This is a genomic window from Pedobacter sp. PACM 27299, from assembly GCF_001412655.1.
Lineage (GTDB): Bacteria > Bacteroidota > Bacteroidia > Sphingobacteriales > Sphingobacteriaceae > Pedobacter.
Map to the genome: position 1 here is coordinate 3,402,619 of NZ_CP012996.1, position 230,686 is coordinate 3,633,304.

Annotated in this window: 182 protein-coding genes and 1 pseudogene (2 of these 183 running past the window's edge); 55 read left to right on the forward strand and 128 right to left on the reverse strand. The window is 40.4% G+C overall.

The features are described from left to right. The 4 genes from AQ505_RS14355 to AQ505_RS14370 form a co-directional block, all read right to left on the reverse strand. On the reverse strand, positions 1-368 hold the 5' portion of the coding sequence (locus AQ505_RS14355) for a hypothetical protein (RefSeq protein WP_231634877.1). 292 nt of this gene lie to the left of the window's left edge; 368 of the gene's 660 nt are visible here — the first part of the coding sequence; its start codon is at positions 366-368; its stop codon lies off the left edge, out of view. Between the two features lie 284 nt (positions 369-652). Next, positions 653-1,024: a DUF2784 domain-containing protein gene (locus AQ505_RS14360; RefSeq protein ID WP_062548818.1), complete on the reverse strand. Its 372-nt coding sequence runs from the start codon at positions 1,022-1,024 to the stop codon at positions 653-655. Further along, entirely contained in the window at positions 1,024-3,537 is a 2,514-nt protein-coding gene (locus tag AQ505_RS14365; protein ID WP_231634878.1) for an ABC transporter permease, read from the reverse strand. Before AQ505_RS14365 ends, AQ505_RS14360 begins: the two co-directional genes overlap by 1 nt. A 46-nt stretch (positions 3,538-3,583) precedes the next feature. After that, a complete protein-coding gene (locus tag AQ505_RS14370) occupies positions 3,584-4,273 on the reverse strand; it encodes an ABC transporter ATP-binding protein (RefSeq protein ID WP_062548820.1) in 690 nt (229 codons plus the stop codon). A 212-nt stretch (positions 4,274-4,485) separates the two neighbouring features. Here AQ505_RS14370 and AQ505_RS14375 point away from each other — a divergent pair, with 212 nt between their 5' ends. After that, positions 4,486-5,169, forward strand: a complete 684-nt coding sequence (locus tag AQ505_RS14375; protein WP_082461540.1) for an arylesterase — start codon at positions 4,486-4,488, stop codon at positions 5,167-5,169. Here the strand turns inward: AQ505_RS14375 and AQ505_RS14380 are convergent. The 9 genes from AQ505_RS14380 to AQ505_RS14420 all read right to left on the reverse strand — a co-directional run bounded on the left by AQ505_RS14380 (position 5,164) and on the right by AQ505_RS14420 (position 20,671). Next, the gene (locus tag AQ505_RS14380; protein WP_231634880.1) at positions 5,164-7,029 is read right to left on the reverse strand and encodes a family 20 glycosylhydrolase; all 1,866 of its coding nucleotides are present in this window, start codon (positions 7,027-7,029) and stop codon (positions 5,164-5,166) included. The two genes, AQ505_RS14375 and AQ505_RS14380, sit on opposite strands and share 6 nt — an antisense overlap. Before the next feature lie 151 nt (positions 7,030-7,180). Continuing rightward, complete coding sequence (locus tag AQ505_RS14385) at positions 7,181-8,365, reverse strand: AGE family epimerase/isomerase (RefSeq protein WP_062548822.1); 1,185 nt, start codon at positions 8,363-8,365, stop codon at positions 7,181-7,183. A 12-nt stretch (positions 8,366-8,377) separates the two neighbouring features. After that, a complete protein-coding gene (locus tag AQ505_RS14390) occupies positions 8,378-10,474 on the reverse strand; it encodes a GDSL-type esterase/lipase family protein (protein WP_062551024.1) in 2,097 nt (698 codons plus the stop codon). Between the two features lie 116 nt (positions 10,475-10,590). Next, positions 10,591-12,165 carry a sialidase family protein gene (locus AQ505_RS14395; RefSeq protein WP_082461541.1) on the reverse strand — a complete coding sequence of 525 codons (1,575 nt, stop codon included), beginning with the start codon at positions 12,163-12,165 and terminating at the stop codon, positions 10,591-10,593. 174 nt (positions 12,166-12,339) lie between these two features. Beyond that, the gene (locus tag AQ505_RS14400; protein WP_062548823.1) at positions 12,340-13,581 is read right to left on the reverse strand and encodes an MFS transporter; all 1,242 of its coding nucleotides are present in this window, start codon (positions 13,579-13,581) and stop codon (positions 12,340-12,342) included. Positions 13,582-13,584: 3 nt separating this feature from the next. Further along, positions 13,585-14,706: a galactose oxidase gene (locus AQ505_RS14405; protein ID WP_231634881.1), complete on the reverse strand. Its 1,122-nt coding sequence runs from the start codon at positions 14,704-14,706 to the stop codon at positions 13,585-13,587. Positions 14,707-14,755: 49 nt separating this feature from the next. Beyond that, the gene (locus AQ505_RS14410; protein ID WP_062548825.1) at positions 14,756-15,685 is read right to left on the reverse strand and encodes a dihydrodipicolinate synthase family protein; all 930 of its coding nucleotides are present in this window, start codon (positions 15,683-15,685) and stop codon (positions 14,756-14,758) included. Between the two features lie 87 nt (positions 15,686-15,772). Then, complete coding sequence (nanU, locus tag AQ505_RS14415; RefSeq protein ID WP_062551026.1) at positions 15,773-17,335, reverse strand: SusD family outer membrane lipoprotein NanU; 1,563 nt, start codon at positions 17,333-17,335, stop codon at positions 15,773-15,775. A 21-nt stretch (positions 17,336-17,356) separates the two neighbouring features. After that, the gene (locus tag AQ505_RS14420) at positions 17,357-20,671 is read right to left on the reverse strand and encodes a SusC/RagA family TonB-linked outer membrane protein (RefSeq protein WP_062548826.1); all 3,315 of its coding nucleotides are present in this window, start codon (positions 20,669-20,671) and stop codon (positions 17,357-17,359) included. Positions 20,672-20,838: 167 nt separating this feature from the next. On the opposite strand from AQ505_RS14420, the gene AQ505_RS14425 reads away from it, so the two are divergent. Beyond that, positions 20,839-21,543, forward strand: coding sequence for a FadR/GntR family transcriptional regulator (locus AQ505_RS14425; protein WP_062548827.1), 705 nt, complete (start codon positions 20,839-20,841; stop codon positions 21,541-21,543). 22 nt (positions 21,544-21,565) lie between these two features. Continuing rightward, positions 21,566-22,384 carry an ion transporter gene (locus tag AQ505_RS14430; RefSeq protein WP_062548828.1) on the forward strand — a complete coding sequence of 273 codons (819 nt, stop codon included), beginning with the start codon at positions 21,566-21,568 and terminating at the stop codon, positions 22,382-22,384. Here AQ505_RS14430 and AQ505_RS14435 read toward each other — a convergent pair. Together AQ505_RS14435 and AQ505_RS14440 are read right to left on the reverse strand one after the other, a co-directional pair. Continuing rightward, a complete protein-coding gene (locus AQ505_RS14435; protein ID WP_062548829.1) occupies positions 22,381-23,070 on the reverse strand; it encodes a substrate-binding periplasmic protein in 690 nt (229 codons plus the stop codon). The two genes, AQ505_RS14430 and AQ505_RS14435, sit on opposite strands and share 4 nt — an antisense overlap. A gap of 372 nt (positions 23,071-23,442) precedes the next feature. Next, positions 23,443-24,324: a YegJ family protein gene (locus tag AQ505_RS14440; RefSeq protein WP_062551027.1), complete on the reverse strand. Its 882-nt coding sequence runs from the start codon at positions 24,322-24,324 to the stop codon at positions 23,443-23,445. Positions 24,325-24,476: 152 nt separating this feature from the next. On the opposite strand from AQ505_RS14440, the gene AQ505_RS14445 reads away from it, so the two are divergent. Beyond that, positions 24,477-26,741: a beta-N-acetylhexosaminidase gene (locus AQ505_RS14445; RefSeq protein WP_062551028.1), complete on the forward strand. Its 2,265-nt coding sequence runs from the start codon at positions 24,477-24,479 to the stop codon at positions 26,739-26,741. Between the two features lie 77 nt (positions 26,742-26,818). Continuing rightward, the gene (locus tag AQ505_RS14450) at positions 26,819-28,090 is read left to right on the forward strand and encodes a prephenate dehydrogenase (protein WP_062548830.1); all 1,272 of its coding nucleotides are present in this window, start codon (positions 26,819-26,821) and stop codon (positions 28,088-28,090) included. Between the two features lie 63 nt (positions 28,091-28,153). Here the strand turns inward: AQ505_RS14450 and ribB are convergent. The 3 genes and pseudogenes from ribB to AQ505_RS14465 all read right to left on the reverse strand — a co-directional run. After that, positions 28,154-28,756: pseudogene (gene ribB, locus AQ505_RS14455) on the reverse strand (3,4-dihydroxy-2-butanone-4-phosphate synthase); the annotation flags it as partial. A gap of 95 nt (positions 28,757-28,851) precedes the next feature. Continuing rightward, positions 28,852-29,718, reverse strand: coding sequence for an AraC family transcriptional regulator (locus AQ505_RS14460; RefSeq protein WP_062548831.1), 867 nt, complete (start codon positions 29,716-29,718; stop codon positions 28,852-28,854). An 8-nt stretch (positions 29,719-29,726) separates the two neighbouring features. Then, the gene (locus AQ505_RS14465) at positions 29,727-30,224 is read right to left on the reverse strand and encodes a hypothetical protein (protein WP_062548832.1); all 498 of its coding nucleotides are present in this window, start codon (positions 30,222-30,224) and stop codon (positions 29,727-29,729) included. Positions 30,225-30,420: 196 nt separating this feature from the next. On the opposite strand from AQ505_RS14465, the gene AQ505_RS14470 reads away from it, so the two are divergent. From AQ505_RS14470 to AQ505_RS14515, 10 genes are all read left to right on the forward strand, one after another. Further along, a complete protein-coding gene (locus tag AQ505_RS14470) occupies positions 30,421-31,002 on the forward strand; it encodes a hypothetical protein (protein WP_062548833.1) in 582 nt (193 codons plus the stop codon). Between the two features lie 272 nt (positions 31,003-31,274). Continuing rightward, positions 31,275-31,589, forward strand: coding sequence for a hypothetical protein (locus AQ505_RS14475; protein ID WP_062548834.1), 315 nt, complete (start codon positions 31,275-31,277; stop codon positions 31,587-31,589). 310 nt (positions 31,590-31,899) lie between these two features. Next, entirely contained in the window at positions 31,900-32,397 is a 498-nt protein-coding gene (locus tag AQ505_RS14480) for a Crp/Fnr family transcriptional regulator (RefSeq protein WP_231634882.1), read from the forward strand. A 69-nt stretch (positions 32,398-32,466) separates the two neighbouring features. After that, complete coding sequence (locus AQ505_RS14485; protein WP_062548836.1) at positions 32,467-33,045, forward strand: NAD(P)H-dependent oxidoreductase; 579 nt, start codon at positions 32,467-32,469, stop codon at positions 33,043-33,045. Between the two features lie 187 nt (positions 33,046-33,232). Further along, positions 33,233-33,544 (forward strand): hypothetical protein, encoded by a 312-nt coding sequence (locus AQ505_RS14490; protein ID WP_062548837.1) that lies wholly within the window; start codon positions 33,233-33,235, stop codon positions 33,542-33,544. 136 nt (positions 33,545-33,680) lie between these two features. Next, positions 33,681-34,127, forward strand: coding sequence for a hypothetical protein (locus AQ505_RS14495; protein ID WP_062548838.1), 447 nt, complete (start codon positions 33,681-33,683; stop codon positions 34,125-34,127). 126 nt (positions 34,128-34,253) lie between these two features. Next, positions 34,254-35,054 (forward strand): metallophosphoesterase family protein, encoded by an 801-nt coding sequence (locus AQ505_RS14500; protein ID WP_062548839.1) that lies wholly within the window; start codon positions 34,254-34,256, stop codon positions 35,052-35,054. Continuing rightward, positions 35,035-35,643, forward strand: a complete 609-nt coding sequence (locus tag AQ505_RS14505) for a hypothetical protein (RefSeq protein WP_231634883.1) — start codon at positions 35,035-35,037, stop codon at positions 35,641-35,643. The genes AQ505_RS14500 and AQ505_RS14505 overlap by 20 nt, the downstream gene beginning before the upstream one ends. 165 nt (positions 35,644-35,808) lie before the next feature. After that, on the forward strand, positions 35,809-36,390 hold the full coding sequence (locus AQ505_RS14510; protein ID WP_062548840.1) for a DUF4136 domain-containing protein: 582 nt from the start codon (positions 35,809-35,811) through the stop codon (positions 36,388-36,390). Between the two features lie 160 nt (positions 36,391-36,550). Then, on the forward strand, positions 36,551-39,169 hold the full coding sequence (locus AQ505_RS14515) for a PAS domain-containing sensor histidine kinase (RefSeq protein ID WP_062548841.1): 2,619 nt from the start codon (positions 36,551-36,553) through the stop codon (positions 39,167-39,169). 17 nt (positions 39,170-39,186) lie between these two features. Here the strand turns inward: AQ505_RS14515 and AQ505_RS14520 are convergent, their stop codons facing one another. Then, entirely contained in the window at positions 39,187-39,762 is a 576-nt protein-coding gene (locus AQ505_RS14520) for a TerD family protein (protein WP_062548842.1), read from the reverse strand. A gap of 89 nt (positions 39,763-39,851) precedes the next feature. Between AQ505_RS14520 and AQ505_RS14525 the strand changes: the two genes are divergently transcribed. Next, on the forward strand, positions 39,852-40,574 hold the full coding sequence (locus AQ505_RS14525; protein ID WP_062548843.1) for a class I SAM-dependent methyltransferase: 723 nt from the start codon (positions 39,852-39,854) through the stop codon (positions 40,572-40,574). Between the two features lie 4 nt (positions 40,575-40,578). Further along, entirely contained in the window at positions 40,579-41,820 is a 1,242-nt protein-coding gene (locus AQ505_RS14530; RefSeq protein WP_062548844.1) for an MFS transporter, read from the forward strand. On the opposite strand, the gene AQ505_RS14535 is transcribed toward AQ505_RS14530, so the two are convergent. Continuing rightward, positions 41,789-42,130 (reverse strand): cupin domain-containing protein, encoded by a 342-nt coding sequence (locus tag AQ505_RS14535; RefSeq protein ID WP_062548845.1) that lies wholly within the window; start codon positions 42,128-42,130, stop codon positions 41,789-41,791. The two genes, AQ505_RS14530 and AQ505_RS14535, sit on opposite strands and share 32 nt — an antisense overlap. A 527-nt stretch (positions 42,131-42,657) precedes the next feature. Here AQ505_RS14535 and AQ505_RS14545 point away from each other — a divergent pair. Next, entirely contained in the window at positions 42,658-43,404 is a 747-nt protein-coding gene (locus tag AQ505_RS14545) for a LytR/AlgR family response regulator transcription factor (protein ID WP_062548847.1), read from the forward strand. 21 nt (positions 43,405-43,425) lie between these two features. Here the strand turns inward: AQ505_RS14545 and AQ505_RS26395 are convergent, their stop codons facing one another. Continuing rightward, positions 43,426-43,590, reverse strand: coding sequence for a hypothetical protein (locus AQ505_RS26395; RefSeq protein WP_157262373.1), 165 nt, complete (start codon positions 43,588-43,590; stop codon positions 43,426-43,428). An 83-nt stretch (positions 43,591-43,673) separates the two neighbouring features. Here AQ505_RS26395 and AQ505_RS14555 point away from each other — a divergent pair, with 83 nt between their 5' ends. Further along, a complete protein-coding gene (locus AQ505_RS14555; RefSeq protein ID WP_062548849.1) occupies positions 43,674-44,765 on the forward strand; it encodes a sensor histidine kinase in 1,092 nt (363 codons plus the stop codon). 7 nt (positions 44,766-44,772) lie between these two features. Here the strand turns inward: AQ505_RS14555 and AQ505_RS14560 are convergent, their stop codons facing one another. Next, on the reverse strand, positions 44,773-47,565 hold the full coding sequence (locus tag AQ505_RS14560) for a lantibiotic dehydratase (protein WP_082461544.1): 2,793 nt from the start codon (positions 47,563-47,565) through the stop codon (positions 44,773-44,775). Between the two features lie 306 nt (positions 47,566-47,871). Between AQ505_RS14560 and AQ505_RS14565 the strand changes: the two genes are divergently transcribed. From AQ505_RS14565 to AQ505_RS14575, 3 genes are all read left to right on the forward strand, one after another. Then, on the forward strand, positions 47,872-48,681 hold the full coding sequence (locus AQ505_RS14565; protein ID WP_062548851.1) for a murein L,D-transpeptidase catalytic domain family protein: 810 nt from the start codon (positions 47,872-47,874) through the stop codon (positions 48,679-48,681). A 101-nt stretch (positions 48,682-48,782) separates the two neighbouring features. Next, on the forward strand, positions 48,783-49,367 hold the full coding sequence (locus AQ505_RS14570) for a Crp/Fnr family transcriptional regulator (protein WP_062548852.1): 585 nt from the start codon (positions 48,783-48,785) through the stop codon (positions 49,365-49,367). A 63-nt stretch (positions 49,368-49,430) separates the two neighbouring features. Next, positions 49,431-49,877: a carboxymuconolactone decarboxylase family protein gene (locus AQ505_RS14575; protein ID WP_062548853.1), complete on the forward strand. Its 447-nt coding sequence runs from the start codon at positions 49,431-49,433 to the stop codon at positions 49,875-49,877. Between the two features lie 74 nt (positions 49,878-49,951). On the opposite strand, the gene AQ505_RS14580 is transcribed toward AQ505_RS14575, so the two are convergent. The 14 genes from AQ505_RS14580 to AQ505_RS14645 form a co-directional block, all read right to left on the reverse strand. Next, positions 49,952-52,477 (reverse strand): zinc-dependent metalloprotease, encoded by a 2,526-nt coding sequence (locus AQ505_RS14580; RefSeq protein WP_062548854.1) that lies wholly within the window; start codon positions 52,475-52,477, stop codon positions 49,952-49,954. Between the two features lie 173 nt (positions 52,478-52,650). Further along, positions 52,651-54,333, reverse strand: coding sequence for a protein-disulfide reductase DsbD family protein (locus tag AQ505_RS14585; RefSeq protein WP_157262375.1), 1,683 nt, complete (start codon positions 54,331-54,333; stop codon positions 52,651-52,653). 7 nt (positions 54,334-54,340) lie between these two features. After that, the gene (locus tag AQ505_RS14590) at positions 54,341-54,787 is read right to left on the reverse strand and encodes a protein-disulfide reductase DsbD N-terminal domain-containing protein (protein ID WP_062548855.1); all 447 of its coding nucleotides are present in this window, start codon (positions 54,785-54,787) and stop codon (positions 54,341-54,343) included. Positions 54,788-54,863: 76 nt separating this feature from the next. After that, entirely contained in the window at positions 54,864-55,913 is a 1,050-nt protein-coding gene (locus AQ505_RS14595) for a PLP-dependent cysteine synthase family protein (RefSeq protein WP_062548856.1), read from the reverse strand. Between the two features lie 7 nt (positions 55,914-55,920). After that, positions 55,921-57,123 carry a FecR family protein gene (locus AQ505_RS14600; RefSeq protein WP_062548857.1) on the reverse strand — a complete coding sequence of 401 codons (1,203 nt, stop codon included), beginning with the start codon at positions 57,121-57,123 and terminating at the stop codon, positions 55,921-55,923. A 55-nt stretch (positions 57,124-57,178) separates the two neighbouring features. Continuing rightward, entirely contained in the window at positions 57,179-57,778 is a 600-nt protein-coding gene (locus tag AQ505_RS14605; protein WP_062548858.1) for an RNA polymerase sigma factor, read from the reverse strand. A gap of 101 nt (positions 57,779-57,879) precedes the next feature. Then, positions 57,880-59,289 (reverse strand): TolC family protein, encoded by a 1,410-nt coding sequence (locus AQ505_RS14610; RefSeq protein ID WP_062548859.1) that lies wholly within the window; start codon positions 59,287-59,289, stop codon positions 57,880-57,882. 65 nt (positions 59,290-59,354) lie between these two features. Continuing rightward, complete coding sequence (locus tag AQ505_RS14615) at positions 59,355-62,546, reverse strand: efflux RND transporter permease subunit (RefSeq protein ID WP_062548860.1); 3,192 nt, start codon at positions 62,544-62,546, stop codon at positions 59,355-59,357. Between the two features lie 8 nt (positions 62,547-62,554). Next, positions 62,555-63,691: an efflux RND transporter periplasmic adaptor subunit gene (locus AQ505_RS14620; RefSeq protein WP_062548861.1), complete on the reverse strand. Its 1,137-nt coding sequence runs from the start codon at positions 63,689-63,691 to the stop codon at positions 62,555-62,557. A gap of 514 nt (positions 63,692-64,205) precedes the next feature. Continuing rightward, complete coding sequence (locus AQ505_RS14625; protein ID WP_062548862.1) at positions 64,206-64,805, reverse strand: TetR/AcrR family transcriptional regulator; 600 nt, start codon at positions 64,803-64,805, stop codon at positions 64,206-64,208. Positions 64,806-64,976: 171 nt separating this feature from the next. Further along, positions 64,977-66,314: a hypothetical protein gene (locus tag AQ505_RS14630; protein ID WP_157262377.1), complete on the reverse strand. Its 1,338-nt coding sequence runs from the start codon at positions 66,312-66,314 to the stop codon at positions 64,977-64,979. A gap of 112 nt (positions 66,315-66,426) precedes the next feature. After that, the gene (locus AQ505_RS14635) at positions 66,427-68,451 is read right to left on the reverse strand and encodes a hypothetical protein (protein WP_062548864.1); all 2,025 of its coding nucleotides are present in this window, start codon (positions 68,449-68,451) and stop codon (positions 66,427-66,429) included. A 44-nt stretch (positions 68,452-68,495) separates the two neighbouring features. Then, entirely contained in the window at positions 68,496-69,188 is a 693-nt protein-coding gene (locus tag AQ505_RS14640; protein ID WP_231634884.1) for a hypothetical protein, read from the reverse strand. Between the two features lie 104 nt (positions 69,189-69,292). Beyond that, on the reverse strand, positions 69,293-70,435 hold the full coding sequence (locus tag AQ505_RS14645) for a glycoside hydrolase family 18 protein (RefSeq protein ID WP_062551032.1): 1,143 nt from the start codon (positions 70,433-70,435) through the stop codon (positions 69,293-69,295). A gap of 164 nt (positions 70,436-70,599) precedes the next feature. On the opposite strand from AQ505_RS14645, the gene AQ505_RS14650 reads away from it, so the two are divergent. Next, positions 70,600-71,646, forward strand: a complete 1,047-nt coding sequence (locus AQ505_RS14650; protein WP_062548865.1) for a LacI family DNA-binding transcriptional regulator — start codon at positions 70,600-70,602, stop codon at positions 71,644-71,646. On the opposite strand, the gene uxuA is transcribed toward AQ505_RS14650, so the two are convergent. The 7 genes from uxuA to AQ505_RS14690 all read right to left on the reverse strand — a co-directional run bounded on the left by uxuA (position 71,630) and on the right by AQ505_RS14690 (position 80,254). After that, the gene (gene uxuA, locus AQ505_RS14655; RefSeq protein WP_062548866.1) at positions 71,630-72,805 is read right to left on the reverse strand and encodes a mannonate dehydratase; all 1,176 of its coding nucleotides are present in this window, start codon (positions 72,803-72,805) and stop codon (positions 71,630-71,632) included. The two genes, AQ505_RS14650 and uxuA, sit on opposite strands and share 17 nt — an antisense overlap. Positions 72,806-72,807: 2 nt before the next feature. Next, on the reverse strand, positions 72,808-73,629 hold the full coding sequence (locus AQ505_RS14660; RefSeq protein ID WP_062548867.1) for an SDR family oxidoreductase: 822 nt from the start codon (positions 73,627-73,629) through the stop codon (positions 72,808-72,810). Between the two features lie 147 nt (positions 73,630-73,776). Beyond that, the gene (locus AQ505_RS14665) at positions 73,777-75,036 is read right to left on the reverse strand and encodes a sensor histidine kinase (RefSeq protein WP_062548868.1); all 1,260 of its coding nucleotides are present in this window, start codon (positions 75,034-75,036) and stop codon (positions 73,777-73,779) included. Next, positions 75,033-75,710, reverse strand: a complete 678-nt coding sequence (locus tag AQ505_RS14670) for a response regulator transcription factor (RefSeq protein ID WP_062548869.1) — start codon at positions 75,708-75,710, stop codon at positions 75,033-75,035. The genes AQ505_RS14665 and AQ505_RS14670 overlap by 4 nt, the downstream gene beginning before the upstream one ends. A gap of 39 nt (positions 75,711-75,749) precedes the next feature. After that, on the reverse strand, positions 75,750-77,711 hold the full coding sequence (locus AQ505_RS14675) for an LTA synthase family protein (RefSeq protein ID WP_062548870.1): 1,962 nt from the start codon (positions 77,709-77,711) through the stop codon (positions 75,750-75,752). 178 nt (positions 77,712-77,889) lie between these two features. Next, positions 77,890-78,228 carry a helix-turn-helix domain-containing protein gene (locus AQ505_RS14680; RefSeq protein ID WP_062548871.1) on the reverse strand — a complete coding sequence of 113 codons (339 nt, stop codon included), beginning with the start codon at positions 78,226-78,228 and terminating at the stop codon, positions 77,890-77,892. Positions 78,229-78,901: 673 nt separating this feature from the next. Then, the gene (locus AQ505_RS14690) at positions 78,902-80,254 is read right to left on the reverse strand and encodes a Gfo/Idh/MocA family protein (RefSeq protein WP_062551033.1); all 1,353 of its coding nucleotides are present in this window, start codon (positions 80,252-80,254) and stop codon (positions 78,902-78,904) included. A 445-nt stretch (positions 80,255-80,699) separates the two neighbouring features. Between AQ505_RS14690 and AQ505_RS14695 the strand changes: the two genes are divergently transcribed. Further along, on the forward strand, positions 80,700-81,719 hold the full coding sequence (locus tag AQ505_RS14695) for a LacI family DNA-binding transcriptional regulator (RefSeq protein WP_062548873.1): 1,020 nt from the start codon (positions 80,700-80,702) through the stop codon (positions 81,717-81,719). Between the two features lie 78 nt (positions 81,720-81,797). Beyond that, positions 81,798-82,877 (forward strand): phosphotransferase enzyme family protein, encoded by a 1,080-nt coding sequence (locus AQ505_RS14700; protein ID WP_062548874.1) that lies wholly within the window; start codon positions 81,798-81,800, stop codon positions 82,875-82,877. Here the strand turns inward: AQ505_RS14700 and AQ505_RS14705 are convergent. From AQ505_RS14705 to AQ505_RS14745, 10 genes are all read right to left on the reverse strand, one after another. Beyond that, the gene (locus tag AQ505_RS14705) at positions 82,822-84,537 is read right to left on the reverse strand and encodes a GMC oxidoreductase (RefSeq protein WP_062548875.1); all 1,716 of its coding nucleotides are present in this window, start codon (positions 84,535-84,537) and stop codon (positions 82,822-82,824) included. The two genes, AQ505_RS14700 and AQ505_RS14705, sit on opposite strands and share 56 nt — an antisense overlap. A 14-nt stretch (positions 84,538-84,551) precedes the next feature. Further along, complete coding sequence (locus AQ505_RS14710) at positions 84,552-85,049, reverse strand: gluconate 2-dehydrogenase subunit 3 family protein (RefSeq protein ID WP_062548876.1); 498 nt, start codon at positions 85,047-85,049, stop codon at positions 84,552-84,554. Between the two features lie 84 nt (positions 85,050-85,133). Beyond that, on the reverse strand, positions 85,134-86,267 hold the full coding sequence (locus tag AQ505_RS14715) for an SGNH/GDSL hydrolase family protein (protein WP_062548877.1): 1,134 nt from the start codon (positions 86,265-86,267) through the stop codon (positions 85,134-85,136). A gap of 88 nt (positions 86,268-86,355) precedes the next feature. Beyond that, positions 86,356-87,552, reverse strand: a complete 1,197-nt coding sequence (locus AQ505_RS14720; protein ID WP_062548878.1) for a hypothetical protein — start codon at positions 87,550-87,552, stop codon at positions 86,356-86,358. Positions 87,553-87,630: 78 nt separating this feature from the next. Next, positions 87,631-89,205 (reverse strand): serine hydrolase, encoded by a 1,575-nt coding sequence (locus AQ505_RS14725; protein ID WP_062548879.1) that lies wholly within the window; start codon positions 89,203-89,205, stop codon positions 87,631-87,633. A gap of 129 nt (positions 89,206-89,334) precedes the next feature. Then, positions 89,335-90,237, reverse strand: a complete 903-nt coding sequence (locus AQ505_RS14730; protein WP_062548880.1) for a metallophosphoesterase family protein — start codon at positions 90,235-90,237, stop codon at positions 89,335-89,337. A 214-nt stretch (positions 90,238-90,451) separates the two neighbouring features. Further along, positions 90,452-90,601 carry a hypothetical protein gene (locus tag AQ505_RS26400; RefSeq protein WP_157262379.1) on the reverse strand — a complete coding sequence of 50 codons (150 nt, stop codon included), beginning with the start codon at positions 90,599-90,601 and terminating at the stop codon, positions 90,452-90,454. 105 nt (positions 90,602-90,706) lie between these two features. After that, entirely contained in the window at positions 90,707-94,069 is a 3,363-nt protein-coding gene (locus tag AQ505_RS14735) for a DEAD/DEAH box helicase (protein WP_062548881.1), read from the reverse strand. A gap of 47 nt (positions 94,070-94,116) precedes the next feature. Further along, positions 94,117-94,701, reverse strand: coding sequence for an O-methyltransferase (locus tag AQ505_RS14740; protein ID WP_062548882.1), 585 nt, complete (start codon positions 94,699-94,701; stop codon positions 94,117-94,119). A gap of 82 nt (positions 94,702-94,783) precedes the next feature. Next, a complete protein-coding gene (locus AQ505_RS14745) occupies positions 94,784-95,359 on the reverse strand; it encodes a 5' nucleotidase, NT5C type (RefSeq protein WP_062548883.1) in 576 nt (191 codons plus the stop codon). Between the two features lie 91 nt (positions 95,360-95,450). Between AQ505_RS14745 and AQ505_RS14750 the strand changes: the two genes are divergently transcribed. Next, positions 95,451-96,200 (forward strand): DeoR/GlpR family DNA-binding transcription regulator, encoded by a 750-nt coding sequence (locus tag AQ505_RS14750; protein WP_062548884.1) that lies wholly within the window; start codon positions 95,451-95,453, stop codon positions 96,198-96,200. A 76-nt stretch (positions 96,201-96,276) separates the two neighbouring features. Here AQ505_RS14750 and AQ505_RS14755 read toward each other — a convergent pair whose 3' ends face one another. The 19 genes from AQ505_RS14755 to AQ505_RS14845 all read right to left on the reverse strand — a co-directional run bounded on the left by AQ505_RS14755 (position 96,277) and on the right by AQ505_RS14845 (position 124,771). After that, positions 96,277-97,902 carry an NADP-dependent glyceraldehyde-3-phosphate dehydrogenase gene (locus AQ505_RS14755; RefSeq protein ID WP_062548885.1) on the reverse strand — a complete coding sequence of 542 codons (1,626 nt, stop codon included), beginning with the start codon at positions 97,900-97,902 and terminating at the stop codon, positions 96,277-96,279. Positions 97,903-97,935: 33 nt separating this feature from the next. Further along, the gene (locus AQ505_RS14760; protein WP_062548886.1) at positions 97,936-99,303 is read right to left on the reverse strand and encodes an MFS transporter; all 1,368 of its coding nucleotides are present in this window, start codon (positions 99,301-99,303) and stop codon (positions 97,936-97,938) included. 42 nt (positions 99,304-99,345) lie between these two features. Then, positions 99,346-100,005, reverse strand: coding sequence for a bifunctional 4-hydroxy-2-oxoglutarate aldolase/2-dehydro-3-deoxy-phosphogluconate aldolase (locus AQ505_RS14765; RefSeq protein ID WP_062548887.1), 660 nt, complete (start codon positions 100,003-100,005; stop codon positions 99,346-99,348). A 47-nt stretch (positions 100,006-100,052) separates the two neighbouring features. Beyond that, positions 100,053-101,081: a PfkB family carbohydrate kinase gene (locus AQ505_RS14770; RefSeq protein WP_062548888.1), complete on the reverse strand. Its 1,029-nt coding sequence runs from the start codon at positions 101,079-101,081 to the stop codon at positions 100,053-100,055. 5 nt (positions 101,082-101,086) lie between these two features. Beyond that, a complete protein-coding gene (gene uxaC, locus AQ505_RS14775; protein ID WP_062548889.1) occupies positions 101,087-102,487 on the reverse strand; it encodes a glucuronate isomerase in 1,401 nt (466 codons plus the stop codon). Between the two features lie 26 nt (positions 102,488-102,513). Continuing rightward, entirely contained in the window at positions 102,514-104,169 is a 1,656-nt protein-coding gene (locus tag AQ505_RS14780; protein WP_062548890.1) for a UxaA family hydrolase, read from the reverse strand. Beyond that, on the reverse strand, positions 104,169-105,689 hold the full coding sequence (locus AQ505_RS14785; protein WP_062548891.1) for a tagaturonate reductase: 1,521 nt from the start codon (positions 105,687-105,689) through the stop codon (positions 104,169-104,171). The genes AQ505_RS14780 and AQ505_RS14785 overlap by 1 nt, the downstream gene beginning before the upstream one ends. 139 nt (positions 105,690-105,828) lie before the next feature. After that, positions 105,829-107,865 (reverse strand): alpha/beta hydrolase family protein, encoded by a 2,037-nt coding sequence (locus AQ505_RS14790; protein WP_062548892.1) that lies wholly within the window; start codon positions 107,863-107,865, stop codon positions 105,829-105,831. After that, positions 107,847-108,887 carry a pectate lyase gene (pelA, locus tag AQ505_RS14795; protein ID WP_062548893.1) on the reverse strand — a complete coding sequence of 347 codons (1,041 nt, stop codon included), beginning with the start codon at positions 108,885-108,887 and terminating at the stop codon, positions 107,847-107,849. The genes AQ505_RS14790 and pelA overlap by 19 nt, the downstream gene beginning before the upstream one ends. Continuing rightward, entirely contained in the window at positions 108,884-110,833 is a 1,950-nt protein-coding gene (locus AQ505_RS14800) for a glycoside hydrolase family 88 protein (RefSeq protein ID WP_062548894.1), read from the reverse strand. Before AQ505_RS14800 ends, pelA begins: the two co-directional genes overlap by 4 nt. Before the next feature lie 67 nt (positions 110,834-110,900). Then, complete coding sequence (locus tag AQ505_RS14805; protein WP_231634885.1) at positions 110,901-112,586, reverse strand: glycoside hydrolase family 28 protein; 1,686 nt, start codon at positions 112,584-112,586, stop codon at positions 110,901-110,903. A 127-nt stretch (positions 112,587-112,713) separates the two neighbouring features. Continuing rightward, the gene (locus tag AQ505_RS14810; protein WP_082461549.1) at positions 112,714-114,507 is read right to left on the reverse strand and encodes a glycoside hydrolase family 43 protein; all 1,794 of its coding nucleotides are present in this window, start codon (positions 114,505-114,507) and stop codon (positions 112,714-112,716) included. Continuing rightward, a complete protein-coding gene (locus AQ505_RS14815; protein WP_062548895.1) occupies positions 114,489-115,466 on the reverse strand; it encodes a pectinesterase family protein in 978 nt (325 codons plus the stop codon). The genes AQ505_RS14810 and AQ505_RS14815 overlap by 19 nt, the downstream gene beginning before the upstream one ends. Then, entirely contained in the window at positions 115,445-116,401 is a 957-nt protein-coding gene (locus AQ505_RS14820; protein WP_062548896.1) for a pectinesterase family protein, read from the reverse strand. Before AQ505_RS14820 ends, AQ505_RS14815 begins: the two co-directional genes overlap by 22 nt. Further along, entirely contained in the window at positions 116,398-117,183 is a 786-nt protein-coding gene (locus AQ505_RS14825) for a rhamnogalacturonan acetylesterase (RefSeq protein WP_062548897.1), read from the reverse strand. Before AQ505_RS14825 ends, AQ505_RS14820 begins: the two co-directional genes overlap by 4 nt. A 108-nt stretch (positions 117,184-117,291) precedes the next feature. Further along, the gene (locus tag AQ505_RS14830; RefSeq protein WP_062548898.1) at positions 117,292-118,044 is read right to left on the reverse strand and encodes a rhamnogalacturonan acetylesterase; all 753 of its coding nucleotides are present in this window, start codon (positions 118,042-118,044) and stop codon (positions 117,292-117,294) included. A gap of 3 nt (positions 118,045-118,047) precedes the next feature. Further along, a complete protein-coding gene (locus AQ505_RS14835; RefSeq protein WP_082461550.1) occupies positions 118,048-119,655 on the reverse strand; it encodes a DUF4957 domain-containing protein in 1,608 nt (535 codons plus the stop codon). Between the two features lie 12 nt (positions 119,656-119,667). Next, complete coding sequence (locus tag AQ505_RS14840) at positions 119,668-121,521, reverse strand: RagB/SusD family nutrient uptake outer membrane protein (RefSeq protein WP_062548900.1); 1,854 nt, start codon at positions 121,519-121,521, stop codon at positions 119,668-119,670. A gap of 19 nt (positions 121,522-121,540) precedes the next feature. Then, positions 121,541-124,771: a SusC/RagA family TonB-linked outer membrane protein gene (locus AQ505_RS14845; RefSeq protein WP_062548901.1), complete on the reverse strand. Its 3,231-nt coding sequence runs from the start codon at positions 124,769-124,771 to the stop codon at positions 121,541-121,543. 252 nt (positions 124,772-125,023) lie between these two features. On the opposite strand from AQ505_RS14845, the gene AQ505_RS14850 reads away from it, so the two are divergent. Beyond that, positions 125,024-126,037, forward strand: coding sequence for a LacI family DNA-binding transcriptional regulator (locus AQ505_RS14850; RefSeq protein ID WP_062548902.1), 1,014 nt, complete (start codon positions 125,024-125,026; stop codon positions 126,035-126,037). Here AQ505_RS14850 and AQ505_RS14855 read toward each other — a convergent pair whose 3' ends face one another. Then, positions 126,038-126,658, reverse strand: coding sequence for a helix-turn-helix transcriptional regulator (locus AQ505_RS14855; RefSeq protein WP_062548903.1), 621 nt, complete (start codon positions 126,656-126,658; stop codon positions 126,038-126,040). Between the two features lie 388 nt (positions 126,659-127,046). On the opposite strand from AQ505_RS14855, the gene AQ505_RS14860 reads away from it, so the two are divergent. The 5 genes from AQ505_RS14860 to AQ505_RS14880 all read left to right on the forward strand — a co-directional run bounded on the left by AQ505_RS14860 (position 127,047) and on the right by AQ505_RS14880 (position 138,048). Continuing rightward, positions 127,047-128,207: an efflux RND transporter periplasmic adaptor subunit gene (locus AQ505_RS14860; protein WP_062548904.1), complete on the forward strand. Its 1,161-nt coding sequence runs from the start codon at positions 127,047-127,049 to the stop codon at positions 128,205-128,207. Positions 128,208-128,212: 5 nt separating this feature from the next. After that, the gene (locus AQ505_RS14865) at positions 128,213-131,371 is read left to right on the forward strand and encodes an efflux RND transporter permease subunit (RefSeq protein WP_062548905.1); all 3,159 of its coding nucleotides are present in this window, start codon (positions 128,213-128,215) and stop codon (positions 131,369-131,371) included. Between the two features lie 10 nt (positions 131,372-131,381). Further along, entirely contained in the window at positions 131,382-132,776 is a 1,395-nt protein-coding gene (locus tag AQ505_RS14870) for an efflux transporter outer membrane subunit (RefSeq protein WP_062548906.1), read from the forward strand. 646 nt (positions 132,777-133,422) lie between these two features. Continuing rightward, the gene (locus AQ505_RS14875) at positions 133,423-136,530 is read left to right on the forward strand and encodes a SusC/RagA family TonB-linked outer membrane protein (protein WP_197286187.1); all 3,108 of its coding nucleotides are present in this window, start codon (positions 133,423-133,425) and stop codon (positions 136,528-136,530) included. A gap of 15 nt (positions 136,531-136,545) precedes the next feature. Beyond that, positions 136,546-138,048, forward strand: a complete 1,503-nt coding sequence (locus tag AQ505_RS14880; RefSeq protein WP_062548907.1) for a RagB/SusD family nutrient uptake outer membrane protein — start codon at positions 136,546-136,548, stop codon at positions 138,046-138,048. Positions 138,049-138,174: 126 nt separating this feature from the next. Here the strand turns inward: AQ505_RS14880 and AQ505_RS14885 are convergent, their stop codons facing one another. The 11 genes from AQ505_RS14885 to AQ505_RS14935 form a co-directional block, all read right to left on the reverse strand. Next, entirely contained in the window at positions 138,175-139,512 is a 1,338-nt protein-coding gene (locus AQ505_RS14885) for a TldD/PmbA family protein (RefSeq protein WP_062548908.1), read from the reverse strand. Between the two features lie 5 nt (positions 139,513-139,517). Then, a complete protein-coding gene (locus AQ505_RS14890; protein ID WP_062548909.1) occupies positions 139,518-141,158 on the reverse strand; it encodes a TldD/PmbA family protein in 1,641 nt (546 codons plus the stop codon). A gap of 71 nt (positions 141,159-141,229) precedes the next feature. After that, positions 141,230-142,870 carry a TldD/PmbA family protein gene (locus tag AQ505_RS14895; protein ID WP_062548910.1) on the reverse strand — a complete coding sequence of 547 codons (1,641 nt, stop codon included), beginning with the start codon at positions 142,868-142,870 and terminating at the stop codon, positions 141,230-141,232. A gap of 214 nt (positions 142,871-143,084) precedes the next feature. Beyond that, complete coding sequence (locus AQ505_RS14900) at positions 143,085-144,401, reverse strand: TldD/PmbA family protein (protein WP_062548911.1); 1,317 nt, start codon at positions 144,399-144,401, stop codon at positions 143,085-143,087. 2 nt (positions 144,402-144,403) lie between these two features. Further along, positions 144,404-146,038, reverse strand: coding sequence for a TldD/PmbA family protein (locus AQ505_RS14905; protein ID WP_062548912.1), 1,635 nt, complete (start codon positions 146,036-146,038; stop codon positions 144,404-144,406). A 69-nt stretch (positions 146,039-146,107) separates the two neighbouring features. After that, a complete protein-coding gene (locus AQ505_RS14910) occupies positions 146,108-147,886 on the reverse strand; it encodes a hypothetical protein (protein ID WP_062548913.1) in 1,779 nt (592 codons plus the stop codon). Then, on the reverse strand, positions 147,876-148,511 hold the full coding sequence (locus tag AQ505_RS14915) for a hypothetical protein (RefSeq protein ID WP_062548914.1): 636 nt from the start codon (positions 148,509-148,511) through the stop codon (positions 147,876-147,878). Before AQ505_RS14915 ends, AQ505_RS14910 begins: the two co-directional genes overlap by 11 nt. Further along, positions 148,508-150,082 carry a DUF4175 family protein gene (locus AQ505_RS14920; protein ID WP_062548915.1) on the reverse strand — a complete coding sequence of 525 codons (1,575 nt, stop codon included), beginning with the start codon at positions 150,080-150,082 and terminating at the stop codon, positions 148,508-148,510. Before AQ505_RS14920 ends, AQ505_RS14915 begins: the two co-directional genes overlap by 4 nt. Beyond that, positions 150,075-151,562, reverse strand: coding sequence for a BatA domain-containing protein (locus tag AQ505_RS14925; protein ID WP_062548916.1), 1,488 nt, complete (start codon positions 151,560-151,562; stop codon positions 150,075-150,077). Before AQ505_RS14925 ends, AQ505_RS14920 begins: the two co-directional genes overlap by 8 nt. Positions 151,563-151,572: 10 nt before the next feature. Beyond that, positions 151,573-152,460 (reverse strand): DUF58 domain-containing protein, encoded by an 888-nt coding sequence (locus tag AQ505_RS14930; protein WP_062548917.1) that lies wholly within the window; start codon positions 152,458-152,460, stop codon positions 151,573-151,575. Then, the gene (locus tag AQ505_RS14935; protein WP_062551037.1) at positions 152,460-153,458 is read right to left on the reverse strand and encodes an AAA family ATPase; all 999 of its coding nucleotides are present in this window, start codon (positions 153,456-153,458) and stop codon (positions 152,460-152,462) included. Before AQ505_RS14935 ends, AQ505_RS14930 begins: the two co-directional genes overlap by 1 nt. Positions 153,459-153,606: 148 nt before the next feature. Here AQ505_RS14935 and AQ505_RS14940 point away from each other — a divergent pair, with 148 nt between their 5' ends. Further along, positions 153,607-154,236 carry a DUF4159 domain-containing protein gene (locus AQ505_RS14940; protein WP_062548918.1) on the forward strand — a complete coding sequence of 210 codons (630 nt, stop codon included), beginning with the start codon at positions 153,607-153,609 and terminating at the stop codon, positions 154,234-154,236. Positions 154,237-154,255: 19 nt separating this feature from the next. On the opposite strand, the gene AQ505_RS14945 is transcribed toward AQ505_RS14940, so the two are convergent. The 9 genes from AQ505_RS14945 to AQ505_RS14985 form a co-directional block, all read right to left on the reverse strand. Then, entirely contained in the window at positions 154,256-154,639 is a 384-nt protein-coding gene (locus tag AQ505_RS14945) for a DUF3037 domain-containing protein (RefSeq protein ID WP_062548919.1), read from the reverse strand. Beyond that, positions 154,617-155,414: a HipA family kinase gene (locus AQ505_RS14950; protein ID WP_062551038.1), complete on the reverse strand. Its 798-nt coding sequence runs from the start codon at positions 155,412-155,414 to the stop codon at positions 154,617-154,619. The genes AQ505_RS14945 and AQ505_RS14950 overlap by 23 nt, the downstream gene beginning before the upstream one ends. Positions 155,415-155,519: 105 nt before the next feature. Continuing rightward, on the reverse strand, positions 155,520-156,101 hold the full coding sequence (locus AQ505_RS14955) for a hypothetical protein (RefSeq protein WP_062548920.1): 582 nt from the start codon (positions 156,099-156,101) through the stop codon (positions 155,520-155,522). Positions 156,102-156,151: 50 nt separating this feature from the next. Beyond that, entirely contained in the window at positions 156,152-156,922 is a 771-nt protein-coding gene (locus tag AQ505_RS14960; RefSeq protein ID WP_062548921.1) for a TIGR03915 family putative DNA repair protein, read from the reverse strand. 15 nt (positions 156,923-156,937) lie between these two features. Continuing rightward, positions 156,938-158,194: a putative DNA modification/repair radical SAM protein gene (locus tag AQ505_RS14965; protein WP_062548922.1), complete on the reverse strand. Its 1,257-nt coding sequence runs from the start codon at positions 158,192-158,194 to the stop codon at positions 156,938-156,940. Positions 158,195-158,486: 292 nt separating this feature from the next. Further along, positions 158,487-160,133 (reverse strand): S41 family peptidase, encoded by a 1,647-nt coding sequence (locus AQ505_RS14970; protein WP_062548923.1) that lies wholly within the window; start codon positions 160,131-160,133, stop codon positions 158,487-158,489. 13 nt (positions 160,134-160,146) lie between these two features. Next, positions 160,147-161,799, reverse strand: a complete 1,653-nt coding sequence (locus AQ505_RS14975) for a thiol-activated cytolysin family protein (protein ID WP_062548924.1) — start codon at positions 161,797-161,799, stop codon at positions 160,147-160,149. Positions 161,800-161,850: 51 nt separating this feature from the next. Next, complete coding sequence (locus AQ505_RS14980; RefSeq protein ID WP_062548925.1) at positions 161,851-163,008, reverse strand: thiol-activated cytolysin family protein; 1,158 nt, start codon at positions 163,006-163,008, stop codon at positions 161,851-161,853. Positions 163,009-163,096: 88 nt separating this feature from the next. Further along, positions 163,097-164,287: a thiol-activated cytolysin family protein gene (locus tag AQ505_RS14985; protein WP_157262383.1), complete on the reverse strand. Its 1,191-nt coding sequence runs from the start codon at positions 164,285-164,287 to the stop codon at positions 163,097-163,099. Between the two features lie 709 nt (positions 164,288-164,996). Here AQ505_RS14985 and AQ505_RS26405 point away from each other — a divergent pair. Continuing rightward, positions 164,997-165,167, forward strand: coding sequence for a hypothetical protein (locus AQ505_RS26405; RefSeq protein WP_157262385.1), 171 nt, complete (start codon positions 164,997-164,999; stop codon positions 165,165-165,167). Between the two features lie 78 nt (positions 165,168-165,245). Here AQ505_RS26405 and AQ505_RS14990 read toward each other — a convergent pair whose 3' ends face one another. Together AQ505_RS14990 and AQ505_RS14995 are read right to left on the reverse strand one after the other, a co-directional pair. Continuing rightward, positions 165,246-165,707, reverse strand: a complete 462-nt coding sequence (locus tag AQ505_RS14990) for a DUF4268 domain-containing protein (RefSeq protein WP_062548927.1) — start codon at positions 165,705-165,707, stop codon at positions 165,246-165,248. A 45-nt stretch (positions 165,708-165,752) separates the two neighbouring features. Continuing rightward, entirely contained in the window at positions 165,753-166,436 is a 684-nt protein-coding gene (locus tag AQ505_RS14995) for a pseudouridine synthase (RefSeq protein ID WP_062548928.1), read from the reverse strand. 107 nt (positions 166,437-166,543) lie between these two features. On the opposite strand from AQ505_RS14995, the gene AQ505_RS15000 reads away from it, so the two are divergent. Further along, positions 166,544-168,133, forward strand: coding sequence for a M20/M25/M40 family metallo-hydrolase (locus tag AQ505_RS15000; protein ID WP_231634886.1), 1,590 nt, complete (start codon positions 166,544-166,546; stop codon positions 168,131-168,133). A gap of 87 nt (positions 168,134-168,220) precedes the next feature. On the opposite strand, the gene AQ505_RS15005 is transcribed toward AQ505_RS15000, so the two are convergent. Then, complete coding sequence (locus AQ505_RS15005; protein WP_231634887.1) at positions 168,221-170,695, reverse strand: S9 family peptidase; 2,475 nt, start codon at positions 170,693-170,695, stop codon at positions 168,221-168,223. A gap of 108 nt (positions 170,696-170,803) precedes the next feature. Here AQ505_RS15005 and AQ505_RS15010 point away from each other — a divergent pair, with 108 nt between their 5' ends. The 3 genes from AQ505_RS15010 (at position 170,804) to tatA (ending at position 172,747) form a co-directional block, all read left to right on the forward strand. Continuing rightward, positions 170,804-171,709, forward strand: a complete 906-nt coding sequence (locus AQ505_RS15010) for a helix-turn-helix domain-containing protein (protein WP_062548930.1) — start codon at positions 170,804-170,806, stop codon at positions 171,707-171,709. 593 nt (positions 171,710-172,302) lie between these two features. Then, complete coding sequence (locus AQ505_RS15020; protein WP_157262387.1) at positions 172,303-172,536, forward strand: Sec-independent protein translocase subunit TatA/TatB; 234 nt, start codon at positions 172,303-172,305, stop codon at positions 172,534-172,536. Between the two features lie 28 nt (positions 172,537-172,564). Next, the gene (gene tatA / locus AQ505_RS15025) at positions 172,565-172,747 is read left to right on the forward strand and encodes a twin-arginine translocase TatA/TatE family subunit (protein WP_062548932.1); all 183 of its coding nucleotides are present in this window, start codon (positions 172,565-172,567) and stop codon (positions 172,745-172,747) included. On the opposite strand, the gene AQ505_RS15030 is transcribed toward tatA, so the two are convergent. The 3 genes from AQ505_RS15030 to AQ505_RS15040 form a co-directional block, all read right to left on the reverse strand. After that, on the reverse strand, positions 172,744-173,721 hold the full coding sequence (locus AQ505_RS15030; protein ID WP_062548933.1) for a Gfo/Idh/MocA family protein: 978 nt from the start codon (positions 173,719-173,721) through the stop codon (positions 172,744-172,746). The two genes, tatA and AQ505_RS15030, sit on opposite strands and share 4 nt — an antisense overlap. A gap of 9 nt (positions 173,722-173,730) precedes the next feature. Further along, positions 173,731-174,564 carry a DUF6929 family protein gene (locus AQ505_RS15035; RefSeq protein ID WP_062548934.1) on the reverse strand — a complete coding sequence of 278 codons (834 nt, stop codon included), beginning with the start codon at positions 174,562-174,564 and terminating at the stop codon, positions 173,731-173,733. 109 nt (positions 174,565-174,673) lie between these two features. Then, complete coding sequence (locus AQ505_RS15040) at positions 174,674-175,651, reverse strand: 3-keto-disaccharide hydrolase (protein ID WP_062548935.1); 978 nt, start codon at positions 175,649-175,651, stop codon at positions 174,674-174,676. 135 nt (positions 175,652-175,786) lie between these two features. Here AQ505_RS15040 and AQ505_RS15045 point away from each other — a divergent pair, with 135 nt between their 5' ends. Continuing rightward, the gene (locus AQ505_RS15045) at positions 175,787-176,704 is read left to right on the forward strand and encodes an NADP-dependent oxidoreductase (RefSeq protein WP_062548936.1); all 918 of its coding nucleotides are present in this window, start codon (positions 175,787-175,789) and stop codon (positions 176,702-176,704) included. 31 nt (positions 176,705-176,735) lie between these two features. Here AQ505_RS15045 and AQ505_RS15050 read toward each other — a convergent pair whose 3' ends face one another. The 6 genes from AQ505_RS15050 to AQ505_RS15075 form a co-directional block, all read right to left on the reverse strand. Then, on the reverse strand, positions 176,736-177,923 hold the full coding sequence (locus tag AQ505_RS15050) for a DUF2252 domain-containing protein (RefSeq protein ID WP_062548937.1): 1,188 nt from the start codon (positions 177,921-177,923) through the stop codon (positions 176,736-176,738). Between the two features lie 21 nt (positions 177,924-177,944). Further along, a complete protein-coding gene (locus AQ505_RS15055) occupies positions 177,945-178,601 on the reverse strand; it encodes an MgtC/SapB family protein (protein ID WP_062548938.1) in 657 nt (218 codons plus the stop codon). Positions 178,602-178,674: 73 nt separating this feature from the next. Beyond that, positions 178,675-179,205 (reverse strand): L,D-transpeptidase family protein, encoded by a 531-nt coding sequence (locus tag AQ505_RS15060; RefSeq protein WP_062548939.1) that lies wholly within the window; start codon positions 179,203-179,205, stop codon positions 178,675-178,677. A gap of 2 nt (positions 179,206-179,207) precedes the next feature. After that, positions 179,208-179,765, reverse strand: a complete 558-nt coding sequence (locus AQ505_RS15065; RefSeq protein ID WP_062548940.1) for an RBBP9/YdeN family alpha/beta hydrolase — start codon at positions 179,763-179,765, stop codon at positions 179,208-179,210. Positions 179,766-179,849: 84 nt separating this feature from the next. Further along, on the reverse strand, positions 179,850-181,937 hold the full coding sequence (locus AQ505_RS15070) for a glycoside hydrolase family 97 protein (RefSeq protein WP_231634888.1): 2,088 nt from the start codon (positions 181,935-181,937) through the stop codon (positions 179,850-179,852). Between the two features lie 178 nt (positions 181,938-182,115). Beyond that, entirely contained in the window at positions 182,116-183,834 is a 1,719-nt protein-coding gene (locus tag AQ505_RS15075) for a DUF6377 domain-containing protein (protein WP_157262389.1), read from the reverse strand. 163 nt (positions 183,835-183,997) lie between these two features. Here AQ505_RS15075 and AQ505_RS15080 point away from each other — a divergent pair, with 163 nt between their 5' ends. Continuing rightward, complete coding sequence (locus tag AQ505_RS15080; protein ID WP_062548942.1) at positions 183,998-184,447, forward strand: GNAT family N-acetyltransferase; 450 nt, start codon at positions 183,998-184,000, stop codon at positions 184,445-184,447. 1 nt (position 184,448) lies between these two features. On the opposite strand, the gene AQ505_RS15085 is transcribed toward AQ505_RS15080, so the two are convergent. From AQ505_RS15085 to AQ505_RS15120, 8 genes are all read right to left on the reverse strand, one after another. Then, positions 184,449-185,189, reverse strand: a complete 741-nt coding sequence (locus AQ505_RS15085; protein WP_062548943.1) for an SDR family oxidoreductase — start codon at positions 185,187-185,189, stop codon at positions 184,449-184,451. A gap of 106 nt (positions 185,190-185,295) precedes the next feature. Beyond that, positions 185,296-186,222 (reverse strand): helix-turn-helix domain-containing protein, encoded by a 927-nt coding sequence (locus AQ505_RS15090; protein ID WP_062548944.1) that lies wholly within the window; start codon positions 186,220-186,222, stop codon positions 185,296-185,298. A gap of 151 nt (positions 186,223-186,373) precedes the next feature. Next, positions 186,374-188,641 (reverse strand): GH92 family glycosyl hydrolase, encoded by a 2,268-nt coding sequence (locus AQ505_RS15095; protein WP_062548945.1) that lies wholly within the window; start codon positions 188,639-188,641, stop codon positions 186,374-186,376. Between the two features lie 52 nt (positions 188,642-188,693). After that, positions 188,694-189,815, reverse strand: a complete 1,122-nt coding sequence (locus AQ505_RS15100; RefSeq protein WP_062548946.1) for a glycoside hydrolase family 76 protein — start codon at positions 189,813-189,815, stop codon at positions 188,694-188,696. 95 nt (positions 189,816-189,910) lie between these two features. Continuing rightward, entirely contained in the window at positions 189,911-191,716 is a 1,806-nt protein-coding gene (locus AQ505_RS15105) for a RagB/SusD family nutrient uptake outer membrane protein (protein WP_062548947.1), read from the reverse strand. Positions 191,717-191,736: 20 nt separating this feature from the next. Beyond that, on the reverse strand, positions 191,737-195,060 hold the full coding sequence (locus AQ505_RS15110; protein WP_062548948.1) for a SusC/RagA family TonB-linked outer membrane protein: 3,324 nt from the start codon (positions 195,058-195,060) through the stop codon (positions 191,737-191,739). 389 nt (positions 195,061-195,449) lie between these two features. Continuing rightward, positions 195,450-196,673: a FecR family protein gene (locus tag AQ505_RS15115; RefSeq protein ID WP_062548949.1), complete on the reverse strand. Its 1,224-nt coding sequence runs from the start codon at positions 196,671-196,673 to the stop codon at positions 195,450-195,452. A 54-nt stretch (positions 196,674-196,727) separates the two neighbouring features. After that, positions 196,728-197,321, reverse strand: a complete 594-nt coding sequence (locus AQ505_RS15120; protein WP_062548950.1) for an RNA polymerase sigma-70 factor — start codon at positions 197,319-197,321, stop codon at positions 196,728-196,730. A 212-nt stretch (positions 197,322-197,533) separates the two neighbouring features. Here AQ505_RS15120 and AQ505_RS15125 point away from each other — a divergent pair, with 212 nt between their 5' ends. Continuing rightward, on the forward strand, positions 197,534-198,517 hold the full coding sequence (locus tag AQ505_RS15125) for an aldo/keto reductase (protein ID WP_062548951.1): 984 nt from the start codon (positions 197,534-197,536) through the stop codon (positions 198,515-198,517). 65 nt (positions 198,518-198,582) lie between these two features. On the opposite strand, the gene AQ505_RS15130 is transcribed toward AQ505_RS15125, so the two are convergent. Next, on the reverse strand, positions 198,583-199,122 hold the full coding sequence (locus AQ505_RS15130) for a GNAT family N-acetyltransferase (protein ID WP_062548952.1): 540 nt from the start codon (positions 199,120-199,122) through the stop codon (positions 198,583-198,585). A 12-nt stretch (positions 199,123-199,134) separates the two neighbouring features. Beyond that, entirely contained in the window at positions 199,135-199,740 is a 606-nt protein-coding gene (locus tag AQ505_RS15135; protein WP_062548953.1) for an FMN-binding negative transcriptional regulator, read from the reverse strand. Between the two features lie 84 nt (positions 199,741-199,824). Here AQ505_RS15135 and pdxR point away from each other — a divergent pair, with 84 nt between their 5' ends. Further along, the gene (pdxR, locus tag AQ505_RS15140; protein WP_062548954.1) at positions 199,825-201,303 is read left to right on the forward strand and encodes a MocR-like pyridoxine biosynthesis transcription factor PdxR; all 1,479 of its coding nucleotides are present in this window, start codon (positions 199,825-199,827) and stop codon (positions 201,301-201,303) included. A 96-nt stretch (positions 201,304-201,399) separates the two neighbouring features. Here pdxR and ccsA read toward each other — a convergent pair whose 3' ends face one another. Beyond that, positions 201,400-204,771, reverse strand: coding sequence for a cytochrome c biogenesis protein (gene ccsA, locus AQ505_RS15145; RefSeq protein WP_231634889.1), 3,372 nt, complete (start codon positions 204,769-204,771; stop codon positions 201,400-201,402). Between the two features lie 304 nt (positions 204,772-205,075). Here ccsA and AQ505_RS15150 point away from each other — a divergent pair, with 304 nt between their 5' ends. From AQ505_RS15150 to AQ505_RS15170, 5 genes are all read left to right on the forward strand, one after another. Further along, entirely contained in the window at positions 205,076-206,059 is a 984-nt protein-coding gene (locus tag AQ505_RS15150; protein ID WP_062548955.1) for a glycoside hydrolase family 43 protein, read from the forward strand. A gap of 92 nt (positions 206,060-206,151) precedes the next feature. Further along, the gene (locus tag AQ505_RS15155; RefSeq protein ID WP_157262391.1) at positions 206,152-206,493 is read left to right on the forward strand and encodes a hypothetical protein; all 342 of its coding nucleotides are present in this window, start codon (positions 206,152-206,154) and stop codon (positions 206,491-206,493) included. Between the two features lie 151 nt (positions 206,494-206,644). Continuing rightward, positions 206,645-206,983 (forward strand): TFIIB-type zinc ribbon-containing protein, encoded by a 339-nt coding sequence (locus tag AQ505_RS15160; RefSeq protein WP_082461556.1) that lies wholly within the window; start codon positions 206,645-206,647, stop codon positions 206,981-206,983. Between the two features lie 376 nt (positions 206,984-207,359). Next, complete coding sequence (locus AQ505_RS15165) at positions 207,360-208,613, forward strand: hypothetical protein (RefSeq protein WP_062548958.1); 1,254 nt, start codon at positions 207,360-207,362, stop codon at positions 208,611-208,613. Between the two features lie 183 nt (positions 208,614-208,796). After that, the gene (locus AQ505_RS15170; protein WP_082461558.1) at positions 208,797-210,200 is read left to right on the forward strand and encodes a DUF3472 domain-containing protein; all 1,404 of its coding nucleotides are present in this window, start codon (positions 208,797-208,799) and stop codon (positions 210,198-210,200) included. A 55-nt stretch (positions 210,201-210,255) separates the two neighbouring features. On the opposite strand, the gene AQ505_RS15175 is transcribed toward AQ505_RS15170, so the two are convergent. Continuing rightward, positions 210,256-211,104 carry a DUF6266 family protein gene (locus AQ505_RS15175; RefSeq protein WP_062548959.1) on the reverse strand — a complete coding sequence of 283 codons (849 nt, stop codon included), beginning with the start codon at positions 211,102-211,104 and terminating at the stop codon, positions 210,256-210,258. A gap of 416 nt (positions 211,105-211,520) precedes the next feature. Between AQ505_RS15175 and AQ505_RS15180 the strand changes: the two genes are divergently transcribed. After that, positions 211,521-213,809, forward strand: a complete 2,289-nt coding sequence (locus AQ505_RS15180) for a CocE/NonD family hydrolase (RefSeq protein WP_197286188.1) — start codon at positions 211,521-211,523, stop codon at positions 213,807-213,809. Between the two features lie 40 nt (positions 213,810-213,849). Here the strand turns inward: AQ505_RS15180 and AQ505_RS26410 are convergent, their stop codons facing one another. The 3 genes from AQ505_RS26410 to AQ505_RS15190 form a co-directional block, all read right to left on the reverse strand. Beyond that, on the reverse strand, positions 213,850-214,344 hold the full coding sequence (locus tag AQ505_RS26410; RefSeq protein ID WP_157262393.1) for a metallophosphoesterase family protein: 495 nt from the start codon (positions 214,342-214,344) through the stop codon (positions 213,850-213,852). Positions 214,345-214,435: 91 nt separating this feature from the next. Beyond that, a complete protein-coding gene (locus AQ505_RS26415; protein ID WP_157262395.1) occupies positions 214,436-214,816 on the reverse strand; it encodes a metallophosphoesterase family protein in 381 nt (126 codons plus the stop codon). A 107-nt stretch (positions 214,817-214,923) separates the two neighbouring features. Continuing rightward, on the reverse strand, positions 214,924-215,895 hold the full coding sequence (locus AQ505_RS15190) for an NAD(P)H-quinone oxidoreductase (protein WP_062548961.1): 972 nt from the start codon (positions 215,893-215,895) through the stop codon (positions 214,924-214,926). A gap of 197 nt (positions 215,896-216,092) precedes the next feature. On the opposite strand from AQ505_RS15190, the gene AQ505_RS26420 reads away from it, so the two are divergent. Next, positions 216,093-216,257, forward strand: a complete 165-nt coding sequence (locus AQ505_RS26420; RefSeq protein WP_157262397.1) for a hypothetical protein — start codon at positions 216,093-216,095, stop codon at positions 216,255-216,257. 359 nt (positions 216,258-216,616) lie between these two features. Then, positions 216,617-217,177 carry an elongation factor P gene (gene efp, locus AQ505_RS15195; protein ID WP_062548962.1) on the forward strand — a complete coding sequence of 187 codons (561 nt, stop codon included), beginning with the start codon at positions 216,617-216,619 and terminating at the stop codon, positions 217,175-217,177. 60 nt (positions 217,178-217,237) lie between these two features. Here the strand turns inward: efp and AQ505_RS15200 are convergent, their stop codons facing one another. The 3 genes from AQ505_RS15200 to AQ505_RS15210 are packed head-to-tail and all read right to left on the reverse strand — an operon-like array spanning position 217,238 to position 221,592. Further along, positions 217,238-218,221, reverse strand: a complete 984-nt coding sequence (locus AQ505_RS15200; RefSeq protein WP_062548963.1) for an alpha/beta fold hydrolase — start codon at positions 218,219-218,221, stop codon at positions 217,238-217,240. Between the two features lie 32 nt (positions 218,222-218,253). After that, complete coding sequence (locus AQ505_RS15205) at positions 218,254-220,014, reverse strand: SGNH/GDSL hydrolase family protein (RefSeq protein ID WP_157262399.1); 1,761 nt, start codon at positions 220,012-220,014, stop codon at positions 218,254-218,256. Between the two features lie 27 nt (positions 220,015-220,041). Further along, on the reverse strand, positions 220,042-221,592 hold the full coding sequence (locus AQ505_RS15210) for a sulfatase (RefSeq protein ID WP_062548964.1): 1,551 nt from the start codon (positions 221,590-221,592) through the stop codon (positions 220,042-220,044). A 141-nt stretch (positions 221,593-221,733) separates the two neighbouring features. Between AQ505_RS15210 and AQ505_RS15215 the strand changes: the two genes are divergently transcribed. The 3 genes from AQ505_RS15215 (at position 221,734) to AQ505_RS15225 (ending at position 227,144) form a co-directional block, all read left to right on the forward strand. Beyond that, positions 221,734-224,007, forward strand: a complete 2,274-nt coding sequence (locus tag AQ505_RS15215; protein ID WP_062548965.1) for a family 20 glycosylhydrolase — start codon at positions 221,734-221,736, stop codon at positions 224,005-224,007. 816 nt (positions 224,008-224,823) lie between these two features. Then, positions 224,824-226,167 carry an amidohydrolase gene (locus AQ505_RS15220; RefSeq protein WP_062548966.1) on the forward strand — a complete coding sequence of 448 codons (1,344 nt, stop codon included), beginning with the start codon at positions 224,824-224,826 and terminating at the stop codon, positions 226,165-226,167. Between the two features lie 68 nt (positions 226,168-226,235). Next, positions 226,236-227,144 (forward strand): patatin-like phospholipase family protein, encoded by a 909-nt coding sequence (locus AQ505_RS15225; RefSeq protein ID WP_062548967.1) that lies wholly within the window; start codon positions 226,236-226,238, stop codon positions 227,142-227,144. A 32-nt stretch (positions 227,145-227,176) separates the two neighbouring features. Here AQ505_RS15225 and AQ505_RS15230 read toward each other — a convergent pair whose 3' ends face one another. The 4 genes from AQ505_RS15230 to AQ505_RS15245 all read right to left on the reverse strand — a co-directional run bounded on the left by AQ505_RS15230 (position 227,177) and on the right by AQ505_RS15245 (position 229,574). Further along, positions 227,177-227,569: an acyl-CoA thioesterase gene (locus AQ505_RS15230; RefSeq protein ID WP_062548968.1), complete on the reverse strand. Its 393-nt coding sequence runs from the start codon at positions 227,567-227,569 to the stop codon at positions 227,177-227,179. Positions 227,570-227,735: 166 nt separating this feature from the next. Further along, positions 227,736-227,936, reverse strand: a complete 201-nt coding sequence (locus tag AQ505_RS15235; protein ID WP_062548969.1) for a helix-turn-helix transcriptional regulator — start codon at positions 227,934-227,936, stop codon at positions 227,736-227,738. After that, positions 227,926-228,396 carry a hypothetical protein gene (locus AQ505_RS15240; protein ID WP_062548970.1) on the reverse strand — a complete coding sequence of 157 codons (471 nt, stop codon included), beginning with the start codon at positions 228,394-228,396 and terminating at the stop codon, positions 227,926-227,928. Before AQ505_RS15240 ends, AQ505_RS15235 begins: the two co-directional genes overlap by 11 nt. Before the next feature lie 173 nt (positions 228,397-228,569). Further along, positions 228,570-229,574, reverse strand: coding sequence for an NADP-dependent oxidoreductase (locus tag AQ505_RS15245; RefSeq protein ID WP_062551045.1), 1,005 nt, complete (start codon positions 229,572-229,574; stop codon positions 228,570-228,572). 94 nt (positions 229,575-229,668) lie between these two features. Between AQ505_RS15245 and AQ505_RS15250 the strand changes: the two genes are divergently transcribed. After that, positions 229,669-230,049 carry a winged helix-turn-helix transcriptional regulator gene (locus AQ505_RS15250; protein ID WP_062548971.1) on the forward strand — a complete coding sequence of 127 codons (381 nt, stop codon included), beginning with the start codon at positions 229,669-229,671 and terminating at the stop codon, positions 230,047-230,049. Further along, on the forward strand, positions 230,046-230,294 hold the full coding sequence (locus AQ505_RS15255; RefSeq protein WP_062548972.1) for a hypothetical protein: 249 nt from the start codon (positions 230,046-230,048) through the stop codon (positions 230,292-230,294). The genes AQ505_RS15250 and AQ505_RS15255 overlap by 4 nt, the downstream gene beginning before the upstream one ends. A gap of 51 nt (positions 230,295-230,345) precedes the next feature. On the opposite strand, the gene AQ505_RS15260 is transcribed toward AQ505_RS15255, so the two are convergent. Further along, positions 230,346-230,686 carry the end of a polysaccharide lyase family 7 protein gene (locus AQ505_RS15260; protein ID WP_062548973.1) on the reverse strand. The gene runs 388 nt beyond the window's last position, so 341 of the gene's 729 nt are visible here — the last part of the coding sequence; its start codon lies beyond the right edge, outside the window — the gene reads right to left on this strand; the stop codon is at positions 230,346-230,348.

The following is a 230,686-nucleotide window of genomic DNA, read 5'->3' on the forward strand; positions in this document are numbered from 1 at the left end:
TAACTGTTCTTTTTAGAACTGTAGTTTACCTGTATAAATGTTTTTGCAAAGGTAATCTCCTCCTGAGTACTACTGGTCAGTACCTTATGATCATCATAGGATCTATAATTACGGTCGGCACTTCCACCACCATATCCCACATAAATCTCTATGATCCGGTTATTGTCTGGCCCAAAAGTGTCGATATACCCTCCGCCAACTTCCAGCAATTTATGTCGAAAATCTTTTGTGCTGCGCTCATTCTTCATATACGAGCCACTAAATAATACGCCAAAATGATTTGAAACTGCATAAGCGCCATTGATGCTCGCATTTCCTTTTGGCGAAATGTGTACCCCTGCGCTCAGCTCACCTTTTTCACTCAACATAGGAGTGTTAGGGACATTGGGCATATATAGGGAAGAACAGGAACTCCAAATGGTGGCAACACAAAAAAGGGGAACTATCAGGTATTTATTCATAATCATAACTGCATTAACAAGGCAATAATAAAATGTGTTTTTTACTAATAAACTTCTAAAAGTAGGGATTTAGGACCAAATTTACCGGATTATACAGGTACATTACTATAATAATCTGCTAACCAGAAGCCTATTGACACCTAAATAACAGAGTAACAGGGCTGTTACAGTGCTCATTTACACCTATCTTTTTATTTGGTATTTTTTCTGAAAAAGTTAAGATAAAGAGAAATAGAGATGGAAATCAGAAAAGAACCAAGTGTTAACCCATCAATAATTTCGGGATTGATATTGGAACAGGTTAATTTATCAGCGTAATATTTAACAAAAGAATTTGGTAAGTTCTGTTCTCCCAATTGCTCTTTTACTTGCCATTGCCAATCGGTAACCGGACAATAACCGATACCATACCAGATTCCTAAGATCAGCCAGCAGCCTAAAGTAATGGCTACACCATATAGATGCAGCCGTCTGGTAGTGGGAAATGCCCATGCAAAGAGATTAAATCCTATAATTAATAAATGGATCAGCGTATAAAAATAGTCCAGCGCTATCAAACTCATTAGGATTCTTTTCTTAAAATTTCTAAAGGGGGATGATTCAATACACTTCTACTGCTATAAAGTCCAGTAAACATCACCAATAAAGGAATCAGCACCAGGAATACAATTAAAGGTAAAATTTCTGGGGCATAGTTACCTTTGAGCGCAAATACGGCCAGGGCCCAACTGCCCAATACCGCCAGAATAATTCCTGCAGCGGTGGCAATAAAACCTAAGATTAGGTATTCCAGGCCAGTAATCGTTAGGATTTGCTTCCTGCTTGCTCCCATGGTTCTCAGCAAAACACTTTCTTTCAATCGCTGCCCTTTACTGCTCATTACGGAAGAAAGCAACACAATCCAACCTGTAGCCATGCTAAATCCAGCCATAAACCGAATCACAAAGTTTATCTTATTCAATAGATTATCAATGGTTTTAATAATCATATCTAAATTAACTATTGAAACATTAGGAAATTGCTTCAAAACGTCTGCCTGTAATTGAGCAGACTTTTCCGCGGCGGCAACATGCGTCATAAAGACATAAAACTGCGGTGCTTCTTCCAGTACGCCTGAAGGGAATACCACCCTAAAATTAGGCTGTACTGTATTCCAATCCACAGATCTTAAGCTGCCAACTTTTGTTTTAACCGGCATTCCCTGAACATCGAATACAATTGAATCGCCAATCCTTATATTTAGTCTTTCCGCATATCCATTTTCTAAAGAAATAAAAACTGTTCCACCTTCTGCTGTGGTTCCGGTCCAGTTGCCAGCAGTAATCTTTTCTGTAGCCCTTGGCTTTTGCTGATAGGTGGCTCTGACTTCCCCTTTAAAGGCATTGACAATTGACTTCTTCGCATCTTTGGCTGACGTGGTATCTCCATACTGTTCGGCTGTCTTCCCGTTGATTTCAATTATCCTCATGGTCACGATAGGCACCTGCCCTAAAACCGGCAAATGATTTGCCTGGAGCAGCTTTGCTAAAGGTTCTTTTTGAGCAGGCTGAATATCAAACAGCACCATATTAGATTTCGTCCCCTCACCAGATACTTCAACTTTATTTAAAAGCACCCCTTGAACCAAATAAAGTGTCACAATGAACATCGTAGATAAGCCAATCGCCAAGCTGAGTACCATAGTTTGATTATTGGGACGGTACAGATTGGCAAAACCCTGACGCCATACATAAGCCATACGCTCAGGAATCAGTTTTCTTACCGCGAACATCAGTACCTGAGCCTGGCCCAGCAGCAACAGAAAGGCTAGCAATATACCGAGCACAAAAGCGATGGCTTGAATTGCATCGTTCATCTGCAAATAAGTAAAGCCATAAATGAAGCCCATTATCAGCAGGTAAACCAACCACTTGAGGAGGTCTCTTTTTGGCTTTACTGCTTCGAAAGAAGCCCTGATGGCATTTAAAGGCGATATATTCCGAACCGAAATCAGGGATGGCAATGCAAATAATACAGATATGATCAACCCCGTTGCCAGTCCTTGTCCAATCGCCGACCAGGAAATGCCAATTGACAATTCCAGAGGAATGAAGTCTTTCAATACTACAGGAAGTAAAAACTGCAGGGCGGTACCTAAAAAAGCACCCACAAATGCACCTAACAGACCGATAACCCCTACCTGAATCAGATAGATGAGAAAAGCTTCACTGGCATTTAAACCCAGGCACCTTAAAGTAGCTATGGTACTCAATTTCTCTTTGATGTATACCTGAATAGAAGTTCCTACACCAATACAACCTAATAACAAGGCTATGAAACCTGATAAGGCCAGAAACTGATTGAGATTTTTAAAAGCCCGACCTGTACTTTCCTTCTTTGTAGCCACAGTTTCGGTACTCAGCTGCTCCTTGTCCAGGAATTTCCGATGACGCTTTAAATCACTATCGACAGCAGCAGCAGTTTTATATTTATATAAATAACGGGATTGGATTCTGCTGCCCAGCTGTGTTAAGCCGGTTTCTTGCAGGTATTCCAGTGGGATATAGACTACGGGTGTGACTGTACTCGCGAGGCCAGTTTGCCCAGGAACACTTTCCAGGCTCCCTTCAATAGCAAAGCTTAAACTGCCAATCTTTATTGAGTCGCCAGGTTTTGCCTGATATTGCAGCATTAGTGTTTGGTCTACCAGTGCCTTTCTACCAGTTTTAAAACTTTTCCCAGCAGCAGCAGGAAGTGTTTCTATAGTACCATAAAAGGGGTAATTTCCTTGTAAAGCCCTGATTTGAACCAATCGGCTGCCTTCACCTTTAATGAAGTAGACCATGGAGACAAAATTTCTTTCCAAAGCCCGTTCATTCCCTAAGGTGTCCAGTAAAGCTTTAACAGCTGGACTCAGGGGCCTGCGACTTTCTACAATCAGGTCAGCTCCGGTCAAGGTCTTTGCTTGTTCGTCGATGTCACGCTGTAAATTGGCTTTAAAGGAGTAAACAGCCACCAGTGCTGCAATTCCTAAAACAATAGAAGACATAAACAGCAGCAGCCGGGAACGATTTTTCCTGCTATCACGCCAAGCCATTTTTATCAACCAGGAAAAATTGATGGTTCTTTTAATTGAAGGAAAATCAGCCATGGTTCAATTCTAAATCAGCAACTACTACACCTCCTTTTAATTTGATCATCCTATTGGTCTTTGCCGCCAGATCCAGGTCATGCGTCACAATAACCAAGGTTGTTCCAGCCTCTTTATTGAGGTCAAACATTAGTTTTATCACTTTATCACTGGTTTCAGCATCCAGATTTCCAGTGGGTTCATCTGCAAATAATATGGCTGGCTGGTTTGAAAAGGCTCTCGCCAGAGAAACCCTTTGCTGTTCTCCACCAGATAGTTGTATCGGGTAATGACCAGAGCGGTCGGCAAGGCCTACCTTATCCAATAAATCCATCGCATGCTGCTTTATATTCTTTTCCCCTCTCAATTCTAAGGGCACCATTACATTCTCCAGGGCAGTAAGGGTTGGTAAAAGCTGAAAATTTTGAAAGATAAAACCTACGTAGCGGTTTCTTACTGAGGCTCTTTGGTCTTCTGTTAAATTATCCAGATCAATCTTATTCAAGGACACTGTCCCTGAACTGGAACGATCTAATCCTGCACACAAACCTAGTAAAGTGGTCTTTCCACTTCCAGAAGGCCCGGTGATGGCAACAGTGGTTCCTCTTTGAATTGAAAAATTAATCTGATCGAGTACTGTCAATTTATGACCTGCATTTTCGTAAATTTTACTTACATTTCGAATGTTAAGGATATGTTCCAAGGCGATATAATTAAGATCTTGCTTTAGTTTTAGAAAATAGAATTTTGATAGTCATCGAGGTGATAATCTACAGCCACATCGACATTTCAATACGGTAAACAGCTAAATATACTGCCTTTAACAAGTATTCACGATATTTTGATTCATAATAATTATATATGTTACAGCTTAATTTTAAAGGTTCCAGGATATTAATAGCTCTATTTTCTATAATGTCCTTATTGACTGCTTGCACTGAAAATCAAGGATCCAGTAGTGCTGACGCAGCAAAATCAGCCTCTGATCAACCATCAACAAATGTTGAGGGGCAGCAGAAATCCAGCGGTACAGAAAAAGACCTGACGAAAGAAAAAAACATCTTATTTTTTGGAACCAGTCTTACGGCTGGTTATGGTTTAACCATTGATGAAGCCTTTCCAGCTTTAATACAGCGGAAAATAAACGACGCGAAACTTCCTTATAAAGTGATTAATGCGGGTTTAAGCGGTGAGACCTCTGCTGCCGGGAATACCAGGATCGACTGGTTATTGAAACAGCCGATAGCTATATTAGTTTTGGAATTAGGGGCTAATGATGGATTGCGAGGTCTTCCTTTAAAAGAAACGAAGCGCAACCTTCAGCAGATTATTGACAAAGTCAGGAAAAAGAATCCTGAAGTGAAAATTGTACTTGCGGGAATGCAGATCCCACCGAGTATGGGGGCCGATTATGCCACTGAGTTCAAATCGCTTTTCCCTGAGCTGGCCAGAAAAAACGATTTGGTATTGGTTCCTTTCCTACTTCAGGGCGTTGGTGGAGTGCCAAAACTGAATCAGGGAGATGGGATCCATCCTACTGCAGAAGGACAGAAAATCCTTGCAGAGAATGTATGGCTGCAGTTAAAACCTATTTTATAAAGCATCCAGGGCTACGAAAGTGAACATCCACTTCTGTGGATTTTTCCAATCTGCTCCTTTAAAACTGGCGATTGGCAATTTAATCAACACTTCATTCCATCCATGTTTTAGGGCGATTTTTGTAGCTGCCCTGAATTCATAGCCTTCATCGATCAATGGGATTTCCATGTTTCCAGATAAACCGGCCTGTTTCCATACTGGTGGATCAATCAGGACTCCATTCACATAAACATTACTTTTACGGTTGTCCCAGGTTCCTTTTTCAGGTGAATTAGAAGCATAAGAACGGGACATATTGTTAAAACCGATCCAGAAATCCTTGGATTCATCGGCATCAGCCCATATTTTACGATAAGCGTACCAAGTGGTGTTTTCCTGAGGTTTATCTAACACACCGGTCACTTGTGGTGTCCACCAATGTCTGAGTACGATTGTCCCACCCATCACTTCCAAGGCCAGCGGCAGACTATCCAGATTTACATGAGCTGCTTCGGGCTCAAATGATGCCGTTAAATCACCTCCATTAGCAAAAGGACCAATCAGTTTCCAGGTAATACCTGCCTGTGTGGTATAAGGAAATGGCAGGCCTGAAAAATAGCGTTGTTTATGCTTCATTAAGCGGTTTTCAAACTCAGAGAAGCCAATTGCCTCCGTAGATTCAGGTTGCCCGATTTTAGCCATCCAGCCGGGTATTCCCCCACCTTTCCAGCTGCGTTCAGAGAAAGCCAGCATAGCGGGGTAAACCGGATTTTGAATTAAAGCATCTTCTTGTTTGTGAATGTTCCGGTCTGGCCAGTTACAAATCACGCCACCCAAAGCATTGGCATTTCCTTTATCCAGGTTCGAAATTTTCCTATTAAAAATGGTTACCACACTTTCTAAAGGATCCATGTGGTTCAGGTAAAGGTGTCGGGAGTCTACATATTGTATGTTTTTATTCTTACTTATTTTTGTTGCACCTTCCATCCACAATTGTCGAAGGGTACTTTCCGTAAAGTTTCCTCCTGGCTCCCATCCAATAATCTTTTTACCGAGTTGTTCTATCAATTTTGTCACTTCCGGAAGGAAATTTGCATTCGTAATTTTAACCTCATCTGCACCAATGTGTAAATAAGGAAGGTTATAAGTTTTGATAAACTCCCTAATCAGATTTTTAACAATAACAAGTCCTGTATCACTTTGCATTTCCGTTTTCATTGCTCTTTTAAAAGCTTCACTATGACCAGGCATATCTATCTCTGGTACCAGCGTAATGTGCCTTTCCTTACAATAAGCGATCAGATCTTTCATCTGTTCTACCGTATAAAAATCACCTTTATTGCGTAGCATTGTTTCTGGCGCGGTCAGCTGTGGATAGCGCTTACTTTCCAATCTCCAGGCAATATCTTCTGTGGCATGAAAATGAAAAATATTGAGCTTGTATGCCGCCATGACATCGATTTGTTGTTTTAACATGGCAAGGGATTGGAAATTTCGACCTACATCCACCATATAGCCTCTCCATGAAAATGCAGGCCAATCCACAATCTCACAGGACTGAAGTTCTTTATCTACTGAAATCAGTTGTTTCAATGTTTGAATGCCATAAAAAACGCCGTTTTTGTGCAATCCTTTAATTGTAATCCTATTCGGACTTACTTCAAGGCGATAGGCTTCGTCCTTAAATTCGGCATCGAGCATTTCATCCCTGGCAATTATGATGCATGGAGAACCATCGACAGGCAATTTGCCAATTTTAGCCTCTATTCCTTGGCTTATTAGTGCTTTTTGAAGCAGTTTAGCTTCAGGAATAAACTGATCATCCTGAACTACAATTAACCGGCAGTTTTTAAGTTCAAAAACACCAGATTTCCTTTCCATGTGTTGTGGAAGCGGTATTAAACTAGGGGTTGCCCTTTGGTCCTCTTTCAGCTTTGGGACCTGAGCATACAACATATCAATGGAGAGCAACAAGATGATAAGTATTAAAAAGTTTCGGTTAAACATCATTATAATTCAGGAATAGCAGTATTTATTTGTTTAGGTGTTCTGTTAATAAAGCGGCACAGTACCATTCCTGGCGTGGTAAATGAAAAGGTCCTTTAAAGAGATTTCCCTTAGCCGTTTGTGCTAAACTTCCATCTTTATGCAGGTAACCAAACCATTCACCGTTCTTTTTGTCGTGAAAATGTCCGTAGGCATAATCATGAACCAATTTATGCCATTTTGCATATTTTTCATCTCCTGTGATGGTGTAAGCTAATAAGGTGGCAATGATCACCTCATTATGCGGCCACCAAAACTTCATATCCTGCCAATATTCCTGTACGGGTTTATCGTATACATCTTTGAAATACATGATTCCGCCATGTTCTTTATCCCATCCACGTTCCCACATATAGTCTAGCATTTTACATCCCAATGCAATCAGTTTAGGGTCATTATTTCTGTATTTAGCTTCATGAAGAATAAACCATGCCCCTTCTATCGCATGACCAGGGTTTAGTGTTCTTCCATCAATATGGTCTACAATGCTACCATCAGGAGCCACTTGTTCCATTACACAGCGAATGTCATCTTTAACAAAATAAGTCTCTATTTCGTTGATCCATTTGTCGATCCATTCGTCACAGCGTGGATCTCCAATTGTTTCCCTAAGCTGCTGAGCGGTATTCATCATAATCATTGGCACGCCAATTCCTTTTGTTGGTCTGGTTCCGGTAAATTTTGGCGGCAAAATCCCTGGAGTTGTTGAATACTCAATGCATTTCCCAAAAAGGTATCTTGCCATTTCAGCCGCTGCTGGATCAGCACTTGCTTTTGCATAAGCAGCATTGGCGATGACAGCAAAGGTTTCTGAAAAATAATACCTCCGTTTTCTAATGGGCTGACCATCACGCGTGACATGGAAAAACATCTGTCCATCTTCATCAAAGCAGTATTTATTCAGAAAATCTATTCCGGATTTTGCTGCAGATAGCCATTCTTCTTTTGGTTCAATCGTATTGTAAAGTGTAGAAAGCAGCCATGCTGCCCTCCCCTGTATCCATACTGCCTTATCGTCATCGATCAGCTTCCCATCCTGATCTCTCATCAATAAATAGCCTCCAAATTCGGTATCTACAGATCTTGGAAACCAGAAAGGAACCGTATCATTTAAAAGTTGATCGTTATAAAATTGCTGTAATTGCTGAAGGTCTTCTTTAGTATAATTCATTTCTTTATATTTTTAGTTAAGGGGTATAGTGAAGGTTGAAGCCGGTAAACCATGCTGATTGATCAGATTGGCCCGACTAAAAGGAGCATAACTGTACCGTACTATTCTTACTTTTTCTGGTTTTATTTCTTTAGGAAGCTGGAGTTCCACTTTATTGTTCATCAACTTTGCAGAAATTGGTAGGATGATTCCTTTTTCCAGCACTACATCAAATCCCTGTAATGGCTGAGCATCTTTTACTGCGAGCGGGCTTCCAGCTACAAAGGAAATCTCAATCGTATGGTCTTTCAACACCGCTTTTCCTGGAATCGGACCATCCGCAACTACTTTTTTACCATAACTATGCTGGAGTGCCTGAAAGGCCAGGCGTTGTCCAATTTCTTTTTTCCTGATGGGATGAACATCGAGTGAATCCCCCAAGTCTGAGCTAACCGCCATATAAGTTTTAGAAACCTGATGTTGAACCTGAGTTTGCATTGCTCTAAAGTACGGCCATGAAGGACGGTTAATTCCAGACAGCTGTACATAATAAAAAGGAAAATCCATCCCCCATTTTTCCCGCCAGCTCTTGATCAGCAGCGGAAAGCTATGGGCATACAATTCTGGATTTTGAGTATTACTTTCTCCCTGATACCAGATCACTCCTTTTATTGGAGATCCGATCAGCTGAGCAATTCCAGCTTCATAATTATAGGCCGGTTCGTAAGGATGACGCTGTCTGGGATTCAAAGAATTTTTAAGGTTCAAATCTGCACGTCCACGTGCCCAGGCCTGGACAAAATCTGATTTCCGCCAATTGCTGAGTACATCTACCAGCTGAGGATCATGCTCTAATGTGTAACGATCGATCCAGGATTCCAGTGTAGAACCACCAACCGCCATTTGGATCAGGCCGATTGGAACCCCTTCTTCCTGTACCAGCTGCTGCCCAAAATAATACCCGATGGCAGAAAAGCCTGCGGCAGTAACTGAAGTTGCCAGCTCCCAATTTCCCGAGAAATAGTCCAGGTGGTTTAATTTTGCCAAGGTGGTACTGTCCCAGGATACGCCATCAGTTTCAGCAACCGGATTAAACTTCATCAATCTTAATTTAGGCTGTGCAGGAAATTGCTTTAATTCAGCAGCTCCTGTGGCAGATTGGGCCAGCTTGAAATACATATTTGACTGGCCGGAGCACAGCCAAACATCCCCAAGCAGTAGGTCTTTTAAAATGATCTTCGTTTTTTTATCACTGATGCTCATCTGATAAGGGCCTCCATGAGCCATTGCTGGAAACACCACTTTCCATTTACCATCTTTTCCGCTAAGCGCTGTTTTCTTCATCCCATTAAAAACTACGGTTACGGGTTCATCTGCATCTGCAGTTCCATATATTGGAATCACCTGGTCGCGCTGCAGTACCATGTGATCAGTAAACAGCAAAGGCAATTTTAATCCTCCGAAATTGCCGGTAATATTTCCATAGATCGTACGGGCAATGATGGCAGCGCCTTCCTTATCTGGGTGCAGATTATCTGCAAATAGATCTGTACGATTATTTAACGGACCATTCAAATCAATCAGTGAAGCCTGATTGTCTTTAGCAATCAAAGGAATCTCTTTTTGAATCTGCCAGTACCAGTCGCGGGTTCCTGATTTAAACCTTGGGTGCTCACTGAAAATCGGTGTTAACCGACAAACATATATCTTGATTTTCGAATTATTCTTTTTTAAGGTATCCAATAGCCAGGCATAATCCTGCTGAAATTCATCGCGGTATTCCGGCCAGTTTCTTGGATCTGTATCATTCAGCCCAAGATGAACAATGGCAATATCTGCATTAAAGTCAAGGGCTTTGGTAAATTCTTTAGTCTTATAGTAAGGTCTATGTCCTTTCTTTAATAGAGTTGCGCCGCTGAGGCCAAAGTTTCCTACTTCATAAGTGCTGCCTAGTAAGCCTTGCAGTACGGATGGATAGGATTCAGCAACTGGATCATTAAGTAAATAACCTGCGGTAACGGAATTTCCGATGCAGGCTACTTTGATTTTCTTCCTCTGCGCAAACAGGTTAATTTGTAAAGAAAGTGACAATAAACAAAAGACAACGATGATTTTTATGGTGGTTCTCATTCTGTTTTGTTGATTTTCTTGCTGATGATTGATCAGCATGGTTTAGCATTTCAGCAGCCTCAAACTGCAAGAAACGCATCCAGGTAATCGGGTTTCCTGGATGCGTTGGTGATTCGTTATTTTAAAAGATCTTTAACCGGGATGCGTACAAAGTATAAATCACGTACACCTTCATATAGCAAACCTAAAGTCTCCTCATCAATTTTAGTTAGTGCTGAGTACCCGAAAGCATCTCTTTCGTCTACCAATAAACTGGCATCTTCCCAGGTTTCTCCAAGATCAAGACTCATTTTAATGGTCATGTCTTTTCTATCTTTTGAAGAGTTAGGATTACTGAAGAACAGTACATCTTTCATTTTCCCTTTTACTTTCACGCGGGCTTTAATAAAACTGGCCATACACACCGGGTCGATCAATGCTTTCACAGAAGTAGGATGTGTTTCCCAATTTAAGCCCATATCTGTAGTCGTCGCTACACTTCTGAATTTCCCACGGTTATCGCGCATATTCAGCATAATTTTTCCTGGTGTAGTTTCTACCAGCTGACTTTCTGTGGTATTTGATTTGGCCCCCACTCCTGCGTTCCAGATTTTACCATGATCTGCACTATAAATCAATGTAGAATGCGGCATTTTATTTTCATCCCAATATTGTGCAGGGAATACAATTTTACCATCTGCCATTGCGATTCCATTTCCCGGGCCAGGGAAAAACAGTCTCCATATTGGATTTTTCACCTGTGTGGTAATGCTGTATGGTTTTGTCCAGGTTAAGCCATCATCGGTACTGCTGGTTAGCGCAAATTGACCGGTTTCTTCTTCGGAAAGACCAGGGCCAGAACCTGCAATAGAGCGGTTGCCTTTGCTCCATAATGCAGCTACCCAAATGGTTTTTGTAACGGGATCGAATAAAACTGAAGGATCGCCAACGCCATTATTTTCATGAGGAGCCCCCATATCCATGATGATTTTCATGGGTTCCCAGGTTTTGCCACCATCTTTACTTCTACTCATTCCCACATCAATATTACCCGGCAGATCGCCACTATTTTTATAACGTGCATCATAAACGGAGATCAATGTTCCTTTATCTGTATCGATAATTCCGGGAATGCGATAAGAATTGACCCCATCATCATTAGGATTTCTGATGGCGATTCCTAATCTTTTGGCCACAACTGGCCCTTGGATACTGATTTTATGTTTTACATTGGCAACATCTATTAAATCTGAAACCTTTAGTTCCACACGGTCGTCGATATTTGCTTCTGGTTTTAAAGTAGCACTGATCCAGATCACTTGTTTCCCTGGAGCTAATTTACCATCAAGAGGAATGCGGAAGTTTTTTCCAGACACGACTACAGCGCCAATCTTTTTCTTCGCATCCAGCACTTGTTCTTTCTCTTTATTCTCCGTACTTAGATAAGCCTCCAAAGATTGAAGATCCTTCAAACCTGATTTATTTAGCGTACCTAACAGCGTTTTAAATGCTAGTCCTTCTATCGGAACTTCAATTTCCATGCGCCACAGCGGATTGATCGCTTTCCTTTTTAGAATTGGGTTTATGGTTTGCTTCGCGCTGATCTTTAAATCAATCGAATTGGATTGCACTTTTTGGCTGCTGGCGGTTAACCCAGTGGCTAATAAAAAAAGAGAAAGCGCGGCGCATTTGTAGTGTTGTGAAATCATCATGTTTAGTTTTATCGTGTTAAAAAGTTTCGGCTATTAAATAATGGTCATTAGCTCAGTTCCTTGGTATCGGCATTTATAGTTAAAATCTTATTTTATGATTTGGCCATGGCTCCAGGAGCTCAGCCTATTCTTGTTGGCGCTATCAATTATAGCTTAGCTGCTTCATCCCCATCATTAGGCATCGGCAAAATCATTGGCTACTGGTCTAAGGAAGTATAGCTGTACGAATAGCGCAAGGCAAACAATTCCGGCAAGCATTGCAAAATCTTGTCCCAGGTGTCCTGCATCTGAAGATTTCCCCAGGAGATCGGTAATAAATGCACCAAAAAACACACCGGTCATGTTCATTAGACCATAAGCTGTTGCGCGGTATTTTGAGGAAACAAACTGACAAAGAATCGGCATATTATTGGCATCAAACATTCCAAAGCCTAGTCCAAAGCAAAGTGCAGCGCCCATTACATGAAACAAAGAATGACCGAATCCTAAAAAGAGTAAAGAAGGAATCGTTAAAGCCAGACCAATTGCACTGGTATAAATTCGTCCTTTAATATTTTTCTGCACCCATCTATCCGAGAGAATTCCGCCAAATATCACGCCTACGAAAGAAGAAAAAGCAATTGTAATGGTCGATAAAGGACCAGCTGTGGACATTGGGATGTTCAGATTTTGAGCAAAAAGTGTCGGTAACCAGTTTTTTGCTGCCCAGCCTGGTAAACTTGGAATGGCAAAATAAAACAGGATAATCCAGAAAGAAATATTAGTAAAGAGAATAGCAAAGCCTTTAAAAATAGAAGGCTTTGCTTTCATTGTTATCTCATCATCCATTTGTACGCTTTCGCTAGCTTTTTTCTCTCTAAGAAAAAAAACCAGCACTAATGCATAAACCACTCCTACAATTCCAAAAGAATGAAAGGTGGCTTGCCAGGAAAATTTGTCGGCGATTGTTGCGCCGAAACCTCCCAATGCCTGGCCCATGTAAAGGCCAGTCATGTGGATTCCAATGGCCAGCGACCGGGTTTTCGAGGAGTGAAAATCAGCAATTAGCGACAATCCCGCAGGGATATATAACGCTTCACTCACGCCCATCAATGCCCGAAGCCAATAAATTTGGTTAAAGGTGGTTGCGTAACCCATTAAATAAGTGACCAAAGACCAGACGAACAAACTGCCAACAATCAGCCATTTCCGATTGAATTTATCGGCAATAATTCCAGAAACTGGGCTCATGAAACCGTAGATCCATAAGAAAATAGCCATCAGGTATCCGAAGTTTGTGGCAGATTGGAGTTCATGAATATCGATTTGCATTGCCGGCTTCATGGTAGACAGCATTTGTCTGTCCATATAATTTAATAGTGCCACCACCCACAATAATCCAACCACCACCCAGGCATATCTGTTTGTGTTTTTCATTTTCTAATCTTTAATTTTTCCAAGCGTAATGTTTGGTGTCCTGACACCAGGCTTAACCTCTCCGCTGGAAATAATGATATTATTGTTCCATTTTGTGGCCATGGCCGTCACCTGTGCAGGAAAAGGCAATTCGCCCAATTTTGACCAGGTATTTTTTAGGATATCGTATCGTAAAATCCCTTTGTAAAAACCTGCATGCTGAATACTTAACTGGTTCTTTTCAGCGGTTAATTTTGTTTTTTCAGCTGGGTCTTCTGTTTTTGCGATTCTGGAGAGGTACGTTTCTATCCGGTGGAAGGTTTTTCCATTGTCACCGCCAAAGACTAGAATCTCATTTTTTCCAAAAGCCAGACCTGTTCCTGCAGAAAAGTTTGTTACTTCTTTACCATCACTAATTGCTGCACCATTTTTCCAAACGCCTTTTTCAGGATGATAAATAAATACAGTGGAATGAAGATCGCTAATGCCTGAGGGTGTTTTTGTACGCCCGCCAATCACATAAATTAAGGATTTCTCCGCTACAACTACTGAATTGGCCAGTGCAACTGGCAACTCTGGCAATAGTTGCCAAAGTCCATCAGCTGAGCTTAAATCAAGGCTAAAAACCGCTTTGGAAGTTTCCTTTTCCTGATCTCCACCAATCGCGTATACCAGATTCCCAATATTGGTCAAGGCAACATTTGTTAATGCGACAGGTAAGTTGGCTAAAGGTTTTACGACAGGACTTTGCTTCGCCTGATCCCATTTGATTAGGAAAACCTGTTTAGATAAGCCTTTTTCATTCTCCCCACCTGCGTACACAATTCCAAATTTGGTGCTGATATTCCCGCAATAGGCGATCGCTTCCGGCAAAAATGCTTTTTGTATATTCCAGGAAAATGAATTCCCATTTTGCTCTAATAAGTGAATCTCATTTGAATAGTGTTTTTTTCCACCTTCCCAAGGCTTTTTGCCTGGAAAATTGGCGCCACCAGCAACAATCAGGCGATTTTCAAGAACGGCATTGATTGCTCCGGCAAAGCCGATAGAAGTTTGCCCATCGGAAGTTTGTAATTTAGCTGCAATAGACCATTCGATCTGCTCAGCAGTAGTTTTCTGAGCGAAAACGGCTGTTGTTGTCAACATAAGGGGGACTGATAGATAAAATAAGTACTTGCTCATCACATTAAATAGATTAATGAGCTGCTTTTGATTTAAAGTTATCGAAACCAACAGCGGCTACATCTTGTTTAAAACTCTCAAATTGTGCTGCAGTCATATTTTTTACAGGCAGTCTAAATTCACCGCAATCTACACCAACTAATTTTAAATAGGCCTTTCCAGTGGCAATACCGCCGTATTTACCTAATAATCTGATCATATCAATTGAAGTCTGCTGTAACAGCTGTGCTTTTTTCAAATCATTGTTTTGAAAAGCCTCGATCATATCATAGTACAAAGGAGCTGCATAATTAAAGGTACTTCCTACTGCGCCTTTAGTTCCTAAAACCAATGCGGAAAGCATATTCTCATCACGGCCCCACAACATATCATATTTACCATTTCGAAAATGGATACAAGATAGGAAATCCATGAAATCTTCATGCGTGTATTTTACTCCTGCAAAATTAGGAATCTTCCCATCGATAGCCTGCAACAGGTCGTACATGGCAAATCCTACACCTGTCAGTACTGGAATATGGTAATAATAGAAAGGCATCTCTGGTGCTACTGCTGCAATTTCAGCACATATTGCGGCCAGGACTTCTACATTTGCAGGTTTAAAGTAGAATGGTGCAGTAAAAGAGATGGCATAAAGACCAATTTCTTTAGAATATAAGGCCAGATCTTTACAATCGGCAACGCTGGTTCCCCCCAGAAACATCATTACCTTAAAATCCTTATCGCCACGTGTGCAATCTGCCCATGCCTTTGCGACTTCTTTTTTCTCTGTGTTGGTTAAGGATACGCCCTCTCCAGTAGAACCACATATAAATGCGCCGGTTACTTTGTTAGCTTTTAAAAATTGGTAATAACTTGGAATCAAGGCCACATTTAATTGTCCATTTTCATCCATTGGCGTAAATGGAGCAGCAATCAGGCCTTGTAAGTGTTGAATAGTCATTTTATATAGGGTTTAAAGAATAGAAATCAGGGAAGGATAATTAGGAGTGTCGACCATTACGGTCTCCACTCCTACACCAAATATTTATTAGAATTGTGAATAGCCGGTAGTTTGAACCAAGGCTTTATTGTTGGTTAATGTAGCTCGATCTACAGGCCATAATAACTTATAAGCATCGGCCGCTGTTATCGCGGTATTTGCATAGACAAAACTATCTCCCATACGTCTTAAATCGTACCAGCGCTTGCCTTCTCCAATAAACTCGAATAAGCGTTCTTGTAGAATTGCTTGTTTAATATTCGCATCACCAGGCATGTTAGGGAAGCCCTGAACAGCGGGATTATAATTTACACCATAAGCTCTGGCTCTTACCGCATTAATTTCGGCAGCAGGGCTTTCCCCCAACACTTCCTTAGCCTCAGCAAGTAACAACAGTAAATCTGCGTAACGATAAATAGGGTAGTCATTGGTATATTTTCTACTGGCGGCATCTTGCTGTCCCTGGAATTTCTTTAGGAAAACACCTGCCATAATATAATTTCCGGTAAGGGGCTTGCTATAAGCGGCTTGAATGGTTGCCAATTTACGGGTGTCTTTATCATTGAACATTCTATAAACACCAATTCTTATAGGTGCACGTAACTGACCAGTGTAATTATCGGTAGTGACATTAAATTTTCTATTGGCCAGAGAATCATAATAATTTGCAATTAAGCCCGTTTGAGGAGTAAATGATTCTGGAATAAAAGTCATTTCTGCTTCATTTAAGGCATATTTACTGGCCAGAATAAATTCAGCATTAGGTTTAGTAGAGAACAGATCTGCAAAGGGGCTGAGCGCAGAATTACTAGAAACAGTCACTAAATTTAAAGCTGGGACATTGGTTTGAATGTCTGTTAATGCTGTTTTTGCAGTAGTTGCATCCACCGAACCGCCAGTTCTGTGTGCAGTCCACAGGTAAACATCCGCTTTCAGCATTAAAGTCGCTGGCTTAGACCAGTATCCTTTATTGTGCTTAATCGAATAATCTGTACCAAAGTTCTGGATCGATAAATCTATATCCTCTTTAATCATTTTCATCACATCTGCTGCAGGCGAAGCTGCTTTAGCAAGGTTAAAAAGATCCAGGTTAGCCGCATCAATAAAATCAGTGATGATCACTGTGTTTCCCCAACTGCGGTACAATTGATAATAATAATAAGCACGCATTCCATAAGCGATGCCCAATTCATACTTTTTAGTCGCCTCAGTGACTACATTTCCGGTATTAAGCCTATGAATCAATAGGTTTAGCTGATTGATATTGCTGTAGAAAGTACCGTAAGTAATCACTCCGGCGGCATCCAGCGTTAAAGTCTGCAGCCACATACGTTCTAATCCTTGTGACGCTTCACCAGTAAAAGAAGCACTGCTGCCTGGATCGTTCCCGAATATACCGGATCTCATCTCGCCAAGAAACATAAAATTCTTACTGTGTCCACGGAATTTACTATGAATTCCTGCTACAAAAGCATCATACTGGTCGCTGGTTTTCCAGAAAGTATCATCACTCAGGTTGCTGATTGGTTTTAAATCCAAACTTTTCTTGCAAGCTCCAAGACTGCATACAAGTAAGGCAGCTGCAATTATATTTTTATAGTTATTTTTCATGATGTTTATCATCTAGGTTAGTTAAAAGGAAACTTCAAAGCCAAACACAAAGGATCTTGCAGTAGGATACGCGCCTAAATAAACGCCGGTAAGTTTGTTATCGGCATCTAAAGGTGCTTCCGGAGAGGATCCAGTAAACTTGGTGATGTAGAAAAGGTTAGTTCCTGTCGCATAAATTCTTGAATGTGATAAGATTTTAGATTTTGCCATTAGTGATTTTGGCAGGCTGTAAGAAAGTGTCAATTCTCTCAGCGCCAGATAATCACCTTTTTCATACAGCAAGGAGTTGTTTCCATTCAAATTAGCCGCTGCATTATTTGCTCTTGTATAATTTTGTTTAGAGCCTTGTACCTGATCGGCATAATACACCTTAGGAATATCAGTAACAGTATTATTTGGGTTCCATGCGTCTTTGATCAAATCCGTATAGTTAAATGTTCCCTGATAGTTTCCAAGTGTACGGGCTAACAGGTCATTGTAAACCGTATGACCTAATGCAAACTCAAATCTGGTATATAAAGTAATTCCTTTATAAGCTGCAGTCGCATTAAAACCACCAGTCCATTTTGGTGCAGTATTTCCTAAATATACTTGATCTCTTGAATCGATAATATTATCACCATTTACATCCAGCCAGTTGACATCACCAGGTTCAATTCTACCTGATCCGGCACTGCCTTTTGGTAAGTTTATTCCGGTAACATTCGCAATGGCATCAGTTCTATTACCTGCAATGCGATCTACTTCTGCCTGATCTTTAAAGATAGATACCTGTTTGAAGCCATAAATATCACCGATTGACTGACCTTCCTGAAGACCTCCTACCCATTTCAATTGTCCAGATTTAGCGTCATACACCTGCAAACCACCTTGTCTGTTGTTTTCATTTCCATTGAAAGGAAGTTTCAACACCTTGTTTTTCACATAACTGGCATTCGCACCCAGATTTAACGTAAAACCGGCTGTAGTGCTCAATACCCTTGCATTTACAGCAAACTCATATCCTTTATTCTGTAGGGTACCAGCGTTTGTTTTTAGTGGCGGATAACCGGTATAATCAGGCAGTAGTAGATTTGTTAATAAATCTGATGTTCTACGGTCATAATAATCAAACAATAAAGTAATTCTATCCTGTAATAAACCAAGGTCTAAACCTGCGCCTAAAGTCTTGCTGCGTTCCCATCTCAGATCCTGATTGGCTAATTTATCATGGAAGAATCCACCAGCACCATCATAATTTGCTGGAGAAGTGTATACACCCTGTGTTTCGTATCTGCCCAAACCAGCAATGTTACCATTCACACCATAACTCAATCTAGGTTTTAAAGTAGAAACATATTTATTGATGCCTGAATTCACATAGAAATTCTCTTTTTGAACATTCCATCCTGCGGAGACACCAGGGAAATAACCCCATTTATGTTGATCAGGTAAGCTGGAAGCGCCATCTGCACGAATTACTGCTGTGAATAAGTACTTCTGATCAAAATCATACGCAAATCTTCCGAAGAAGGAATTGATGCGGTAAACGGATTTATCACTGTAATTTGCTTTTTCTCCATTTACTGTTGCGGGAAAAACGGTAGAAGCATTGATGGTAGGAATTTCATCTGTTGGAGCATTCTGTCCATACAACTGAGAATTATTGGTTTTAATCTGGAAGGTTTCCGCGCCAGTCATCGCTGTAAAATTGTGTTGATTTAAGGACTTATTATAGTTTAAAATACCGTTAAATTGAGTCTGAAAATCTCTTCTTAACTTGTTGATCGCGTCCCTGCTGCTGCTGTTTAAGGACTGCGGACTAGCGAAAATATTGGTATATAGCTGTGTAGATTTCTGAAAAGACTCATCTTTTCTATCTAAAAGGTATGCATTTGCTGTTCCTTTGAAATATAAGCCCGGTAATAAATCCCATTTCACAGAACCATTTACCACTACTTTATTCACCTCATTGTGTCGGTCTAGTCTACCCAACCAGTATAATGGGTTACCATCACTGGCACTATTTCCAGGATTTGGCTGTGTTTTAGCTTCATCAATCCATGGGTTAAATGTTGGCCAGATTGCCATACTTCTGTATAGTGAATTAACTTCACCACCAATTGTACCCGTTTGAGACGAAGTAGAAAGTGTAGTACCTCCAGCAATTTCGATGTTTGGTTTGACTTTATAAGATCCGTTGATATCAGCTGTGTATCGTTTGTATTGAGAACCTACGATTACACCATCTTCATTATAAGAATCAAAAGCGGCAAAAAATTTACCTTTGTCATTTCCACCATTTGCACTGATGTAATGATCTTTAGTATAAGTATTTCTGAACACCAAGTCTTCAATTTCACCACCATGATCTTTAAACATGATTTGATTGCCCTCAGCAAATGGATCATTCATCACTTCCCATCCAGCTGGCAATATAGTAGTGCCTGGAGTATAAGACCTGATGTCGAAACTAGCCAGATTGGCTGCATCGGTTAATAGGCCTAATCCTCTAGAACCATTCACTTGTGCCAATGTTCTACCGGCATTCTTGTACCCCAGACGGGTATAGTAAATATAGTCTTTAGCATCTAAATAGTTATAGCCCTCTCTTCTCACATTGTAACCACCAGTAAATTTATACTTAATCTCTGCAGCACCTGCTGACCCTGTCTTGGTGGTGATCAGAATTACGCCGTTGTTTGCTCTGGCACCATAAATTGCGGTTGAAGCTGCATCTTTAAGCACTTCCATTGATTGAATGTTTTCAGAAGAAATGTCATCGTAATCCCTGATTACCCCATCTACAATCACTAATGGAGTTCCTGGAGAATTGATAGAAGCACCGCCTCTTAGAAATACAGTTGGACCAACACCTGGCTGTCCGCTTTTACTAATTGCCTGTACGCCGGCAATGGTACCTTGTAAAGCGGAGCCCACATTGGCACGTGGAGCATTTGCCAGCACTTCTTTATCTAGTTTTGCAATAGAGTTAGTAACGGTACGGCGGTTTTGCGTACCATACCCCACCACTACCACTTCATCAAGATTGGCATTGGCTGGTTTCATCACTACTTTTAAATTGGTGTTATTGCCTACTTTTTGTTCTTGAGTTAGGTACCCAACGTAAGTAAACACGAGTATGTCGTTTGAACTAGCTTCGATGATGAATTTTCCATTGACATCTGTTTGCCCACCCGATTTTGTTCCTTTTATTGAAATGCTGACGCTTGGAATCCCTTGTCCGTCATCTTCGCCAGTAACCGTGCCGGTTACCTTTTTGTTTTGTGCAAATGCGCCTATAAAGGAGGATAGGCAGCACACTAAAACAACTGTTTTTAGGTAAAACTGTTTCATACTATTGGTTTTTGGTTAGCATTATGTTATACATAATACCACTAAGTTGAGATAAATATTATTTGAAAGCAAGAATTATTTATGATTTTTTTATTGGCATTTTTGATAAACCGCTTTATTAGTGTTAATTTAGAGGTATACTCTCACAATTTATTATTATACATAATATGGACAGCAGCATAGTGAATACATTTATCCAGATGGATACCAGCAGTTTGGTAGATAAGGTAGAAGCCAATCTTGTACAGTTACTGGTAGACAGGAAGTTGAAAATCGGAGATGTCATTCCTACAGAAATAGATTTATCAAAAAATCTTGGCGTAAGCCGCACCGTTACCCGCGAAGCTTTATTGAGATTAAGAATGAGGGGGCTAATAGAGACGAAAAAAAAGAAGGGCTCTGTGATTACCAGCCCAGATATTTTCAGCATCATAGGTAAATCCATGGATCCACATTTACTGGATCAGGAAACCTTAAAAGAGATCTTTGAAATGCGTCTTGTTTTAGAGATAGGCATGGCTGATTTTCTCTTTCAAAACATCAACCCTGAACACATTAAAGAGCTAAAGGAAATCGTTAAAAATGAACCTGACACCTCCGAAGATTACGTTTTTCATATAGATCATGAGATTACCTTTCATGGGAAATTGTATGAAATCACTGGAAATCAAACTTTAAAGAAGTTCCAAAAGCTATTACTTCCAGTTTTTGATTACGTACATAATAGTGGATTATTAAAGAAACAGGCAACCATCAAGAAATTCGTTTCCCACAAAGGCCTTGTGGATATCCTGGAGAACGGCTCTCCAGAACTATTTAGAAATGCGATGCGGAATCACCTGGAGAATCACTTTTTAAGAATTTTCAGCTAAATCCTTGAAAGAGGAACAAAATATGGAGAAACAGAAAAAACAGGATTGGCGGGAAAAGCTCCATGAAATTATTTATGAGTCTAACACTTATGCCGGTAAAGCATTTGATGTCGCCTTACTGATTGCCATCTTTGCCAGCATTCTGATTGTGATGCTGGATAGCGTAAACGGCTATCATCAAAAGTATGGTGGGTTATTCTCTATTATAGAATGGACTTTCACTGTTTTGTTCACCATAGAGTATATCCTGAGGCTCATTATTATCAAACATCCTATTAATTACATCAAAAGCCCATTGGGAATTGTGGATTTACTGGCACTGATTCCTTCCTATCTGAGTGTAATTTTTGTTGGCGGACAATCTCTCCTTGCCCTTCGCGCCTTAAGGTTACTTCGTGTATTCCGAATTTTCAAACTGGGAAGATACCTTTCGGAAATGAAATTCCTAACCGTAGCACTCCGGGGAAGTATGCGAAAAATCAGCATCTTCATGCTTACAGTACTGGCTCTTGTGGTTGTTCTTGGTTCTATTATGTATTTGGTAGAAAATCGTGAGAATGGATTTTCCAGCATCCCTGAGAGTATTTACTGGGCAATTGTGACCATTACTACTGTTGGTTACGGGGATATTTCACCTGTTACCCCTTTGGGGAAATTTGTAGCTTCTTTAATCATGCTCACTGGTTATGCCATTATTGCCGTACCCACAGGGATTATTACCACTGAGATGGCTGTTGCCGCCAGAAAGAAGGGTTTTCATCATGAAGTTTGTCCGGGTTGTGGCCGGGAAGGCCACGATGACGATGCTAAATACTGTAAATATTGTGCAACAAAACTTTAGAATTCCATACCAGAAAACCATTTCTGATAAAGTTGATCATAAATTCCGTTCTCTCTAAGCAATTTCAAAGCCTCATTGAGCTGGTCTTTCAATTCAAGGTCTCCTTTTTTCATAGCAATGGCATATTGTGAATCAGTACCTGGTAAAAACAGTCCGATTTTTAACTTTTCATTGTTTTGCAGAAAACCATTGGCAATTGGTGAATCATCAATTAAGGCATCAATTTCGCCAGATTCCAATTGTTCGTATAGTTCTTTATTGGTGTCAGCGTGCACCATATTTGCTTCAGGAAATTTAGTATGCACATGACGTTCTGCTTCTGCCGCAATCCTTACTCCAATTCGTTTCTCTTTAAAATCCTTTACTTCATTGATCTGCACATCAGCAGCAGCCACTACTGCGCATAACCTGAAGTGTAAATAAGGTTCTGTAAATTCAAGGATGTGTTTACGGGTAGCAGTCATCGTTACTGCAGAGCAGATCAAATCCAATTCACCTTTAAATAATTTCCCAAGGATTTTCTTCCATAAAGAAACTTCATACTGTATTTCAAAATCAAGTTGCTTGGCAATTTCGCTAAGCAGATCTACTTCAAAACCTTCAAATCTTTCAGAATTATAGTCTGAGTGCATTGGGAAGGGTGCGGCAGAGTCTAAACCGACTTTTAATACTCTCTTTAAGGCCATATTCAATTGGGGGATTAAGGGTTTAGGCGCGGCTAATTTACGATTGTAAAAGCAATTTATTCCTATACCAATTATAAAGAATGTGATGCTGGTAGAGATACAGCGGACAAAACCAAGATAAGGCAATGAAAAAGAGTCGGTTATTCGGAATGTAAAAAAAACAGTAACGATATCAGTCGGGGGTATTAAAAAGAATCATTACCTTCATACCATATTTTATTATCAACTTTAAATAGCAATACGTATGGTAGCTTTCTTACTTTCGCTTGTGGTGATCATTATGGTGTCCGCATATTATCTATCCTTTATTAAAAGACCTGTAGATACAAGCGATCCTCATTAGTTATATTTTACACATTGCTTTCTAGTATTTTAGGAAGCAATGTTTTTATCGTACACTCCTATCACTTTCCAACCTTGGCTGGTTTTAATGGTCAGCAGTTTTTGTGTACTCACTACTCCATTAGGAAAAGTACAGACTTCTGTCACGATACAGGCATCCTCATTAAATTGCTCCCTTTTAGTAAATGCACGCTTTGCATGAGATAAATCTGGCATTCCACATTTCTGCAGACTTTCTATATAAGCGGCCTCCAGCACTTCTGACGTTTCCTGAATCAGGTCAAAATCAGCCATATTGACTTCCCCCAAAACCATGCGCGCTTCTTCCCGGAAATCTTTACAAATAATTGCTGCCTGGAGATCTTTGTTTGTGTAAGCTTGTTCTAAAGCAGTGATGGCTCCTTCCGGTGTATTAAAGTCCGGGATAAAATGATCTGCTCCGGCATCTATGGCAATACCGATGGACTCATCAAAGAATTGTTTTTCTACCTGCGGCAGTCCATCGCGAATTGCCCGAATGGTATATCCGCCAAGTAAAGTGCCTTGTTCTACAATCATCCAATCAGAGATTAAAGACCTGCCAACTCCAATTTCCTGTCCCAATTTTATGTTTTTCACCTGAATCGGTTCATTGCCCACTTTTCCATAAAAGTTTCCTTCCTCATCAAAATCTGGCGCTGATAGCCATAGGTGTTCTACACGCCCCTCATCCTTTACCTTTACTTTTATCGAAAAATAATCCTGACCTAAGGTTGGTCTTTTCAGGTGTTCCTCAAAATACCACAGTGTTAATCTTGCTTTTTCTGTTGCCCAACTCAGCTCAGCAGCTTCTCTGGGAATATACCCGAGACCAAATTCTTTTTCTCCTCCTGTTGACTTGCCTTTTCTAAAAAATGACGATAAGAAACCCATGAGCGTGTAATTTTTGGTTATATAAATATAATTATTTCTTTTAAAATTAATAAAATAAATTTGATGGTTTCTATCGAAACTAAATTTAATGGCAGTTTCTTTTGTCCTTATAATCCGTAAATTTGGAATACACAAACCTGAAACCAAAAATCATGAATACGACTAAATGGGCTGCAGCCCTTTCTTTTGCTGCAACATTATATTTAACACCGCAAATTACTTACGCACAGGATTCTTTATTTATCATTCCAAAACCACTTGTTCAGTTAGCTAAAAAAGGACACTATATATATACTACCCATACAGACGTTTTTGCAAATCCCGATTTTAAAGAAGCGGCAGCACTGCTGAAGGAACATCCTTACCTAAAATTTGAAGAAGTAAAAATACTTAAAAATGGTAAGCACCTACCAAAACAAGGCGTTGCTTTACTGAAAGCTGCTAAAGATGATCCCCTAGCCCAGGATGCTTATCGCCTGGAAATTACACCATACAGAATTGTGATTACTGCACATCAGCCGCAAGCATTACTTCAAGGCATATCGACATTACGTCAGATAGCCTATACCAGAAAAGACACTAAATCTCTGCCTGCAGTATGGATTGAGGATCGACCTGCTTTTGGCTACCGTGGATTAATGCTCGATGTATCGCGTCACTTTTTACCCCTTAGTTTTTTAAAAAAATATGTTGATCTTTTATCTATATATAAGTTAAACACTTTTCATTGGCACCTCACAGATGGTGCAGGATGGCGCCTAGAGATAAAAAAATACCCGGAGCTGACTCGATTTGCAGCCTGGAGGACTGATGCCAGCTGGAAAAACTGGTGGAACAACGGCAGGAAATACGTTGAAATGGGGAACCCAAATGCTTCGGGTGGCTTTTATACTGCTGAACAAGCAAGAGAGTTGATTGCTTATGCTGCTAAAAGAGGTATCACCGTGATTCCTGAAATTGAAATGCCGGCACATAGTGAAGAGGTACTTGCTGCCTACCCTAATTTATCATGTTATGGTCTTCCTTATAAAAATTCAGAATTCTGTATTGGTAATGAAGATACCTTTAAGTTTCTGGAGAATGTGTTGGATGAGGTTTTGGAAATATTCCCTTCTAAATACATTCACATTGGTGGAGATGAAGCAGATAAAACAGCCTGGAAGCAATGTCCAAAATGCCAGAAAGTAATCAAAGATTTTGACCTGACAGACGAACATGGTCTGCAAAGTTATGCGATCAAAAGAATGGAGGCTTACCTGAGCAAGAAAGGAAGAAAATTAATTGGCTGGGATGAAATTTTAGAAGGTGGCTTAGCCCCAGATGCGACAGTGATGAGTTGGAGAGGCGAAAAAGGCGGTATTGAGGCGGCTAATTCAGGACATGATGTGATCATGACACCGGGTTCGCACCTTTATCTGGATTCTTATCAGACCAACCCAATCGGTCAGCCGGAATCCATCGGTGGTTACCTTCCTTTGAAAAAGGTATACAGTTACCAGCCTATTCCAGCGGAAATTGAGCTTGCAAAACAAAAACACATACTAGGCGTTCAGGCCAATGTATGGGCGGAATATATGCCAACTTCCAATCAAGTAGATTATATGGTTTTCCCAAGAGCAATTGCACTTTCGGAAGTAGCCTGGACTCCAGAAAGCCGTAAAAACTGGGATGATTTTCAGGCCCGTCTACAGCAACATTATCGATTATTACAGCAATTTAATGTCAATTATTATCCGCCATCGAATAACCTGAGTATCCTATCCAGCTTTGACATGGCTAGTAAATTAGCACGGGTGACCATCAATTCAGAGCAATTTCAGCCAGAAATCAGGTATACAATAGACGGCAGTATACCGACCGTCAATTCACCAATATATAAAGATGGTATTTCCTTAAACCATAGTGGAACTGTAAAAGCAGTAATTTTCAAGGACCAGCTTCCTATAGGGAAAGTACAAGAACTGGAAATAGATCTGCACAAAGCGATCGGAAAAAAAGTAACCTACAATAATAAATACAGCAGTAATTATCCGGCACAAAAGGAGCTCACATTGGTAAACGGGCAAACTGGAGATTTAACTTATGGAGACGGACAGTGGCAAGGCTTTTTAGGGGACCTGGATGTAACAATAGACCTGGAAAATCCTCAGGCATTACAGCAATTGAAAATGAGGTATATGCAGCTGACCGGACCAGGCGTATACATGCCTGCCTACGTTAAAGTAGCACTTTCCAATGATGGAATCAGCTTTAAAGCACTTCCACAGATAGATAACGACGTGCCTTATACGGATGATTCATTAAGGTTTAAGACTTTCATTTTTGACCTTAAAGGCCACACCGCACGTTATCTTCGGATTACCGCAAAAAATGAGAAAAAAGGATTTATGTTTAGTGATGAAATCGTTGTTTACTAACGATAAATAAAGACATGTGATGTGCGTCATTTTGTAATCCATCGGAATTTCGGTTATTTGTATCAAGAAAAAATTTTATGAATGTAGGAATCATTGGTCTGGGCGATATGGGGAAAATGTATGCCAGAGGTTTTGCCAGGGCAGGATATTCCGTATATGGTTCAGATCTCCCGCAAAGGCGGACACAACTGGAAGAAGAATTGAATCCTTTAGGCATTTCCATCCTTTATGATGGCAAAGAAGTGTCACGCATCTGCGATGTGATTTTTTATGCGGTAGAATCTGAACGGATTGAAGAAGTACTGGGATGGTACGGCAGTTCTACGAAATATGGAGCTATTGTGGCCGGGCAAACTTCTGTAAAGCACCCTGAGATTATGGCATTTGAAAAGCACCTGCCGAAAGATGTACATATCATCACCTGTCACTCCCTTCATGGCCCTGGCTTTGATCCTGCTGGACAAAAAATGATCGTGATCCCACACAGGACTACAGCGGAAGCTTACCAGCGAATGACGGACCTCCTCTCCTGTTTAGGCTCAGAAATGGTTGAAATGAAGGATTATAAAGATCACGACCGTATTGTTGCTGATACGCAGGCAGCTACGCATGTTGGCTTTGAAAGTATGGGTACTGCCTGGGCTGGTGCAGGTTTTTTTCCTTGGGAAAATGCTTCTTATCTGGGCGGAATAGACAATGTGAAAATTCTGACTACCTTGAGAATTTTTAGTTATAAAGCACATATTTATGCGGGACTCGCCATATTAAACCCTTTTGCGCGTCAGCAGGTAAAACGATATGCACAGTCGGAATCTGAGCTTTTCAAAATGATGATCATGGAAGAAGAACAAGATTTCAGAACCAGGCTTTATAAAGTACGGGATTTTGTTTTCCATGAAAGCAGAAAACCATTGTTGCTGGATGATCAAATCATGAGGGAGTTCTCCCTTTCTGCCAGTCCAGGAGTTAGAAAAGCAAATTCCCACCTTAGTTTATTGAGTATGGCAGATGCCTGGTATCATTTAAATACCAACCCTTATGACAATTTGATCTGCCAGACTCCGCCCTTTCGCCTGCGACTTGGGATTGTAGAATACCTTTTCCGCAATGAAGAACTGTTGGAGGAGTCGATCACTGCGGCTTTATTCGATAAAAGCATACGTGCAGACGACCTCGAATTTCATTCCGCAGTACGCGAATGGACTTCTATTATTGGTTATGGGGATATGGAAGGTTATAAGCAGCATTTCGATCAAGCCAAGCTGTTTTTCAAAGATCGGTTGGAGCATGGGCGTGAACAGAGTTCTCAAATGATAAAAAGATTATCTGATCAAACCTATTTACCTTAAAAACCCTTTATCTTGTAAATGCGGGGCGGGTTTTTTAGCTCAGCGATTTTTTTGCTTCTGTAGGTAACCAATAAGGTCTTCGATAGAAACGATTTTCAATTGATATTTTGCTGCAATTTTCATCAGATCTGGCATCCGTGCCATTTCTCCATCTTCTTTCAGGATTTCGACCAATACGCCAGCTGGATTCATTCCTGCCAAACGTGCCAGATCTACTGTAGCTTCCGTATGTCCTGGTCTGGCCAATACACCGCCCTCTGCAGCACGTAATGGAAAAATATGCCCCGGTCTTCCCAAGTCAAAACCTTTAATTTCAGGATCGATTAAGGAACGGATGGTTTTGGAACGATCAGAAGCAGAAATCCCGGTGGTACAGCCCTTACCTAATAAATCCACAGAAATGGTGAAACTGGTTTCGTAAGCGGCAGTATTCTGTTTAACCATTTGATGAAGTTCAAGTTCATCACAACGCTGGGCAGTTAAGGGTGCACAAACTAATCCACGGCCATGAGTGACCATAAAATTGATAACTTCTGGACTTGCATTTTCCGCGGTGCTGATAAAATCACCTTCATTCTCCCGATTTTCATCATCTACTACAATGATCACTTTCCCCGCTTTTAATGCTTCAATTGCTTCAGGAATAGTATTCAGCTTAATTTCCATGCTATCTTATCGCTTAATTTTTATTTGCAAAGGTATCTCGAAAACATTTCAAATTTTAGGATAATGCGAGCCTTTATTGGCACTTTTAATTACAACTAATCCATTTTCAGCTTACGAAAAGCAGCTGGACTCAAGCCTTCTTGCTTCTTAAACTGTCTGGAGAAGTAAGAAAAGTCAGTAAATCCTAGTTCAGCAGCAATCTGTCCTATACTCAGGTGACCATGGATCAGCATTCTTTTGGCTTCCAGTAACAGGCGTTCTCTTATGGTTTCACCAGCTGTTTTTCCGGTAATTACTTTTACCAATTCATTGAGCTGCGCCGTTGTGATAAACAGGGTGTCCGCAAAAAAGGAAAGCCTAGTTTCCTCTTTATAATGGCATTCTACCAGTTTTTTAAATTGTTTAACCCTGATCACCTGTAGATTATCCTTTACTGCATCAGGTGTTTCAGCAACCATTCTTTTGATTTGAAAGAGGAAGGTCAGGAGTAAATGACGGATTACATGTGCAGAACGGTCCGCTCTTGCGGTTTCCAGATGGAGCATATTTAGAGAGGCAAAAAGTCCATTTAATTCTTTTTCAACCAATGTGAAAGCCGGCTTAGTGTAAGTGTTTTCCATAAAAGAGAGCCCTTTAAGTACATCCTGGCCACCATTGCCTAAGGCTAAGAAATCCTCCGTAAACATCACGCTATACCCCTTTATATCTTCTTCTTTTTCCAATTCGTGAATTTGTCCTGGAGCGATAAAGAAGATCGAATCCAGGGACAATTCAAAAGAATGCTGGTCTATAGTATGCAAAGATGGTCCCTTTTCCAGCCATAAAATTTCATAGAAACTATGTTTATGCGGCCATGCCATATTTATAGGCCGCCCAACGTTTTCAAATCTATCCATGATAAACTGATTCGGAATCGTACAAGGGGAGCTGAAATCTTCAATATGATAGGTTGTAATCATCATACAGCTGGTTAATATTTAAATGGAGTCCAGTGAATCAGCTTTCCTTTAAAGTTTCCACCAAAATAAGCGAACAATGCTGCAGCATCCGAAAAACCGTCGTTTACAGCAAATTCCTGCAAGACTGAGTCGGTGAATAGCTGTCCATCAATGCGTAGTCTGAAGGGGCTATTTTCTTCTTTTTTAATTTCAATATGTTGAATATGCTGACAAATTAAAACTGGAGTAAATTGAAATTCTTCAGCGCTATCCTGATTAATTACCATGGTGATTTCCATTCCAGAATGCCATAGATCATCTGCATCTCTGCGAATGGTATGTATTTTTGGTTCCAGAAATTCAGTATACTGATCTCCATCCCAACTTCTGTTGAATTTTTCTAAATGACGCTGTAAGTAGCGGTAATAGTCACCCTCCATATGGTCGGACAGATTCATTAAACCTTTCCATATTTTTTCAACAAAGTAATTAGGTTGGTCTTGAATGACCGTTCCAAAAGGTAATTTCATTAGAATAAGATTTATTTCTACTTCCAAAGGTACTAAGATATTTTACGAAGGCTATTATATGAGCCAGAATCAAGGAAATCAAGTTTTTTGAACAAAACACTTAGATCAACAATTTCCATAAAGTACTTGTTAATAGGAGTTTTTAAAAACCAAACCCTTTATATATTGTTACCTAAATACATTTAAATCCTATATCATGAAAAAATTATGCTTAACAATTAGTTTAACTATCGGCCTGCTTTATGGAGCATCGGCACAGATACAAAAAGGAAATGTAATGATGGGTGCCAACATTTCCGACATCAAATTTGGCTTAGACAAACCAAATGTCTTCAGTTTAAATATCAACCCAAAAGCCGCCTGGTTTATACAGGATGGTTTGGCATTAGGTGGAGATGTTAATTTTGGGCTTGCTACGGCAAAAGGTGCAGGAACGAGCATCTCTTATGGTATTGGTGCTTTGGGAAGGTATTATGGGTCAAAAGGTACAGATGAGGTAGTTAAAAACTCTAAATTCTTTGGAGAGGCTACTGTAGGGGTAAACGGAATTAACCCGGCAGGATCAGGAGGCTCTACTAATGGTCTTGGATTTAGCTTCGGCCCTGGCTTTACCTATTTTGTAACCCGCTCTATTGGATTAGAAACTTTACTAAAATACAATGGAATCGTAGGTTTTGGAAGTAGTGCTTATAGCCATACCTTAAGTTTAGGTGTTGGTTTCCAAATTTATTTACCTGGCAGGAGTACAGCTAGAAAAGTGGAAAATGACATGAAATAAATAATTACTTAATCATTTACATTTTTAATAAACAGGCCTGCTTTTTTCAAAAGCAGGCCTGTTTATTAATCAGAAAAACCCGGTTATCTCTTGATGTACTACATACTGCTTCTATATCCCACAAACTGTGGAATAATGCTACAGTAAACTATTGCACATAAAACCATAATACACTGTTTTTCAGGTATATGCCACAATTCATCATTTACGGCCTTATTTTTAAACTTACTCTAAGCGTAATTCATTAGAATATTAACTGAAACACAAGAGATATGAGAAAGATCATTTTATCAGCAGCATTTTTAGCTTTCGCAGGAATGACAGCAGCAAACGCAACAGAAGTAAAAGAGCCTTTAGCGATTACAGTTAAACAAGATAGTACCACTAAAGTTCCAGTAGAGTTGGCTGACTTGCCAGAACCGGTTAAAGCAACTTTGCAAACTGAACCAGTAAAACAATGGACACCAACAGCAGCATTTCTAGTAACTAATGCCGATAAGTCAAGTTATTACCATATCGATATTAAAAAAGGTGATGAAACTGCCGCAGTAAAATTAGATAAAGACGGTAAGCCCGTTAAACAATAATACCAGCAATGGTACCTAATAATTGAAGCAATATTTTTACAGGAAGAAGCCGGATTACTCCGGCTTCTTCTTTGCGGTTGTTTTTATAAACGAAGTACTAATTTCGTTAGCGTATTCTTTTAGGGTGGTTCGTCAGACAAATTTTGTTATTTGCAATTATTCAGGTATCATTTGCTGGCGTTTTTCCTGTTTTATGATATATTTGATGCCTGTACTCCTTTAGCTATGTATTTCAATACAGATGATTCAAGAATTTTTAACCTCATTTCAACTTTTCAGTCCAGCAGAAATTAACCAAGTGATAGCGCTGATGAGGCCAAAAAAATTACAAAAAGGCGATTTCTTTATTCAAGAAGGAAAAATATGTAAGGAAGTTGCTTTTCTAAATAATGGCATTTTGAGAACGTTCTTTCGTTCGGAATCCGGGGAAGAAACGACCTATTGCATTACTTTTCCAGGAGCATTAATGACTGCTTATTCCTCTTTTATCACTGCTAAACCCACCTTAGAAAATATACAGGCCTTAGTACCTACTGAAATACTGCTGATCCAAAAAAGTGATTTAGACCATTTATCGAGCACCAATCCCAATTGGAGCAAATTTTTAAAGCTTATTGCCGAACAGCAATACCTGGAATTAGAAAAAAGAGTTTTCCAATTCCAACAGGAGAAAGCAAAAAAGCGATATCTGGATCTGCTGGAGCATCAACCAATTTATGTGCAGCAAATACCACTACAATATCTGGCTTCATATTTAGGCATCACCTCAAGACACCTCAGTCGCCTGAGAAAGGAGATTTCTTTTTAGACATTTGTCCTAAATCAGGGCGCTGCTGCTCCTTACTTTTGTACTCCTACTATTTCACAATTGTACAAAATGAAAAACATACTTATTATAAATGGACACCCTAATCCGGATAGTTTCAACCATGCACTAGCAGCAGCATACCGAGCTGGTGCTTTAAAAACGGGGGCATCTATCACTGAGATTAATATTTCAGCACTCATTTTTGATCCAAATCTTGCTTATGGCTACACTAAAAGGATCGATCTCGAGCCGGATTTATTGGAAAGCTTAGAAAAAATCAAAGCCGCTAACCATTTGGTTTGGATACACCCGGTTTGGTGGGGAGGTTTGCCTGCAGTCATGAAGGGCTTTATCGACCGCTTATTTTTACCAGGTCTGACTTATCAATATCGTGAAAATTCCCTTTTCTGGGATGGATTATTAACTGGAAAAACAGCCAGGATCATTACTACTATGGATCAGCCTGGATGGTACTACCGTTTGGTATATGGGAGTCCAAGTATCCGCCAGCTAAAAAAAAGCACTCTGGAATTTTGTGGCATCAAGCCCGTTAAAGTAAGCACTATTGGGATTATTAAAACCGCTAGTCTGAAACAGCGACAAAAATGGCTCGATAAAATCCATCTTATGGGACAAAGACACAAATAATATTTAAGAATTCATTTAAAAACGCATCATTAAGCCACAGAGTGTAGAACATCTCTACAGTTAAAATTCAGCCAACCATTATAACATCATGAATACCAGCGTTATGCCAAGAAACATGCTTTATGGCATCATTATGAATCATTATTAAATATAATTAACAAGAATATTTAACTGAAATACATAAGATATGAAAAAGATCATTTTATCAGCAGCATTTTTAGCTTTCGCAGGAATGACAGCAGTAAACGCATCAGAAGTGAAAAGTCCAGTAGCAATTACTGTAAAACAAGATAGTACTACAAAAACTCCGGTTGAATTGAAAGATCTTCCAGAGGCAGTTAAAACAACTTTGCAATCAGAACCAGTAAAAGCCTGGACCCCAACTGCAGCATCGCTGGTTACTAATGCTGACAAAACACAATACTATGAAATTGAGGTGAAGAAAGATGCAGAAACTGCAGCGATCAAAATCGGTGTTGACGGAAAGATCATTCAATAACCGAAAATCAACAATATAATGTATGTTTAAAAAGGGCTGGAGAAATCCGGCCCTTTTTCCTTTGTTATTATTTAATAATCTATTACTAAAGTTGAAAAGCATACTCAATAAGATGTAGCTTTAGCAAAAAATAATTATGGCCACAGAACTGCAGCAATTAAGCACAGGAAAATATTTGTTTTTTGGAAAGCCTGTACAACAGGAAGGACAAAATGTGATGGTTGCCGGCTTTAGCGCTAAAGCGATTGGCATTCCCAATAATAAATTGGGAGTTGCTGCCTCCATCCAAGAATATGATATCAGTCTTTTGATTTCTAAAAGATCTACTCATCTGATTGAAGAAAAACTTATAGAAGCTCATAAACTGTACACTTGGCCAGCAAATTTAGGTGACCCAAAAGCCTGGGCTTCCAGTAAATATCTATTTTTTGAGCAGCATTTAATAAATCAGGCCATCGAAGTATTAAAAGTATCGGAAGATCATCAAATTACCTGGAAATTCATCCCCCTCTCCTTCTTTCAGACTGCAGTAAAAGAGGCTCAGGCAGTTACCCTGCTTTTCAGCATTTTTCCAGAATTATAGTTTTTCTGAGTTTGACAGAAATGTTAAATTAATGCCATTTAACGGTTATACTAATGCCATAAGCCATTATTAGATGTTTAAACTCTTTGTTTAAAGCTTAGGTTTGTGAAAATATCAGAATTTTCAATGAACAAATTTATAATTCTAGGGCTTATTTTAAGTGCTGGTTTGCTGAGCTGTAACCGTTTTGAATATAGCCCAAATCAGATTTTTGACAGGAACTCCCCTACAGACATTAATTCGAAAAGTTTACAGCAGCTTGGGGATGGCAAAACTGATGATCATATCAGGTTTATTTTAACCGGCGATACTCAGCGTTCACGTGATGAGACTGTTGCTTTTGTTAAAAAAGTTAATGGTATGCCAGGTATTGATTTTGTGCTGGTTGCTGGTGATTTTACTGAATTTGGTGTATTAAAAGAAATGGAATGGATTGCCAGAAGCTTATCTAAGCTAAATGTCCCATATATGGGTGTTATTGGCAATCATGATCTGACTTCACGCGGAAGAGAGGTTTTTGAGCGAATGTTCGGTGCATTAAATTATTCCTTCAGATACGGGGGAACAAAATTTATCTGCCATGATACCAATAGCAGAGAGTACAACTTTAATGGCCAGGTTCCAAGTATTCCCTGGTTAAAAACTCAGCTTCAGCCGGAGGAAGGTATTAGTAATTATGTGGCGGTATCACATGTTCCTACTATTAATTCAGATTTTGACCAAAATCTGGTCAAAGATTATACGGGGATTTTTGCGGAAACACCAGGATTTCTTGCTTCATTACATGCCCATACCCATGTGTATGACCTTTACTATCCTGACGATTCAGGGATCCCTTATGTCATCACAAGTGCTATGGGCAATGAAGAATTTTTACTAGTTGAAATCATTAATCATAAAATAAGTTTTGAACGGATATCATTTTAAGCGCATCTATATAGTATTGGCATTCCTGATTATTTTTTCGGGTAAAGCATCAGCTCAGAGTTTCAAGTTCCTGGTTCCTGATAATGCAATTGTACAATTTGCAGGCAGTATCGGCTACTTTAGTGTAGGTGCTGGCTACGACCTTTTTAAGAATAAAAAAGGGATTCTGGATTTCAATTATGGGTATGTTCCTGCAAGTAAAGGTGGAGAATTGCATATTGTTACTGCAAAATTCGCTTATAAATTTTATGAAATAAAACTTAAAGACTGGGGTAAATTCTATCCGTTTAACCCAGGATTCTTTGCAAGTTATACTTTTCATCCTTCGTTATCTTATAAATTCAGTGAGCACAGATATCCTGATAATTACTATTATTGGTCTGAAGCACTACGACCTAATCTGTCTATAAGCAATGAAATTGAGTTCAATATGAAAAAGATCTGGAAAGATTCTGGGATTAAAGCCATCAGTTTATACTCGGAAATGAATACTAATGATTATTATATTGTAAACTATTTTCAAAACACTTCTGCGCTCACGCTTGCAGATATTTTTCAATTAGGAATAGGGATGCGCGTTAAATTTTAACGCCATCTATTTTTGGATTTGTTGTATCAGTAAAAATTAATTTTCATTTATTTTAAAATTGGTTAAACATTTTAGAGCTTTTATTGTAATACTGTTATTAGGTTAAATAAAAACCAGAACTATGGTAACCTACATAATTTTATTCTACTCTAAAAACCGTTTACCATGAAAAGACAACTATTATTCTTACTAGTAGCCACAGGGATGCTGTCGGCTTGCTCTCCTTACAATTACTACGCCGTTGGTAGTAAGCCTGTTGGAACCGACTTCAAAACATACGCATGGCTTCCTCCAGTAGATGAAAAAACAAATAGTATTTACAACAATGATATCGTAACGGATAAAATAGTAGAGACTACTGAAACGGAACTTGCTAAAAAAGGTTTAACGCTTGACAGTAAAAACCCTGATTTGCTCATCCGCTATTCTGCTATTGTAAGTAATAGTATGAAAGTTTACGATGAGCCAATCTATTATAATCAGCCACCAATGTTAAGTCCTAGAGTGGCTTATTACAAAGGTCGGGCAAGATTTTTTTACGTTTATGACAATCCATTCCCAGTATATGTAGGCAGTAGAGAGCGAAAAATGCCGATCAAAGAAGGAAACATCATGATTGATATTATCGAACGCAGCAGCTCAAAAGTAATCTGGAGAGGTTGGGCCGAAGGTGAATTGACTGATCCACAAAAAGCAATTAATGAATTGCCTAAAATAGTGCAGAACATTTTCAAACAACTGCCTTAGGAAGTTTATTCATAACGAAAACGAAACATCTTCATAATCCATGCCCTCAAAAAGTTAGACGCTCTATGAGGGCATTTTGTTTTTTATCAAAATATTGGTAAGGATTTTAAAATTATGTCTATATTATCCTTTACCTACATCATAAAAACACGTTTAACTAATGAGAAACATTCTGAGAATCCTTATTTTTGGAGATCCAGCTAATGATAGTAATTTAATAACCAATATCTTAGATCCATCAAAATTCCCTTTTCAACAACTAAGAATAACGGCAATTTCTGATTTTCAACTTACTTTACAGCGCTTTGTTCCAGATGTTATACTTGCATTTTGCGGTGCTGAAAATTCCACTGGACATAAAGCTTTTGAGCTCTTGCAAGAAAGTGGTTATGCCTCTATTTTTATCTGCATCAGCCCACCAGAATTTGAGCAACAGGCCTTAACATTGTTACGTTCTGGTGCTGCAGATTACTTATTGTCTGATCGCTTACTCAGATTACCCGATGTTATTTTAAAAGCACTGAATAATTCCGCATTAAATGGACCTGATAAAAACTTCGCTGTGCTTCAGGAGATGCCCTATGCGATTGCGATTCTGATGGGTAAGCAACATATTTTCACTTTTGTAAATAGTTTTTTTCAACAAAAAATTGGAGAAAGCCATGTTTTAAATAAAAATTTACAAGAGGTATATGCGCATACTGCACTTGCTTTTCTAAATGAAAAAGCAGATTCTGTTTATAATACCGGTATCAGTTGTATGGTCAATGAAATCACCAGCGCCAGCTTTCATGGTGCATATTTCAATTTTGCTATACAAGCTTTACGCGATGAAAATGGAACTATTGAGGGGCTCCTCCTCTCTGGCCAGGAAGTCACGGAACAAGTGCAGTACAGAAAAGAAAAAGACCTGGTTAGCCATGAAATTGAAAAATTACTAGATGACGTAAATGAAGGTTTTTACCTGAAAGACATTCGCAGTAACCGTTACCTAAAATTGTCAGCTGGCTGTGCTAAAATATACGGTTATAGTTTGGCGGAATTCCATGAAAACCCCAATCTATGGTACGACGTTATTCACCCGGAAGATCGCCATATTGCAGAACGAGATGGATTAGCGTTGGAAAAAGGTGGACAAACAAAAAGTCAATATCGGATTATCCGTAAAGATAAAAGCATTCGCTGGATTGAAATAAAGGCAGTTCCGCATCATTTGAATAGAGAAATATATTCTGTAGAGGGCGTGATCAGTGACATTACCCAATGGAAACAAACGGAGGAAAAAATCAAACAGGCAGAAGCCGTACTTTCTGAAGCACAAAAGATGGCACAGATTGGCAATTGGAATTTCGACCTGATTAAGCAAGAACTCACTTGGTCTGATGCGTTGAAAGAGATTTATTGGGGAGATGAATCCCTGGTTCCTGTCAATGAGTATTTTGATAACCTTATTCATCCTGACGATAAACTTCGCGTAGAATATGAAGTGGATAAATTGATTCGTATAGGAAAAAATATGAAAACCAGTTTTCGGATTAGGAATCCTGCAGGAGAAGTAAAAATACTGGAAGGAGAAAACCGGATTGAGTTTAATGCTGAAGGTATAACTACCAGGTTGTTTGGGACTTTACAGGACGTCACTTCCGTTAAAGCAGCAGAAGATACGCTTAAAAAATCTGAAGCTAACCTCCGCACATTATTAGACCATACTGATGCCGCTTATATATTAGTGGATCAACAGTTGAAGATCATTTCTTATAGTCAAATGGCCAAGGAAATTGCTGAATTTAGAGGACATTATAAGGAATTGGATGGAAATAGCATTTTAGATTATTTTGCCAAAAATAAGCGAGCAAGACTTCAAAAAATTGTGGATGATGTGATCAATGGAAAAAACATGTCTTATGAAACAAATGTCATTGAAAAAGATGGTTCGGAAAAATGGTATGCACTAAAATGGATTGCAGTAAATGATGATGATCATCAATACTGGGGTTTCATTCTATCTATCAAAGACATCACCGAACAAAAAAACATTGCAAAAGCACAGGATAATATGACTTCTGAGCTCATTCGAAGAAATAAAGATCTGGAACAATTCACCTATGTAGTATCTCATAATTTACGCGCACCTGTAGCCAATATTATTGGCATCAGTGATTTACTCAGTGAAGTGGAAGCCGATCCATCTTCAGTCAGGGAACTGATCCATGGATTGCGTAGTTCTATTAAGAATCTGGATACGGTAATTAAAGACTTGAATTATGTATTGACCGTAAAAAAAGACGCTCCGGAAAGACTTAAAGAACTAGTAACCATACAAATTCTGGTAGAGGAAATCAAAGACAGTATTAATAACCTGATTGTAAGTGAGAATATGACTTTTGAATATCAGCTGGAAGAAGAAAAGATTTATACCGTAAGGGGCTATCTATACAGTATTTTTTACAACCTGATCCTCAACAGCATAAAGTACAGGCAGCCGGAAATTTCACCAAGAATGATTATAAAAACCTATCTGACAGAAAAGCATTTGAATATTATATTTGAGGACAATGGAAAAGGGATTGATCTAAAGAAATATGGCAGTCAGCTGTTTGGTCTTTATAAAAGATTTGATGTAGATGTGGATGGAAAAGGAATGGGACTTTTCATGGTAAAAACTCAGGTGGAAGATCTCGGCGGCACTATTCAAGCATTTAGTGAACCAGGAAAAGGAACTAAATTTCACATCCTTCTCCCGGTAAATAGCCCACCTACCATACTTAGTTTACGATAGCATCATTACAGGGGAATTTATTTGATAATTTCCCCTGTATAATATTTAGCTAGAAAAAAAGCGAGGTCTTCTTTGTATCCCCTGCCAGAAGCTTCAAATTTCCAGCTGCCATTTCTTTTATACAGTCTGCCAAATTCAATAGCGGTTTCAATGGAGAAATCCTCGTCTAATTCATACTTCGCCACTTCTTCGCCATTCGTATCATCTACAATTCTAATGTATGAACTGCGTACCTGTCCGAAATTTTGCCTCCTGACTTGTGCATCGTGAATAGTAACCACGAACAGGATTTCCTGAATTCGCTCATCTACCAGAGAAAGGTCTACTTTCACAATTTCATCATCTCCGGTAGCGCTATTGCCACCAGTAGGATCATCACCTGTATGGAACAATGCACCATCAGGTGATTTATCATTACCGTAAAAAACGAAATACTCTTCCGCAGGAATCATCCTGCTTCCATCTACCATAAATGCAGAAGCATCTAAGTCAAAATCATGTCCTGTCCCTTCATTAGGATCCCAACCTAAGCCTACACTTATTTTAGTGAGACCAATGTTAATCTTTTCGCCTTTACGTAAGTTAATTGCCATATTTTCTTCATTTGAACTTTTTAAAGTTAGGATGTTTTATAAGAATCGCAATTCTATTTATTTATCTTGGCACAAATATTACATCTATTATGAAAAGTGACTATTCAGCTAAAGCAAGTAACCAGGAAATCGAACATAGATTTGACCAGGATGTAGAACGTTTTTCTAATCTCGATACCGGTCAGCTGACTACCCTTGATGCTGCATTGACAATGGAACTATGTACAGAGGCTGCAAAATATGTAGTTCCGGAAGCAAAAGAGCTTTTAGATATTGGCTGTGGTGCTGGAAATTACACTCTGAAAATGCTGGGGAAAATTCAGCATTTAAATTGCACTTTAAATGATCTGAGTTTACCAATGCTGAGAAGAGCGGAACAACGTGTAAGCGCAGTTACCAATGGACAAGTTCGCACCATCCAAATGGACATGAGGGCTTTAGAATTGGAGGCCGACAAATATGATATTATTTTTGCAGCTGCGACCTTACATCATCTTCGTGGGGATGAAGACTGGGATCTTGTTTTCAATAAAATTTACCGTGCATTGAAACCTGGGGGCTGTTTTTGGATTTCAGACCTGATCAGCCATGATGCCCCACACTTGAATTTATTATTTCAGCAGCGTTATGCAGATTATCTGGAGGAATTGGGTGGACCAGAATATTGCCAAAAAGTATTGGATTATATCGAACACGAAGACACGCCTAGATCCATCAATTATCAGTTGGAATTGATGCAGAAAATAGGTTTTAAACACGTAGAAGTATTGCATAAAAACTTATGTTTTGCAGCTTTTGGCGGAATAAAATAAAATCATGAATTTACTTCAAGATATTGCAGCGAATTATAAACGATCGTTTTCTGGACTGAGCAGGGAAACCTGGATTTTGAGCATAGTCATGCTCATTAATCGAAGTGGTTACATGGCAGTCCCATTTATGGGCTTATATGTCACTCAATCCTTACATCGCTCTGCTTCTGATGCAGGATTGATTATCACCTTGTTTGGTATAGGCTCAATTATGGGTTCTGCTGCAGGAGGAAAACTGACTGATGTAATTGGTTTCAGACCTGTTCAGATTATTTCTGCCGTCATAGGTGGTGGCTTTTTCTTATTTTTTGCCAGCATAACGCATTTCGAAACGCTTTGTGTGCTGGCAATCGTGATTAGTTTCTTTGCAGAAGCCTTTCGTCCGGCAAATTTTGCAGCAATTGCAGCTTATGCGAAACCAGGATTGGAAACCAGATCCTACTCTTTGAATCGTTTGGCTACAAATATAGGATGGGCTTTTGGAGTAAGTATGGGGGGATTAATCGCGTCCTATAATTATAGGCTGTTATTTTATGTAGATGGTGCAGTTGGGATTTTTGCCGGGCTGAGCATTTTATGGTTTCTGCCGAAAATAAGAGGTTATAGAAAAGCAATTAAAGAAAAGGTAAAAGGGATTGTGGTACGAAAACCATGGGAAGATGTCTTATTCATCAAATTTCTGTTACTGAGTACAATTTTTATCATCTGCTTTTTCCTGATGTTTAGGGTGGTTCCTGTATTTTTCAAGGAATCCTGGAAAATTGATGAGTTTATGATCGGCTTGATTTTAGGCCTTAACGGGGTAATCATTGCATTATTTGAAATGGTGATGATCCATAAGATTGAAGGAAAGAAATCATCGATATTTTTTATCACCTTAGGTGTATTGCTAATTGCAGGATCTTTTCTTGTACTGATGTCACCTATTGGCTCTCCGCTTGTACTTGGAGTTTTGTGTATTGTGCTTTTCACCTTCGGAGAAATGTTTGCTCTACCTTTTGTCAACACTTTTGTAATGAGTAGAGCAAACGAATTTAACAGAGGACAATACGCTGCTGGATATATGCTGGTATGGTCAGTTGCCCAGGTTGTTGGGCCTTCAGCAGGATTTTATATTGCCGAACACCATGGCTATAATACGTTATGGTTCATCCTGACCTGTCTTTTACTGGCTTGTGCCTACTTATACAAGTTTATGAAGTCAGTAGATAGGCCTACTCCAGAAAATCCTGCCTTGCAGGGCTAAAAGCATCAATCAATGTGCCTGCCGCGATACATACACAACCGTGGATTGTATGTGGCGGGACATAAAATCCATCCCCTTTTCTGATAATTTTTTGTTCTATACCAATTGTCATTTCAAATATCCCACTGTCTACATAGGTTACCTGAGTATGGTGATGCTCATGTAAAGTTCCAATGGCGCCAACTTCAAATTTAGCTTTCACCAACATAACTTGATCATTATAGCCAAATACTTGTCTTTGTATCCCATTGCCAAGATCTTCCCATGGCATTTCTGCTTCAATTTGAAAACATTCACTTTGCATATTCATATATTTAATTTCAAATATAAGAAAAGCAGTAAATTCATCGCTATTCTTAATAGGGACATAACTAAAAGTTAGAAAAGGTGTAAAGAGTAATCAATTAATAAGGGGAATGACCCCCTTATATAATAATTTGAGCGCGTATGGATATCTTTTTGTTAAAATCCCTGATGCACCTCCATGCACCAGGAATCTTGTTTTATAGGGGGGATGTTTAAAAGTAAACAAGGAAGTTTGATTCAAGAATTCTTTTACGCCAATATCCACCTCTACGTGGTGAATGCCCATAAATATGTGGTTAATGATTTTAATATTATTTAAAACGGCCTTAGCTTGTTCTAAAGCCTATCAAACCTTAAAAAACCTTTCCCTAGCGCTTAAAATATAGTTTTATCCCCAAATTTGATTTATCTTTACAGATCCTTAATAAATTTCATGAAACAAAAAAAAGTATTACGCCAAATGTAGTTTTTACGTTGCGAATTTTTTTTGATTAGATTTATTAAAAGTATTTGAATTATAGGAGGAGATCAATGGATAAGAAATTAAACTGTGTCATTATTGACGATGAGAAGCATGCTGTAGAACTCCTGGCAGATTATATTGACGCTATGCCTAATCTACAGCTGCTAAAGTATTTTACTGATCCATTACAGGCATTAATGGATATTTCCGAAGATGATCATATTGATATTGTCTTTATGGACATGGATATGCCGGGTATATCAGGGTTAGATCTTTCTGTAGCCATCAGAGCGAAAACAAAATACTTAATCATTACTACTGGCCATTCCAAATATGCTTATGAAGCTTTTGGCGTACAGGCGAATGAATATTTACTGAAGCCCATTTCCATGAGTAAATTTGCGCTCATGATAAAGAGACTGCTTAGTTTAGAAAATACAATTAAAAATACGACCGCTGTGGATGATTTTTTCTTTATCAAAACTGATCAGATCCAGAAATACACAAAAATCAATATTAAGGACATCATTACGATCGAAGGCTTAAACAATTATGTAAAGATTCACACCTGCTCAGAAACACATGTGGCTTATCTAACGATGAAGGAGTTGGAGTATAAACTTCAGGACATCAATAATTTTGTACGTGTACAGCGCTCTTTTATAGTAGCGGTAAATTACATCCAGAAAGTCGAAGGAAATACGATTGTATTGAGTAATAAGATGGAGATTCCTTTGGGAACAACTTATAAAAAGCAATTTCTGATGTTTCTGGCTGAAAAAACGATGAAATCTAACCGAAGCATCTCCGAATAGATTTCATCGCATAATGCAGATTTATCCAGCAGGGAAGGTAATTACAGAACTGGTATGTGAAGTTGCAGTTCCATTCGTGGGATCAGTAGTGGTAACAGTAGGTGTGAATCCTGATCTGCTCTTTTTAGATTTGAATAAAAATAATGTACTTTTTTTAAGGTCGAAGGAGATGATTTCTTTTTTCATAATGTTTGTTTTTTTATGAAAATTAGCCAGGATCAATACCCCTTAAAAAAGTATTACGTTAACGCCTTTTTTTATTACACAAAATGAAATTTACCCCTACCGAGTTCATTAACTTTCTACGTAAATACAAGATCCATTTCATCGGCTGGTCTATCTTTATTTTCTACGAAGTAGTCATTATGGGCTTAATAAGAAAGCAATTCTCTCCATTAGGGAATTATGTTTTCTTTTACATCTTTAATATTCTGCTGTTTTATTTTCATGCACATTTCGTCATGCCTGCTGCAAAGATGAAGACGGCACAAGCACTCTGGAGGCTACCTTCATTCATTGCAATAGAGGTGGTCGTCTATATCACCATTACACTTAACCTTTCAAATTTCCTTCATGAAAAAGGATATATCACTTTCCTGAGTCCACCTGCATTTAACATGGATGCCTATATTGGAATGTCTTATCGGGTTGTCTATTTCATCCTATTCTCTAGTGCTTATTATTATATCCTACGTTATTTTGAAGAAAGAAAACTCGTAGAAGAAAAGGAAAAAGAGCGGTTACTGGTAATCATTGAGAACCAAAGGATTTATGCTGATCTGATTAAATCCCAGCACGCACACCTGAAAGCACAAATCAATCCGCACTTTCTGTTTAATACATTAAATTTCATTTATACTAGCACGCGGAAAACTACACCGGAGGCAGCCGAAGCCATATTAGCTTTATCAGAAATGATGAGGTACTCTATTGAAGAAGTCAGTCATTCCAATACTCCACTTGCTGGAGAATTAGAACAAGTAGAAAATCTAATTAAATTACATAAGATTAAATCACATCAAAATCTCTATATCACCATGGAATATGATGAGGAGGTCACAGAACTGGAAATCGTCCCCTTACTGGTGATGACACTTGTAGAAAATATGTTTAAGCATGGTGATTTATTGCAGGAGGGCTATCCTGCTTCACTCATACTGAGGTACAATGCCAGCATGCTGCAAGTTGAAACGAATAACCTCATTAGCAAAAAGCAAACACAGCCAAGCCACCATATTGGGCTGGAAAATGTAAAAAAACGATTAAAGGCAACATATGGAGAGCGCGCTGCACTCCATACATTTCAACAAGATGACCAGTTTCGAGCATTGCTCGAAATCAATCTGATATCGGATAATTAACAATTTGCTACACGACTAAGAGCCTTTGCTGCTGCATCTGTAACTGCTTATATAGAAAACTATAAATGATCAGCTCATGCGCCCTTTGCTGCTCAGAAAAAAGTCGGTTGATGTGCATGTGAAATAAGCTGCAGAACAATGCTGGTCTTTGGTCTGCGGCGGTAGCTCTTAGCGTATCCAGGAAGGACTGCTGGAGCCCCTGTAAATGTAAAGCCAGCGTAGAGTCATTGGATTGAACCAGCCTTTTAAAATTTGTCCATTCCCGATTTACCATTTTAAAATCATCACTCGTTAGCTCATGCTCCTTTTCGAATGCTCTTTGTATCCCCTTGATAAAGGTCAGTTCCGCTTTCTTTTCCAAAGACAATAGGCCAAGTGCAGCTTTCATTAGCTCAATACAATTCGCGTAAATAGAAAAACAATCCAGATGATGTGCAATAACCTCCAAGGCATACTCACTATCCTTCCTGAAATGGTGTTCTGTTAGTACCATTTGCTCTACACCATAACGTGCAACCTCACGGTAGTAGGTTTTGATTTGTACATCTTTTATTAAGCCTTCCTGAAGATCTGCTGCAAGCAACTCCATTAGTCTCGTCATGTAAAAATAACCTGTCTGCCGATCCTTCAATTGGAACCTTAACCTTAAATGCGGACCAGGGTCATTATATCTGATAAAAAACCAGGTTTTAAAAGCAGCAGCATGCTCTGCAATAAATGCTGAAATAAGCGTTGACAATAGGAATTCACATCTGTCGGGATGACAATAGATTTCATATGACAACCAATCTTTCCCAGGCATAATGATAGTTTCTATCTGCGATTCATCAGCTGCAGCACTGGAAATATATCCTGGATACAGCTGTTCCTCATGACCGATAGCCAACAAAATTTGAGTGAAGTAAAACTTCTTATTGTCATCAATAAACAGCTGACTATCTGAAACAATATACTCATTTACAACGAAATCGTTATATTGGTTTGCATAGTGTTTCAAAAAAGAAAGGTCTTCAAACTTAGTCCTATCAAAACATAAAGTCTGGTCACCTTCCCCAACTGAGAAATAACGACTTACTCCAAGTTGATCCAATATTCCTAACATATCCTTCCCTTTCATCTCTACTCCTTTGATCCTCCATTTTGCTGTTGATAAGACTAAGTTTTCATATTGAATTCTAGGGTAATAATCTAATCCTGGCAATAGCTCCTGAACATCAAATAACAATTGAGATTGGATACCCTGGTGCTGAAGATCACATAAAAATCGATATACAGAAAGGTCAGACCTAGTATAATTATAAGCAGAAGCCAAACGTGGAATAAGTCTTTTCCCATACTTTTTAGAGAAAAGTATCACTTCTTCCCTCTTGACAGTGACCAATATATCCTGCAAAGCAATCAACTGCTCACTACAGGAGTAGTTTAAAATGGGCAGCTCATGCTCGTAGATTTGCTTTCTACGATTGATATTATCCACTCTGCCCTCAGCCATATAGGCGATGTCAAAAAAAATGACCTCCGGATTAGCCTTTGATTCCGCGGCTGCAATCGATTTACAATGTTTGGTAAGTGTTTCGCTAGCCAATGTAAAACGGCCTGATAACGCATTTGCCGTACATCCTCCAACGTTATCCAGCACCAACAGATCGCCAGCAAATCTTGCCAGTATACTAAAACTATTCGCTGGTTTTAAATCCGCTTCATCCAGTTTTGTTTTCATGAGATCTTTCAACTGCAGCACTGCTGGTTTATCTTTAAGGATCGCATTCAATAGTTCATTGCTGAGGCCGATCCAGGGCAACATGACAGGACTTCTCTTTACAGAATGACTGCTGAGCTCCTGAGCTAAGTCATACTCCTTGGCAGCTGAGGTAAACTGACCATATCCAAGACCTAGTTCAGGATCAAGGATTTTCAGTAAAGGGACTTCCTGCCCCTCATACCGCCTCTGAAAGTCTTTTGAAAATCGTTTAAGCTCCTCATTTGCTTTTGATAGATTCAAAGAAAGTAAAGTATTTATGCAAGATGGTAGATGTTTTAAAACCGCTTTTGATAACTTACCGGAAATCATTTTCCTTTCCGCAATCAAGTAATCGCCTTGTTCATTCTGATGGGGTTCCTTTTGGATACGACCGAAATAATCTGGTCCAATAATGTTCGCATTTAACTCAGTAAATAACAGCTGGGCGTCAACCATTGCTTTCAGGATACTTAATAATACTTCTTCAGTAACCGCTTTTGTGCCTGCAAATTCGAGTATACTGGAATAGCTTGCTATTTCAGCACATAGAACCAGCAGCTCCTGGATAAATCTACTATATACAATCTCCGAGAGCTCGAACACTTGATCTCCCATTGAAATAAAACGAATATGATCAGCAACGGTATAATGGCTGGAATTTGAGAAATACAAGCGATCTGAGGCATTCAATTCCTTTTCATGCAGTTCTACCGACTTATATCTTGACCAGTCCTTAAAACGATGTAAATGCTGCTCTTTAGAGAAAATTACGTTTTCTTTAACTTCTCCTAACCCAGCAACAGCAAAGCCTGCAAAATTACCGAATGGGGTACCCCTGTATTTAGAGCGATTATAATATTTCCAGATGGTATATTGTGTTCGGGTATCCAAATCTGTAATTCCAGCAGCAGGAACATGTTTTATTTTTTCATAAAAATCACTGGATGAGTGACAGATAGCACACTTTAAGTCCTCCCAAACTTCAACTAATTCATCGCACATTGAAAATGCCGGAATTCTCAATAGTACTACAGGGCTTATATTTAATATTACATCCATAACTAATTATTTTATCTTTTCTTCTTACAATTTCCTTTACATTTAGAAATGAACCTAATCTATTACACCAAATAGCCCTGGGCTTACGCGAAAGATGTTTGCCGAAGACAAAAGTTAAGATTTAAACCTTTTATCTTATTCAAGGTCAATTAAGCGTTAATCAGCTTATCTAACTTGTAGCCAGACCGTCATTTTAAAACAAAAAAAATAAAAAATATTCACCTAAACATCAATTAATCAATACATTTGTAAAAAAAAATAAGCGCTTATAGAGAGAACCAGACTTAAATAATAAAACCCAATTCTATGATGAAATACCTTTTTGGTGGAGCGGGATTGATTACTATATCTCTAGCCCTAACCTTGGTGAACCGGGAATCGGTAAGTACCCCAATAGCCTCGGCGACTACAGTTGTAAAATTGACTACAGACAGTATTTACAACAGGCATGTCACTGAGTTGTATCAATCAGCACATCTTGCTGAAAGCGGATTAACAGAATCTGTATTTGAAAAAGCTGTTACAGGCTTTTATAACCTAAAGAAGGCAGGACAACTTGCTGCACACAAAGACATTTTAACTATTGCAGATTTTGATCAGAACAGTACTAAAAAACGGCTCTGGATTATCGATCTCGATAAGAAAAAATTATTGCTCAATACCTGGGTTGCTCATGGACAGCGCAGTGGGAATGACAAAGCTACCCGTTTTTCAAATACAAATGACTCCTTTCAGAGTAGCATTGGTTTCTATTTAACTGCAGAAGTGTATAGAGGACAACATGGCAAATCTTTGCGATTGGATGGAATGGATGAGGGATTTAACTCTAACGCCCGCAAACGTTCTATTGTAGTTCATGGAGCAGATTATGTAAGCCAGGGTACTATCAATGCACTCGGAAGATTAGGACGTAGTCAGGGTTGCCCTGCAGTAGCGCCAGAACTTGCCAATCAGGTCATCAACTCCATTGAAGGGGGAACAGTTTTGTTTATCAATGTAAGCGATCCATATTACACTTCTAGGTATTTAAATACGCATGTTGCAGCGATGTTTGCTGCTAATGATATTGCCATCCCTCCTCACACGAACCTACCAGATAATCCATTAACAATCTAATATACAATAAAATAAACAACTTCAGGTGAAGCAAAAATCACCTGAAGTTTTCCTTTAGTATCCTGCTTGGATTCTTATCTTTGCATACTTATCAAAGGTTTATGTATACTGAGCTTCTTCACCACATCCAACAATACATTCTCTTAAATGAAACAGAACAGCAAGTCATAGCTCAGCATGTTAAGGTGCTACAGCTGAAGAAGAAAGCGCTGATTTTAAAACCTGGAGAAATCTGCAGAGGCAACTATTTTGTAGCAAAAGGTTGTTTAAGAATGTATTTTTTTGACGACAAAGGCGTAGAACAGACGACTCAGTTTGCAATTGAAAATTGGTGGATCAGTGATTATACCAGTTTGACGCTTCAAAAAGCCTCAGATTTTTACCTTCAGACCGTAGAAGAAAGCACGATTCTGTTCCTTGAAAACAGCGCTGAAGACACACTTTTTAAAGAGGTACCAAAGCTAGAGCGGTACTTCAGGCTAATTTTTAAACGTGCTTGTGCCGCCAGTCAATACCTTGCCAGATACAACCACAACTTATCCAGAGAAGCGCATTATCGCCATTTCAGCAAATCTTTTCCACATTTCGTGCAACGCATCCCACAATATATGTTAGCCTCCTTTCTTGGCTTTACGCCCGAGTTTTTAAGCAAGATCCGAGCAAAGAAGGATCGACCTATTTCTTAAACCAGATTAAGTTTTTTAGGCTTTCTATTTTGCAATTTTGATTCAGAAAATAAATATACATACATGACAGACCGTATCAATATTCAAGAAATCAATCCCAGAGCTTATCAGGCAATGTTTGCATTGGAAGGCTTTTTGGCAACTACTTCCATTAGCAAAAGCCACAAAGAGCTGATCAAAATTCGTACTTCACAGATCAATGGCTGTGCTTTTTGTTTGGACATGCATATCAAAGATGCGCTAAAGAATGGAGAAAGCCCACAAAGAATTTATACGTTAAGTGCATGGAGAGAAACTTCATTCTTTACTGAAGAAGAAATTGCCATACTCACTTTAACAGAAGAAGTTACTTTAATCAGCTCAGGTGTTTCTGAGAAAACCTATGAACGTGCGGCAGGCTTATTTACAGCAATACAATTGTCGGAGATCATCATGTCTATTGTCACTATCAATGCCTGGAACAGGATCGCGATTAGTACACATTTAAAACCTGCATTAGAAAACAGATAAAATAAAACAGGCTACCCGGAATATTGCTTTAGCAACATCCTGGGTAGCCTATTAAAAATGTGTATCCCGAATGATTAAGACTTTGGATTCAATATATTATTTACACGCACCAAAAGGTCTTGTAAATGGTATTTGCTCAACCCTGTAGCCGTAGGAATAGCAGTACGAATGTCCTTAGCTAAAGCCGCCAGGTTAGCACGTGCAATACTGGATACATCTGAACTGGTAGGGTCTATTGTTCTCATGCCTGGGAAACCTCCTGCTGCATTAGTCGCTGAAGGGGCCACCATCAGTTTACTTAAGTTATCTACATAAGCTTTCTGAAGGTTTCTTCTATAAACATCAATTGGTTTATGGCTGTATAACTCAGACCAGATACCGCTTTTAAGGTCGGCAAAAAGATGGTCCGAGGTATAGGCTTTGGCACCACTCATTACCTCCGCGTTGATCAATTTGCCAATAGTTGCTGCACTCAATAATCTGCTCAATGTGCTTTTCTGAACACCCTGAAAAACATCAACAGCATTATATCCTGTGCGTTCTATTAATTCTTTATTGATTAACCATGTAGGACTGTTAAATAACTGGGTATTTAAGAAAGTCATTGCTTCTTTCTGCGTAGCATAAGGCACTGCAACATATACCGCTCCAGCTTCTTCTACCGTTTTTGGTGTAGTATAAATACCACCTACATTTTTAGTAACATGCCCCATATAACGGCCATACTGTCCAATTAATTCTCCATAAAGTGCCCTTGCATTCTGATAGCCTTCATTTGGCTCCTTGCTCCAACTCAACAGATTTGGAAGAATCCGCTTCAAATTTTTAATGCCATAAGCAGAAGCCAGCATCGCATTGTCACCCAAATCCTCGTTCTGATTGCGTGGATCATTAGGATCAGATTCCGTACCGAAAACTAAACGCTTGTTTTTAAGTCTGCTGATGATCTCTTTATTGGAAGCAGAAAGTTCTTCTTCTGGACCTTTAAACTCAGGCTTCCATTTATAACCCCATTCAATTGCCCACAGGTCATAATCACCGATTCTTGGGAAAATCCCTTTGGAACTGATGTTATCTTCTGGTTGCGCTACATAGTTGAAACGTGCATAATCCATAATGGATGGTGTATGACCATTTTTCTCTACCCACTGTTTATTTCTAAGATTTTCCACAGGTACAGTTGCAGATGAACCAAAGTTATGACGTAAGCCAAGCGTGTGTCCAATCTCATGAGAAGATACAAAACGTATCAGCTCACCCATCAGTTTATCATCAAACTTCATTTTACGAGCCTCAGGATCAACTGCTCCGGCTTGAATCAGATACCAATTTCTCAGTATCAACATTACATTATGGTACCAATTGACATGCGTTTCCAGAATTTCGCCAGTACGTGGATCATGAACGTGCGGTCCGCTAGCATTAGGAATATCCGAAGGTTTGTAAACAATTACGTTGTGTCTGGCATCTTCAATGCTCCAAGATGGATCTGAAGGAGCTTCTTTAGCGACAATCGCATTTTTAAATCCTGCTTTTTCAAAAGCAGCCTGCCAATCGTTCACACCTTGCATCAGATAAGGTACCCATTTTTTTGGTGTGGCTGGATCAATATAGTAAACGATTTGCTTTTTAGGCTCTACCAACTCTCCTCTTTTATATTTTTCAATATCTTCTGTTTTTGGCTCTAATCTCCATCTTGTGATCAAAGAAAGGTTTTTTACCCCCTGAGGGTTGGCATCAAAATCTACATATCCAGTTGCAAAATAACCTACACGAGGGTCAAAATACCTGGCTTTCATTTGGCTTTCCGGCAGCAATACCATCGAACTGTTTAATTCATAAGTTGCTGGCGTAGCACTTGGAGGTCCGGACATTCCAGGAAAGGATGCACCAGTTTTCATATAGGTTTTCAAAGTACGAATCTCGATATTCATCGGATACGCTTTGATTTCTTTGATATAGCTTCTATCAGGCATTAAACCGGTTAAGTTTAAGGCTTTTTTCACGTTTGGATCAAAAAAGAAAATCTCATTGTCACCATTCATGTATTCGGTTACATCGATCACTACTCCCTTAGCACCAGACACAGAGTCCTTTGCTAGGGCTTTAATATCAAAAGAAGCCACTAATGGCTGTAAATTTGAGTTCATGACAGACTTATATAAGCCTTGTGCCGTTGTGTCCTGAGAACGCTCAGTATAAGAAATACTCTTTAGAAACAATTTGTTTGCAGGGCCTTTTTGAAATGAAATCACATTGTCACCAATCTGATCACCACCATAGCCCATCATCTGAGAACGATTTCCAGCAGCAGCTTTACTGATTCTGTTGACTACTAAAATATCCCTATCCATTAAAGAATCTGGAATTTCGAAGAAATAACGATCTTCTATTGTATGTACTTTAAACAAACCTTTGTCTGTTTTTGCCTTTGCAGTAATCACCTCTGTATAAGGCTTAGGTCCATTTGTAATTGGTCGGGTTACTGGATTTGGATTCCCTGGAGGTATTATAGGTCCTTTTTTAGGATTTTTCTGTTGAGAAAAACCCTGAACTCCGGCACCTAACAGCACCAGTGTAATCAAACTTAATTGTTTCATTCTTAGTAATTGGTTTATATTTTTCTAAAGTATCTTTTTTATAAGATGATCTGCCATAGGAGACGGAGATTAACAGTTTTTTTACCAGCCGAATCGAATGTTTCTTAACTAAAATGATGACCTGCATCCACAGGCCATCATTCAGACTATTAACTATTAACCTAATTTTTCAATTATTTATTGAAAATACTTAAGCCACTATTGAGGAATTTAAGGTATTCCTCTGCATTATAATTTGCACCTGTAGGTTGCACCAGTAACTTTTCGTCGTGTCCTAAAAGCACATAATATGGCTGTGAGTTGGAATTGAACTTTGCGGCCTGAAAGTCACTCCATTTATTTCCTATTGTGTTTACGGCCTTACCACTAAATGCCGAGGTAAATTTTTCATCTTGTGCCAATTCGGTTTTATCATCTACATAAAGCTGAATAATCACAAAGTCATTGTTTAAGACACTGTAAACATTTTTATCTGGCCATACATTGGCTTCCATCTTACGGCAATTCACACAGGCATGTCCTGTAAAATCAATCATGACCGGCTTATTAACCTTTTTAGCATAAGCCATTCCTTCATCATAATCAAAGAAAACATTTAGGTTTAATGGTGCATGAAATATATCCGCATATTTATGTGGCCCCTCCTCATGTTTTACCATTGCGGAAGTATTACCACCAGTTAAAGTAGGTGTATACAAATCAAAGTCCTGGCTTGCTTGCGGAGGTAAGAATGCAGAAATCGATTTTAATGGTGCACCCCATAAACCAGGTATCATGTATACAGTAAAAGAAAGTACAATTACAGCGATCATTAACCGCGGAATAGAAATGAAATTAACCGGGCTATCGTGAGAAAATTTAAGTTTCCCTAAAAGGTATAAGCCCATTAATCCGAAGATGACGATCCACAGGACCAGAAATACCTCCCGATCAAACCAGTTCCAATGATAAGCCAGATCTACGTTGCTAAGGAACTTCATGGCTAAAGCCAATTCCAAAAAGCCAAGCACTACTTTAACACTGTTTAACCAACCACCCGATTTAGGTAAAGCGCTCAGCCAGGATGGAAACAAAGCAAATAAGGCAAAAGGAATTGCCAAGGCGAAAGAGAAGCCAAACATTCCAATCGCCGGTCCTAGTAAAGCACCACTTGTAGCTGCCTGAACCAATAAAGTTCCGATAATTGGCCCTGTACATGAAAAAGAAACCAGTGCTAATGTCCCGGCCATAAAGAACAAGCCAGCCAAACCACCTTTATCAGAGTTCGCATCCATTTTATTTACCCATGAAGATGGCAGGGTGATTTCAAATGCGCCTAAAAAGGAGACTGCAAAGATCAATAGTAGGATAAAAAACAAGAAATTGAAGATACCATTGGTTGATAAACTGTTCAGGGCATCGGCACCAAATATAACCGTTACCAACAAGCCCAGCACCACATAAATAACGATGATAGACAGGCCATAAAATAGTGCACGGCTTACTGCTTTACCTTTAGTTTGACTCCCCTTAGTAAAAAAACTAACCGTTAAAGGCAGCATAGGAAAAATACAAGGCATTAGCAAAGCCGCTAATCCACCAATAAAACCAGCGATAAATATCCCAGTCAGCCCTTGTTCTTCTTTTTCAGGAACAACCATTTTTTCTGTTGCTCCTGCATTGTTGTTTTTACTTGTCGCAACAATTGTTGCCGTAACACTGTCTTTTACCGTAGTATCAGCTTTAATTTCAGTAAATTCCAAGCCCTCCATTGTACTGTCGATTTCCTGTGAAAATGCTGCAGTTACCGAACAAAAAAGCAATAAGAGTCCCAAGACAAGCGTTTTAATGCTTGTCTGATCAAATTTCATCATCATATTTAGCTTATTTTACTGGAATCGAAAACTGAACAGTTTCTGGAGGAAGACATTGTGAATCATCACAAACCATATATTCCAAGGTTCCTTTAACCGTAGCATTTGCTCCTGTTAACTTGATTTTTTGTTGAAAAATTGCTGAATTCTCAAAATAACCAACATTCATATCAAAGGCTTTCTCAAATTTAACGATCGGTTTTGGTTCAATAGTTTTTCCGCTTAGCTTATAAGTATTTGCCGGTGTAAAAGTAAAAGAGGTCTTAACCGGCCCACCATCAGGTATATTTTGAGAATAAAGGTGCCACCCTTCATCAATTGTTGCCTTTATATATAAAATAGCTTCTGTTTTAGAAGTTTTTTTTGCGGCATAACTCCATTTTACGGGCTTTAGAATCTGACTGCTCGCTGTCATACTGAAAAGTAAGGCAGATGCAAATAAAAATAGATTTTTCATATTATTGTTTTTATGTGTGGTACGAACTTATATATTTATAGATATACATTGGTTATTTTTTTTAACTTAAAGTTATTTATAGGCGGCAGATTGGATGGTATCCCGTAAATTCAACAGCTGTCGATATAAAAGATGATTGAATTGGTTCTTCTTTAACCAGATCTGTACTCAGGTATTTTTTGTTACTATCACAAAGTAAAGTTACCACCACAGCATTATCACCCATCTTCTCTTTCAATTTGATTGCACCAATCACATTGGCTCCTGAAGAAATTCCAACCGCAAGTCCAAGTTCTTTAGCCAGCTTTTGCGCCATAATAATAGAATCTCCATCATTTGCCTGGATCACCTCATCTAACTCATTTAAACGAACTATTTCTGGAATAAATTCATCAGAAATGCCCTGAATTCTATGGCTTCCAACCTTGTATCCGGTAGTTAAAGTTGGACTTTCGGCAGGCTCCAATGGATGAATTTTAATCGCAGGTTGCTTTGCTTTCAGACATTTACCTACACCCATAACGGTACCACCTGTTCCTACTCCAGCAACAAAAGCATCCGGCATTAATCCGCTCGATTTTAATTGTTCCCAGATTTCCATTCCAGTTGTTTTCTCATGTGCTTCTTCGTTGTAACGGTTTTCAAACTGTCTTGGTAGGAACACATCACCACTTTTAGCTAGTTCTTCGCACATCTTAATGCTTCCAAGAAACCCACCTTCTTCTTTGCTTACTAAAACAACCTCTGCCCCCATACTCTTAATGATATCAATACGTTCTTGACTCAACCAGTTCGGCATTATAATTTTTACCGGATGACCTAAAGCACGGCCTATGGCTGCAAATGCAATTCCTGTATTGCCACTGGTGGCCTCGATAATCGTATCACCTGGTTTAATCGCACAAGAATTATACGCTTCATACATAATATTTAGCGCCATCCTGTCCTTGATACTTCCAGTCAGATTATAATGTTCACATTTCACATAGATTTTACCCGGCTTACCTTTGTATTGATAATGCAGTTCTAGCATTGGCGTATTGCCTACTAAGTGCCATAAATGCTTAAACTTACTAGCGAGGTCGATAGATAAACAGCGGTCGGTTGTTAATTCTGTTGTTGTCATTAATTGTTTATTTTGTCTGGTTTGTGATTGACATCACATACGGCATTACAATGATCTTATTACCTTCCACTTTAAATTGAATTGATTTAGTAAGCTCCATAATGCGCAGTACTTGTGATAAATTCTTCATCCGGGAAACTTGTCCGCCGAAACGGATATTGCTTACATTCCCCCTATATTCTACATCTATATTATACCATCTCGAAAACTGACGCATAATACTGTATATGCTTTCATCATTAAACCAGAACAACCCTTGCTTCCAGTCTATGGCAGAATTTGCATCCACCTGATTTACTTTAATCTCATTTAAAACTGAAGATTGTTCCCCAGGTTTAAGTACTGTTGATTGATTAGAAGAAGGCAATTTGACCTTTACGCTACCTTCAATTAAGGTCGTTTTAACCACTTCCTCGTCATCATAAGCGTTGATATTAAAGTGTGTACCTAAAACTTCCACCTCCTGCTGTACTGTTTTCACACGGAAAGGTCTTTTTTTATCTTTAGCCACTTCAAAATATGCTTCACCAGTTAGGGTAACCAACCTATCTTTTTCAGTAAAGGAAGAAGGATACTTCAAAGAAGAGGCTGCATTCAACCATACAATGGTTCCATCCGGCAGAGCTATCTGATATTGTCCGCCTTTAGGGGTAGAAATGGTGTTATAGGATGGCTTTACGTGAGATAAACCTTTCCTCACACTGTATAATATTCTGCCATCTGCAGTTTTTGTGATCTTCACACCTGACTCTTTAGCTATCTCGCCATTGGCCATATCATCGAGTGAAATTCTTGAACCGTCAGATAAGGTGAGCACCGCTTTATTTCCACCAGGAAGAATATTTTCTCCCTTTTTGGTAGCGCTGCTCATGGCATTGCCTTGCAGTGATCCGGGCATTGAACTCAGGTAATAACCGCCTATTCCAAGGGCCAGTACCACTACAGCTGCTGCTGCCCAGCGCATTGGCCGGAAAGAGATGACCTTAATTTCCTCAGTTTGTAATTTAACCTGCTCAAAAACCATATCCAGCGTTTCTTTTCCAGTAGTAACTGGAAAATCTGGAGCAGACAAATCTTCCGTAAATAGATTTTCCAGTTGTTCACGATAGGCTGGATCATGCAACAAAGCCTGTAGCTGCTGCTGCTCTTCTGGACTTAAAGTGCCCAAACGATAACCTCTTAAAAGTGATTTAAATGTTTCTGGTGTCATTACAATAATATAGACAGTGTAAATGAAATGTTGTGGGGGGTACTCTTTATTTTTTTTAATTATATCTTGAAAACAGCCACAGAAGTAGTAAATGGGTATAGTGATTTTCAAGAAATTTACGGAGATTTTTGAGGGCATTGCTCATGTGTTCTCTCACCATATCGTAAGAGATATTGAGCTGAGCAGCAATTTGTTTATGGCTCAAGCCTTCTTCCCTGCTCAATTTATAAATTTGCTGCTGGCGGGGAGAAAAGTGATCAATACCAATTTTAATGACTTTCTCCAGTTCACGAAAATCAACGTCATGACCAGCGCTGGCCCGCTGATAGTCCAACATATCTGGATGAAGGGTCTCAAGAGAATCCATCGGGATCTGACGCTGAAGGTCGTTGATCAATTGATTTCTGGTAATAATGGTTAGCCATGCAGGAAAGCTGTTCAGGCTAGTCAGTTGCTTTCGGTTTTTCCAAACCTTCACAAAAACCTCCTGGACAGCATCCTGGGCCAAAAAAGGGGATTTAAGATATTTCATGCCCATGGTATACACCTTTCCTGCATACTTTTCATATAGCAGTTTAAACGCGGATTCGTTGCCCCCTGCAACTTCCTCCAACAATTCCTGTTCGGTAAACCCTGCGGGTCTGTTAGAAAACATAGCCTTTATAAAAGATCAGAATAAGGGCCAATGTTAAATAATTAAAACATTAATTTTATCATGAGAGGCTATAAAAATTACATACTCATCAATTTCATTGCTTAAAACCCACCACCGACTGCACGGTAAAGTGCCACTGTAGCATGTAGTTCGGCTGTTTTTATGCTGGCCAGCGCCAACTCACTTTGCAAAGCATTGCTTTGAGCAGTAATGACCTCCAAGTAAGTTGCCATTCCATTATTAAATAGCAAACCTGCATTTTTAACTGCATCTTTTAGCGTGTTTACCCTACGTTGGGCAATCGCATGCTGTTGTTTAAGCTTTTCGATATTCGAAAGTTCATCAGAAACTTCTCCTACTGCATTTAATACCGATTGTCGGAATTGTAATACGGCTTTTTCCCTTTCTATCTTTGCCACTTCAAACTGAGTCTTCAACTGCTTCCGTTGAAATAGTGGCTGAGTTACTCCGCCAGCAACTATTCCGAATAATGAAGCAGGCACATTGAACCAATTACTAGCTTTAAAAGCATTTAATCCGGCTGTTGCCGTAATGTTCAAGCTAGGGTACATACTTGCTTTGGCTATACCTACCTGTGCATTGGCCAGATCCAAAGCAAGCTCGGCAGATCGTACATCCGGCCTTTGTGCCAATAAAGCGGAGGGTATTCCGGCCGACAATTGCGCTGGAAAAACAACTTGATCCAAACTTCCCTGGCGAATAACTGCCGCAGGAAGCTGTCCAGCTAAAATACTCAATGCATTTTCCTGAATACTAATATCCTGCTGCAAAGCAGGAATCAATTGCGCGGCGACTAATTGCTGTGCTTCTGCTTGCTGAATGGCCAAAGAGCTTACTTGTCCGGCATCAAACTGCATTTTTATCATCGTTAGCGTACTGTCATTTAGGGCTAAATTCCTTTTGGCTACAGACATCTGCGTATCCAGCATCAATAACCTATAGTATCCTTGGGCCACATTCGCAATCAGACGCATTTGAACTGCCTTCCTTGCCTCGGCACTTTGTAAATAAGTAGCCAATGCTGCTTTTTTCTGACTTCCGATCTTTCCCCAGATATCTGCTTCCCAGCTAAGTCCCAGGTTTGCATTGTAATCTTCGATGTGCCTGGTGTTCAAAAACTGACCTGCACTAAGACCGTTTAAACTATTGTCTGAGGGTCTGCTACTATTCGCAGTGATGTTTAAATTTAATTGTGGTAAATTCCCCAATTTCGATTGTTTAAACAACAATTGAGCAGCATCCATATTTTTCATGGCAATTTGCAAATCGTAATTTCTCAACAAAGCGGTATCAAGAAGTTTACCTAAGATAACATCTGTAAAAAACTGTTTTACAGATAGTTCAGCAATGCTATTTTCAGCACCTACATGGGTATTCCTAAAAGATTCAGGAATGCTTGCAGTAGGTAAAACGATGTCTTTTGAAACTTTACAGCCTCCGAGAAATACCAGGAGCATCAGTGCTGTTAGTTTATATATTGGTGTTTTCATTTTGATTTATCTTTTACAGCTTAACGCTTCAATTGAAGCGTTAAGCTGTTGATGGTAAGAATAGCTTAAGAATAAATGATTGTTGCGTCTGGTTTAATACTTACACCATTCTTTATTTCTTCTGCCAATGGAGGTTTTCCACTTACTTTTTCCTGTAAGTACTGGAAGATGACAAATAATACCGGAATGATGAATAAGCCTAATACTACCCCAGATACCATTCCTCCGGCAGCGCCGATACTGATCGAATGATTACCCATTGCAGATGGACCCGTCGCACTCATCATCGGAATTAATCCTACGATAAAGGCCAATGAAGTCATAATGATCGGACGTAAACGTAACTTAGCTGCTTCTAATGCCGCAGAAACCAAGGTTTTTCCAGCTTTTCTACGTTGCACAGCGTATTCTACAATCAGAATCGCATTCTTCGCCAGCAAACCAATCAACATGACCAGTGCCACCTGAACGTAAATGTTGTTTTCAATTCCAGTAAGACCGATAGCTACAAATACACCGAATACGCCTGCTGGTATAGAAAGTACTACTGCTAAAGGCAGGATATAACTCTCATATTGAGCAGCTAATAAGAAGTAAACAAAGATGAGACATAGCATAAAGATGACAGTCGACTGTCCACCCGAAGAAATTTCTTCTTTTGTTAATCCTGAGAACTCAAATGAATAGCCTGAAGGAAGGTGTTTTTTTGCCACTTCTTCCACTGCTTTAATTGCATCACCAGAACTATAACCTGGTTTAGCAATGGCATTTACACCGATTGAATTAAACAAATTATATCGCGATGCTGTTTCAGCACCATATACCCTGGATAAGGTGGCCACGGTATTAATCGGCACCATCTCCCCTTGCTTATTTTTAACATATACTGCATCCATTGCTGAAGCATCCGCTCGATCTGCAATATCTGCCTGTACCATTACCCGGTAATATTTACCAAAACGATTGAAATCTGAGGCCTGCGTACTACCAAAATAAGCCTGCATCGTTTGCAGGATATCCTTTACATTAATGCCTAATTGTTCTGCTTTCTCCTCATCAATCTTCAATTCTAATTGAGGATAATCAGCTTTAAAGGTGGTAAAGGCTACTGCAATTTCCTTACGTTTCATCAACTCGCCGATAAAGTTATAGCCTATTCCGCTGAATTTATCCAGTTTACCACCGGTTTTATCCTGTAATACCAAGTCTAATCCGTCTACGTTACTGAAACCAGGAACCGTTGGAAAAGTAAAGACAAAGAAGCTGGCACCTTTCACACTGGCTAACTTGGTTCTGATATCATTCATAATATCATTGATGTTTTTCAATTTCCCACGTTCTTCTGTTGGTTTTAACAATACGAAGGCTACACCTGCAGAAGGACTGGTACTTTGCGTCATAATGTTGAAACCAGAAAGTACATTCAGCAAACGGTTAGATTCTAATGGCATTAAGATTTTCTCTGCAGATTTAAGTGCTTCTGTAGTACGTTCTAGAGAAGCACCTGCTGGCATTGATAAAGCTATGGCAATAAATCCCTGATCTTCCGAAGGAATAAATCCTGTTGGTGTTTTCTTTACCATCCATACTGTGGAAAGCGTGATCAACAAAAGTCCAACTAAACCAATCCACTTAAAGCGAATCAGGAACCTAAGACTACCAATATACTTACTAGTCAAGCTATTAAAACCTGTATTGAACCCCAAAAAGAAACGCTCTGAAAATGTTCTCCTAGTTCCTTCTATTTTGTTTGAATGATTATCTTTCAAAAATAAGGCACACAATGCTGGACTTAAAGTCAGGGCGTTTACTGCTGAAATGACAATGGCAATGGCAAGTGTAAAAGCAAACTGTCTATAAAAGACCCCTGTAGAACCTTCCATGAAACCTACCGGTAAAAATACGGCCGACATCACCAAAGTAATTGAAATGATAGCCCCTGTAATTTCTTGCATCGCTGAGGCAGTTGCTTCTTTTGGGGGCAAATGCTGTTGCTCCATCTTGGCATGAACTGCTTCCACTACTACAATAGCATCATCCACAACAATACCAATTGCCAGGACTAATGCAAATAGAGTCAGTAAATTGATCGAGAAACCAAATAACTGCATGAAGAAAAATGTTCCAATAATCGCGACCGGAACCGCAATAGCAGGAATCAACGTCGAACGGAAATCCTGAAGAAAGATAAATACCACAATAAACACCAATATGAAAGCTTCGATCAAAGTATGCTTTACCTGATCAATGGATTGGTCTAAAGATACTTTCGTACTATACAATACATCATATTTTACTCCTTTTGGAAAATCCTTCTCCGCTTTTTTCATGAAATCCTGAATCTTGATCTGAATTTCATTGGCATTGGACCCTGCCAATTGTAAAATACCAACATCAATTCCAGGTTTACCATTGATACGTGTTAAACTTCCATAAGTATAAGCGCCGAATTCAACCCTTGCTACGTCTTTCAGCCTCAAAATCGAACCATCCGCATTTGAACGGATCACCATGTTCTCATAATCTTTTGGCTGATTCAGCTTCCCTTTATACTTAATAACGTATTCAAATGCATTTTTGCTGCTTTCTCCAAATTTTCCTGGAGCAGCTTCTACGTTTTTATTCTGGATGGCAGCCATCACTTCATTAGGCATCAGATTGTAACTCGCCATTTGCGAAGGATTCAGCCAGATACGCATCGAATAATCTTTGTTTCCACCGAAAATACTGGCAGAACCTACACCAGGAATCCTTTTGATCTCTGGAATCAGGTTGATCTGCGCGTAATTAGCCAGGAAAGTCTGATCGTATTCGGTTTCATTATCCGTATACATATCGAGCACCATAATCAAACTATTCTGTTGTTTTGCAGTTGAAACACCTGCCTGAACTACTTCTGCAGGCAGCTGGCTAGTGGCTTGTGCTACCCTGTTCTGTACATTTACAGCCGCTTGATCAGGATCTGTTCCCAATTTAAAGTAAACTGTGATCACTAATGAGCCATCATTACTTGCGGTAGAACTCATGTAACTCATGCCTTCCACCCCGTTAATAGACTCTTCCAGTGATGGTGCTACAGCCCTCAACACGGTTTCCGCATTTGCCCCAGGGTATAGGGCAGTTACCTGAACTGCAGGTGGTGCGATATCAGGGAACTGTTGTAATGGTAATTTCGAAAGTCCAAGCAGCCCGAAAATCACTAATAGAATAGAGATTACTGTGGCTAGGACAGGTCTTTGTATGAATATCTTAAACATGACTGTTATTAGTTAGCGGCAATTTTTGGTGTTTTTTCAGTGGATGCTTCCGGAACAATGGCATCTCCATCTTTCAGAATTTCAAATCCTTTAGAAACAATGCGATCGCCCGATTTTAATCCATCTATAATGAGGTAATTTGTGCCACTGGTGCCGATTACTTTAATCGGCTGTTTGGCTACTTTATTATGCTGATCCACTGTGTATACAAATACTTTGTCCTGTACTTCTACTGTGGCAGATTGTGGAACCAGCATGGCATCATTATGCTCCAGGCTCAACCTTACTTTTCCTGTATTCCCAGATCTCAATAGTCCAGCGGAATTTGGAAAGCTTGCTCTAAGTGTAATAGACCCGGTGTTTTTATCAAACTGCCCGTCGATCATATCAATTTTGCCTTGTTGTGCATATACACTGTTATCCGATAAAATCAAAGATACCGGAGCTAAGTTTTTAAGGTTTCCAGCAGCAGCAGCCGATGGGTACTTCGCTTTAAAGTTTATAAAATCAGCCTCCCCTAGAGAAAAGTAAACCCGTATTTCATGCACATCAGACAGATTTGTCAAAGGCAAAGGGTCTGTTGGCGAAACTAAGCTGCCCTGTTTTTTTGGTAAACGTCCAATGTAACCACTCACAGGGGCTTTAATCAGCGTATATCCCATATTAATCTGAGCTGTTCCCACACTGGCTTTTGCTTGTGCCACATTAGCCAGCGCAATTTGATGAGCCGTCTTAGCTGTTTTCAACTGAAAATCAGAGACTACTTTATTTTGTACCAAAGGAATTAGCTTATCGACTTCCAGCTGTGCATTTAGTACTGCTGCTTCTGCGGCACGCTGATTTGCTTTGGCATTGTTTAACTGTTCTAAGAAAGGAAGTGCATTAATTTTAAATAAAGGTTGTCCGGCATGAACCAGTGCGCCTTCATTTACATAAATCTGTTCTAGTGCACCTCCAACTTGAGGACGAATTTCTAGATCTACCGCACCTTGTAATGATGCAGGATATTCAGAGTAAGTCGTTTCCGCAGATTGACTAATAGAAATCACTGGTAATGATGGTGCAGGAGCTGCAATTTCTGTGGCAGGTTCAGCAGCACATCCGAATAAAAATACTGCTGTTGAGAGTAAAAGTATAGATTTCATAGTGTGGTTAAAATGTTTATTAATTGGCAACGAATTACTGATTGCCGAGTTGTTAATGGATGGAGGGTTATATTTCATGATGGATTTAATTTAGATTCTGAATAACAGACGTAAGTAATTTAACAGTGTTAAGTAATTTTGGCTATTTGGTAAATGCTTCATATTTATTTGATTAAATGGTAATTAATGATTATAAGTTATTTAACAGTGTTAAGTGATGAAAAATAGGGTTCAATTCTCCCATTCAAGCCTATTTTTTTGGCCAAATAACAGGCATAAGTGATTTAACAGCGTTAAGTAACTTCAGATAAAAAAACGGATTAAATTAAACCCGAATGGCGCAACATCGATTTTGTTTTATATGTTTTTTATTTTGCTAATGTGGTATTTACTACTCTTTTATAGTAAACATTAATTTTTCCTAATCACAAATTATCATTTATATCTATATCGTGTTGAAAGAAAAACATTTCTGTGTTTTCGTAATTTAATGACTAAGTTCTAAACCGAGATTTTAATCGTTAACATATTTTATAATTCCTTTGAGCGCATCTCTTAGGATGTGTTGATTTGTGGTATTATCCGTCCCCTTACGAACGAAATTGATAGAAATTAAGCCATGTACTACAGACCAAAAAGTGAAATACTTCCTACAAACCAAATCATCATCTATAGGATCAGCAACCATGAGCTCCTTTATGGTATCACAGATAATATTTGTCGTCGCTTCTGCTTCAGGAAACGCTTTCATCACTTCACAGCAACTCATGTCTACACCATACATCAATTGGTACAGCTCTTTGTATTTAAAGGCAAAATCCCAATAAGCCATCCACATTCCTTCTAATTGGTCTTGTGGCAATTCATGCTGATTGTTTGCTGCTTTCAATTCCTGTAAAAGAATCACATATCCTTTTCTGGTTAATTCCAGTAAGATCCCCTCTTTATTAGCAAAATACTCATAAATAATGGGTGCGGTATATTCAATTTTATCAGCAATCTTTCTCATACTGAGCGACTGCCAACCATCTTCTTTCACGATTTCGAGTGCAGCATCCAATATATTGAGTCTTGTGTCCTCTTTTAATCGTTGTATGCGTTCTTTACTGCCCATGTTTTTAGAAAATATAATAGTGTAAATAATTTAACACTGTTAAACAAATGTAGATAGTTGTCTTGATAATCGCATCATTAATTTGTCAAATACTAAAAAACTAGTTTTAACATCAATTAAGAGTTGATTTTTTTCAGTCTGCAAACCGCTGTTCAAATTATATGAAATGACTTAGCGCAACATTTGGAAAAAAGCATTGATATCTTGTTCTTGAAATTTCAACGTTCCAGTTAATTTAGCACACCCACTGTCTAACTTGGCTGCCGCAATTTCCAGATGAGTAAAGGGCTTAAGCCAGTTATTTAGTAATGGGAATAATTGCTGTGTTTTGATGCGATTCAAATCCAATGATGCAGAAAAGAAATTTGAACTCGGTAAAGACAGGAATTTTATAGGGTCGTTTTCTTGCGTACTCAACTGCCATACGTTATTTTTATGGCTACTAAACACCTGATATAAAGGAAATAGCTCTTTATTTAATCTATTTTCATTATCCTCGCTCTCCCCGATTATTTTATGCGGATTAGTGATTACCTGTTTAGTACTGAGATAACGCAGCAAATCTCCAGTCTTGGCTGCAAGACTTAATTTTAAATAGGGTACTGTTACTTTTCGCAATTGAAGCTTAGCTATTTTTTCAAAATCATCATTATATTCATAAGCAATCACTGAATCGGTTTGTGTAATGCCTGAGCCCATTTCAAAAGCGGCGAAACCTAGGTATGATTTTAACAAACTATCTGATGATAGCCGGGTTCCATTTAAAGAAAGTATATTTAACATTTCCAGTGCCTTGAGTTTTACATCAGGTTTAAAAACAGTCAATTTAGGCAGTTTTGACGTTTTAACCCCCACATTTAACCAGATCTTTATTAAAGCATCATTGGCAAATTCAACAGATACTCTAGGATGATCGGGAATGTCTAAATATTCCGTTGGAAAGCTTCCTTCCATTTCAGCTTCTCCATCTTTAAAATTAACCTGGCCACTATATCCTATGGCTGTCCAACTCAAATGCCCTTTTGCTTTTTTCAAAGCAAGCATTAGCGGAGCTGTAGCGTTTATTCTGTTTTTATGATCAAGAAGGTCGTTTAGCTCTTCTATGACTACTTCTTTTTTGAAAGAATAAGCGATGGCCAGTACTTTTGCATCATAAGCAACGGTTAGCTTTTGATCTGGGGAAGTACCAATAGTCCTACCTGTCACATTTGAACCACTCATTATATCTTTTGAGGCGATAACAGTAAAATCTTTAACCTTCAAAACCTGTTTTAAATAAGCGTATAATCCAATCGTATCAGACAAAGCTACGCTTGAAAAAAGTGTCGTTGGCGACATTGTTTTCAGCGAATAAGCAAATATATTAGCCGGTAAAGAAAAGTCGGGCCTGCGCTTCCCTTTTTTATTATATTTCAAATAGTACCCTGGATTTCCAGCAAAATCAGCAGCCATAGTTTTCAATAAACCATCCACATTTAATTTATAAACCACACTGGCATTTTTGGCCACTTGCTGCTGATAAGATTGAGATTCCCGAAATTGCAAATACCCGTAAACAGAAAACAGCAGCAATAGAATTATTGCTGCTGCTATTTTTAATGTTAATTTCATTCGTATAGGACTATTTTTGAAGATCCTCAGTAATAGATAATAAGTATTCCAAAGCATTTTTATGACCAGTAGGAAGATCCATACTAATTTCAGCAGAAAACGTATTCGCCTTCATAGGAAAAGATCTAATATAAATATCACCCATTGCGTTTAGTGTTTTATTGGTTTTCTCCACTTTTGCCAATTTACCAAGTTCTTCTGCTGGTATTTTACCTGCTAGCTTTTTAGGACTGAAATATGCAGCATAATTATTGCCCATCAATGCTTTTTTATGTTTGGCATTTAGTTTTGCCTGGAAAGTATTGTTTACAATCTGCTGCATTTCCTTTCCGTTCGTGCTCAAAAATATCACCCCATCTTTAATAGTAAAATACAATGCCATAGGGCTTTTAGGGATAGAGATCTCATAATAGCTATTGTTATTTTTTACCACTTCTTTTTTTACGCCATAAGCGATCAGTTTGTCTATCAAACGTGTATCTTCTGTAGAAATCATCATCAGAAAATCTGGTAAAGTTTCTTTCTTTGTCTTCATCACTTCTGTAGTCTCAAAATTGTCTTCATTATAATCATACGATTTATAGGAAACTTCTTTTTGAGACAAACCATTAAAAATGAAGATTCCATCCCCTTTAATCACTTTCGCTATTGCTTCTTCATCCAATAACAAAGAAAACAAGTCGGTAGCCATTCCAATTTCATCTGCGTATACAGAACCGTAAATTTTAGAAATCAATTTAGGATATTCTTGCAGATATGCTTTAGTATCCATCGCATACGCCATGTAACCGATCATTTGATCTTCATTTACATATTTAAGAAATTTCTTGTTCAACTTTCTTTGATGTACTTTTCTCAAAACGCTGCCCATATCATCGCTAAATGTCATTGCAGAACTCATCTTAATCGACTGATCTTCCAGGAATAATTTAGCATTGGCTGTACCATATCCACCCATAAAGTTAACTCCTTTAAAATAATCTAAAGGTAGATAAGCATTACTCAGCTTTTCTACTCCAGAGATCCAGATGGTCGCTTCTGCATTGTGGTCTACGCTTTTAGTGAAATCCGCATTGCTTAAAATTGAACCCTGACCCTGACCCTGACCCTGACCTGCAAAAAAATCATCGCTCATTTTTGCTGTCCATTTAGCCAGTACTCCTTTTTTCAATTTAATATCATAAAAGAAAGAATTATCCCCTAGCTCATCATTTTCAGTATAAGCAGAATCAATAGCAATCATATCGATGGCCGTGTCCATTTCAACTGTTTCTTCTTGTGCTGCTATAACCTTCTTTGCTGCAGGCTTCTTCTTATATTTTTTTGCAACTGCTTTTTTACCTTTAAGCTTTGACTTTTTTGGTCGATTCTTAGTAGGAATTAAATGTTTTTTCTTAACGGGTTCTGGAATTACGATCTCTTCCTGTTCCGCTACCACTTCGGTTGCGGATGCAGCCTCCATGACTACTGTAGAGTCAGTAGCAGCAACTGGGGATAAACTAATCTGATCAATTTTTGATAAACCAAATCGCTCTCTAACTTCAGGACGGTTAAAATAAGCTGTTTTTTCAGTTGGAATTACAGACAATAACATCTCGCCATTCCAATGAACCATCTCTGTAGAATCTATATTAAAGTAAGACCTTACCTGGTCTTTAAGTGTAAACTTCTTACCTCGTTTTGAAAAGAAAAGGTCAATTTTGGATGCATCTTTAACAGGGAATAAGAAACAATTATAACTTACACTATCGTTGCTTTGGTTGTAATAATAGAAATCAGATGATAGATTAAAACCGAAATCTTCTATTCCCTGAAAATCAGCTTGCTGCTCTTTAATTAATTCTCCCAGCAGCTTTTTTCCAAAAAAACTTTGATTAAATTCAGTTACAGACATCAACTGTGTTAAATTGCTACCCTTAATAGTCGCAACAGCTAATGCATCTGCCGGAATTTTACGAGAAAGGTTCTGGGCATTTACTGCAAGTGTGCTCAATAAAAAAGATCCGGCAATTGCGGATTTAAAATAATAATTCATGTTTTTGTATAGGTGTTTTAAATAGATAGTAGATTTAAAAGTATTTACTTTGTGAGTGTAATTTGATTAGAAATATTAGTTTTTCCATTAATCAAACCCATTATCCCTGCGTTTAGCATCACTGCTTTCTTCGTTTTTGAGATTTTAGCTAAGGGATTCATTGTTAGAGCAACTGGTTTATCAAAACGGTAAATACTGGTATAAGTGGCTTCTTTGAAGACGTTTTTAACCTCTGGTTTCAATTTATTATATTCTACCAATGCTTCCTTTGTAGGCAGGTACCTGCGTTGAAAAACCCCGGTCTCCGGACTAAAGCTATAAGAAGAATTGTTAATAGCTTTGATTTTTAGCTTCTTCAGCACGTTTTGGTTAACATTATTGATATTCGAGATGTTTTTGAAAGCAAAGGTTACCGTAGCAATATAATTCTCAAAATCGATAGTTTTCTTGACATTAGTAATCCCCGGAGAGTTTTTCAGATAAGCTACAGCTTCCTCCATCTCTTTCTGAATCTGCTGCTTACTGGGAACTTTATAGCCATTTACACTGTCTAACAGCATTAAAGAGGCCACCTTAGTTTTACTCGCGCTTAAATTAAGGGTTAAATTAACAGTGCCTGAACCATCACTGGCTACATTAATCTCTTCTATGATCTGAAAACAGGAGGAAAAAACACATAAAACTAGTATTAATAAAAAGCACCTTGCATTTCTCCTTAACATATTCCCTGTAACCATAATTAATTATATAATTTCCCAAAGATATAATTTACTATTAATAATTTGATAAATTACAGGCCCGGTTGATTATCAAATGAAATAAAGAGCCTTTTGATGTCGCTTTATTTTAAAGACTTTATCACTTCATTTAACAGGTATTCCTTTGGATCTGAGGCATATTCCCAAAACATAACACCTCCCATATTCTGGTCTATTACATATCTGCATTTTTCCCTGACCGACCACTCATCATCATAGGTAATTAAAGTTTGAGTAGCTGCATTGTACAGGTAGGACGCCTTTGCAGCCTCATCTTTAAATTCCCTAAATCCCTTTCTGTTTACTAAACTATCTTTTATCTGTGTATAGCCACTTCCAAATTCACCTTTAATGTAATTTGCTCCTAACCCTGTTGACGTTCCCGGTCCTACTTTGCTATTTCTACCATAAAATGCGATACCCATCACTAATTTCGAAATAGGTACACCTGCTTTTACATAAGCTCTAATTGCATTATCTGCAGAGTTTGCCGATGGATAAAGCTTAGAAGAATACAAATTAGTATGGTGCCCTGCTATTTTGCCAGAATAATAATCATAAGTCATCAAGTTTATATAATCGAGATATTCTGCTGCCTTATTCATTTCTGTATGCAGCAAGAAGTCTGAAAAACCACCAACAGCAGTAGTCAGTAATTTCTTTTGAGCAGTTTTCTTTTCTAAAACATCCAATTCTTTTCGGAGTGCTTCAAACATTAAAGTGAAGTTGCGTCCATCTTCTGGACGATAGATATTGCCAACCTCTCCTGGTTGTCCTGGATATTCCCAATCAATATCAACCCCATCCAGCTTATATTTTCTTATAATATTTACTGCACTTGTCGCGAAAGCAGCCCTCGAAGTATCTGTTAGCATGGCATCAGAAAAATTTTTACTCCATGCCCAACCTCCAATTGAAATCAGAACCTGAAGTGCAGGGTTCTTCTTTTTTAACAGCAAGAGTTTCCTGAAATTTACTGTATCTGTTCGTTCATTGGTCAGGAAAGCGCGATTTCTCTGAACATCCACAAAAGCATAATTAATATGGGTTAGTTTTTCTGGGGAGATTCGATCTGTATTCACTAGTCCTCTGAAACCACCTACATAACCAATGACCACCTTTTTCTGAGGCTGGAGATTACTTTTCAAAACTTCAGTTTTCAAATCATCATTTTTCATGGATCCCAAAAACAGAACAACTGTAATTAAACCGAGCGTTATTTTCATTGGATAGGAATTAGATATTTCTTTCTTAAAGATATCAAAGATCAGCTGAAAACAAAAAAACATCACAAATCCTTTGATCGAGCATCATTTTGAGGTCGATTAATAAAAAAAGATTCCCTTATCTCCTCTAATAATTGCATTTTAGTCCCCAAATATAAACTGGTATGAACAACAGTATCACATTGAAGGATATTGCAAAAGCTCTCAACCTATCTACTTCTACAATTTCCAAAGCACTAAATGATAGCTATGAAATTGGCGAAGAGACAAAAAAGAAGGTGATTGCTTATGCGACAGCACATCATTATGTGCCAAATCGTATGGCTAAAGGCTTAAAACAAGGCAGAAGCCGTTCAATTGGTGTGGTAGTGTGTTCATTGGACAATAATTTTGTGGCGCAGATGTTAGATGGTATTGATAAAATCAGTACTGAAAAATCCTACCAGATCATCATTATGCAAAGTAAGGAATCGCAAAAACAAGAGATTGCCTGTATCGACCTGCTGTATTCAGGAGGCATAGACGGCTTGCTCATCTCCCCTGCTTGTGAAACTACCGACTTCAGTTATCTTAAAAATTTACAGGAATCTGGTCTGCCAATGGTTTTATTTGACCGGCTTACAGATCAAATTAATACTCATAAAGTAGGTGCAGATAACTTTAAAGGTGCTTATGATGCCACTATGCACCTGATCAACAATGGCTTTAGGCGAATTGCTCACCTGAACACTAACACCAAACTAAGCATCTCTACAGACCGATTAAACGGCTATAAACAAGCGCTTTCAGATCAAAACATCACCTTCAACCCTACCTATCTCCGCTCTTGTGATTATACGGACACCTACAAATTAAATGATGATCTAGAAGAAGCAATTCGGTATTATATGACTTTACCAGAACCTCCAGATGCGATTTTTACCGCTACAGATCAGATTACAACGCGCTGTCTTTCTTTATTAAATAAGCTTGGTTACAAAATCCCACAGGATCTGGCCTTGATTGGTTTCACAAATACAGAACTGGCTGATGCGATGAACCCTCCTTTGAGTACCATACATCAACCAGCTTTTGAGATCGGAAAGCTTGCTGCTGAAAAGTTAATTTCATTAATTGAAAAAAAACACCGGGAAGTAGATTTTGAAACCATAAGAATGGATACACAAATCATGTTTAGAGCTTCTACTCAAAGCACTAGTAATTCCCACTAATTCCTAATTCCAATCCGCGTAGTTCTGCCAGGCCACGTAAACGGCCAATTGCGGAATAACCCGGATTTGTATGTTTGGCAAGGTCGTCCAGCATCTGGTGACCATGATCCGGGCGAAAAGGTATTGGAAATGCTCTGGAAATATTTTCTGCTACAATTGCTTTCATTACCTCATACATATTTACATCACCTCCCAGGTGGTCTGCTTCATAAAAATTACCTTCTTCATCCTTTGTTACATTTCTAAGGTGTAAAAAATGAACCCTTGATTTTACTGCTTCAAAGATCTCAGGCAGGTTATTATTTAAACCTGCACCCAATGAACCTGTACAAAAACAAATGCCATTAAAATCCAGATTTACACTATTAATAATATATAATAAATCTTCTTTCGTACTCGCTATGCGGGGAAGACCCAAAATCGGATACGGTGGATCATCAGGATGGATCGTCATTTTGATTCCTTCCGACTCACATACTTCAGCAATTCCATTCAGGAACCAAGTCAGATTTTCTTTTAAACCAGCAGTTCCAATTTCTTTATACTCATCGATACTATTGCGTAAAGCTTCCAGCTCAATTTCCTTCTCATTAGGAATGCCCATCAAAACATTGATTCTCAATAAATCGAGTTCGGCAGCACTCATCTCCGAATGTCTCAACCTGGCTCTTTCCCTGATCGCTTCAGAATAATCCTCAGAAGCTGCCTCCCTTTTCAAAATAAAAAGATCAAAAATGGCCAAATCTGTCCAGTTGAAATATAACGCTTTAGAACCATCATTCATCGTCAAGTCCAATTGTGTACGCGTCCAATCCAATACCGGCATAAAATTATAACATACCGTTTTAATCCCACAAGAAGCTAGATTTTTCAAACTTTGATTGTAATTATCCAGGTATACATCTGCATCTTTACGCCTGGTTTTTATCGACTCATGAACAGGTACACTCTCTACAACTGCCCAGTGTAATCCAGAGGCCTCAATGATTGATTTTCGTTCTAAAATATCCGCAACCGGCCATACTTCCCCATGGGGAATATGGTGTAAAGCCGTAACAATTCCTGTTGCACCTGCTTGTTTCACATCCGATAAACTCACCGGATCTGATGGCCCATACCAGCGCCATGTCTGTAATAATTTATGATTCTTTTTATCCATTTTTATACACCACTATAGGCATTAAATCCACCATCTACCAATATTGTTTCTCCATTTACAAAAGCCGAAGCGTCGCTCAATAAATAAATTAATGTTCCATTCAATTCTTCGGGTTTCCCTAATCTACCAAAAGGGGTATGATTTACAAAACGTTGTGCACGATCTGTATAAGACCCATCTGGATGGGTAAGCAATGAACGATTTTGCTCCGTCAAAAACACACCAGGCGCAAGTGCATTAACTCTAACCCGATCGCCATAACGTTGTGCCAGCTCTATTGCCATCCATTTCGTATAGCCTTCAATCGCATTTTTTCCTAAGGTATAACCCAAAACTCTGGTTAAAGGGCGTTGTGCAGCCAGCGAAGAGATATTCACAATTGATCCTTTCCCCTTTTCTGCGATTACCCGACCAAATACATGTGTAGGTAATACTGTACCAAAAAGGTTAAGTTCTACAGCTTTCTGAGTATCTGCAATATTAGTGTCAAATATGTTCTGATCTGGACCAATAGTTGCCCCCGGAATGTTACCTCCAGCAGCATTAACTAAACCATCAATAGTTCCCCATGCGTTTAAAATTTGTGTTCTTGCTAAAATCAATGCTTTTTCATCCAGCACATCTGTGATGACGGCTATGGCCTCACCACCATTTATCGTGATTGCTTTGACGCGTTCATTAGCTTTCTCCTCGTTCCTGCCTAAAATGGCAACCTTCGCACCTGCAGCAGCAACAGCCAGTGCAAATGACTCGCCTAACACACCGGTGGCTCCGGTAATTACAATCACCTTGTTTTCCAATGAAAACAGATCTTTGCCGTTCATATTTTCTGATTATATAGGTTAAATACTTCAACCAATGTTAAGGAAATTTAACATTGAATACCGGCGAACACCCTTAAATATTTACGATAACGATTGCGTTTTTATACAATCTGACCGAAATATGAGAACAATCTTAATGAGTTGGAGTTAAATCCTAAAAACAACGGAAAAAACATGCAAATGATCAGCATAAGCATAGGTCATTGTAAATCCATAGTGCTGACATATTTGTCGGGAGATTGCTAGGCCCAAGCCCATTCCTTCGGAACTAGCTGTTTTATTGAATCGTTCAAAAGTTCTGGTTCCATCTAAAGATAGATCTATTCCAGTGTTTTTAAAAATTAACTGATCCCCTGTCAGCACAATTTCAATTCTTCCCGGCCTGATATTATGACGCAAAGCATTGCTAACCATATTATTAAGCAAAATATCAGCAAGATACTTACTCATCAGTACCTCTTTATCCTGTAAGTCTATGTCAACTTCAATCTCTGCAGATTGCAGCAGTTCCTGAAACTGTCTTAGTTTCTGCTCGATCAAAGCTTTAAGCGAAATTGGCTCTTCATTTTTGATCATATTGTTTTCAATCTTAGCCAGCAGCAGCAAAGAGTGATTTAAGCGAGATAGCCGGCCTACAGCTAAGTAAATATCCTCGATCAATTCTCCTTGTTGATCACTAAAACCTGCGGTTTGCAGTAAGGTATCCAGTTTCGAATTGATCACTGCCAGTGGTGTCATCATTTCATGAGCTGCATTGTCTGTAAAAGATTTTAGCTCTTTATAGTCTTCTTTTACGCGCTGAGACATTAACAAAACAGCTTGATTCAATTCTACAAATTCGTCAATCTTACTTTGTTCTACTTTAACCTCATTTTTGCCAGTCAGGTTAAAAGCCTTCATCTGATCTAGAATATGGTAAAAGGGTCGCCATAAACTATTCAGTAGAAACCTGTTTACCAGAAAGAGCGTGACCAACAGCAAAACAATGATTAATAAACTGATCAGAAAAATAATACGCACCAAATCTTCCGCTTCTAGTCTGGATTTCACCACGGTAACCTCCACCAACTGATCATTTACTTTCATAACTGTTTTCAGACTTCTACCTGGTTCTTTCTCATGCTCCTTTTCGTTCACATATATACTATTCGTATAACTTCGACCTGCAGTATCTGATGGGTTAACTACTCGATAGCTGACCTTTTGGTCATGAAAATCCCCTGGTAATGGAAGTTTATGGTATTTTTGAACATAAGCGCGTATTTCCTCTTCTTCAATCCGAAGATCGCGGTCCAGTTTCTCAGTCAATATAAAATGAATCACCAGATAATAAATGACTCCGGTAAGTAGTAATACCAGTAGAGAAACCAATATATTTACCCGATTATATCGACTGGAAAGTTTCATATATTCTCAAATTTATATCCTACCCCATACATTGATTTGATATAATCTCTACTGCCGGCTTCGATCAGTTTTTTACGAAGATTTTTAATATGGGTATAGATAAAATCGAAATCATCTGACAAGTCAATCTCATCTCCCCATAGATGTTCCGCAATTGCGTTCTTGGTAATCACCTTCCGCTGATTAGAGGTAAAATAGATGAGCAGGTCAAATTCTTTCTTGGTCAGATTTAACACACGATCTTTGACCATCGCTTTCATAGCTAGCGTATCAATGCTAATTTCATTAAATACAACAGTATTATTACCATCAAAACTTTTTCTGCGCACAATGGCAGTTACCCGCGCCTGCAACTCTGAAAGATGAAAAGGTTTCACCAGATAATCATCTGCTCCAAGATTTAGACCATCTACCTTATCATCCAATGAGTGCCTTGCAGAAATGATCAATACTCCATCTTTCTTGTTCAATTTCTTTAGTGCACGCAGAATCTCCATGCCCTCGCCTCCAGGCAAGGTAAGGTCTAATAAGATACAATCATATTGGTAAAGGCTAATTTTATCCATCGCAGATTGGAAGTCGACCGCCAATTCACAGATATTTCCCTCTGCGCTAAAATAGGTAAGTATACTTTCGCGGAGCGATTGCTCATCTTCAATTAATAGTAATTTCATTAAATAAGGTCTGCTAGATGGCTTTTAAGTTAATAATTATTATTGATGAAGCCCACCATTCTTGAAAAGATCATAGGCAGTCTGGTAATTCGCAATGGCCTCTTTTACTATTTCCCCAGAGAATTTTCGAGGAAGCTGTTCATTTTTCTTCTGGTTGTATAAATAAGTTTCCACTTTTTGCTGAGGACTCAGTACCACTAAGCTATCATTTTTAAGGTAGGCAAGCTTCTGATAAGTGCCTAGAAAAGTCCTTGGAACATAAGACTTAGCCAATACATCTTTACCAAAAAGATTACTTTCATAAGTCCAGTCCATCAAATTAAATAAAGTTGGATAAAGATCTATTTGAGAACACAAGGGAGTAATTTCACGTCTTTTAGCAGCAGGTAAATTTAATACTATACAAGGAATATGAAATTTGCTGATGTCGATTTCATTTTTACCCGCACTACTGGCGCAATGGTCTGCCACAATTATCACAACCGTATTTTTGAACCAGGGTTTGATGCTGGCTTCACGCAAAAATTTACCAATGGCATAGTCTGTATACCTTAAAGCACCATTTCGGCCTGTTCCCGACGGAATGTTAATTTCTCCTGCCGGATAAGTAAATGGACGATGGTTTGAGGTGGTCATCACAAAACTATAAAACGGTTTTCCTTCCTCAAATTGATGATCAGATCCTTTAATTACCGCACGATAAAGATCTTCATCACTGATTCCCCAGGCATTTTCAAAATGTACCTGATCATCAGTAATGATAGTTCGCCTGGTCAGATAGTGATCACCGGCCATCACTTTTCTGCCTCGGTCAGTAATATCATAACCATTACTACCAAAATATTGGTTCATATTATCGAAGTATCCATCTCCTCCGTAATAAAAACTGCGATGGTAACCTGCTTTTTCAAAGATGTTTCCTATAGTGGTTAGACTGTCATTGTCAGGACGTCTAACAATACTGCTGCCAGGTGTTGGTGGGATAGCCAGCGAAAGTGCTTCCATTCCTCTTACTGTCCTTGTTCCTGTAGCATACATATTAGTAAACAACAAATTTGTGGAGGCTAAAGAATCCAGTATAGGTGTTAGACCTTCTTTATTTCCAAAATGGGACATAAAGTCTGCACTTAAACTCTCCACAGTAATCATGATCACATTAGGTTTGTAAGCGGTATTCCCAGTTCCTTTGATCTCCCTTTTTATACCATTACCAGACATTAAATACCGACTATTATCTTCCTGAAGAACAGACCTAATCACCCGAAAAGCCTCCTGCTTATCTAGCATTTTATAAAAATGATTGTAATTAAGTTCATTGTTTTTAAAGGCTGAAAAGATGGAATAAATTCCAGCCTTAGCTAATTCATTATGGTAGCGATTGGGACCTGTTTCCGCCCATGAATTGGGGATAAAAAAACCATAAATCGCAGAGATCAATATGATTATAGCAGAGATCGCCCCACGTTTCCTAAATGAAGTATCTGATTGAAAATGAAGCTTAAATGAACCGATTTTTACGAGACCAAACAACACCAGCAAGCTAATCAGCATCACTCCACCGATTAGAAAGGGTAAAGGATAAGATTCATTGATATTATGTATGACTTCGTACGTATAAACCAGATAATCAACAGCAATAAAATTAAAGCGGCTTTCAAATTCCTGCCAAAAAGTAAGCTCAGCAAAAAAAGAAAACATAGCAATCAATATCATTAAAAATAAAACCGAATAGCTGAGGAAAATATTGAACCAGGATTTTAGAAATCGTTGAGGAAGAAAACACAAGTAGATGGCGTAAAACAAAACCAGGAACATGGCCACACCAAAGTCGTAAATGAGACCTTGACCAAAAATACGCAGGATAGAAAGAAAGGAAAAATCAGTTTTTTCCAATGTAGCAGCCATCAATCCAAGACGAATCAGGAACGACCCGGCAATGAAGGTTGCTACATAAGAAAAAAGCACACTGTACCTCGATTTAAACAGAAAAGAAAAGCTCATAACACCATATAAATATGGTCAAATGTAGACCCCTATTCTGTAGTAAAACTGTAGATAAATTTCTGAAGTATCAGTATTCCTAAAATATTCAAAAAACACTAATCGTTAATATAAATTACTAGCAATCAGACACCTATCAATTAAATAGAAACACTGATAATTCCAGATTCGCTAAAGATTAAGCGTTTTTATTACGCTGATCTTCTTTATCATATAAATCAATCAGTTTACTTTGTAAACGAATCACAGAACTCTCCAATTGACTGATTTTTTCCTTCAATTGTTCGATGATCTGGATGTGTTCACTTACGCCTTCTTCCCCTACATCTAGAAACTCTCTCAAGCTCAATCCATGAACTTCAGCGATCTGATTGATGCGGCTGAAGTTAGGATCAGTAATGCTGGTTTCTAGCTTTGAGTATGCTGGAATTGAGATATCCAACAGATCGGCCATCGCTTTTTGGTTGACCCCTTTTTTTTGACGTAAAATTCTAAATTTCTCCCCTAATGTTTTCATAATGAATATTATTATTTTTTAATAACCCCTAATTGAAATAAATTTAAGAAATATTAAATATAATATTATCATATTATTACAAAATTTTGAAATTAATAATTGAAACAGCTTTTTAAAACTAAACATTTTAGCAAAAAAAACTTACTAAAAGGAGTAAAATCCCCGGTGTTTTTTTACGCTACAAAAGATAAAAAAACATCGGAAATCCCTGACTAGTTACCAGGTAAATCACTGCACAGTAGCCAGATAAGCCAATTACTTCTTAGTCTGCCTGAAGATAAAAGCGCCCAACATTAAGGCTACTGCTAAGCCTGAGAATCCTGGAAAAAGAATAAACAAATATAATATCCCAGCAACGACGGCTAAAGCAACAATAAATAGGAATCCTTGTAAAAAAGACTCCATTTTAAAAGCCGCGATTAAAGCGAACAATAAAAAGGTTAAAGCAAGAATGGTTAAAAACATATACAAAGATGCGTTTCCAATGTTAAGTTAACGTTAAGAAAAACGTTTTCCTTTATTTTTTTATCAGAAAAAAGGAGCAAACGTAAAAAAATCACTTGCTCCTTTTATGAAAATATGAGGATTGAAGATTTAGTAAATTTGGAGAATTTTGACACTAAATTAATTCAGCTTAAAAATCCTCCAAAATTGACACTAAAGTTCAATTAGATTAATAATCGTCGTTTAAGGCGAAAATTGGTTTTCTAGTCATCCAGCTGCCACTAGTAAAATCAGGGAAATCAACTGTTTCATTTCCTAATTCTATAGACTGCTCACTTAATGGCGTAATTGCACTCCATGCTGCAGCATCATAAACATCCATTGGTGTAGGTTCATTTCTTTTTGCTGCTTCAATGAAAGCATGAATTACGAAGAAATCCATTCCGCCATGTCCTGCACCTTGTGCATCATTGCCATATTTTTTCCAAAGTGGGTGGTCATATTTATCTAACCAGGCTGTGGCAGGGTCCCATTGGTGGGGCTTGCTTACTCCTTCTACGTAGACACTTTTGTTCACATCCATCCATAGGCCTTTAGTTCCCTGAACTCTAAAACCCAGTGAATAAGGTCTTGGAAGATTTGTATCATGCTGTAAAATAATGGTTTCGCCATTGGCACAGTCGATAGTAGTCGTTACAATATCTCCTAAACGGAAGTTTACTTTCGCATTTGGATGACTCTCGCCACCTTTTTCTACGATATAATTATGTAGGCCTCTTGATTTAGTAGCAAAGGAATTCAATTTTAAGAATTTATTACCTCTGTTGATGTTGATACATTGTGCCACAGGGCCGATTCCATGAGTTGGGTATAAATCACCATTACGGTGTACTGAGTGGTTTGTTCTCCATTTTGCTTCAGAGAAACCTTTCTCATTAAATTCTACACCACCACCATAAGGCCCCTTACCATCGTTAAATTTAACCTCTCTAAGGTCATGCTGGTATCCTCCTTGTAAGTGCATAATTTCACCGAATACACCTTGACGTACCATATTTAGCGCAGCTAATACGTCTCTTCTATAACAAACGTTTTCTAACATCATCACATGAGCATTGTGTTTTTCTGCTGCTTGTACTACATCCCAGTGGTCCTGAAGCGTAATCCCTAACATTACCTCAGTAGCTACATATTTAAGACCAGCCTCCATAGATTTGATGATCATCGGTTTGTGCAATTCCCATGGTGTAGAAATTACAATCGCTTTTAATCCTTTTGTTTCCAAAAGTTTCTTCCAGGCATGCTCATCACCAGTAAAAATCTTTGGCATTGGTTTACCTGATTTTGCAATCAGAGCTTTAGCCGAATTTAGCATTCTTTCGTCTACATCACAGATCGCTACTAAATCCACATCATCTCTTTTCAATAAAAGATCAAGGTGATTTTGGCCTCTCATTCCCACTCCAATCATTGCTACCTTAATCTTTTCACCTTTAGCACTCGCAAAAATAGATTGCTCAGGTAAAACAGTTATAGCTGCGGCAGTAATCCCGCTATTTCTAACAAATTGTCTTCTATTCATAATATTCAGTTCATTATATATGTTCGGTTCAAAAGAATCGGTATTATGATATCCATACACGATTATCCGATTACAAGGTATAGACTATATCCAAAACCCCTGCACATCGCCCTTCAAAAAATACACGCAAACGTTTGATATTTTAATATTATAAAATTTAAAAAAGAGAATTCCTAAAAAACAGAGTCCTTTAATGTATTTGTAACAATTTCATGATCGTTTTACGAGACTAATCTTACACAATTCACCAAAATACGCTTATGAAGCTCAAAAAAACGATATTGACCTTAAAAAAATGTCCGCTTAAACATGAATTCAGGCTTGTATTTTCAAACAAACGTTTGCGCACATTTTAGACCTAAGCATCAAACAATTGAGTTTTACATGAATTGTTTTTTAAAAATAATTGAAGGTTATTGAAAGTTTATGCCAATATTTGAACATCATGTCTGATAAACCAACCACGATAAAAGAAATAGCCAAAATACTCAAGATTTCGGTTTCTACCGTTTCAAGGGCTTTAAATGATCATTCCAGTATCGGTTTAACAACAAAGATGAGGGTCAAGAAGCTCGCTACAGAGTTAAACTATGAACCAAATCAGAAAGCGATACAATTTCTACAGGGAAAGTCACATATTATAGGTGTGATTTTACCGGAATTATCTGAATCTTTCTTTTCTACTGCCATTAGCGGCATTGAGGATGTTGCCTATAAGAGAAATTATACGGTATTACTTGCGCAATCACATGATGATGCGGATCGCGAAAAGCTGTTGGTAGAAAAAATGAAAACACAGCGTGTAGATGGGCTATTGGTCTCTGTTTCAAAAACAACCAGTACCTACGAACATTTTGAGATATTTAAAAAGCTGAACATCCCAGTGGTATTCTTCGATCGGATTCCCCCTATTAAAGACATCCACTATGTGGCTTCAAATCTGGAGAATGGCACTTATGAAGCGGTCAACTTTCTGCTAAAGAAAGGACACCGTACTATCGGGATGATCAATGGACCTACCACACTGGTAGCCAGTCATGAGAGAAAGGAAGGTTATATTAAAGCCATGATTTCTAACCGCTTGAAATTCGACCCATCTTTAATCGTTAGCTGTGATCTTTCTGAAAGCGGCACAATTGAAGTAATGAATACCATGCTCAACCACAGACGTAAGCCGACGGCCATCGTAACCTTTAATGATTACGTTGCCTTATTTGCGATGAGACATACCCGTTCTCTGGAGCTGGAAGGAATTGACTTCGTCAGCTATGCAAATCTGCCCATCATTAACTATATGGATTATACGCCGATTGCCTCTGTTGAACAGTTTCCATATAAGCAAGGAAAGAAGGCAGCAGATATTCTAATTGATCTGATCAACAGACCGAAAAATGAAACAGGAACGGAACAGGCTTATTTTAACGTAGTTGTGGAATCAGAATTGATTATTTCAAATATTAAGTAATTTTGCGCAAACGTTTGCTCAATGGTTTAATCACATAAATAATTACGTTTGAATCTGTAACCAATCTTGAAAAGACGCATGTTCGAAAATATCTTACCATTGTATGGCCTGAATTCTGATGATACGACTGTTAACCTATTTGGCGATGGCCTAATAAACCATACATGGAAAGTAACTGCCGCTGAGCAAAGCTATATCCTGCAGAAGGTAAATACTGATGTATTTAAAGAACCCTCAAATATTGATAAAAACCTTTGTCTGTTAAAAGACTTTTTAAATAAGAAAGATCCGGAATATCTATTCGTTTCACCTATAAACTCTCTATCAGGAGCATCACTACTGAATACGCCTGATGGATATTTTCGAATGACGCCATTTGTAGAAGGTTCTATTTCTTTAAATGCCCTCACAAAAAGAGAAGAAGCTTATGAAGCTGCCAAGCAATTTGGAAAGTTCTCCGCTCTACTCGCAGACTTTAATGCAGAAGAACTAAACATCACTATTCCTGACTTTCATAACTTGAATTTAAGGTACGAGCAGTTTAAAACAGCCTGCGCCAATGCCAATCCGGAACGACTGGAGCAAGCAAAGGAATATGTGGAATTTATCAACGAACACAAAAGTATCGTTGATACCTATATGGACCTGGTAGCGAATAAAGAAGTTCCTTTAAGAGTAATTCACCACGATACAAAAATCAACAACGTACTTTTTGATACACATAATAAAGGCATCTGTGTGATTGACCTGGATACAGTAATGCCGGGTTATTTCATCAGTGATATTGGTGATATGATGAGAACCTATTTATGTGCTGCAAGTGAAGAAGAAAATGATTTGAGTAAAATCAGCATCAGAAAAGACTTCTTTAAAGCCATTTATGAAGGTTATATGGAAGAAATGGCTGATGTATTGACTAACACTGAAAAAAAATATTTCAGCTATGCAGGAAAGTTCATCATCTATATGCAAGCGATTCGCTTTCTTGCAGATCACCTACAGAATGATATTTACTATGGTGCTAAATATGAAGGACATAATTTTAACAGGGCAAAAAATCAAATCGCCCTGTTAAAAGAATATTTAAAAATGGAAGAAGAGCTTACAGATCCCCTTTCTTCATCGAAAGAACCGCGTAATCAACCGCACGCGCTGTAAGCGCCATATAAGTTAATGATGGGTTTTGTGTTGACGTAGAGGTCATGCATGCCCCATCAGTAACGAATACGTTCTTACAATCATGTAATTGATTCCATTTATTGAGTACAGAAGTCTTAGGATCATGCCCCATTCTGGCACCACCCATTTCATGAATATCTAAACCTGGGGCTTGTCCGCCATCATTTACCTGAATATTTTTAAATCCAGCTTCCGTAAACATCTCGGTTAGCTGCTCGAGGTAATCCTTTTTCATTTTTGCATCATTATCGTCATAATCGACAGAGATTTTCAGCAATGGAACACCCCAGGCATCTTTTTTATCCGCATGTAATTTCACATAATTACTTTCTTTAGGAATCGTTTCTCCCATCATGTGAGAGCCAACTTGCCAGGGACCCAAATTTTTACTTAATAATTGTGCTTTTAAAGCTGTACCTAACCCAGAAGTATCTCTTTCCGTATTTCTATAGGCAGAGAATCCAGCGGCATAACCACGTTTAAAGTTCGTTTCTTGTTTCAGCAAATTTCTAAACCTCGGAATATATCCACCACCGGCGGGATTCCTGCCATCAGTAGTAAATTCTTTTAATCCATCGTATTCCGCACCGATCCTTGCACTGTAATTGTGAAAAGCTACATATTTCCCTAAACTCCCGCTGTCATTTCCTAATCCATTCGGGAAACGCGAAGAAGTAGAATTCAATAAAATCAAATTCGTATTGATGGCAGCTGCATTTACAAAAATCACTTTCGCAAAGTATTCCCGAACTTCCTTGGTATTCGTATCAATCACCCGAACACCGGACGCTTTCCCTAATTTCTCATCATAAATGATTGATTCTACTACCGAAAAAGGTCTTAAAGTCAAGTTCCCTGTCTTTTCTGCCCATGGTAAAGTAGAGGAATTACTACTGAAATAGCCACCAAATGGGCAACCTCGCTGACATAAAGTACGATTTTGACATTTCGCCCTGCCCTGATCAAAATGAATCTGTTTAGGTTGAGATAAATGTGCACAGCGGGCACTGATCACATGACGGCCTATATATTTATCCCGCATGGTATTTCTGAAATAATCTTCTACAGCATTTAGTGGAAAAGCTGGAAGGAAATCACCGTCTGGCAGTGATGCCAAACCATCCTTATTACCGGAAATTCCAGCAAACTGCTCCACATAAGTATACCAGGAATCAAGATCCTTATATCTTATCGGCCAATCTACAGCAAAATCATCACGTAAAGGTCCTTCAAAATCCAAATCACTCCAACGTTGAGTCTGTCTAGCCCAAAGCAGCGATTTACCACCCACCTGATAGCCACGAATCCAATCAAAAGGTTTCTCCTGCACATATGGATGCTCCTGATCCTTGACAAAGAAATCCATTGCATCTTCTCTGAAGGCATAACATTTACTAACCACAGGGTTTGCTTCACGAATCGCAAAAGTAGGTTCTCCACGATGTTCAAATTCGTAAGGGTATTTATTCGTGGTCGGATAATCTATGATATGTTTAACATCTTTTCCTCTTTCCAGAACCAAGGTCTTCAAACCTTTTTCTGTAAATTCTTTAGCTGCCCAGCCACCGCTAATCCCAGAGCCAATTACAATGGCATCATAGGTATGTTCTTTAATACTATCTATGTTTAAGTTTGACATTTCTTTGCTATTAATTAAGCTGATTTAACCCGAAAAAAACCATTGTACCTGCCTGGAACAAGTTCCCAAATCACAAGATTGCTCATCACGTATTTAGAATTGAGATAGCCATCAATCGTTTTCCATTTCATAAACTTGAAAAACTCAATGGTTTCTTCTGAAAGCCCGGCTTTAGCAGTATTGGCATCCGTCACCAATTGAGCAAGTGATTTGCTATCCAATCCCTCAAAATTTTTCAAGCCCCCCATAAATTGCTGGTGCCTTTCTGGGCCAAAGCAATCGTCAAGCATCTTTAGTACATACAAATGGAGGTTCAGGTCTTTAGCTCCGGAAGTATCAGTTTTAGGAATAATCAACTCGGCAATCTCTGCAAGCTGACTTTCTTGTGCGGCAGAAATATCGAGGTTTTTGAGCTGGATAGAGACTTTCCCTCCTTCTCTAAAACAGGAAGGCAATAGTGCCATTCCCCCTGCAAATATTAATACCTGTTTAATGGCAAATCTTCTGTTCATAGTTCATTTGTGTGGCGCTAAAATAATCCAAAATTTGGAACTCTCCTAAGCTTATATAAAAGGTGGTTAATTTAAAAATTGTGCTTAATTCACGAGAAAGTGAGCAATACGAGCCGAATTCCCCTTACTGTTTTCATTTTTACTTCCGCTGATTGTTAATTTAAGTTCATGATGCCCATGGGCTAAGTCATTGCCTAACACAAGATACCATGGCAAATGAAGAGACTTACTCCATTTGGTATATAAATCAATTTTCTGTTCTGGTTTACCATCAATTGAATAATTAATGATGCCGGCATCAGCACCAGAAACAACAGCAATACCTATGGCATTTCCTTTAAAATCAAGTGTCAATTCCGATCCAGGCTGCGTGGAAACCAGCATAGGAATGTGCACAAAACCTTTACGGGTATTCGCTCCATCATCTGGTTTCCAATCCTTTTTTACCGACCAGCCATTGGAGAGTTTTGCATTCTCCACACCTACATAATGACCGTTTTCAAAACTGTCACCGATTAAAGAGGGAGGCAATTTAGTTGCCAGCCCTTTCTTTAAGCCAATCTCATCTTTTAACAAACGTTGTATCGCTTTAAAATAAAGATCTTGTCCAAACGGCGAAGGATGTAAATCTTTGAAATCTTTTTCCCAGCTAAATTCATGATTTGCCAACCTATCGCTCACTGCTTTTGCGAGATTAATAGATGGTAAACCGTAGTGTGAGGCCACCAGTTCATGATTATGTACCGATACTGGTATCTTTCCTTCAGAGTAAGCTTTTGTTTTATCAGGATCTGCAAAAGACATCAGAACAATGTCCATTTTTGGCTGATGTAGTTTAGCATTTCTAACTATACCTTCCAAAGCGCGGATTTGAGTGAGGCTGTCTGTCCCATTAACTTCATCATTTACGGCGGCTTCAATAAATAGTAAATCGACCTTCCCAGAATCAAGTACGTCTTGCTTCAAGCGAAAAGCATGAGGCAAACTTCCTAATGATGGGATTCCAGCCGCGATAAAATGAAACTGGGTTTCCGGAAAACGGCTTTGTAGGTCTGCCGATACTTTATCTCGCCAACCTGGATTGTAAGTAATAGATCCACCTAAAAAGGCAACCCTGGCTTTTTTACCCTGCTGAAAAACTTTAACCGCATGAATTAAGCCAGCTCTATGCTGAATATAGTTGCCGTCATCCAATGATTTTACTTGCCCATAACACATAATTATACTGCACAGCAAACTGCTGCAAAAACACAAAAGCACCTTGTTCATAAATTTTCAGAAATTATTCAGCTATTAAGATAAGAATTTAATGGCTTGGATCATACTGGTAAACAATCTGATAAGGAATGTTTTTTAGTTTAGCCGAAATTGTACCAATCGGCAGATCCTCCTTTTGTGGCGTAGGTTCACACACGGAATACAACTTTCCTTTATAGACAATTGCATCGCCAATTGGCTGATCAAACTGAACGCCCATAGTGATGTGTGTAGGATAAAGCATCGCAATCATTGGCAAATTGTAGATCTCCTTTACAAGATAGAAAAATAGGGCCACACGGTCATCACAATCACTATGGCTTGCAAATAATGTCTCTTCCGGTGAAAGACGTTTCTCTGCGCCATAATTCTCTTCATCATCCTGATAAAGAAAAGCATAACGGGTAAAACGCATCAGGTAATCCACACCTTTCTTCTGACTCATCCCCTTTGTATTTTTCTTCAGTAAGGGAATTAAAGAGCCATACGTTTCTTTGCTTAAAGGAATGTTAAAATAAGTTTCAAAATCTACTCCTGGATAATTGGCAAATATGGCCTCTACATCTTTGCTGAGCTTCACATTGAAGTGGTAAGCTTTATGTTTATATACAAATTCTAATTTCTTTTCCAGGTAATTTTCTGGCTTGAAATCAGGCAGTTTGGTCACTTTGTAGGAAAAAGATTTCGTAGCTTCAGGAACCTTTATCTCTACCGGAACAGGCGGATCAAGATTGAGGTCTGCTTTAGGATAGTCATGGTAATTCAGGCACATGTATTTCTTTTTATCCACCATAAAAAAGGGGATATCAGTAATATCTTCATCATTAAATACGTAGAAAATGATCTTATCTTTACTCAATGCCAAACGGGCATCATAACCTGATTTTGCCAGCAAGAACCATTTATATAAAGTATAACGGCTATAATTCACTAGTTTAGGACTCAATTGCTCTGCAGTCCTTCTGATCAATTGATAGTACAACCAATCATTTAGTTCCAGTTTTTTTTTATAAGCTAAAAGGGAATCTATAATAGGTTGATAATCTCCAGAGTTCAAACGGCTGTAAGCCTGTTTAATAGAAGTCGTAGAAAGTTCCGGAGCAATCACAACAACCGAGGTATCCAGTGTGGTATGGAATATTCCCCCATAAAATTCAAAGGAAATATCTTGCTTACCCTGGCTATAACTAGTACTCAGCGTAAACATTAAAGATAAAGTCCCGAATATTTTTAAGAGATGGCCCATAACCCAAGGATTGCTTCCTATTAAATATACGTAAATTTAATGTTAAGCTATAGGTCAACTCAAATTTCTAATGATTTTTTACTGTTCTGTAACTTTGCTCCCTGTAACCTCCTCCGTCCTGACAAAAAAATACGGCTTTAACACTCCTTCAAGTTGAGTTTCAAAACCATCAATACTACCAGATGAATTCATATGGAATTGCACATTAATACCAGCGGAGCCTTTTTCAGCATTCAAGCCTTTCTTTCGGTCTATAATAAATAGCTCAAAGATGTCATAATTAGTATGCTTCAACCAAACCGTGCGCACACTGGTTTTTGCATAGAGAGAATCGTTCTTCATGTAAACTTTCATAGTACCATACGCAGGGTAATTATAGACCCCGGCATAATCTGCTAGAGGATGTGTAACAGGATGATCCTGAGTTTGGATCGTTTCTTCCTTTTTCTCAGCTTTGGCAATCGTTGCTCTTTTATCCGCCGACTTTTTAAGTTGACTATTCCAATCCTGATATTTAAGATGCAGTAAGCGGTCGCTGATTATATTTTTCACTATTTCTGGCACATTTGAAACGTTCTGATTACTAAGTACCACAATGCCTAAACTATCTGCAGGAAAAAAAGTGGAAATAGCCGAAAAACCATCAATATTACCACCATGCTCCACACGATAGTGTCCCTTATAGGAATCCATGAACCAGCCTAAGCCATAGTTTGCAAAATATATATTTGAAGCGTTCTTCTCCGGTAATCCTCCATCCAAGATCGCTTGTGAACTGATCGCCTGCTTGCGAAAATCTACAGGAATAATCTCTTTACCTTCATATTTCCCGTTATTGATCCAGGCCATCATCCACTTCGCCATATCATTCACATTACTATTAATTGCACCGGCAGGTGCCATCCCGGAAATATCATAATAATCCAATAAGTCTAAAGATTGATCAGGTTTTACGCCATATCCAAATGAAACCTCCTTACTTTTTAACAGTGCAGCCAAGCTGGTATTTGAATGGGTCATCCCCAATGGTATAAAAATCTTTTCATTAATTTGATTCGCCCAGGTTTTACCAGTTAATTTGTCCACTACAGCACCCTGAGCCATATACATGAAATTATTGTACTGCCATTTTTCTCTTAAACCTGCAGTGGGTACCATATATTTAATACGCTTTAAAAGATCATCCACTGAAGGGGTATTAAACATATACCAGGACATATCGAATCTGGCCAGCCCTGTGCGGTGACTCATCATGTCGCGAAGATTAATATTTTTGGTCATCTCCTCATTATAGAATGTTAATTCAGGTAGGTAATTCTTAACAGGCTGATCAATATCAACTTTGCCTTCTTTTTCCAATTTTCCAATCAGAGTGGTCGTAAAAGCCTTTGTGCAAGAACCAATCGGAAAAATAGTATTTGGCGTAACGGGCAGCTTATTTAACGCATCACGGTAACCAAAACCTTTCGCATAAATTACTTTATTTCCCTGTACTACAGCCACTGCGAAACCCGCGGCATTCCAGGTTTTAAGCACGCATTGGAAAGCAGTATCTAATCCATTAAATCGACTATCAGCTTTAACAGTTCCTTGCTGAGCTACCGCATTTAAAGACACGATACTTAGAAAAGCAGCGACAATTTTTAGTTTCATTTTGAAATACAATTGAATAAGAGGTGCAATAAATTCAATACTTATTTATCCGAATGAGACATTCAATAATAGCTAAAAGTTACAGGGACACTTACAATATTCTTATATGAAAACTGAAGCTAAGTACCGCTACCTCTTTTTTGTAAGAAATGAATACGTACCTATTAATTTCCCTTTCATATCCATTACAGAAATTTTCAATTCTTTAGCCGTTGCTTCCCCTTTAATGTAAGTTGCAAACTCCTCTCCTTCCAATCTAGGACCACCATCGATCAACTGAGGCAGTAACGCTGTCACTTTGGTTTTCTCCCAATCCAACCACTCTGATGAATTCATAATTTCTCCTGGTTTTACAAATTCGTAAGTATGCGTATGTCCTGAGATCAAAAGATCAACCTTATGTTTTTTAAGAATTTCCAACCATTTGTTTCTTGAATCTGGAGAGTCCCAGCCAGTTTTAGTAAACAATGGGATGTGTAACAACACTACATTGAATGCTGAGTTTTTCATTTCTTTTTTACTCAATACCTGATCTAACCAAATGGCTTGTTCATCACTGTAAGGCTCAAAACGTGTCCTTCCCCTACAATATTTATGCTGATCCGGCTTATCTTCCACCGTATCCAGAACGGTAAAAGCTACCGGACCATGTATAAAATGATAATAGTAAGATCCGTTTGGAACGGAAAGATACCTGCTCAGCTGTGAAGCCCAATTCCCTCTCGTATCGTGATTTCCTCGAACGTAAACCAAAGGGGTTCCACTCGTAAAAGGTAGTTTTGTAGGATTTAAAAGTGCGGTAGTAATCTGTTTTTCTGAAGAAGAATCATTGATCTGATCACCATTCCAACATAAAAAATCTGGTTTAAAATCTTTATTGATCTGCTGAATTTTATCCAGCACTCCTTGATGTTCGCGGGTATCATTGATGATTCCAAAACTGATCTTTTCAGCTCTGGAACTTAAGGTTTTGAATTGTTGAACTTCCGTCCTGAATACGGCTCTGACTTCTTGGGCGAGTGGAGTTTCCATACAAGCTTTATAGAAATAATTAGTCCCAGGCTAAAGACCTTTCAGGATAACTTTGTGCACCTGAAAAAAACTGCCAACCCATTCTGCTGCGATTCTGCTTTCTGAAGACACTTTTCATCTGTACCATACTCGACCCAGCCTACGGCAGGCTGGTCAGTTTGCCAAACAATCGCAATGGTATCGGAATAAGGAGACATTACCGTTGGAATATCAATCATTTTACCTCGTTATCGACATTCTTAAGCATCTCATCGATAGGTCTATCTGGAAAACTAGCGGTAGAGGCTAAGGCTTCTCCTACCACTCCAATATGAAGTAATGCGGCAGTGGTCATGCCTGATTTCAAAAAAACTCTTCTTTTCATGTTCGTGTTTTGGAGGCTTGAGCTCCTCAGCACAAACTAGGCAGAAATCGCAATTCATCAAGCCGAAAAATCTATCAAATTTCACACAAACGTTTGCATTCCTATTTAACTGAACAGCCCCAACAAGTCCGTTTTAGATAATGATTTATAGATAGAATGATCTGTTTTGATGAGGTCTTTGACCAGGTCTTTTTTCGAGGACTGCAGTTTCATTATTTTCTCTTCAATAGTATCAGGACAAATCAAACGTACAGCAATTACATTCTTTTGCTGCCCGATACGATAAGTACGGTCGATGGCTTGATTTTCAACTGCGGGATTCCACCATGGATCTACCAAATAGACATAATCTGCCTGGGTAAGATTTAACCCAACTCCTCCTGCTTTTAAGCTGATTAGAAACACCCTTATTTCCGGATCATTCTGAAAAGAATCGACCACTGCTTCCCGGTTTTTTGTCTGCCCGCTCAAGTAAGCAAAACCAATCCCGCGGTCTTTCAACTCTTTTCTAATCAAGTCCAACATGCCCACAAATTGCGAGAAAACAAGAATTTTATGTGCTGAAGATTTATTTTCAATCTGCTCCAGCAACACCTCCATTTTAGCGGAAGAACTGCCGTAAAACTCATCCTCGCTCAATAGCGCTGGTGAATTACAAATCTGCCTTAACTTAGTAATGCCTTTTAAGACGTTCATCGTGTTACTAGCTACTTCTTCGTCTGTTTGATTGGTCAGGTAATCCCGAATTTCCTTCTCATAACCATCGTATACTTTGCGCTGATCAGCCTCCATCTCACAATAAATCACCATTTCTGTCTTATCTGGTAATTCTTTTGCTACTTGTTCTTTGGTTCTTCTCAACAAGAAAGGACTAATGCGTTGCTGCAGTTGTGTGGCCGCTCTTTTGTCTTTAAACTGATCGATCGGCGTAGAATAAATCTCTCTAAAATGCTGCTTACTACCCAGTAAGCCAGGACAAGCAAACGACAATTGCCCATAAAGGTCAAAAGTGTTGTTTTCAATAGGCGTACCTGTCAATACTACCCTATTTCTGGATTGCAATAAACGAACCGTTTTATATCGCTGGGATTCTGGATTCTTAATAGTTTGCGACTCATCTAAAAAGACGTAATTAAATCTATAGTCTTTTAAAAACCGGATGTCCGTGAGCAAAGTACCATAGGAGGTAAGGATCACTTCATACTGATCAAAATCTTTATGGCTTTTAATCCTATCTGCGCCATAGATTGTCATTACTTTGATAGATGGTGCAAACTTTTGAATTTCTTGTTGCCAATTGAAGATCAAGGAAGCCGGCACCACAATCAAATTAGTATTGTGATGTTCCTTTTCTCTTTGTGCAAGAATAAAAGCAATGATCTGAATAGTCTTTCCAAGGCCCATATCATCTGCCAGACAAGCGCCAAAGTTAAATTCATCTAGGAAACTTAGCCAGTTCAACCCTTCTTTTTGGTATGGTCTAAGCGTCGCGTTTAATCCTTCCGGAACCTTAATAGAGGTGATCGTACTTCCAGAACCAGAAAGCTGGCTTTTATACATGGCCAGCTGATCTTTCACCGATTCGTCCAGTACCTGAGCTTCATAAAGCTCTTCTATAGCTGTAAAGCTTATTCTTGGTGTTTGTATGTGCTCTTCTACCACTTCACCAGCATTAAAATACTTGCTGAATTTCTCAATCCATTCGTCAGGAAGAATTCCCATCGTCCCATCATCCAGCTTTACAAACTTGCTTTTGTTGCGGATAGATTTGTGTAAATGTCTTAAAGAAACCACCTGATTGCCATATTTCAACTTCACCGCGGTTTTAAACCAGTCTATTCCGCTCATCACATGGATAGAAATATTGGCTTTATAGGGATTGAGATTGTTGTCTTTCAATTTATTAAATCCCAGGATATTGATGTTTTTATTCCGCCATTCTTCAAAAGCATGAAGAAACCACTGATCCTCCAGCAGCCTGGTTTTATGCAGATAAAAGCAATCGTTACTCTCCATCTGATCCTCAAAATAAGGATGCTGCCTCATGATATTAGAAATAAACTGAAGTTCCGTCTCCGTATCTCTTTTCAACGTAAATAAATTACCATTTTTATCCCTCGACTGGATTTGCTTCCTCGATAGTACTGGTATTTCCAGGCTTCCATAACGCATAACCGGAGTCAGCAGTACAAAGTCTTCAGATTCGGAAAGGTAGATAAGCTGCTCATTCTCTAGGTCAAAACCTTTTTCTTCAATTTGTTTTTTTGTAGCAGGTTTAAGGTAATCATAAGTCACCTTGATTTTATTTTCTAACTTAGCAAGAATCTCCTCCTGAAAAGCTTCGAATTTAGTATGGTGGATCAATATCCTATCATGGTGTTGCTTAAAGAAATCAATCACCCTCAAGTAGTTAGGGTTATCAATCAAATGCAAGCATTGGTCTATTTGTATAAAATAATTGTATTTCAGCTGAATATGATCCAATGAAAAAACCGTTCCATTGAGTGTGAGTTTCCCATAGACTTCATAAAATTCATGCCTCTGACTCACATGAAGTGCCATATCTACATTTAGCGTGTTTAATTTTATTGGAATGATCGCATTAGCAGTCATATTAATCGACACTTTGGTATCGTGTAAAAAGACCTCCATTTTCAGGGGATTCTTTGCCACAGCCCTAAGTGCATCCAAATCTGAATCAGCACGATCTGCATTGTAATTGTTCTGAAATTTTAGTACACCGCTAAAGAACTTTATCGCAGCATTGTCTTCTGCTTTCCAAAGCAAATCAGAAGGACAGATGGTTTGTATTGGGTTCTTAAACTTGCCCTCAAGTGTGGTTTGTGCCTCAATAATCTCTAACGTTAGATGACTGTAGAAACGATGCTGGCCGAATACGAGCCCCATTTTATGTCTGGCTTTTAAGCCCCCAGACACCGGTAATTGTAATCCTTCTTTTGGAAGTAGTTTTTTTTTTAGGTCTTGTTTACTCTGGCCAGTTAAGGGATATAACTCCCTCATTTTAGCTTTAATTTGTGTCTGCCCTTGCTGGTATTCCAGTTCAAAAAAGTCAGTCAGATTGGTTTCAGTTTCTAATCCATAATCTTTCGCTTGCAGCAGCATCCTCTCCTGCCGCAATTTATAATCGAAGAAAAGACGTAAAGAAGGCCTGTTCAAAATATTGTGCAGGGCTTGAGCCTGGTGACGGCATAATTTAGGATTTACAGCTGAACATCCGCAGGTAATGACTGTTTTACGGTCTCTTTGACTGATTCCCACACCCGGAAATGGAATACTGCTTCCAGGATCTGTAAAAAAAACAACGTCAATGTCTATGTGCTGCGGAACTAGGTCATAAAACCCCTTTACTCCCGTATCCACCCGATCATTGACGTGTTTTAGTATATATAAATCTGTTAATTCTGAGAAATCAAAATCTGCTAATATGTATTCTTTTCTAACCTCCATTTGTTCCGGCAATTCCAAGCCCTAAAGGTAGTCCAATTTTGAAATACCTATACTGCTTTTTTTGTAGCAATTACAATTCCGGTTGCCCAGCATTGTTTGGTGAGGATCAGATCTTCGCGTTGTTCTAAGGTTTTTATTAGAATAGTGGCTTTCTCAGCATGCCCTTCAGGCCAGTTCTCCTGAGGAAGCATATCATCAATGATGTAAAACGCACCTGGCTTCAGCATGTCCAACACCTCGCCCAACAGCAGGTATTTTCCATGCCAGGTATCTGCAAAAATGTAGTCGAACTTCTGACCTATATTTTGAAGCACCCAGTCTTCGCCTTCTATACATTGCAGCTCAAGGCGATTATCCTGACCTAGAAAACGTTTTGCAATGTCCAGAAATTGCGCATCATTGTCAATGGATAAAAGACTGGCCTCTTCATCCATCCCTTCCAATATCCAGGAAGTGGAAAGACCAGTTCCAGTTCCCAATTCCAGAAAACGGCCGCCAGGTTTCGAAGCAGCCAGTGTTTGTAGCAAAGAACAAGTCATTGTTGCAGAAGCCATAGAAAAACCAGCATCTTTAGTCGCTTCATCAATAGCTATATAGGCCTTAGGATACTTTTGATTTATTTCTTCTATCATATATTTGTGGTTCCTTTAGGAATTTGAAATATAGATAAAAGAAACTAGAGTCTAAACTCACTTATGGCCTAAAAGAGCTGGACTAAACCGTTTCGATATTCACTAAGCGCTCCTCGCTTGATTTCTCTTGCTCAAAGAAAGCAAGAATTTCTGTCCAGCTTTTCACTCTTACATGATGATGTTGGTTTACATTATGTGAAGCATCGAACATAATTGCCTTTCCTTTACAGAAGTCCAGGTTTTTACAGTGGTCATCAATAAGATAATCTGTAACCACCACACTCTTATCTCCACAGAAAATGATATTTCTCCAACTGATGAAAGGGAAGTGTTCTGCTAGCCACTCATGTTTTTCTGATAAACACTGAGGAAATTCCATTGCTGCAGAAACAATGTATACCTCGTAATCTTCCATCAACTTTTTCACTGCTTCTACTGCACCCTCCATTAACGGGATGGTTCTGAAAAAACCCGGAGTATTTACATACGTCCTGATTGCTCCTTTTTCAGGAAAACCCTCAGGCTCCAGTACACCTAATCTTTCTGATCTAGGCACTCTCACACCATATTCTTTTTCGTACCAGTCCATGAATTGCTCTTCTATATCTGCAAGAACACCATCCATGTCAATTCCTATTGTTTTTTTGATTTCGTTCATGTCTTATTGTAATATCTTGCAACAAATATAGCATTATTTTGCAACATATTGCATGATGTTGCTCGAAATATTTACTTACATTTGCAACAATATGATAAAGGAAGAAAGATTACAGTTGATCATAGAACACATTCGAAAAGAGAAAAAAGTGTTATTGGGCGATCTGAGTACCCTACTGGGAGTTTCTGAGGACACCGTAAGGCGAGACATTAAGGAACTTTCCGACCAGGGATTACTTAAAGCCGTTCGTGGAGGTGCAATTTCAAGGTCTCCTATTCCTCGCCATTTTCGCGAACGTGAGCATTATGATGTTAGCCACAAAGGCATTATCGCCGAAAAGGCAGTCAAATTGATTAAAAACGGGCAAGTAGTGTTGTTTGACGCTGGTACATCGGTGTTGGCAATTGCCACACTTTTACCCAGAGACTTACAAATCACGGTCATCACCAACAGTTTTCCCGTAGTGACTATACTCGAAGACCACCCTTGTATAGAAGTGATATTTTTAGGTGGCAGGTTAAACAAAAATTCTTTTTCTACCACTGGCTTCGAGGTAATTCAGACCATTCGTGGTATTCGTCCAGACCTGTGTTTTCTGGGAATTTGCAGTATAGACCTGATATCTGGTGTAACCGGAATCAATTATGAGGATTGCCAGGTAAAAAAAGCAATGGTAGAAACTTCAAAAGAGATCATAGCATTGGCCACTGTAGAAAAACTAGGAACTACAGAACCGTATTACATCACCAGCATGAGTGATATTGACATTATCATCACGGACATTGACCCTAATGATGAAAATTTAAAAGCCTATAAAGAAGCCGGAATCAAATTGGAATAAAACAATTCCTTGATTCCGGCTCTAATGATTTGATATTTACTTCAGTCGCATCATTTATTATTCACACACAAACTTCTTAAAACAGGTATTTTGTACTTAAGAAGTTTGAACTATTACTGTCTACAATCTCGTTAATCAGGTGTTTATTATTTTCATTTAGTTTCGTTGCCACAAGGGAACGGATAGAAAATGACCTCAATGCATCCACCACAGAAAGGGTACCTTCGGCACTATCCTTTCTCCCGGTAAATGGAAACACGTCTGGTCCGCGCTGACACTGACAATTGATATTTACACGACTCACCTGATTCACCAATGGATCAATCAGCGAGGCGATTTCTTCATTGTCATTACTGAAAATACTCACTTGCTGTCCGTGGGTAGATTCAATCAGGTACTCAATAGTTTCTTCCAGATCATCAAAAGGAACAACAGGAATAACTGGTCCGAATTGTTCTTCTGTATATAACTTCATTTCCTTCGTAACTGGATACACAATTGCTGGGTAAACAAAAGATTCGTTTACCGCACCTCCATTTTCATTGATTACTTTTGCACCATTGGCAATTGCATCCGCAATACAATCCTGTAGATAAGCAGGCTTATGAGGTTCTGGCAATGGCGTTAATGATACCCCATTCTCCCAGGGCATTCCAAATTTTAGTTGCCCAACAGCCACAGTCAGCTGTTTTAAAAACTCATCTGCCAGACTCCGGTGTACAAATATGATTTTCAAAGCCGTACAACGTTGTCCGTTAAAGGACAAAGAGCCTAATACAGTTTCCTGAACTGCCAGCTCAACATCTGCTTTAGCAGTAATAATCGCGGCATTCTTTGCATCTAAGCCCAAAATAGCACGTAAACGGTTTACTTTGGGGTGGAGCTTTTTCAGTTCATTGGCCACTTTACTAGAACCAATTAAAGTCAATACATTAATTTGACCAGATTTCATCAAATCAGGAATGATCTTGTTACCTCTGCCATAAATGGTATTCACCACTCCTTTCGGAAAACAATCACGAAAGGCCTCTAACAAAGGATAATGCAATAAAGTACCATGTTTAGGCGGTTTAAACAACAGGGTGTTTCCCATGATCAATGCCGGGATCAAAGTGGTAAAGGTTTCGTTTAAAGGATAATTAAACGGACCCATACATAAAACAACGCCTAAAGGAGAACGTCTGATTTGCGCCACAATCCCCTGCTCAATGCTAAATCTGGATGATTGTCTGTCCAGGTCTTTTAAAGCATCAATAGTAGCATGAATATATTCTACGGTACGGTCAAACTCCTTCACAGAATCAGCATAAGACTTACCAATTTCCCACATCAGGAGCTTAACTACAATCGCTTTCTTTTCTATAATACGGTGCGTAAATTTCTCCACACAATTGATCCTGTCGGCGACACTCATGGTCGGCCACTCGCCTCTTCCATTGTCGTACGCCTTTACAGCTGCTGCTAGCGCTGCTGCTGCTTCCTTTTCGCTACATAAAGGATAAGTTCCAATCACTTTACGCTTCAATCCCTCTGGGGTTTTGATGCAGATAGGTGATAAAACTTCATGTATTTCTCCATCCCATGCACGTAGCTCCCCATCGCTTAGATATTCGCGCTGGTGAACCTCTTCTGCCAATTTAAATTCCTCCGGAATTTGATGCTCCTCTACAAAAATAGATTGGAGCTGGTCATTAAAATTCATAGTAATATGGTCGGTTAGGTAAGTAATTCAAAATTATAAATCAGTGATGGGTGCATATTTAGGAACCAATGATTTCATCACGATCCAAGCCAATAAGTAAGCCACAGCACAAATAGCAAACATAATGGTATAACCGGTTTGGGTATGCCCCAGCAACTTATAATGGTCAAACAATGCACCACCTAGTTTAGACATCACCACTCCACCCATTCCACCTGCCATACCGCCAATTCCAATCACTGAAGCAATACTTTTCTTAGGAAACATATCTGAAACTGTAGTAAAAATATTAGCGGACCATGCCTGATGCGCGGAAGCACCAATACCGATCAATACTACAGGAATCCAATAGCTGTAATGCCCAAGTGGCTGTGCCAGCAATACCAATAGCGGGAATAAGGCGATCACAAACATGGCGCGCATCCTGCCATCATAAGGAGAATACCCTTTATTGATAAAATACATCGGGAACCAACCACCACCAACACTGCCAATCATGGTCATACTATACAATACAGTCAATGGCAACATAATGTCTGTTCCTTGCAAATTATACTGCACCTTAAGGTAAGAAGGGAGCCAAAACAGAAAGAACCACCATACCCCATCAGTCATAAATTTACCAAAGGCAAAAGCCCAGGTTTGTTTATAACCCAATAACTTGGTCCACGGTACTTTTTTTCCTTCGTCAATGACTTCTACAGGTGCTTCATCGTTCTGGTCACTATTTACATAGGCCAGCTCATTCGCACACATTCTTTTCTGATTTTCAGGTTTTTCATAGAAAATACCCCAAAATGCCAGCCAAACAAATCCGACAGCACCAATGATTAAAAACGCGGCTTCCCAGCCCCAAACCGTAGCGATCCAAGGCACAGTTAATGGCGCTAAAATTGCACCTACATTGGCACCCGAGTTGAATATACCCGTAGCAAATGAACGTTCTTTTTTAGGGAAATACTCAGCTGTAGCTTTGATAGCTGCCGGAAAATTCGCCGATTCTCCAAAAGCAAGAACCGCTCTGGCAATGATAAATCCGACTACAGAAACCGGCATTGCGCCCAACCCAATCCAGGTAAGTACAGAAGTCGCTCCCTGTCCGATTGGAATGGCTACGGCATGCATTATCGCACCGATAGACCAGATGATCAAGGCTACAGTATAGCCCCATTTCGTGCCCAGTCTATCTACAAAACGCCCTGCAAAGAGCATTGAAATAGCATATACGAATTGGAATGCAGCAGTTATATTGGCATAATCACTATTTGTCCAGTTAAATTCTTTCTCCAGCATGGGATGCAGGAGACTTAACACTTGTCGGTCAAGGTAATTGACTGTGGTTGCGAAAAACAGTAATGCACAGATTGTCCATCTGTAATTACTCATTTTAGTCTCTTTCATTATATTTGGTTTTTGGTTGGTTGTGGTTCGATTGTACGGGTATTATCTACCCGCTTTTACCAGTTCAATCGTTTTTCTGGTGAGATTCGCTAGTTCGTTATAGTCTTTGTTTTCTAAAATGTCTTTGCTGATGAGTTTGCTGCCCATTCCAACGGCACATACGCCAGATTTAAACCAGTTGCTGATGTTGCTCTGCTCAATTTCAACACCACCTGTAGGAATGAATAATTGCCCTGGAAAAAGATCTCTAATAGCCGCCATATAAGATGGACCAAGAATGTTTGCAGGAAATAGTTTGATCAATCCAGCCCCCATCTGATGTGCAGTATTAATTTCTGTCGGCGTAAAACAGCCAGGAACCCACAGCAGACCCTGCTCATGAACCAATTGACCAACTTCTTCATTCACAATCGGAGAAACTATAAAATGAGCACCAGCTGCAATAAATTCTTTTGCCTCTAATACGGTTTTAATAGTTCCAATACCCAGGTAAAGGTCCTGCATTTCTGTTTTAAGTGCCTCTATAAGGATTTTAAAATTCGACAATGCAGCCGGTCCGCGATTGGTATACTCCAATACCCTGATTCCTGATTTATATAAAGTCCTGATGATCTCCAGGCTCACCTGCGCATCTTCAAAGTAAAATAAAGGAAGGATTCCCTGATCTGTAATGGCCTTTAAAGAGTTTTCTTTCGTTTTCATTTGTATGTCGTTTGTATCGGTTCTTATGCTGTGTTATTTATATGATCTTAAATGGCCACCTCGTACATCTTGGCTACCTTCGAAATATCCTGCATTTTAGTAGTTGTAAAATCGGTATGGGTAAATAGCTTAGAAAAAGCTGCTCTAGTGGCAAAACCAAGCGTCTCCTCTTTAGAGTGCTCCTTGTAAAAACCGTAAATTAAACCGGCCATAAAGCAATCGCCACTACCAATTTTTCCAATAATTCTTTCCGCACGGTATTCCTTAGAAACCAAATGCTCATCTGCAGTATGCAATGCGCAGTAATACTTCACTCCAGATTCCTTAAAATCAAACCTGAAAGTATTGGCTACTGCAGTACACTTTGGAAAAGCGGCCATGATGGCCTGCGCGCTTTTTTTAGATTGCTCCAGATAAGCTTCCTTGCGGTTTTCCTCTGCTAAGCCAGGAGTTACCGGAATACCTAACATCTGCTCTGCCGCCCAGACATTGCCCATGATCAGGTTGCAGTATTTAGCCAATGAGGGCATAACCTCCAACGGTTTTTTACCATACTGCCAGAGTTTACTTCTGAAATTCAGGTCTAGCGAGATTTGGATATTTCGTTCGGAAGCAGCAATTAAAGCCTCTTCACAAACCGCAACAATACCTTCATTTAATGCCGGACAAATTGCACTGAAATGCAGCCAGGAAACATCCTCCAATACCTTGTCCCAATCAATAGTTCCTGTTTTCAGGCCAGAAAAGGAAGAATGGTTGCGGTCATAGATTACTCCTGCATTTTTCAAATCCTTGCCATTAGGCAGGTAATACAAACCAATTCGCTCGCCAGTGTATTGCATCGGACTGGTGTCAATGTTCAGCTTATTCAGGTAGTTCACCACCTGTTTACTCATAAAATTATCTGGCACTGCCGAAAGGTAGGACGAAGGGACGCCCCAAAGCGCTAGTGCAGCCGCCACATTTGCCTCCGCACCTCCTACATAAAAGGACAGGTTGTTTTCTTTGAGCCAGTTCCCATCCAAATCCGGAGAGATTCTCAATAACAGTTCACCAAAGTTTAAAACCTTTCCCATATCTATTAAAAATTAAAATATTCTTTTGCGTTATTATAGCAGATGTCCTGAATTATTTTCCCAAGCCATTCCTGATCATCAGGCAATTCGCCATTTTCTACATCATCCCCAAACAGATTGCATAAAATCCTTCTGAAATATTCATGACGTGGATAAGAAAGGAAGCTTCTGCTGTCGGTTAACATGCCTACAAATCGACTCAGTAAGCCCATATTTGATAAGGTATTTAATTGCTTAATCATGCCATCCTTCTGATCTAAAAACCACCAACCCGAACCCCATTGCACTTTTCCAGCTACCGTACCGTCGTTGTAATTACCAATCATAGTGGCCATCAATTCGTTGTCCGCGGGATTCAAATTGTACAGAATCGTTTTTGCCAGACAATTTTCACTATCCAGCCTGTTTAAGAATTTAGCCAAGGCTTTTCCCTGAGAAAAATCGCCTATAGAATCAAAGCCGGTATCTGGCCCCAACTGACTCAATAAACGATCATTATTGTTTCTTAAAGCACCTAAATGATATTGTTGTACCCATCCCTTTTCATGATCCCATAATGCAAATTGAAACAGCAAAGCTGATTTAAATTGCCCAATTTCTAAAGGAGTCAGCGTAGATTGCTTTCTTATTTTCAAGTAAATTGCTTTGATTTCTTCCTCTGTGTAATCCTCAGCATAAATTTGCTCTAAACCATGATCAGAAACCGAACAGCCATTTTCTGCAAAATAATCGTGTCTTGATTTAAGCGCCGAAAGGTAAGCATCTAGGTCTTCAAGGGCAACGCCAGTTAAAACAGCCAGCTGGTCTATGTATTTATTTAAGAAAGTCGCATCATCTGCATTCATCGCTTTATCAGGCCGGAAAGCAGGCAGGACTTTGATATCGAGCTGATCTCTTTTTATTTTCTGGTGATGCTCCAAAGAATCCAATGGATCATCCGTAGTACACAAGGCCTTCACATTCATTTTGCGCAATAAGTTCTGCACAGAATATTCAGGTGTTTGCAATTTGGCGGTGCATTCTTCATAAATCCTTTCCGCATTTTCAGGAGAAAGGACTTCATGAATATCGAAGTAACGCTGTAGTTCCAGGTGTGTCCAGTGATATAAAGGATTTCTTAGGGTGTAAGGAACAGTTTCTGCCCATTTCTTGAACTTTTCAAGATCTGTAGCACCTCCGGTAATATAATATTCGTCGATGCCATTAGCACGCATTGCACGCCATTTATAGTGGTCGCCGTAAAGCCATACTTGGGTAATATTTTCAAACATGAAATCGTTTGCAATCTGATCCGGCATTAAATGATTATGATAATCAATAATGGGCATCTGTTTTGCAAAGTTATGATACAGCGATTGCGCTGTTTTTGTCTGTAGTAAGAAGTTGCTATCTAAAAAGTTTTTCACAATAATATTTCTAAATGTATAAAATTTTATAAAGAAACGCCCCTTTTCCAGGGAATAAAATCATCTTGTCTATGGCGTAAGGCACTCACTTCCACATTTCCACTGGCTACCTCGATCACGTATTCTAAAATACGTTCCCCTGCTGCTTCAATACGCTCTGTTCCTTCAATGATGGAACCCGTGTCCAGGTCAATAATATCCCTCATCTTATCAAACAAGCGGGTATTACTGGCTATTTTTACTACCGGAGCTATAGGATTCCCTGTTGGTGTACCTAACCCTGTAGTAAATAAAACAACGTTTGCACCAGAACCAACCTCAGCTGTAGTCGATTCAACATCATTTCCAGGCGTGCATAAAAGGTTCAATCCAGGCTTTGTCACTTTTTCGGGATAGTCCAATACAGCCACCACAGGCGAAGTACCGCCTTTTTTTGCCGCACCGGCTGATTTAATGGCATCTGTGATCAATCCATCTCTAATATTTCCAGGAGAAGGGTTCATGTCAAATCCAGATCCTGCAGCAGTTGCTCTGCTGCTATAAGTAGTCATCAGGTCTGAAAAACGCGCCGCATCCTCACGATTCACACATCTATCACTCAAATTCTGCTCTACTCCACACAATTCAGGGAACTCTGCAAGAATTACTGAACCTCCCAATGCCACTAATAAATCAGAAGTATAACCAATTGCCGGGTTTGCAGAAATCCCTGAGAAGCCATCTGAACCTCCACATTCCAATCCAATACATAATTTGCTCAATGGAGCCGGTTTCCGCACATGAGCATTCGCCTGGATTAAACCTGCAAACGTTTGCTTAATTGCCAGACTTAATAGCTCAGATTCCTTGCCAATCGTCTGCTGATCCAGGATGTATAAAGGTTTGTCAAAATTGACCACACGCTTTTGGATCTCCTCCTGTAGAATATTAACCTGGGCATTCTGACAACCTAGACTTAAGATTGTTGCACCAGCCACATTAGGATGTGTGATATAGCCTGCCAATAACCCGCATAATGTCTGCGAATCTTGTCTCGTACCCCCACAACCACCGGTATGGGTTAAAAACTTAATGCCATCTACATTTGGAAACAAGCGGTTTGCCTTTTCTTTTTGTTCCGTATAACTCAACTGGGTACTCAGAATCTCGTCCAGACTTTTTCCTTCCTCATATAAAGAAATCAATTCTTTCGCCTGCTGCTGGTAAGTTTCATTGCGGCCATAGCCTAAATTATTCAATAAAGCCTCCTGAATAACCTCCAGATTCCTATTTTCACAAAAAACCATCGGGATCACCAACCAATAATTGGCAGTACCTACCTGGCCGTCATTCCGGTGAAAACCATTAAAAGTTCGGTCTTTCCAAGCCGATATGTCGGGCTTATTCCATAATAAATGGGCCTCATTAGTTTCAAAACTGGTGGCTGCATGTTTGATATTGGCAGTGGTCAATAGAGAACCCGCCGGAATATCACTTTGGGCTTTACCCACCAACACACCATACATGATCAATTCATCATTCGGTTTCAAATCTACCGTATTGAACTTATGTTTGGCAGACACCTGATCTTGCAACAGATAATCCACACCATCATAGCTCAATAGCTCACCCTTCAACAGGTCTGTTAACGCCACCAGCACATTATCCTTTGGATGAACCTTTAATAATATTCTTTGCTTCATTAATTGCTTTGTAAATGTTTTTCTGATTGCTGTAATGCTTCCTTCATTCCTGAAGTTAAAATCAGTTTATATTGTTCTGCTATTGTTTCTTTTAAACCAGGTAACCCAGACAAATCTGCTCCCCATAACCCGGCATCCGCCAGTACCTGCTGCACATACTCGTCCGGTGACAACCTACTTTTTTCATGGAAATAAGCTACTTGGTCATCAGTAATCTGATACTCTCTACCTTGATATGCCCCAAAGTACTGTCCGTTTGAAGAAGCCCTGCTTACCCGCATAAACACAAGATACGCAGCAAAACCAAGGGCAATGTTTGTCGGAACCTGATGGTACTTCTTATAGTAATTCAGTAACACCGGAATCACACGGATTTTGATTTTCATCGTGTACTGGAAGGTTATATTGATCCAGGAATGTGCAATGAAAGGATTTGCAAAACGATCAATCACACTATCTGCGAAAGCAGCAGACAACGCTACGGCTACCTCATAAGGAATTGCAGGGGCAATTTCCTTTTGCATCACTTTTGTAATGTATCTTTTTAAAGGTGCTGCTGTCATCGCTTCAGCCACTGTTGGAATGCCAGAAAGAAAAGCAATTGCCGCCGCAAGAGTATGCGATCCATTTAACAACCTTACTTTCAGCTCTCTGTAAATCTCAATATCAGGTTTTACAATAATGCCTTCGTCAATGCCTGTTAAGCCAAGCAACCTTTCTACTGTTGGCCCTCCTTCAATTGCCCAGAGGCGATAAGGTTCGGCCATAATCAACAGTTGATCGGTATAACCCAACTCCTCCTCCAATTCTTTCAGTACCGCTGCATCAGGTTTTCCCGGCACAATTCTATCTACCAATGAATTACAAAAATGTATATGTTGCCTCAACCAAACCACAAATTCCGTTTCCAAACCTTGGTAATCGGCCAATTCAAACACGATCGCCTCCAGCTTTTTTCCGTTATCTGGAATCAGTTCTGTGGCGATGACCACCAAATCATATTCATCTGTTTCGCTTGCTAAAGCTTTAAATCTCGCATACAACACCGCCAGCAATTTCGCGGGAAATGAGCTAGGTGAACCTTGCTGAACAGCTTCCTTAACCAACTGTATCCCAACCTCAGTTGTATTAGAAACGATGAGCCTTAAATCTTTGCTAACCGCTATATCTAAAATACTATCCCAATCTTTATCTGCCGTTAACACACGGCTGATCGCTGAAGAAACAATGTTTTCTTTTATTTTCTCTCCTTTTTCAATTCCTCTGACACATATCGTGTATAAACTATCTTGTTTTATAAAAGCGCTGGTATCTCCTTTGCTAGTCGATTTTACCACCGCAATCCTACCATTAAACGCACCAATAAGGTTTGCTTTATTGATAAAATAATCTGGGAGGCCACGTAATAGTACGCCAGTTCCAAATTGTAAGACCCTTTCAGGAAGGTTAAAATGCCTTTGATCAGGAACGATTAGCTTCGCTGATCCCATACCACTTAAGGTGTTTTTGGATAGTATCATCTGTTAAATTACATTCGGTTAGAAACAATTCTACATAATAATTATAAGGAATGATCCGCTTGACTGGAAATTATTTGCGCAATCGTTATCGGGAACGTTATCGTGCAAGATATATTAAGCCATTTCCTCAGAAAGGGCTTTATTTAAAGAAATTCACGGGTATTGGCGACAACCAGCGGATCAAATCCGGAAGGTCATAATACGCGAGCACACCCGGAATCAGTTCACTATATCCGTCCTTTTGTAAGGGATTTTGTAACCTGCTAAGGTAAGAAGGAATCCCTTGATATAAATCAAGCTGAACAATGGCCGGTTCCAGAAAGGCAGCATGCATTACTGGAACATTTAACAAGCCATTACTGCGAATCATTATCTTTTTAGCCGCAAATGAGTCGTCTTTTATAGCTTCTCCCTCAGCAGCCCCAGCTCCATTCGCAAAATATGGATTGGTTTTAATAAACTGAACTAAGCAAAGTAAATCATAAACCCGTTGCCCAGCTAGTGGCTTTCCAATGTGCAGCGCAAACATTGCATTTCTGTATTCTTTGTTTTGATATTTAGGGTCATTTAAAGCATCCTTATCCTTAGTTTCCCCCATCCCCCTCAAATCCGGCAGCACCAACGCAAAGCCCTGATCCAGGTACTGCTTTAATGAAGCAGGATCCCTCGTCAGACTTTCTTTACCAGCCTCGGCTGCCCAAATCAAAACCTGTTTAACCGCGCCAGTCGGCTTTAGCAACAATAAAGGCAAAGGGATTTCCCCCGGACTTCTGAGCATTATTTTATAAAACTTTAATCCATTCTGCCACAAAGAGTCAACCACAAAACTCTCTACTTTTAATTTACCAGAAGGCAAAGCCAATAATTGTTTGATTTTGCTGCGTTTAACCATCTGATCCTGCCTGGAAAAAGCAGTTCTTTGCGAGTCTAAGTCATGGTATAAAGAAAGATGATACTCCGCCAAACCTCGTTCATTCGGATAGATAGACTGGAGGTATCCATTCGGACTAGCGAATAATTTTTCTGCTCGCAGAACCTCCATATCTCCCTCTTTTACCGGAGTACCATCATTGTAAAAATGCTGGCGAAACCAAGTCACAGCAGCCTCTCTTTTAGGCTTAGACAGACCATGACCATCTGCGTAGCTAAAAAGCTTCAATTGATCCTGAGCACCCAAATCCAAATATACCTGTTTAAGGTCCCTATAAGACTCCAGAGTTCCCTGATAGTCAATAAAATCGTATTCCCCAGCCAATATCAACAAAGGCTTAGGTGCTGCCGCAATCAGGTAGTCGCTCATTTCCAGTTGTGCTTCGCCCTCCCCAGGCACTTGTGCGCAGCCGTCTGCAGGCCCGGTCATGGCTAGGGTACGCGCTCTGCTTGCCAAATAACTACAAGGAGCAAGTACTTTTACACGGGCGTCCATCGCTGCAAAATAGATCACATGCATGCCTCCACCACTATTGCCTATACAGCCAATCCTGGAAGTATCCACTTCTTTTCTTGTACAGAGGTAATCCAGCCCACGCATATTGTCGAAAAGCTCATATACAGCGACAGAACTTCCTAAAAGATTAGCAGATTGATTGAGCAGCGTATGTTCTGTTGTTCCTCCTTTAGTTTGAGGCTTACCTCCTTCATCCAGGAATTGATGTCTTTCCGACTGTGAAATCGGATCTATCACAAAAACAACAAAACCATTCTTTGCAAAAAGAATGGCAGCTTGCTGATAAGATGGAGTTGCCTTTCCGGCATCTTCATGACCACAGAACATCAATACGGCCGGAAAAGGTCCTTTACCTATTGGCAGATAAAGGTTTGCAGTCACATGATGGTCCTTAAAACTTTCGTAAATGATCTTTTCAATCCGATAATCCGGCTGTATTATAGTTCCTGAGATCTTCGGATTTAACGCCGATTTAGGAGGAAATCCTTTGATTACACCATCAATACCAGCCCTCACTTTCGCCTGATAAAGAAGTGTGGCATCCTTAGACCCTTTAGCGGCATCCAACATGCTTCTCCGCGCTTCATATTGAGCAGTCATTGTCGCGATGAGGTAAGTATTTAAGCTGGCCTCCCCCTTCCAATCTAGCACATCAAATGGCTTTTGAGCACAACTGAATGCCATAACAAAAAAGACCAGCCCAACTGTACTTAAAGCTTTTTTAACCATGCCGGGTATTTCTTATCCATCAGATTTGCAGGCCATTTACCGTACCAGGCGTAACCTGTACGTCTTTCCACTTCAATCTCGGTTAGTGTCTTTTTAGGAATACTTTCCCTGCCCGTGAAGATAGGTGTATTGCTTGTAATGTCATAAAACCTAGCCCAGATCACACTCGAAGCATCCGGCTTCAACACGCGATCCTTACCTCCAACTTGATTAGGGTCTTTGATGAATACAAAATTATAACCCTCAATTTTAGACTTTTGAAACCATGCTATAGCAGATTTTACCGATGTGACGATTGCGGCAGAAGGGTGTTTCTGACGCATTAAGAATTCCACGATATATACCGACTCCATGCCACTCAGTGAAATCGGCTCAAATGCACGTGCCTGAGCTGGTTTTAAAGTATTCTGATCATATTGCGCACACCATACGGTTAACTTTCCATCCTGTAGCACCTGTGTCTTTAAAATACAGGAAATACCTTTTTCAATAGCTGCCAACGCACGCTGACGTTCCTTTTCCGGCAATAATTCAAACCCTTCTTTTCCCTCTGCCAGATCCTGCATGATATTCAACACATTCACCATAGCATTATCGTTATAGGTGATTTGAGCGCGGTATAAGTGATGATCTGGGAAATACTGTGGCCATCCGCCATTTTCATATTGTGCTTTAAAAAGGTAATTGACCCCCTTCTTTACCGCAGCAAGGTAAGCTGGATTTTGAGTATTCAGATAGGCTTTCACTAAATAGCGTAGCTCTTTGGTAGTTGCTTTATTGTCAATGGTCGCATCATCATGTAAAGAATCCGCTTTAATCGCTAGTCGAAGCTGCATAGAAAGCGGCTGGTCATAATCAATTGGTACCTTTCCAATAGCTTTTGGCCAGCCACCTACACTACGCTGATAAACCAACATTTTTTCTGCAGTACTGTCCAGTTTTGAAGCTGCCCCGCTGAGGTTCTGCGCCACTGCGCAAGAACTCAGCAAAACAGGTAAAAGAGCGAATATTAATCTTTTCATTTTGTTAAATTAGAAGGTAACTGCTGACTAAGCCATTGAACCAGGTCTGTTGCTGCAGCAAAATTATCATAGTCGGCGGGCAACTTTCTACCGTCTACATACTCATTATACAACCAGGGATCTCCGATTACGAAGACTGTTCCTTTGCCATATCTAGAAGTTGCAATGACATTATTCCCGGCACTATCCTTTACAATTACTACTGCAGGACTACTTAATAAAAGACTACTAAACTCCTTCACAAACAACTGCTTTGAGTTTTTGAAGATAGAATTTCTTGCAGGAATATCGATCCTTGCCGTTTCATATTCGTTCTTATTTACCCGCCCTTTACTGTCCTTATTGAACTGAATACCGAAAGGTTTAGCCAGTTGATTAAAATGATCCAATTCCGTATTTCCAGTATCATTTGCCATCAATATCAATAGCCCCCCTGCTTTCACCCACGCGGTCAGGTCTTTGATATGATTCGCCTCAATATAGTTCGGTTTTGGGCTTTCTTTTTCGGTATCCGGGTCAACAATAATGTATACTGCAGCATCGCTGAGGTTTTTTAAAGTCGGCCCTTCATCTAACTCTTTGGTTTTAAAACCATTCCTTTCAAAGATACCGCCCCACATAGAAAAACCGCCATTTGCGCGCTCTGCCCATTTATAATGCCAGGAAAGGTCGTTTCCACTTTGGTCTTTCTTTATCTCATGGTTAAAGTAATTGTCAAGCAGCACCGTTTTTCCCTGACCAGGTTTTGCTGATTCAGCCCATTCCATTTCATTTGCAGCCAGTAAAAATGCGCCAACACCTTTAGGGTCATTAGTGATGACCGGCTCGCTCATGTAATAAGCAAAACTGCCATCACGGTAAGGTTTACCACCTAAACCAGAGACACTAACGGTACCTCTCAGGTTTACCCTATCCGCGGAAACCTGCTCTACAAACACCTTATCCATACCACGATAACCTTTCTCTGCAACAGCAAGATATTCACTAGACAAATTACCAGTCCTTACCCCTTTAGCCAGGCTATACACAAACATTGCCGAAGCAGATGCTTCGGGATAGTTTCCTTTCGTATTCGGTTTGTCCAGGATATCATACCAGAGCCCACTTTTAGGATCCTGATATTTTTTAATCGCTATGGCTGTCCTATTTAAAATCTCCTGAAGCTCTTTCCGTTTAGGATGATCCTTAGGGAAATATTCCAATGCGTCTACTAAAGCCATGGCATACCAACCCATTGCCCTGCCCCAGAAATTAGGCGATTGTCCCGTTACCTGATTAGCCCATTTCTGTTCTTTAGATTCATCCCATCCATGATAAAGCAAGCCAGTCTTCGGATCTTTACTATATTTCTCCATCAGGATAAACTGATTCGCAATGTCGTCAAAAGCAGCCTGATCACCTACTAAAGCGGCATATTCCGCATAAAAAGGCTGTCCCATGTACAAGCCATCGAGCCACATCTGACTAGGATAAATCTTTTTATGCCAAAAACCACCGTCTTTGGTTCTAGGATGACCTTTCAGCTGCTCCCTTAATGTGGTAGCCGCTTTAAAATATTTCATCTGACCGGTCACTTTGTATAGAGTCAGCAGCGACCGACCATTCTTGATGTTATCAATGTTATAATCCTGTGGCTTATAGCGCTGAATTACACCGTCTTTCGTTACAAAAAAGTCCATGCTTTTCTGCATATATTTAAAGTATTCACCTTTTCCAGTTCTTTTCCAAAGCCCATCAATCCCTTCCAGGATCACCCCTTGGTCATAAGCCCATTTTACAGGCTTAGGCTGCTCAGGATTGAGGTTAAGTGAATCTGCCCATATTTCCATTACTGTAGCCGCCATACGTGCTGAGAGCGGTTTATTCGCCTGAGCACTGGCTACAGAAGAACAGCTTGCCTGCAGGAGTAGCAAAGCAGCTGCAGTATTTATCCAGGTTATTTTCATTTTGTTTCTTTAATTCAAATTCAGTCTAACCCTTTTTCGAAGAGCAGGCTGTTTTTTACCTACTTAACTATTTCTTTATTTCCAGTACCACTGGTTTAGCATCATGCGTAAATTCCGAAAGGGCCTTGGCCTTAGCAGTTGCGGTACCAGACATTTTAAGGTCTTTATTCTGGTCTCCGGAAACGCGGATCAGTAATTCTGCATTAGTATAGTCTATATTTTTGAAATAAACAGATTTCCCGTTTTGCACATACAATAATGGCTTTGCTTTTGGTATATCCAAATGCACATTCGTCAATTGTATATTTTTAGCCTCCTGTATATCAACACCTTCGTCAGCTTTCATCACTAGATGATTAAGATAGATATCACTAATACTCATCTCCGGCAATCCTCGTACAAATACAGCTTTCGCCGCCCCATCGCAAACGACATTCTCGATATAAAACTTTCTGAATATTGGTGTTTCTTCTGTAACAGGTAATAATTCTACTTTAGGCGCTGTACGTTGCTCGCCTGTTAAAGGAACCGGATCAACCGCAGCATAATACATGTCAAAAAGAATCGCTTCTCCAGCTATATCTTTCATATTGATATTTTTAGCGTAGATATTTTCCACAACCCCACCTCTTCCTCTGGTAGTTTTGAAGCGCAAACCGATGTCAGTGCCAATAAAAGTACAGTCAGAGATAAAGATGTTTTTAGCACCTCCAGACATTTCACTGCCAATCACAAAACCACCATGCGCATGATAAACCGTGCTGTTTCTGATGATTACATTTTCTGTTGGAACTCCACGTTCTCTTCCCGCAGCATCGCGACCGGATTTAATACATATTCCATCATCTCCTACGTCAAAAGTACTGCCTTCAATTAATACGTTTTTACAGGACTCGATGTCTATTCCATCCCCATTCTGTGCATACCATGGGTTTTTAACGTATATATTTCTAACGGTAATGTCTTCACTCATTAATGGATGAAGGTTCCATGCCGGAGAGTTCTGGAAAGTCACACCTTCCAGCAAGATCTGCTTGCAACGGTACAATACCATTAAATTGGGACGTAAAAAGTCTTTAATGCTTTCATAGAACTCCGGGGTTTTATCAGCACTGATTTTTCCAGGATCCTTCATAGTTGATCCTTTCATTGTCAATGCCGAAGGGTACCAGATTTTTTTATTCTCACTGACTAAACCACCCGAAGCCAATAATTTCTTCCATTGGCTTTCTGTCAGTTTATCTCTCTTAACCATTCTCCAGGCATCACCACCACCATCAATAATTCCAAAACCAGTGATGGCAATATTTACCTGGTCATTTGCCCAGATTGGAGATTGATTGCGCATTTGAGGGAATCCTTCCCAATTCCCTTTCACCAGTTCATACTGTTTGAAATCCTTGGTAAATTGCAATAGGGAATTCTTCTGTAAATGTAGGTTCACATTGCTTTTCAACTCCACAGGTCCACTCAGCCATAAGCCAGCAGGGATGACCACAACACCCCCACCTTTTTTGCTCATAGCCTGGATCGCCGAATTGATGCTTTTAGTATTTAAGGTGATGCCATCATTTTTGGCACCATAGCTAAGAATATTGATCGTATCTTTTTTAAATGATGTTCCTTTTATTGTCGGTAAGTTGTCAAATGAATATTGCTGTTCTTTGCTGGAAACTTGTGCATTGGAAACGATTGGGTTCCATAACAAAAGCACCATAGATAAAGACCAGAACATAGGGTTAATCTTGTTCATACAAGGAGGTTTAAGTATCTTAATATATTTGGTGACCGCTGTTTCCAGCTGGTACACAATTCTACATAGTTTTGTGAGAGAATAAAACAAAAGCGCTCAAAATAACTGCGCAATCGTTCCCGTATTGCTATTTAATCGATTCTACACGGAACCAATCCACATCAGCATATCCGGAATCATTGCTTTTTCCTTTTTTAACCGCAAAAAGGCCCATTTTTGCACCTATCCACTGCCCTTCTTCTGCCTGGAAAGACCCCGGAATCGGCTTAAAAGTTTTGCCATCAAGGCTGTAGCTAAAGGTACATACCGCTCCCTCCTTTACCTGAACGCGCAAATAGACATCCTCTGCCTGAACATGACTGATTGGAGGTATAAAATTTCCTTTCATCTTTTCTTTTGCCAATCCCTCTTTCCAGTCCGCAATCTTGATCTCCTGTTCCTTTTTTCCTCTAGCTGCATCCATACAACTCGTATACACCAAAGAGAGGATCCCTTTGTTGCTTTTCAAAGCCAGATTAGCATAGCTTCTACCCATGATGATCAACCCCACTTTTTCTTCTTCCAATTTTACACTCGCATTGAATGTAATTTTTGCCGTAGCCATAAACGCTTCTGCCGGGAATTTTTGTAAAAGCAGATTGGGCACCTCCCAGTAATTGTTCATTTCTTCCGGCCCCGTTTGTGTGAAAAGCCTTATGCTCCCTTTTCCAGGATTCATAAATGCCCAGGTTGCTTGAGGGTTTGCCTGCCATTGCCATTGAAGGCCCATCCTATTTTCATTAAACTCATCGCTTTCTGCTGGCGTAGAAATTGGATAAACCTTAGCCACAGCCGGCTTCTTATATTCCAAAACTGGAGTTCCAATCCCCGTTCCCCCAGCATCCATACCGATTACTGGCCAGTCTTTAACCCATTTCATCGGCTGCAAATGTACCACACGACCATAAGGCCCCTTATCCTGGAAATGCAAGAACCAATCTTCACCGCCAGGCGTGTCTACCCAAGCCCCCTGATGAGGGCCGTTTATTGGAGATTTCCCCTGATCCATCACGACTTTTCTTTCATAAGGACCATAAACATTTTTAGAACGCAATACGAGCTGCCATCCCGTAGCAACACCTCCTGCTGGTGCAAATAAGTAATAGTAACCGTTTCGTTTATAAAACTTAGGGCCCTCTATCGTTGGATCATCTTCATGCCCGTCATAAACCAATTGCCCCGGATCAATTGCCTGATCTCCGGCTTCATTGAGCCTTTTAACCGCCAGCACACTTTTAATTCCTGCCCGACTACCAGCATAAGCGTAAGCCAGATAAACTTTGCCATCCTCATCCCAAAGCGGACAAGGATCAATCAGTCCTTTACCTTCGGCCACCATAACAGGTGCAGACCATGCTTCACGCGGATCTTTCGCTTTTATTAAGTATATCCCAAAGTCCGGATCTGGGTAATAAATATAAAACTCCCCTTTATGATAGCGAATCGCGGGTGCCCAGACCCCATTTCCATGCTGCGTTTTCGAGAAATGAGCTTCCGGAATTTGGCGGATTAAGGCATGGCCGATGATTGACCAATTGACCAGATCTTTGGAATGAAGGATCGGTAAACCAGGTACGCCATCAAAACTAGAGGCAATCATATAATAATCATCGCCTACCCGAATTGCATCGGGATCTGAATAATCAGCGTTCAAAACCGGGTTTTTATACTTCCCATTGCCAAGGTCGGCCACCCAGACTTTACTGATGCTGGTTTTAAAAGGTACTGAACTTTCCCCTGCAGCGCTTGCAATGTTGACAGCGCTTCTTTTTACATCTTTCGGAGCTTGTGCCAGCACCGTTCCGCCGCATAGGAGAAAACTTGCAATCCATAAACCATTTCTCCACAAAGGGCGCTTTTTAATTATTGTTTCGGCTTCCATAAACTATTTCCTGAAAATATCTTCACTAATGTGTATGCTTTCAATTCTTTCTTTGACAATTGCTTCGACCATTCGATTCTTCCATTAATCAGCCCTCCCGGACCTTTCGATCCATATTCGGCATAATAGCTGCACTTGTGATTATCGTTCTCATTCCAGGCCCGCCAACCCGCAGGTAAAATATGGGGCCCCATCTCAGTATTTATAAATACAGTGTTTGCATAAGGACGCCATGGCCTGCCAAGATATACTTTCTCTATACCAGCAGCAGCAGTTAGCTTACAATCAATAAACACAAAACCGTAGCGTTGTGCCGCTGTGGTTGAAGCAGCGGTGATGTAGGAGTTTTTCTTACTATGAATATGACAACGTTCAAAAACGACAGTTGCGGCACCAAAGATAAAATCAGTGGTCCCTTCGATATAACAGTCTAGATAATACTGTCTGCTGGTATCTACAGCAGGGAAAAGTGTATCCTGATTCCCTAATATCCGGCAATTCTTAACCACCATCCGATCCCCCTCCGTATGTAACGCAACCGCTTGACCAACCGATCCTGCGCTATTTTCAATCGTCAGTCGTTCAGCCCTGAAATCATTTCCCTGAACCAATAACGTATAGGAATTATAAGTATTAAAACCCTCCTTACCCGAATAATCACCATTAGAGATCACCGTATTAGAGGAATCTTCTCCTACTAGAAAAACCTTCGTTTTCCAGGAAGGCACAATCAGTTTCTCTTTGTAAATTCCTTTTTTAATGTGAATCGTGACTACAGAATCAGAGAAATCCCGTACCGCATTGATGGCCGACTGAATCGTTTGAAAATCAGCAGCACCATCTTTACTGACAGTAAAAGATCTCGCGATCTTTTGAACCTTTTTCTGATCCTGTGCTTTCGTTTCAAAACAAATACTAAACAACAAGAGCAATAAGATTAGTTTTTTGCTGGCACCCATCCTTTAAATATCTTTTCTAATGTATACGCTGCAGCTTCCTGATCATTCAGCTGCTTAGACCAACTCACTCTTTTAACAACAGAACTTCCAACTCCTTTATTCTTGTATTCTGCATAAAAAGCCGTTTCCTCATTACTTGTTTTACCCCAATTGTTCCAGCCCTCTGCTTTAATCATTTCACCTAGGTCACAATTTAAAAAAACAGCCTTAGCATACGGACGCCATGGCCTGCCTAAATAAACAGATTGCGCGGCTGCTGTTCCAGTCAGCTTACAGTTCAAAAACACGTAACCATGTTTTACAGAATCAGGTGCGGAAGAAGCGGTAATAAATCCGGGCGACTTACAAAAAAGTTCACAATCTTCGAATACCGCAGTGGCTGATCCAAAGATAAAATCTACAGTTCCACTGATAAAGCAGCGGTAAAAGTATTGCTTACTTCCTGGCCCATAGGTGTACAAAGTATCCTGAAAACCCAGCATTCTACAGTTCAAGAAGCTGGCTTTATCACCGGCAACCCATAAAGCTACTGCCTGGCCAATCGGCCCTGCTGTATTTTCAAAAGTGATGTTCTTTGCAGTAAAGTCATCTCCATAGATGTAAAATCCAGAAGATCCTGAAGTGCCCATTTCTTCGCCAAAGCGGTTTTTCTTTTGCGCGTAATCGTCGTAAGTCAGTATAGTTCTCTCTACATCCTCACCAATCAAAGTCACCATCTTCTTAGAAGCCGAAAGATTCAGCTTCTCTTTGTATTTTCCATTCTTTATAAAAATGATAGTAGTCACCTTTCTAAAATCTGGAACGGCATTGATTGCTTCCTGAACCGTTTTAAAATCACCGCTGCCATCCTGGGCAACCACAAGTCGCTTATCTTCCGCTTTTAACTGTCCAAGGCTAAAAATACCAAAGACCATAAGCCATAATATCATCTTCATTTCTTTGCTGGTTTAGGTTGTACGATGTAATTACAAAGCGCCAATTGTTGTTTTTTCATTTCCAAGAGCACAAGCTGAGCTATTTTCCTGGCGCCAAACTCATTAAAATGAGTATTGTCCTTTTTCCCTTCCGGATAATTCGGATGAACACCTGATTCAAGCTGCATAAACAACTTCTTAGTGGCCTCTGGACCCATTTTTTGGTATAGCATCCTACTTTCCCTGTCCAAATCAATTAACGGTACACCATACATTTTTGCAACTTCATATGCCGCAGCGGTGTATTCCGCATGTGTTTCTTTTGCTTGCCCATTTTTATCAAAGCTCATCCTGGATACTGGTGTAATGAGCACAGGAATCGCATTTTTCGCTCTGCTTTCTTTAATAAATCGACCAAGGTTTACTTTATAATCGGCCACAGGTGTATACCGGTCTTTATACTTTTCTTCTTTAGCCTCATCATTATGACCAAACTGAATCAGTACATAATCCCCTTTACTTAAACTGTCCGCCACATTTTCCCATCTTTTTTCAGAAAGGAAGGTCCTGGTGCTTCGGCCACCTTTCGCGCGATTATTAAACTGTACCTCCGCATTAAAGAAGCCGGCAAAAGGCATCCCCCAACCCGTTAATGGTGCTCTGGAGCTTTCGTAGCTACACATGGTCGAATCCCCAATCATCCAAACAGTAATCGGTTTCCGGGCAGAAATAAATGCACTGCATACACACAAAATGCCAACTGCAGCTATTTTAAACTTTCTAAATCGTGAGATTTGAATCATTTCTTCCTTTATTTTTCATTTCGCCAAACCCCATCTCCCTACAAACCAACCCTACAATTCAGCTTATTTAATTATCTTTTAACTAAGTATAGCAAAATCTCCTTTTGCTCATTTAACCAGATACGATAATACCGGTAAATTCAATGCCCTCATTTCCTTTAAAACCAGTTGAGCCATTTCTCTAGCACCAAGTTCATTAAAATGGGTATCGTCTTTTTTTCCATCCGGATAATTCGGATGTTCTCCCGGTTCCAAATGATTGAAAAGCAATTTACTCTGATCAGCTCCATACTGCTGTAACAAAGCCTGACTCTTCAAATCGAGGTCAATCAGCGGAACTGCTGCTGATTTTGCCAATTCTCTAACCAGATCAGCATACACCTGATGCGTTTCTTTAACTTTTCCATCCGTATCAAAACTTCTTCTGGCTACAGGTGTGATTAATACTGGTATAGCGCCTTTCGCCCGACTCTCCTGAACAAACTTCGATAGGTTCTTTACAAAATCTATTTCTGATGTATAGCTGGCCTTAGTTTTCACTTCATCATTATGTCCGAACTGAATCAACACATAATCACCTTTTTGGAGTTCCGAAACCACCGGTGCCCATAAATTTTCTGAAATAAAGGTTTTGGTACTTCTGCCATTCTTCGCCCGATTATCAACCAGAACTTTTTTGCTAAAGAAATTAGCAAAAGGCATCCCCCAGCCTGTTTCAGGGAAGGCGCTTGCTGATTTAACAGCAAGCGTGGAATCCCCAATCAGGTATATGGTCAGTTTTTTCGAAGCCGGAATAAAGGATACCATTCCTAAAGCCAAACAAATAAAAGCAGCCTGCCATTTATATTTTTTCATCATCATCAATTAAAACGTCCATCTTGGATCACCCAATGGCCCTCCACTTGTACTGCTCGTCCATAATAATGATCCTGCAGGTAAACTAAATTTAACCGTTGCTGCAGACCATCCCGGATCAACCGTTTGTCCCTGCGTAGATGCACCCGGCAAAGGCAATGCGGTTCCACCTATCGCTGTTTTCAGGTTAAAGGTATTGTTATTGGTAAAGGATATAGAGGAAGATCCCGCAGTACTATTGATCACTCCTAATACTACACCTGAGCGCGGTCCGTTGGCAAGAATCGAATTCCTGAAAGTAAAGTTTACTGGATTTGCTGCTGCATTGATCAATAGATAATTGCTGTTAAAGCCAATGTTATTGATGGTACAGCTGCGAATAGTAATCTCAGCAGGTGTACCAGGCATCACGGTTCTACAACTCACCACACCTGGCGAACTGTTGAAGATGGTACTATTGGCTATCGTTAGTGACTTATACGCTAACTTATCCATATGGAAAAGGTAGTAGTTTGCACCAGAAATGTCATAGATCAGACAATTATTAAAGGCAAGATCTTCCATTGTAAACAGACTGTCTCGATCACACCTTACAATTCCGGTACTGATGCCATGAATCCAGCTATTCGTTGCCCTTACAGTTTTGAAGGCTGCAGCGGCAGCATTTGAACTCGCACTGGTCAGATCGCAGAAATAAGTCGCGGTATAAGCCGTTCCATCAAAGTTAATCCCAGTAACTGCTAAGCCTGCTCCAGTACCAAATAATGCAAATCCTTTAAAGTTTACTTTTACCAATTCCGGATTGTCATTTACTGATCTCAAATTAATCATTTTACCGCTAAGCGTGATGACTGCCGGTAATTCGTAAGTTCCATTTTCCAGACCGATCACAGCATTATCTCCCGCATTGGCAATAATGGAAGCCAGGTTGTCCCCAGGATTCACTTTAACAGTGTATACAATTACCGCTGTAGTGCTGAATGTCGTATAGCCGTTGCTTTTTGTTCCGGAAAATAGTTCTGCTGTATATTTCGTGCTGTTGCTTAGTCCAGCAATAGTTACTTTTTTATTGGCAATATCTCCTGAGCTCAGGACAGTCGTAATTGCCGGTCCTGTTTCAGGGGTAATCACGATTTTTGAACCCTCAGGTACCGTCGAAAAATACAAGGTAACACTGCTTTCTCTGGCGACAGTCAGGTCATCACGAAACAGCTGTGTACCTACAATCTTAAATCCGCCATTGGTGACAATATATTTAGATTCCGGTTGTGATGCAGTCGCATTTGCCTTTACACGGGCAAAATACTTAAGCCTTAATTTAAGGTCTCCCTCCTTTACGGTATAACCAGTAGTATCTGTTTTAGCACTAAAGTCAGTCGTAGAGAATAGCGAATCTGTGGAAAAGTCTACGGTATAATTATATTGATTACTACCTGTAAACAAAGGTGCAGCCCAGGTTAACTTCGCGGAGTTTTCTGATACTACGACTTTCACTGCGGAAACCTTGAAAATTCTTGCGGCTTCAGTGGTTTGTTCATCCTTTTTACAGGAAGAAATGCAGAAGAATAAACTTGCCATGATCAAGCAATGACAAGCGGTAATTATATTTCTTTTCATGATTGTATAGACTTAATAACCATTATTTTGAATCAGATTCGGAGTTTCGATCATTACCGTTCTAGGGTAAGGCAGCAACTCCCTTTCGTTTGCTTTAAAGTAGGTAACGAAACCATTTGCGGTACCCGAGATAGAGCCGGAAATAGGATCATCATTGACCGCAAAACGCCAAGCTTTAGTCACATAACCACCCGCTGGTGCTCCAGAGGTGCCCAATCCTTTGCTGTAAAAAACAGTATTTGGACTCCCCCCATAGAGATCAAGATTAGCGACTTCGGCTACGCTATTTGTTCTCAGGTAATCATTTTCTTTTACATAGATGTAAAGCGGCACGTTCTCATAAGGTCCCTGCCCCAGCATAAAAGCCCTTAATTTATTACGGGTTTCATTAAATTTGGTCTCCATCAGGTTCCATCGGATCAGGTCGTATTTACGGATTCCTTCTCCACCAAACTCCAGCAATCGTTCTTTTACAATCGCCTCAAAGAATCCTTGTTTATCCAGCGGAGTTGCTGGAATCAATGCCTCAAAGCCTTTATAGGCGCGTTTACGTACTCTTTCCAGAGCCATTTGTGCAGCCGCAGAGGGCGCTCCATTCACTTCATTATCTGCTTCTGCAAACATCAGCAGCACATCAGAAAAACGTAATATTGGCCAGTTTACTGCGAAATTTTGAGAGGTCGAAGAATTGTTAAATGCCGTCCATGCTTTTCTGAACTTTCCATCAGTCAGCGTATTCGCTGTATTTAGTGTTTTCTTAGAATTGTCATTGATCTCGAATACACCGATGGTTACATCCCTGCGGCAATCCATTGAAGGATCAAATTCATAAAAGTATGTAGCAATCGCATTCATCCCTCCTCCACCTTGTCCGAAAGAGGATTTTGCAGAATACCTTAAACCATTGTAATAACCTAATTTGCTATCTGTAGAAGCATTGGCCCCATAAGCAGCAACTTCCAGCATCAATTCATGGGCATCATCTAAGCGTTGGCCATGCAAAGTCTTAAACACATCTTCATAATTCGGATTTAAATTATGTACGCCCGCTGCTGCGATCACCTCTGCACACTCTGTAGCCGCAATTTTATAATAGGTTAAATAATCTGCTCTACGCTCCATTCTACGGCTTTCCGTACGTAAGGAATATCCTCCTCTAGCCAATGCAATACGTGCTCTTAATCCTTTAACAGCACCTTTCGTAAAACGGAAACTGCCGTCATTGCTAGTTAAAGACCGCCATGGTACCAGCGTAGCAGCCAGTTCCAGGTCTTTTAAGAGCTGATCGTAAGTTTCGTCGCGGTTGCTATTGCTAAAGTTTAAAGTTGCTGCGTCAGAAGCCGGGACAAAAGTCCCCGGAACATCTCCCCAGTTGCGGATCAGTTCATGGTAAAACAAAGCCCTTAAAGCCAATGCTTCTCCATAATATCTGCCCATTTCTTCTTTCTGACTAGTGCTGCCATTTAGGTATATATTCGATAAGGGAATATATTTAATACAAATATTGGCACGCTCTACACCTGAATACAATTGTGCAAAAGGGTTCGCAAGCTCTGTATTGTCTGGACTGGCGCCGTACATACTCACCCCTCTGCGATCAGAAGAGCTGTAACTGCCGGAGGTTTTAAAATCATCGGCACTCAGGTTTAAAATCGTTGCCAATCTATTGCCGTAGCCGTTATCTCCCACTAATCTGTTGTACACGCCAATCAGAGCATTATTCGTATATACCGTACTCTCAAAAACTGTTGTAGGCGAAGAAGTGGAAGGTGATTCAAATTCCAACGCTTTTTTACAGGAAGGAAGCACGCTTAAAGTGCCAATCGCAAAAGCAATCATGGCCGCTGATAATATTTTCGTTTTCATTTCTTTAATTCTGAGTAGATTAAAAAACAAGGTTAAGTCCGGCAAGAATGTATCTGCTGCGTGGATAAGCCGCATAATCGATTCCTGGTGTCAATGGGTTGTTTCGGCGGGTATTTGCTTCTGGATCATATCCTGAATAACCCGTGATCGTCAATAGATTATTCACAGTACCATATACACGAAGTTTAGAAATAAATCCTGTGCGTTTCAATAGACTTTGAGGCAGTGTATAACCCAGCGTTACATTGGTAATACGCAGGAAAGAACCATCTTCTACCGCAAATGAAGTTAAAGCATAGTTTCCTGGAGTTGGTGTCCAGTAAGTTGTATTCTCGTTCATTGCAGTAAGCATCGCAGGATCTGTTACTTTAATCCCATTAGCATCAAAGTTCTGCCAGCGATCAGTCATGATATTCAACAGATTGTTGTCTTTCACATTAAACTGAGAAGTAAACTCTAAAGTATTCGCATTGTATACCTTGTTTCCAACGGAAAAATTAAGGAATACTGACATGTCGAAATTCTTATAGGTAAACTGATTGTTGAAGCCACCAATAAACTTTGGCTGTGCATTCCCCAATACCGTACGGTCCTCTTCAGTAATCACCATACTCTCCGAAGAAGAGAGTTTTCTTACTTTCATGTCTCCTGGCTGCGGCTCTCTGTTTCCAATTAATGACCTGCTGTTAGGTACATCAGATTTCAATGTATAGGTATAGGCTCCGGTATTGGTATTCTGCACATAGTTGAAGTCATTTACAGTATATCTGCCATCAGAAATGTAGCCATAGAACTGCCCAACTGGCTTACCTACTTCTACTTTCACATCGGCAAGGCTATTTACCCATCCAGACTGGGTCAGGTAAGAATTCACACCATTTTGCAATTCAAGGATTTTATTTTGATTGAAGGAAATATTGAAACTGGTATTATACGTAAAATTCCTGCTTTTCACAGCTAACAATCCCAATTGCAGTTCCAGCCCTCTATTTTGAGTTTTACCCACATTTTGTTGTTGTGTAGGATATCCGGAAATGGTGGAAATATTCGCATCTAGCAATAAGTTTTTCGTTCTGTTTTGATATAGATCTAAGGTCGCTGTTAAACGGCTGTCGAAAAACTCCATGTCCATACCGAAATTGGCAGACATATTGGTTTCCCATTTAATTTTTGGGTTAGCCAATTTGTTCGAAATTAATCCTGTACTTACGGAAGCATCATTTACAGCATAGCCTCCTGCTGTAGAACTTGCCAGGAATACTGTTCTGAATAAATCCTGTCCAATCCTGCTATTTCCTGCGGCTCCGTAACTCATTCGAAGTTTTAAACTGTTAAACCATTTTATATTGGCTTGCTTAAAAAACTCTTCTTCGGAAGTACGCCAGGCAATTTGTGCGGAAGGAAAATTACCATAACGGTTTTCTGGTGCAAATACGGAAATACCATCTCTTCTAAAATTGAAGGTGGCCAGGTATTTTCCTTTATAAGCATAAGATGCACGAGCAAAAATAGAAAGATTTCTCGTCCCAGCTACAGCAGAAGTCGGTTTATCCTGAACCGCACCATTTGGCAAGTCTGTTTTTTGAATGTTCGCAAAAGCTTCATCCGGGGTAATATTTGCCGGGAACCATTTTATCGTCATGCTATTGGAATTGACATCATCTCTTCGCAGCTCCTGTCCGGCTAGCAGCTCGAGACTATGATCTTTCCCTAAATCCGGTCTGTAAGTTAAAGTATTGGTATTGATAAAGGACGTAGTACTGGAATTGTCCAGCTGAATGGCCGGCATATTCGCATTGTTTCTGGCAACACCAGTCAGCAGACCATTAAATACATCTACATTACGGTCGTTAAAGTTCATCCCCAGCGTACTTTTTAAACTTAGATTCTTTAAAATCTGAAAGCTCACATACGCACTGCTGATTAAATCATTACGGTAATCAGCTTTTAATTCATTGTGTGCTAAACTGATGGGATTGGTTAGCTGTGTAGCCAGAAAATCTGCATCAAATAAATCACCTGAATCACCACCACCCAGATAAGGTAGGTAACGCACCGCATTTCTTAAACGGTTCGCACTTTGCGATTGCGTACTGCTGGTACCAATCCCATCTACACGCTGGCGACTATATCTTGCATTCAAGCCAAAACGTAATTTATCGGAAATCTTATGGTCAAAACGAAAAGAGGCAAATGTTCTTCTATAACCAGACTCCAGCATGATCCCTTCTTCTTTGGTATTATTTAGTGAAAAGTTAAAGGTGGTTTTATCCGTTCCTCCAGAGATATTTAGTACCTGAGTACTTGACCATGCCTGGCGGCCAAAAACCTTATCCTGCCAATCTACTTTCTCAATATTCTTATAAATATCCAAATCTTCATAAGTTCCGTAAGCTTTTGTAAAATCATCTTTTACCTGCTGAGAAGTATTGTTATTATACAATTCATACTGATACTTTACAAAATTGTATGGATCCATCACATCCAGTTTATTGACAATCTGACGGGCACCACCAAATACATCAAAAGAAACCATGGTTTTTCCAGGTTTTCCAATTTTTGTGGTAATGATCATTACCCCATTCGACCCTCTGGAACCATAAATTGCGGTTGAAGCGACATCTTTCAATAAATTAATCGACTCAATCTCCCCAGGAGATAAAATAGAAAGTGCATTCTCTACAGGAATTCCATCTACAATATATAAAGGTGCATTATCGCCAGTTAATGAACTTCCACCACGCACTTTTACTTGAATATCGGCACCCGGATTACCTTCCGGGGTGGTTACCGATAAGCCAGCCATTTTACCTGCCAATGCCTGTGCTAAAGTCCCCACTGGAAAATCGGCCACATCTTTACCAGATAATACCGATACTGAACCGGTCAGCATTTCTTTCTTTACCGTACCATATCCAATATTGATCATCACCTCATTCAGCTGCGATACATCTTCCTGTAAAATAAAATTGACCTTTGATTGATTGCCTACAGCTATTTCCTGTGGAACATAACCAATATATCTGGCTATTAATATCGTCTCCCCCTGGTCAGGAACAGAAATCTTGAACTGGCCTTTATCATCCGTACTCACCACAATGGCAGTACCTTTGATCGAAATGCTCACTCCAGGAATAGATTCCTTGTTTGATTTATCAGTGACCTTTCCAGTTACCTGGCGAATTTTCTGGGCATCCGCCTCGAAAATTACGATAGCCAACAATACAAACAGTAGTAAAAATTTTTTCATACTCGTTCGGTTAAGAATCCCCAGATTTAGGATATGGGGTGGTTTAGTTTATTTTGGTTAGTAGAAAGGTTGCTCAACCTTCCATTAACAATTCTACATTGTTTTTATTAATAAAGTAATGGTAGAGCCAGATAAATTTGCGCAATCGTTCCCGACAACGTTGCCGACCTGAAAATCGGATGCTTTTAATTAGGAAGATAATTCTTATATTGCCCTGTATAGACCAAATTTTAACTTCTTCCCCCTTTTTTCATGTTCGAACCAACTACTCTAAAAGATATAGCAAAGGCCCTGGGTCTATCTACTTCCACTGTTTCAAGGGCTTTAAGAGACACCCATGAAATCAGTGCGGAAACAAAAAAAGTAGTTTTGGAATATGCTGAAAAAATCAACTACCGACCGAACCCTATTGCTTTAAGCTTAAAAGAAAGAAGGACCAAATCTATCGGAGTATTGGTGAGTGAAGTAGCCAACCATTATTTCTCCCAGGCCATTGGCGGAATTGAATCTATTGCTTACGATAGAGGTTATCATGTCATCATAACACAAACACATGAATCTTACGAGAGAGAAAAAATAAATATTCAGCATTTGGCTTCCAGAGGTGTAGATGGATTATTGGTCTCCTTATCTGCGGAAACAAGCGATACCAGCCATCTGGCGCGTTTACACGAACGCGGATTACCAATGGTTTTTTTCGACAGGGTGGCTAAAGATATTGAAACACATAAAATCAGTGCCAATAATGAACAAGGTGCTTATGAAGCTACAATCCAGCTGCTGGCATCCGGACGTAGGAAAATTGCCCACCTGACCAGCTCAGACCACCTTTCTATTAGTATCGAAAGATTGGCAGGCTATACTGCCGCTTTAAATAAATATGGAATTCCTGTTCAGCAGGAATATATCAAACATTGTCCGCATGGAGGAATGTTTCAGGAAGAAACTGAACAGGCCATTCAGGAACTCATGTCCCTGGAAGATAAACCAGATGCGATCTTTGTGGCTGGCGACCGGCTAAGTATTGGCTGTTTAACAGTATTGAAGAAATTTAATATTTCAGTACCTGAGCAAGTTGCAGTCTCTGGATTTAGCAATTCCGATGTATTGGATTTATTCAAATCTCCTTTAAGCTCAGTCAGACAACCCGCTTACGAAATGGGACGTATGGCCACAGAAATGCTGATCAAACTAATTGAAAGCAAATATCCGGTGACGGAATTTGAAAATAAGGTATTGGATACCGAATTGCTGATCCGCAGTTAATTAATCCTGTATTTTAGCAATCCGGTACGCACATCTCCGATCACCACTCACAATGTGGTCCATGCGATCAATACTGACACTTTCTCCAAGAACGAATTTAAATACGTTCAGCTCTGCTGTACAGAACCCCTGACAAGTTTTTGCAGCAGCGCAAATCGGACAATGGTTCTCTACCAGTAAATACCCGGATTCATCTTTCGTATATTCTGCCATGTACCCCTCACGAGTCCTGATCTCTGCCAGTTTTGCAATGCGCTCTTCTAAATCCGAAAGCGGTGATAATTCCTGGAAATAACGTTCTTTTCCCGCTTGTTCAGTTACATCAATAACTTTTTGCAATGCAGCCTCCCCCAATACATCCCGCATTCCCGCAATGAGCTTTACCGTTAATTCAGAATGGGTGTCTGGAAATTGAGCATTACCCTCAGGCGTCAGTTTAAAAAACTGTTTAGGCCTCCCTACTCCTGTCGATTCATTAAATGAACTCACCAATCCCTCTTCCGTAAATTTCAATAATTGTAACCTCGCCCCTTCATTAGTGATCCCCAGCTCCTTCGCGATAGAAGCAGCAGTGAGTGCCCCCCTGGTTTTTAGCAGCATTAAAAATCTGTTTGTCTTCATAATCTAATAAAACAAGTGTTTGCTTGTTATATTAACAAAAGTACTAACTTTGCCGAACTTATCAAGCCCATCAACTGATAATTATGCTTTAATAAAGTCAAGAAATGGGAAATGAACAATTATTGAATATTAAACACAAGGATTATGAAAATTAGGCTACAAAATAATACACTGACTATTCCTTTTGCTGCAACAGGCCTGCTGCCTGTTTATATCGTCCCCTATTGGAACGTGCTCTTTAAGTAACACTAAAGCTTTTCCTGCTTAAGGCGATCAGAATCGCCTGACCCTTCACTCAGCAATCTTTATAGATTTCATTGAGCAGGTATCCCTATGCCCAAATTTTTAAGAACAACAGCAAATTATCCACAAACAACAACGTCATCCAATGAACATTAAAGAAACAAAACTGCTCGTTTACCCCCTATTATTAGTCGCAATTTTCAGCGCTTGTTCCGCACCTCAGCAGTCAGCACAGCAACAAGGACTACCTGAATATCCAAGCCTATTGATTGAACCCAGTAAAACTGAAGTCGCAGTAGAATACCCAGCCATCCTGCAGGGCGAAGAAACGGTAGAAATCAGATCGAAAGTAGATGGCTACATCGAAAAAGTATATGTAACTGAGGGTACCCGGGTAACGAAGGGACAAGCCTTATTTAAAATTGATGCCAACAGCTTCCAGCAAGAGATGAACAGCAAACAGGCTGCGGTACTTGCTGCCGAAGCAGATCTAGAAACAGCCAGCATCCAGGCAGAAAGAACAAAAGCGCTGGTAGATAAGAAAATCGTGAATGACTTTGAGCTCACTGCCGCTAAAAATGTAGTACGCGTTAAAAAAGCGTCACTATTGCAGGCAAAAGCCAGTCTATCTGCCGCCAGGTCTAACCTGGCCTTCACGCATATCGTAAGTCCAATAAATGGTGTAGTCGGCAGCCTGCCCCATAAAATAGGAAGTTTAGTAAGCAGCAGCGCTGAAACCCCACTAACCAGTATCGCCAATACCACTAAGATCTACGCCTTTTTCTCCTTAAGTCAGCAGCAACTCACTGCTTTCTTAAACAAATATGATGGCAAGCAGGCAAATGATAAGTTTAAAAACATGCCCCAGGTTTCTTTAATCCTCGCAGATGGAACGGAATATCCAGCGGCAGGAAAAATCGAAACGCTAAGCGGCGTATTGAACGCCAGTACCGGTGCCGCAAATTTTAAAGCAATCTTCCCAAACCCGGAAGGAAAGCTATGGAGCGGCGCTACCGCAGTATTGCGCATTCCAACACTGCTTAATGCAGCCATTATGGTACCAAAAACTGCTACGTTCGAATTACAGGGCAAATATTTTGTCTTTACCGTAGACCCTGAAGCTACCGTTCACCATACCGCAATTGAAGTACTGAATGCCGGAACAGCAAAAGATTATATCGTAAGCAAGGGCTTAAAATCCGGCGATCAAATCGTTACTGAAGGGCTGGACAATTTAAAAGATGGTATGAAAATCAAAGTGACAGCAAAACCTGCAAAAGTGTCTGCTGTGGCTGCAAAATTATAAAAGAGATGTTAAGAAAATTTATAGAAAACCCGGTATTGTCTACGGTCATATCGATTATTATTGTCATACTCGGTCTTTTAGGCCTATTCTCCCTCCCAATATCACAATATCCAGAAATTGCCCCGCCTACAGTTGCCGTGTCTGCAGCTTACCAGGGTGCCAATGCAGATGTGGTCATGAAAAGTGTGATTGTACCCCTGGAGGAACAAATCAATGGTGTAGAAAACATGACCTACATGACTTCTAAGGCAAGTAACAACGGAAGTGCAACCATTACCATTTATTTTAAACAAGGAACAGACCCGGATCAGGCCGCGGTAAACGTGCAAAACAGGGTCACTAAAGCCACAAGCCTTTTGCCCAATGAGGTGATTAAAGCAGGAATTACGACCAGTAAAAAACTGAGCAGCACTGCCTTTAGCTTTCTACTATTCAGTAAAGATGGGGCCTATGACCAAAAATTCCTAGACAATTACCTGAGAATTAACATCATGCCACAGATGAAACGTGTGGAAGGTGTAGGTGAAGCAGATATCTATGGAAATCAGGAGTACTCGATGAGGATCTGGCTAAAACCGGATGCCATGGCCAGTTACCACCTGGTTCCTGATGATGTGATCGCTGCCCTAAAAGAACAAAATATTGAAGCAGCACCTGGTAAAATCGGAGAAAACAGCAAGCAATCAATTCAGTATGCTTTAAAATATACCGGCAGATTAGAAGAGGTATCGGAATTTGAAAACATCGTTCTCCGCAGTGCTGGACAAGGTGGCCTGGTACGCTTAAAGGACATCGCCAGCGTAGAATTTGGCGCATTAGACTATACCACCAGTTTAGTGACTCAGGGAAAAGTTTCTTCCGGTGGTGATGTCAGCCAGTCATCTGGTTCTAATGCCAGAGAATTGATCATTGCCTGTGAAAATATTTTGAAAGAAGCTTCCAAAGATTTCCCACCGGGAGTAGAATACCAAACCTTTCTAAATGCCAATGAATTTCTGGACGCTTCTATTGAAAAGGTAATCTATACCATTATAGAAGCATTTATTCTGGTATTCATAGTGGTATTTATTTTCCTCCAGGATTTCAGGTCTACCTTAATCCCAGCAATTGCCGTACCCGTAGCCATCATTGGTACGTTCTTCTTTTTAAAGCTCTTTGGCTTTACTATTAATTTACTGACACTTTTTGCCCTGGTACTGGCCATAGGAATTGTAGTAGATGATGCCATTGTAGTGGTCGAAGCCGTCCATGCAAAACTTGATCAGGGCGCAAAATCCGCTAAAAAAGCAACCATTCATGCGATGTCTGAGATTAGCGGTGCAATTGTTTCCATTACCTTAATCATGTCGGCAGTGTTTGTTCCGGTTACTTTTATCACCGGATCTGCAGGGGTATTTTATAAACAATTTGGATTAACCTTAGCGGTGGCCATCGTGATTTCTGCCGTAAATGCCCTGACTTTAAGTCCGGCTCTTTGTGCACTACTCTTAAAGCCTCATCAGTCCGACAAAGAACAGCCAAAACAAGGGTTTATGCCTAGATTCTATGCTGGGTTCAATGCTTCATTTGAATCCCTGACCGGTAAATATTTACGTGCAGTAAGGTTCCTGTTACGGAGAAAATGGCTTTCCATTATGGGTATCGCGGTTTTTGGATTGATATTTTATATGCTTTTGAAAACTACACCTACCGGTTTCGTTCCTAATGAAGATGGTGGTGCTCTTTATGGAGACGTCATTCTGCCGCCGGCCGCAACATTGGAACGAACAGAAGAAATCACCAATTTGGTGGACAGTATTGTCAGGAGTATTCCTGAAGTTGAACTTTCCTCCAGACTTGCAGGAATGGACCTAATCAATGGTTTTGGCGGTTCTTATGGTGCATTATTTATCCGTTTAAAACCATGGAGCGAACGTAAGGGGCCAAATCAGGATGTGGGCAGCGTAGTCAATCAGCTGTTTGCGAAAACCGCACATATAAAGGGCGCTAAGATTATCTTTTTTGCCGCACCAACCTTGCAGGGCTTCGGAAATAACAACGGCTTTGAAGTACAGTTACAAGACAAAACTGGTGGAAATTACGAAGCTTTTGGCAAGTCTATCGGGAAATTCATGGCCGGTATCAATCAGCGCCCGGAAATTATGTATGCCACCAGCCCATTCAATAATGGCTTCCCAGAATTGGAAGTAAATGTAAATGTAGCCCGATGTAAAGATGCAGGAGTATCCGTAAACACGGTTTTAAATACGCTTCAAGGATATTTTGGTGGAGTTTATGCCTCTGATTTCAATAAGTTTGGAAAACAATATCGTGTGATGATGCAAAGTCACCCGGATTTCAGAGAGAAAGAAGCAGACCTCAATAAGGTGTTCGTTAAAACTGAAAACGGACTGATGGCCCCAATTTCAGAGTTTGTAACCTTAAAGAAAACATATGGCCCGGAATTCATTAACCGTTTCAACCTCTTTACCTCGACTATGGTGACGGGTGTGCCAAACAAAGGATACAGTTCCGGTGATGCGATTAAGGCAATTGAGGAAGTAGCTGCACAGACATTGAGTCGTGGATATACTTACGAATTTTCAGGATTAACCAGGGAAGAACTTTCCAGTGGGAGTCAAACGATAATGATCTTTGCCCTCTGCCTGCTGTTTATTTATTTCCTGTTAAGTGCACAGTATAAGAGCTACATTCTGCCTTTCTCAGTGTTATTATCGTTACCGATAGGTTTAGCAGGTGCTTTTATTTTCGCCAACCTGTTTGGAATTGACAACAATATTTTCCTTCAAATCAGTCTGATTATGTTAATTGGCCTACTCGCCAAAAATGCAATCCTAATCGTAGAATTTGCTTTAATGCACAGACTAAGCGGCAGAAGTATTGTGCAATCCGCACTTTTAGGCGCAAAAGCAAGACTTAGGCCTATTCTCATGACTTCATTTGCTTTCATTTTTGGATTGATTCCATTGATGATGGCAACAGGTGCCGGTGCACTCAGCAATAAGTCAATTGGAACTGCCGCTGTTGGTGGTATGTTGATCGGAACCTTATTCGGCGTATTTGTCATCCCGGTGCTTTTTGTGATTTTCCAATCCCTTCAAGAAAAAATATCAGGTGCGCCTATCCCAAATCATCCCCCACGACCTATTCCAGAAATCAATTAATCGAACATTCATGAAAACATTCACTTATAAAATCCCCGTGCTGCTCTTATTGGCAGCACTCGGAACTACCTCCTGTAAAGTCACCAAAACATATCAGCAGCCCATTACAAATGTACCTCCAGCTTACCGCAGTTCGGAAACTACAGACAGCCTCAACATGGCCAGTATGAACTGGTCCAGTATTTTTACAGATCCGATATTAAAAGAATTGATTACGGAAGGATTGGCAGCAAACCTGGATTTAAAAATTGCAGTTGAACGCATCAATCAGTCGAAAGCCTTATTTAGAAAAAGCAAAGCCGCCTATCTTCCAGATCTAAAAGGAAACGCTGGACTCAAACAAAGTAAATTATCTTATCCCCAGGGATTTGGTATTTTCAGCAGCAATACGCAGTACGATTTTGGCATCAGCAGCAATTGGGAGCTGGACATCTGGGGTAAATTAGAAAGCGCAAAACGCAGCGCAATGGCCGACTTATTGGCCAGTGATGCTGCTAAAAGAGCGGTTCAGACGCAGCTTATTGCTGATATTGCCCATCATTATTACGATCTGATCATCCTGGATGAGCAATTATTAGTAACCCGAAAAACAGCCCTCAACAGAAGTCAGGATGCAGCAACAATTAAAATACTGTTTGAAAACTCCATCCTGAATGGAGTAGCTGTCGTTCAAAGTGAAGCAAATTTTTATGAAGCTGAACTCTCTATTCCAGATCTGGAACAACAGATTAGAGAAAAGGAAAATGCACTGGCAGTATTGCTGGCAAGAAAGCCCGGACCGATTCAAAGAAATGCGCTGGCACAGCAGCAGCTGGTTTATGATTTAAAACCAGGAATTCCGGCGCAATTACTCGCGCATCGTCCCGACGTACAGCAAGCAGAATACTCCTTTAGGGCATCATTTGAAAACAGCAATTTGGCCCGAACTCAATTCTACCCAGGACTGAACATCACGGCTATGGGAGGGTTCTCCAGCTTTAGCCTCAAAGATTGGTTTAGCAGCGGCAGTTTATTTGGCAACATTGCTGGAGGTCTTATACAGCCTATTTTGAATAAAGGACAAAATAAAGCGGGTCTGGCCATTGCCTTATCTAAGCAACAGCAAGCGCTGCATATATTCGAACTTTCTTTATTAAAAGCAAGCCAGGAGGTTTCAGACGCACTTTCTGCCTATCAGGCAGCAGCACAAAAAGAAGAAAAACGCGGCAAGCAGCTAAAAGCCTTAACACTGGCGGTTGAATTCAATAAGGAACTATTGAACAACAGCAAAAACACCAACTATACCGATGTACTCGCTGCCGAGCAAAATTTGCTGACTGCGGAGCTGAAAGGAATTAATGATCAGAGTCAGAAATTACATGCAGTTGTAGATCTGTATCGCGTATTAGGCGGTGGCTGGAATTAAACCATAAGCCAGGGTCCAAAAATTTGAAATAGCGGACCAACAGATTTACCCAGGAAAGACCCCAAAAATTCAGCTGAATTTTTGGGGTCTTTTTTCATAGATTTTAATCGGTTTAATCCTAACAAAAAATAGGAAGATGAGCATTATTTAGGTCAGGAAAGGCCGATACATTTACCCCTAAGAACCATACAACGATACAAACTAAGGATTAAGCAAAATTTTAAAGCGCAAAAACCCACCTAAAATCACTTCAAATGCTCATTTTCAATTTTTATGACAAACATTTGATATAATCCATTTAAAGTCTAGGGATTTAGTAGTGTTTTTAATTATATTTGCAGTCGAAACTTTTATATGTTCAAGTAAAGACACGGTTATGTATCAAATTCTACTTCAATTTTTTCATCAGGCTGAATCCTTAGCCTATTTCATCTTACCCGTTCCTGCAACGCGCCGAATGTGTTGCTGCCCGGCCTAATTCTGTAGAAATTTTTCTTGGTTGACAAATGCACCGATTCCCGGTGAAGGAAAACTATTGCCCAAAATTTCTGCCCAAATCATCCTTTTATTGTGGCATTGCCGCCCGTCCTGTTCATCCAGGAAAACAGCAATGTTAAACCCGATTATCAAAGAAAAAATTATTCAAATGAAAACAAGATTATCTATTTTATTTCTTTTGTTCTTCATTCAATTCGCAAACGCTCAGGAACTTTATAAAGTCACGGGTAAAGTAATTGAAAAAGGAACACAACTTCCCCTACCCGGTGTCAGTATTCTGATTAAAGGTTCAAAAGTCGGTACGACAACCGACAATGCTGGAAATTTTAGCATCCAATTGCCAAAAGAGCAGGAAACCCTGATCTTTTCTTTTCTGGGTTTTACCACTCAGGAATTAACTGCAAAAGCAGGAGATAACTTAAAAATAGGCCTCGCAGATGCTTCTAGCGATCTGGATGAAGTAGTTGTAGTCGCTTATGGAACATCAAAAAAGAGAGACATTACCGGAGCGGTTTCCCGCATCAATGGCGAACAACTTCAAAACAGACAAGTTTCTAACATCACTAAAGCACTTCAAGGTTTAGCACCAGGTGTCCAGGCAGTTTCTTCCAGCGGACAACCAGGAACAGCAGCAACCATCCGTATTCGCGGTATTGGTTCAATCAATGCTTCCAGTGCCCCACTATATGTAGTAGACGGAAATCCTTTTTCAGGAGACCTAAATTCCATCAACCCAAGTGATGTAGAATCTATAAGTGTATTGAAAGATGCAGCTTCCAGTGCTTTATATGGGTCCAGAGGTGCAAATGGCGTGATCATCATTACCACAAAATCTGGTAAAAGAAACAACGAAACACAAATCTCTGCAACTTTCAGCCAAGGTATTTCTGACCGTTCGGTGAAAGATTACAAACAGGTCACTACCGACCAATATTTTGAAAACTATTGGCTGGCCGTAAAAAACAAGCAACTGAGCTCTAACCCTACTTTCTCTGATTTACAAGCAGGACAAGCAGCCAGCAGACAAATCATTGGTGATTTAGGTATCAATCCTTATGGTAGTAACTATCCAAATCCTGTTGGACCAGATGGAAAAATTGTTCCTGGAGCAACCGCTTTATGGAATGACGACTGGGGAAAAGCAACAGAACAAACAGCCAGAAGAACCCAAGCCGACCTGAGCTTCAGTGGTGGTGGCGAAAAAAGCCAATACTTCATCTCTGGCGGTTACCTCAATGATAGAGGAATTGCCATAGGTTCAGGATTCGAGCGCTACAATGCCAGAGTCAACCTGACCACACAAGCAAAAAAATGGTTAACCGCAGGAATGAATATCTCTGCGTCAAATAGTGTTCAGGACTATCCAACTTCCGAAGACAGCAACACGGCCAATGTGATCCAATATTCAAGAGCGATCCCAAGCTTCTACCCGATCTATCAGCACAATCCTGATGGCTCTTTTCTACTAGATGGTGCTGGAAATAAAATCTATGATTTTGGTGCGTACCGTCCAAGCTCAGCCATTCCAAGAAGTAACCTTCCTGCAACAGTAGGATTGGATAAATCAGAAATCATGAAAGACAATGTTTCTGCAAGAACCTTCTTAGAAGCAACAATCTTACCAGAACTAAAATTCAAAACCACGTATAGCGGTGATTTCCAAAATTACAACTCCCATTACTATACCAATCCTTTGTTAGGTGGTGGAAAAGAAACCGGAGGCAGTGTTTCTAAATCAAACAACAGAACTTATTCCTGGACCTGGAACAACATTGCTACCTTCGACAAATCATTTGGTGATCACCACTTGAATGTTTTAGGTGGACAGGAGTTCTACAAATACAATTACCGTGTGATTTCTGGTTCGCGTCAGCGCTTTGCCTTACCCGATTTTTATGAGCCAGATGCAGCTGCACAGCTGACTGGTTTTAGTGGAAACTCTGTTGACTATGCTTTACTGAGTTTCCTTGGCAGAGCAGAATATGACTACAAAAAAAGATACCTTTTCTCCGCTTCATTAAGGTCTGACGGAAGCTCAAGATTCTCAGAAAAGCGCCGTTGGGGTACCTTCTGGTCTCTAGGTGGATCATGGAAACTGTCAGAAGAAGAATTTCTGAAAGATACGCCATGGTTGAGTACCTTAACTTTCAGAACCAGTTATGGTGCACAGGGTAACGACAATATCGGAAGTTATTATGCTTATAAAGGACTATACCGTTTCATGAATAACCTTGGAGAAAATGGATTGGTAAGCTCCAGATTAGCTACACCTAACCTGAAATGGGAGTCTAATCTAAACCTGAATGTTGGCGTAGATTTCGGTTTCCTGAATGACCGCGTCAGCGGTACGGTAGAATATTTCGACAGAAGATCAAAAGACCTGCTGTTTAGCCGACCAATAGCTCCATCGCTAGGATATTCTTCTATAGATCAAAACGTTGGCGCAATGAAAAATCAAGGTATCGAAGTACAGATCAATGCAGTGCCTGTACGTACTACCGATTTTAGATGGACGATCAGTGTGAATGCTACCCATTACAAAAATACCATTACTGAATTGCCACAGCAAGATCCAGCAAATCCTCAGCCGATCAAGACTTCAACCAAAATCATGCAGGTTGGCGGTACGATTTCAGACTTCTTCCTTAAGGAGTGGGCAGGTGTAAACTCAGCAAACGGGGATCCACTTTGGTATAGAACACTAGATGATGGCACCAGGACTACCACAAACGAATATGCCAAGGCTACACAATATGTTCAGGGAACTTCACTTCCTGTTTTAACTGGAGGTTTTTCCAATACTTTTAACTACAAAGAATTTGAACTCTCTGCATTATTCAACTATAGCATTGGTGGTAAAATCCTGGACAATGATTATGTAGGTTTAATGCATACAGGCAGCTCTATTGGTCGCCCATGGTCTACAGAAATCCTGGACCACTGGACACCAGAAAACCCAAATGCAAATGTTCCTAAACTGACTACAGATAACAAAGGATGGACACAAGCTTCTACCCGCTTCCTATACAGCGGTACTTATGCACGATTGAAAAACCTGACTGTAGGTTATAGTCTGCCGAAAGGCCTGGCGAACAGATGGGGATTGGCCAATCTGAAACTGACCCTAACCGGAGAAAACCTGCTGACGTTTTACGGTCATAAAGGAATGGATCCTGAGCAAACCATTGAAGGAACGACCTATTTCCGTTACCCATCAATGCGCACACTATCTGCCGGTTTAAACCTTACATTCTAATTTAACAAGACGACAATGAAAATCAAAAACATCACATATATAGCGGTTACGGCTCTTTTACTTCCATTCCTCGGTTGCAAAAAAGAGCTGAACACCAGCCCTACGACATCCGTAGATGAATCACTGGTTTTTGCAAAAGCAGATAATATCGATATGGTCCTTAACGGAGCATGGGCCTATATGCACGAAACCTTTTTCACTTACGCCAATCCTGGATATTCTACTATTTTAAGAAATAGTGATGCCATGGGAAATGATGTAGCCATTATACAAAACAAATATGGTTACGCAGATTCTTATAATTATACGATCGCCAATAATCAAAGCCGTTTAAACGGAATCTGGACGCTTTTATACAAAGTGATCGACAATACCAACAACATCATCACTAGGATCGATGCTTCGGAAGGTACAGCTGATCAAAAAGCAAGAATTAAAGGTCAGGCATTGGCATTAAGAGCTAACAGCTATTTAAATCTGGTTACTTTTTACCAATTCAATTATCAATTGAACCCACAGGCACCAGCAGTTCCCCTATACACCACGCCAACTACACCAGATTCCAAACCGAATCCAAAGGCTACTTTAGAAGAAGTTTACAAGGTGATTATTGCAGATTTAACACAAGCTGAAGAGTTATTGGTAAAATATACCCGTCCAAGTACGACTAAATACAAGATCAATACAGACGTTGTTCATGGCCTTCTGGCTAGAACCTATTTGAATATGGGTAAATGGGACCTGGCCACAGCACAAGCTTTAGCTGCAAAAAAGAACTATACTTACATGGCTCCTGATGATTATGCAAATGGTTTCAATGATCTGAAAAACAGCGAATGGATCTGGGGACAAGGACAGCAGGCAGATCAAAGTAATGCCAGTTATTCCTTCCACTACTTGGATGTAAGCAGCACTTCTTCTTATTATTATAGCTTCATGGCGGATCCAAACTTCAAAAACCTGTTTGATGCCAATGACATCAGATCAAAACTTTTCTTATGGGATGGTTTACCAAGTAGAGAGGGTTATTTAAGATACCAGAAGTTTAAATTCCGTTCGGACGTCACTGCAGACATAGTGATGATGCGTTCTGCTGAAATGACCTTGATTGCAGCAGAAGGTTATGCAAGGTCAGGCAACTTACCAAAAGCGGTAGAAACGCTGAATGAACTTTTAGCTGCCAGACAGGCGAATACTTACGTGTTAGGTACAAAAACTAAAGAAGACCTAATTGCCGACATTCTGATTGAAAGAAGAAAAGAACTTTGGGGCGAAGGTTTTGCCATAGCAGATATTTTAAGAACACAGAGCACAGTGGTTAGAAAACCGGCATTAGGACCAGATGGACAGCCATTAAAAGTGACAGTGATTACTCCTACTGGTCCAAAAGAGGTATTTGCAAAACAACATACTACATTAAGGTTCCCAGATGATAAACCATTCACAGCTAACAGCCCTTATTACCTGATTCCTTTACCGCAAACAGAATTTGATAGCAATCCTAATGTAAGGCCATAAGCCTGCATTAACACAGCTACCTATGAAAAAAGGGCTGTTCCAATTAAATGGAACAGCCCTTTTTTTTTAAATCAATTCTGCTCAGGGCTGACTAAAACAAATCATAGCAGTTGCCTAAACCTCGAATTAAACTGCGTCTGATAGCGAAGTAAAAGTAAAATCTCTGATCTTCAATGGTGGCAGCAGGTAGTTCGAATTCGATTCCGCACTCACTGTCCTTTCTGATTTTCCCATTTCTTCCAGGTTATTCAGCATAATAATCGGACTCTCATTGAACCTGAAATTCTTGATTGGAAACTTGATCTCTCCATTTTCAATGTAAAACGTACCATCCCTGGTTAGCCCGGTCAGCAATAACGTTTGAGGATCAACCGGACGGATGTACCACAACCGGGTCACTAAAATCCCTTTCTCCGTTCCTTTAATCAGCTCCTCCAAAGACTGATCACCTCCAACCATAATCACCCCATTCGGTGAAGGAATCGGCTTAATGCCTGTCTTTTGGGCCCAATACCGGGACGCGTAAAAGTTTTTGACCACTCCTTTTTCTATCCAGTTTACTTTTTGCTGAGGTCTGCCATCCCCAGACCAGGTAGCGCCTGGCAGTTCTGTATTCCATGGATCAGAATAGACATTCACACGTTCATCCAGCAATTTCTCTCCCAATTTCGTTTTCCCACCAGGTTTGCTCATGGAACTCCTGCCCTCATCCGCCTGACGTGCATCAAGGTCGAAAAACAGATTCTCCAGCATAACTGCCACTGCCGTAGGCTCTAGAATCACCGTATATTTGCCCGGCTCTATCGCTTTTGCAGTCACAGAGGCCATGGCTTTTTTCGCCGCTACGGCCGTATCAGTCTTCGTATCCAATTTGCTAAAATCATGGTAGCCTCTGGTGGCATAACCCGATCCTTTTCCATCTTCCGTACGAATGGTGATGTTAAAAGCCACATCTGTTGCCTTATTGTACGCAAAAAGCCCTTTACTGTTCATCATTGCCGAATAGCCTGATTCATTGGAAAGGAAGCCTGCGGCATTCAGTTTATTTTCTTTAGCCTGATTCAAACTCGCAGCCACCGCATCCGCTCTTTCTTTTGGCCCAACAGCAGCTGTTGAAGCCAAGAAAGTAGGTGATTCCGGTCCATATTCCTGCGGTCCTAAAAAGGTCATAAATTCTGGATTTTCAGGGGCTAGTTTTGCTAGTTCTTCTGCTCTGCGCACCACTTTTTCCAGGGAAGCATCATCAAACTCATTGATAGTAGCCACCCCTAGTTTCTTTCCAAAAGCGGAACTCACCACCAAGCTTTGCGAGCTGGAACCTCCACTGGTAGAAACTGAACTTCTTGCATAGCGGATATTTCCTGAATCAGATCCACTCAGATTTACTTCACATTCATCTGCTTTTGAGTAACCCAGCACTTTCGTTAAAAGCGCTTTGGCTTGTTCTTTAGTTAGTATTGCCATGATTTCTATCCGATTTTTCTAGCTGTATTGATTACATTCACTCCATTAAAACGCGCGGTTGCAGAGCCATGAGATACGGCACTGGTTTGCATAGGCTGTCCCTTGCCATCAAAGAAAGATCCCCCGAGGCGGTAATCACTCTGATCGCAGATTGCCGAACAGGAATTCCAAAACTCCTGGGTATTGGCCTGATAAGCCACATCCTTCAGCATCCCAACAATCTTACCCGCTTTAATTTCATAAAACAATTGTCCGCCGAACTGGAAATTATAACGCTGCTGATCAATAGAGAAAGATCCTTCTCCAACAATATAAATCCCTTTTTCTACATTCTTAATCTGGTCTGCAATAGATAAGGGCTTTTTACCCGGCTGCAGGGAAATATTTGCCATGCGTTGAAACTGCACACTGCTCCAGTTGTCTGCATAACAGCAGCCCTGGGAATGATCTAGTCCTACAATATGTGCCTGATCTCTGATCGCCTGATAATTGACCAGTACGCCGTCTTTGATCACATCCCATTTCCCGCATTTCACACCTTCATCATCATAACCCACTGCTCCTAAGGAACCAGGTTCAGTTTTATCCGCCGTAATATTGACCTCTTTACTGCCATATTTGAAGTTTTTACTTTGCCACTTATCTAAAGTCAGGAAGCTGGTTCCTGCAAAATTTGCCTCATAGCCCAGCACGCGATCCAGTTCTGTCGGGTGCCCGCAAGACTCATGGATCGTCAGCCAAAGGTGAGAAGGATCCAATACCAGGTCATATTTTCCTGGCTCCACCGACTTCGCTTTCAGTTTTTCGCCGACTTGCGTTGCCGCTTGTTTCGCATCTTCCAGCATATCATATCGACCTTTATACAAGGTTCCAGAGGCAGTTTTTATTTTATCTTCTGGCCTGGCGTTCAAATACTCATACCCTTTACCTGTAGGGGCACTTAAGGCATTTCTAGTTTCAAATTTCCCGGTTTCTTTGTTGATTTTGGTGATAAAGAAAGTTGGCCAGATGCGGTGAACATCCTGATCGATATAAGAACCATCGGAGGAAGCAAAATATTTCTGCTCATTCACCATGAACAGAATGGAATTGATATAATCGGCACCACCTTTCATGGCAGCATCATTCACTGACAGGAGTAAGTCTACCTTTTCCTTGATCGGCACTTCAAAAGCACTTTTCTCTATTGGAGTTTTCCAGGTCACTTCACCATACCCTTTTTGGGGGGCAAGCTGTACCGGCTCTATTTGTAATCTAGCATTCTCTTTCGCGATTGCCACTGCCAGTTCCGCTGCTTTTGCGATACTGTCTTTGTCCATCTGGTCTGTTGCCGCGAAACCCCAGCAGCCGTTGGCAATCACACGAATTCCGACGCCATAAGACTCGGTATTCACTATATTCTGGACTTTGTCCTCTCTGGTCACGACAAACTGGTTCAGGTACCGGCCTACACGAACATCTGTATAGGTAGCTCCTTTTGATCGTGCCGCATTGAGTGCCACATCAGAAAGCAGCTTTTTAGCTGCAGGATCGATGTACTCGAGCGATTGTTCCAGGGGAATCTCGTTGCCCCATACGGGGATAGCTGGAAGCATGGCCGCGGCCGCTCCAACTCCTGTTAAGTAAATAAAATTTCTTCGTTTCAAAGTAAGGTGGTTTAAGGTTAATTAATAGTAATGATCAGACTATGTTCCCCCACAAAAAGTTACAATAAATATTAGCCCAGTTTACGTCCGGTATTGATCACGCTTACCCCATTAAACCGGCTCGTTGGACTACCATGAGATACGGCACTGGCCTGACCAGGCTGACCTTTACCATCTGCAAAGGTTCCGCCCAGGCGATAATCATTCTGGTCGCAAAGTTGGCTGCAGGAATTCCAGAACTCCTGTGTATTCGACTGATAGGAAGCATCCTTCAGCATTCCTCCCAGCTTTCCATCTTTAATCTCATATGCCAGCTGCGCACTGAACTGAAAGTTATAGCGCTGCTGGTCAATAGAATAAGAATTTCTACCAAACATATAAATTCCTTTTTCTACATCTTTCACCATTTCCGCGGCGCTGAGCGGTGCTTTTCCTGGTGCTAAAGATACATTAGGCATGCGCTGAAACTGAATACTTTCCCAGCTATCTGCATAACAACAGGCCTGAGATGCCTTTAAGCCCAAAATATGAGCCTGATCTCTGATGGTTTGATAATTCACCAGGATGCCATCTTTAATGATGTCCCAGTTGCCGCATTTCACCCCCTCATCATCGTAACCAACCGCCCCTAAAGAGCCCGGCTCAGTTTTATCTGCAATAATGTTGACAGCTTTACTCCCAAAATTGAATTTCTTACTCTCCCATTTATCCAGCGTAAGGAAACTGGTTCCTGCATAATTTGCTTCATAACCCAATACGCGATCCAGCTCTGTTGGGTGCCCCACAGATTCATGAATGGTCAGAAATAAATGCGAAGGGTCTAATACCAGATCAAATTTCCCCGGTTCTACAGGCTTGGCCTTCAGCTTTTCTGCCACATGCGACGTCGCCTCCCGCACATCCTCCAACATATCATAACGCTTTTTATACATCGTAACCGGTCCACCTTTGATCTTCTCTGTATCTTTTGGTGTAAGGTATTCAAATCCCATGCCCATTGGCGCAGAAAGCGCATTCCTGGTTTCAAACTTTCCTCCTGCCGGATCAATCCTGGTCACCGTAAATGTTGGCCAGATCCGATGGATGTCCTGATCAATATAAGAGCCATCTGTAGAAGCAAAATATTTCTGCTCATTCACCATAAACAGGTTCGAATTCACATACTTTGCTCCTCCTTTTAAAGCCTCATTATTGACATTCAGCAACAGTGCCACCTTATCGGGAATCGATACCGAAAAAGCATTGACTTCCAATGGAGTTTTCCAGCTCACTTCACCAAAACCTTTCTGTGGCGCAAGCTGTACGGGATCCGTTAATAATTTAGCATTTCCCTTGGCAATGGCCACCGCCATTTCGGCAGCCCTGGCAATGCTATCATTGTCCATATTATTAGTCGCCGCAAAGCCCCAGCTGCCATAAGCAATCACACGAACCCCCAATCCATAAGACTCCGAATTGGCAATATTCTGCACCTGATTTTCCCGGGTGGCAATCACCTGATTTAAATATCGGCCAATCCTGACATCCGCATAAGTTGCCCCCTTTGCGCGTGCAGCATTCATTGCCACATCCGCCATCCTTTTCTTCAGCTGCACATCTACCGGCGTTAAAGCCTCCTCTACGGTAATCTCTCTGCCAAAAACCGGCATTCCCTGCACCATCGAAGCCCCAAGGCCTAGTCCGGTCATATATAGAAAGTCTCTTCTTCTCAATGTAATGTGTTTATGTTAATGAAGTATTGTATTTACTTTAATAGGTTTCCTTTAGTATGTTTCCTTTAATGCGTCTTCTTTAATGCGCTTTGTAAACAAAAAATGAGCATGGTTATTAAGAGGACCTAGGAATTTTGCCCCCTTCCGGGCAAAGGTTCCAGTCCTTGTATAACTGTGCTCATTTTTTGATCTTATAACGCAATATATTTTGAGTTTAAACTGCGTCCGACAATGAAGTAAACGTGAAGTCCCTGATTTTCATCGGAGGAATCATCCCGCTTCCAGTCCTGACCGGCTTCCCTAGTGCTTCCACATTGTTCAGCATGATCACCGGACTCTCATTGAACCTGAAATTCTTCACGGGAAACTTAATCTCTCCATTTTCTATATAAAATGTACCATCCCTTGTCAAGCCAGTAAGCAGCAATGTTTGCGGGTCCACAGATCTGATGTACCAGAATCTCGTCACCAAAATTCCCTTTTCCGTACTTTTAATCAGGTCTTCTAAAGACTGCGTCCCACCTTCCATTACAATACTTCTGCTGAAAGGTACCGGCTGCACCCCTTTTTGTCCAGCCCAATACCTGGAATAAGCAAGGTTTTTCACCACTCCATTTTCTACCCATTGCGTTCTTTTGACAGGTAAACCGTCTCCAGTCCATGTTGCAGAAGGGATTTCCGGATTCATCGGGTCAGAATAAATATTCACATTTTCCGAGAACAGCTGTTCACCTAAACGCGTTCCTCCTCCTTTTTTACTCATAAAACTTCTGCCTTCATCCGCACTGCGCGCATCAAAGCCTCTGAACATATTCCCCAGCATATCACTTGCGGCCAAAGGCTCCAGAATAACCGTATATTTTCCAGGTTCAATGGCTTTCGCTCCTGCTGAGCCTGTTGCTTTAGAAGCTGCGATTTTGCTCAGCGTCAGCGTATCCATTTTATCAAGGTCGTTAAAACCCTGCTCAATATAGCCGGAACCAGTTCCCGCCTGATTTCTCACCGTTACGGAGAAGGATACATCTGTTCCTTTGTTATAGGCAAAAAGCCCTTTAGAATTCATAATTGCATTGAATCGCGTTGAGTTTTCTAAAAACCCTGCCGCTTCTAGATTTGCGGCTTTCGATACCTGCAAGCTTTTCCCTACCATCTCTGCACGCGTATCCGGGGTAATCGCTGCTGTTTTTGCGTTGTAAGTTGCCGACTCCTGAAAGGTCTGCGGACCTAACAATGGCATAAATTCCGGATTTTCCGGTGCCAGCATCGCCAGTTCTTCTGCTCTTTTTACTACTTTTTGCAGTGAAGCATCATCAAACTCATTGATGGTAGCCACTCCGGTTTTCTTACCGAAAGTTGCACTTACGGCCAGGTCCATCACACTGATTTGTCCGGCGGTAGACACGGCATTTCTCGCATAGCGGATATTACCGCCATCAGACCCACTTAAACTTAGTTCACAGGAATCTGCTTTTGAATAGCTGAGTACCTTTTTTAGTATTGCCTGGGCTTCTTCTTTACTTAATATGGCCATAATTAAATCTTTCTTGCTGTATTAATCACATTAACTCCATTAAATCTTGTGGTTGCGCTTCCATGAGAAACGGCGCTGCTTTGGGAAGGCTGTCCTTTACCATCGTTAAAAGAACCACCTAAACGGTAATCACTTGCATCGCAGATGGCAGAGCAGGAATTCCAGAACTCCTGGGTATTGGACTGGTAGGCGACATCATTGAGCATTCCAGCAATTTTACCATTTTTGATCTCGTAAAAGGTTTGTCCGCCAAACTGGAAATTATAGCGCTGCTGATCAATTGAAAAGCTGCCATTTCCGATGATGTAAATCCCTTTTTCTACGTTTTTGATCATATCATCTACGCTTAGTTTCTCTTTCCCTGCTTGTAAAGAGATGTTAGGCATGCGCTGAAACTGCACATCGTCCCATCCTTGCGAATAACAGCAGCCTTGCGATTCATCCAAACCGATGATGTGTGCCTGATCGCGAATCGCCTGATAGTTCACCAGGATCCCGTCTTTAATGATGTCCCATTTCTTACATTTCACCCCTTCATCATCATAACCTACAGCACCCAGAGAACCTGGCTGTGTTTTATCCGCAACTACGTTTACACGCTCACTTCCAAATTTGAAGTTCTTGGATTTCCATTTATCAAGAGTCAGGAAGCTGGTTCCTGCATAATTTGCTTCGTAGCCCAGTACACGATCCAGCTCTGTCGGATGCCCCACGGATTCATGAATGGTCAGCCATAAATGCGAAGGATCAAGTACCAGGTCATATTTCCCTGGCTCTACAGATTTGGCCTTCACCTTTTCGGCGGCATTCAGCGCTGCTGATTTTACATCTTCCAGCATATCATACCTGCCTTTATAACGGGTCACCACACCTTCAACCTTATCCTGCGGACGGGCATTCATGTATTCATACCCCATTCCCATTGGCGAGCTCAACGCAGAGCGCGTTTGGAACTTACCAGATTCCCGGTCTATTCTAGTCACATTAAAAGAAGGATAGATGCGATGGATGTCCTGATCAATGTAAGAACCATCGGTAGATGCAAAATATTTCTGCTCATTTACCGCAAAGATGACCGAATTAATGTAGCTCGCACCGTTTTGCATCGCAATGTCGTTTACATTCAACAACAAGTCTACTTTTTCTTTTACCGGAACTTCAAATGCATTGATTTCTATCGGTGTTTTCCAGCTTACCTCACCAAAACCTTTTTGTGCTGCCAGCTGTACTGGTTCCCCCTGAATCTTAGCATTTGCTTTAGCTACTGCCACCGCTTGTTCAGCAGCCTTAGCTACCGCGTCTTTGGTCACATTATTAGTTGCCGCAAATCCCCAGCAGCCATTTGCAAGTACACGCACACCAACCCCATAAGATTCCGTATTGGCTACTCCCTGCACTCTTTTCTCGCGGGTAGCAACAAACTGGTTCAGGTATCGGCCTATGCGAATATCTGCATAACTGGCGCCTTTAGATTTTGCCGCATTCAAAGCCACATCGGCGAGCTCTTTTTTAATTTTTACATCTACACCCTCTAACGCTTGCAGGGGATCTATAGGATTTCCGAAAGCAGAAAGGTCAGGAAGCATCAATGCCCCCATTCCGATTCCGGATAGGTAGAGAAAGTCTTTTCTTTTCAAGTGGTTCAGTTAGTTAGGTTAATAATATTCCTAATTTAACTAATTAAAGAAAGGAATATTCAACAAATTTTATAACATTTTAGTTTCATACCACAAAAAACTGACAGAAAGTAGAAAAGGTATAAAAAACCACCATAAAGAAAGCTTTTTCTCCAACAAAATGCTCTTTTCTACAACTTGGTTATGAATCGGATGATGCTGCACGAATTTAATAGTAGCCAGCCGCTGTTGAGCCTCCCGCAATTGCTGCCAATCTTCCTGGTGATAAACATAAAAAGAATCGTTCAGGTCGGCAATCTGGAGCGTATTCCATCCTGACTGGCCAGCCCAAGTGTTCAATTGCCATTGCGTAGCCAATTCCCTATTTTGCAATGGACTCATCATTAAACCGGCTGTTTTAAATGCGGGAACAAGACCTCCCTGAGGTAATGAGATGGTAATCGCAACAGTTTCTCCGACCTGGGGACTACCAGGGCTGATAGTCCAGCGCTCCTTCGCTTCGGCAGGCCTTGCTGTTTTATTGACCATAGCCGACCAGAATTGAGCATAATCGCCAGCAGCACCATTGAGCATCCATTGATAGGTAGCTGAAAGGACGGAAACCGTCTGCCTGCCCATTCCATATAGCTGACTGTTTACCAGAATCTTACCGCCAACTTCCTGAAATAAAGGCTGATCGTCATTACCCGATTTTAAAAATAGCAGCTGTTCAAAAGGTAAAGCACTTAATATAGCCCCATGATTAGTAAAACCAGCATTTAAAGGCTTATTCTTTAGGGATTCGGATTCATACAGACTATTTCCTGCCGCTATTCCAAGGCCAGACTTTACACTACTCACCCGAATAAACAAGCCCAAGCCATTGTCTAATGCTTGTTTAATATTAGAACGCTCCGCTCCAGACAATTGCTCCAATTCTTCCTCATCCAGAATCAACAGGTCCATTTTTTTCAGTAATGCAGGAGTTATCGCATGAAGTTCTTTGATATCAGTATTTAAGAAGTCGGTGCTGTATTTGTCTTTACTGATCCTACTCCTGAAAATCAAAGGATACTTCTTTTCAAAAAGCCAGTTTTTAAGAAATTTATACTCAAAGTCCGGATTAGAGGCCAGCATTAAAACCTTAACCGGATTGGAGGCTTTAATTTCAATTGGGACAGGGCCGGTAAATAAGGTGTCTTTACCCTTCAGGCCAATCATCCGAAAAACCGCCTTCCCAGATTGCTGTGGAATCGCCTTTAGCGTAAAGGTTTGTAGTCCTTTTTCAGTAAGGGTGATAGAATCCAGTTTTGTGCCTAAACCTTCCAGCAGCAACTTCGACGCTTCCCCTCCCGTATGCTGATAAGTTCCCTGTAACACCAATTCAGAACTGGGTGTCAGTTGGCCATTCCAGCTAAGTGCAGTTAAACCATCAACCGCCGGACCTGGATGAAAGCTAAGCTGTTTTCCTTTTAACAGTTGGAGCTGCTCCGTACTGAGCCCTTTTCCGAAAATATGAATCACCTGCAAGTCAGGGTTTGATTTAAGGAAGTATTCGAGATCTGGAACAAACTGGACCCCATCCTTTCTATGATCCATAAATACCTGGTGATCTAACGAATAAGTAAACCTACTTAAAGATGAAAGCTCAGATACATTGCTGCTCAGTAAGTTTATTTCCTGAGTTCCCGCTTTCTTTTTGGTGGTAAAACCTGGTGGATAAAGCAGGAAATAAAAACACAATATGGCCATCATACTGGCCAGCAATCGCCAGATCAAATGCGCTTTGTGCTTTCTCCGTGTTTCAGCGATTAGGAGAAAAACGCCCAATGCCACACAAAATCCGATAGCCAGGTATTTAAAATCCATTGGACTGTTTTGCTTTTTTAAGGTGATTAAAATACTGCTGACTTAACGTAGAAGCTGGGGCTGAAGTTGGCAATTGAGGAACAGATTGAGCTGTACCCAACATCTTTACAATGGCCTTCTGCAACAATGCGATATCCTGCAAGGATCCCGATTTCGCCGATAAAAGCTTCCGTCCTGCGGCTAAAGCAGGTAAGTACAGTGCGGGCTGATCTGAGGCCGCAACAATCATGTATTGCTCTGTTGCTTTCAGCACTTCTCGTTCCGGGTCTTTAAATCCAGCAGCTTTTTTTGGGCCCGCATCTGTTTTAAACCCATCGGCTTTTCTGTTTTCCAGTACGGTAAGCGCCTGTTTTAAAAGATTTTTCCGCTTTTCATCAGGCTCATAATCACTTTTCTGTATGGGTGAGCCAATTTTATCCAGCTCACCGGACAATCGCTTATCTTCCTTCAACTGTGTAACCTTTACCGTAGTTTTAGCCACATACGCCCTTGATTTTTGCTGCAGGTCCTTTAGTAAACGCAAGGCCTTATATTCAAATGGTAAAGCATCACGTGTTTTATAAGTCCTCAATTGTAATTCCGACTTCCACATTTCTGTCAGTACCGCTTTTAACTGCGCCTTCAATTCAGGTTCAAAAAAGTAGCATCTTCGGCAACATCATGCTTATGGGCATAACTATCCATAATTGCTTTCACATCGCCAAAAGTCTGTGTGTTTTGTCCCTGTGTTTCTTTTGCTTCATGGCCATGATCATGGTCGTCATGATCTTCCCCTTCCTTATGGTCATGATCCCCACCAATCTCTGTTTCAGACTCCTCACCCAGGAACTTCCCATAACGTAGCCGCAATAGCTTTTGATCCATCCCAAGGTCGTTACTTCTGTTTTTGAAACTTTGCTCGCTGATGGAACTTTTCTCGGCAAGCAGCTTTTCTGTGTCCATAATAATCTGGCGCTGACTCCTAAAGTATTCAGGAACCAGGTTCACACCATTGGTCATTCCAGCCATACTCATCAACTCTGCAGTGTCGACAATAGATACAAAATAGACATCCGATCTACTCATCTGACCCAGATTATCAATCGCATTTACAAAGAAGTAAAGTTCATCACCAGGTTTCATCCCCAAAGCTTTGAGGTCGATCAACTTGGTCAAAGTCATCGATTTTTGATGGTTAAATTGGGCATTAAAGTCAAGCTTACGCTCCGTAAAACTAACGCCTTCTCCCTTACCACTGGCCATCGTGGCAGTAACATAAGCAGATTTTAAGCCGTAATCATCAGTTAAAGAAACTTTTAAATGCACTTGTGGAACCTGTCCAAAATCAATACTGGTATGCGGCTTAGGCTCAATTATTTTAATCACTGCCGGAAGATCAGGAATCACCGTCATCATATACAGCTCTGATTTTTTCCCATCCAGCTCCAGCTGATAAAAACCAGGCTTAGTCATCGTTTTCGCAAACTGCCAATTTTTTCCATCCTTATCCTGCGACTTTAATACCGCCACTTCTTTATCATTAAAAATCAGTTTCAACACTTTCACCGGTACTGTAGTGCTGATGCTCCATTTCAGTAAGGAACCATGCGCTGCTTTAAAAGCAAAAGTTGCTTGTGTCTTTTCTGGTATCCCCGTATAAACGGGTGATTTTATCAGCAAAGAAAAAGACGCGATCTCTGGGAGAACTTTTTCTTTAACAGTTACCACATTATCTTGTATTGGAGCAGAGAGTTGAGCACCTGTTATTGGCTTTAAAAAGGAAATCCCGAAGCTCATTCCAATCCCTGTAGCCAATACGAGTACTGCCCAGCCTAATTTATGAAAAGGTAGTTTTGGTTTAATCTGAAGGAGGACCTCACTGATTTTATGCTGCTGCAAACGTTCGAGGGCACTGCATTCCTGTGCCGGCTTCAAGAGCAGCGCAGCACTCTCTTCCAATTCTGGGAAGCTGGCATTCAAATGCCTGGAAATCTGGAGTAAACTGACTTTCCAAAACGGCTTAAACAAACTGATTAAAGCGAAAAAGATTAAAAATAAAGGAATAAATATCCAGAGCAACCAGTCAAACAAGTACACCGCTAATGCCCCGAAAATTAAGGTTAGCCCCAGGCTTAAGGCCAAATTCTGGAGCAGCAACAAGCAGGTCCATTGCTTCTGAAACCTTTCTATCCTATTTATTGCTCCCTGCTCAACCATGATTTACTTTATTTTTATAACCTAAAGAAATGATGCGCTCTATCGTAAAAACCAATAACGCGATTAGCCAGAACACTTTTTGAAGCGGCTGTTCTTGCTGGCTTGTCGCAGGCAGACTAGATGGATCAGCTGCTGCTGATCCTGGAGTTATAGACCCCCTTGGACTGCCTGCAGAACGGGCAGCCGAAGGTGCTGGGTTAAGAAAACTTTTTCGCTCATCATTAGGATTTTGCTCAAAACCAAATCCCGTATCGCTATCGTCCTCCCCTAATATAATAGGCATCATTGCCTGTACAAATTGCTCATTCCAGACCAAACTGGTCCATTGTGGATTGATTCGGCTGTAGAAGCGATAATGAGCTAATGTGCTTTCTTTTGATTTGGTCAATAAGGAGTTCCCAAATCCATCTGTCCATATTTGAGTACCTTGGTCAGTCACATCAGTGGTTCTTTTGCTCAGTGAAATGACTGGCATATTTCCCTTACTTCCAGGCGCTACATCAATCCAGGAATTGATATTGGTTACCTTTTCTCCGGCATAATTAAACAAACGACCCTCTTTAGAAAGCTGCGCTAAAAAGGCAGAACTGACTGGCTTATTCGAAATCCAAAAGCCCGCATCAAAATTCAAACCACTAGCATTCTGACTATTAAGCATCGACACCTCTATGTTTCGTTTTGTTTCCTGAGCAATAGCCTGAATCGCAGCCCTTAAGTAATTTACATCTTCAGGGTGTTCTGCGCCATAAATCAAGACCTTCATTTTAACTTCATCCTTGCCTTCATCCAATCTTTTAATGGTGGTGATTGCCGGAGTGGACGTCGCCTCAAAAGTTTTATGCGCAAAGCTGCTGCTCCAGGTCGCCATAGTATCGGCTCCTGCAATTTCCTTCCAGACTAGACGGAAATTAACCTGGACTTCATTCCCTCCCATATTTTTCAATTTCCGGTCCGCAAACAGGTACACCGGGAAGTTCGGCTGTAATTGCGAATTCAGTTCCCCCAATAATGCATAATGACCGACCGAACCCGGCTTTTCAGTACCTGCTCCAGTCAACTCCTTATGACTTCCCCTTAAAGTATCTTCCAGACTCAATTTCTGGAAACCCATTCCAAAGTCATGCAATTCATAACCAGCCTTGATTAAGGAATCAAAGTCCTGTTTGTGTGCTTTATAAACCGATGGCAGCTGCGATTTTTCCAGCAATACCCAGCCTTTTTTTGGCCCTTCATTTTTTTCTTTTTTTAGATAGGGCTCCGCCAATAGGAAAGCAAGCAGCGCAAGCAGCAGCATCCTTAAAATAAGCAGCAGCCAATCTGTGATCTGGTAACTTCTGGAAGTAAATGGAGAACTCGCCCCCAATAGCGCAATACTACCAATACGCAGCGTTTTCCCCTGTTTCAACTTCCACAGATGGATGATCAGCGGGATCAACAGTCCTGCTAACGCGATTAAACCTATGGGATAAAGTAAATGCACCTTGATATCTCTATATCTTTAATTTGTTTCTTTGGTTCAAAAAATCTCTCAATGCCTGATCCAGCGGTTGATCCGTTTGTATCAGGTGGTAAGAAATCCGTCTGTCCAGCATTTTATTCCTGGTTTGCTCCAGGTAATGAGTCATATTTTCCTGATAAGCAGCCCTTGCAGTCTCCTGATCAATCTGAATGGTTTTTCCGGTTTCCAGATCTTCGAAAGTCGTATACCCTTTAAAATCCAGCTTCATTTCATTCCCAGACATCAAATGAAAAACTAATACCTCATGTTTCAGCGTATTTAAGGTGTTCAATAAATTAAAGATCTCCTGATTTACCTCATAAAGATCAGTGATAAAGATGAGCAGTTCCCGCTTTTGAGCACCAGCATAAAGTTCCTTATAGTTGATGGGCTTAGTGAAAGTCCCTTCTGGCTTCAGCTGTTCCAGTTGATAAAACAATCTCGCAAGATGCTGAAAGTCTTGTTTCGCCACCATAGAAAAGATCCCGGCATCTTTAAACACGTATAAGCCAATGGCATCGCCCTGCAAATTTCCTAAATAGGCCAATGAAGCAGCCAGGTAACGTGCATAATCCATCTTGGTATTTTCGCCATCCTGATGGTTCATGGAAGCACTGGCATCGATCAGCAGGCGGATGCTGATATTGGTTTCTACCTCCGATTCCCGGATGTAATACCGGTCTGAACGGGCAAACATTTTCCAGTCCAGCGACCTAAGATCGTCTCCTGGCTGATAACTCCGATACTGACTAAACTCCAATCCAGGCCCCTTCACCGTATTTTTATGAATCCCGCTCATAAAACCGTCAATCGTCATCTTTGCCGATAAAGACAGCTCTTTGATCGCCATCATCACTTTCGGATCTAGCAACTTGCTCATTAAATGTTGATTTTCGGTCTTGAAATAGTTTTCAGGAGTTCATCAGCCACCATATCCGCAGTTACCTGTTCTGCATCTGCTTTAAAATTCATTAAGATCCGGTGTCTCAATACCGGATAAGCCATGGTCTGCAAATCTTCCATGCCTACAGCATAACGGCCATGAATCAATGCTCTGGCTTTGGCGGTTAAGATCAAGGCTTGTCCAGCTCTTGGCCCTGCACCCCAGCGCACCCATTCCTTCACATAGGCAACCGTAGTCGTATCTGGCCTGGTGGCACGGATCAATTCTGCCACATAGGCAATCAAATCATCACTAATGCTCACCTCTCGTGTCAATGCCTGAAGCTGTTTAATTTCTTCTGCACCAATTACTGGCTGTACCTTATTTTTAACAGTACCTGTGGTACTGCTTAGTATTTTCGTTTCTTCGGCAGCTGTAGGGTAGCCAATTTTAATAAATAAGAGAAAACGATCTAGCTGAGCTTCAGGAAGTGGATAAGTCCCCGCCTGCTCTATTGGATTTTGGGTAGCCAGGATAAAAAACGGACGATCTAAAGGATACGTTTGTCCGCCATAAGTAACTTCAAACTCCTGCATCGCCTCTAATAATGCCGACTGTGTTTTTGGTGGCGTCCTATTGATCTCATCTGCCAGAATAATATTAGCAAATAAAGGTCCCCTATTAAACTTAAAAAATCTTTTTCCAGTCACATGGTCTTCTTCCAATATTTCTGTACCCACAATATCGGTAGGCATTAAGTCCGGTGTAAACTGAATTCGCCTGAAGGAAAGGTCAAGGGCCTGAGACATGGTGCGCACCATCAGTGTTTTTGCCAGGCCCGGCACGCCTTCCAAAAGACAATGGCCGCCAGCAAGCAAAGCAACTAACATTTCTTCAATGATGACGTCCTGTCCGACGATCACTTTTTGAATTTCTGTTTTTAACAGAGAAATTTTATGGATTAGGGTTTTAAGGTTACTTTCTGAAATTTCCAAAGCAATGATTTTTATGATTAAGCGATTGTAATTCAATATAAGGCTCTCCGGGTATTTTTCCCTATCCCTTGATCAGAATATCAAAAAAATTACAAGATATCTGCTCCAAAATCCTCTTTCTAATAAAAATAGACGTTATTTTAGAACGATGCAAAGATCGAAGTTTACATTTGCGAGAATAAAGTATAAATCCGGAAATTGGGATACGGATCAGCGTATGCCTTCCAACTTGCTTAATTCCTTGTTGGAATATACAACCATTCCTTTAGATCCGGAGGAAAAGATTGTAGAATTGAGTAGTCAGGACCTTTTCAAATATCCATTTTGTTATTTAAGCGGGCACAAGCTGGTGCAATTTGATCAGCAAGAGGCTGCCAATTTCAAGAAATATGTGAATAATGGAGGTTTTGTATTTGTAGACGACTGCAACCATGATATTGATGGCTTATTCGCCAAATCATTTGAAACACAAATGAGTAATCTATTTGGCCCAACAGCACTGAAAAAAATTCCTAATCAACATAAGATATACCATTCCTTTTTCAATTTTGAGAATGGCCCGCCTACGACCTCTTTTGAATTAAACGGCTGGGGTGACGATCTGGTGCACGATTACCTGAAAGCCATTACAGTAAATAACCGCATCGGGGTATTGTACAGTAATAAAGATTATGGCTGTGAATGGGATTACGACTTCCGCAACAAGCGATTCCTGGCGGAAGACAATACTAAATTTGGCGTAAACATCATTCTTTACGCCATGGGCATCAATAGCTAATCCTTCATTAAATAAAGTATTAAAGTACCAGCTGTTCGTATAGTTTTTTCAAGGTTTCATTTGCATCTAAACATAAACCCGGATGAGTTTTAGAGGTCTGAACCACGGTACTTCTAGTAGCCGTTAACCAGCGAAAACGCGAAGCCATGTCCAGCTGTCCAATCGTTCCACCTGCTTTCCCCCCTTTACTGATCAGCTCAAAAGAACGCAAATGATCCTGCAATTCCTGAGGATCCAATTTACAGGCAAATGCAGCAAGACGCCGCTCATCTAATTCAAATGAGGTCTGTAAAAACTTTTGTTTAGCGCAATACAATATGATGCCCACATTAAGAAATTCTTCCCGTTCTACCCTTGGTACGACGCGGATCACGGCATACTCAAATAAGTGCTTCTCTTGCATTCTGTGCTTCTTTTACAAAAATTTCTGAATTTGCGAGGCGTAATTCTAAAAACTTGGAATATACTTCGCGGTGTGCTTCAATAGATTCAAAGGTATTGTCCCTGATCAGCCAGTCGTCTGGAATTAAGGCCACAATGGCCCTGATTTTTTCCGGAGTCAGTATCTCTTTAAAAACAGCATTCACTTCTTCTAATTGTGATGCCTGGCTCAACAGTACATGGTCTTTGATCAAACTGAACGGTCTTACCGCCTGCTCTTCCCAGTTTTCCATGGAATGGTGAAAATATAACGCAGCACCATGGTCAATCAGCCATAATTCTTTATGCCAGATCAACATATTCGTGTTGCGGGCGGTACGGTCCATATTGGTCAGCAGCGCATCCATCCACACAATCTCTGAGGCTGTTTTTTCGTCTACCTGATTCACTAAAGGATCAAAAGTGATCGCTCCTGAAAGGTAATGCAAGGCAAGATTCAGCCCAACACTCGTCCTCAATAAGTCCTGGATCTCTTCATCCGGTTCAATCCGGCCAAAATCTTTCTCTAATTGCGCGAACACCAATTCCGGCATTCTCAAGCCAAGTAACCTGGCGATTTCTCCGCCAATCAACTCGGCAATGAGTGCACGTAATCCCTGTCCGGCACCACGAAATTTGAGTACATATAAAAAGTCATCATCTGCTTCTGCAATTGCAGGCATCGATCCCCCTTCGCGTAAAGGGGTCACATACCTGGTCACATTAACAGTTCTGAGTTCTGGTTGGAAATTCTTCACACCTACATAATTTAAGAGCAAAAGCTCCGATTTGAGCCAAATATACTACATTTCCGCAAATCAGATACCCTATGCACTAAGACATAGATCTGCTATTTTCAGATTTTATTTGGAGCCGTTTTTTATAAGTTCGGAATACATTTCATCCAAAAAGCCTTGCTGACTTGGACTATCCTTGAAATATCGCTGGTAGCTTACACTGCAGCTCTCCACATCGGCAATGTTTTTTGGGTTAAAAGACCAATCGTTTATATCCTTCACCGTAATTCCTATATCGGTACTGCAACTTTGCCATAGCTCAGAGAATTTAGTTTTTTTACCCTTGCCCTTGCTCATTTGATCAAAGTCTGCATACACCGTAAATCCGCGCATTTCAGAATTGAAGAATTTTGAAATCGATGTGACAGGAACACCGGCCCAATCTATCGTTTTACCAGTCGGAAGTTCTATGGAGTTGAGTTTTTTCTCATTCAAAATTTTATCTTGTTCCCCTTCTTTAAAAAACTGCTCATCGTACACTAATTTTGTGCCTGTCGGAACCAATATTTTTTTAACTACCAAAGGCTCTTTAGTGATAAAATAAGGATAATCTGGTGCAGAATTTCCACCTGTTGGGTTCATGCTTCCCATACAGCCTGTTAAAGATAACAAGCCAAATAAAAAAGCAGGAACTTTAAAAATTTTCATAAGCGTTTTGTTTGTAACACAACACTCAAATATATACGAATGTTTCTGATTTAGTCCTTAAGCGCCTGTTTTTCCGTAAGGTATTTCCAGTATCTTTTTGGGACATGCTGCACGTGTAATTTGGTATTTTTTCTGGCCGCAATATTGGTGCTTTTAAAATAGTCTTTCCATAGCCTGGCGTAAAGCTTTTCTTTGCCGTCCTGTAGCGCTGCTGTAGGTCTGTTCAGATTTTTCTCCTCTTCTGGACTTAGGCTTACCTCTTCTACTTGTTCCAGGTTATAATACAGTCCATAATGCCTTTTTAAATCATAAATGATCCATTGCTGATCCGCGTAGCGGTTCTTAAAATGGTTTAGAATTAAAGGGAGTACATTAAAGTCTGGATCCACACCGCAATAGAAAATCCCATCTGCAGACAACTGAAATCGAATGAAGGCCTCCATCCTGTGCTTTTCCCGTTCCACTTTCTTAGCGGTTTGTGCCACCGCCAATACATTGGCATTACCATAATTGGCTTCTGCACCAGCTGGGTTGGAAAAGATATAACAGGTAAACTCAAATAAACTGTTATAGGCCTGAACAGATTCTGAAAGGAAAGTGCAGTAGAATCTTCTCATCCAGCCTGGATTTAGTTTGCTTTTTAAGCCCGTCCACACCCTATCCGCTTTTTTAGCATCATTATGCACATAAAATTCCGAACTGAAAGCATCAGGTTGGTGGTGTTTTTCTAACTGCAGGACGACCTTTCCTGGTTTTCTTTCAAACCATTCAAAGACGGCACAAAGCAGACTCTCTAAACTTCCATCGATGACATATATCATAGGCAATTCTAGGTGTTAAAATAAAATCAATTGCTGCACATCAATTTTAGCATATTTGCCCTGGCTTTCCGCTAATATGAATGACTTGATCTGCGTAGCCTGATAATCTTTCATTTGATAAGGACTGTCTGAACATTTGATAAAGTGTTTCGCTCTGTTATAAGCAACTCCTATTTTCTTCAGCTGGTCAATGCGTAATTTCCCGAACTTTCTAGCTTGTACGATCTTTTTTGCTGAACTCACACCAATTCCAGGAATACGCAGAATCATTTTATATGCAGCCACATTAATGTCTATAGGGAAGTACTGAAGGTTCCTTAAGGCCCAGCTCAATTTAGGATCCACGTCTACATCCAAATGGGGATTGGCATCATTGAGGAGTTCATTGACGTGAAAGCCATAAAAGCGCATGAGCCAATCTGTCTGATACAATCTATTCTCACGAATTAATGGAGGTTGAGTACCAATAAGTGGCAGACGATTGTCGTAACTAATGGGAATGTATCCAGAATAATAAACTCTTTTCAGCGAGAAATTCCTATAAAATGCATCTGCAGTATGCATAATGTCTTTATCTGTTTCCGGAGTCGCTCCAATCACCATCTGAGTACTTTGACCCGCAGGTACAAATTTAGGCGTACTCTTGATCAGCTTTTTCTCGTCTTTGAACTGTATGATTTGGTTTTGTACCAATGCAAGTGGCCGCTTTACATCTTCATGGCTCTTTTCCGGAGCAAGTAACTTCAGGCCACTTTCCGTCGGCATCTCCAGATTGATACTCATTCTGTCTGCATAAAGCCCAGCTTCCCTAATGAGCTCTTCACTTGCACCAGGAATAGTTTTCAAATGAATATACCCATTGAAGCGTTCTTCAAGCCTTAGTTTCTTCACGACTTTCAATAAACGCTCCATTGTAAAATCGGCATTCTTAAAAATTCCTGAGCTTAAAAAAAGTCCTTCAATAAAGTTTCTTCTGTAAAAATTGATGGTGAGGGAAACCACTTCCTCTACAGTAAAAGCAGCACGCTCTATATCGTTACTTTTTCTGGAAACACAGAAGGCACAGTCATAAATACAGTGATTGGTCAGGAGAATTTTCAAAAGTGAAACACAGCGACCATCTTCTGTATAGGTATGACAAATTCCTGAAGCATGGCTATCACCGATTCCTTTATTGTCGTTTTTCCTTATTCCTCCACTTGAAGAGCAGGATACGTCGTATTTTGCTGCATCAGCCAGGATATTTAGTTTTTCTCTAATCCGTTCAGACATGATTCTATATTTTACTAACAAATATAGTATATTTATACTAACTTTATTAGTAATAATATAGAGTGATTAAAATACTCTTGCTTTTTAACAAAAACATCTATTTGAATCAGAATTTAGCCTCATTCATCCAGCGCATCAGCCTAACGCTAACTTCAGTATCCAATACTTCATTCTTAATTTTCACTTGCTTCCCATTGCCGGTTGAGAATCCGCTGCAGCATATAACCGTATCATCCTTTTAAAACAGGAAACTCGGTCATCGTTTCACATATTCTGACTTACTTTTAACCAATCAAAAGACCTTTGTTCTGGAGTTCTTAAACACAAAATCTATGGTTCTCTTTTTTAAGGTACCATCAGCAGAAGGATGACCAAATGTATATTTCCCGGGCTGTGTTTCAACCTTTTTAGCAGATTGCCTGGCTGCCAGCACATTGTTTTGTAAAGCCAGTGCTACTGCTGGATCATCGGTCATCCCAAAATCGTAAGATGGATCGTCTACAGTTGAACGATCAGCGGCAAGCCCATCAAAGTAGTCGCCTTCCCCATTGGCATTGCGCAGCTGATACATGGAGATGAACATTTTGTAATTACTAATGTCTATATCAAAAAAACCTACCGGCTTTCCATAGCTGCGCACTTGCTGAAGTCCTTGTGTAGATGCACCAACTATCTTAACATTCAAATAAGGTTTCAAAACATTAATCAGCAATTCGCTCGCAGAAGCTGTATACTCACTGATGATAAAATGGATCGTTTTTAAATCTGTTAACGGCCCTTGTTTCTCAAACAAAACCGTATTTGCTTTAACACTGTAATCAATATCGTTTAGTGTTGCGATCCGACCATCTATATATAAAGGTTTATTGTCATTTCCTCTTATGATCTGATGACGCAAGAGCTCTGCCTTTCCTTCACGCATGGTTTGATTGTAATGTTCTGTAAGCATGAGTTTTTTGTCCCATTTAGCAGGTATCAGTTGATTTGCAAAATAAACCACTGCATTTTGATATCCGCCACTATTGTAGCGCAAATCTACAATCAGTTCAGAAACCCCTGCCTGACCGAAACTACTCAGCACAGGCGCTAAATACTTTTCAGAATTGGATTCATCTGTGAAACTGCTGTAAGCGATAAAACCGATTTTTTTGCCACCAATATTTATCACCTGATGCTTTAAAACAGGGTTTATTTCAAAAATACCATCCAGCAGTCTGACTTCTCTTGTTTTTCCATTCCGATCTACCGTATTCAATTTGAGGAAAGATTGACTTAATGCCACTTTCCATAAAGCAGAAAATGAGGCCTCATTATTAAAAGACTGCCCATTTATAGCCGTCACCAGGTCACCTCTTTTCATTCCCGACTTTCCTGCGGGAGAATTTAGATCCACATAAAGTATCCGGGTTCCCAATGCACTATGATGAAAGGATAATCCAAAGCCAGAATTGATTTTATAACCACTGGATTCAGCCATATTGGCCTTAACCCCCATCGCCGCATTTTTAACAATCGTGGAATACTTCGGCAATGAAATGTCTAATGCATTGTACTCGTAAGGTTTACCGGTCAGGTTATTCATTGGAAACCTGGAAAATTCAAAAATCTCCTGTTTATAGGCTTTAAGCTCATCAGCATTCGCCTCATAAAATCTACCGGGAATGAACCGCTCCTGACTAGGGAGCAGTTCATTCCACAGATAAATTTGTTTTGCGTACAAATAGATAGAATCCAAATTATTCAATACCGCCTGTTTGCCCAGATGATCTTCTTTCTCCTCTATAAAAGGAACGTTTTTTTTACAGGAACAAAACAGCAAGCCAATAACAATAAACAACAGGATTGCTACCGTTATACATTTGACATGCAGCCAGCACCTACTGCGCTGAGCTGAAAGCCAAACTTCATGCACTTCATTAGAGTGGTCTTTTAGACGCATTTTATGCTAAAATTTAATTGGCCAGGAAAAAATAACCATTTGGAACTAACTGATAGCTGAAATCAGTCTTTGAAGTATTTGCATCTGAACCGTATTTAACGTAATAAGAAACCTCTTTTTCACCCAGCAGGTGACGATATCCACTATAGGTAATTTTGAAGCTACTACGCTCTGTTCGTGTTTCCCGATTACTAACCCAATTCTGATAATGAACTGAGCTTCTTGTGATATCGTATGGGTAGTCTACAAAATCAGGCACATCGTTATAAGGTATAGTCCCAGCTTGATCCCTGTAAAAATAAGCATATAGATCACCAAAATACTTTAAAGGATTCTGCCCGTAGGTATCTTTCTCATTGTGCCACCTGAATTTAACGTAAGGACGATCAAAAGGGCCGTAATTAATGTTAAAGGGTGCTCCAATCATCCCATGGGTGTGTAAATTGGCCAACTGAAAGGCTATGGGAACTCCCGGACTTTCCTTAGAATAAGTTTTATTCGCAGAAACTACATCTATAAATCCACTCAGGCCATTGACCTTGATCATTCCATCTGCATCCGCATTAATCCCTGTATATTTGACCTTTATATTGGCAGAATTTATAATGGTTTTTTCTTCCTCAGTCATGTTTCTGTCTATACCAATTAAATTACGCAAAATCCCCAATTGTTTATAAACTGCATTATAAAGCTTGACAGAAGAATATTGCGATTCGATGACCATAATCCCCATCCGACCGTAGGTTACACTTTTTACATATACTGGATTTATGCCACCAGTAATGAGCGGCATGTTGGCACCTGTTGAATCAAAAAGCTGACCGGGAGGAGGCGTATCAAGATCAATCTTAAAGTTTTCCTGAAAAAATTTTAGCTTTAAAGCCGATACAGAATTGATGTAATGATTCTCCCCTTTCTTTATGGTGTTTGCATCAACCAGAAATACGTCAATACTTTTGTTGTATCCGTAAAGCGTTTTTAGTTCTTCGTACACCTTAAAAGAATCCAGTTCTAACCTAAGGGAAGCAGCACCAACTCCTCCTGGATTTAAGGCCTCCAGATCAGTCAATGCTGCATTAGTTAACGCTTTTTCCGCAATAGGACGTGGCAAAGAAGTTCTAGCCACTACGGAACCTGAAACTGGCATTGTGGTAGACAGTGTAACCGGTCTAATGTACTGCGAAACTCCCAGCAGCATTTTTGGATTAAATGCCCCATTAATACTTCGTCCGTCCAATATGGCACCTGGATAAATATTCAAGGCCATAGACTGATCAGAAATAGTGAACATCCTGGATGTATATCCCTGATTATAGTAAAGAAAATCTAATCCTGGCCCAGTGGCTTTTCCAGGGCCATCTTTTTCTACCCAGGCTAAACCACCGCCATTTCCAGGTCCAGACAAAGTATTCACATTATTTCTTTTTCTTCCATTCAGCTGATCCATGGGAGAATCATTACCGGGATAAGATATCGAGTTCACCGTAAAACCGTCAATCTGGGGCGGCCTCATTCCAGGGAAGTTGGTCTTTTTTGCCAGTTCAGCCTTTTCAAGCACATCTTTTGAACAGCCCATAGGAATTAATAACAGCAGACATAGGCTAAAGGCAATACCCATTATCGCCTGCCGGCTGTTCGGTAATTTATTGTTTTTTAGGAGGAGCATAGTTTGATTTTATTTAAAGGTTAAATCTGGTTCCCTAAACATGAATTCCTGTTAGTAGGGAAAATCAAGTTTAAAAACTGTTTTAAATGGACTGTTATCTTTCAGGTATTTAGCTCTGAATGAAATGGGTACTCCTGGATCCTGCGAAGTAAATACCCCCACATTATCCGAAAGGAAACTGGTGATGCCTTCCGGATTCGGATTGATCAGCAGCTGAATTGCAGATTCCCCCATCGTACTTCCCAAAATATAAATGGTAACCCGGCAGGAGGTAAACAAGGTCTTCTCCTCTTGGGTAAAGGACTCGGTGGTTTGTTTGAAAATTTTCTTTACGACTTTTTCGAAAGCGCTTTTCATTTGCGAACCGCCATTATTAGTTTCCACAACCAACAATCCAAATCTTCCATAAGTAACCGAATTGATATACACAGGTGAAACTCCATTGAACACTTCCGGAGTGATACTTGCCATGTCAATTAATTGTCCTACTGTTGGATCAGGAGTAGTAAATGTGAAATTTTTAACCGTATAACTGGCCATTAATTTCGTGGAATACTGTGTTGCAGATGAATTATAATCGAATGAAGAATTTGTAGATGCAAATAAACGGCGTTCATTTACATTGTAGCCGTAAGCAAGCTTCACCTCTTGATACCTTGAAAAAAAGGAAATAGATTGAGAGAAATCATCGATTTGCTTTCCTGAAAAATCGGGGGCCATCAGTGCATTCCTCAAAAATATACGGCTTTTTGAAAGACTGGGTGAGGCTACGGTTCCAAAAGACAAACTGGAAGGAAAGGACAAATAAAGATCAATTGGTGCTCCTTGATAGCCAACAAAAGGCAGGAGCTCATCTGTAGCGATGGAAGCCGCCTTAAGTATGGAACCAGGATATATAAATGAGGTGTTGGCAGGTGTTACCGTCATCTCATCAGACTCATAAAAAGCACTTTTACCAAATGCAGCCCAACTACTATCTCTTAAATGTATTAGCGCGCCCAGCTTTCTGGCATCCATAGCCTCCTTCATGGAAATCTTGGAGAGCCCCAGAAAAACGGGCTCCATAGGTTCAATCCTCAAATGTTGGAATTGACTAGCTAACAAATTCTCAGCAGCCTTTATCGGCTGTACTTGCCCCTGCTCTACCCGATCTTTCTTGCAGGCAAAAAGAAATAGAGGGATCATCATCAATAACCTGGCGTATTTCATGTTTATGGAATAAAGTTCGAAGCAGGCTGTCTGGCCTGCTTCGAAAATTGGAATATTATTTTAGCTCTTTGCACCTGGCCTTAGGTGTCTAATTGCGGACGTTAATTCTAAATGGATTTCGGAAGGTTCCGAAATCAGACAAATAATTTAAAGTATAGTATAATGGTGCACCAGGAGAATCTGATTTGAAGCCCCCACACTCCGCAATTACCTGTGCAAAACCAGCCAGACCTCCAGTAACCGCCCTTACAGTCGAGGTGCCATCCACCCCCATTACATATACATAAATTTTAGAATGCTCAATTACTGATTTTTGTGCATTCGTCAAACGAGTGTTTAAAGCGACCGAAAACGCAGATCCTAACTTCGATTCAGAACCAACCCCAAGCATTTCAGCGGAAAGCGTAAGTGCGACACTAAGCGTCGTTTTAACCATCGCAAATGAAGAATCAGATTCCATGATAAAAATTCCTTTTCTACCATAAGTCACTGAGCTCACGATTAATGGCTCGATTCCACCAAATTGGGCCATATCATAACTCGGTTTCAAAAAAGGTTCATAGATAGGAGGTTCAATATTAATTGAAAAGTTTTCTTGAATAAACTCCGCTCTAACCTTTGTTTTGTTTGCTCCAGTCGAGGTCGTATCTAAGAAATCTACTTTCAGTAATTTCCCGATGTTAAAACTAGCCCCAAAGGATTTCTGAAGCTCTTCCACTTTTCTGAACTGATTTTGTTCATAAGTAAAAGACTGTATTTGTGTCCCTGTACCGGCCTTTATTGCATCTCTAACGTACCTTGCATCTTGGCTAGGTGCTGGCAGAACCGATCTTGAAATACTATCGGTAGGAAAGTTAGCATACATCGTTATCGGATTTCTGTGTATAGCAGGAATAGACATTGGCGTAAAATTCTCTACATCTACGGCACTATTGCCACGAATAATGGCTCCCAAATACAATTTTAATCGTGTTTCAGGTAAAATAGCAGGAACCTCAGTTGATTCATAAAAAAACGTAGTTCCTGAACCATTAGCCCAGGCACTATCCCGAATCAAAATAATGGAATTCTGCTTTTTTCTGTTGATGATGCCTTTGGGACCCGATTTATCAAAAGAGCTCAGATTGAAGATCGTTGGACCGTAACTAAAGCGTTTTAAATTGTTACCGGATAAAGTTGGATCTGATGCCCCGGAAGCATCTTTACTCATTTCTTTTTTACAGGATAGTATAAAAAAGAGGGGGAACACGACAAGCGTGTACTTGAAGTAATGTTTCATAGAAGAATTATTTATTTAATTAAAGGTTTGATTGTTACTAAATAAGCAAATAAAAAATATTAAAATCAATCTATAAGGACTGAGGTATATTAAAGTTGTTTTTGGAATAAAGCACCTTCAGTTGCCCAATTAAACTATTGAAGATGCATCAATTGATGCGAAAATAGATCCTTTATCAGCTCCATTATGATTTATAAAAACAATGGAGAAAAAAGACGAGCAAGTGCTAAATAGAGTAGTCAATGAATTTTTAAACAAACACCATTTTCATAGTAAAATATTTAAAATTAAATAAACATGAATTTGATTAATCGAATATAAAGTTATTTTCAATTAAAGGAAATTAAAATTAAGTAACATTATTATTACATTAATAATTAATTATAGAAGAGTTGCCAATATTTTAGTTAAAAACAGCATTAAATAGGGAATCAAAGCAGTTTTACATAGAAATTACTGGTAATCATAAAAACTAGGTCAGCACAAAATCAATCACCCACAGCAAGAAGAAACAACACCATTAATATTATAATTTCACAAAAAGCGACATTTAATATATTTATTAGACAAATAATACCTTATTAAATTTTATTAATAAATAATTATGGAAATAATGGTTATTTATAACCAGAAATGAGCCGAATCAATTACAATATTTTCTATTATAAATAATTAAACAAAAAAGAGCGATTAAATACTCAAAAACAACATGCACAAGAAATCAATAAAATTTATCTTTTCCATCCGCTCAAAAGATCAAATTGCAGAGGAAGCTGTACTCCAGCATATTGGAGCACAAAATAAATATCACATCACCATAGTCCAGGTAAATACCAACCATGATGGTATGGGCGGCTATGGCAACACAAAAAAAGGATGAAATCAACAGCCCAATGCTGAAATTCTTAAATAAGATGAACTGTTTAGTTTTTTTGATAAAACGGCGGGAAGCTTTAAACTATTTAAAAGTATCAAAACCATCCTTTGCATCACACCAAAACTCATCCAATGCAATTAATCTTGGTTTCAAAAAGGAAATTAAAGCTGGCCAGTCAGATTCTTTGAAAATGCTCACATCCGGAAGGTGTTTCACGATCCTGCTGACTGTTTTATAATGCTCGTCTGTAGTATGTAGTTCCCAATCCCACTCTTCCTCTAAACTGTTGTGCAGCATAGTTTTAAAGGCAGTAAACTGCTCAAAAAACAGCTCCTGCATTCCCGGATCAGGATGAGACATTTCAATCGCAATATAAGCCGCCTTTTTGTCGACAGACATTTTAAAATTCAGGTACTTGATTCCTGTTTTATAATTCACCCAATTGATTCGCATTCCTTCTGCGGATTGATGAGCTGCAATATATTGTCCGAAGGTAGTCCAGAAAGACTGTTTTAACTGCGCAGCCTGATCTTTTGAAAACATGGTATTGGATTTTAGATAGTATGGTATTCTGAATACGAAAAGAGATTAAAGCGTCCAGCTCATCAGCTCCATCACCCTTTTAAACTCGTCTTGAACATCCGCTTTTAAATGGATGGTTTCTTTCGTTACCGGATGTACAAATTTCAATTCTGAAGCATGCAGCAGCATCGTTGTCATCTCCCATTGCTCTTTGAAAAACTTGTTTTGTTTATTACAGCCATGCTTACGGTCGCCAATAATCGGATAAAAAATATGTGCAAAATGTCGACGCAGCTGGTGCATCCTTCCCGTAGTAGGTGTTGCTTCCACTAAAGAATACCTGGAAGTAGGATGTTTTCCAAGGGCTACTTCCAATTCTGCGCGCTGTAAAGTCACAAAAGCAGTGAACGCCTCCTGCATATTGCCATTTTCTTTCGCCAAAGGGTAGTCGATCTCCAGGCTATCCGGGGCATAACCTCTCAAAACTGCCAGGTATTTCTTTTCTACTTCCGCATTTTGGAATTGCTGATGCATGGCGATTTCCGTCTCCTTATCAAAAGCAAAAAGCAGCAAACCACTGGTTTTCCGATCTAAACGATGAACAGGGCTAACATACTTATTGATCTGATCCCTTAGCATTTGCAGCGCAAATTCTGTGGCATCACTAGCAATAGAAGAACGGTGAACCAATAAACCATGAGGTTTATTGATGGCAATCAGATGATCGTCCTGATATACAATTTCCAGCATTTAATTTTTTCTGCGAAGATAACCTTTTGATTTTTTAAAACCGCCCAATTGTATCAAATTTGTTCCTTTTTGACAGGATAGAAGCATTTTACTTAAATTGAGAAATCATGAAAACCAAACCAACAAACCCTCCTGTTAATGGATTAAAAAAGGCAACCGCTGCCTTCTTTATGGCGATGCTGATCGCTGGAAACGTCAGCTATGCACAAACTAAAAAGGAAACTATTGACCTGATCGTCAAGGAAGCCACAGAAAATTCTCAACTGGAAAAACTCGCGCATGAGTTATTAGATATGGTTGGCCCCAGACTCGTGGGCTCACCTCAAATGAAACAGGCCAATGATTGGGCAGTAGCCAAATATACCAGCTGGGGGATCCCTGCTAAAAATGAACAATGGGGAGAATGGCGCGGCTGGGAACGTGGAATTTCTCATATTGACCTGGTTTATCCGCGTGTAAAATCTTTGGAAGGCATGCAGTTGGCATGGAGCCCAAGCACAAAAGGAAAAGCTGTAGTCGGAGAAATGATCATCTACCCTGACCTACCCGATTCTGTATCCTTCAAAAGCTGGTTGCCGAGCGTAAAAGGAAAGTTTGTGATGTTTTCCATGAACCAACCTACCGGCAGACCAGATTATAACTGGCAGGAATTTGCGACACCAGAATCTTTTGAGAAAATGAAAAAAGACAGGACCGAACAAACCAATGCCTGGCGCTCCAGAATTAGTAAAACCGGACTAAACTTAAAAGCATTAGCCCTGGCGTTTGAAAGTGCAGGCGCATTAGGTGTAGTCACCAGCAACTGGTCAGCTGGATTTGGTGTCAACAAGATCTTTGGTGCAAACACCACTAAAATCCCTTCCATCGACATTTCCCTGGAAGATTACGGCTTATTGTACCGACTTACCGAATCAGGAAACAAACCTAAAATCAGCGTAAATGTAGGATCTAAAGAGCTGGGTGTCGTTCCTACTTTTAATACCATTGCAGAAATCAAAGGCACAGAAAAACCAAATGAATATGTGGTCCTTTCTGCGCATTTCGATTCCTGGGATGGCGGCACAGGTGCCACAGATAACGGAACAGGTACAATCACGATGATGGAAGCCATCCGTATTCTGAAGAAAATCTATCCTAACCCAAAAAGGACCATTCTTGTAGGTCATTGGGGCAGTGAAGAACAAGGACTAAACGGCTCCAGAGCTTTTGTAGAAGATCACCCGGAAATTGTTAAAAACATACAGGTGGTATTTAACCAGGACAATGGCACTGGCCGGGTAGTGAACCTTGCCGGACAAGGCTTCTTAAACTCTTATTCCTATTTAGGGAAATGGTTATCGGCTGTGCCTGAAGACATCAGAAAACAAATTGCAACGACTTTCCCTGGCAGCCCAGGTGGTGGTGGTTCAGACTACGCTTCTTTTGTAGCAGCAGGTGTACCCGCATTTTCACTGAGCTCCAATAGCTGGTCCTATGGTACCTATACCTGGCATACCAATAGAGATACTTACGACAAAGTCGTTTTTGATGATGTGAGAAGCAACGCGATATTGACTGCAATTCTAGCCTATATGGCGAGTGAAGATCCGGAAACGACTTCCAGAGAAAAAAGCATTTTACCTGTGAATCCAAGAACAGGAGAACCAGGTGTATGGCCTCCACAAGTTAAGCCAACACGTAAAGGCGGTATAAACTAATCGTTATCCCGCGATCAGAAAACTAAAATATCTGTATACGAAAATGCCCTTCCGATTTATTCGAAAGGGCATTTTTAATTAAAAGCCTTATTTTTTATTCTTTACATATTTTTCTAACCATTGGTCTTGTTCCCAGAACGTGTGCAGAATAGACTCCCTACTCCTGTAACCATGGAATTCTTTCGGTAACAATACCAATCTCACCGTACCGCCATGACCTTTGATCGCACTATACAAGCGCTCACTTTGAATCGGGAAAGTTCCTGAATTCTCATCGTCAATACCATGGGTCATCAATAAAGGTGTTTTGATTTTATCTGCATAATTAAATGGCGACATTTTGTTGTAAACATCCATTGCCTGCCAGTAAGTACGAGCTTCCACCTGAAAACCAAAAGGAGTCAAGGTGCGGTTGTAAGCACCGCTTCTCGCTATTCCCGCAGCAAATAAATTGGTATGTGCCAGTAAGTTGGCAGTCATGAATGCACCATAAGAGTGCCCTCCTACAGCAATCCGACCTCTATCAGCTACACCCATATCTACCACATAATTAATCAAAGCGGTTGCATTGTCTTCAATCTGCTGTAAGAACGTATCATTAGGTTCTTCTTTTCCTTCACCAACAATCGGCATATCTGCCTGATCCAATACCGCATACCCTCTGGTTACCCAGAATACCGGCGAGCGAAAAGCCAGTCTGGTGAAACGGTAAGGAGATCCTTTTACCTGTCCGGCAGCCGCCAGACTTTTGAATTCACGTGGGTAAGCCCAGATCAATACCGGCAATGGTCCATTTTCTTTCTTAAAATCCTTTGGCAGGTACAAAGTAGCAGAAAGCTTGATGCCATCCTTACGAGGGTAAGAAAGCAAGGCCTTCTGAACTCCTTTCAAACTTGGGTAAGGATCTGCAAAGCTGGTTAAGGCTTGTTCCGACCTGTTTTTCAGGTTAACAGCATAAATGTTAGGCGCTTCTTCTGTAGACTCTCTGGAGATGTATACCTTACCGGTATTGTTAAAGAATACTGGCTCCTCATAATATGGCGCCTTAGATTTAAACAAAGTATCCTGTTTATTGGAAATCAGGTTCCATTTCAGGATAAAAGGACGGTCGCCTTGAGGAGACGCACCTGCTCCTTTAGTGAAGATTACACCTGGAGCACCTTTGTCAAACAACAAAACTTTTGCAGAAAAAGGCCCTTTACCATAAATAAAATCCCCTGGATCTGTATACGTATCCTCTGAAGACCTGTCCGAGATCACTTTGACCACCTTACCGCTTTCCGGATTGATCAACGTCATTTTTTGAGCACGGTCTTTCCTCCATTGCTCTTGTACCAGGGCATAGTTTTGATTGCCCCATTCCACACCACTATATCTTGAAGCCATGCTGTACAACTTTACAGGAGCCGCAGTAAAAGGAGCTTTCAGCATAAACAAAGCATCTCGGACTTCCGCTTTCAGGTTCGGATCACCTTTATCCTGCGCTTCTGCCCAAACAATAGTTGCAGCGGCATCACTTCTCCATTCATAAGCACGCGGCCCAATAGCAACAGCGTCAAAGCCTGTTGGCAGTTTCTCTGCAAGCGGTGCATGGTAAAGTTCTTTCACCAATTGCCCCTGAGGATTCAGGATGGTGGTTTTGAAAGGGAAATAATAAATAGGCACCAGGTAAGAATAAGGTTTCTCAATAGTTTGTACCATCAGGAAATTGCCATCTGGCGAATAGGCAGCCTTGCGATAAATAGCTGGACCTGCAATTTTAGTGGCATTGCCATTCAGGTCTACCTCCTGTAATTCCGAACTGAGGTAATAACCCATCAAATCCTGGTCGTAGGTATTTTTTAGCAAGTTTTGATAAGTTCTGGAAGGCGTAACTACGCCCAGGTTTTCCTGAACTACTGGTCCTGTAGGCACAATGTTATCCACTGGCTTATGACCGCGTGAAGGAAGGATAAACTGAGCAAGAATACGCTTACCATCCGGATGCCATAGTAATGTAGTACCATAGGCATCATTGAGTAAACCATTGGTCAGTCTGCTTGCTTTTAGATTTTTAACATCTACCAGCCAAAGTTCCACCCCTTTTAAAGTATTATTGCTGAAAGCGAAAAAGTTCCCATCTGCATTCCAGCTGATATTGGTCATCCTCATTTTCTCCGGTAATCCGGCAACTTTATTTTCTTTACCGGTTTTCAGGTCTTTAATCGTCAGGTCGCTGTAAATACCGGAAACTTCTCCTTCCGTAGAATTATTGGTGGGATTAATCCTGATGCCTGCCAGCCCAATTACAGGCTGAGCCACCTGCTCAATGGAAGCATACCCTGCTGAGGAAAGCAGCAGCATCAAACTTCCGTCTTTGTTAAAACGTACAGTTGGACTTGTCGGCGCATCTACCAGGTCAACAATGCTTTTAGGAGGTAATTGGTAAGTCAGGTTCTCCTGCGCAAATCCTTGGGTACTTAAACCTGCCATCAGCAATACGCTGAGCAAGGTTTTAGTGATTGGTTTGTAGTTTTCGGTCTGTATCATTTTTCGTTGAGTATCCATGACTATGAATGTCATTTGATATAAGTATAAGTTAGTACACAAAAATGGGATTCTAAATGAAGGCTTGCTAAACTATCGCGTAAAAGTTACCTTTGAAACATTCCACCCACAACATCTCCTGTCATGCAAATTGTTGAGACCATTGATCAGTTTTACAAAAGGACCAACCAAAGTATTCCGGTCGAATTGTTAAATACTACAGGCAACCCAAGCCATTTTAACGTAAAAGAACGGAGTTATTGCAGTAAAATGAGCCCTTATAACCGGAGAGACCACTATAAGATCTGCCTGACGATTGGAAAAGGACGGCTGCATGTAGCAAATGAAGTGATTGAAATTGATCGGCCAGCGCTGGTATTCTCCAATCCTACGGTTCCTTATTCCTGGGAATCCACGTCTGAAAGCCAGGAAGGCTATTATTGTTTATTCAATGATTCCTTTATTTCTCCGGAAATGAAGAAAGGGCTGGAAAGAATATGCCCTTTGTTTAATCCGATCATCTCTCCCTCCTGTTTTTTAGATAAACCTGCTTATCAAAGAGTGAATGGATATTTCCTTCAATTAATTGCGGAGTTAAAGAGTGATTATGAGTATAAATATGAGGTCATCAGGAGTATTTTAAAACTCATCATCCATGAAGGCATCAAGATCCAATCCGCCACCCTGGCGCCTGCCCTTACCGATACTTCCGATCACATTACCCCCAGGTTTCTGCATCTGTTAGAGCGACAATTCCCGGTAGATTCTCCCGAAAATCCTTTAAAATTGAAGAGTGCTTCTGAATTTGCTGATCAGCTGAACATTCATGTAAATCACCTGAATTATGTAATTAAGTCCCATACGGGAAAGACCACCACACAGATGATCAGCAACAGAGTGGTTGAGGAGGCAAAAACATTATTAAAACAAACAGATTGGGATGTGGCTGAAATTGGATATTGCCTGGGTTTCGACTATCCAGCCCATTTCAACAATTACTTTAAAAAGAATACTGGACTTACACCTGCCGCCTTTAAGCACCACAGTTAAGCCCTGTCCAGTCCCTCGCTTTCTTAAAAGCTGTAAAGCATTAAATCAACACACGTATACCTCTTGCTCCTTGTCGAATGTCCAGACTTGACGCTGACCTCTTCTGGCAATAACCAAAGAATAACACTCTTCATTTTCTGAGATTTCCAGGACCTCGCCTATATTGACAAGCTTGTCACCGATAGATAAATTTGCAATTTCTAAGTTTTTAAACATTATAGGCTGTTCCAATATATGATCCATGAGAGCGAAAAGATAAAAGAAGATTTATTTAAAATTTAATTTATACCCAAAAATATAATTATTTATCAAATAACACTAATAATTTAGTTAAATCAGTAGATTTCGCGTTTAAACTACCTGTGCGGGCTTACTTTTAAAACATTAATGGGCCTGGCAATGCTATTTCCGTAGATTATCGTGCTATTTTTTCTAGCACAGCTCCGTTAAGGAGCAGGTATTTTCCTCCAAGCCCCTCCCTAACCTACCTGGAGAGGGACAATCTCCAAGAAATTTATTGCAAACTTTAATTTCGTTTTAATCCTGCTTTAATCTCTTGCAGTTAATTTTGTTAAAACCTTTAATTTATAAATATGGTGTTGGCAGAATTCTTAAATATGGGCAGTGGGGAAATTATGGTCATCTTGGCAGTGGCCCTTTTATTGTTTGGTGGCAAAAAGCTTCCTGAACTGGCAAAGGGTCTTGGAAAGGGTATCCGCGAGTTCAAAGATGCTTCTGAGGGTGTTAAAAGAGAAATCCACAGAAACATCAACCTGGCCGATATAGAAAATGAAGCAACAGCTCCAGAAGTTAAAGAAAAAGTTTAGTTCCCTAAATTATTAATACACACAAATGATGTTACATACGCCCATACTTGCTGCTTTAGGGACGCAAGAAATCCTGGTTATCCTGGTTGTTGTACTACTGCTTTTTGGCGGCAAAAAGATCCCTGAATTATTGGGTGGCCTGGGAAAAGGAATCCGTGAATTTAAAGAAGGTAAGGACGGAACCGATCAGCCAGACACTGAAAAGCATTAGGCTTTCGCCGTAAAGCAATTCATCAGCTGCATAGACAGTATCGCTTCTTCAGCGGCGCAGGGATTTTCTCCCTGTGTTAAGAAATAAGTGGTCACCTTTTCTATCATTGGCTGCTGTACATGTTCCAGGGGGCTAAAGTCGTAGACTTTAGCAATCCCATTTTTAGTCAGTTTTATTTGCTGACCAAATACCTGGAAGCTGATTTTGCCTGCCGTTCCTATAATTTCGCAGAGGTCAGCTTTGTCTTGTGCTGATACACTGAAACACCAGCTGCCATTAAATACCACCCCATTTTTAAACAATACCTGACCCGTTACCAGGTCATCTGCCTGTCCTATTCCAGATTGATTCAAGGACAATCCTGAAGCTGAAGTCCATTCTCCAAAAAAGAAAACCATCAAATCCAGCTGATGCGGAGCAAGGTCATGAAATAAGCCTCCTCCAGAAATCGCGGGATTTAACCGCCAGTTACTGGCTGAATTTGCGATGATATTGGAATCCTGAGACTGAAACATTTTCAATTGTACCAAACGGACATTTCCGATTTCCTGTCCGTCTAATAAGGCTTTAATTTTTAAAAACAATGGCTGTGCACGTCTGTAATGAGCCACGCACAATTTGACACCCGTCTTTGCTGCTGCTGTTTTCATTCTGATGGCTGAAGCCGCGTTTAAAGTCATTGGTTTCTCCACATACACTGGTTTCCCCGCAGCAAAGGCCATTAAAGCATAAGCTTCATGCTGTGCCGGAGGAGTTGCAATATAAATGGCATTTACTTCCGGATCATCAATCAGCTGCTGCGCATCAGCATACCACTTAGGTACGCCATGTCTTTGCGCATAGTCCTTCGCTTTTTCCGAATCTCTACGCATAACCGCCACCAATGATGAGTTTGGCACTTTATTAAAAGCAGGTCCGCTTTTAACTTCGGTTACATCTCCGCAACCAATCATTCCCCATTTAATACTTTCCATTTTCAAATGTTATCGTTTCAGCTTCAATTGATAAATGTCGGCCTGTAATTTATCTGTATCATTATCCTCACAGAGGAGAAATGTCATTTCATCTGCGGTTTGATGCTTTAAAGCCAGTCCTTCAAATTTATGCCGGTCGCTGATCTGTTCAGTAAAGTCCAATTCCATCTGCGCTATATTGATGCTGCCGATTAAGGTTCCAAATACAACGCCGTCCTGATAAGTAGATTGGCTATCTTCTGCAGCTGCCAGAAAATAAATATGATGATCAACCAGGATCGCATCCGTAAATCCAGTTGCAACACCTTTAATTCCGGGCAATAAGATCTCCTTAAAGGTTATTTTTGAAGTGGCAGTAGGTTTTTCACCGGAAATGACAAACACACCATTTCTTCCAGCGCCTCCATTGCCCCTATTTAAGAAATACCACTCCTTCCCCGTAAAAACTACCCCTTCCAGGTTAAAGTTTTCAGAATTCAGACCAGAAACACGCCTCATTTCCTGATATACATCAGCGACATCCCTTGTAGAAATCACTTGCTTACTCTTCGCGTTTACACTAACCATTTGGCTTCTGTTTTCAGTAGATCCTGAGCCAAAAATATAGAGCTGATCTCCGTAGCTGGTGATGGCTTCAAAATCAGGCTTGGTCTTTTTTGTGATATTCTGTGAAGGCCCTGTGCTTAGGGGATGACGGGTCAAATGAGCAGATTTCAGCTCATAGCTGTACAAAAAGGTACTGTAATCAGAAATGACATTCAACTGGTCGTTTTTCAAGACCAGACCGGAGGCTGAGCCTATCCCAATGATCTGAAATAACAATTCCAATGTAAATTTGTACATGATTGCAATAGGCTAATTCTTTAAGAAAAAATTGCAGACAGCGATTTGTCTGAGCATAGTTAAATCGGTTATCAAATGATGATTTGATAACCGATGTTAGGGTACTAGTTTATTTCTTTGCAGGAGTAATCACAATTTTTCTGAACTCAATTGGTCCATGGTCACCCTGGAAATAGATCGGTCCAGGTTCGCCTTCATTGCTGTCCAATGCACCTCCAGTAATTCCCGGAATTTCCTGGTTGCTGATTACGGTTTTACCATTGGCAACTACCGTCACCATTCTGCCGACTAAAGTAATATCATAACTCTGCCACTTATCAGGGCCTAAAGCATTGATTTCACTTGGTGGCAAGAATCCGTAAATCCCGCTAAAATAAACGCTGGAAGGATGTGCCTCTTTCGGACTGTCTTCGATCTGAACTTCATAACGACCTCTTAAATAAATGCCGCTATTACTTCCTTTCTGGTACCTGAATTCTACATGCAGTTTAAAGTCTTCAAACTTTTGATCAGAGATCAGATTAGCCCCTGATTGCGGACTGGTTAATACGCCTTCTTTCACTACCCATTGGTTTTTACCTAAGGCTTTCCAACCGGTTAAGTCTTTCCCATTAAACAGTTCAATAGGTTTTCCCCAGGCAACAGGACTTGTTCTCTTCAAATATGGGGCTTTAACCCCTTTCCAATTGTATTCTTTACCTTCACTGGTCAGCATAGTGCCTTCAATTCCTCCAGCTTTCAGTTCTCCTTCAATCACAAAATCCTGGTTGCCGCTTTCCCATTGTGGTGGAATCCTAAAACTGAATTTACCGTTTTGGAATTTCACCTCTGATACCGGCCGGGCACTACCCGAGGCCGCAACAAAATAACCAACCAAGGTACGGTTTCCTGATAGTTTCACTTCCAGCCAGGAAGGTGCTAATTTCCCGTTTTCATCAACGGTAATGTCCCATCTGCCAATCAGGTCTTTTCCAGGAATGTCTTGTAAAGCGTTGATCTTTGTAGCATCTGGGGCGGCAATAAGCGCATTGGCTGATCCAAAACTGAGCAAGCCAGTGACAACCATCGCAAAAAGTTTCTTATTCATTGTAAAGGGATTAGGTTTTATTTATGGTTCTAGCCGGTAAGATATGATTTATTCACTTTTCGCCCAAGGATAAGAAGAAAAGAAATGATTATTCCTGTATTAATTCGTAATTTCAGCGAGCATTAATTAAACCTTATGAAAGCCATCCAATTCAATTCCTATGGAGATTCCTCTGTATTGCAATTAGAGGAAATTGACAAGCCTGTCCCAAAAGCACATGAAGTACTGATTAAAGTGGTGGCCACCACCATTAACCCCTTTGACATTAAGAACCGATCTGGGGCAATGAAAGCTTTTATCCCCATCACCTTCCCTCATATCCCGGGAACTGACGCTTCTGGAATGGTAGAATCTATAGGATCGGCGGTGACAAGGATTAAGGTGGGCGACCTGGTTTTTGCAACGGCCGCGCATGGAACGTATGCTGAATATGTTTGTATCAACGAAGCTACCGTTGCACTAATTCCAGATCATGTCAGCTTAAATGAAGCAGCGGCCCTGGCAGTTCCATTAAATACAGCTTATAGCATTTTGGTAGAAACCGGACACCTGCAGCCCAATGAAAGGGTATTGATCCATGGTGCGGCAGGCGGTGTAGGCACTATCGTTTTACAAATGGCAAAAGCATTGGGTGCCTACGTGATCGCCACGGCTTCTGGCACCGGACTTGAGCTGATCCGTTCTTTAGGTGCTGATGAAGTAATTGATTACAAATCGCAGGATTTCAGTGAAATAGCAGCAAACCTGGATATGGTGGTGGACCTGGTAGGCGGAGAAACACAGCTAAAATCTTACCCCTTACTGAAAAAAGGAGGCAAATTATTGAGTATTGTGATGTCTGCGAATGAGGAACTGGCTTCCAAACATGGGATTACTGCACAATTTATCAATGCGATAGGAGATCATAAAAAGTTAGACTTTGGAAAAAGGCTTGTAGAATCTCACAAAATCGAGGTTCAAATCGCCAAAGTCATGAACATTGAGCAAGCGGCAGCAGCGCAGGATTTGGTCTCTGCAGGCGGCCTTAATGGCAAGATTGTATTGAATTTTTAAACGCAGACAGTACCTGAACAGCCACAACAGATCAGCCTCCTTCAGACAAATAGGATTTATAATCCTGTTTTACCTGTAGCGCATATTTTCTAGCATAGTCCAGCAATGCCTTTTTTTCTATATGTTGAGCCGCAAAAGCACTGAGTTCATCATTAATTGCCGAGCCTTGAATTCCTGAACTTCGCAATTGGGCAGAGGCAGTCAGAACAGCCATGTCTTTCACCACACTTTTGATCTCCTTAATCCTACCGGAAAGCCCAGCCAGATTGATCCGGTCGGCGGTAGGTTGCAGCTCTTGCAATACATAAGCATCACCTTTGAAAACCAGGGTACTCAATAAAGCTGGGGATACATTTTGCATATGATACTTTGCGCTGCTGATTCGATCCGCTTCCGAAGCCCAGTTGGGCTGAGCGGCCTTATTAAACGGAGCAAGGGAAGATTTAGCGGCTTGTTTGAGGTCGAGAAATAATAGTTTGGCAGGATTTTTTTTGTGCTGCAGTAATAACATATACCGCTTCAAACCGATACTTCCTGTTCCTGCTACACGAAATACCGCATCCTTTACCAGATATTTATTGGTTAATAAGGGTGTCTTTTCTAACCAATCCGTCAGATCTGCCATCAAATCTGTCCTTAGTTTCTTATCCAACTTAAAATGCGTCTGGTTATTGATCTTAATCAGCAGCTGACTGCCCTTCCCCCCGGTATTCTTCCTGACCATTTCTTTTGCCTTTCTTAAGGCTGCATTGTCTAGAAAAGTGCGAACCACTCCATCCGCTGTTCTTGGATCAATATAATAGGCTTTACCTGCTTTCAACTGCTCCGTATAAACATCTATGAAAAACACCGCCATCTCTTCTGCCCACTTCTTCCTAAGCTTTAAAGTATCAAAGGCCACATAGATACTGGTCAGCATTCTCAGCACCTCCCAGTTTAAGGCTGCGAGCATCGATTCATCAAAATCATTCAGGTCGAAATAAACCTGACGGTTGGTTCCTTTAAAACTGCCGAAATTCTCCAGATGAAGGTCTCCGCAAATCCAGGTTAATGGTGATTTAGGGAAATCTTTTACACTGGCCAGGTCCTCATAAAACAGGTGGCAGGTTCCTCTAAAAAAACGAAATGGACTTTCGGCCATCGCTTGATACTTTAGCTGAACCATATCTGGCAGTAACCCTGCATTGAATTCTTTGATACGTGCTGTAATTGTGGCCATAATATTAAGGATTTAATCTGCTCACCATTCAAAAGAAGCAATGGACTGCTGGTTGAGTAACCATTCATTAAAAATTTCAAGTTTATCCCCTCGCCCGGAAATCTGCGCCTGCCAAATCAGCTGTTTTTCTGATCGCAGTACCTTGATATTTGTACACTTCAGATTTAGGTTTTCCAACTGTTCTGTAAGGTCCAAACTACCTGCTGCCAGGTCTAACATGATCTTATAATCACGATGCTGAAAACGATAATCAATCCAGAACTGGATATAATCCATAGCATACAGGATGAAAAGAGACAACAAAAGAGAGATTCCTGCCAGCTGGTAGGCGCCAATCCCTACCAACATCCCAATCGCTGCCGAAATCCAGATAGAAGCCGCTGTAGTGATGCCTGAAACAGAGATATTATTCCTAAATATAACGCCGGCACCTAAAAAGCCAACCCCTGTAATCACATTGGCTGCTATCCGATCGCGGTTCGCATCGACACCCAGCATATAAGAACAGATGCTGAAAATGGTGGATCCGAAGCAGATCAGTGCTAGCGTACGGAATCCCGCGGATTTACCACGGATCTCCCGTTCAAAACCGAGGATACTACCACAAAGTACAGAGATGAAAATTTTAAACACCTCGTCACCATAAATATGGCTGGAATTGGTAAAAAATGAGTTCAAGGGCGAATCTAAATAAGTGCCTGTAATTTATTTACAGCAGTCATCTAAATATACCAAGAATTAGCGAAATAGTTTAAGGTTTTATGTTGATCGGCGTCCCCAACTTAACCGAGGCATAAAGTTCATCAATTTCAGGGTTTGTTAAAGCCATACAGCCATTCGTCCAATTGTACAGGCGCTGTAATTTGTGGATGGCCCCTACTCCGTTTCTTAAGCCATGGATTTTAATATCACCCCCAGGGGATTTCCCTAATGTTTTCGCATTGGCGATGTCTTGCTCATTTGGATAAGAGACGCCCAGGTTTTTATGATAACCACTATTCGCATTCTTCGCATTGATGGTATACCTGCCCTCTGGTGTTTTCTGATCGCCTTCATAAGCTTTATGCCCCTGAGGCGCCCCACCAAGAGAAATCTGGTAGGTTTTCAGCAACTGACCGCCAGCATAAGCCATCAGCTGTTTCTTTGATTTATAAACGACCAAAGAGTCTACTCCCAGGTTAGCGGGCAATTTTGGCTCTGGATACACATTGTAAATCACAAGTCCAGTGATACACATGCCTATAGCTGTACTGAGTATTAATTTTGTCTTCCCGATCTTCATGATTATGATTTTATCATCGCTTGCAGTTGTTCTAAAAGTACTGGAAAAGTTTTGAAGTTGTCCTTTCCAAGAAAATGACCTCCATCGGCCACCGTAACCATTGGGGCTTCAAGCGCTTCCGCTAATTTTCGAGTCAGCTTAAAAGGAACAACATAATCATCTTCCGCCCCTATTACCAATCGCTTAGGTAGATTTTCAATCAGTGCAGGAATGGAAATCTGCTCTTCTAAAAAGGCGTCCAAATCAGGAATATCTGGTAGTTTTTCTAAAAAGCCAGCAATCAGCACCATACCCTCTGCTTTTAACTGCTCCCTATTTAAGTACAAAAGCAGGGAAATGCAGCCCAGGCTGTGGCCAATAAAATAAGTCTGGTCACTGAACTTTACATTTTCTTTCAAATGGCTGATCCATGCTTCTGGCTGTGGCTTACTGGAGTCCGGCATCGCTAAAATATGGACAGCTACCCCATCTTTTTCCATTTCCCTCTTGATCCATTCAAACCAATGATCTTTGACGCTTGCCATATAACCATGGACGATATACACTTGTTTCGCTTTCATAAAGCTCAAAAATAGAAATTCTCCCCAAATAAAAAAGGCGCTTTCGTATCAAAAGAAAGCGCCTTTTTTATTCAGCCAGATGAATTATTTAACCTCAATAATGCTGATGGCATAGCCTCCGCCAGGAGCACAAAACTGCGTTAGTTTAGTTCCTTTACTCACCTTCATCTTTTTAATCACATAAGCCTGCGGATTTTTCTCATAATGAGCATCTTTTGCATCTGAATAGATGGTAGCTGTATATTTTTTACCAGCATCCAGGAAGTCAAGATTTAGCTTAGAAACACGGCCTTGTTCATCGCAGGTGCTACCCACAAACCAGTTGTTGGTTCCTTTAGCTTTTCTGGCGAAAGTGATGTAATCACCAGGTTCAGCTTCAAGTACTTTCGTATCGTCCCAATCTACCGCTACATCTTTGATGAACTGAAAAGCATCTTTGAACTTGTGATAAGTTTCAGGTAAATCTGCGGCCATTTGCAGCGGACTATACATCGTTACATAAAGTGCTAGCTGACGGGCAAGCGTGCTATGAACGAAGGAATTGTTTTCCGGATTATAGGCACTTACTTTCGTTTCAAAGATCCCTGGGGTATAATCCATCGGGCCTCCCATTAATCTGGTGAATGGCAATATCGTGGTGTGATCGGCATTATTTCCCCCAAAAGCTTCGTATTCTGTACCTCTTGCAGATTCATTGGCTAGTAAATTCGGAAAGGTGCGGCTCAATCCTGTAGGCCTTACCGCCTCATGTGCATTCACCATTATTTTATATTCCGCAGCTTTTTCTATGGCATATTGGTAATGATTCACCAGCCATTGTCCGTAATGGTGCTCCCCTCTAGGGATAATGTTACCAACGTAACCACTTTTTACTGCGCTATAGCCGTTATCGACCATGAACTTGTACGCTGTATCCAGATGACGCTCATAATTCCTTACAGAGGAGGATGTTTCATGGTGCATCATAATTTTTACATTTTTACTGGCCGCATAGCGGTGTAATTCCTTCACATCGAAATCCGGGTAAGGCGTAACGAAGTCGAAAACATAGTCTTTAGTTTTTCCAAACCAATCTTCCCATCCTTCATTCCAGCCTTCTACCAATACCGCATCTAAACCATTTTCTGCTGCAAAATCAATGTATTCTTTCACGCGCTTCGTATTTGCAGCATGTTTGCCATTTGGTGTAGTCTTGCTGTAATCGGTTATCCCCAACTGCACATTGTCCAGGTCATTATAGGCCCAGGTACTTTTCCCGGTGATCATTTCCCACCATACGCCAACATATTTAATCGGCTTAATCCAGGAAACATCTTTAAATTTAGTAGGTTCATTTAAGTTAAGGATCGTTTTAGACAATAGAATATCACCCGCTTTATCGCTCACAATAACCGTTCTCCATGGCGACTGTGTTGGTGCCTGCAAGTATCCTTTATCGCCAATTGCATCCGGTGTCAATACAGATTCCAATACCATATTCTGATCATTCAGCTCTAAAGACATCGTAGAATAATTAATCAATGCGGCTTCATGGATATTAATGTACAGTCCGTCCTTGCTTTTCATCATTAAAGGCGTTTGCAGGCCTGTTTCTGAAAACGTCTTTTGAGAAACGTTAGGCGTTACCGCTGCTTTCATTTTACCGCGAACTTCAGAAAGATTAGAGGTTGTGGTGCTGTATTCCTGCGTATCATAATCGCCAGGAAGCCAGAAGGCTTTATGGTCTCCAGATAAAGCAAATTGTGTTTTTTCTTCTTTTACAGTGAAATAGTTTAGGTTTTTCTGTGTAGGGAATTCATAACGGAATCCCAAACCGTCATTAAACAAGCGAAAGCGGACAATGATAAAGCGGTCGCTGGCAGCTTGTTTAATCGTTACCGCAAGCTCATTGTAATGGTTACGGATGGTTTTAACTTCACCCCAAACCGGGTTCCAGCTTTCGTCAAAAGTACTTTGTTTAGTATCAGCGATTTCAAAGCCGTTCAATAGATCATCTGCGTTTTTCAATTGAAAACCCAGTTTACTAGGCTTAATCACGCTTTTTCCTTTATAGGAAAGCTCGTATTCTGGTGTTCCGGCAGTGCCGAGGCTGAACTTTAAAGTCAGGTTTTTATCGGGTGATTTTAACTCCTGTGCCTTTAGGGCGCTGGTGCTGTAACAGAAACAAATCATAAGAATTAACTTAGAAATCCTGGTCATGGTCATATTAAATTGGTGGGCATGCCCAGTATGGGCTGCTGATTCAAAAGTAAACCTGAAATCTGCTAAAAAACCTGAGCGGTTTAAATATGTAGACCAAATCCGAAATCAATTTACTGAATTACAACAACTTAACCTACAAACACAAGCCTTAAAATGTAGATATTGTACCGATTTCAATGACGTAATTCTCGAAATCTTCTCTTGGAACGAGGGCTTTATTCCTCACCTTTGTGCGATAATTATAGATCGTACTCATCGAACAGCGAAGAAATGAGGCAATCTTTGCACTGTCCTGGATGCCTAATCTTAGCAAAGCAAAAATCCTGAGTTCCGTATTTAGCTCCCCTGATTTAAGCTCAAACCGTTCTTCTTCGACCAGTAAATTATTAAAAGCAATTACAAAATCTGGATACAAATGCAGGAAAGTATCGTCGAAATTCTTATACAGTGCTTTCAATTCTGTGGTCATCAGCTCAGTCGATTTCAGCGTTTTGAAAAGCAGGTCCAAATGACCGCTGCTTGCTTTTTTATTCAAGCCTTTGCGGTAATCCTCTAGCTTATTGATGTAATTGGAGCAGAGGTCTAAAAAGTTACCGATATATTCTTCTTTAATCCGGTTGGCCTCCATCAGTTTACTATTGGTACCTTTCAACTGCTGATTGACCAGTTGTAAATCTTTGTTCAATTGTTTCAAAAGGCCATTTACTTCCTGTAACTCCAGTCGGCTTTTCTCCAGCTTTTTCATCTGTTGAAATACATACACTACTGCCGCGATTAAACCTGCAGAAAGCACACTGATGAGCACCAGAAAATACACCAGCTGTGTCCTTTGCTCCTTTTCTTTAGCCTGATGTGCCGCATCAATGATCGGGAAAATCTTAGAAATGACAATGGTGCGCAATGGTGCATTGCAGAAAATGGCATCTTCCATTGAGTATTTAATGTAGGAATAAGCGCGGTCTAAATCCCCTGTTTCATACAAGGAAATGGCCAGTGCCTGTAAGGAAGTGTTCTCTTTAATTGCATTTTCCAGGTCAGAAATAGCCGATAAGGCGAAATATTTCTGTTGAAGCCTGGTATTGCCTTCTTGTTTATAGACATTTCCCAATGCGGAACTCCAAATCGCATATTCATGGTTTTTTGTTTTCAGCCCGGATAATAAAATGAGTAAGATCTTTTCCGCTTCCCGGTATTTCCCTAAAATGCTTAGCTTTTCGGCATAAACGCCCAGATAATTTTTGGAAGATGGCTGGAGTATCTGTAATAGAGAATCCCTGTAAGCCGCATTGTATTGACGATAAAGGCCCGAATTCACATTGTGGTAGTCGGCAAGGTTACTGTAAAGGTCTTTATAGGCCTGATAATAACCTATTTTCAAATCCAGGTTCAATTGATCTGCCTGCAGACTCCTCAAGATGCTCGCTGCATCCATAGACATTCCAGCGATAGCATAGAGTGCGGAGAGCTGTAGTTTTGATTCGGCAACCTTCTGATGGTCATTTAAAACCCTGGCAATGGCTAGATTGTAATTGGCATAACGTATCGCAGAATCACTCTGATAAGGCTTATATGCCTGATACAATTTACTGTTTAACTGATAAAGCTTTTCTTTTGATAAGCGATCAGTTTCTTTTGATAAGCGATCAGATTCTTTTGATGAAGCTGCCGCCCCTATTGATGAACTGATTGATTTCAGCTGCTGTTTGAGCTGACTGATCGTCGCTTCCCTCCTGTCCGTATAGATTTGCCTGTTTTTAATGGCCTGATCCAGTGCTTTCAGCAAACTGTCAGCAGAGGCGGCCATGCTCCTGGAAAATCCAGCAGTAAAAAGAAAAAGCAGCAGGATAATTTTTTTAGGCAGTTTCAAAAGATTCAATGTTAATTTATCGCAATTGCGATGACAAAGGTGAGCATTTTCTTTAAGAAAGCAATTCCATCTGGCCCTATAGATTTATCAAAACTGGACCACTTCGATACTCCTGAAATAATCCAGTTTTGCGGCACATTAAACCTCTATAAATTTAAAAAGCATGAGCACAATTGAAACAGCCACACTAGAGCATCTAAATGAATTTGCCGAATTATTTGATCAGTACCGTGTCTTTTACCGACAAGCATCTGATGTTGAGAAAGGAAAAAGCTTCCTTAGGGAAAGAGTTAAGAACAATGAATCCGTTACCTTTTTAATTAAAGCTGATGGAAAATTTGTTGGATTCGCACAATTGTATTCCTTATTCCATTACAAAACGCTGAAACGTCAATGGCTGCTGAGCGACTTATTTGTAAATCCTGATTTCCGCGGCCGGGGTCTATCTATTGATTTAATAGACAGATGTAAAACCTATTGCGACGAAACAGCTGCCTGTGGACTATTATTGGAAACAGAAAAGACAAATGACATCGGCAATAGGTTATACCCAAAATGTGGCTTTGAACTAGATTCAGACCACAATTATTACAACTGGTGGAAAAAAAGCTAAACTAAGCCATTCCTCCGTTAACACCAATATTTTGTGCAGTGATCCATTTCGCATCATCACTGGCAAGAAACACCACTACCTGAGCGATATCTTCCGGTTCTCCGATACGGTTAAAGGCAGAGAGTGAAGCCAGGCGGTCAATGACCTCCTGAGGTTTACCATTTGTGAATAATTCTGTATTGGTTGGACCGGGAGAAATGGAGTTTACATTAATTCCTCTTCCGCCAACTTCTTTAGAAAACACGCGTGTCAATTGTTCTACAGCTGCTTTTGTAGCCACATACGTACTATACCCAGGTAACATGATGCGGTTTACAGAAGTGGAAAAGTTAATCACACTGCCATTGTCGGCTAAACGTGTGGCTGCTGCTCTCATGGTATTAAAAGTTCCTTTTACATTGATATCAAATTGTCTTGAAAAGTCCTCATCGCTGGTCTCTTTGAGTAATTTGGTAATCATGATCCCTGCATTGTTTACCAATACATCGATCCTGCCATAATGTTCAATGGCCTGGTCAAATAAAGCTTCCACTGCAGCCGAATTGCTCACATCAGCCTGGATTGCAATGGCATCTCCACCCTGTGCTATAATTTCTTTTACGGTTTGCTCCGCCGCAGCGGTATTCCCTGCATAGTTTACAATAACTTTAGCCCCTGCTGCTGCTACTTTATGTGCAATACTTGCACCGATCCCTCTTGAAGCACCAGTGACCAGAATTATTTTGTCTTTTAAAGTTTTCATATTGTCTTTGTTTGAATAGGTCAAAGTTCTTGATTTAGCTTTCCCGAAAAGGACGGATATTAAAGAATTACTTGTTCAATTCGAAGATAGCAATAAGGACTATTTTCTAGGAGGCATTATTTTCCTTCCGATAAGCGATCGGTGTAAAATGAGTATATTTTTTGAAATAGTTGCTAAAGTGAGTGGCTTCAGAAAATCCAAGCATAAAAGAGATCTCCTTAATCGAGGCGTTTGAATTCTGCAGCAAGGACTTGGCTTCTGCAATCGTTTTTTCTGCAATCCAGCTGCTCAGCGGTTTACCAGTCTTAGTTTTAATCACGTTGCTCAGGTAATTTGGATGTAAATGCTGTAAATCTGCGTAGTCCTTCACCCTGAACAGTACATTCTCTTTGCCGAAAGTCAGAGACCGGTAATGGGCTTCCAGGTTCTTTTTAAATGTTTTTACAATAGAGGAATTGCGGTTTCCCTCGTAAATAGGATTATAATCCTGCCAGAAATATTCTTTGATCTTTAACAATAACACTACAAATAGGCTGGCCGTAATTTTGTTTTTATACGGAGAACTGCCCTGATGTTCTTTATGAATCTGTTTGTAAAGCAATTCTATTTCCTTAAACTGCCCCCTTGGCAATTGTCTGGGCTCCACGATTTCTGTGAGTAAGAAAGAAAAGTCTTGAAAAACCTCAGGATGAACATGTGTTTTAAGAAAGAATTCATCAAATGTAATTAGATAAGCCTCTGAGATTTCAGCCCATTCAAAGCTTCTGTAATTTCCTGGATTGCTGAAGTAAACAGTGCCTGGCTTAATGTCAAAATACATTTCATCAATGATATAACTGCCATAGGCATTTTTCACGAATACAAAACTGAAATAATCTGGCCGATAGGCCATAGATTTAAAAGGTAGTTCCTGGAAAGTTTCTTTTAAAGAATGGACGGTAAAACCCAATACTCCCTCAATCGAATCTACAGGCAAACCCATCATTTTGTAGAGATCAACAAGATCTTTTGATATCAGGTCCTTTTGCTGCATGTAAATTCAGGATTTTATATGCTAAAGTAATTATTTAGGTTGAATCTAGTCGCCTAAGCAGCAAATAAGGAGTAGGAACCAGTTCCGTACCCTGACCCTTCCTCCTTATTGCTGCTGATATTTCTGCTGTATGGCCGCAGGTATTTACGGCTTACTTACTCAAAGAGAAAGGCAGATCTTCCGGTTTTATGCCACGCGTCATGACCGGTTTATCGCTCATCTCCAATTTCAACACCCCACCTTGCGTAAGGTCAGTATGTTTAATAAAGTTAGCAGTATACTCCTTTCCATTTAATTTAGCACTTTTGATATACACATTATCTTTACTGTTATTCGCAGCGTCAATCACAAATTTATTCCCGTTTTCTAAATTCAGGGTGATCTTTTTAAACATCGGACTGCCTAGAATATATTCATCTGTACCTGGAGTTACACTGTAGAAACCCATCGCACTGAGCACGTACCAGGAAGAAGTCTGCCCCTGATCTTCATCACCAGGGTAGCCATTTTCCGTTGAATTGTACAGCTTGGTCATGATATTTCGTACATGGTACTGCGATTTCCATGGCTGACCGCCATAGTTGTATAAATAAGGCATGTGCTGAATCGGCTGATTGCCATGGGCATACTGCCCCATATTGGCCATTACCATTTCCGTCATCTCATGAATCATCCCACCATAGCTCCCCACATTCACGCGATTAGGCTCGCTGAATACGGAATCCAGTTTCGCCGTAAAACCAGCCTTTCCACCCATCAGGTCAATTAGTCCCTGGATATCATGAAAGACTGACCATTGCCAATGCCATGCATTACCTTCTGTGAACACCCCACCCCATTCTACCGGATCGAAATCAGGCTTCCAGGCACCATTTTCATCTCTTCCACGCATGAATTTAGTAGCGGAATCGTATACATTTTTATAGTTGTACATCTGCTTGGCGAAGATGTCTTCATAGACTTTGTTACCTGTCATTTTTGCCAGGTTGTAGCCGCAAAAATCATCATAGGCATATTCCATTGTTTTCGCTGTTGCTTCTCTGACTTTGGTATAAGGCACATAGCCCAACTGATCGTATTCTTTCCAGCCATCGCGTCCATTTGCGGGACCCCAAGGGCCCTTATTCGTCGCTTCATGCAGGTAAGCTTTTAAAGCCAGCTGGGGATCGAAAGTACGAATTCCCTTTATCCAGGCATCCGTTAGCAATGAAATGGCATGATTGCCGATCATGCTTCCGGCCTCACTAGGGAAAGACCAGGAAGGCAGCCAGCCACATTGCTCATAAGCATCGAGTAAGGCCTGCATATACCTGCCATGCATTTCAGGGTGCATCAATGTATTTAATGGAAACTGCGCTCTGAACGTATCCCAGAAACCAGTATCTGTAAACATATATCCAGGATGCACTTTTGCATCGTAAGGGCTAAAGTAATACGGCTTTCCATCTTTATCCAGCTCATAGTATTTTCTACTGAAAAGGTTGGCCCTGAACATACAGGAATAGAACGTCCTGATCTCTTCATCTGAACCGCCTTCCACCTGGATTTTACCCAAGGTGGCATTCCATACTTTTGCTGCGTTCTCTTTCGTTTGCTCTAGTTTTTTATCTTTTCCCAGCTCTCTGCTGAGGTTCAGCTCTGCCTGTTCCGCACTGATATAGGAAGAAGCGACTTTAACCTGCACCGTGCTACCTGCAGCAAATTCCAGGTACGCCCCTTTTCCTTCACCTTCTGCTTCCAATTCATTTGGCTGGATGGTATTTTTACGGTTCTCCCAGGTACCATAAGCCATAAAGGGCTGGTCGAAATACACGGTAAAAAAGTTCCTGAAATCCGGCTTAAACCCTTCTCCATTGTTGACATAACCAGTGATCCTCCGTTCTTTTGGATAGATCTTTACGCCACTCAGGTGCGTATAACCATCAAGTACTAAAAAGCTTTTTTGTCCTTTCGGATAGCTAAACCTTAAATGGGCACCACGCGCTGTTGGGGCAATCTCCGTGCTGATCTTATTGTCGAACTGCACTTTATAATAATTGGGTTTCCCAATTTCATTCGCATGACTGAATTTCGCTTCACGCTCATGCTCCCCTACTTTGAGCGCGCCAATAACCGGCATAAAAGAGAAAACGGCATAATCCCGGCTCCAGGAGCTGCATTGATGCGCTTGCTGAAAGCCTCTGATGTGTTCTTTTTCATATTGGTATTTCCATCCATCACCGTTTCTACCGGTCTGAGGAGTCCAGGTATGCATGCCAAAAGGCAATGCAGTAGTTGGATAGGTATTCCCTCTGGTCAGCTCATGTTTGGAATTCGTTCCCTGCAAAGTATTCACATATTGAACCAGGTTCTTTTCCTGGGCATAGGCACTGAAGCAGCAGCATAAAAGGAAGGCAATACTTACTTTAAATTTTATCATTCTTTTAAATCTTTATCTTAATAATGCGGGTAAAGGGAAAGTACTCCCTGGATCAATTGCTGATCGGGTCAAACAATTGCATAAAAGCGACCCCACTGCTGGCCTCATAAGACTGTATCACGCCTGTTGGACAGGCAATTTTATAATCTCTGAACATCAGTGTTCTCTTTTGATCGCGGTTGAGCCAGGCCAGATTGATATTGGCATGCATCCATTCGCTGTATTGTGTTTGTCCGGCATCCACAATCAGCATCTGCATGTATTGTGCGAAAATCGCTTTCAATACCCCCTGCTCATTCCACTCTCCTTCTGCGGGCAGTACCCCTTTTACGTCCGACATTTTGTTTTTCGTATAATCTGCGGCAAGCTTTGCATCGGCCAAAAAGGAAGCCTCATTTGTTGCTTTATAAAGCATTACGGCAGATCCAATAAAAGTCCCCTGATTGTAAGTGTAATCTTCAAATCCCGGAGGATTATTGCCTACTTTATGGTCGGCAACTCTACCAGTGGAATTTTGGTAGAGATTGGTCCTGGACCATGCATAGATGTTTTTTGCTTTATCCAGGTAGTCTTGATTTTTGGTGATGTTGAACAGTACCATGGCTGCAATTACCGTTGGATAATTGATACAGGCATTTTTGCCTTCTACTTTCCAGCTCCAGCGCATTCCACCATTTACAGGATCATAGGAATTGTCCCAAACGTATTTAAACCCTGCCACAGCAGCATCCAGGTGTCTCTGGTCCTTCGTCAGCTCATAACCACGCCCTAAAGAAATGATCCACCACATCATGTCGTCATAAATGAAATCATTCACTTCTTTTACCTTTTTCCAATCAAAATTAGAATATTCGGCAGCGCCGCCCAGGTAAATATCATTGACCAATTTTAGGTGTGCGGCACTTTTACTTCTTTTATAGGCGGCCATGGCAATGTCCCAGAAAACCGCCTGAGGCCAGCCTACTGCCAGCTCAGTCCGATCGCTTTTGCTATAGTATAATTTTCTATTCGTATCATAGAAAGCGGTATTGAAAGCATCGAAAGCATTATTTGCATCGATCAGACTAAAGGTTTTTGGTTGTGTGAGTGAAGGGGAAGGTAAAACCGGTGCCTCCGTTTTTTTTCCGCAGCCAGCTAGCAGCAGTACTAAACTTATCGCTTTTAAAAGATTCATAAATTAGAGATTTAAGGCGTAAAAATTTCAGGTGCCGCAAACCAATAAAGGAGGCAGCACCTGAATAATTAGGGGAAATTAACAGGGGATCAATATTACCATCCAGGATTCTGGATCAACTCTTTATCTACATTCACATCATTTCCTGGAATAGGCCACAGATAATGTTTCTTAGTAAATACACGGGTTTCAAAAGGCACGACATTCAAGAACTCAGGTAGGTTAGACGTAATGTTTAAGCCATATATTGGTCCATTATCCGTGACTTCCGCAATTTTCCAGCGTCTGGTATCAAAATACCTTACATTTTCAAAAGCCAATTCCACGCGACGCTCTTTTCTGATGGCTTCCCGCATTTCTGCCTGACTTGCAGGAGCGTTTAAATTACCGGTTCCATATTGTGGGATTCCTGCACGCTCTCTAATCAGATTTACGTATTTAAGCACATCAGCATTGCCTGGTTCCGCTTCATTTAACGCCTCAGCATAGTCCAGATAGACATTTGCCAAACGGTATAGAATATCGGTACGGTTGTCGACCTGCCATTTACCCAAGCCCATGGCCTTACGAACAATATAGCCCGTAGTCGTATAATCACCACCACCAGTTGCTTTTCCTGAATTTCCGTTGTTATACAGCTCGGTGATGATCTCGCCATTGGCGGTGTTCAACCAGGTACTGCCATTAAAAGTAATGTTCACATAGAAACGTGGTTCACGGTTCACCCATGGATTGTAAATTCCTGCTTTGGTATATTTCGTTGCAGTACTTGCAAAGCCAGTTTTCACATAACCCGATTGCGCATCATCGATGCTTCTGCCATTCGCTGTAAAGAAGGCATCTACCTGATTTTGGGTAGCACCCAAACCACCAGAACCTCTGGATTCTGAGTTTTTGCCATTATGGTATGGCGTCATTTCATATTGTCTGGATTGAATGGAGCTCTGTACGCGGGCAAAGATGACTTCAGAATTCCAGTCCGTCAGGAATAGATCACGACAGGACAAATAAGGATCAAAATTACCTGCAGCATCATTCTTTTTGAATAAGTTGTAAGTTCCTGGAGCAAACTGCGTGATAAAATCTTTATACACATCGGCTGCTCTCTTCCATTTACTAACCGATACAGATTGATTAATGAGTTGTTTTCCGTCATTATTTTTCAAGTTTGCAAGATCCGTATTGCCATTATATAGCGGACTAGCGGCAAGCAATAAGGTTTGGGCTTTAAAAGCCAGCGCTATTCCTTTTGTAATGCGGCCATAATTGTCATCATTTGCAGGAACAACCGGCAGGTCCAATGCCGCTTTATCCAATTCGGAACTGACATAATCTACACATTCATCAAATGAGTTCCTGGGCAGCTGAATTTGCCCGGCTGGCGCATCCGGCGGTGTTACGGTTTCTCCAAGGAGGATCACCGGTCCATACAGGCGCATGATGTAAAAGTAAAACATGGCCCTCAGTGCTCTGGCTTCTGCTTTATACCTTACCTTTTGCTCAGTGCTGATGTCATTTGTCACCTGATCAATATTGGCCATAAAGAAACTTGCAGAACGAATTCCACGGTAATAATTATTCCAGAAATCACCCACAAAACCAGTATTGGCATCCCAGCTGCCGATATTCATGGCATTGGACTGTACAAAGCCCCAAACAAAATCAGCTTCATCTGAACCACCAGTCCAGAGTCCGGCATTTTTACTGCCTCCAGGATTTCTTTGTCCGAATTCATCCGGGATATTGTTGTATACATTGGCCAGGAATTTCTCCGCTGTTGCTCTATTGGTAAACGTCTCCTCTAAGGTTAACCTATCGTTAGGCACTTGATCAAGGAATTTTTTACAGGAGGATGCAAGCGTTAAACATGCGATTAAAGAGATATAGATAAGCTTTTTCATAATGCTATTTATCAATCGTATTAAAATTTAATATTTAGTCCCAGGGACACATTGGCGGTCATCGGGTACTTCGTTCCATTTGCTCTGCCTCTAGCTGCATTGGTGTTCAATTCAGGATCCCACAATTTAAACTTACTAAAGGTCAGCAGATTGGTTCCAATGGCATAGACTGCAACATTGCCTAGTCTTAATTTAGAAGTAAAGTTTTTAGGCAGGTTATAACTGATCTGAGCACTTTTTAACCTCAGGAAACTCACATCTTTCACCCACCAGGAACTTTCCAATGAGTTGTTGATGTTTTGCGCTTCTCCGTAAGCTAAACGAGGGTAGAACACATCCTGCGCAGGATTTTCAGGAGTCCAGCGATCGTTGATGTTGCTGAACACATTACTGTCACCACCATTAAAAGGAATGATCCCATTACCACCCAGCATGACATCTGCATTTTCCAGAGCCTGGAACAAGGTGCTGATGGCAAAACCTTTGTAAGATAAGTTGAAACCAAAACCATAAATCAGGTTAGGCACATCTCCTCTTCCAATTTTAGTTTTATCGTAATCATTGATGACACCATCACCATTTAAATCCTTGTATTTAATATCTCCAGGCAAAATACTGGCCTTAGATCCTGGGACTGCACTGGCATCAATTTCTGCCTGGGAGTCAAATAGTTTTTCTGCCACATAACCATAACGTGCAAGCACGTTATCACCGATATGGCTCATCCATGGATAGGGCTGTTCCGGACGATCATCTCTTAGCAATTTATCCTGGTTATAGGTAACTGTACCTCTTAAGCCAAGGTCTACCTGACCGATTTTTACATTATATTCTACAGTTGCATCAATCCCCTTATTGTCCACTATTCCAAGGTTTCCCCATGGTGAATTGGTTAGCCCGATAAAGCCTGGAATAGAACCTCTTTGCAGGAAGATTCCCGTACGGTGTTCTTTAAAAACATCCACAATCACATGCAGGTTATCATTCAAGGTGCGGAATTCCATTCCCAAATCCTGTTTTCTGGATTCTGCCCAGGAAATATCTACGCCATAATCGGTCACATTAATTCCTCTGTACCCGTTGAAGTTCTTTCCAAACTGATACCCATTGTCATTTTCTGAAACGAGTGTCAAATAGGCAAATCTTCTTCCGTTGATTTCTCCAATACCGGTTACCCCGTCAGAATACCTGAATTTCAGGAAGGAAACTGTGCTTCTGATCGGCTCCCAAAACTTTTCATTAGATGGGATCCATCCAATACCAAAAGCCGGAAAGGCACCATAGCGTTTTTGAGGGGCGAAAAGCTCGGAACCATTGTATCCAAAGTTGAATTCTGCAAAGTAGCGATCGTCATAAGAATAGGTGGCACGCGCAGCTAATCCCAGCATACGCTTAGGGATAGAAGTCGTAAAATCACCTGCAAATGGTTCCGTACCATCACTTGCATACCCCAATAACAAGGCACCTACCCTATGTTTACCAAAAGCACGGTCGTAGTTTAAGGCCGCTTCTGTATAGGTTTTTCTATTTCCATTACGGTCTGGATTAAAACTCAGGTAGTTCCCGCCACTTGTGAATGTTTCTTTTAAATTTAGGGTTCCATCTGGTTTGTAAGGAGAATTAGTGCCAGGTAGATTTTCAGGGAAATAGGTGCTTTCTCTTTTAGATCTTTTAATGAAATTCTCATTATAAGAGTCAAAAGAAAACATTCCTGTTGCTGTCAAACCTTCAGTCAGCATCCCCAGGTCTTGTGTTAACCTCAAATTGCTGTACAATTGGTTTTTAAATTCCGTCCTGTACCCTCTTCTGGTTAAATCTGCGTATGGATTTCTTTGTCCACCATTAGATGCTTTTCCTGGTATAAAATTACCCGGATACATCACTGGATAAATGACTGGAGAAACGTCCATTGCCGTACCGAAAATGTCCTGTGTATTTTCACCAGGGTAGTTTCCGGTAGAAGCATAACCTTGTAAGCCCAGGTCTAATTTGGTGGTCTTGGTCAGTTTAAGGTTTAAATTACTCGTAAAATTATACCTGTTATAATCTAAAGAGGAATTGTATTGTTTAAGGTCGTTTGTTTTCAAAAACCCGCTTTCATTGAAATAGGCCAAAGACACATAATACTGCGCTTTGTCTACACCACCACTTGCATTCAGATTCGCACGCCTGTTGTTACTGTATTTATTCAGGATGGCATCCATCCAGTTCACATTTGGATACAGCAATGGGTCTGCATTTGATGCAGTTTTATTGATATAATCCTGAGTATACTGCACAATTCCACCTCTGCCGACACTGGCTTCATTGGCCATGTTCATATAGGTGAGTCCTTCTGCCATTTCCGGTCTTTTGGTAAAAGTGCTCATGCCCTCATTGTAGTCGAACAGAATGGTATTCTTACCTACTTTACCCGTTTTTGTTTGCACTAAAACGACTCCATTTGCTCCTCTAACCCCGTATACCGCGGTTCCGGAAGCATCCTTCAGCACGGTAAAAGATTCAATATCTTCAGGATCAATGTTATCAATTGATCGTTCTACTCCATCTACTAAAACCAATGGGTTGCTCTTGTTTCCTCCAAAAGTGGAGATACCACGAATCCAGATGTCTGCGGTACTTCTACCTGGTTCACCGCTTCTCTGCACACCTACCACACCGGCAATACGTCCTGCCAGCGACTGAGTCACACTGGCGACCGGCTGTTTCAGTTCTTTTGAGCTGATGGTAGACTGTGCACCGATTAAGGAAACTTTTCTTTGCGTTCCAAAACCAACTACTGCGACTTCCTCCAGTGCTTTTTCACTAGGTTTAAGGGTAATGCTGAGGTTTTTATCATTGACCACCGTTACTTCCTGTGTTTCATAACCGATATAGGTAATCACCAATACCGAACCTGGACCTGGAACGTTAATACTGAAACTACCATTCACATCTGTGGAGGTGGACACCATGCTTCCCTTCAGCTTAACGCCAACACCGGGAATACTTTGTCCTTTTTCATCCAGTACAATTCCTCTCAATAAGATCTCTTTCTTTTGATCCGATAAATCAGTCTTCCTGGTTAAAAAAATCGTTTTATCAATAAGAACATAATGAATGGCCAATCGTTTAAAACAAGCTTCCAGCGCTTCTTCTAAAGAGGCATTGGTGACTTTAATAGAAAGGTTTTCTTTTGCCGGATCAAAGTCGCTGCTGAAGAATACATATCCTGTTTGTCTCTTTATTTCTTTTAGTATCGTTGAAAGTGGTTTGTTATTTTCTTTCAGCGTAACGCGCTGTGCTGTGACGGAGGCGCTGGCCTGTACCAAGGCTATCATGAGGATGAAAGTGGTCAATTTCATTATCAATAGCAGTTTAGGGGCTATCCGGAAAACGGACAAGCCGGGATTAAAAGCACTTATTTTCATTTAGCTTAAAAATTGCCCAAATGATAGGAATAGCAGAGAATTTTGATCACAGCGAAGGGATGTAATCTCGATACCGTTTCTTACATTTGGTTGGTTTGGGTTAATACAGAAATTGTTCAGATTTTATTTTCCGATGATATCATCGGATGGGTTAGCTCAAATTCATTTCCAGGCAATGGCTCGAATCATTGTCTGGTTTTTTCATTAGAGACCCTTAGCTACACTCAGCTACGCCATCGTATCTTTCTTTCCATGTTCAGTTTAGTTTAGTTATTTGGTTAAAATTAAATTGCTCGGTTAATGCTTTTGCCACGGGGGCGGAACTATTGATTAGAGGTAATGACTATTTTTTTTCTTTCTGGTTCTTTACTATTGATTTCCACACGGAACCTGATATCGGCATAACTCAGCATCTTCAGTGCTTTTGAGGCGTTCAGGTTCCTATAGATTTCGCCGTTAAACTTATTGTCAGGTGCCTTTCCTTCATAAACGACTTCGAAATTATACCACCTGGCAAATTGGTTCATCACGGTATAAATATTGGCATCTTCAAATTTAAAAAGGCCATTTTTCCAGGCTACAGCGGTGGTCGTGTCGACCTTGCGGACTGCTATCCCTTTCCCCACCAGACTTTGTTCTCCTGGCTCAAGTATGCTTTCAAAAGCACCGCTCCGTTTTACTTTCACACGGCCTTCCAATAAAGTTGTTGCAACGACTGGTTCCTGTGCATAGCTGCTGATGTTAAAATGGGTGCCCATCACTTCTACTTCCTGGTTTCCTGATTTCACCACAAAAGGTTTTCTAAATTGATCTTTGGCTACTTCGAAATAAGCTTCTCCGGTCAGCGTCACGCTACGTTCTTTTAAGCTGGCCAATGAAGTCGCATAGGTCAGGGAGGATGCCGCATTTAACCAAACCCGGCTGCCATCTGGTAACACCACCTGATATTGTCCGCCCGCAGGTGTAGAAATAGTATTGTATAAAACTTCTCCATTTTGACTGCCCTTTCCTGCCGGATCTTCTTTGAGCTCATACCGTAATTTCCCATCTGCCATTTTGGTGATGCTCAATCCTGCCTGTTCGGCAACTTTCCCATTTTCCAGATCATTCAGCACAATCTGCTTTCCATCTGCAAGGGTGAGGTAAGCTTTATTCCCCCCCGCTTTAATATCCTGTTTTGCCAGGTCCTGAATGATGATTCTTGGTTTAGCCGCATATTCTGCATAAAAATAGAATCCGGTCGCACAGCAGATCAGTATTACTGCTGCAGTAGAGATCAGTTTTTTCCATAGCGGAAAAACTGGATTGGGAGCAGCATTTATTCTTTTCTGCAAAGCCAGCCAATCTTCTTCCTGATGACTTTCCTCCATAAACTGCAGTTCTTCCTCCATCCCTTCCCCGGAACACAAGGCATTTACAAATGTTTGCTGTTCGGGATTTTCGGCTAACCACTGCAAAAACTCCGCCTCTTCAGTCACACTGAGTTCATGACGGAGGTAACGAAGTAGCTGTTCAGCACGGTTTAATAAAGGAGTATGGTCCTGCATATTTATAATGATCCCCTCGATTGATTTAAGGGTGAAAGAAAATGAAATTTATTTTTAATGACGATTAAAATGCTGGATCAGAACCGTCAGCGCAAGGAAAGACTCCGGACTAAGTTTCAGTCTCAATAACTGTAATGCTCGTTTTTTCTGTGTTTTTACGGTATTGATGGAGATGCCCAGCTGATCTGCGATTTCCTGGTTTTTCAAGCCTTCCAGATAGCCCATTCGAGAGATCTTCCGGCATCCTTCCGGCAGCGCAGCGATGGCGGCATAGATTTCAGCCAGCACTTCTGCCTGAATCATTTTATTCAGTGCCGAGGCTTCTTCCATAGGATCTGGATCTTGCAAACCGATATACTTATCCACTACTTTGTCATGTCTTAAATGTTTCAAACAAGCATTTTTTACATTGACATATAGGAAATTCCGGATCTGAACAATATTAGCGGAGACCTGCTCCTTTTGATTCCAATAACAGATAAAAGCTTCCTGAACGAGATCTCTGGAAGTTTCTTTATCATGAATAATGGTCCAGGCATAATAAAGCAAGCGGTCATAATAGGACTGATGAAGAAGCTCCAGCAATACTTCAGGAGTGCTTTCCAGTTCATTCTCCGCTGTTTTTAACTTCCTTTTACCTATAATCATGGTCGATTAATATCCTATTTAGAATAGCTAATATAAAGCTATGTACCGAACCTGCAAACATAATTGTGATTTAATCTATCCGCATTTCCAGACCTGCTATAGTCATTATTCCTTCTTTTACTATCATTAAAATGATAGATAGCTAGTAGTCATGTTATTTTGAGGATAGCCAAATTTTAGGGAATTTTGTGTCCTCAATAATTAACAGCAAAATGGAATATAGAAAATTAGGAAATACAGCATTAGAATTGTCGACAATAACTTATGGTGCCTTTGCAATTGGTGGAACAATGTGGGGTGGAAATGAGCAGAAAGATTCAATTGAAGCCATCCATGCCTCCCTGGATCATGGTGTGACGACCCTGGACACCGCTCCTTTTTACGGTTTCGGATTAAGTGAAGAGCTGATCGGACAGGCATTAAAAGGAAAAGACAGAACCAAGGTACAGTTGCTGACCAAATTCGGTTTAGTTTGGGATGGCAGCAATCAGGGAAAAGGTGAACATTTCTTCGACGTCAATGCAGATGGCAAAAACGTCCCTATCTATAAGTTATCGTCAAAAGCGAACATCATCAAAGAAGTAGAAGAAAGTCTGAAGCGTTTAAATACAGATTATATTGATTTAATCCAGCAGCATTGGCCAGATGCGACTACCCCTATTGATGAAACCATGGAGGCGATGGAAAGCTTGATCCAACAAGGAAAAGTTCGTGCAGCGGCAGTGTCCAACTACAGTTTAGCGCAATTGAAAACCGCAGAAAAAACCTTTGTTCCTGCTGCAAATCAAGTGGCTTACAGCATGCTGAACCGCGATATCGAAAAGGACCTTGTACCATATACCTTAGAAAATAACATCGGGATTATCGTCTACAGTCCGATGGAAAGAGGTTTACTTTCCGGTAAATACTTCCAGCATGAAAAACTGAAAACTGATGACCATAGAAATGGTTATTTCGGACAGTTTGACCTGGAAAAAGTAAGCGCATTTTTGGAAAATATCCGTCCGATTGCAGCGGAGAAAAACGCCAGTCTGGCACAATTGGTCTTACGCTGGACCACCGTTCAAAAAGGCATTACCATTGTATTGGCAGGTGCTAGAAATGCGGAACAGGCTATTGCTAATGCGCTGGCAATGAACTTTAATTTAAGCGCAGAAGAACTGAGCTTTATCGATACAGAACTGACTAAAATCTAAGCAGATTTATCGGACTGATACGTCATATTTAAAGGCATGGAGCAGAAAACTCCATGCCTTTTTGTTTATCGATTGATCTCGTAAACGAAATTGAACTTAGGCGTTTCACCAAAATAGGTCACTTCCTCTTCCGCTATTTTTACTGCTCCAATTCTGCCAATGGCCACCTGCGAACGGAGATTTGTAGCACCGATATGGAACTGTACTTTTGAGACAAACTGAAAGATATAATCCATCATCATCTTTTTTACCGCAGGATTAATTCCTCTCCCCCAATATGCGGTACCATAGAAAGTATAGCCTATAAAAATCTTATTTTCCAGCTCGTCGTAATCATAAAACCTGGTGCTTCCCATCAATTCATTGCTGGTTTTGTCTACAATTTTAAAAGCTCCTTTACTTTGCATTGCGCCATCAAAGAAAACCTGAAAAACATCCTTTTTCCAACGGTCTTTGTTTGGATGCTGCTCCCAGATCTTCGGATCTGAGGCTAGGGTATACAAAGCTTCAAAATCCGTTTCCCTCAAAGGAACCAGCATCAGCGTTTCGTTTTCCAGCAGCGGTTGAATACTAAAATTTTTAAGTGGGTTCAATGTATTTTCCATGATGAGGTATGTTTATAATTTTCTGATATAATCTGCTATTGCTTTTTCGGAGCTGTCTTCGCTTTTTTCTAAATAGTCTGCGATCCTTGCCCGTTCTCTTTCTGTTTTATTCTGGCTTATTTTTTTCTGTCCTTGTAATTCTGACACTTCCAGATCAAACGCTACAATTCCTTTCATCATCCCTTTTTTGAACTGATCTGATAAGGTATTCCATTGTTCCAGATAACCTGGTTCAAAAAATAAGATCAGGTGTTCCAATACCCTCATTTTAGCCGCCTCCTCCTGAACAATTTTCGCCTTCCCATACGCATGGACGCTCACATAGTCCCAGGTAGGTACACTTTCCACTTGGTCGTAATGAACCGGAGAAACATAAGCATGAGGTGCGGAGAAAATGACCAGTGAAGTATTTTCCTCAATGTATTTCGCCTGCTCATTCGCTAAAGCAAAATGGGCAGTCAACACCAGATGCCCATTGCTTTCAGTGAGGATAAAAGGGAGTTGAGTCGCAATAGGAAGGCCAGCTTTAGTGGTCACTATGGTGGCAAAACTATATTGCTTCATGAAAGCTATCTTTTCCGCTTCCTCCTTAAATTGGAATTGCTTAGGTATATACATTGCGTTTTGTAAGTTGAGATGATGGATTTGCTGAAACAAAAATAACCAACAATTGGATTACCTTTGTAGTCCAATTACAAGATAATGAATAGTCCAATTATCAACCCCATATTTACAAACCTAAAGATTGACCGTTCAGCGGAAAGGTCCGTATACCTTCAGGTGGCAGATGAGTTATTGGCAATGATTAGGAGCGGCAAGTTATGTTCGGGGCAGAAACTTCCAGGCAGCCGTGATCTGGCTAATCTTTTAAAAATTAACCGGATTACCATCTCTAAAGCCTATGAGGAACTGTTGATGCAAGGCTGGCTGGAAACGGCTGTCGGTCGTGGCACTTTCGTATCCAGTCATGTGGCAGAGCAGGATCCTGAAAAACTTAAGTCGATCACAAACAGTGCTTTAAAGGTCGCAGGCTTTATTTTCCAAACCAGCAGCTATCCGAAACCCATTTTAGAAACACCCTTGTATAATTTACATTTAGACGATGGTTATCCTGATCCCAGACTCGCGCCATTGAAGGAATTTTACCGGGCCTATCGCAATCAGCTTAGTAGAAGCGGTCTATATCCTAAATTTGGCTGCTACGGGAACCCAGCAGGTCCATACGCCTATCGACAGGCCCTGTCGGACTATCTCAATGCGAGCAGAGGGCTCAAAACAACCGCAGAGAATATACTTTCGGTCAGGGGTACTTTAATGGGCATGAACCTCGTTTGCAATGCGCTGATCAGTCCTGGGGATATAGTTCTGGCTGAGGTTCCAGGATGGAAACGCGCGGAACATAACTTTCTACATGCTGGGGCAGAAATGATTGGGATTCCTGTGGATGAACATGGGATGGTCGTAGACGAAATCCGCAAGGTTTGCGAGAAACAAAAAGTGAGAATGGTGTACGTCACCCCTCACCATCAATATCCCACAACGGTATCTTTAAGAATAGACCGGCGGTTGGAATTGCTCAGACTGGCAAATGAGTACGGGTTCATCATTTTTGAAGATGACTATGATTTTGATTTCCATTTCAAACACCGTCCGCTGTTGCCTTTGGCTAGTGCTGATGAAAATGGAATGGTCATTTATTGCGGTTCTTTCAGTAAGAGTTTTTCTCCTGCCTTTCGAATGGGGTATTTAGTTGCTGCTGAAAATGTGATTGAGCACCTCGCTAAAATCCGGATTTTACTGGACAGACAGGGTGATCATGTCCTTGATAATGCAATGGCTGAATTACTGAAAGATGGCACCGTACAGCGCTACCTTCGGAAAACACTTTCAGTGTATGAAGAAAGACGAAACTTCTTTTGTGATTTACTAGATACAGTGCCAGAAGGCGCCTTAAAGTTTAGGGTTCCAGAAGGTGGCATGTCTGTATGGACTGAATTTGACTCTTCCATCAACCTGGAAGCGCTGTCAAAAAGAGCTTTAAAAGAAGGATTATACTTTTCTGACGGAAAACTGCACCAATACCCTAATTATAAAACAAATGGCATTCGTTTAGGCTTCGCGTCTTCCGATCTTGAAGATTTAAGCAGCAGTGTTGAAATTCTGAAAAAACTGCTGTCATAAAATCTGAAAAGAAAAGCCACAGCAGGAGATTTAAAAAAGAAGTGATCTATAAACAAAAAAAGGCCGACCAATCGGTCGGCCTCAAGTATTAGTGGATTACTTACTGCGAAGTTTGAACCTTCTGTAAGAGATGAAAGCCAACACAAAAACTACTCCTACGGTAACATACACCCATGATGGGATGGGAACAGGATCACCTTGTGCATAAGAATGCAATCCGGTTAAGTAGTAGTTTACCCCGAAATACGTCATGATAATCGTCGAGAAGCTCAACAGCGATAATAAGTTAAACAAGTATTTGGTTCTTAATCCTGGGATCAAGCGTACGTGTAAAACGAAGGCATAAACGATCACAGAGATAAAAGCCCAGGTTTCTTTAGGGTCCCAGCTCCAGTAACGTCCCCAGCTTTCGTTTGCCCAGATACCTCCTAAGAACGTACCTACAGTTAGTAAAAACAGACCTACAGTTAAGGACATCTCGTTCACAATGGTCAATTCCGTGATCGAAGATTTCACTTTCGCCGAGATCTTATTATTGTCAATAATGTATAAAACTAAGACAACCGTACCCATTAAGGCACTCAGTCCAAAGAAGCCGTAACTCGAAGTAATAATTGCTACGTGAATCATTAACCAGTAGGATTTAAGTACTGGAACCAATGGTGTAATCTGAGGATTCATCTGTGATCCTCCATGTGCGAAGCCCATTAAAATAACGGCAATTAAACAACCTGCTGCAGGAATAAAGGCGTTACTGTTTCTATACATTCCAAGACCGGAAAGCACACCAATCCAACTGATAAACAATACTGCTTCATAACCGTTACTCCAGGGCTCATGACCAGAAATATACCACCTTGTGGCCAAGCCAAATCCTTGCAGGAATGCTGCGATGCTGATTAAAATCAACACGAAAGTCACCATTTTATCCAGCATTTTGGAGCTCTTGAATAGCTTAAAGAAAGCCAATCCAAGAATCACTGCGCCTAACATTGCATAAGTAATCATCAGGTTTAGGAACAGGTTCCATGAGTTGTAGCTCACTTCCCAGAAGATCTTCGTATCTGAAGGTAAAACGTCTTTACCGAACTTCAGCTGAATGTCTTTAATCTGATCTAATGCTTTATTTGCCGCATCCCAGTTTCCTGTTTGCTGACCATCTTTAATGCTTTTCGCATAGCGATCAATAGGGTTAAGTTCCCCTACCAATGCAGAGCCTGGGAGCGCAGAAGGCATGGCAATCCAGGTATTATTTGCATCACCCTGAATAGGGAAAATACGTAAATACTGACCATTGATCAGGGACTGCATCGCCTGTAATTTATCATTCAGGTCAATGATCTCTTTATCGTAATTGTTTTGCTCCGCTGGTTTCTTCGCAAAAGCTTTTGAATAATCGTCTTTTAATATAAATTGAAGCGTTCCATCTTCTCCTACCTGTAACAGGTTGATCATCGAAGTATAACCATCTTCATTGGCTTTAACTACTTTTAATAATTCCGGGCCACCTTTAGCACCGATCTTAATCAGCGGAACATTTACCCAGATGAAAGGCGTAGTAGAAACTGACAGGAAGAACTGGTTGGCACTTAAGCTATGGAAACGATCTTTACGGTGTAATTTTCTCAGGATTTCCAGTGCCATGGTATTGATTGGCTCTACCCTTCCATCGATATTCTGTACGGCTAAATGACCAAATTTATCGGCATGTGCAGGATCAATTTTAATGCCTGCAGCGAACTGTACCGGATCTACAGATTTTGCAGAAAGCATCAGCTGCATTTCTTCCTTTGTTGGCTGTTCGTGATTGTGTGCCTGACCTGGTCCTGCGGGTGCGGCTGCGGAATGGTCATGACCATCATCTGCGGAATGATCGTGTCCATCACCAGCTGTATGGTCATGCCCATCACCTGCAGGCATCTGCGCCTGTGGCTTTACCAGCCCGGGAATAGCCGTAGAGCCATTCTTGCCATGCATATCAATCTTCTGACTAAACGCAGCACCTAAAGGAAGGAATAAAAGCGCCAGTAAAAGTGATTTTGTTTTTGCAGATTTAGAAAGTGCTCTCAATTGTTCGTTCAGTTTAGAAAAATGCGTTCCTTTCCAGAATAAAGTAACGAACATACCCAGGAACAATAAGGTATAACCGATATAAGTCACGTTTGTGCCCAGTTCATCATGATTTACAGAAAGTACGGTTCCTTTCTCATCATCGTCGAAACTAGCCTGGAATAAGCGATATCCTGCTTTATCTAATACGTGGTTCATGTAAATTTTATAAGGTGTGTCTTGTCCCCCGTCCTGGATTAACACATCTGAAGAGTAAGAAGCAGGGCTGTTACTACCTGGGTATTTCTCCATTTTGAAATCTACCAGTTTAATGGAGAAAGGTGTTTTATAGATCTTAGAACCGTAAGCCATAGAAATTCTTAGTCCGCCAATTTCACTTTGATGCTGGAAATTAGTGATTCCTTTTCCACCGTAAAACGAAACGGTATCAACGGTATTTGCAGTGGCTACTTCCACTTTAATCAGGTCCAGATCGTGTTCATGCTTGGTTTTATCCCCTTCAAAATAGATGATATTACCTGTAACCGGGGCTTCAGGAATTACGAAAGCCAGGTTTCCGAAAGTATATAAACTTCTTAAGTTGAAAGGCTGTGCCGGATTATCCGCAAGAACAGGTTTCTTTTCCTGAGTCGCCATGATCATATAATCTCCTGCGAAAGGCGTCGCAATTTGCAGGGCATTATTTGCATCTGAAAGGTTGATGGCGCCCGGTGTTTCTTTGTTATAGCTGATGAGCATATTTGAAATCAGCTGTACGGTACCTGTAGGAATGTATTTATTGACGCGGTTTCCATTTTCTAAAACCACCAGATGCAGGGTTGATTTACCGGTAGGTGTACGCACCAGGGAATCCTGTGCTCTGGCATAAAAATCAATTACTTTTACTTTAACCCTTTGTCCCTGGTAATCATATTCCCCTTTGAAAGTCTTTTTGAAAGGCTTTAAATAAGTAGGAATGCGGTTAGAGATTAATATTGCTGGCTGATCATCATAGGCCAATGCCTGATCATCTTTTCCAATCTGCATCTTGAAAAACGTAGCATCAGAAATGACTTCATCGCTGGACTCCCCTTCTCTGATGTGCATGGAGCCTTCAAAACTCACATATCTGGTAATGTATCCACCAATAAAGATGATCACAAATGCAAGGTGAAACACCAATAGCGGCCATTTTTTACGCTGTGTGAGTTGGTATCTACCAATATTACCAATAAAATTGAGTACCAGAATTACCATCACCAATTCAAACCACCAGCAGTTGTAGATTAATGCTTTGGCGACTGCCGTCCCATAATCGTTTTCCACAAAGGTGGCCATGGCCATGGAGAAAGCGTATAACAATAACATAGCACCCATCGTGCGGGTGGAAAAGAGAATTTTGCCTAACCTTGTAATCATTCGTGTGTTTTTCTTTTTCTTTTTACCGGCTTATTACCGACATAAGGAGCTGTTCCTTATCAATCCGACAAAGATGACCCGGAGGAAGCACAAAATTGAAGCTTAATAATTTTATGGCAAAAAAAAGACGAAACTACTTTTGTCTAATAATGTTACGCGCGGGCTATATGACATCTGTGAATTTTATATTATACTTGTTCTAAGAATTGCTAAATTGTTTTTAAATTAAATAGAGACAGTTTTTACCTGTTTTACATCAGCTAATTCGACCTTAACCACCAAATATTATTAACCTAAACATTGAATGAAGAAATTATTTATGGCGGTACTGCTGCTCTCTGTAGCCAGCGGCAGCTACGCTCAAACTAAAAAATCAACAGCCTACTCTGGCAATCCAGTATTTAAAGGTTGGTATGCTGATCCTGAGGGCATCGTCTTTGACAAAAATTACTGGATCTATCCAACGTTTTCAGCTGCTTATGAAAAGCAGGTATTTTTTGATGCCTTTTCCTCTCCTGATTTAGTGAATTGGACCAAACATCCGAGAGTTTTAGATACGGCAAATGTAAAATGGGCGAAGAAAGCAGTATGGGCACCTTCCATCATCAAGAAAAAGGACCAGTATTTCTTGTTTTTCGGAGCGAACGACATACAAAATGATAAAGAGTACGGTGGAATTGGCGTTGCCGTTGCAAATAACCCTGCCGGTCCTTTTAAGGATCATATTGGCAAACCATTGGTCGACAAATTTCATAATGGCGCACAGCCGATAGACCAGTTTGTTTTCAAAGACAAAGACGGCAAATATTACCTGATTTATGGTGGTTGGAAACATTGCAATATTGCCAGGCTAAATGATCAGTTCACAGGTTTTGTCCCAATGGCGAATGGCAATACCTTCCAGGAGATTACTCCTGAAAACTATGTGGAAGGTCCTTTTATGTTCATGAGAAATAATAAATATTATTTTATGTGGTCTGAAGGCGGCTGGACAGGTCCTGATTACAGTGTAGCTTACGCGATTGCAGATTCACCGATGGGTCCATTTAAAAGAGTGGGTAAAATCTTGCAGCAGGATTCAAAGATTGCAACTGGTGCAGGGCATCATTCTGTGATTGGAGATGAAAAAAGCAATGACTGGTACATTGTATACCACAGAAGACCATTAGATCAGACCGATGGGAATGCCAGAGAAACCTGCATTGACAAAATGTATTTCGATAAAGATGGCTTGATTAAACCTGTGGTGATGACAAATGAAGGCGTTCCACGTAAATTACTGCGTTAAAACAGTCACCGCTATCTCCTTTATACAACCAGCGTCTGAATGTGTAAGAAATGTGGTTATATTGGAGCGGTTTAAATTGCAGATAAGTTCAATTGGAAAAGATAATTAGTTTAAGAAAAGCTGTACTCGCGACATTCGTATTCGTGTGGGGAGTGTTTTTTATACAAAATGCTTTTTATACGGCTTCCTCGAATGCGCCTTCTGTTTTCTTTGACAGTGCTTATGACCAGGGGGAACTATTGGAAGATGTTCCCCTCGACAGGGCTTATACTTCTTCGGTTAAAAAGGCCAAGCATTTTCAAAACCGCATTACAAATCAAGCTGCTATTGTCAGTCCATTACGCCCTCAGGCAGCAGCAAATATTGCTGTTGCCCCATGGAACTGGCCTCAGCATGGAGAACATTCTTTCCTTTTCAGGCTCACGCCATTTTAGATTACAGCGCATCAGTCTGCTTAATTCCTTCGGAAAAACATTGTCCCCTATCCCGGATATCCAGGAGTAATTGGCTGGCTGGTGATCCTCCATGGGATTAGGTATTTAAAATAATTATGATCGCTATTAACTATTACAAAAATTTAAGAATATGAATTGTCCAAGTTGCCAGGAAACCCTATTGATGACCGTAAGAAATAATGTAGAAATCGACTATTGCCCAAAATGTCGTGGCATTTGGTTAGATCGTGGTGAGTTAGATAAGTTATTGGCCTTCGACCAGGAAAAAGGCGGCACAACAAATGATCCTGCCCCTTTCCGTCAAGATTATAGGGAACAGGACCGTCGGGAACAGAATTTCCGTCAGGAAGGATACCGTGGACAAGACCAACGCGGTCAGGACCAGCGTCATCAGCAAGGTTACGGAAATCAGGGCAATGGTTATCCTAAAAAGAAGAAATCCTTTTTAGAAGACCTGTTTGACTTTTAAGCAGTATCCTGCTTCAAACCGCTATAATTTATCATCCTCCATTGATGGTCAATGAAAGGATACTCGGCAGGCCGGCTAATATGTATAGTCGGCCTGTTTTGCTTCTGAAGCTCTCCTGCTACAGCAAGCTTTTTAAACAACCTATTAATTTTCAGCTGGCAATTTCCTTTAGCCTTTGCATTTCGCCATTTTATCTAATGTTTTCAATTGAAATTTTAAAATGCAGTTCGCAGTGTATCAATAAGTTTCGATTATTGCAGTAAATAAGCGCTTAAAAACCTGCATCAAAATCCTCAATATAATTCCTAATCTGCCCAAAAAGAGTATTTTTGAAATAGAAGAACCACCTTAAAAAGAACCAAAAAACCGTTTATAAATGAGTATGATCCCACAAGAAATGAGTAAGATCCAACAAGCTGATTTCCTAAGAAAACACAACCTGACTTCAGCAGATTTTAAAGCCGCAAACCTTAATTACGAAAACCTATTGAACATCAGCTCAGATTTTGAATCAAAAAGAGCTGCTTATGATGAAATTGGCAGCGGAGTTGTCAAAATACTTTTCAAATTTAATGGGGTACATGCGATCAGGTACCAAATCAATACTTCAGAAGAACTGATGTATAAACTGGCAGCCTATCAATTGCAAAATCCAGCTATCAATATTGATTTAACCAATTATGAAGCACTAATTGACAACCTGATCAGCATCCGGATCATTCCTCTATTCAAATCCGACTGGGCCAGGATTCAGGAAAGCATCCTTGATCAGTTTGTAGTTTTTGACAAGATTACGGCGAATGTAAGACAAGAAGACAGCGCAGCAGCCAATCAAGAGTTTACTGATAAAGGATTTGAGTTGAAGATTCAGCCAGATGGCTACAGATCTGTCGACTATGTCATTAAAACAGCACCAAGTAAAAAGGAATACAGAGCAGCTGTTCAAATTCGCAGCATTTTTGAAGAAGGATGGGCAGCAATCGATCATCATGCCCGTTACCAGGAAAAAACTGACGACCTGATTTTAAATGATTTCTCTAAAACACTGAATAAATTAGTTGGTGGTGCGGAAGAAATAGGCGAATGTATCCATGGATTAAAAGCTTATCTCAACGAAAAGGAGCTGCTGATTCAGGAGCAGCAAGCCCTGGTTTTAGACCAGCAGCAGCAATTGGAAGCATTGAAGGCAGAGCTTGCTCAGGCCAATCTGGATAAAAAAGTAAACTTTTCAAATGATATCCTGGGGAAAAGCATCATTGAAGATTTAGCAAAAACAGCAGCTCATGTTAGTGGTGGCTCTGTTCCGGTCGCAGTTCATAGCTCGCAGGCAGCAGTTCAACCCGAAGAAGTACCTGTTGAAGCTAAGCAGGCGCACATAGAAAGCGAGCAAACACCAGCAAAGACTAAATCTACCACAGTAGAAAAAGCCATTGAGGAAAAACCTAAGCCCATTAAAAACAGCTCCGATAGTCCAAAAGCAGTCAGGCTAAAGGAAGAAAAAATCAAAGTGGAAAAGCATAAGGAAGAAAAACAAAAATTAGAAACAGTGCTGCCGCTTGAAGAAGATTTATTCGGGCAAATGCGCATCCCTGATGCTCCTCCCCTTAAACCTTCCGGTACCAATGCCTAAATAAATTAATCATTCCCCTTAATTAATCATTCCCCCTTTCCAATTTAATATCCCAGAGCCAGTTCCTTAAATCAGAACTGGCTTTGCTGTAGAAAAGAAAATTTCCGCAAACGTTTGTGTAAACAAAAACATTAAGAATCACCAATTTAATCTGGTTATTTGATTAAACAACCAAACACACAAATGAAACCAAATTCACTAAATCCTAAAACCGGCCTCAGCACCCTCCTATTGATAGCGGCCACACTTTCGGGCTTTGCACAAAGTAAAAGCTTCAAGGAAGTATTTACTGTACCGGCAAACAAAGCCTACATTGAACCTTTTAACCCCAATGACCGAGGGGTTTCGGTACCAGTTGGCTATCCGGAAGATAAAGGCATCGTTTCCAAATGGCGCGACAAGAGTAAAAGCGTAGTCTGGTATCTTTATCAAAAACCCGGACAGTATGATTTTTACTTCGACAATACCGTTGAAAACGGTAAAAAGCTCAGCTTCGAGTTGATCATCAGTCCGACTGCTCCTAATAAAGGATTCAAAAATATCACTAAAAAAATAACCTTTAATGGTAATGGACAAGCCAATTCTTTGTTCGCAGGAAATGTAGCAGTGCCAGAAACAGGGTATTTCAGGTATGAGCTAAAACCGGTTACGGATCCGCAATCTGCGATCAAAATAGAGGCACTGACCTTCAAATCCTTAAAGGATGGCGGACAGGTTAATCAGACTGAATATCAGTCCTCTCCTTCCGTTCATTTAAGTTTCAGCAGTACCGAAGCGACAACCAAATCTTACAACTGGATTTATCAGGAAATTATGGTTCCAAAAGGCGCCGATCCATTGGCCACCTATTACATGAGCTTAGGCTTTTACCGTGGCTATATGGGGATACAAACGAACTCCAATACGGAACGCAGGGTGCTTTTCTCGGTTTGGGACAGTAAAGATGCCGAAAACGACAAAACCATTACCGCACATGATTACGTCTCATTTGTAGACAAAGATAAATCGACAACTGTCAACACTTTTGGTGGTGAGGGTACTGGCGGACAATCGTATGTGAAAACGGCCAACTGGAAAACTGCGGAACCTGTGAAATTTTTAATGAATGTATTGAAACAGGATAACAATTCTGTGGTGTTATCTGCCTGGTATAAACTGGAAGCTGAAGACTGGAAATATATAGCAACCTGGAGAGCCCCAAAAGAGCAGCGCATGTTTGATGGTTTCTATTCTTTCCTGGAGAATTTCGGTTATACAAATGGCCAGGTTCGAAGAGCAGCGTATTATTACAATGCCTGGGGTATGGAAGATCAGACCGGAAAATGGGTCAACTTTAATAAAGTAAGGTTTTCCAATACAGATGGTAAACCTGGTCAGCGGGTAGATTACGAACAAGGTGTTTCTGCGAATTATCCCGATATGTTTTACATGTCTTCTGGTGGGTATACGCCTACGCTGAAAACAGCCAATGAAATACCTGTTTCCAAGCAGCAGTTGAATCTTAACCTGAAGCCTTTTGAGGAAAGAGTACTGACTGCATTGAAAAATGAAGAATCTAATAATAAGGACTTCAAAACAAAGAAATAATCGCGATTAATGCCCTAAATTTTAAGGATAGTAGTAGTTTAATAGTAGCAAGGTCTCACAGTAATGTGGGGCCTTTGCTTTTTCCGGGTAAATGATCCAACTTCTCTTTAAGTACCTTATATTCCTTTTCCAGTACCTTGAAAGCCTTATTACCTGGTGGAGTACGATCATTTTCTTTTAGTTGGGTTAGATAACTGCCAGATACCTGATCAAACCGCTCTTTTACTTGCTGATACTTTTTTTGCTCCTGTTTTTCTGCCTCTGTATGACCTTCACCGTTCAAATTACCCAGATAAACACTATTCGACACCCTTTCCCCATCGGCAGAGATAAAGGAAATATAGGGTTCAATCTGTTGATTCAGTGCTTCCTCCCCCATCGGAATAAAACATTTCCCTTCAGATCTTCTGGCTATATTTAGGTATTCCCCGTCGTTTCCGGTTTCCGGGCAGCAAATCATCACCATGACACTGTCGTTGTGCTGTAACACCTCATCATATGCCGCATCCCAGCTGATTTCCAGTCCAGCTGCAACCTTTTTTATGGCCATTTTTTTGGTCTCCGGCATCTCACCCTGACTCAGTTTCACCTTACTATAATCTACACTTAGATTAGGGTATTCCCCTTTTAAAGCGTGTTTTTTATGATAGGAAGTGGCCAGGTTATGCGCATTGCACACCGTCCCTTTTGCCTGTAAGCCATAGCCAAGTTTAATAAAGCTGCCCATTCTGTTGAGCAATTTCATCGTAACGGCCATCGCCTGGTAATTGGCCAGTTGAAGCTTGCTGGATTTTCCTTTTTTACCAATTAACCGGACTACCGGCTGCCCATTGAGCATATAAAAAACAAGATTTCCTATTTTTCCAGTAAAGTGACCATGCGGTCCGTTTGCAGCTATTGCCATGTATGAGTGATTAAGAGCCGTTAATTAATTGATATTAAAAAGAATAACATCCGATTCAATAAGATAAACCTACGGATTATATCTGAGGTATTGTTCGCATTGAGTTTTTAATTATCAGTGTATTATCACAAGGCTTAAAGGTATTCCATAGGACTTTGATAGGGCTACAGACTTATATAGGCCCTATCAACCTCCATACAATACTGGATTAGTACACTGATAATTAAATAGTCATTCCGAGGCCTACCAGTCAGGTGATCCTGTAATATTTTAACTCATCTCCTTTTCTATTGAAAATACCCTGTATCACTGCATTAAAAGCAGGCAATAATTATTAGCGCAAATTAATTTCGATAATGATTTTTCCCTATATTAGCTCAAGAGAAATTACACTCACCATATTATTCCAATCCCTCTTGAAATTAACCCTGCTCAAAAACAAAATCACAGCGATCCTCCTTTTACTGTTCTTTTTATCAACTTCCCTAAAAGCCCAGCAGCTCTACCTCCCAGACAAAATCATTAAAGATACGCTTGCGCTGGAAAAATACATGCCTATCCTGGCGACCTCAGTTCTTAGTCGGCTCAGCACAACAGCGGCTGCAGAAAGAGATATGGAATACTTCGGCTGTCTGTTCTCTTTACAACTTTTGGCTGGTCAGCACCAGCAGAGCCTACAAAGCATAGATACCCTCATCAGCAAAATCGGGCTATCACCGGATTTCATTTCTGATCGTGCAGAAGCTTTGTTTTGTCTTTACAGTACCTACAATCACATCCAATTGATGAGGCAAAGCGGCGACCCATCCTCCACTGTGAAAATTTTCAAATTGGTATTTCCTGAGGTATTGGCAGGATATAAAGGAAAAGCGCTGGAATATGCGACGCAAACTTTTTTAAACGAGCATGAAGATTTAACCAGGGAATGGCAGCATGCTTTAACTAAAATACAGGCCAAGGCTGGCGACAGTGTAAGCCTGGACGAGGCCATCATATTTTCTCAAGCTTTTGCAAAATATCGGGTATATCGGCCTTTCTTATCTCCTGGAAAAATTTTAATCCGCCAATCCAATCCCGAGAATTACCTCATTCAGGACAGTACCATGATCACCATGCGTGATGGTGTACAGCTTGCTGCCGTCATTGTACGCAATAAATCCTTCGGGGAACTGCAGCCCGTAGTGATGATGAGCAGTATTTATGCAGATGCCAATGAGCTGGCTAAGGCGAAGGAAATTTCAAACCAGGGTTATATCGGCATCATCTTAAACACGCGTGGAAAATACGCTTCTACCGCTGCTATCGAACCCTGGGAGCATGATGCAGAGGATACTTATGATGCGATAGACTGGATCAGCAAGCAAAGATGGTGTAATGGAAAAATTGGCATGTATGGAGGAAGTTACCTTGGATTTAGTCAGTGGGCAGCCACTAAAAAGCTACACCCTGCATTAAAAACCATTGTTCCACAAGTTGCAGCAGCACCAGGTATAGACTTCCCCTATACAAATGGAATAGCCACCACTTATTCCTTACGCTGGTCCCGTTACGTTACGAATCACAAATTGACTGATCATGCCGATTTTGGAGATTCTGATCATTGGTATGAATTTAGTAAGCAATGGTTCATCAGCGGAAAGGCATTTAACAGTCTGGATAGTATGAAAGGTAAGCCTAATGCCTCATTTCAGAAATGGCTTAACCATCCATCGTATGATAAATACTGGCAGAAAATGACCCCTTACCAACAGGAGTTTAGTAAAATAAACATCCCGGTCCTTAGCATAACCGGGTATTTCGACGGAGAACAGGATGGCTCTCTGCACTATTTTGACCAGCACTACAAGTGGAATCGTTCCGCCAATCATTATTTATTAATCGGTCCTTACGATCATTTTGGTGCGCAGTATATGCCCTCTGCTGTTGTTAACGGCTATGAAATTGACCCAACTGCTATGATAAACATCAATGACCTTGTTTTTCAATGGTTCAACTATACCCTAAAAGGAGGAATAAAACCGGAGCTCTTAAAGGATAAAATTAATTATCAGGTGATGGGTACAGATACCTGGGCCCATGTGGCCTCCTTTCCAGAAATGAACAACGATGTATTGAATTTTTACTTTTCTGAGGAAAAAGATGGCCAGGCGTATAAACTGAAAACTAAGGCATCCAGCCAGCATATCCAGCAGCAATTCGATTATTCAAAACGTATACCAGGCAAGAGATCATCACCATCGAGTTTATGGTGCGATTCCCTCAGCGTCCATAATGTCGTATTCAGTTCTGAAATACTAACCGCAGACTTTTCCATCAACGGAACTTTTAAGGCTACTTTATTCGCTGCCAGCAATAAGAAAGATATGGATTTAGAGATCAGCTTGTATGAACAGCAGTCTGATGGAAGATATTTTGAACTGTCCAATTCTATCCATAGGGCTAGTTATGCAAAGAATAGCAGTAAAAGAACGTTACTAAGGCCTGGAAAGATGGAATCTATTCCTATTAAAGGGAAGTTTATCAGTAAGAAGATTGCTAAGGGGAGCAAAATAATTCTGGCAATAAGCCCTTTAAACAATGTCTATGCAGAGGTAAATCACGGCACAGGAAAACCTGCATCCAGTGAAAGTATAAAAGATGCCGGCATGCCTTTAACCATACAATGGTCTGGCAAAAGCAACCTGCAAATACCGATCAAAAGATAGGTATTTGCAGGTTTAACGATGCTGGACTATTCCTGTTTGATTAGCCCAGTTTCCTATCTGAAATATAGGGCACAATCGGATAGATATAATCGTCCATCCTGACCCCCAGTTTTTCCGGTGATGAACCTACAAAAACCGTTTTCTTTCCTTTAATCGTAATTTTCCCTTTTCCTTCAATTTCTATCAGCGCCCATATTGGGCCCTGATAAGGAACGGTATATTTAATATTCGGATGTGATTTATCTACAGCTTCGGAATAGCGGCTTTCTTTATAATCATCGCCTAGCCATTGGTAGGAAGCGCTATTGATTTGCACATAATGAATCTTGTTGATGTAATTGTAATAATCACGGTGATGATGGCCACTGATCACCAGCACTACCTTCTGCTGACCAGATTGTTCATTTTCCTGCTCCAGCGTATACCTCAACATTGTTCCATTTTCCAGACCACCGGAATCATCATCCAAGCCCTGGTGGCAAAAAACCACCGTTGGTAAAGCCGTCTCCTTCAAATCTTTTTTCAGCCAGTCCAACTGTACCGGAGAAATGTAAAATGCATAACCCTTCGGCCGGTATTCACTTGGGTTCTGTTCATTACCATCCAGAACTACAAAATGAAAAGCATCACATCAAATGGATGTATTTTCCTTTCGCATTCCAAAATTCGACCACCTGCTCCCGCGTATAGCCACCATCTGTATCATGGTTACCAATTACATGGTATTTTGGCCCTTTGAATTTGTTCCAGACCTCCATCAATGGAAGGTTTTCTTTTTTTGGAAAGCACAAATCACCACCCTGTATGATAAAATCCGGCGATTCAATATTCATCTCCTTAATAAAGGCCGACAAGCGATCCATGCCGTCATGCATGATATCATGGTGTAAATCTGTGATCATCCCAAATCTGACTTTATTTTTTGCTGGATTCAGTTCAGGCAACTTTGCAAAAAGCAGCGTACCTCCTGCAAGTCCGGAATTTTTGAGAAATTCTTTCCTATTCATTAGCGTTTATATATTTGGTTGGGTTCAACCAAATATGTAAATACTAAACAAAAGTTTACCTAATGAATTTAGCATTACAAGCAAAAAAACCAAGTTTTCTGTTTCAGCTATTTAAGTTCAAGAATAATCTTACCAAGATGCGCACTGCTTTCCATCAGCTCATGTGCTTTGCTGGCTTCAGCCAATGGAAAAACTTTAAAAATCGTGGGATTATATTTTCCTTTGGCAAACATTGGCCATACGTTTTCTAGAATATCCTGAGTCAGGGCGGTTTTAAATGCTGCTTCTCGATTGCGCAAAGTACTTCCGGTGATGCTCAGTCTTTTGCGCATCATCTGCATAATGTTTAGAGAAACTGTGTTCCCTTCCATGGCATTGATGTATACCAATCTGCCATCCGGCTTTAGAATTTCGATGTTCTTTGGAAAATAAGCCCCACCAATCATGTCCAGCACCACATCAACCGGCTGATCTTTCAATTCAGCTTCAAAATCATGCGTTTTATAATTGATAAAGCGATCTGCTCCTAATTCCAGACAATACTGTCCTTTTTCTTCGGAGCCGACAGTAACCACGACTGCTGCACCTGTATATTTTGCCAATTGAATGGCGGTTGTTCCGATCCCGCTGCTGCCACCATGAATCAATAAACGCTCTCCTGATGCTAAGTGACCGCGCTGAAACACGTTGCTCCAGACTGTGAAAACAGTTTCGGGCAAGCCAGCTGCTTCAATGAAAGTTAGTCCTTCCGGGATGGGCAAACAGTGTCCGGCGTTAACTTTTACATATTCTGCATAGCCGCCACCGGCCACTAATGCACATACCTTGTCATTTACCTTCCAATGTTTCACATTTGCGCCCAGTGCTTCAATCTCTCCTGCCACCTCTAACCCTGGAATATCCTGTGGCGCATCAGCAGGTGGCGGATAACTGCCTTTTCGCTGAAATACGTCGGGACGATTCAGTCCGGCCGCCTTTACCCTGATCAACACTTCATTTTCATTGATCATTGGTTTTTCCCGTTCTTCCAGCTTCAATACATCTGGCGTTCCAAATGAGGTAATTACAATTGCTTTCATGATTTTATGGCAACATTTATCCTGCCAAAACAAATCAGTGCCAGCTTCAAAATTGTTTATTCCCTAATAGCGGTCAATAAAAAAATAGATGCAAACAACTTGGACAGTTAAGTGTTATCTCATTCTATACAAAATTTTAATAGCCCTTCCATTACTATAATGTATGCGCGCAAAATTTTTCAAATCAACTATCGAAAATGGAAGATACAGTTCAACAACAAATCAGGTTATCTCTGCTTCAGATGGCATTGGATAACGCGGTAACTATTGAAGATTATGAAGAATGTCAGCAGTTATTAGAGTTAAAGCTTTCTGAGGAAAGCCAAAACCAATTAGCTGTTAACATGGCGGAAGCTAAATGATTCGGCAAAATCTGCTGTAATTTGTAAACTCTCCCCATCACATCGTCTATCTCCGTCATCTTTACCTGAGTCTCAGCAGTCACCGAATCATCTCCAACAGTTTTCTTTGCTCCTAAATGCGTTTCAGGTCTTGTATCTGAGGCATTTTTATGGTGTCAAAAAAGCGTTTTCTTTTTAAGCCTGGAGCCATGACGACTGCGGAAAATCCATATCAAATAAAACTATAAGTTCAAAATGAGGTCGCAGGACGATGCTTTTAAATGAAAATCTCAAAAGAAAGCACAATTTCTTAGCTGTCAAAAGTATAAATAACCAAAAAAGCACATATATTTGGACTCAAATTTTACAATTACATTTATATGGCAAAGGCATCTGAAATTAAAGTAGGAAACATTTTACGTTTTAACGGCGAACTGGTAACAGTTATTGAAATCTTACACCGTACCCCAGGTAAAGGTGGCGCATTCTACTTAGGTAAATTTCGCAACATTAAAACTGGAAAAATTGTGGAAGCCCGCTTAGGAACTGATGAGCAAGTAGAAATTTGCCGCGTAGAGACTAGTGACTACCAATATTTATATGAAGAAGGTGATTATTTTGTAGTAATGGACAATGAGTCTTTCGAGCAGTTCAGTGTTGCTAAAGAATTATTCGGTGAATCAGCAAAATTCCTTAAAGAAGGAATGGATGTGATCGTTTCTTTTGAAAGTGAAGAACCAATCATGGCTCAGGCTCCAAATTTCGTTGAATTGATGGTTACTTATGCAGAACCAGCGGTTAAAGGCGATACTTCTTCTGGTGCTCAGAAAATGGTTACGACAGAAAATGGTATCGAAATCAGAGTTCCATTGTTCGTTAACGAAGGTGATAAATTAAAAGTAGATACACGCACAGGTGAATATGTGGAGCGTGTGAAATAAGGAATTTCATTTCTAAAAAAGGCGGCTTAAAAAATAAGCCGCCTTTTTTTATGTGAAAAATCAGGGGGTTGAGGAAAGCGCTGCTGGCAGAATTTCGTCAATGATGACCTGCTGCAGTTTTTCTGGTTCACTATTAAAAACGGTATGTCCTGATTTTTCAAACCAAAACAAGGCTTTCTTTGGCGCTTTTATAAACTTATAGTAGTCTTCAACCAGGTAATGGGATTTTTGCTTGTCCCCGATTCCTTCTATGAAATATACCGGGCAATTTAATACCGGCAGGGTTTTGAAAAGGTTATTGGTCACTGTTTGTTTCCACATAGGGAACCAAATGGCCAGCCAATCATGATATTTTGCTTTGAAAGCGGCTTCTTTGGCGAAATCGACCCCATTATGGATGAACAGCCATTTTTGTGAATAGAATAAATCATCTTCCTTCTCGAATGGCAATTTTACCAGGGCCAGTTCTTTTACTGCGGTCGCATTCTGAGTTTCCTTTGCCCATTTATTCAACATTTCCATCGTTAATTTCTCACTTTTCCGTTGGTCTACGATCGCACTAATTGGAATATAAGCATATAGTGATTCCGGATGTTTAGCTGCAAAATCAAACCCCAGCATCGAGCCAAAAGAATGGGAAACCAGAAACAGTTTTTTACGATTGAAACGCTGCAATAGATAATAGATCAGCTCCTCTGTATCTTTTTGCAATAAGCCCAGTGATAGCTTTTCAGGAGATGAGTTGAGTTTTAAGGTTTCTCCGCTCTGCCTTTGGTCCCATTGAACGACCACAAAATTTGATTTTAGCTGGTCGGTGAAAGTATCCGCCACTGGAATCAATGAAGTACCTGGTCCGCCATGAAGGAACAGCAGCAAGGGTTTTTCTTCATCTACGCCCTGCAGCTTAATAAACTGCTTCATCCCACCGATCTCTACCACTGCTGTAGTATCTATTTTCATCGGGACGACCTTCTCGAGTGGGCTGCTTTTTCCCATTGCAATCGAAGCGATCAATACAAAAAGTAGGGTCAATTGCTTTATCATTTTAAATATTTAGGTTGAAACTTGTTTAAGGATTAATTGATCTGGCCAGCAAGGATTTTCCCTAATCGCTCGTATCCTGTTGCATTTGGATGCAGACCATCAGAAAACAAGGATTCATCAATTTGTTTTTTAGGGTTCAGGAAAACCGCTGAAGCATCTATAAATTTAAGGTCTTTGCCTGCAGCTATCCTGGCGATTAGTGGATTCAGCTTTGCAATTCTGAGCTCCATGCCTTTTCTTGGCAGGATGCCTACCACCACTATTTTTGCATTATGCTGCTTATACCTAATGGTTTTCAGCAACGTTTTAAGCCCTTGCAAAATTTCATCATCTGTATTGAATTCCAGGTTATTGGTACCGATCATCAGCACAATTTGTTGAGCAGAAAAACCATCCAGTTCTCCGTGATTAACGCGCCAAAGTACATTCTCAATACGATCCCATCCAAAGCCCATATTCACTGCATTTTTATTTCCAAAGTATTTAAGCCAGGCCTCTTTTCCATTTACATGCGGTGCAGCGGGTTGCCCTCCCCAGTAATGAGTGATGGAGTTCCCGATAAAAACCAGTTTTGGCTGATGTGCTGCTGTATAGGCTAAAACTTGGTTGTGCCTGGTTTCCCAGTCGTACGTATTGGCATCTCTCCGCTGCGTAACCGGGATAATGGTAGAAATACGACCTTCTTCTTCTTTAAAAATGCTTTTGATCTTCTTTTCATACGCGCTGGCATAGTTCATCATGCCGATATCATTGGGATGTACGCCATCTACCATGCTTTCAATATCTTGTCCAATCGCTGCTTTGGAAAGCAGGTACAGGTTTTTAACTCCTGTATTTGTTAGGGAATCTACGGTGTTTCTAAGGATTCCATTGATCGTTTCTACTTCAGTTTTCCTGATCGGCTGCATTTCAGCCTCTGCAAAACCATCATGTTCTGTAAGTAAGATCGGAACTCCTGGCCTTTTCTGTTGAATCTGTCTGATGGCATTTACGATCTTTTTACTCAGTGTGGCATTCATGTCTTTGCTGATCAGGTTGGGCAGGCAATCTAGCACGTATAGACTGGCATCTACTTGCCTGAGGTAGTCCAATACTTCGGGCTCCAGCTTCCCGTTTCCGGAGAAACCCAGGTTTACCATTGGCCGGTCCAGTTTTCTTCCGGTAATGGAGGTCCAGGCCAAACCTGGTCTTGTGGCACAGGCACCCTGAGCGATAGAAGTACCATATACTACAATTGGCTTTTCCTGCTGTACAGGGATTTTGGTTAAGCTGGCTTCTTTTGGAAGCCCAATTTCCATCCATTTCACACTATTGTACAGTGGCAGGTATAACTTATATTCCCAGTCTTTCACCTGGCCTTCTTTTCCTAAAATATTCGAGAAGCGATATTGAATGGTGTCTCCGAAGGCGAATTTACCGGCACACCAGAGCCATTTCCCGTTGATATCCTTAACGTATAAATCTACACCGCTCACCCCAGTAGCCGGCATGTGTGGCATCTGGAATGCCCCTTTAACTGTAAATTTAACGACGATCTCTTCTGCATCAGTTTTGAACCTCAGGTTTAGTCCAGCGCTATTTTCCGCCAGATTCCACACTGCAGTACGTACCTTTTTCTCTGCCTCTGCGGGGAGTCGGTCGTAGCTGTTCTTATAGCCATTTGACCAGCCTCTGCCATGAATCATACTGAGGCTGTCTGCTGCTGGATTCCAGGTTTTCTTTTCTTGTGCCAGCGCTGATTTAAAATCTGTTAAAGCCATGATAATGAGCATGGATATCAGGTATCTTTTCATTTGTTTATTTAGGTTCTTTTACAGGTATTATTTATCGGTCTGATCTGGCCATACTGCTGGTTTTCCAGTGCTTTTAACAATCGGCATCGGTGCTTCCCATTTCCTCAATTGCCCAGCTAGTAAGGCAGACAATTCTTTTACTTTCCCTGGGTTTTCCAGCGCCAGATCTTTGAGTTCTCCGATATCCGTTTTCAGGTCATAGAGTTCTTTGCTGCCGTCGCGCATGTTATAAATCAATTTCCAGACTCCTTTTCTGACCGCAGATTTATAATTGATTCCTGGCCCATCTTTAGGGATCCATTTATTCGGGGTATGCCAATAGAGTGCACGTTCGTTATCGGTATAATTTACATTTTTCAAGATCGGCACTATACTTTTTCCATCTAGTTCCTGAATGGTTTTATAGTGTTTTAGCCCTGCCATTTCCAGTATGGTTGGAAAGAAATCTTCGATGATGACGTATTGGTTTGCCGTTGCAGCAGGTTTTACCACACCGGGCCATTTCACGATCATCGGCTCGCGGATACCCCCTTCATTTACAGAGCCCTTACCAGCCTTCAAAGGTAGGTTTTGTGTATGTGGCAAACCACCTCTCGGTGGTGTCAGACTGAGTCCGCCATTGTCGCTCATAAAGATGATGATGGTATTTTGAGCCACATCATTTGCTTTTAAATAGTCCATGATATCCCCCAGACTTTTATCCATTCCTTCTATTAAAGAAGCGTATTTAGCTTCCTGCAGGTCTATACCTTTATCTATATATTTCTGATAGAAACGAGGATCAGCCTGTAAAGGATCATGTACGGCATAGTGCGCCATATTTAAATAAAAAGGCTGCTTGTTCTTTATCGGGCCATCCAATACTTTCATCGCTTCCAGTGTAAGTGCTTCTGTCAGGAAAGTATCTGAACCATAATATTTTTCTAAATCAGGTACCGATTGCATGGTATTTTTCCCAGGCTTGTTGCCATAATAATCCTGCGCAAAATAGCTTTGAGGATGACCAGCGGCATGCCCGGCCACGTTTACGATAAAACCGAGGTTGTACGGACTTGCCCCAGGCGTACCCACTGATGCCCAGTGTGCTTTTCCAACATGAACGGTGAAATATCCGGCATCTTTTAGCAATTGCGGATATGGAGTGGCGTAGATCGTATTTGAAATGCCTGCTTTAGGACTTAGACCGGTATAATTCCAGGTGGCAGCTGCAAACTGCTCATCTGTGTTATCGGAAGAAACATTGAGCTGCGGCGACGTCCAGTTGGTTACTTTATGGTGTGCTGCGTTCATTCCGGTGATCATGCTCACCCTGGTTGGTGTACATACCGGGGTGGCATAGGCATTCGTGAATTTGACACCATCTTTCGCCAGTCTTTCCATATTTGGCGTATGGTAACGTTCATTTAAAGGTGTTTTTTGTGTCCAGAAAGGCAAAGAAGTGTCTTGCCAACCCATATCGTCGACAAGAAACACGATGATATTCGGTTTTTTCTGGGCATAAATACTGCCGGCAGTGCCGATAAAAACAAGGGAAACGCTAAGGAGAAAACGCTGGAGCTTCGGACGATACAATTTCATATTCTAAAAATAGGGTGTTCTTTTAATAAAAAAAGCATTTAGAGTAATTAATTAGGGAGGAGCTGAGGGCAAACTCTGCCTTTTTATAGCCTTAGTACGGATATTTTTTAGTTAATTTGAAACACACACAACACTATTTAAATGAACCTAAAACGATTTTTACTAGTTTCTTTCTTAGCGGTAAGCACCAGTTTTTCGGTGCTGTCACAGGAAGCTAGTTACCCGATTATCCCTAAGCCTGCGCAGCTGGAAAAGATGCCAGGCCAATTCAACTGGTACAAGAACACGGTGATCCGCAATGGCGGAGGAGCTGGTTTTGCAGCTGCCACCAAAGAACTTCAGCAAGTTACTGCTGGTTTAAAGAGCAGCACTAAACGTCCTAATTTTATCCTGATCAAGAAAGATCAGGGAATTACTGCTGCAGAAGGTTATCAGCTGCTGGTAGAACCTAGTCAGATCACCATTTTGACGGCAAATCCGGAAGGCGCTTTTTGGGCGATCTCCACATTAAAACAACTGATTGGCAGCTCTGCATTAAAACCTGGTGCGGCTTCTTTTGTGGTTCCAGCGCTGAAGATTGCTGATGCCCCAAAATTCGCCTGGCGCGGGATCCACCTGGATGTATCCAGACATTTCTTCGATATGGCTTATTTAAAGACCTTTATCGACCGTATGGTCTTGTATAAATTTAACAAATTCCACATCCACCTGACCGATGATCAAGGCTGGCGTATAGAGATTAAGAAATACCCGGAACTGACTTCAAAAGGGGCCTGGAGGAAATTAAACGCTCATGATTCCGTTTGTTTGAAGCTGGCGAAAGACAATCCTGACTACGCTTTGCCGGAAAAACATTTCAAGACTATTGATGGTGAGCGGATGTACGGTGGATTTTATACTCAGGATGAAATGCGCGATCTGATTCGCTATGCGAGTTCCCGTGGCGTAGAGATGATTCCTGAAATCGACATGCCGGGCCACATGATGGCTGCTACGAAGCTCATGCCATGGCTGACCGCTTCTGGAATCAGTCAGCAGGGAAAAACCTTCTCCGAACCGCTATGTCCTTGTAAAGAGACGACCTATGAGTTTGCTGAAAACGTATTTTCAGAGATTTTCGCATTGTTTCCAAGCAAATATGTGCATTTAGGTGCTGATGAGGTAGAAAAAGACAGCTGGGCTAAATCTGAGGAATGCAAGGAAATGATGAAACGCGAAAACTTAAAGAGCGTAGAGGAGTTACAAAGCCATTTCGTGCACCGCATGGAGCGTTTTTTCAATAGCAAAGGTAAAAAGATGATCGGCTGGGATGAGATTCTGGAAGGTGGCGTATCTCCTACTGCGACCATGATGTATTGGAGAGCATGGGTACCAAAAGCACCTAAACATGCGGCAGAAAAAGGCTTGAATATGATCATGATGCCTGGTGAGTACTGCTATTTTGATTTTCAGCAGGATGCGGGATCGTTAAAAAAGGTATACGGATTTGATCCTTACAATTATGGATTTACCAAAGCAGAAGAGAAATTGGTATTGGGCGTTCAGGCGGGCATCTGGACAGAATACATCCCTTCGGAAGCACGTTTGGAATACATGATTTTCCCTAGAATGCAGGCACTATCTGAAGTGGCCTGGAGTACTGGAGAAAAAGATTGGGCTTCTTTTGAGAAGAGAATGAATGCACAATATCCTTTATTGGATGCAATGAACATCAATTACCGTCAGCCGGACCTGACTGGCTTTTCTCCGAAAAGTGTTTTTGTAGATCAGACAACCTTAAAAATTATCAACCCCTTAGCTGGTTCTATTTTGCGTTACACGACAGATGGCAGCCATCCAACGGTCAATTCTAAGGTATATAATGGTCAGCTCCTGATCAATAAACCTACTCAGGTGAAAATTACAGCCTTCCGTCCAAATGGAAAGATGGGTGAAGTTTATACCATTGATTACGACCAGCAAGCCTATTCAAAAGGACTATCCTTAAGTAAAGCGGAAAAGGGATTGAAATTCTCTTATTATCCTAAATCATATAAATCAGTTGTTGAAATTAAGGAAGCGGATAAAAAATCTGATGCCATTACTGCGGCAATAGAGATTCCGCTGAAAGAACAGGCGCCTACTTTTGGAACGCAGCATGAAGGTTATTTCTATGCTGATGAGGATGGTGTTTACACGTTTTACCTTCGTGCGGATGATGGCAGCAACTTGTATTTGAACAACAAGTTACTGGTTGACAATGATGGTTTACACAGCGCGATTGAAAAGTCGGCCCAGGTTGCTTTAGGCAAAGGCTACCACCCTTTCAAACTGCTGTTTATTGAAGGTGGAGGCGGTTATACGCTTGCTTTGGATTATGTTGGTCCGAATGGTCATCGTAAAACGGTAAGTGCAACTGACTTTGCACATGAATAACACTTTAGTTAAGGAACATTCTACTTTTGGGGAACCTCAACATACACCTGTCGGTTAACCAACATCTATAAAAAAGGCGGCGATCTAGATTTTTTTAGATCGCCGCTTTAATACATTAGTATTTTGGCTATACTTCCTCGGGCACCTGCGGTCTCCATAGGTTTGCATAGGCAGAATTCGGGTTGTGCTTTAATTCCTGATGACTTCCCTCCTCAACGACTACTCCTTTATCAAGCACAATGATTTTATCCGCATTGCTGAGTGTGCTTTATGTTTAATAAATGGTAATGCGGCAAAAGTGAGGAGGATAACCAGGACGGTTACCTGATAAATAATTTGGAAAGACTTACTAATTTGTGAACGGTAGACAATTGAAGTTATCATAGAATCAGTAAAGAAATTATGGGAGAGAATTGAAGAATACTTCTATTCAGCGAAGATTTACCACAAAATCAGGCGCCATTTATCAATGAAACAGGATTTTACGAGGGAAAAGAATGATTAATCAAGAGATTATTCAATCTATTCATTTCATTCAGAAAAATGAACCAATAAATTTAAACAAAACGATTAAAACATTAAAAAACCAATAAATAGTCGATTTTTCCATAAAATAAGAAAGCAATACCCCTATTTAATTCAATATTTTGTTTCAACTGAAAAATAAATACGAATTTTAGTCAAAACACCTCTAAACAAATCAAAAAAAACACAGCATTTACACCTTCTAATTTCTGTGGTCTTTGCATTCATATTTTTACCTGAAAATTCAGGATGGACCGTTTACCTTTGTCCTTATCATATTTATCAATACCCATGATTCATCAAGAGCTGACACGTAAAAAATTCATACAACAAACAATGGGCGCAATTGGATATGGCATCGCTGCCAGCGCTATTCCTACTTCAACTTATGCTATGGAAACACCAGAACGCCTACTCTCTTCAAAGGCATTAATTTTTAAAAATGTATTGCTGGAAACTGGGTTTGAGCGCGACGATTTCGAAATCACCGGCACCAAAACTGCTTTATTCTCTATGGTGGTTGAAGATGGAAAAATCAAGTCTATCGGGCCAAATAGCAATATAAAAGGAGCTATAGATGCTAAAGGATACCTCTTGTTACCTGCCATGAAGGACATGCACATTCATTTAGACAAAACCTATTATGGTGGAAAATGGAAAGCGACCTCCAAACGTCAGCGATCTGTGCAGGACATGATTTCATTGGAGGAGAAGATCCTGCCGGAAATGCTAAAGACTTCCACAGCCCGCGCTGAAAGTCTCATTGAATTACTACAATCCAAGGGAACTGATTTTGCGAGAAGTCATGTAAATATTGAACCCAGTTCTCAATTGAATTCTTTAAAGCATCTTTATAAAGCTATTGAAAACAAGAAGGGAAGTTTTGGAGTGGAAATCGTTGCGTTTCCTCAGCATGGGCTTTTCAAATCAAAATCCGAAGGCTTAATGAGGGAAGCAGCGCAGATGGATATTGATTTTATCGGTGGATTAGACCCGCAAAACATTGATGGTGATATCGAGAAATCCATAGATTTTACGGTACAGCTGGCATTGGATTACAAACGCGGAATTGATATCCATTTACATGAATCTGGGGAAAGTGGTTTTAAGACTGTTCAATATCTGATTAAAAAGGTAAATGAAAACCCGGAACTTAAAGGAAAAACATTCCTTAGTCATTGCTTTGCATTGGGTAAACTTCAGGGTAAAGTACTGGAAGAAACTTGCGAACAATTGGCTGCTGCCAGAATCGGGATCATTTCTACTATTCCTTTTGGCGGATTGATCATGCCAATTCCTACTTTATACAAACATGGTGTATCTGTGATGACCGGTACGGATAGCGTAGTAGACCATTGGAGTCCATTTGGGACTGGCAGCATGCTGCAAAAAGCTAACTTGATGGCACAGCTTTATGGTTATTCCACAGAACTGGAGCTTTCCAGGTGTCTGAAAATTGCGACGAATAATGTGCTGCCTTTAGATGAGCAGGGCAATCAGCAATGGCCAAAACCGGGTGATCAGGCAGATTTCAACCTAGTAGAGGCCAGCTGTTCTGCAGAAGCGGTAGCCAGACAATCAACGATAAAAGCATTGTATCACAAAGGGAGCTGTGCTTATCAAAATCTGGCCTAGTTATAAATACGTAATTATAGTAAGGTATGATTCCACTAAAAAATCATTAAATTAATCATCAAAAATATATGGTTAGAGCTTTAGTAATTTCCGGTGGTGGTAGTAAGGGTGCCTTTGCAGGCGGCCTTGCTGAATATTTAATTACGGTTTGCCAGTATGATTACAAAATATTTATTGGCAGTTCTACCGGAAGTTTACTGGTGCCTTTACTTTCTATTGGTAAAATAGACAAGTTAAAAGCCGTCTTTACTGCAGTCACACAGGATCAGATTTTCAACATAGATCCTTTTATTATCAAAAAGAAGGATGGGATCGTCAAAACCACCATCAATCATCTGGGGATTTTAAAGATGTTTTTAAAAAAACGGATGACCTTTGGAGAAAGTGAAAATCTACGGAATCTCATCAAAAAAACGATCAGCCGGGTTGATTATGAAAACATACAGAATTCTGGCCGTGATGTCATTGTGACCGTTTCGAATCTCACAAAAATGACGGTAGAGTATAAACTGGCAAAAGAGCATAGTTATGAGGACTATTGTGACTGGATTTGGGCTTCTACTTCTTTAGTTCCATTTATGAGTTTGGTGACCAAAAACGGCAATGATTATGCAGATGGGGGAATGGGCGATTTGATTCCCATCTATGAAGCCATACAAAGAGGCGCAACAGATATTGATGTGATCGTTTTAAAATCAGACCGGAATCTATTGCAAGCTCCCGCGATCCATAATGCGCTGGATTTAACCTACCGGATTTTCGGTTTTATGCTCAATCAAATTGGCCTTGATGATTTAACCATCGGAAAATTGGAAGGGCTGAATAAAAAGGTGAAACTGAATTTTTACCGCCCATTAGATGCGCTTACCTCCAATTCCTTGATATTTGATCCAGAACAGATGAAACATTGGTGGGATTTGGGCTATAAATGCGGTGAAGAAAATGCTTTAAATCCTAAAGTGATCGAGATCAATTGATGTGTATAAAGCTTAGACCTCCAAGATCAGTATCAGATATCCAGGGTATTAAAGAGCGCTCCCCTGCTGAGTTTATCATTCACCTTTGCGACCACGTCTACCTTTGCTTTCAGACATAATGCCTGATCCGAGCTGCGGATAATTTCCTGGAAAAACACGAGTTTTACGCCCTGACGTTCCGTTCTAAGCTGAACTGTAAATACATCGGTACTGCTGAGCGATCTTTTAAAATCCATCTCTATACGCGCTACCATTAACAGAATTCCTTGCGCGGTGAGTTCTTTAAAGGACTGCGATTTAGACAGCAGATATTCATGTCGGGCATGCTCTAAATAAGATTGATATACCGCATTGTTCACCACACCCTGGATATCACATTCGTAATCTCTCACTTTTAACTGAATTTCAAAAACATAATCCTTCATAGCGGCTAAAGATCGTGATCTTATCGATTATTCAAATGGATTTTTAAAAAAGAAACGCTGAAATATGAGGTATTTCAGCGTTTCTCTGTGTAATTCAGTTTATATCCCATTGTGATATCGATATTCTTCTAGTGCAAATACGACTATAATTCTGGAATCAATATACCTAATCCTCTGGCTCCAACTCAAATATCTCCTCCACAGGAACATTGAATACTTTGGCCATTTTTAAAGCGAGTACGGTAGAAGGTACATATTTACCGGATTCGATGGTGTTGATGGTTTGTCTGGAGACCTGTATCAAGTCACTAAGTTCTGCCTGGGTAATATTCTTTATCGCTCTCAGGACCCTCATTTTATTTTTCATCGACCAACCTTTCTCTATCTAACTTAAACAAACTATAATAAAATTTCACAATGAACACGAAAAATATAGTGAGCACATTATACAATGAAAAAATTGAAAACTCTATTCCATAAACTAATAAATTCACGAAAAACAAAATACCAAAATAAAATAGTACTGCCCATTGCCAGGATCGTAATCTAATTAAGGAAATATATTCGTCTTCGTTTTTTTCCCTGGAGAAACAGATCATCAATAAGCCAATTAATACACCACTGGAAAATATTGCCGTCGTCAGTTCATTATCTCCAAAAGTAAACAGACTGGGATAAGTCCAGGTAAAGCCAGGGATACCTAAATTTTTACCATCATGCATACTAGGATATATAGAACAGCAATAAATGTATAATGCTGCGGATACTAAAAAAAGGATCCAGCCAAATACCTTGTACTTACTGGGTAATAAGAGATTATTTTTCATAAAGCGTTTTTTTGCTAAACATAGGATATAAATATCAAACAAACAAGACACAAAGTAAAGTAAACTTTACTTTGTGTCTTGTTTGTTTGTCCATTTTACTCGTATATATGCTGAAAAACGGCCATTATATTATTAAAAATTGTGATTCTATCACCAATGGTCTTTCTTCAAACTCAGTAGATATTCATCACTATTTTTTTTCCATTCGTATTATTTTCTTCCAGAATGCGATGGGCATCTGCAACAGACTGGGTACTAAATGATTCAAAAAGTAAAATTGGAGGCGCAGTAATACTTTTGTTTTCCATCATTTCTGCGATACGATCTAATTGAGCTCCATACCATTTGAAATTACCAGAAAGGGAGTAAGCATAGTTTGAAATATGATATACTGTTGCTCCTTTATCAAAAAAGTCCGATCTGGCTTTTGCAGTTTCGAAGGCCGTTACATCTGCATAGCTGCCATTTACCCGGATTACCTGAGCACATAATTCCGACATCTCCAAGCCTACCAGATCAATACATACATCAAAGGGTGCTCCTTGATTTTTAATGAGCACCAGCTGCGCTAGATCTTCGTGATGGTAGTCGACAATCTGTGATGCCGATGCTCCGTTAGCGATAAGGACATCCTGACTTTTAGGATTTCCTGCAGTGAGTACCAGATTGGTATGTCCGCCAGCAAGCAACAATTTCATCAGGGATAGCCCAACCCCTCCGGCTGCTCCTGTCAGCAGAATACTGGGTGTTGGATCGAGCGGCAAACGGTCTAGGATCTGAAGCGCCGTTAAATAAACTACGGGAATAGCAGCTGCTTCCTGAAAACTAATGTTTCTGGGTTTCAGGGCCAGGATACTTTCTGGAACGACAATATATTCTGCATAAGTGCCATTAGAACCCATGCTGCCAGATCCAGCAAATACCGCTTGTCCCGGAATAAATCGAGTAACCGCAGCACCAACACTGACCACAATGCCTGAAAACTCTCTGCCTAAAACAGGAGAATGTATCCTATTGCTTTCTGGCATCCCTTTTCTCATTTGATAATCTATTGGATTGAATGCTGTGGCTTCAATCTTCACTAATACGTCTTCCGGGCCGACTTCTGGAACTGCTATATCCTCGGTAAATTCAAAGTTTTCGGTTCCACCGAAGCCTTTTAAGACGATTGCTTTCATTTTAACCTGTTTCATGGGTACAAAACTATTCTCGAAAAGCTTATTTTTGCTATGGGTTAACCCGAGGTAACTCATCGCTTAGTTAAAATCCATTATGGCCACCATCAAAGATAAAGGCATCACAACAGAGGCGACCTGCGCGCAGGAAAGGCTTGCCATACACGACACTTTCGATATATTAGGCGGTAAATGGAGGCTCAGGATTTTGCGTTATCTGAATGGCAGACTGGAGGAAAACAATACGTTCAAAAAGATCCAGCGGGAGGTTGAAAACATATCTGCGAAGATGCTGACCAAAGAACTGCAAGAATTGGAGCGCAATGGCCTGGTTAGTAGAACCCCTCAGGATACCCGCCCCATCACCGTGAGTTATGCCATTACGGAATATGGTAAAACTGTAGTCCCTTTAACGGAGCGCATTGCACAATGGGGATTAGACCATAGAATGAAAATAAAAGAAGAGACAAAATCATGAGCAAGTACCAACAGGAATGGAAAAAAATGATCCAAACTGAGGAAGCATTTAAGGGCTGGAAAATCAGATCCAGTGGCGGTGATTTATTGATTCGTGTACCTGAGGACACTGATATGGACGTTTTAAAGATGCAGTTTTCAGACCTCATTGGCCCCTATGCGCCATTATTAAAATCCCCAAAAACGACGCTTAAGTTTTATGTCGGCAATAGTGCTGCTTCGGACTTCATCTTTACCTTAAATTAAGCATGCAGCCCAGTGAAGGGCCGCATGCAGCTATTTCTATTTCCGACCTCCTTAATCAGGCGCCGTACCATTTTTATAAAACTTCACATCCCTCCATTGTACCACAGCTTTACCAGTTTTCATGGTCCCATAACATCCGTATTTCATATAATTGGTTGCACTTTCAGCATCTGGTTTTTCAAACTTCTTTTCTCCATCTATATAAACGATCATTTTACTCCCGGCATCTTCCTGCAAGTGGATCACATTGACATGAACTTCTTTATCGTACACCCCAGTAGCTAAAACGAAGCTATTAGAGATTTTTAGTGTCCCGCCGTTCTCTGCAAATCCACGAATCATGAGTTGAGTTGCATTTTCTGAGGTGCTGCCAAAAATCTGCATCAGGCTTT

Excerpts from the sequence above, each read along its gene's own strand:
- AQ505_RS14360 (WP_062548818.1), bottom strand. The coding sequence starts at position 1,024 with ATGAGTTTGATAGCGCTGGACTATTTTTATACGCTGATCCATTTATTA.
- AQ505_RS14365 (WP_231634878.1), bottom strand. The coding sequence starts at position 3,537 with ATGGCTTGGCGTGATAGCAGGAAAAATCGTTCCCGGCTGCTGCTGTTT.
- AQ505_RS14375 (WP_082461540.1), top strand. The coding sequence starts at position 4,486 with ATGTCCTTATTGACTGCTTGCACTGAAAATCAAGGATCCAGTAGTGCT.
- AQ505_RS14380 (WP_231634880.1), bottom strand. The coding sequence starts at position 7,029 with ATGGAAAGGAAATCTGGTGTTTTTGAACTTAAAAACTGCCGGTTAATT.
- AQ505_RS14385 (WP_062548822.1), bottom strand. The coding sequence starts at position 8,365 with ATGAATTATACTAAAGAAGACCTTCAGCAATTACAGCAATTTTATAAC.
- AQ505_RS14390 (WP_062551024.1), bottom strand. The coding sequence starts at position 10,474 with ATGAGAACCACCATAAAAATCATCGTTGTCTTTTGTTTATTGTCACTT.
- AQ505_RS14395 (WP_082461541.1), bottom strand. The coding sequence starts at position 12,165 with ATGATGATTTCACAACACTACAAATGCGCCGCGCTTTCTCTTTTTTTA.
- AQ505_RS14400 (WP_062548823.1), bottom strand. The coding sequence starts at position 13,581 with ATGAAAAACACAAACAGATATGCCTGGGTGGTGGTTGGATTATTGTGG.
- AQ505_RS14405 (WP_231634881.1), bottom strand. The coding sequence starts at position 14,706 with ATGTTGACAACAACAGCCGTTTTCGCTCAGAAAACTACTGCTGAGCAG.
- AQ505_RS14410 (WP_062548825.1), bottom strand. The coding sequence starts at position 15,685 with ATGACTATTCAACACTTACAAGGCCTGATTGCTGCTCCATTTACGCCA.
- nanU (WP_062551026.1), bottom strand. The coding sequence starts at position 17,335 with ATGAAAAATAACTATAAAAATATAATTGCAGCTGCCTTACTTGTATGC.
- AQ505_RS14420 (WP_062548826.1), bottom strand. The coding sequence starts at position 20,671 with ATGAAACAGTTTTACCTAAAAACAGTTGTTTTAGTGTGCTGCCTATCC.
- AQ505_RS14425 (WP_062548827.1), top strand. The coding sequence starts at position 20,839 with ATGGACAGCAGCATAGTGAATACATTTATCCAGATGGATACCAGCAGT.
- AQ505_RS14430 (WP_062548828.1), top strand. The coding sequence starts at position 21,566 with ATGGAGAAACAGAAAAAACAGGATTGGCGGGAAAAGCTCCATGAAATT.
- AQ505_RS14435 (WP_062548829.1), bottom strand. The coding sequence starts at position 23,070 with ATGGCCTTAAAGAGAGTATTAAAAGTCGGTTTAGACTCTGCCGCACCC.
- AQ505_RS14440 (WP_062551027.1), bottom strand. The coding sequence starts at position 24,324 with ATGGGTTTCTTATCGTCATTTTTTAGAAAAGGCAAGTCAACAGGAGGA.
- AQ505_RS14445 (WP_062551028.1), top strand. The coding sequence starts at position 24,477 with ATGAATACGACTAAATGGGCTGCAGCCCTTTCTTTTGCTGCAACATTA.
- AQ505_RS14450 (WP_062548830.1), top strand. The coding sequence starts at position 26,819 with ATGAATGTAGGAATCATTGGTCTGGGCGATATGGGGAAAATGTATGCC.
- AQ505_RS14460 (WP_062548831.1), bottom strand. The coding sequence starts at position 29,718 with ATGATGATTACAACCTATCATATTGAAGATTTCAGCTCCCCTTGTACG.
- AQ505_RS14465 (WP_062548832.1), bottom strand. The coding sequence starts at position 30,224 with ATGAAATTACCTTTTGGAACGGTCATTCAAGACCAACCTAATTACTTT.
- AQ505_RS14470 (WP_062548833.1), top strand. The coding sequence starts at position 30,421 with ATGAAAAAATTATGCTTAACAATTAGTTTAACTATCGGCCTGCTTTAT.
- AQ505_RS14475 (WP_062548834.1), top strand. The coding sequence starts at position 31,275 with ATGAGAAAGATCATTTTATCAGCAGCATTTTTAGCTTTCGCAGGAATG.
- AQ505_RS14480 (WP_231634882.1), top strand. The coding sequence starts at position 31,900 with ATGAGGCCAAAAAAATTACAAAAAGGCGATTTCTTTATTCAAGAAGGA.
- AQ505_RS14485 (WP_062548836.1), top strand. The coding sequence starts at position 32,467 with ATGAAAAACATACTTATTATAAATGGACACCCTAATCCGGATAGTTTC.
- AQ505_RS14490 (WP_062548837.1), top strand. The coding sequence starts at position 33,233 with ATGAAAAAGATCATTTTATCAGCAGCATTTTTAGCTTTCGCAGGAATG.
- AQ505_RS14495 (WP_062548838.1), top strand. The coding sequence starts at position 33,681 with ATGGCCACAGAACTGCAGCAATTAAGCACAGGAAAATATTTGTTTTTT.
- AQ505_RS14500 (WP_062548839.1), top strand. The coding sequence starts at position 34,254 with ATGAACAAATTTATAATTCTAGGGCTTATTTTAAGTGCTGGTTTGCTG.
- AQ505_RS14510 (WP_062548840.1), top strand. The coding sequence starts at position 35,809 with ATGAAAAGACAACTATTATTCTTACTAGTAGCCACAGGGATGCTGTCG.
- AQ505_RS14515 (WP_062548841.1), top strand. The coding sequence starts at position 36,551 with ATGAGAAACATTCTGAGAATCCTTATTTTTGGAGATCCAGCTAATGAT.
- AQ505_RS14520 (WP_062548842.1), bottom strand. The coding sequence starts at position 39,762 with ATGGCAATTAACTTACGTAAAGGCGAAAAGATTAACATTGGTCTCACT.
- AQ505_RS14525 (WP_062548843.1), top strand. The coding sequence starts at position 39,852 with ATGAAAAGTGACTATTCAGCTAAAGCAAGTAACCAGGAAATCGAACAT.
- AQ505_RS14530 (WP_062548844.1), top strand. The coding sequence starts at position 40,579 with ATGAATTTACTTCAAGATATTGCAGCGAATTATAAACGATCGTTTTCT.
- AQ505_RS14535 (WP_062548845.1), bottom strand. The coding sequence starts at position 42,130 with ATGAATATGCAAAGTGAATGTTTTCAAATTGAAGCAGAAATGCCATGG.
- AQ505_RS14545 (WP_062548847.1), top strand. The coding sequence starts at position 42,658 with ATGGATAAGAAATTAAACTGTGTCATTATTGACGATGAGAAGCATGCT.
- AQ505_RS26395 (WP_157262373.1), bottom strand. The coding sequence starts at position 43,590 with ATGAAAAAAGAAATCATCTCCTTCGACCTTAAAAAAAGTACATTATTT.
- AQ505_RS14555 (WP_062548849.1), top strand. The coding sequence starts at position 43,674 with ATGAAATTTACCCCTACCGAGTTCATTAACTTTCTACGTAAATACAAG.
- AQ505_RS14560 (WP_082461544.1), bottom strand. The coding sequence starts at position 47,565 with ATGGATGTAATATTAAATATAAGCCCTGTAGTACTATTGAGAATTCCG.
- AQ505_RS14565 (WP_062548851.1), top strand. The coding sequence starts at position 47,872 with ATGATGAAATACCTTTTTGGTGGAGCGGGATTGATTACTATATCTCTA.
- AQ505_RS14570 (WP_062548852.1), top strand. The coding sequence starts at position 48,783 with ATGTATACTGAGCTTCTTCACCACATCCAACAATACATTCTCTTAAAT.
- AQ505_RS14575 (WP_062548853.1), top strand. The coding sequence starts at position 49,431 with ATGACAGACCGTATCAATATTCAAGAAATCAATCCCAGAGCTTATCAG.
- AQ505_RS14580 (WP_062548854.1), bottom strand. The coding sequence starts at position 52,477 with ATGAAACAATTAAGTTTGATTACACTGGTGCTGTTAGGTGCCGGAGTT.
- AQ505_RS14585 (WP_157262375.1), bottom strand. The coding sequence starts at position 54,333 with ATGATGATGAAATTTGATCAGACAAGCATTAAAACGCTTGTCTTGGGA.
- AQ505_RS14590 (WP_062548855.1), bottom strand. The coding sequence starts at position 54,787 with ATGAAAAATCTATTTTTATTTGCATCTGCCTTACTTTTCAGTATGACA.
- AQ505_RS14595 (WP_062548856.1), bottom strand. The coding sequence starts at position 55,913 with ATGACAACAACAGAATTAACAACCGACCGCTGTTTATCTATCGACCTC.
- AQ505_RS14600 (WP_062548857.1), bottom strand. The coding sequence starts at position 57,123 with ATGACACCAGAAACATTTAAATCACTTTTAAGAGGTTATCGTTTGGGC.
- AQ505_RS14605 (WP_062548858.1), bottom strand. The coding sequence starts at position 57,778 with ATGTTTTCTAACAGACCCGCAGGGTTTACCGAACAGGAATTGTTGGAG.
- AQ505_RS14610 (WP_062548859.1), bottom strand. The coding sequence starts at position 59,289 with ATGAAAACACCAATATATAAACTAACAGCACTGATGCTCCTGGTATTT.
- AQ505_RS14615 (WP_062548860.1), bottom strand. The coding sequence starts at position 62,546 with ATGTTTAAGATATTCATACAAAGACCTGTCCTAGCCACAGTAATCTCT.
- AQ505_RS14620 (WP_062548861.1), bottom strand. The coding sequence starts at position 63,691 with ATGAAATCTATACTTTTACTCTCAACAGCAGTATTTTTATTCGGATGT.
- AQ505_RS14625 (WP_062548862.1), bottom strand. The coding sequence starts at position 64,805 with ATGGGCAGTAAAGAACGCATACAACGATTAAAAGAGGACACAAGACTC.
- AQ505_RS14635 (WP_062548864.1), bottom strand. The coding sequence starts at position 68,451 with ATGAATTATTATTTTAAATCCGCAATTGCCGGATCTTTTTTATTGAGC.
- AQ505_RS14640 (WP_231634884.1), bottom strand. The coding sequence starts at position 69,188 with ATGGTTACAGGGAATATGTTAAGGAGAAATGCAAGGTGCTTTTTATTA.
- AQ505_RS14645 (WP_062551032.1), bottom strand. The coding sequence starts at position 70,435 with ATGAAAATAACGCTCGGTTTAATTACAGTTGTTCTGTTTTTGGGATCC.
- AQ505_RS14650 (WP_062548865.1), top strand. The coding sequence starts at position 70,600 with ATGAACAACAGTATCACATTGAAGGATATTGCAAAAGCTCTCAACCTA.
- uxuA (WP_062548866.1), bottom strand. The coding sequence starts at position 72,805 with ATGGATAAAAAGAATCATAAATTATTACAGACATGGCGCTGGTATGGG.
- AQ505_RS14660 (WP_062548867.1), bottom strand. The coding sequence starts at position 73,629 with ATGAACGGCAAAGATCTGTTTTCATTGGAAAACAAGGTGATTGTAATT.
- AQ505_RS14665 (WP_062548868.1), bottom strand. The coding sequence starts at position 75,036 with ATGAAACTTTCCAGTCGATATAATCGGGTAAATATATTGGTTTCTCTA.
- AQ505_RS14670 (WP_062548869.1), bottom strand. The coding sequence starts at position 75,710 with ATGAAATTACTATTAATTGAAGATGAGCAATCGCTCCGCGAAAGTATA.
- AQ505_RS14675 (WP_062548870.1), bottom strand. The coding sequence starts at position 77,711 with ATGAGCTTTTCTTTTCTGTTTAAATCGAGGTACAGTGTGCTTTTTTCT.
- AQ505_RS14680 (WP_062548871.1), bottom strand. The coding sequence starts at position 78,228 with ATGAAAACATTAGGGGAGAAATTTAGAATTTTACGTCAAAAAAAAGGG.
- AQ505_RS14690 (WP_062551033.1), bottom strand. The coding sequence starts at position 80,254 with ATGAATAGAAGACAATTTGTTAGAAATAGCGGGATTACTGCCGCAGCT.
- AQ505_RS14695 (WP_062548873.1), top strand. The coding sequence starts at position 80,700 with ATGTCTGATAAACCAACCACGATAAAAGAAATAGCCAAAATACTCAAG.
- AQ505_RS14700 (WP_062548874.1), top strand. The coding sequence starts at position 81,798 with ATGTTCGAAAATATCTTACCATTGTATGGCCTGAATTCTGATGATACG.
- AQ505_RS14705 (WP_062548875.1), bottom strand. The coding sequence starts at position 84,537 with ATGTCAAACTTAAACATAGATAGTATTAAAGAACATACCTATGATGCC.
- AQ505_RS14710 (WP_062548876.1), bottom strand. The coding sequence starts at position 85,049 with ATGAACAGAAGATTTGCCATTAAACAGGTATTAATATTTGCAGGGGGA.
- AQ505_RS14715 (WP_062548877.1), bottom strand. The coding sequence starts at position 86,267 with ATGTGTTATGGGCAAGTAAAATCATTGGATGACGGCAACTATATTCAG.
- AQ505_RS14720 (WP_062548878.1), bottom strand. The coding sequence starts at position 87,552 with ATGGGCCATCTCTTAAAAATATTCGGGACTTTATCTTTAATGTTTACG.
- AQ505_RS14725 (WP_062548879.1), bottom strand. The coding sequence starts at position 89,205 with ATGAAACTAAAAATTGTCGCTGCTTTTCTAAGTATCGTGTCTTTAAAT.
- AQ505_RS14730 (WP_062548880.1), bottom strand. The coding sequence starts at position 90,237 with ATGGAAACTCCACTCGCCCAAGAAGTCAGAGCCGTATTCAGGACGGAA.
- AQ505_RS26400 (WP_157262379.1), bottom strand. The coding sequence starts at position 90,601 with ATGAAAAGAAGAGTTTTTTTGAAATCAGGCATGACCACTGCCGCATTA.
- AQ505_RS14735 (WP_062548881.1), bottom strand. The coding sequence starts at position 94,069 with ATGGAGGTTAGAAAAGAATACATATTAGCAGATTTTGATTTCTCAGAA.
- AQ505_RS14740 (WP_062548882.1), bottom strand. The coding sequence starts at position 94,701 with ATGATAGAAGAAATAAATCAAAAGTATCCTAAGGCCTATATAGCTATT.
- AQ505_RS14745 (WP_062548883.1), bottom strand. The coding sequence starts at position 95,359 with ATGAACGAAATCAAAAAAACAATAGGAATTGACATGGATGGTGTTCTT.
- AQ505_RS14750 (WP_062548884.1), top strand. The coding sequence starts at position 95,451 with ATGATAAAGGAAGAAAGATTACAGTTGATCATAGAACACATTCGAAAA.
- AQ505_RS14755 (WP_062548885.1), bottom strand. The coding sequence starts at position 97,902 with ATGAATTTTAATGACCAGCTCCAATCTATTTTTGTAGAGGAGCATCAA.
- AQ505_RS14760 (WP_062548886.1), bottom strand. The coding sequence starts at position 99,303 with ATGAAAGAGACTAAAATGAGTAATTACAGATGGACAATCTGTGCATTA.
- AQ505_RS14765 (WP_062548887.1), bottom strand. The coding sequence starts at position 100,005 with ATGAAAACGAAAGAAAACTCTTTAAAGGCCATTACAGATCAGGGAATC.
- AQ505_RS14770 (WP_062548888.1), bottom strand. The coding sequence starts at position 101,081 with ATGGGAAAGGTTTTAAACTTTGGTGAACTGTTATTGAGAATCTCTCCG.
- AQ505_RS14780 (WP_062548890.1), bottom strand. The coding sequence starts at position 104,169 with ATGAAGCAAAGAATATTATTAAAGGTTCATCCAAAGGATAATGTGCTG.
- AQ505_RS14785 (WP_062548891.1), bottom strand. The coding sequence starts at position 105,689 with ATGATACTATCCAAAAACACCTTAAGTGGTATGGGATCAGCGAAGCTA.
- AQ505_RS14790 (WP_062548892.1), bottom strand. The coding sequence starts at position 107,865 with ATGGTTAAAAAAGCTTTAAGTACAGTTGGGCTGGTCTTTTTTGTTATG.
- pelA (WP_062548893.1), bottom strand. The coding sequence starts at position 108,887 with ATGAAAAGATTAATATTCGCTCTTTTACCTGTTTTGCTGAGTTCTTGC.
- AQ505_RS14800 (WP_062548894.1), bottom strand. The coding sequence starts at position 110,833 with ATGAAAATAACCTGGATAAATACTGCAGCTGCTTTGCTACTCCTGCAG.
- AQ505_RS14805 (WP_231634885.1), bottom strand. The coding sequence starts at position 112,586 with ATGAACAAGATTAACCCTATGTTCTGGTCTTTATCTATGGTGCTTTTG.
- AQ505_RS14810 (WP_082461549.1), bottom strand. The coding sequence starts at position 114,507 with ATGGAAGCCGAAACAATAATTAAAAAGCGCCCTTTGTGGAGAAATGGT.
- AQ505_RS14815 (WP_062548895.1), bottom strand. The coding sequence starts at position 115,466 with ATGGGTGCCAGCAAAAAACTAATCTTATTGCTCTTGTTGTTTAGTATT.
- AQ505_RS14820 (WP_062548896.1), bottom strand. The coding sequence starts at position 116,401 with ATGAAGATGATATTATGGCTTATGGTCTTTGGTATTTTTAGCCTTGGA.
- AQ505_RS14825 (WP_062548897.1), bottom strand. The coding sequence starts at position 117,183 with ATGATTCAAATCTCACGATTTAGAAAGTTTAAAATAGCTGCAGTTGGC.
- AQ505_RS14830 (WP_062548898.1), bottom strand. The coding sequence starts at position 118,044 with ATGATGATGAAAAAATATAAATGGCAGGCTGCTTTTATTTGTTTGGCT.
- AQ505_RS14835 (WP_082461550.1), bottom strand. The coding sequence starts at position 119,655 with ATGAAAAGAAATATAATTACCGCTTGTCATTGCTTGATCATGGCAAGT.
- AQ505_RS14840 (WP_062548900.1), bottom strand. The coding sequence starts at position 121,521 with ATGAAAACGAAAATATTATCAGCGGCCATGATTGCTTTTGCGATTGGC.
- AQ505_RS14845 (WP_062548901.1), bottom strand. The coding sequence starts at position 124,771 with ATGAAAAAATTTTTACTACTGTTTGTATTGTTGGCTATCGTAATTTTC.
- AQ505_RS14850 (WP_062548902.1), top strand. The coding sequence starts at position 125,024 with ATGTTCGAACCAACTACTCTAAAAGATATAGCAAAGGCCCTGGGTCTA.
- AQ505_RS14855 (WP_062548903.1), bottom strand. The coding sequence starts at position 126,658 with ATGAAGACAAACAGATTTTTAATGCTGCTAAAAACCAGGGGGGCACTC.
- AQ505_RS14860 (WP_062548904.1), top strand. The coding sequence starts at position 127,047 with ATGAACATTAAAGAAACAAAACTGCTCGTTTACCCCCTATTATTAGTC.
- AQ505_RS14865 (WP_062548905.1), top strand. The coding sequence starts at position 128,213 with ATGTTAAGAAAATTTATAGAAAACCCGGTATTGTCTACGGTCATATCG.
- AQ505_RS14870 (WP_062548906.1), top strand. The coding sequence starts at position 131,382 with ATGAAAACATTCACTTATAAAATCCCCGTGCTGCTCTTATTGGCAGCA.
- AQ505_RS14875 (WP_197286187.1), top strand. The coding sequence starts at position 133,423 with ATGAAAACAAGATTATCTATTTTATTTCTTTTGTTCTTCATTCAATTC.
- AQ505_RS14880 (WP_062548907.1), top strand. The coding sequence starts at position 136,546 with ATGAAAATCAAAAACATCACATATATAGCGGTTACGGCTCTTTTACTT.
- AQ505_RS14885 (WP_062548908.1), bottom strand. The coding sequence starts at position 139,512 with ATGGCAATACTAACTAAAGAACAAGCCAAAGCGCTTTTAACGAAAGTG.
- AQ505_RS14900 (WP_062548911.1), bottom strand. The coding sequence starts at position 144,401 with ATGGCCATATTAAGTAAAGAAGAAGCCCAGGCAATACTAAAAAAGGTA.
- AQ505_RS14910 (WP_062548913.1), bottom strand. The coding sequence starts at position 147,886 with ATGGATTTTAAATACCTGGCTATCGGATTTTGTGTGGCATTGGGCGTT.
- AQ505_RS14920 (WP_062548915.1), bottom strand. The coding sequence starts at position 150,082 with ATGGTTGAGCAGGGAGCAATAAATAGGATAGAAAGGTTTCAGAAGCAA.
- AQ505_RS14930 (WP_062548917.1), bottom strand. The coding sequence starts at position 152,460 with ATGAGCAAGTTGCTAGATCCGAAAGTGATGATGGCGATCAAAGAGCTG.
- AQ505_RS14940 (WP_062548918.1), top strand. The coding sequence starts at position 153,607 with ATGCAAAGATCGAAGTTTACATTTGCGAGAATAAAGTATAAATCCGGA.
- AQ505_RS14945 (WP_062548919.1), bottom strand. The coding sequence starts at position 154,639 with ATGCAAGAGAAGCACTTATTTGAGTATGCCGTGATCCGCGTCGTACCA.
- AQ505_RS14955 (WP_062548920.1), bottom strand. The coding sequence starts at position 156,101 with ATGAAAATTTTTAAAGTTCCTGCTTTTTTATTTGGCTTGTTATCTTTA.
- AQ505_RS14960 (WP_062548921.1), bottom strand. The coding sequence starts at position 156,922 with ATGATATATGTCATCGATGGAAGTTTAGAGAGTCTGCTTTGTGCCGTC.
- AQ505_RS14965 (WP_062548922.1), bottom strand. The coding sequence starts at position 158,194 with ATGTCTGAACGGATTAGAGAAAAACTAAATATCCTGGCTGATGCAGCA.
- AQ505_RS14970 (WP_062548923.1), bottom strand. The coding sequence starts at position 160,133 with ATGCGTCTAAAAGACCACTCTAATGAAGTGCATGAAGTTTGGCTTTCA.
- AQ505_RS14975 (WP_062548924.1), bottom strand. The coding sequence starts at position 161,799 with ATGCTCCTCCTAAAAAACAATAAATTACCGAACAGCCGGCAGGCGATA.
- AQ505_RS14980 (WP_062548925.1), bottom strand. The coding sequence starts at position 163,008 with ATGAAATACGCCAGGTTATTGATGATGATCCCTCTATTTCTTTTTGCC.
- AQ505_RS14985 (WP_157262383.1), bottom strand. The coding sequence starts at position 164,287 with ATGAAACATTACTTCAAGTACACGCTTGTCGTGTTCCCCCTCTTTTTT.
- AQ505_RS26405 (WP_157262385.1), top strand. The coding sequence starts at position 164,997 with ATGCACAAGAAATCAATAAAATTTATCTTTTCCATCCGCTCAAAAGAT.
- AQ505_RS14990 (WP_062548927.1), bottom strand. The coding sequence starts at position 165,707 with ATGTTTTCAAAAGATCAGGCTGCGCAGTTAAAACAGTCTTTCTGGACT.
- AQ505_RS14995 (WP_062548928.1), bottom strand. The coding sequence starts at position 166,436 with ATGCTGGAAATTGTATATCAGGACGATCATCTGATTGCCATCAATAAA.
- AQ505_RS15000 (WP_231634886.1), top strand. The coding sequence starts at position 166,544 with ATGAAAACCAAACCAACAAACCCTCCTGTTAATGGATTAAAAAAGGCA.
- AQ505_RS15005 (WP_231634887.1), bottom strand. The coding sequence starts at position 170,695 with ATGACATTCATAGTCATGGATACTCAACGAAAAATGATACAGACCGAA.
- AQ505_RS15010 (WP_062548930.1), top strand. The coding sequence starts at position 170,804 with ATGCAAATTGTTGAGACCATTGATCAGTTTTACAAAAGGACCAACCAA.
- AQ505_RS15020 (WP_157262387.1), top strand. The coding sequence starts at position 172,303 with ATGGTGTTGGCAGAATTCTTAAATATGGGCAGTGGGGAAATTATGGTC.
- tatA (WP_062548932.1), top strand. The coding sequence starts at position 172,565 with ATGTTACATACGCCCATACTTGCTGCTTTAGGGACGCAAGAAATCCTG.
- AQ505_RS15030 (WP_062548933.1), bottom strand. The coding sequence starts at position 173,721 with ATGGAAAGTATTAAATGGGGAATGATTGGTTGCGGAGATGTAACCGAA.
- AQ505_RS15035 (WP_062548934.1), bottom strand. The coding sequence starts at position 174,564 with ATGTACAAATTTACATTGGAATTGTTATTTCAGATCATTGGGATAGGC.
- AQ505_RS15040 (WP_062548935.1), bottom strand. The coding sequence starts at position 175,651 with ATGAATAAGAAACTTTTTGCGATGGTTGTCACTGGCTTGCTCAGTTTT.
- AQ505_RS15045 (WP_062548936.1), top strand. The coding sequence starts at position 175,787 with ATGAAAGCCATCCAATTCAATTCCTATGGAGATTCCTCTGTATTGCAA.
- AQ505_RS15050 (WP_062548937.1), bottom strand. The coding sequence starts at position 177,923 with ATGGCCACAATTACAGCACGTATCAAAGAATTCAATGCAGGGTTACTG.
- AQ505_RS15060 (WP_062548939.1), bottom strand. The coding sequence starts at position 179,205 with ATGAAGATCGGGAAGACAAAATTAATACTCAGTACAGCTATAGGCATG.
- AQ505_RS15065 (WP_062548940.1), bottom strand. The coding sequence starts at position 179,765 with ATGAAAGCGAAACAAGTGTATATCGTCCATGGTTATATGGCAAGCGTC.
- AQ505_RS15070 (WP_231634888.1), bottom strand. The coding sequence starts at position 181,937 with ATGATTTGTTTCTGTTACAGCACCAGCGCCCTAAAGGCACAGGAGTTA.
- AQ505_RS15080 (WP_062548942.1), top strand. The coding sequence starts at position 183,998 with ATGAGCACAATTGAAACAGCCACACTAGAGCATCTAAATGAATTTGCC.
- AQ505_RS15085 (WP_062548943.1), bottom strand. The coding sequence starts at position 185,189 with ATGAAAACTTTAAAAGACAAAATAATTCTGGTCACTGGTGCTTCAAGA.
- AQ505_RS15090 (WP_062548944.1), bottom strand. The coding sequence starts at position 186,222 with ATGCAGCAAAAGGACCTGATATCAAAAGATCTTGTTGATCTCTACAAA.
- AQ505_RS15095 (WP_062548945.1), bottom strand. The coding sequence starts at position 188,641 with ATGATAAAATTTAAAGTAAGTATTGCCTTCCTTTTATGCTGCTGCTTC.
- AQ505_RS15100 (WP_062548946.1), bottom strand. The coding sequence starts at position 189,815 with ATGAATCTTTTAAAAGCGATAAGTTTAGTACTGCTGCTAGCTGGCTGC.
- AQ505_RS15105 (WP_062548947.1), bottom strand. The coding sequence starts at position 191,716 with ATGAAAAAGCTTATCTATATCTCTTTAATCGCATGTTTAACGCTTGCA.
- AQ505_RS15110 (WP_062548948.1), bottom strand. The coding sequence starts at position 195,060 with ATGAAATTGACCACTTTCATCCTCATGATAGCCTTGGTACAGGCCAGC.
- AQ505_RS15115 (WP_062548949.1), bottom strand. The coding sequence starts at position 196,673 with ATGCAGGACCATACTCCTTTATTAAACCGTGCTGAACAGCTACTTCGT.
- AQ505_RS15120 (WP_062548950.1), bottom strand. The coding sequence starts at position 197,321 with ATGATTATAGGTAAAAGGAAGTTAAAAACAGCGGAGAATGAACTGGAA.
- AQ505_RS15125 (WP_062548951.1), top strand. The coding sequence starts at position 197,534 with ATGGAATATAGAAAATTAGGAAATACAGCATTAGAATTGTCGACAATA.
- AQ505_RS15130 (WP_062548952.1), bottom strand. The coding sequence starts at position 199,122 with ATGGAAAATACATTGAACCCACTTAAAAATTTTAGTATTCAACCGCTG.
- AQ505_RS15135 (WP_062548953.1), bottom strand. The coding sequence starts at position 199,740 with ATGTATATACCTAAGCAATTCCAATTTAAGGAGGAAGCGGAAAAGATA.
- pdxR (WP_062548954.1), top strand. The coding sequence starts at position 199,825 with ATGAATAGTCCAATTATCAACCCCATATTTACAAACCTAAAGATTGAC.
- ccsA (WP_231634889.1), bottom strand. The coding sequence starts at position 204,771 with ATGATTACAAGGTTAGGCAAAATTCTCTTTTCCACCCGCACGATGGGT.
- AQ505_RS15150 (WP_062548955.1), top strand. The coding sequence starts at position 205,076 with ATGAAGAAATTATTTATGGCGGTACTGCTGCTCTCTGTAGCCAGCGGC.
- AQ505_RS15160 (WP_082461556.1), top strand. The coding sequence starts at position 206,645 with ATGAATTGTCCAAGTTGCCAGGAAACCCTATTGATGACCGTAAGAAAT.
- AQ505_RS15165 (WP_062548958.1), top strand. The coding sequence starts at position 207,360 with ATGAGTATGATCCCACAAGAAATGAGTAAGATCCAACAAGCTGATTTC.
- AQ505_RS15170 (WP_082461558.1), top strand. The coding sequence starts at position 208,797 with ATGAAACCAAATTCACTAAATCCTAAAACCGGCCTCAGCACCCTCCTA.
- AQ505_RS15175 (WP_062548959.1), bottom strand. The coding sequence starts at position 211,104 with ATGGCAATAGCTGCAAACGGACCGCATGGTCACTTTACTGGAAAAATA.
- AQ505_RS26415 (WP_157262395.1), bottom strand. The coding sequence starts at position 214,816 with ATGAATAGGAAAGAATTTCTCAAAAATTCCGGACTTGCAGGAGGTACG.
- AQ505_RS15190 (WP_062548961.1), bottom strand. The coding sequence starts at position 215,895 with ATGAAAGCAATTGTAATTACCTCATTTGGAACGCCAGATGTATTGAAG.
- AQ505_RS26420 (WP_157262397.1), top strand. The coding sequence starts at position 216,093 with ATGGAAGATACAGTTCAACAACAAATCAGGTTATCTCTGCTTCAGATG.
- efp (WP_062548962.1), top strand. The coding sequence starts at position 216,617 with ATGGCAAAGGCATCTGAAATTAAAGTAGGAAACATTTTACGTTTTAAC.
- AQ505_RS15200 (WP_062548963.1), bottom strand. The coding sequence starts at position 218,221 with ATGATAAAGCAATTGACCCTACTTTTTGTATTGATCGCTTCGATTGCA.
- AQ505_RS15205 (WP_157262399.1), bottom strand. The coding sequence starts at position 220,014 with ATGAAAAGATACCTGATATCCATGCTCATTATCATGGCTTTAACAGAT.
- AQ505_RS15210 (WP_062548964.1), bottom strand. The coding sequence starts at position 221,592 with ATGAAATTGTATCGTCCGAAGCTCCAGCGTTTTCTCCTTAGCGTTTCC.
- AQ505_RS15215 (WP_062548965.1), top strand. The coding sequence starts at position 221,734 with ATGAACCTAAAACGATTTTTACTAGTTTCTTTCTTAGCGGTAAGCACC.
- AQ505_RS15220 (WP_062548966.1), top strand. The coding sequence starts at position 224,824 with ATGATTCATCAAGAGCTGACACGTAAAAAATTCATACAACAAACAATG.
- AQ505_RS15225 (WP_062548967.1), top strand. The coding sequence starts at position 226,236 with ATGGTTAGAGCTTTAGTAATTTCCGGTGGTGGTAGTAAGGGTGCCTTT.
- AQ505_RS15230 (WP_062548968.1), bottom strand. The coding sequence starts at position 227,569 with ATGAAGGATTATGTTTTTGAAATTCAGTTAAAAGTGAGAGATTACGAA.
- AQ505_RS15235 (WP_062548969.1), bottom strand. The coding sequence starts at position 227,936 with ATGAAAAATAAAATGAGGGTCCTGAGAGCGATAAAGAATATTACCCAG.
- AQ505_RS15240 (WP_062548970.1), bottom strand. The coding sequence starts at position 228,396 with ATGAAAAATAATCTCTTATTACCCAGTAAGTACAAGGTATTTGGCTGG.
- AQ505_RS15245 (WP_062551045.1), bottom strand. The coding sequence starts at position 229,574 with ATGAAAGCAATCGTCTTAAAAGGCTTCGGTGGAACCGAAAACTTTGAA.
- AQ505_RS15250 (WP_062548971.1), top strand. The coding sequence starts at position 229,669 with ATGGCCACCATCAAAGATAAAGGCATCACAACAGAGGCGACCTGCGCG.
- AQ505_RS15255 (WP_062548972.1), top strand. The coding sequence starts at position 230,046 with ATGAGCAAGTACCAACAGGAATGGAAAAAAATGATCCAAACTGAGGAA.